Raw genomic sequence first — 230,686 nt, 5'->3', positions numbered from 1 at the left:
GCTGCTTGGGGATGGCGACGGGCGCCTGCTGGGAGAATTCGGGATCGGCACCAACAATAAAGCCCGGATAACGGGGGGTGTCCTGGAGGATGAGAAGGTTTACGGCACGATACATGTTGCTTTTGGCAGCAACAACACCTTTGGCGGGGGAGTGGCGGCGGGAGTGCATTTGGACTGCGTGACCAGCCGGCCGGATGTTTATCTCGACGGTAAATTGGTAATGAAACAGGGAGAATTGCTGGAGGTTTGACGACTAAACCGTAAGAAAATGGGAACTTCCGTTTAATCCACGCTAAGGGGAACCGTCATGAAGTTTAAAAATTTATTTTTTCATATTCATTACTGCAATTTCCGGCAGATTCATGAACCTGATATCAAACCGCTTAGAATCCACAGAACATTAAACCATCATGAGTTAATCCTGATTACTCAAGCCCAAGGGCATTTTAAGATAGATAAAAAGAAACATGAGCTTAAAGATGGCTCGCTGCTGTATATTGCACCCGATAAACCGCATGAGCTGGATACGGATGCTGGCGTCCCGGTGGGCTGTTTGACCGTTCATTTCAGCTATGCCCGCGTTAATTTGGACGATGGAGGATGGCGGCTCCGGGAGGAGCCGGATCTGCTGCCGCTTCAGCCGTTTCAGGAACTGCGGGACTATTACCAGATCGAAGACACCTTCAAAAAATTGTGCGGAAGATGGCAGGCCAAACTTCCCGGTTATGAATTTACGGCCAAAACCTATCTGCAGCAATTGCTGATTTTGATTTACCAGCATCTGAGAAAAGAAACGCCCAACTATGCAGCTTCCCTGAAGGTCGAAAAAATCATCGATTATATGCATGAACGGATTGGCTCAAAAGTGACGATTGAGGAGCTGTCCAAGCTGGTCCAGCTTTCGCCGGCTTATTTGTCCCGGACCTTTAAGGAGTACACCGGTTATTCGGTCATCGAGTTTTATAACAAGCTGAAAATGGATAAAGCTAAAGAGCTGCTGACGGAAGGTCCTTACAAAATCAAAGAGGTGGCGGGCATGCTGGGATATGCGGACGAATTTTATTTCAGCCGGCTGTTCAAAAAAACCGAAGGAGTCAGCCCTTCCGAATATTACAGCATAAATGTCCATGGAGTTTAGGATCTTGCATGTTCCAAAGCCATTTTACTTGATAAGATGAGAATGTGATTGTAAAGTGCGAACCTGCGGCCGCGTTACTCGCACTGCCAGAAAGAAGGCTTTGGATATGCCCATTTGGAAAAGAAACCTGTTCGTCTGCTGGTTCGGCATGTTTGTAACGGGGATCGGTATGAGCCAGATCGCTCCGATCCTGCCGCTCTACATCAAACAGCTCGGCATACAGGACTCAAGTTTGATTACTCAATATACGGGAGTCGCTTTTGGCATTACTTTTATCGTTTCGGCGATATTTTCGCCGATTTGGGGGATGGCGGCGGACAAATACGGACGCAAGCCGATGCTGCTCCGGGCCAGTCTTGGCATGGCGATCGTAATCGGCTGCATGGGGTTTGCGCATAACGTATATATCCTGATCGGACTCCGCTTGCTCCAAGGAATTATCACGGGTTACAGCACGGCCTGTACAACCCTGATCGCTACCCAGACCGATAAAGAGCATTCGGGCTGGGCGCTTGGACTGCTTTCCACCGCGAATATTTCCGGCTCCCTGCTGGGGCCGACCATCGGCGGATTTATTTCCGAGCATTTTGGTCTGCAAAATTCCTTTTTCTTAACCGGCGGGCTGATGCTGGTCGCTTTCCTAACGACCCTTCTGTTCGTTAAAGAAACGTTTACCCGTCAGGATAAACACGTCCTCCGGATGAAAGAGGTGTGGAGCGGGGTTCCTGAAAAAGGATTGACGTTTACGCTGTTTATCACCGCTTTCGTCATTACGGTGGCCATGTATTCGATCGAACCCATTCTTACCGTATACATCACCCAGCTTTCCGGAACTGAAAAACATGCGGCGGTCATTGCCGGCATCACGTTTTCAGCGTCAGGGCTCGCGAATATCCTAGCGGCTCCAAGACTAGGGAAACTGTCGGATAGAACGGGGGCCCATAAGGTTATCCTTATCGCGCTGATCGCGGCCGGTATTTTCTTCATCCCGCAGGCATTTGTCAGCGATCCTTGGCAGCTTGCCGGGCTGCGCTTCCTGGTAGGGCTGGCTGCGGCGGGGCTGAACCCTTCTGTAAATACGCTGCTCAAAAAAATCACGCCGGATACCCTGACCGGCCGGATCTTCGGGTTAAACAATTCGGCTACGTATTTAGGCGCGTTTGCCGGATCTGTATGCGGCGGACAAATTGCCGGATGGTTCGGCTTCCGCGCCGTCTTTTTCACGACAAGCGGGCTGCTGCTGCTCAACGCGCTTTGGGTTTACGTGAAGGCGTACAAACCGCTGAACAGCGGCAAACAAGACCTGCTAAGCAAATGAACTTAAGGGAGAGGTATTTTCCCGGAATAATGTTCACGGGCCGAAAGCCTGTGAGCCTTTTTTTGCACCTATTGTGAAATGAATCACATACTTAAACGGCCAGTTCTATTTATAATTCTCTCAGAAACATCATTAAGGGGGAAATGAACCATGAAAGTAGTCAAAGGTTTGGTAGTCATGGGAATAGCGGCAGCCGTACTGGCCGGTTGCGGTTCCAACAACAACAATGCGGCAAACACGTCTGCAAGCACAGCGGCGGAGCAAACGGATGCCGTTACCACTGCTTCGATCGTCAATCAGGCGGATCCTTTCATCTCTGCGGTGAGCGATAAAGGGAACTGGATCGTAGCGATCCTGAACGACCTTACCGTTGATAAAGACGTGACGGTGTCCGGTGAGTTCCATGACAAAGGCAAAGCCGAAAATGCGATCTACCGCAAACTCGCTTTGTATTCCCAGGATGACAACCATAACATTACAGCCTCTTTCACGCTGACAGTACCTAAGCTGACCGTGCAAAGCGAAAACTTCAAGATCCAGGGCGGTACCGTAAAAGGAGACGTTTATGTTGAGGCAAACGGTTTTACGCTCGACAAAACGGCTACGATCGACGGCAACCTGTACTTCAAGAGCGCTGATCTTCAAGGAACGGCTGTTCTTGACGGCAAGGTAACCGGTGCTAACGAAGTAAAAGAATAAGGAAACGGACACTCCCGGAGTTTCCGGACCGGCCATCCGCCGGCGGCCTGTGGGCCTACCGCTTGAACAGCGGCGGGCTTGCGGGCTTTTTTTAGGGGGAGGAGAGGTTTGTCCGTTCGTTTCTTCATGTTATAGTTCCCTTATAAAACTAAATCGGCTTGCCATTTGGTTCCTGCCGCGATTTTGGTGCACGAACTGTCGGATGCGCGTCTACTTTGTTTGTTAAGCTGTTCATGAGGAAAGGAGGGAAGCTGAGATGAATCCTTTGGAGCCGATGAACAAGGCTATGGCTTATATCGAAGATCATCTGGGCGGTGAAATCGATTATAAAGAAATAGCCCGGCTGGCTTTATGTTCGGAATATCACTTTAAACGGATGTTTTCTTTCCTGTCAGGGGTTCCCTTATCGGAATATATCCGGCGCAGAAGATTAACCTTGGCGGCTTTCGATGTACAGCAAACGGCAACCCGAATCATTGATATTGCATTAGCCTATGGATACCAGTCGCCGGATGCTTTTACAAAAGCTTTTCAGCTTTTTCATGGGATTACGCCTTCGGAAGCCAGAAGCAGCACCCAAGGACATCCGCTAAAGTCCTTTCCCCGCATGACGTTTCAATTAACGATCGAGGGAGGACACGAAATGAATTACCGTATCGTTGAACAGGAGGCTTACCGGATCGTCGGCCTGAAGAAAAGGGTGCCAATCCAGTTTGAGGGCGTCAATCCGGACATTGCGTCCATGTGGGCAAGTCTGGATGAGGCCAAAATCAACCGGATCAAAGCGTTATCCGACAGAGAGCCGCACGGACTGATCAGCGCATCTGCAAATTTTTCTGAAGGACGCATGGAGGAAAAAGGCGAGCTGGATCATTATATCGGGGCGGCGACCACGCAAGTTTGTCCGGAGGACTTGGACAGCCTTGAGGTTCAAGCCGGGACGTGGGCCGTATTTACGGCAGTGGGTCCTTTTCCTCAAACGCTGCAGGAGGTGTGGGGGCAAATTTATGCCGAGTGGTTCCCTTCCTCGGGTTATGAGTCGGCGGAAGGCCCGGAAATATTATGGAATGAAAGCAAGGACGTCTCGTCGCCTCGGTTTAAGAGCGAAATTTGGGTTCCTGTCAGACGTTCGGCGAAAAGTTAGCTGATTTAAGCGTGGGGACTCGCAAAATTGTGACCGGCTGGCTATACAGAGTTATTAAATATTGATCAAAATGAAAGGGTTATGAAAACCAAAGCCACCTCATGGTGGCTTTGGTTTGCCTGCCTGGCTATTGTATGTAATGAATCCAGAAGGCGCCTAAAACTGCAGCACCACCATTTGATGACAGGACCAGGCCGGAATTTCGCTGGTAACCCTTCCATACTCCTGCCGGAAGGGGAGGGGCACTCCTTGCGGAGCCAAATAGACATTTTTCACTTCTTCAGGAACGGCTGCGGTAAAACGGGTATCGGCCAGCGCCGGCAGATCTTCAATCACCTCTACGTTTTGTCCCCTTTTAACAGGAGGCCCGTAAAGCAAGTGAATAATCCAGCGGTTTTCGTCATCCTGCTTCTGCAGCGTAACGATGCCTTGTGCCGGAAGATGAACGTCGATCGTTTTAGTTCCCGAATCGTTTGAGCGGTCAGGCTTGCCAGAAGTGGAGGCCAGCAGACGATCCAGCGCAAATTTTACGATTTCTTTGACAGGCAAACTTCCTTTAAGCGCATAATCCTCAAACAGGCTCCAGGCGATATAAATGCCGTCCGGCCCTTCCGTCATGCCTGGCCCCGCTTCCTGCAGATTGGAAGGGGTATGCTGATGGGAGGAGAAGGTGAACAGGTCGCGGTTGAAATAAGGATTTTCCCGTTTGGCTAGCTTAACGCCGTCCGGCGCGAGCGTCACGTCCTGGCCTTCCGAGTACATGACGAACGAAGCGCTGAGAAGGGAAGAAAGCTCGAATTCCGGCCGGCAGTAGGAAGGTTTAAAAGATGAGTCTCCCTGCCAAACAGCGCCCAGGTTGAACTCGAAACCTGATCCTTCGGGAGATAATCCGGACCGGCCGGTGGCCAGAAGTTTGCCGCCTTTTTCAAGAAAGGCGGCAAGCTTCGCTTTCAGTGGTTTAGTGATGCCGATGGAGTCCGGCAGGACCAAAACCTTGTATCGGCTCCAGTCGCTCTCCGTGTCCACGACATCAAACAGATAGTGGCCTTCGAGCAGGATGCGCACAGCGCCGGTATCCCCGTGGCCCAGTTCAACCTGCTGGCGGCCAAAAGAGTGGCCGGCGGCTTCGACCGACAGCAGTCCGATATCCGCGATTGAAGAGGTACCGCGGCACCAAGCTTCTTTGGCTTCGACCTCCTTGTAGGCTTCGCCGATTAACGCATAGGTAGCCGGGTCCATAAACCCTGAAGGGTGCAGCTGGTCGCCGATGGAGCAGCGGGCGCCGTTGGCCAGACTGAGCGCCGTTTCATAACGGAGCGCGTTAGGATGCTTGAAGCCGCCGAATTCTCCCCACGACAGGTGGAATTTACCCGTCATGCCAAGGAATTCAACGCCTAACCCTTGGGCATATCTGGCCGATAACGGAAAATGATCGTAGCCCCAGCCGCCCGTAGGCAGCGATTCAAGCTCTAGGTGGGTGTTCACATAAGCCAGATCCCGCCGTCCCCGGGTGACGTGGCTCCCATTGTGAAAAACAGGCAGCCCGGGTTTCACCGCATGCACGGTATCGTTCATCCGTCGGGTATAGCTGAAATACGTTTCCTCCCATAAGGTTTTCATATCCTCTTTGTTGCGTGGGTCCGAGCCGCGCCTGCGGATTTCGGCTACGCAGAACTGGCAGTAGCACTCCCTCACGCCCACGATATCCAGAAAAATGCCGTCCGCCTCATAGTGCGTCACCACCTCATGCACCTGTTCAGCAAGAAGGTCCAGGTAAGGCGTATTCATGCAAAACTGATGATAACCGGGCGTCATAAAGTCGGCGACCCAGCTGATCCGCTCCTGTTGATCGCGGATCAGCCACTCGGGATGCCTGCGAGCCAGCTTCTCATCAAGTCCGGCGGACAGATAGACCGGCGTTTTGACGCCGATTTCGTGCGCCGCCTCAATTTGCGCGCCCAGCAGGTCAAACGACAAATGCGGGTGTATTTCATTAGCGGTAGACGGGTGATAGGCCCAGCCATGATGGCATTTGGCGAACACGGTGATGGAATCGACGCGGCCAAGCCTCAGCATGTCCTGAAACTGCTGTTTGGAGAAGTCGCGGCCAATTTCGCTGATTGCTTCGGAAGTGTGAAAATCCAGATGAACCTGACGAAATCGCATAGGTTATATCTCCTTAATATTAAATTTTGGAATCAGATGATATCTACCACTTTACTTGATTTATTGCCTTGATAAAGCTGACAATTTCTACTTTATATAGTACAATTTCTACATCTTTGGAGGGGGTGTTGGGATGCGGATTTTGCAGCTGCGGATTCCCCCGTTTCCGCTTCTGGCCGCCGTAGGGCATACGGTTTGGCAGCCCGGAATCATTCATGGCGAGCGCCGGTTTGAGGCGTATGACCTCATATTTTGCGCTAGGGGTGTTTTGTATATGGAGGAAGAGGGCGTGAAATATCCGGTTACGCAAGGCAAACTGCTGATTCTGGAGCCGGGGAAACGCCATCGCGGTTACCGCCCGTCTGAAACCGAAACGGAGGTGTACTGGATCCATTTCCGTTATCCGCAGGATCATGCAAGCGAGGCCGACGCGGATAACCTCCCGGGGCAAACTCTGCTTGGGCGGACGGATCAGGAGGTCGAACCTCCGCCTGGCGCCGTCGATCTTCCCAAGTTTGCGGACATGGACAGGCAGACGGTCCTCCCGCTGCTCGACGAGCTGCTGGAACTGCACGGGACCTTGACCTTTTCGCGTTCCTATGAACTGCAGATCACTTTCGGCAGGCTGCTGCTCGCGCTTCAAAACGGGCTGAGGAGCAGCGGACCGCTGCCTCTTTCTTACCGGCTCAGCGAACTAACAGCCGCTTATTTGGCGGAAAGGCTGGAAACCCCGTTTAGTTCGGCGCAAATGGAGAGCGATTTGCACTACCATTTCGACTATCTGGCTCGCTGCTTGAAAAAGCATACAGGCATGAGCCCGCTAACCTACAGGCATCACCTGCAGATGGAAAAAGCCAAACGGCTGCTTGCGCATTCGGACCACCCGCTCATACGGGTCGGCGAGCTGTGCGGCATCCCGGATCCCAATTATTTCACCCGTTTGTTCAAACGGTTGATTTTGATGACTCCCGGCGAATACCGGAGCAGGTATCGGGTATCCGGCATCATGTATTTAGGAGTCCCCGTAAAAAACAACCCAAATAGCGAGGCGAATGAAGAATAAAAAGATGAGGGGGTTTTTGGCTGTATAAAGAGTTTAAATCTATGCTGGATGAGAGCAACCGCTCCAAGCTAACTCTATTGCAAAAACAAATGGATTTATATGCAGGAGTAGAATCTGCGATTGCAGCTGTGCTTAGAAATCCGGCGGCCTATATATCGTTTTTCTTCGGATTTATGCTGCTGCTGGCCTTTGTGAGCGTTAGCCGTTCAAATCCTTGCATTCATTGGATTCGTCAGCAGTAAAAGGAAGGAGAAGATCATCCTTACATAACTTGACCGCTCTTTTTCCAAACAAAGACATTCAAAAAAAGGAAGCTAAAACATGCAAAAATATATCGTAATCGGGGCCGGGATTTTAGGCGCGTCTGCGGCGTATCAGCTGGCCCGCCGCGGCGCCGATGTAACCATCGTGGACCGGCAGGAATCAGGCCAGGCAACGGACGCGGCAGCGGGCATTATTTGTCCGTGGATTTCCAAAAGGCGCAACAAAGTTTGGTACAAGCTGGCAAGGGAAGGAGCAAAATTTTATCCTTCTTTGATCAGGGAACTGGAGAATGAAGGCGAGACCAACACCGGCTATGCCCAAGTAGGCGCTTTGCGGCTGGAGGAAGAGATCGCCAAGCTCGAGGAGCTGCGGCAGATTGCCTTGAAAAGGAAAAACGAAGCTCCGGAAATGGGGGAACTCTCGCTGCTTTCCCCGGAAGAGGTTCGGCAGCTGTTTCCTCTGCTGGATGAAAAATACAGCGCTCTTTATGTGGGAGGAGCCGCCCGAGTGGACGGGCGGGCACTGCGGAATGCCCTGCTCCGGTCGGCGGCAAGGCATGGTGCCGAACTGCTGAGTGGTGAAGCGGAGTTAAGTTTCGAGGGGAGTGCGGCCAAAGGAATCGTGATGGACGGCCGGAGGCTGGAAGCCGATGCCGTGCTCGTTTGTGCCGGAGCTTGGGCCGGGCCGTTGCTGGAACCGCTGGGCGTTAAATTCAACGTAACTTACCAGAAGGCTCAAATCGTGCATCTGGCGTTGCATGGAGCCGATACGGACGGATGGCCGGTGGTCATGCCGCCCGGCGACCAGTATATTCTGGCTTTTCCCGGCCAGAGGCTTGTCCTTGGCGCCACCCATGAAAACCATCCGCGAGGCTACGATACCCGGGTGACGGCCGGCGGTCTTCAGGAAGTGCTGAACAAGGGGCTTGAGCACGCACCGGGGCTGAATGAGGGAGCTTTTCTGGAGGCCAGGGTCGGCTTCCGTCCTTTCACGCCCGGATTTCTGCCGGTCATAGGTCCGCTGCCCGGCTGGGAAAAAATTTATATGGCCAACGGTCTCGGGGCATCCGGACTGACGATGGGCCCGTATGTGGGGCTGCAGCTGGCGAAATTGGCTCTTGGCCTTCAATTGGATATTGAAGTGGAAAATTATAAAGTTGAAGGCGCCATGGATTAACAGCGCTTTTTCAGCGCTCTCTCAATGTCCTACAACCCGCTATCCGCTTCAATGGGACAAAATCCGGGGTACATTGCGGTCAACCGGTGTGCAAATTCAGGGTCAAGTTTGGACAATTCCCCGAAATAACTGCCAATAACATGATTAGGGCCAAACGCTCCGTTGAGAAAGGTCATCTGGGAGAGGGTCCGGACATGACTATAGTAATACCTTTTCTCCCGATTCGGCAGTTTGTAAACCGAAGGAGGCGCCATAGTCACAACGTCGAACAAGTTTGCAAAACGCCAGGCGTTGGGCACATATTTTGCAAACGCTGCGGCAAAATCAGGGTCGCCGACGCGCGGCGAGCCAAAGGTATACAGGTAAGGATTTCGGAAAGCGGTGTTGGCGGCAACATCGGCTGCACACAAGGTAGCCAGGGCGGCGCCCAGGCTATGTCCGGTAATGAATAAGGATTTTTCTGGCGGAAGTTTGGATAATGCGCCCACCAGTTCCTTGCGGGCCGAAGCATAAATGGAGGTAAAACCAAGGTGCGTCTGGGGCTTTTCCGGAATGTATTTAAAGGTTTGCTGCGTGGCGAGCAGATCGGAGATCCAGTTAGGAGCGGAACTGGTTCCGCGGAACGCTAGGATCAGCTCATCAGGGGCTTCCAGGATGAAACCAAACGTTTCCCGGCGGCGGGTGAGGGACTTGGCTTTAATAACATGGCAGACGGTATAAGGGGATGGAACGACAAATAAACCGTCCGGATGATCAAATTGGGCATAGGTTTGCGAACAGACGGCGGCCAGGAATATAGCCCGCTGGCGATGAATGCTGCTGTCGGTCATTAGCCTCCCCCCTTCTACTCCTTTATTTATGCCAGCGGGGAGGAAGCCATGTCTGGCCGCATTAAAAAAGCACGTATTCCTTTTTAAAACTTCCAAAGGCACAGGGATAGCTTTGTCCAATACCTTATAACTATAAGTCGTCGATAAAATAGATATTTCCAATATGGCCTCAGATGAGTTACGATTAATGAATAATCTTATCTATAAAGGGTGACATGAGATGACACAACCAATCCAGATCGAACGCACAACCACTCCCAAACCGAAACCTGCGGCGAGCGAATTAGGATTCGGAAAATATTTTACGGATCATATGTTCATTCTCGACTATGAGGAGGGCAAGGGCTGGCACAATGCGCGGATCGTACCTTACCAGCCGATTGCTATGGATCCTGCGGCCAAAGTTTTCCATTATGGCCAAACGATTTTTGAAGGGTTGAAGGCGTACAGAACCGAAGCGGGCGAGGTCGTGCTTTTCCGTCCGGACATGAACATGAAACGATTGAACCGCTCGAACGACCGCATGAGCATTCCGGCCGTTGATGAACAGTTGGGGCTTGAAGCGCTCCGCCAGCTGATCAAGCTTGATCAGGACTGGATTCCGGATGCTCCCGAGACCTCTCTTTATGTGAGACCGTTTGTCATCGCAACGGAGCCGGCTTTGGGCGTTTCGCCCGCGAAAACTTATAAATTTATGATCATCCTTTCTCCGGTTGGAACCTATTACGCGGAAGGAATCAAGCCGGTTTCCATCTACGTCGAGTCCGATTATGCCCGTTCCGTGGTAGGCGGAGTAGGCCATGTCAAAACCGCAGGCAACTATGCGGCAGGACTGAAAGCACAGGAAGGCGCGACGGCCCTCGGTTATTCGCAGGTTCTTTGGCTGGACGGCGTGCACCGTAAATATGTGGAAGAAGTCGGCAGCATGAACGTGTTTTTCCGCATTAACGATAAAGTTGTAACGCCGGCTCTGACAGGCGGTTTGCTCCCGGGCATCACGCGGGATTCCGTTCTCCAGTTGCTGAAGCATTGGGGCGTAGAGGTCGAAGAACGCCTTATCTCGATCGACGAGCTGGTTCAAGCCCAGAAGGACGGCAGTCTGAAGGAGATGTTCGGCACCGGCACGGCGGCTGTGATTTCCCCGGTCGGCTCGCTGTACTGGAAGGGCGAAAAACTCATCATCGGCGAAGGAGAAACCGGAGAATTATCGGCCCGCATTTACGAGACCATCACGGAGATTCAAACCGGCAAAGCCGAAGATCCGTTCGGCTGGCGGGTTGTTGTAGAATAAGCTGATAAGCTGCAAAGCTTGAAATCGGACTCCGAAATCGGAGACTGGAGGCATTCTGGTGTACAAGACAGTGGGAAACATCCGCGAAATCAACCGGTATCCGGTTAAGTCCATGGGCGGAGAAGCTTTGGAGGCTTGTACGATCGAGACCTACGGCATGCGAGGGGACCGGATGTGTTCCTTCCGCGATGAATCCAAGCAGGACTGGTGGAAATACGTGACAGCGCGTAACACGCCTTCAATGCTCACTTATCAGGCCCGGTACAGCGATGAAGACGGCATTCGTGTCCTCACTCCGGGCGGGCGGATTTTTGGCTGGGAGGACGACCTGCTCCAGGAAATTCAGGTGCTCGTTAAAAAGCCGATTTCCATGTCCCGCATGATGGAGCCTCATCCGGAACTCCAGCATTCCCGGCTGTTATCGGTGGATGGGGCAAGCCTGCTGCTGGTAACGGATGCGAGTCTGCGCAAACTGGAGGCTCTGTGGGGCAAACCGGTGGACCAGCGGCGTTTCCGCGGGAATTTCGTGATTGCCCTGAACGACGATTCCCTGTTTGAAGGGGACTGGATCGGGCGGGAGCTGGAAATCGGCGAAGTCCGCCTTAAGGTGGACAGCTTCTGCGAGCGCTGCGTCTTCATAACGATTGATCCCGACAGCCAGCAGAAGGACCCGACCTTGCTGAGAAAGGTCAACGAAGATTTTGGGCTGCACTTTGGCGTTTACGCTTCCGTGATCCGAACGGGCGAAATCCGCCGGGGAGATGCCGTTGTTTTGGTGGACGGACAGAGTTCTTAATAGACGAGCCTGCCCGCGTAAAAATAAAAATAAAGAAGCCGGTCCGTAAATCACAGATCGGCTTCTTTATTTTGAGATTCCTTTTGATTAGCCGATGATTACCGGCTGTCGCCTGAAATCACTTCGTTTTTCTCCAGCAGCCTCCAAAGCTGATCCGCCATATAAGCAGGGGGATGGGGCATTTGATGTTTGATCCACCATTCCACGATGCCAACAAAGGAAGCAGCCATGAATTGGGCGTTTAATTCGGGGTCGATTCCGGATTGCCCTTTTTGGTGATCCAGCTTCATTTTGATGTTGTCTGAAACAAACTGCAGCAAACGTTCCCGGAATAAAGAGCTCCGCTGATTGGCGAGCATGGCGGAGAAAAAGAGATAGTTCTGCTGCAGAAAAACAAATACGGGTACAAGCTCGCTGATCAGCGAAATTTGCCCGCCCGCTTCCGGATCATGATTGCAGAAGGCAATCAGCTGGTCCAGATGGTCTTCGATGCTTTTATCCAGCAGATCGTACTTATCACTGTAATGCAAATAAACGGTTCCACGGTTTACGTTGGCCTTGGCGGCGATATCGTTAATTGTGATTTGTTCAAGCCCTTTCTCAGCAAACAACTCCAGAAAGGCCCGGTTAATGGCGGTTTTCGTTTTGATGACGCGCAGATCCGTTTTAACGCCTGCGGCCCCATTTCTGCCCGTGTCGCTGCCCATACCGTTCCCCGTACCGTTAACTTTACCGCTGCTCATCCCCGTTTTGCCTGCCTCCCTCTGAAAAATTACGATCCGTCTTTTTAAGTTATTCAACAGCTTTCCCGCTTCTGTTCAATACGGGACAAAACCGCAAAGATTAACGATTGTAAGCCGCCGTCGTTTCTCTATAATACTAATCAACGGACGTTAAATAATCAACACGTGTTGAATTGATAAAATGAGGAGAGGAAAAAAAAGGATGAATCAAATGAGGAATCAAATTCAGGGAAAAGTTATTGTCATTACAGGAGCGTCCAGCGGGATCGGGGAAGCGACGGCCAAAGGGCTGGCCCAGCACGGGGGCAAAGTGGTCTTGGCGGCAAGGCGGGAAGAACGTCTGCAGGCCTTGACCTCCGAAATTCGGCAGGCTGGAGGAGAAGCTGTTTTTCGCAAAACAGACGTAATCTCCCGGACGGATATGGAGGAGCTGGCGGAGTTTGCCCTTGAGCAGTATGGACGGATCGATGTGCTGGTCAACAATGCCGGAATTATGCCGGTCTCAAGGCTTAGCGAGCTGCGGGTATCGGATTGGGAGCGGATGATCGATGTCAATATAAAAGGGGTGCTGTACGGCATTGCAGCCGTTCTTCCAGCGATGAAGGAACGGCAGGCAGGTCATATCATCAACGTGGCTTCGGTAGCGGGACATGAGGTCAGCCCGACCTCATCGGTATACAGTGCCACCAAATTTGCGGTAAGAGCCATTGCGGAAGGGCTGCGGCAGGAGGAATCGCCTTCTTCCCGGATCCGGTCCACCGTCATTTCACCGGGAATTACGGACTCGGAGCTGTTCGGCACCGTCACCAGTCCGGAGATACAGGCCATGACGGGACAGTTCAGACAACTCGCCATGTCCCCTGAGGCGATAGTAAGAGCGGTCGCTTTTGCCATCAATGAGCCGGAAGAGGTGGGCGTTAACGAGATCATTTTGAGACCTACGGTACAGCCTTGAGGGTAGGGTTTGAGAACCCTTAATTAAGAAAAGAAAAGAAATGGCAAGCCCCCTTATCCCGTTCCCCTAAAATCTGCTATCATGAGAGTTGCTGGCAAGTAGGCGATAGCATGACCAAAGGAGCGGGACAGCATGTACAAAACGATCGGGCTGTTTGCCCATGTCGATGCGGGCAAGACGACATTGGCCGAGCAGCTTCTTTTTCATACAGGGACCATCAAACAGCGCGGACGGGTCGATCACCGCGACGCTTATCTGGACAACCACGAGATCGAAAAAGCCAGGGGCATAACGGTATTTGCCGACCAGGCGATCCTGCCGTACAAACAGTCCGTACTGCAGGTGATCGATACGCCGGGACACGTCGATTTCTCCCCGGAGATGGAGCGGGCGATTCAGGTGCTGGACGGTGCCGTCGTGATCCTCAGCGCGGTCGAAGGGGTCCAGGGCCATACGGAAACCGTCTGGCAGCTGCTGCGCAAACATAACGTGCCCACTTTTCTGTTCGTCAATAAAATGGACCGCACGGGCGCGGACAAAACCCGCGTGCTGGAGGAAATCCGCCGGCAGCTAACGGGCGACGCTTATGATTGTACCGATTCGCCGTTTCTTTTGGCGGGATCCGATCCCCAGTTAGAGGAGTTTGCGGCGGAACGGGATGAGGGTTATCTGGAGGCTTATTTAAACGGCGCCTTTACTTCAGAGGCGTGGATGTCTGCCTTGAGGGAATTGGTCGGCAGCGGCCGGCTGTTCCCGGTTTTAAGCGGAAGCGCCCTTCAGGATGAAGGCGTCCAGGAGCTGCTGGAATGGGCGGACCGGCTGCTTTGCCCGGATTATGCGGCTCTGGGGAGTGAAACGTTTGCCGGCAGGGTTTACAAAATCCGTCATGACGACAATGGCGTAAGGACTACTTATATAAAAATTTTAAGCGGCCGGCTGCGGGTTCGCGACGAGGTGGCTTACGACAGTTCGGCGGTTCTCCAGACAACCGAACCTCTAACAGCCGAGCCAGAAACAACAGAATCTGAAACACCAGCCCCCCAAACGGTTTATGAAAAAATCACGCAAATCCGCCTCGTCTCCGGGCATAAATTCAAGATAGTGGACGAGGCGGCTGCGGGCCAATTGATCGCCGTTGCCGGCCTTTCGGAAGCGGCTGCCGGTCAGGGGCTGGGAACCCTGCGGGACCGGAAAAACTACGATATGGTGCCAGCCCTGACTGCCAAAGTGTTTCACGATCAGGCCCTTGCCGTCAAAGACGTCCTGCGGGCCTTCCGTCTGCTGGAAGCGGAAGATCCGACGCTGAAAGCGCTGTGGGAGGAGCAGCTGCAGGAAATCCATATTCACGTGATGGGCGTCATTCAGCTGGAGGTGCTTGAGCAGCTCGCCAAAGAACGTTTCGGCATGGACATTTCCTTCGGCCAACCGGAGATTTTATACAAAGAAACGATCGCGGAACCGGTGCGGGGTTACGGCCATTTCGAACCGCTTCGCCACTATGCGGAGGTGCATTTGAAGCTGGAGCCGGGGGAGCGGGGGAGCGGCATCACCTTCGTGAATGTCTGTCACGTCGAAGACTTGACGGCAGGCAACCAGAATTTGATCCGGCACCATCTGTTTGAGCGCGAGCATCACGGTCTGCTGACCGGTTCGCCGCTGACCGATGTGCGGATCACGCTGCTGACCGGACGGGCGCATAATAAACACACGCATGGCGGGGATTTCCGGGAAGCGGCTTACCGGGCGCTAAGACAAGGGCTGGAGAAGGCGCACAACGTACTGTTGGAGCCTTATTATGACTTCAGGCTGCGCGTCGGCCTGGACGAAATGGGGCGGGTGCTGTCCGACATCCAGCTGGCCTATGGCACGTTCGAGCCTCCTGCAATGGCGGAAGGTCACGTCCTGCTGGAGGGGCGCGTTCCCGTAGCAACCTTCCTGGATTACCCGACCGAATTTGCGGCCCTTACCCATGGCAAAGGATCGCTCCGCTTAACCTTCGGCGGTTATGACGTCTGCCACAATGCCGAAGAGGTTATTGCGCGCAGGGGTTATGATAAAAATGCGGACCCGATGTATACGTCGTCCTCGATTTTTTGCGCCAAAGGGGCCGGATTTTCCGTGCCTTGGGAAGAGGCAGAGCAGATGATGCATATTGAAAAAGAAGCCTGACACGCGAAAAAACCGCGAGTCTCAGCCAGGGAGCCGCGTTTTTTTGCTTTATGGGTTTTCTTCCTGTTCATATTCAGTTCATAAAGATCCGGTAGTCTCCTACTATAAACGATGATTCAGGCAGTAAAACGTTATCAGGAGGAGAATCCAAAATGAATCCAACCTACAGAAAAAGCGGCTTGTCCGCCCCAGGCGACCTGGCGATCGAAGCGGCAGGGCTTGTCAAAACGTTTGGCGACAACCAGGCGGTAGACGGCGTCAACCTTCAGGTCCGTTCCGGTTGTATCTATGGCGTGCTGGGTCCTAACGGCGCCGGAAAAACTACTACGATCCGCATGTTGTCCACCCTGCTGCGGCCGGATGCAGGGACGGCCCGGATCTTTGGGCATGATGTGACCTCTGAACCGCATATTGTTCGTCAGCTTATCGGCGTGACGGGTCAATATGCATCCGTGGACGAGGCGCTCAGCGCAACCGAAAATCTCGTTATATTTTCCAGGCTGCTTGGACTGGGGCGCGCCGAGGCGCGGCGCAAAGCGGCAGACCTGCTCGAGGAATTCGGGCTGACGGAAGCGGCCAAACGTCCGCTTAAGCATTTCTCGGGCGGCATGCGCCGCCGATTGGACCTGGCCGCGAGCCTGATCGCACAGCCGCCGCTTATTTTTCTGGACGAACCTACTACAGGGCTGGACCCGCGTACCCGCACGCAGATGTGGGATACGATCCGGCGGCTGGTGCAATCGGGTTCAACGGTTTTGCTGACAACGCAATATTTGGAGGAAGCCGACCAGCTGGCTGACCGGATCGCGGTCATCGACAGGGGGCATGTCGTTGCCGAAGGAACGGTGGATGAGCTGAAAGCCTCAATCGGCACGTCTTCGCTGCATTTGCGGATCCTGGATCCGGAAGAGCTGGAAGCGGCGCGGCTGACGGTAGAACGGGTTCTGCGGGTCCAGGCAGGCGTTTCTGCGGAAGCGGCTAAAATAACGGCGCCGATGGCCGAAGCCGACCTGGTGACCGATCTGCTGGTTGAGCTAAGGGAAGCCGGTATCCGGCTGGCTGAAATGAGCGTGCAGAAGCCAACGCTGGATGAGGTCTTTTTGACGATTACGGGCAGCGGAGCGAAAGACAATAAATCTGGGGCGCCGGATCCATCGAAAGTATTGGAGGGAGCAAGAGGATGAGCCAAACCAACGGGACGAATGCTTTTAATGCCGGTCCGCAAACGCCGGGAACCGCGCGGCAATTGAGAAAAAGGACCAGCTTCGGCCAGTCGCTGCGCAACTCGCTGACGATGGCTTACCGCGGGCTGCTGAAGATACGCCGTACCCCCGAGCAGTTGTTTGACGTGACGCTTCAGCCTATTATTTTCACATTAATGTTTACTTACATCTTCGGCGGAGCCATTTCGGGCGATATCCAAAGCTACCTGCCAGTCATTATTCCGGGTATTCTGGTCCAAACCGTGATCACGACTTCGATCGTAACCGGGGTCCAGCTGCGCGAGGATATGGAAAAAGGGGTCTTTGACCGCTTCAAATCGCTGCCGATCGCACGTATCGCCCCGCTGGCCGGAGCTTTATTGGCGGATACCATCCGTTATACGATTGCCACCGTGCTGACTTTTGGTATGGGATATATTATGGGCCTGCGGCCGGAGGGCGGCTTTGGCAACGTCGTTGTGGCGGGAATCCTTGTCATTGCCTGCTCTTGGGCGATCAGCTGGATTTTTGCTTTCTTTGGAGTCATCGCGCGGACGGCTTCAAGCGTTCAGGGAATATCCATGATCGTTTTGTTCCCGCTGACCTTTTTGTCGAACGCTTTTGTTCCGGTGGACACCATGCCCAACTGGCTGCAATGGTTTGTCAAGGCGAATCCGATTTCGCATCTGGTAACGGCGGTCAGGGATTTGGTCAACTCGGGCACTTACGGCAGCGATTTGTTGTTTTCGCTGATCGGCGCTGCGGCTGTGGTCGCGATTTTTGCCCCGATTACGGTAAGGGCTTATATGCGGAGAACCTGAGGATTGGAAGAGTTATAAAAATAAGGGCTTGTAGGCGGCTGCCTGCAGGCCTTTTTCTTATGCGTCCAAACGAGTTCATTATCCAGGCTTTACAATTGACTCTAAGTCAACTATAATCGATTTCGAGTCAACTATAATTGACTTTAAGTCGATTGAGAGATGATAAAGCTGGGAACTGAACTTAAAGAGCGGAGGAATAAGGAATGGGGAAAAAAGTCGTATTAATTACCGGAGCATCATCGGGCATCGGAAAGGAAAGCGCCAAAAGGCTGTTGTCGGCAGGCCATATCGTTTATGCGGCCGCAAGAAGGGTGGAGGCTATGCGTGACCTTAAAGCATTGGGGGCCGAGCTCGTCCAGCTGGATATCTCCCAAGAAGAACAAATAGAGGCCTGTGTGAAGCAGATAATCCTCAAGCAGGGCAGAATAGATGTGTTGTTCAATAATGCCGGCTTCGGGCTTTACGGAAGCGTGGAGGAAGTGAGCATCGCGGACGCAAGAAATCAGTTCGAGGTGAATCTGTTTGGCTTGGGCCGTCTGACACAGCTTATCGTACCGCATATGAGAGCGCAGAAAAGCGGAAAAATCATCAACACCTCTTCGGTCGGCGGCAAAATTTATACGCCTTTGGGTGCCTGGTATCATGCCACCAAACACGCGCTTGAAGGATGGTCCGACTGCCTGCGGATCGAGCTGAAGCCGTTCGGCATCGACGTTGTTGTCATTGAACCGGGCATTATTGCCACTTCGTTCGGTGACGCAATGGGGGGATCTTTAGTCCGGAATTCGGGAAGCGGTCCTTACGGGAGCATGGCAAAATCGGTGGAAAAGGTCAGCAACGATTCTTACCAGTCCGGCGGCGGCTCTTCACCCGCTGTCGTGGCGGAGGCCGTTTATAAGGCGGTTGCGGCAGAACGCCCAAAAACCCGATATGCCGTCGGCAAAATGGCCAAACCTTTGATCATGCTGAGAAAAATATTAGGAGACCGGGGCTTTGACCGGGTGATCATGAGCCAGGTCAAATAAGGAATGGCCGGATGGGCCGTCCATTCTTTTTCATAAAAATGCCTGATTCGGCTCTTGTCCCGGTGCAACCGGAATCAAGGAATTGGCTTTTGGCTTGACATTTTGGCATCTATTCCTTACGATTGGCTCCAAGTTAACATAGACAGGTTAAGATTGAAGGGGCATGCGGAAATGAAAAGAGCCATGACGGAAAGCGCAAAAGCGGAGAAAGCGAAGCTGATTTTGGACACGGCTTATGAAATGTTCCAAAACAGCACGTTTGACGAGATTAAAATGAACGATGTAGCCAGAGCGGCGAATGTCTCTAACGGCACGTTATTTTACTATTACAGGACGAAAGAAATTTTGTTTATGGAAATGCTGTTCCGGGAGTATGGGCAGCGTTTCGGGCATTTTACGGAGCTGCTGCTTGCGTACGAGAAAATGAACCGCGAGGAATTTAAAGCCTTTTTCCTTGGCGAAATGGAACAGCTGCTTGACCCGGATTCGGTGTTGGTCCGTTTAAGTGCGATCAAAAACACGATTCTCGAAAAAAATATCGACGAGCAGACGGCACAAAAAGACAGCGTTATGCTGCATGGCTCGTTAATGAATATCGTCAGCCTGATTACGGAGCGTGCCGAATTTTTGACGGAAGCAGACTGCTTTGATCTGCTGCTCGCCCAAAATGCACTGCTTGTCGGATTCGCGAATATGGCCAGCTTGCCCGAAGTGATGCTGAAAGCGATCGAAGAGCATAAGCTTGACGTTTTCCGGATTGATTTCAAAGCCCGTTCGCTGGATGCGATGGAGCTGTATTTGGACGGTTTGTACGCAAAAAAGAATTCCTTAGCTGGAGGCGTTTAGATCCGTCCGGCTTTCATTGACGGCTTGCCTGCCGCAGTGCTAAAGTTTGGGGGATGGGGCTTTTTGGCTTTTCGACAAATCCTATCAGGAGCCGGCAGTGCTGTTGCAGCGGCCAAACGGGAGGTTAGCATATTGAAAAACAGAACATTCGGCAGTACGGGCAAGCAGGTTTCTGAAATCGGTTTCGGAGCCTGGCAGCTGGGCAACCGCCAAGATTGGGAAGCGATGGACGATGCGGATGCGGTCGCGCTGGTTCATGAGGCTTTGGATAAGGGCGTAAACTTTTTTGATACGGCCCCTAATTACGGCGGCGGCCGCAGCGAGCTGCTGCTGGGCGAAGCCCTGCAGGGCAGACGCGGACAAGCTGTGATCAATACTAAATTCGGGCATGGCCCCGACGGACGCACCGACTATTCGGCGGATAAAATCAGGGAATCGGTGGAACAAAGCTTAAAGCGGCTGAGGACCGACTATCTCGATTCCATCTTGCTTCACAATCCGCCGTTTGATTATCTGGACGGCAAATACGGCCACTTCGATATTCTAGAGGAGCTGAAGCAGGAAGGAAAGATTTTGGCCTATGGGGCTTCCGTGGATTCCAGCAGGGAAATGCTTGAGCTGATAGGCAACACGAAGATTGGCGCCATGGAGGTCATGTTTAACATTCTTTATCAGGAAACCGCCGAGGCGTTTAAGCTGGCCCGGGACCGCAATATCGCACTGATTATCAAAATACCGCTGGATTCCGGCTGGCTTTCCGGCAAATACAACGCGGACAGCACGTTCACCGGCGTCAGAAGCCGATGGTCTCCGGAAATCATCCGCAAACGGGCCAAGCTGGTTGAGCAGGTCAAGGAGATTACAGGCACGGCGCAAAATCTTTCCGTTGCCGCCTTGCGTTTTATTTTGGCTTATCCGGAGGTCGCCACGGTAATTCCCGGCGTGCGCAGCAGCGCTCAGCTGATGGAAAACGTGTCCGCCAGCGATGAGGCGATGCCGGCTGAACAGGTCAAACAGCTCCAGGCTCTTTGGGGACGGGAGATCAAACATGCCAATCTGGGCTGGTAACGAACGGTTAGATAAGTCCAACCTTGTATATACGCGAAATATATAACAAGCACAACAACAAGCGGCCTTCCAAAACGTCAAGTTTCGGAAGGCCGCCTTTTTAATTAAAACATCAAACAGCCCTTTTAGAAGTCCACGTGGACGGCTGCGACAGGTTCTTTTTTTCCTTCGTCCGGCTGCTTTTTCGGCTTGCGCAAAAGGAAGGTCATGACCCAGCCGACCACAGCCAGGCAGGCTGCCAAAAAGTAAGTTTCATTAAATCCGCCGGATGCGGCATGCAAAGCCTGCAAAGGCGTATGATCCTTGCCAAGCTCAGCCATACGGGCATTAATATGCGAAGTCAGGTAGCCTGTCAGGCCGGCAATGGCAAAGGAAACGACAACCTGCTGCGCTGCCGTGGTCAAAGGCGTTACGCGGCTGACCAATTTGGACGGAGCAGCGTTTAGAACGTGCGTATTGAGCGGCATCATCGTCATGCCCATGCCGCTGCCCATCAAGGCCAGGGATAAAAGGATGACGATCAGATGGGTATCGGCCGAGATATGCGCGAACAGGAACAAGGCGGTGGAGATGATGGCCAGACCGACAAATGCCAGCGGCCGGGCGCCCAATCGGTCAAACAGCCGTCCGCCAATCGGCATAAAGCAGGCGGAAGCCAAAGCCTGCGGAAGCAGGATAAGTCCGGTTTGCAGCGGCGTGTACCCTTTTATTTGCTGCAAATACAAAGGCATCAGAATCATTGAACCGAACAGGGCGACCTGGGCGATCCAGAGCAGCAGGATCCCCCGCGTAAAATCGGAAGATCGGAATACGCGCAGTTCCAGCAGCGGCTGCTTATGCCGAAGTTCTGCAATAATGAAGAGAACAAGCGCGACACCGCCTACGATAAGGCCGGTAAGAGCGGTGCTGGAAGTCCAGCTTGTTCCTCCTTCGCTGACCCCGTAGGTCAGCATCGCGAAGGCGATCGGAGCCAGGATCATGCCAATGACATCCAAATGCGGAGCCTGATGGCGTTCGAATTGAGGCAGGAAGCGGATTCCGATGAACATGGCAACGATGCCGATCGGCAGGTTGATCAGGAAAATCCAGTGCCAGCTGACGTATTCAACCAGCCAGCCCGACAATACCGGCCCCAGAGCCGGAGCCATCAGCATCGGAACGCCGAGCACGCCCATGATAGAGCCTCTTTTTTCAGGAGGAGCCAATCTGAAGACCATAGCCATCCCGATCGGAGACACCATGCCGCCGCCGATGCCCTGGAGGATGCGGAAAATGATCAGCTGGGTCGGCGTCTGAGCCAGCGCGCAAAGCGCGGAGCCGATCGTAAACAAGGCGATCGTAATCAGGAAGATCCGTTTGGATCCAAATTTGTCGGTCATCCATCCGGCCAGCGGAATGACTGCCGACAAAGCCAGCGTATAACCGGTGACCGTCCATTGGATCGTTTTTAAATCGGTATGGAAGAAATCAACCAGTTTCGGAATCGCTACATTCACGACCGTCGTATCCAAAATAACCATAATCATGCCGACAATAATCGCAAGAAGAGGTCCAATGATCGTTCTGATCGAGAACTCGTTGGAATCGACAGCTTTGTTCTCTTTAGCTGAGTTAGACAAGGTTTCTCACTCCGTTTTCTTTTTAAGTATTTATTTTATTATTTATTCGGGTGTATGTCGGCGTTAGGTCAGCGAAAGGAACTCACCTCCTGCTAGAATCTGTAAGATATAGAAAGGTTTAATCGCCGTTTTAAACATTGTTTAATACGTCGTTTAATACGATAGTCCTTACGGGGACGTTTGTCAACAAGGAATAGATTGGGCGGGAATCATGGCGGTTCAATTTCCGTGCAAGCAAGGCCTCCGACTTGACACGGTGCTGGAGGGAGTATTATGGTGAATGAAGAATTGCGATAGGGGAGTAACTCATGTTCAATGAAACCGGGAAAGATGTGACAACCAAAGATCATATTTTGAACACCGCATTGAAACTGATCAGAGCGGAAGGGTTTGACAACGTAACCCTGCGTAAAATCGCATCCTGCGCCGATGTCAATCTGGCGCTTATTAACTATTATTTCGGCTCCAAGGATAAGCTGATTAACGAAGCCTTGAAATTTATGCTTGCGGAGTTTCATGAACATTTTCTGATTTTAGATGATCTGTCCATCCCTCCAAAGCAAAGGCTCAATCTATTCATGAAACGTTATGCCACTTCCTTGGCGGAATTTCCGGAACTGCTGAAAGAGATTTTGGGCAAAGGGAATCTGTCCTTTGAATCCCATTATGAATACATCAGCTATATGAAAAAGCTTGGCATGAACAAAGTTTCGGTGGCGTTGTCCGAAATTACGGGGGTAACCGATCCGGAAATTTTAAGCGCCATGACGATGCATATTCACTCTGCTTCTTATTTTCCTATTTTAATGGCCCAGCGCATCAAAAATTTATCGTCCGCCCCCGCTCCACTATCCGTGGATCAGCAAATCGATATTTTATTTGACCATTATTTTGCCAAATATCCGGACTGATCCTAAGTTCATCTTTTGAGAATGCTTGGTAAGCAATCATTATTTACCGATCGTTCTCATTATGCTACACTTACATGGAAAGGGGGAGAGGAAATGGCCAGAACCAAGGAATTTGACGAAGATGCCGTCTTGCTAAAAGCGATGCAGCTGTTCTGGGAACAGGGTTATGAGAAAACGTCCATGCAGGATCTGGTCCAACATATGGGCGTCCATAAGCGAAGCATGTACGACACTTTCGGCGATAAACATACTTTATATTTGAAGGCACTGAAACGTTATCATGATAAAATCAGTCAGCAGATCGACCGTCGGCTGGAGCATGCGGGATCGGCAAAAGAAGCTATCCGGCTGTTGTTTGACCTGATTGTCCATCGTGAGGAAGAAACGCCTAAAGGCTGCCTTATGGTGAACACCGCTGTCGAGCTGGCAGCTCATGATGCCGATTCCAATGCTTTGGTGTTCCAGAACCGCGAAGCCGCAGAACGGCGTTTGCGCCAGCTGATCGAAGCTGGACAGCAGTCGGGAGAATTTTCCGATTCGCTTTCCGCGGAGGACCTCGCCTCCTATTTGAATAATGTAATGAACGGTTTGCGGGTGATGGTGAAGACGACAAACGATACGGAGAAGATGAATCGGATTATCGAAACGACGATGACGGTATTACAGCCCAAGGATTTTTAGCCGCGGTAACGGCGGTTAATTTTTTTGACTTTTTGAGAACGATTGGTCTCAAAAAAATATTAAACATATTTAAAAAAAATCGCAAAAAAAGTAAAAACAAGGGAGAGATTCAGCATGGGAAAATTGGACGGAAAAGTGGCTTTGATTACCGGCGGCAACAGCGGAATAGGTTTGGCTACAGCTAAAAGGTTTGCGGCCGAAGGGGCAAAAGTCGTGATTACGGGCCGTAATCCGGGCAGTCTGGAGACAGCCGCTAAAGAGCTTGGCAACGGCGGTTTGGCGATCCAGGCGGACGTTACGGACCCGGTCAGCCTTGAACAAGCGGCTGCCGCTGCGGTGGAGCGGTTTGGCAGTCTTGATATTGTAGTCGCCAATGCCGGAACGGCCGCGGTTACGCCTGTAGGCGGGACAGAGCTGTCCGTATTTGAACAGGTTTTACAAACGAATGTAGTAGGGACCTTCTCAACGGTTCAAGCGGCGCTGCCTCACCTGAAGGCCGGAGCTTCGGTCATTTTGATCGGGTCTAACATTTCCAAGCTGGGTGCAGCCACCCGGTCAGCTTATGCGGCAAGCAAGGGCGCGGTCGAAAGTATGGCCAAAGTTATGGTGTCCGAATTGTCGCCCCGCGGAATCCGCGTGAATACTTTGCACCCCGGAGCAACCCGTACGCCGATTTGGGGCCAATCTACGCCGGAAGACATGCAGCAGCTGGAAGCGAGACTTGCGCTCGGCATCCCGCTCAATCGGCTGGCTGACCCCGATGAAATTGCGAGCGCCGCTTTGTTCCTGGCCTCCGACGACGCCTCCTTCGTGCAGGGAGCCGAAATTGTTGTGGACGGCGGCGCAACCTCTTCGCCGTATGGAGCACCGATCTATCTGCGGAAATGAACGGATGCGGGAGCGTCCGCAAGAGTCTTTTTTTAAACCTGTATGGAGTTGTGACGCTTTAGCCTTTATAATATGACGAGTATACTGTATAAAGGAAAAGGTGTTAACATTCATGAGCATATTAAACGTAGAACGGCTGAGTCACGGTTTTGGAGACCGCGCGATCTTCAGCGACGTATCTTTTCGGCTGCTGAAGGGCGAGCATATCGGCCTGATCGGCGCCAACGGCGAAGGAAAGTCCACCTTCATGAACATTATCACAGGCAAGCTGCAGCCTGACGAAGGCAAGGTGGAATGGGCCAAACGCACCCGGGTCGGTTATCTGGATCAGCACGCGGTGCTGACGCAGGGGCAATCGATCCGCGACGTTTTGCGCGGAGCTTTTCAATATTTGTTTGATATGGAACAGGAAATGAACGACATGTACGGCAAAATGGGCGAGGTATCCGCCGAGGAACTGGAGCAGCTGCTTGAGGATGTCGGAACGATCCAGGATACGTTAACGAGCCAGGATTTTTACATGATCGACGCTAAAGTGGATGAAACCGCCCGCGGGCTGGGCCTGACGGATATCGGCCTGGACAAGGATGTCCATGACCTTAGCGGCGGTCAGCGGACGAAAGTGCTGCTCGCCAAGCTGCTGCTGGAGAAACCGGATATTTTGCTGCTTGACGAACCTACGAACTATCTCGACGAGCAGCATATTGAATGGCTGAAGCGGTATTTGCAGGAGTATGAAAATGCTTTTATCCTGATTTCGCACGACATTCCGTTCCTGAACAGCGTAATCAACCTTATCTACCATATGGAAAATCAGGCATTGACGCGTTATGTCGGCGATTATGATTATTTCCAGCAGGTGTACGAGGCGAAAAAGCAGCAGCTTGAATCGGCTTACAAACGCCAGCAGCAGGAAATTGCCGACCTGAAGGACTTCGTGGCGCGCAACAAGGCCAGTGTGGCTACTCGGAACATGGCGATGTCCCGGCAGAAAAAGCTGGACAAGATGGAGGTTATCGAGCTCGCGAAGGAGAAACCGAAACCCCAGTTCAACTTTAAGGAAGGACGCACTTCCGGCAAGGTGATTTTTGAAACCAAAGATCTCGTGATCGGATACGATTCGCCGCTGTCGAGGCCGCTGAACCTGCGCATGGAGCGGGGGCAGAAAATCGCGCTTGTCGGTGCAAACGGCATCGGGAAAACGACGCTGCTGCGCAGCATTCTTGGTCAGATCCCGGCCGTTTCCGGTTCCGCTCAACTTGGCGACCTGCTGGATATCGGGTATTTTGAGCAGGAAATGAAAGAAGCCAACTACAATACCTGTATTGAAGAGATCTGGAACGAGTTCCCGTCCTTTACCCAGTTCGAAGTGCGGGCGGCCCTTGCCAAATGCGGCCTGACTACGAAACACATCGAAAGCAAGGTAGCCGTGCTGAGCGGCGGAGAGAAAGCCAAGGTCCGGCTCTGCAAGCTGATCAACCGTGAAACGAATCTGCTTGTGCTTGACGAACCGACCAACCATCTCGACGTGGATGCAAAGGATGAACTGAAGCGGGCGCTTAAAGCCTATAAAGGCAGCATATTGCTGATCTCCCATGAACCTGAATTTTACCGCGATGTAGTGACGGAAACATGGAACTGCGAATCGTGGACTACAAAAGTGTTTTAAGAAATAACGGAATAAAAGAGCTGCAACCGGGCTGCCCCTCAAGGGCAGCTTTTTTTCGTTTTGCGGTTGTTCCGGCAGCACGATTCAAAAAAAGTTTAAATAGTTATGCGATGTACACCTGTCGGACACATCTTCCTTATATACTCGGAGTATAAAATCAATTGGAGGGAACCACGATGACAAACAACACCAAGAAAAAAGCCGCCATGATATTGAGTTTTGCCGTTATTTTAGCTGCCTTTTCCGGGCAGGCCTGGGCGGAGCAGGGGACTAAAAAAGCTGTTTCTGTTTCCGTTACGAAATCGGTAGGCAAAAATCCTTATGAGGTTGCCGGCATTACCGATCCGGCAGCATTTACGGCTTATTTTGCCAAATTGCAGAAAGCCGTCAAGGATAACAAACCGGAGCAAGTGGCGGATTTGATCACCTATCCGATGAACCTGAACAAAGACAATAAAAACTATGTGATCTATAGCAAAAAAGAGTTGATTCAGAAATACGACCGCATCTTCACTTCCCATGTACGCGAAAATCTGCTGGCCCAAAAAGTCGACAAGCTGTTTGTGAACTACCAAGGCGTTCGGGTAGGGGACGGAGATTTGTGGATCGGTGAACGAAACCATAAACTCGGGGTTATTGCGGTCAATGTTATTAATAATCCTTACGAAGCCGCAGGCATTCAAAACCCATTCGTATTTGAGCATAACCTCGCTTTGCTCCAGAAGTGGGTTAAGGAAGGCAAAAAATCCGAAGCAGCCCAATTGATGGTGTACCCGCTGAAAGTGAACAGCAACGGAAAAACCACGGAAATCAAAACCGCCAAAGACTTTATTGCCAAATACGATAAAATCATGACGGCTAAAGTGAAGAAGGCATTATTGGCCCAAAAAGTCGATAAAGTGGTTGTGAATTGGAAAGGGGTTAGTATTGGAAACGGGGCGTTGTGGATGGGACAGTTTGGCGAGCAGGTAGGTGTATTTGCCATAAACCAGTAATAGAGTAATAGAGTCATACAAAATCTTGTACGAAAAAACTTGTACGAAAAAATGAAACAACCCGCCAAAGCTATAAGTTGTAGCTGTTGGCGGGTTGTTGTCATTGATTCTCCGGATTAACCTCTGAATTCTTCCAAAATAGCATGCAGCTCGGCGCTGGTATCGGACAAATATTTGGCGGCGGCCAGCACTTTTTCCGAGGAACTCGATTGTTCCTTGGCCGTTGCTGCAATTTGCGTTACCCCGGTCACGGTTTCGGCCGTGTTGTCGGAAATAAAACGGACCGACTGTACGACGGATTCATTGGAGGCTGCGATTTGTTTGGCAGCATCGGTCATCTCCAGCACTTTTTCGTTGACCTGGCCTACAAAGCTGAACAGCTGCTGGAAAGATCCGTCGGCAAAGTTGACCGCCTCAAGGCCGTCGCTGACTCCGGCATGGGTGTCCTTCATCATCGCGGAAGCCTGCAGCGTTTCCGTCTGTACGCTTTGGATCAGCTTCGTAATCTGCTCGGCGGCTTCATAGGAATCGCTCGCCAGCTTTCGGACTTCGGAAGCGACAACGGCAAATCCTTTTCCGCTTTCGCCGGCTCTGGCCGATTCTATAGTTGCATTAAGCGCCAAAATTTTAGTCTGCGAAGAGATGGCCGTCATGTAATCGACGATTCGTCCGATTTCCCCGGAGCGCTGCTCCAGCCGTCCGATTACGCCGGAAAGATCCGCGATTTGCTGACGAATGGCTTCCATTTGTTCGACCAGCCGCTGCATGGCCCCGAAGCCGACGTTTGCGGCATCGGTTGCTTTTTCGGAAACCTCACCCGAATAAGAAACGGTCGAGGTTATCTGGACGATAGCCGCCCCAACCTCTTCAATGGCGTTCATGCTGTTTTCGACCATCAGCCGCTGCTGCTCGGCGTTGGCGGCGATGCGTTTAATGATGGTGACCGCTTCCCCGGAGGAAACGCTTGTTAACTCGGCAATGCCGTACAGCTGCTGGGAATAGGCTGTAAGTTCTCCCGAGCTGGAGCGCAAATTCATAATGATGTCCCTTAGATTTTCAGTCATATGGTTGAAGGAAGTGGCAAGCGCGCCGATTTCGTCGCGGCTGTTTACCGTAATCCGGGCTTCGCTGAGATCCTTCATGGCGATTTTTTCGGCTCTGTTCTTCAGCAGCGGAAGCGATTTGAACAGCCGTCCATACAGATAAACGGCGACAGCGCCGCCGACAACCAGCGCTGCAATCAAAGCGATAAGGCCAAACAGAAGGCTGTCATAAAAAACGGTTTCCAGTTCCTTCACCGGAGCGGATGTTTGCGCGAACCAGCCGGTAGAGCCGATCGGACTGATCGCACCAAAGCTTTTCACACCGGCGATGCTGGTAAAGGTAATGACCTTGCCGGATTGGGCTTGAATCAGCCGAATAAGGGCATCCGGAACGGATTTGCCCTGCTTCACAAAATCGATGTCCTGATGGGCGATCAGCTTCCCGCTTGGGGCAACGATGGCCGCGAGCCCGGTTTGCCCGATTTTGGTTTGGGCCACCTGGGTTTGCATATAGGACAAGTCGACCTCCTCACGGACGGCTCCTATGATTTTTCCGTTCCTGTCGTGAATGGGAAAAGTGAGGGGCACCGCCGGATACTGGGTAGCCTCGTTGACAAAGATGCTGCCAAACGCCGGTTTGTCCGAAACGCCGGAGCCGCCCTCTTGAATTTCGATTTTCTTAATATCCTGGTTCTCCTTTATGTATGATTGCTGCAAAAAGGCTTGATCCGAGTCGTCGGCAGCTCCGCCGTATTGATCGGCAAACAGCTGCCCTGATTTAAGCACGCCGTTCATCCAGTTGTCGGCTCCCTGGGCCAGCTGGTCCGTTTGCTCACGCAAATTGAGCACCGTGTTATCGTAAACCTCCTGATGCATTTTATATACCAAAACACCAAAGCTGCAAACGCTGGTGAGAACGAGCAGCGCGAGTAGAATGCTAAGTGACTTTAATTTTAAATTCAAGTGAAATCCCTTCTTTGTTTTAAGTTTTGAAGTTGGTCTAGAATTAGGGGCACAGCTCTGCCGGACCTGTCCGAAGCCTTTCATTCCCTCCATTTCCCCGGCAAATGCGTATAAATTATCCTACTAGAGTAAACGTAAGTTTTTTGAATCCGGTTTGATCGAAAAGCCACTAAATTAATAGTGTCACACTCTTGACACGATAATGGGGTTTTTTGGTTGTTTTTTGGGCTGTAGTGGATGCAGCAAGAAGGCGAGGTTTAACGAACAAAGAGGACACCGGATTCACCGGATGTCCTCTTTAGCTGCTGAAGCGAACTTGGTCGTCAGCGGCAAGTGTTTGATTTTGTTTTTCAGAAAGGATGCCTCATAGAGCTGATATTTAACAAAATTAAGACCACGGGAAGAAGGGTAAGAACCAAAGCCGGTACGGCTTTGCTGAAGGGTTCTTTAACCCGTATATGGAAGAGGACAGCGGCAAGCATCGTTATGCCGAGCCAAACGCCGCTCCAGCCCGCGATGCCCGGCATCCAGAAACCGACGATCAGACCTGCTGCGCCAATGTATTGCACAATTGCCGTTACTATTCGGAACCACTGAGGCAGCCCTAGCTGTTTAAAAGCCTCTATTTGAGCTTTAACACCGGCGAACATGCTGCCCCCGGTCAAAAGAAATATTAAGGCCAGTAATCCTTGTAAAATGATAGAAAGTGTAGACATCTTATCCCCCTCATAGTAATTTTGTAAGTGATAACCTCGAAAGGATCCTTGCCGATTTGAAAAAAACTAGCATGCCTGGTCAACATCCGGGCATACAGACAGGAGGTGCGGAGCCGATGGAGCATGACATGGATTCCTGCCGGATAGAACAGGCCCTCGAAGTAGTCGTTGGTCGTTGGAAGATTTCGATTTTATTTTTGCTGTTTCATGGAACCAAACGATTCAGCGAGCTGCAGAAGGGCATTCCGCAAATTACGAAGAAAGTGCTCACCACCCAACTAAGGGAATTGGAGGAACATGACATTATTCAACGCGTGGTCTACCCGGCGGTCCCTCCCAAAGTGGAATATTCGATTACCGAATACGGCAAATCATTGGCCCCCGTATTAGAAGTGGTTAACGAATGGGGGAGTCAACATGTTGAATACATGAAATCCAAAGAACCAACCAAAGAGAAGGCCGTTCCAGGATCATAGACGGAATCGGAATAAAATCAAAGGCTGTCTCATCTGAGCGTTGCCAGGCTGCTTCCGTTGGAGGAGGCAGTTTTTTTGTTGGATGTCAGATATCGCACGATGCGCGGCAACCCTCCTGCACCGGTTCTTTTTGCCTCCTTCCTGCAACCGCCTGTGTTCCTGGCCTGAGCCTCCTTTCCGGACAGATGATCACGGGCAGAAAGAACCTTTTCCTTCAAATTCAAGTCCTCAGCTCCTATCTTAAGACTCAGCTCTTCGGGCTCAGACACTTGTATATTGGTGACCTCAAACGTAATTATGGAGTTGAACCGCGGTTTTGAGAAGTAGTTACCTTTTTCTTTCCTGGTTACTTTGGAGTAACCTACATTACCGGGGCAGCCAGTGGTGTAGGGTTTGGAATTCTGCAAGCGTGCTGGCGGCTAGGAGGAGAGTGGACATCCTCCATTCAAGAGTAAATCAAAGAAAAATAGAGAAAAGAAAAGGGAATAGAAGAATACAAGAAAATAGAAAGGATCAAAAACTAATATTTCCCGTTATCGCGACTTGATCGAAAAAAGCAAGTTTCCATAAAATTGTATATTATCAGCACTCTATTAAGTGGAGTGCTAATCATAAGGAGCCGGAGGAGGAATCATCATGGCGTATTAGCACCCGCTGCTTCCGTTTGAATGAAATAGGGCTGTGTGACCTAAACATTTCTATTTTTTCGGACAGGAGGAGATCTTGAAATGAATGTATTGTTGCTGGCAGGAGGATTGGGAACCCGGCTTAGACCTTTGACGGAACATATGCCGAAGCCGATGGCTTTGGTGATGAATCGCCCTTGGCTGGAGCATCTTATTCTTCATTTGAAGGAACAAGGCGTTGACCGATTCGTTATCGCCCTGAAGCACCATCCCGAAAAAATCAAAACCTACTTTGGCGACGGGCGCAAGTGGGGCGTATCGATCCAATATGCGGTCGAACGCGAGCTGCTCGGCACGGCTGGAGCGATCAAAAATGCCGAACCTTTACTGGATGACCAGTTTGTGGTGATTAACGCTGATGTTGTTCACGATACGGAGCTGAAGCCGCTGCTGGAGGCGCACAAGCGCCATGGCGGCAAGGTAACCATCGCGCTTAAAGAGGTAGAGGATCCTACGCAGTTCGGCGTGGTTGAGCTTAACGAGACTGGCCGAATCTTGCGTTTTGTGGAGAAACCCCGTCTGGAGGAAGCTCCTTCAAGACTTATTAATGCCGGCATTTATGTGATGGACAAAAGTGTGCTGGCAGCCATTCCGGCCCATCGGGAGGTCTCCATTGAACGTGAAACTTTCCCTGCCCTGATCGAAGGAGACGCGGGCGTATACGGCCACCAGATCGAAGGTTACTGGGCGGATATGGGAACGAAGGATCGCTACCGAAAAATCCATTGGGATCTGCTGAGAGGCGTCAGCCGGCTTCCGGTTCCTGGACAGGATGACGGAGAAGGCATCCGTATCGGCAAAGGGTGCAAAATCGGCCCCGGCGTGCTGCTTGTCCCGCCCGTACTGATCGGCGATCACGTCCGGATAGGCGCACGATCCGTTATTGGACCCAATGTCGTGCTTGGCGATCAATGCGAGATCGGGCCGAACGTCCGTCTGTCGGACAGCATTTTATGGAACAAATGCCGGGTGCATGAAGGCGCTCATTTAAGCAATTGCATCTTCGGTTACGGCCTGGAGCTGGGCTCCAGACATATTTTGCATGAAGCGGTGATGAATCGGACAGGAGTGATGCAGGCATGACTTCCATCGCTTATATCAGTACCTATGTGCCTAAGAAATGCGGACTTGCCACCTTTACTTTCCATCTGCGGCAAGCTGTTAACTCCGCCAAAGATTGGCGGGCCAAAGATCCGGTAATTGTGCTGCACGATGGCCCGGTGGATGGACCCGGAGACCCGCTGCTGTGGGTACTGCGCCGCGATTCCGAACACGATTATGAGAAGATGGCGCATAAGATCAATGCTTCGGACGTAGAAGTGGTCTCCTTGCAGCATGAATTCGGCATCTTTGGAGGGGAGGCGGGCAGCTATATTTTGAACCTGATCCGCCACCTGAACAAACCGCTTGTTACCACGTTCCATACCGTGTTTGAGCATCCGCGCGAGCCATACGCCTCCATTCAGCGGGAAATCGCCGAACGAAGCGCCCGGATTGTAGTAATGAACCGCAAGGCCATTGGCTATTTGCACCAGGCTTTTGGCATTCCTGAAGACAAAATCGTCTTCATTCCGCACGGTACGCCGGAACATGGGCTTGAGAGCAGACCGTCCTTCCGGAGAAAGTTAGGCTGGGCAGACCGCAAAGTGCTGATGACGTTTGGTCTGCTGGGCCGGGGTAAAGGGATTGAGCTGATTCTGAAAACCCTGCCGGAAATCGCCAAGCAGGTGCCTAACGTGCTTTATGCGATCGTCGGGCAGACTCATCCGGAGGTTAAGAAACGGGAGGGCGAGCAGTACCGCGAAGAGCTGAAGGCGATGATCAAGCAGAGCGGCATCGAGCAGAACGTGGTCATGATCGACCAGTACATGGAGGAGCAGGACCTGGTGCGCCATATTACGGCCTGCGACGTATACGTGACGCCGTATCCGGGCCTTGAGCAGATTACCAGCGGTACATTGGCTTATGCCGTCGGCCTTGGAAGACCGGTGCTGTCGACGCCTTATTGCTATGCCCAGGATCTGCTGGCGAGCGACCCGGAACTGCTGATTCCGGCGGATGACGAGAAGCAGTGGGAGGAGCGGATTGTGCAGCTGCTGACCAACGAGGTGCTGATGCAGGAGGTTGTCCGGAAAATGAAGCGGCTGGGCCAGGAAATGCAATGGCCAAACGTCGGTCAGCAATATCTTCGTTTATTCGAAGAGGTGAGCAAACATGGAGCAGCCGAACATTCGGTTTGATCATTTGATCAAAATGACGGACGATACCGGCATTTTGGAGCATGGTCTTGGCTCCTTACCCCGCAGAAAAGAAGGCTACAGCACAGACGATCAGGCCCGGGCCCTCTGGGTATGCCTGGAATGGCTGGGCCGCTGCGGGGAACAGACCGATAAACAGCTTTTATCGCTCGCTGAGAAATATCTGGCCTTTCTCCTATGGGCACAGGAGGAGGATGGGCGGTTCTATAACAATTTTGCTTATGACCGCAGCCGGGAACCCGAGCAGCCTTCGGACGACTGCCTCGGCCGCTGTCTGTGGGCCTGCGCGCTGGCCATGACCCGGCGTCCTTCTGCTTCGATTGGCCTTGCGGCTGAAAGTATTTTCTTTAAGGCGCTGGGGCAGGCCTGGAACCAACGTTATCCGCGCGGCTGGGCTTATTCGCTTGCCGCTATTGGCCTGCTCAAACGTGCTGGCTTGGCAGATGAGAAGATGATTGGACTGGCTGGCACGCTCTCCGGCCGTTTGACCGCTCTGTACCGTAACCATTCCACCCCGGACTGGTCCTGGTTTGAGCAGGAGCTGACTTACAGCAACGGCGTGCTGCCATGGGGTCTGCTCTGGGCTTATGAAATGCTGGAGCAGCCTGAACTGCTGGACATAGCCAGAAGCAGCCTTGATTTTCTGATCGGTATTTCGCGGAATGAAGCCGGGCAAATCAGGCCGGTCGGCAGCAACGGCTGGTGCCGGCCCGGCTTCCGGGCCGTATGGGACCAGCAGCCAATCGACGTCATGAAGCTGGCGCTTGCGGCGGCCAAAGCGTACGAGCTGACCGGGGAGCAGGCCTATGAAGAGACGGTCCGCAAGTGCCGGGCCTGGTTCTACGGCGATAACGACCTGGGCGCAGCCATGGTCAACGAACAGGACGACAGCTGCTACGACGGCCTTCAGGAGCATGGCCCGAACGTGAACTGCGGGGCGGAAGCAGTCATTTCTTATTTGTTAACGGAAGCGATCTGCGAGAAGCTGGCGGAGCCAGTGCAGGAGCCGCTGCAGATGGAAAAAGATAGCTAGAGGTATCCCTGCTTGGGGTCAAAACGGTCAGAATCCATTTTAGTGGATTCAGAAAAAACACCTAGGCAGCAAACTGAACTGCACCGCAATTGTGGGAGATCATCTACCAATCGGGTGCAGTTTTTTTGTCCAAATTTAAATTAGAATTCAGAAGCGATCAATCTTACATCCATGCCACGGACAATATGCTGAATTCAAGTACCGGGCACATGGAGCGTGTCACTATTGTATCGGTGAAAATGAATCGAAATATCTTGTACCAGGTAAATTTTGAACACAACATGAAGTTTGGTAAAACTACGGTTTTTAAACCAGTAGAGAAGCTTCAAATTCTATAATGGAATAGATAAACATATTTGGGATGGAATAAAATTGAGATGCAGAGGCAGTTCTCCTTGAAACCGAAGATGGGTTTGCAGCTCTAGAGAATTCTGAATGTTTGAAACAAGTACAAAATTCATAGCCTTAGGGTTATCGCAAACTTCGTGAGAAGTTAATTGCAACAAACGTTTTGCTGGATAAAGGGGGTAGAAATCAAGTCCAAGCCCCGTTGCAATCTCCGTAATTTCATCGATAGCATATCCCAGTTGTTTAATAACCGTAGATGGCATATTGTACTCCTCCAGTCGTAGTTGAGGGTAACAACTCAACGCTGAGAAATCGTAGCGATATGTGTTATAATTTAGGGACACGCAACCAGATTTTCACAAGTATATCGAAGGAGTTTGCGGCATTGGATGATAATCCGAGCGCGTTAAGAAGGGTCATTCATAGACTTAATTCTGATCCAGACATATATCCTATGATCGAATAATCCGAAGGAGGTAGATCCAAATGTCGAATCCGGATGAGAAGAAGCATCACACGTATCAAGATTGGTTGACATGGGATGGAACATGGGAATTAATTAATGGCAAGGCATATAACATGTCCCCGGCTCCAACAGCCCTTCACCAGTTTGTTGTAGGTGAACTGCATTTCGCGCTTCGAACGTTTTTGCAGAACCTGAACTGCTATGTGTTTGTTGCACCGTTTGACGTGTTCTTCAGCGAGAGCGATCAATACGATACGCCTGATCATGTGACACAGCCGGATTTGTCGGTGGTGTGCTCCAAGAGTCAAATCTCCAAAAACGGCTGTCACGGCGCGCCGACAATGATTATCGAAGTGTTGTCGCCATCAACGGCACTGAAAGACTTTAATGAGAAGTTCAATCTGTATCAGAAAAATGGTGTCCAAGAATATTGGATCGTCGACCCCGGCAATCGCACGGTTCATGTGTATGCTCTGCAGGATGGCGTGTATCAGGTGCGCGACTTATACACGGAGCAGGATAACGTGCGGTCGATTGTGTTCAAAGATTTTCAAATATCGCTGGGCAAGCTGTTTAACTTAGAAGCCTAATACGATAAAGCCGATTCCCAGGGAATCGGTTTTTTTCTGTTGCCAATATTAAGCACCTTTGCCATACGAAGCCCATCCCCTCGTTCACGATTTTGGTCTCCATCTGCGGCTAGAAATGCATTTCGACCCGCAGCATTGTCATGCTATCTGGCTGCTAATCCTCTAGCGTATCGGAAAATCCCTGGATAGATTAGCCGTTCCATTTTATAGTAGAATTAGATAAGTTTAATTCAGCGATTCGTACATAAGGAGATTACTAATGGAAAACAACAAATCGATCCGCTTCGCAAGACCCGAAACCATGCCGCCGACTTTCGGCTACTCCCATATTGTAGAAGTCAAAAATGCGAGAATGTTATATATCTCCGGCCAAATTGCGCTGGACAAAGAGGGACAGCTCGTCGGAGAAGGTGATCTTGCCGCCCAGACGCGGCAGGTGTTTGAGAACATACGGCTCGCGGTAGCGATGGGGTAGCGAGGGAGGCCGCCTAATCTATTATTCATGCGAGGGAGGATGGAGAACAGTCTATGCAAATCACTATCGGCCTTACAGCTGCAGACACTAAATTTATAATCAACAATTTATACCCGCTTTACCTGCACGATTTAGCCGAGATCTGGGACAGAAAACCCAATCGATATGGCGTTTTTGAAGAAGATGAAACCCTCACTTTGAGCGAGCAGAATAAAGCTTTTGATATTTGGTGGTCCAAACCGTCCATCCTGTTTCCCTACCTTATAAAGGTTGACGGGATTCCGGCAGGATTTGCTTTTGTGGCTTCGCCTCCGCATGCCCCGCATGGCAGTGATTTTTATATGAACGAGTTTTTTATTTTGCGGTCATTCCGGGGGACGGATACAGCGAAAAATGCGTCCATTCAAGTTTTTAACAGTCACCGCGGCACATGGGAACTGCAAACCAATCCGCAGGAAACAAACCTGAGAGCACAAACCTTTTGGCGGAAAACGATTCAGAATTATACGGATGGAAATTTTAAAGAGGAAATTGCCGAAACCGAAGAGGACGGCAAGATGCTTATTTTTAGATTTAAAAATTGTCAATAAACAATTGCGGAACGGAGAGGCCTTTTACTGGACTCTCCGTTTTTTTACTTTATTTATTCTTTAACTGATCCGGGAAACTGGTTTCCTAGCTCAGGGCAGGGCCGTTACCAAGCTGTTTTCATCAAAGGGACACCGGCACCGCGTTTTGTTTGCGGTATTCCTGAGGCGTTAACCCCGTTTCCTTGCGAAAAACATAGGCAAAATAGCTGGGGCTTTGAAAACCGCAGGTCATGGCGATCTCGCAGATGGTTCGAGTGCTCTCCACCAGCATCTCACGGCTTTTGGCGATCCGGTACCTCATTAAATAGGTGTTCGGAGTTTGCCCGATGTATTTATTGAACAATTCGCAGCATTTGCTTCGGCACACGGCCCCGGAGGCTGCCACATCCTCCAGCGTGATTTTTGTGTCGTAATGCTGCTGGATGAACCCCGTCATTTTCCACAGTGTTGTCCGAAACCGTTCTTCTGCGCGATCCGACGGGTTCTGCTGAACATGGTCCCCCAATTGGGCGCATAGGGACACGGCCTGCGACAGCAAACGTAACGGATTGCGCGTCTCGCTGTGCATCTCCTCATAGATTTGACGGACCAACAGCAAAACCTCCCGCTGCCAATCTACTTGCGCACTAAGCCTTATATAATCGTCGGTATCCAGCCCGAATTTCTGATCCAAATATCCTTTGACAGCCTGCGAATTTTCGGACAGCAGCAGAGGATGAATGACGACAGCAATGAAGGTACAGTTGTTTTTCTCGGTTGAAAAGCCGTAATGCAGCCGTTTGCTGTTAACGAAAAGCCCCTGATTCGCTTCGATACGTACCGTTGTTCCGTTCACGAAAAAATCCATAGCCCCGTCAAGCACTAAAATAAACTCCAGATCGGGGTGCCAGTGGCAAGCGGCGGCGTATCCGTACCGAATCAACTGGTCTTTGTGAACGTAAAGAGGAAATCCGGACAGATTATAATGCAGCCTTTCTGACTGGTCAGAAAAGACCTCCAAGGGTGCGGACACGTTTAACCCTCCTTTAACTTAAATACGATTTTGATAGGGATACAAACGATTTTAGTAGATGCTTCAAGCAGAGTGAAATACAATTTTGATCATAGCATAAGTAGGAGGAATGCCGGTATGAACAATAAAGAAAGAAAAGAGAACGGGCTGGTCTACCGTTATGATGATCCTGAAATTATGGGAGAACAGCTTAGTTATATGGAGAAACTTTACGATTATAATAGAACCAGACCTTCGGAACAGCAGAAGCGGCAGCAGCTGCTGAAAGAGATGTTTGCCGAAATCGGCGAGGGCTGCCATATCGAACCTCCGCTGCATGCCAACTGGGGTTGCCATAATGTCCATTTTGGAAGCGGCATATATTGCAATTTTAATGTAACCTTTGTAGATGACGCGGATATTTACGTGGGGGATGATTGCATGATTGCGCCGAATGTCGTGATTGCTACTTCGGGCCATCCCATACTGCCGATCTTGAGGGAACACAATTACGTCTATAATTTTCCTGTCCATATCGGTAACAATGTCTGGATCGGCTCCGGCGTTCAAATTCTTCCGGGAGTCACAATAGGCGACCATTCGGTCATCGGGGCGGGAAGCGTCGTGACGAATGATATTCCTTCCAACGTGGTCGCGGTAGGCACGCCCTGCCGGGTGGTTCGTGAAATCGGGGAGAAGGACAGACAATATTTTTTCAAAAACAAAAAACTGGATGTATGGGAGTAAGCCGCAAGGAAGGAGGGCTTGGGATGCAAGGCGTTATTTTTGACTTTAACGGTACGTTGTTTTGGGATTCGGCCCAGCATGAGCTTGCCTGGATAACCTTTGCGCAAGAGATTCTGGGCAGAGGAATTTCCAACAAGGAATTTCAGGAATACGTACATGGCCGCAGTAATGCGTTTATTTTTGAATACCTGTTTGGCCAGCCATTGCCGCAAGACAAGCTGTTCGAGTTAGCCGAGCGCAAAGAGGAGCTTTACCGGCGGCTGTGTGTGGAGCAGCTTTCCTTTGAATTGGCTCCCGGCGCCGTGGAGTTGCTGGATCATTTAAAGAAGAAAAACATTCCTCGGGCAATCGCAACGGCATCCGGAAAAACAAACGTGGACTTTTACATGCAGAAGTTCGGCTTGGAGCAATGGTTTGCCCCTGAGCAAATCATCTATAACGACGGCTCCATTCCCGGAAAACCGGCCCCGGATATTTATATCAAAGCAGCCCGGGCCATCCGGACAGATCCTCGGGACTGCATCGTTGTTGAAGACGCGGTTTCCGGAATCAGATCGGCAAAGGCAGCGGGCATCGGCAAAATTATCGCCGTTGTTCATACAAACGACCGGGAATATTTTGAGGAAATGAATGAAGTGGATGAGGTAATTAGGGATTATTATGAGTTTTTTTGTGAAAATAAGGATTAGTCTGATCCATAAAAAGAAACGGCGGCAGACCAAGACTAGAAAATAAGTCCTAAACTGCCGCTGTTGTCATTCAATTTCGCGAACCCATTTTACGTTCCTATCTTAACTTATCTCCAGCTTATCTCAAGTTCGCTTCCTCATCTAAATCTGCTTGAGTAATCTCTCTATCCTTATAATAGTATTTCATGTCGTGTTCATTAATGGTCCGTAACACTCTGCAAGGATTGCCCACAGCCACAGAATTAGCTGGAATATCTTTCGTCACCACACTTCCGGCTCCTATGACGCTGTTTTCTCCAATAGTAACTCCGGGACAAATGACACTTCCGGCACCAATCCAACAGTTATCCTCAATTTTTACTGGATCTGCGTACATATACTCTCTATATGCTGGATTTATGGGATGGCCAACAGTTGCGATCGTCACAGCAGGGCCAAACATAACCTTTTTCCCGATAATGATTTTAGTATCGTCTACAAAATTACAATTAAAGTTAATGTAACAACCGTCACCCATTTCAATATTCGTTCCATAACAGAAGTAAAACGGCGGCTCGATCCATGCCTTTGTTTCTTTACCGAAGATTTCGTTTATAAGTCTGGAACGTTCTTCCAACGTATCCGGTCCTGTCGCGTTAAATGCAATCATTTTTCTTTTTGCATGGGCTCTGTCTTCTGGCAGACCCTCGCAATAATCTGTAAAGAGTTTACCGGTTGCAATTCTTTCTCTCATTGTCATAACTCAGTTCACCTTTCTTAATTAAAATTCCGTGTAAGGTTGTTTAACCACCTGAATTGGCGATATCTTATAACAGCGATTGGGATCTTGATCATCTCGTCTAAACTAATGATTGCAAATAGAAAGATAGGGGAGACGTGCCATACAAAGGCGCTCAAACAGCTTAAGGGTAAAATGACTCCCCACATCACAACCAAATCGCACCAGAATCCATACTTAGAATCGCCTCCAGCCGGGAATATCCCGCCGATAATGGCTGAATTTAACGACTTTCCAATGCAATAATAGGCGCATATATAAAGCATTCCATGAAGATAGCTTTGTGCCGTATCATTCAAATTCACTAAATGAAATACAGCCGGCTTTATAAGCAGAATGACGATTCCAGCCAGCATTCCAAATAGGAGTGCATAAACGATGATCCTATTCCCGGCCTTTATGGCCATCCTATTATTGCCACTTCCCAAATATTTACCAACCAGCACGGCTCCGCCGCTAGAAATACCACCGCACAGCACAATGGCCAGGTCTTTGACTACTGCTGCAATAGAGTTAGCAGCAACCAGATCAGCGCTTACATGCCCCATAATGGCGGTTGTCGCCGTTAATGCGCCTCCCCAAATAATGTAGTTTGCCTGGACGGGAAGGGTATACTTGATAAAATCTTTACGCAAGAAACGTTCGGCTTCATCACGCAGAGGCAGGCGGAAATGAACAGGTCCACGTTTTATGGAATAAACAACGCAGCATCCGAGCTCGATTAAACGCGAGAACACCGTTGCTGCCGCAACGCCAGCAATCGCTTTTTCGGGCATACCAGGAAATAATACGAATAGGCACAGCGCATTGAGAGCTATGTTTAAGATTAGGCAGCTTGCGCTAATCGTGGCACTTATGCGTACCCGCTCCGTACTCTTCATCACACTCAGGTACATCTGCGAAAGCCCCATTGCAAGATAAGAAAATGAAACCACACGCAGAAAATGTGAACCATAAGCGATTAATTCGGGATCATCTGTAAAAATCCGCATCAGTATGTCCGGAAAACATAGGGATAGGAGGAAAAAAACAAGGGATATCCCTAATGAAAACATCAAAGCAATAGTAAGCACACGCTGGATTGCTGCGGTATCCTTTTTCCCCCAATATTGAGCCGTTAGAATTCCTACCCCTGTTGCCAGGCCCATGTAGAACAGAGTTAATACGAAAGTGACTTGCCCTGCCAAGGATACAGCCGACATAGCCGATTGACTAACGGAACCGAGCATCAAGACGTCTACCATAATAACGGACGATGAGATCAAGTTCTGCAGGGCAATGGGAATCACCAGGCCAGCCAATTGACGATTGAAATCGCGACTCTTAGGCAAATCTAAATGCAGCTTGGTTTGCACGAGTTTCTCCTTCCCTTTGTAATATACATAAAATAAAAATAGTATATCGATTCATAGAATTCCATCAGAATTGATGATACTATTATCAAAATCGTATTTTATTGAGGGTGTGTTAGGATGCCGAATCAACTTGAAGTGTTTTCTGACCTGTCAGAACGTTTGAACTACAATTTGCCCAATTTCCAGTTGTATGTTCGCCAAGGCACCTTACGCCAGTTTGACAAGTATGCTGCCGCATGTCATTGGCATCCGGATTTAGAATTTATATTCGTTCTTCAAGGGACAATCGAATTTTTTGTAAACGGAAAGACGGTGTATTTAGAACAAGGGAACGGACTATTTATTAACAGCAAAAGATTACATTATGGGTTCTCATCCGAGATGAAGGACTGTTCTTATATTGTGGTCGCCATTCATCCTTCATTGCTTGGCAAGGAGTCCTGGGCCGGAAAGGAGTATTGGGAGGAGAAATTCGGTTCAAATTCGGATGATTATGTATGTTTAACGGATACAATCAACTGGCAGCAGGAAATTCTGTTCTCACTGACTCAGATCTATAACGAGATGCACAGTCCGGCACCTAATCCCATCCGCTTATTATCGCAGGCTATGTCTCTATGTGCCTCTATGGGAGATCATCTATCTTCAGGTTCAGGACGTATAACAGACGATCCGTTTTGGGCGGTGGCTTGGAAAATGACCGATTTTATTCATCAGCATTATGAAAATAAAATCACGCTGGAGGAGATCGCGGCCGCTGGTTCTGTCTGCAGAAGCAAATGCTGCGACCTGTTTGGCAGTTACTTGGGTCAAACGCCGAATTCCTATCTGACGCGGTATCGAATCCAAAAAAGCTGCGAGATGCTGCAAGATACGGATAGAACGATCAATGAGATAGCTATGTCTTGTGGATTTCAAAGTTCAAGCTATTTTTCCTATGTGTTCCATAAAGAGTTAGGGTTGACTCCGCGGAGTTACCGCAAGCAATTTTTCAAGCAGAACCAATCTGTCCGTTAGTTTAACGCTAGCCCTATCCGGCCGGATAGGGCTCTTTCTGATTTGTTCTATTCAATAAATAATCCGTACTCGTATGATGAAAATCAGCTAATTTAATCAAAATTGCCGTTGGAATATCTACATCGCCTCGTTCGTAATTGCTGTATATCCTCTGGCTGCATTTTAAATATTCGGCCATTTGGGTTTGAGTTAAGTCTTTATCCTCGCGTAAATTACGGATTCGTTGATACATTTTATCCACCTCCAAAAACAAGAATATCCTAGCGAATTATTCGCTATTGATTTTTAGCGATAAATTCGCTAGGATTGGCATGTAAGTCCAATCTTAGAGAGGAGCTAAGGACGTGAGCATATTGGAGGATTTATATTACGGTAAATGTTATCCGAGTGAACAAATCCGAATAGACGACCCTGAATACATACAGGTTACTAAACAAATATCAGTTGTTATGGAAATCCTTAAATTGAAGCTGACTAATGAAGAATATAGAGTGATCGAAGAGCTATCAGACCTACAAGATAGTCTAAGTTCCATTACGTCCGCTTCCGCTTACAGCCATGGATTTAAAATGGGGGCTGCCTTGTTAATTGAAGTATTGAGCGAGAAAGGGAAAACCTATACATAAAGAAATTCAAGTTCATGAATTTGAGTATTATAAATAGGCTACTGAGCTCCTGTATCCAACCAGGTTTCTCAATAGCCTATGGATGAATTACTTCGTTTCAAATATCAAAATAGCCAATTAGCAACTTATAAATTGACTCCCTTTAAGACGTTTTGTTCCGGGAATCGGCAGTGCTCCCTTAGATAAGGTCCAGGCCAGCGCCAGCTGGGAAGGCGTGATGTTTTTGGCTGCAGCAAGCTTTTTAATTTCGTCCACGACGTCGAGGTTTTTCTGAAAGTTATCTCCTTGAAAACGCGGGGAAATCCGCCGAACATCATCCGGTGCAAAATCTTCAAACTTGCGCAGTTCTCCGGAAATAAAGCCGCGTTTGATCTTATCAGATACAGAAGCTGGAGGAAGAGTTGAAGGATTTGCGGAAGGTTGTATTAGATGAAGGGGATTATCCGACTGTGGGGTAGATATATGAGCGGATAGGTGAGTTTAGGGAGTTGTGGAGCGTTGCGGTGACGAGTGAAGAGAAGAATCGGGCGTTGAAGAAGCTGGTGGAGCGAATTGTGTATAATCGGGAAGGGGATCGGGTGGAGTTGACGGTTTGTTATAGGTAATCATAAATGAATTATAGCTAACAACGCAGCCTCTGGAAAATTTCTGGAGGTTTTTTATATGGAGAATTTTAGTTCTTTTGGAAGGGGGATTGAGAACTACGTCGAATCTTTTAAGAAAGAACTTTACTAGATATATCCTTTGCGGTATTTCTTTGAATTCTACAAGCGACCATGGAATATCTCTTCATTTTCATTAAACAAGGATTTTGCACAAGAGGAACTTAGGTAATGTGGTTTGGTCAAAGATCTGATATTGATATATTTTTTTGAAAAAATTAAACTCTTATAACTGAAATATACCAAAACGTTAAGCAAATGAGGAAGCCCTATGAAACTAATGAAAGAAATACCGGATATTTTTTGGGACCTATTTCGATCGAAAAATCGAGATGTCTATATATGGGCCGTTCTCAATAGTGAAATGTTGAAATATGCCATTATTGCTGCGCAACAAAATATTCACAAAATCATAACAGTAGAAAATAAAGCCAATTACATGTCGATGGAATATGAGTCGGGCACTTTAATCATATTTTCCCACGGATATTTTTCTCCAAAAGAGAGGGATTTCTTGAGAAAATTAGAGCAAATCTTGAGTGAACAAGAAGTTGTTTATTTTCATACAGGTGATTTGGATTATGGTGGGATTAAAATTTTTCAATACATTCGTACTCATATCTTCCCACAATTACGCCCTTATTTAATGAACGTGGCTCAATATGAAGCATATCTACTCATGGGTGAGAAGATAGAAATTTCTGTATGGGAGAAATTAAAGATGGTGAAAGAACCGTTGTTGCAGCCACTGATTGAAAAAATTGTAGAAGACAAAATTGTTATAGAACAAGAGAGCTTTTTGTATCGATAATACGTTTCGTGGTAACTGAGTTCAGAACTTAAAAATTGCATTACGTCCTACTGTTTTGTATTGGCTATAGTTTTGAATTGTATTATTTTTTGAGTTGCTAAGACTAGGAGGATACGTTATGTATTTAAAAAGTTTAAAAATAACAAATTTCAGAAAATTTGGTGATGATAACAACAAGATTGAATTTGTTGATGCAAAAAGTTATCGAGAACAAAAAGATCTAAAAGAGATAAATATTGCACATACAACAACTTTAATAGTAGGTAAGAATAATGGTGGAAAAAGCACTGTTGTAAAAGCCCTTGATAATCTTATAAATTATAAAGACTCATTCAAGGCAAATGATTTTAATTTGTTCTATCTAAAAAAAATACTAGAACAATATGAATTCCAACTTGCGAAGCTAAAAGATGATTCAAATATGAAATTAGAAACCCCCTTCCTACAATTTAATATTGGCATTGGAATTGAAGACAATAGTACTGATTTAATAACTAATCTTGTGCCATTTATGAGACTAATTGATGTTGATAATTCAGAATTAGAAATCGTTATAAAAGTGGAAATAGATAATGATGAAGTATTTATCAGGGATGTAAAAAAACTGTTACAGGAGAAACAGACCGGAACTAAAAGTGTTCTCTTCAGAAAGTTTTTGGACTTGGTAGATGAGTCGAAATTTAACATCAATTATTACAATATAGATAATGATTACATAGATAATTTTAAGATAAAAAATCTAATGGAATTACGGCCTATTAAGGCTAATAATATTGAAGGTGACAATTGCTTGTCTAAAGCTTTTAGTAAAATAATTGAATATCGTTACAAGTCATTCTTAACTGAAGAAGGGAATGAACTCAACAAAAAAATCGATGATATAAATGAAGAACTTACTGAGTTGATCAGTGAAAGACATACAAATAATATCAATGAGTCATTAGAAGAAGTTGAATCTAAAGATAGACTTAAAGTACTGTTGAGTGCAGATTTATCCTTTCAAAAATTGATGCATAATTTAATCAAATACGAATATGTTGAACGTGATTTAAATATACCGGAAAATCAATTCGGTTTAGGTTATACCAATTTGATGTTGATAATAGCCGACCTAATTGATTATATGGAAAAATATCCAGAGAACTCTTTTAACAGCAAGATTAATTTAATTGCAATTGAAGAACCTGAAACATTTATGCATCCCCAAATGCAAGAGTTATTTATAAAAAATATAAATGAGACAATTGCCTCTCTATTGAAAAATAAAAATAAAAATGTAAATAGCCAGTTAATAATAACAACTCATTCATCACATATATTGAATAGTAAAATACACAGTGGCAATACTTTTAATAATATAAATTACATCACTATTGAAAATAATCATACTAGTGTGGTGAATCTGTATGATGATGTAATTGTCCCTAAGAATGATACTAATGATCCTAATAAAGAGAATGACCTTAAATTTCTAAAAAAACATATTAAATATAAAGTTTCTGAATTGTTTTTTTCGGATGCTATTATATTTGTTGAAGGAGTAACGGAAGAGACACTTCTTAAATATTATATAGATAAAAATGAAAAGTTAAATAAATACTACATATCTATTTTTAATATTGATGGAGCTCATGGACTTGTTTACCACGAACTCATCAAGCTACTTAAAGTGCCAGCATTAATAATTACGGATCTCGATATAAAAAGAAGCGACGAAGAAAAAGAAAACTTCAAACAAATTTCTGATTTAAGTTGTAGATTAACAACTAATAAAACAATTATGAAGTTTAATGACAACTCAAATAAATTAAAGGATTTAAAGCATGAGAAGTTAGAAATTGGGAATATGTATATTACATACCAGGGGGAAATAAATGGGTATTTTGCTACAAGTTTTGAAGAGGCATTTATTTTAAGTAACTTTGAAAACAACTTATTAGTTAGCGTATTAAAAAAAATTAAACCAAAAATCTGTCAAAACATTATGGGTAAAGAAAATAACATAAATAATATCAAAGAAAATTCATATAAACTTCAAAATAAATTATCAGATAACAAAAGTGATTTTGCAAATGAGTTACTTTACAAATTTATTACTGAAATTGAAGAAACAAAGATTCCAAGCCTGCCCGAATATATTGCAAATGGGCTTTCATGGTTAACTATAAAATTAGAAGGGGAGAAATAAATGAGTTTATCAAAAATATCTCCATCTAACAGAGAAAGAGAATTTGCTTCACTAAATGAAATCTTTCAATCTATTAATAAAAAAGAAAGTGTCATTTTTAATTCTGGAGCTGGTGCTGGAAAAACTTATGCTCTGATTGAATGTTTAAAATACGTAATTAGAAATTATGAGAAGAACTTAAAGAAACATAATCAGCGCATCATTTGTATTACATATACGAATGTGGCGACTAAGGAAGTAAAAGAAAGGCTAGGGAATACGGATCTGGTATTAGTATCTACAATTCATGAAAGAATTTGGGCACTTATTAAAGACTACCGAAAAGAATTAGTTGAGATTCATAAAGAGAAGTTGGATGAAGAAATCTCAAAATTAGAACAGAAATTGAAATTCGATGGGGAATATGAAAAGTATTATGAATTAAATGGAGAACAAAAAGAACATTTTCAAAAGATTATGGTTGAGAAAAAGGAATTATATTATCAAAAAATTAATGCTAAAGCAGCAGATTTCAAGGCAACTTTTCAACCGATTTTAAATGGATTTTCTGATATACTGAGAAATGTTGGTAATTTTAAAAAAATAGTAAATTTATTATATAAAAAGGATAATTATAGAAAGTGTCGTGAATGCATTGAAATGAAGAAACAAGGATACAAAACAGTTGAATACAATTCTATATTTAATAACGACCAACTTCACAAAATGCGGATAAGCCATGATTCCTTGTTAGATTATGGTTTAAAAATAATTGGGAAATATGATTTGCTAAAACAGATTATCATTGATAAATATCCCTATATATTTATTGATGAGTACCAGGATACTAATGAAAAAATTGTATTGATAATGAGCATTTTGGAGAAATACTCCAAAAAAATAGGACATAATATTTTTATTGGATATTTTGGTGATGGAGCGCAAAATATTTATGATGACGGAGTAGGTAATAGAATAACAGAAACTCACTCAAGTTTAAAACCGATAAATAAAGAATTCAATAGAAGATCTACAAAAGAAGTCATTGATGTCATAAATAAAATCCGCAAAGATAATATTGAACAAATATCGATCTATGATGATTGCGAAGGCGGAAGTGTAGAGTTTTATAAGGGCACTCCCAACAATGTTAAAAGTTTTATAGATAAGTATGTTCACGAATGGAAGGTGACTTTGGATAATCCACTACATTGTCTTGTTTTAACCAATAAAATTGTTGCAGAGTATAGTGGCTTTTTAAACATATACGAAACTTTTGGAGATGCAGAGAAATATATAGGTATGAACTATAATCAGCTTAATACTGAACTATTAAGTCATGACTTATCTAAACTAGGAGAGGTTTCTAAGTTACTTTTTAATATTGTAAAATTACGCAATAATGTTATGGATATTGAAACTTCAGTTAATGAGATTTCATCTAAAGATAGCTTGTTTGAGGAGATGAATTTTAAAGATTTAAGGAGATTAATCAGTTATTTAAAGGAAAGTAAAGGAAACACACTAGGCGAATATATTAACTCCATATCAAATGTTTATTCCAAAAATGATGATGAAAAATACAAAGATGTAATTAATTGGATGTTTGGTTTCGAAAATATCACATCTGAAATTTTTAAAGATTATCTTTTAGAGAAGTTATTTCCTAATATATCTGATGATAATATTGAGCATGCAAACATAACTATACAGAAGCTATTAGATATTGATATTAATGAATATGATTTGTGGTATAAATTTATCATTGATAAACAAGAGAAAAATGTTATTTACCATACTTATCATGGTACAAAAGGGCGAGAGTTTGATAATGTTATTATTATTATAGAAAATTCATTTGGTAAAAATAGAAACTACTTTAATTTCTTTTTTGAAAATCTCAGAGATTTCGATAAGTTAGATGGTAAAGATAAACAAAATTTTGAAAAAGTTAAAAATTTATTATACGTTTCTTGCTCTAGAGCAATTAAGAATTTACGAATTATATATATTGACGACGTAACCAATTTTGAAAGTGGAATTATGGAAATATTTGGTGAAATATATCCCTTCGTATGAAACGGTTTCCCCTGAGTATTATATTACTTTTTTATTAGTCGATTTCTATAAGTAAAGATTCCAAATCAGGTGCATAAGCATAATTATGGTATGGATGACAAGTTGGTTCTTGTATAAGACTTTTTGAGATTAAAGATTTATTTGTCATTTCTATACCTTTAAATACAGTTTTGTTTTGCCGTTCATTTACTTGATAAACAATTTTTTTAATTAGACCAGTTTTATCAAATTCAATTTGAATTACTTTATGTATTTGTCCGAAAATCTTTATTTTTGGTTGTTTCATTATTACCACTCCTTAAAAAGTTAGTTATACATGTCTGTAACCATTTTTTTATAATTTATTCATTCTTATGATTTAAAATTACAATCAAGCTGTTTTTTATTACAGCAGAAACAACCAGATATGCAATTCGTTCATCCTGATGCAATTTGTATACGAGATCCAAGGATTTTTGGGTAAACTAATCCTAAGCCCTATTCTAGCCCAAATTTAAACCGAAACGAGGTGATGCCCCATGACAACTCACAAAGTGCCCAATAGATTAGCCAAGGAAAAGTCGCCGTATTTGCTTCAGCATGCATACAATCCGGTTGACTGGTTCCCTTGGTCGGAAGAAGCTTTTAACAAAGCGAAACAGGAAAAGAAACCTGTCTTTTTATCTATTGGGTATTCGTAGTAAGGTAACAGTATACCGACCTGCCATTGGTGCCACGTGATGGAGCGTGAAAGCTTCGAACATGAAGAAGTGGCTGCTTTACTCAACAAGCATTACATAGCGATCAAAGTGGACCGCGAAGAGCGGCCGGATATCGACAATTTGTATATGGCGGTGTGCCAGGCGATGACCGGGCAAGGGGGGTGGCCGCTGACGGTGCTGCTGACGCCGGAGAAGAAACCTTTTTATGCGGGTACGTATTTTCCGCGGCGGAGCATGCTGGGCCGGATCGGGCTGATGGATCTGCTGGAGCAGATTCAGGCCAGATGGACAAGCAATCCGGATGAGCTGACGGCGTTCAGCGACGAATTGCTGAAAGAGCTGAATAAACGCGCCAAAAGCTCTCAGAAAGGCAATCTGGACGAAGATCTGCTGCATCAGACGGTTAAGCAGTTTGGTTCGCTGTTCGATCCGGATTTCGGCGGGTTCGGCGATGCGCCGAAGTTCCCGTCCCCTCATAACCTGTCGTTCCTGCTGGCATACAGCAAACGTTACCGCGCCATCGAAGCGGAAGCGATGGTCCGTACCACGCTGGATTCGATGTACCGCGGCGGCTTGTACGACCATATCGGCTTTGGGTTTGCCCGTTATTCGACGGATGATCAGTGGCTCGTACCCCATTTTGAAAAAATGCTCTACGACAACGCCCTTTTGGCGCTTGCGTATTTGGACGGTTACCAGGCCACCGGCGAACAGCGGTTTGCCGAGGTGGCGGAGCGGATTTTTACTTATATACTGCGGGACATGACGTCGCCGGAAGGGGCTTTCTACAGCGCAGAGGACGCGGATTCGGAAGGGGAGGAAGGGAAATTTTATCTCTTTACCCGGGACGAAGTGGCGGAGGCGCTCGGCCAGGAACTGGACGATATGCATACGTTCTGCCACGTCTACGACATTACCCCGGAAGGGAACTTTGAAGGCTCCAACATCCCAAACCTGATCAAAGGGACTCCTGAGGAGATCGCTCAGGTTCGAGGGTTAAATCCGCTTGGCCTGAAGACCAGGCTGGAAGAAAGCCGGGAGAAGCTGTTCCGGTACCGCGAACAAAGAGTGCATCCGCATAAAGACGACAAGGTGCTTACGGCCTGGAACGGCCTGATGATCGCCGCGCTCGCCCGCGGCGCCAAGGTGCTGAAACGCAGCACGCTGGCGCAGGAAGCGGCCAAAGCGGAAGCGTTTGTCTGGTCCAGGCTGCGCCGAGAGGACGGCCGTCTGCTGGCCCGCTACCGGGACGGAGAGTCGGCGTTTGAAGCGTACATTGACGATTACGCGTTCCTGCTGTGGGGACAGCTTGAGCTGTACGAAGCGACCAGCAAAGCCGTTTACCTGGAACGGGCGATGGAACTAAACAAGAAAATGTTCGACCTCTTCTGGGACGAGGAACATGGCGGGTTCACGTTCAGCGGCCATGACGGCGAACGGCTGCTGCTGAGCAGCAAGGAAATTTACGACGGCGCGCTGCCGTCCGGCAATTCGGTCGCCGCGCTGCAGCTGCAGAAGCTGGCAGCCATTACGCAGGACGCAGAGCTGCAGGACAAGTCCCGGCAGCTGCTGGAAGCCTTCGCCGGCACGGTTAGACGTTATCCGGCCGGACATGCGATGTACATGCAGGCCGTCCTGAACGCTTTGGCAGGCGGAATGGAAATCGTGCTCAGCGGGGCGGCGGATGATCCGCTGTTGCATGAAATGATCGCGGAGGTCCACAGCCTTTATTTGCCGGGAACGGCTGTGCTGGTGAACTACGCGGGAGCAGAAGGAGAGCAGCTGCGCCGCCTGCTGCCTCATTTGGCCGACATGCAGCCGGTGAACGGCCAGGCTGCGGCCTATGTATGCCGTCATTTTGCCTGCGAAGCCCCGGTGACTAGTGTGGAGGCGCTGCGGGAGCAGCTGTCTAAACGGGGGTAAAGCAAGGGGTCAAAGGGCCGGCAGAAGCCAGCGGCTAACGGCAAAAGGCAAACAGCAACCAACTCCCAACACCCAACAGAAGGAAACCCTGCTTCCGATCACTGCTGCCAAACCCAGCTTAGATAGAAGATAAAAAAGCCTGCACCGCAAAGGAAACTCAGCGGTGCAGGCTTTATTTTTTTTCAACAGTCTGCCCTATTAAAGCGCAGCTTTTTCCTCCAGCGATCCGTCTACGACAAGCTCCAGCTCGCCGGTTTTGGAGTCGATGACCATGCCGTGAACCGGTACGGTGGCCGGAAGCAGCGGGTGGTTTTTGATGATGCCGACCGTTTCGATGACGCCTTCGCGTTCGGAATCAAAACCGCGCAGCCAGTTCTCCAGCTTGATGCCGGAATGCTCCAGCGTATTCAGCACATCATCGGAAATCCCGCGTTCCTTCATGGAGTTAATCATCCGGTCCGCATTCAGAGAGGCCATGCCGCAGCCGAGGTGGCCGACCACGATCACTTCTTCGGCGCCAAGCTCGTAAATCGCAACCAGGACGCTTCGCATCACCGACCCGAAAGGGTGGGAAACGATGGCGCCGGCGTTTTTAATGATTTTGGCATCGCCGTTGCGCAGATTCATCGCCCTTGGCAGCAGTTCGATCAGGCGCGTGTCCATGCAGGTCACGATGGCCAGTTTCTTTTGCGGGAACTTATCGGTCACATAAGCTTCGTATTCTTTGTTAGCCACAAATTCTTTGTTGAAGTCTAAAATGGATTGGATCTTACTCAAGATGAATTCCTCCGTTCTATTCTGCGATTGATGTGTAAAACAGGGTCTGCCGAACGACGACTATGCCATAAAAGTTAAAGCTCGGAATAAATCGGGTACTAAAGGAAGAGTGCCTGATAAAAAATCATTATAAATGTGACATAGGTCACGTTCATTAGTTGATTATAGTGTTTTTAAAAAGTATCATCAATAGAGTAAGTTAATTTACCAGTGGAGGGACGCTTGATTATGGAACAGGATTGGAAGCAGAAGCTTGAGCAATTCCGGGCGTTAAACAAAAAAATCAGAAGTTACGTGGAAGCCTGCGGACTTATGGGCTGGGACCTGCGGACAGGAGCTCCCCGCAAAGGAGCGGCGGCCCGTGCCGAAGCGCTGGGCATGTTGTCTACGGAAGCTTTCAAACTCGGCACCTCCGAGGAAATGGCAGGCCTGCTTGCCGCTCTGAACCAGCCGGAAGTTCTGAAGCAGCTTAGCGACATCGACCGCAGAACCGTGCTGGACGTCCAGGAGGACTACGACCGCAGCATCAAAATTCCGGCGGACAAGTTCCAAAGCTATACCGTGCTGACCGCCCATTCGGAAACGCTTTGGGAGGATGCCAAAAAGAACTCCGACTTTGCGGGCTTTGAGCCGAATCTAACCGAAATTGTCGCCAAAACCCAGGAATTCATCGATTACTGGGGTCCCCGCGCTACCCGTTATGATACCCTTTTACATATGTACGAACCGGATTTGACCTCCGAGAAGCTGGATGAAGTGTTCGGCCGTCTGAAAGCGCGCCTTGTGCCGTTGGTTGAAGCGATTGAGGCCTCTCCGAACAAACCGGACACGGAATTCCTGAACCAATTGTTTGATAAAGGACAACAGGAGAAGTTCGGCTTGTTCCTGCTGAAGGAAATCGGCTACGATTTCGAAGCCGGACGCCTGGATGAAAGTGTACATCCGTTTATGATCGGACTAAACACCGGAGATATCCGCGTAACGACCAACTTTATTCAGGACGACGTAACCAGCTCGATTTTCAGTTGCCTGCATGAAGGCGGTCACGCCCTTTACGAGCAAAACCTGAATCCGGAGCTGGAAGGCACGCCGCTTGCGACCGGAACCTCGATGGGCATCCATGAATCCCAATCCCGTTTCTGGGAAAATATGATCGGCCGAAGCCGCGGCTTCTGGGAACATTATTTCAAGGATTTGCAGCAGCATTTCCCGCAGCAGTTCGATAACGTAACGCCGGAGCAGTTCTACCGCGCCATCAATAAGGTGGAGAATTCCCTGATCCGGATCGAAGCGGATGAACTGACCTACAATCTGCATATCATCATCCGTTACGAAATTGAAAAAATGCTCTTCAACGACAATCTGTCCGTCAAAGAGCTGCCGCGCGTCTGGAACGAAAAATATGAGCAGTACCTGGGCATCGTTCCTCCAAACGACGGCGTAGGCGTATTGCAGGACGTGCACTGGTCCGGCGGAAGCTTCGGCTACTTCCCGTCCTATTCGCTTGGCAACATGTACGCAGCCCAGTTCGCGAATACGATCCGCAAGGAAATCCCGAATTTCGACGAGTTGATCGCCAAAGGGGAATTTGCGCCAATCCGCGAATGGCTGATCGAAAAAATCTACCGCTACGGCAAAAGCCGCAAGCCGGCCGAGCTGATCAAAGACATCACGGGCGAAGATTTGAACCCGGATTACCTGGCGGATTATCTGGAGAACAAATACAAAGCGATCTACGGCCTTTAAGTTAGAACGCTTCATTAAACTATAAACTATTCGTTTGTGGAATGGATTCGATCCGCGGGGACCGAATCCGGAGAAGACCTGAACCCGGCTTTTTGCCTGGGTTCAGGTCTTTTTTTTATGGATCGGGAATCAGGATCGCAACTGCCATCCTTTCGGATTTGCAACAAAAGATGTCCGGTTGGTACCCGCCGTTCCCCGCCCTGCCGGGCGGTTAACCTTTTGGGCACGTTCCGCATACAGTGAGGTAAAACCAAAAGAAAGCTGCACAGTGAAAGGGTGGATGGAGCATGAACAAGCCGCGAATCGCCGCAGCGGTGGCAGCGGTGCTGGCCGCAGTCCTTCTGCTGAGCGGCTGCGGAGCGAAGGACGGGAAGATCAACATCGGGGAAGTGACCCGTTCGGTATTTTACGCCCCGCAGTATGTTGCTTTGGAGAAAGGCTTTTTTAAGGATGAAGGGCTGGATGTGGAGCTGCAGACGACGGCAGGCGGAGATAAAACGATGACGGCCTTGCTGGCCGGGCAGATCAACGTGGCGCTGGTCGGTGCGGAAACGTCGATTTACGTTTATCAGCAGGGCGCGGAGGATCCGGTCATCAATTTTGCGGGGTTGACCCAAACGGACGGCACTTTCCTGGTGGCCCGCGAAGATAAAGGAGCTTTTGACTGGAATCAGCTGAAGGGCAGCGTATTCCTGGGGCAGCGCAAAGGCGGCATGCCGCAGATGGCTGGAGAATTTACCCTGAAAAAACACGGCATCGATCCCCACGGCGATCTGGAGCTGATCCAGAACATCGATTTTGCCAACATTACGGCCGCATTTGCTTCAGGCACGGGCCAATACGTGCAGCTGTTTGAGCCGCAGGCGTCGATTTTTGAAAAAGAAGGCAGAGGTCATGTGGTCGCCTCCTTCGGAACGGAAAGCGGGAAGCTGCCTTATACCGTGTTTATGGCGAAGCAAAGCTACATCAAAGACAATCCGGAGAAGATCCAGAAGTTTACGGACGCCCTGCAAAAAGCCCAAACCTGGGTGCAGGAGCATTCCCCGGAAGAGATTGCCCAGACCATCGCCCCTTATTTTAAAGATACCGACATGGACATTCTCGCAAGCTCAGTTAAACGTTACAAAGAACAAGGCACTTATGCGGCAAGTCCGGCCATTACCGAAGAGCAGTGGACGAATCTGCAGGACGTGATGGAATCGGCAGGCGAACTGCAGCAGAAAGTGGATATGAACACGCTGGTGGATCCGTCGTTTGCGGAAAAAGCGGCGGAAGAAGCCAAATAAGCGGCATCCGGGAAGGAGCGTGCGCAAGTGACGAAACCAGTCATTGAGCTGCGGGGCATCAGCCACGTCTACGTCAGCGACCGGGAGGCGACGCTGGCCCTGCAGGAGATCGACCTGAAGGTAGAGCCTGGAGAATTCGTAAGTCTTGTAGGGCCAAGCGGATGCGGAAAAACCACGCTTCTCTCCGTGATGGCCGGATTGCTGAAGCCTTCGGCGGGCGAAGTGCTGCAGGACGGAAAACCGCTCCGCAGGGGCAGCAACAAAGCCGGGTACATGCTTCAGCATGATTATTTGTTCCCTTGGCGGACGATTTTGGATAATGCCTTGATCGGCCTGGAGCTGACTCGGCAATTGACCGAGGAAAGGATCCGGAAGGTGAAGGATCTGCTGGATGGCATGGGGCTCGGCGGCACCTGGGATTTGTATCCGAGCCAGCTGTCCGGAGGAATGAGGCAGCGGGTGGCGCTCGTCCGGACCCTGGCGACCGATCCCGAGGTGCTGCTGCTCGATGAGCCGTTTTCGGCGCTGGATTATCAGACGAAACTCCAGTTGGAAGATCTGATCGTGGATACGCTGCGCGAGCGGAAAAAAACGGCTGTGCTGGTCACGCATGATTTAAGCGAAGCCATCGCGGTGAGCGACCGGGTGATCGTGCTGGCCGCCCATCCCGGCCGGATCCGCACGACCTTTGACATTCCACAGGAAATCCGGGAAACGGCTCCGTTTTATGCGCGGGACCAGGAAGGATTTGCGGAGCTTTTTCATCAGGTATGGAAAGAGCTTGAGGCCGGGAAAGAGGAGGTGCAGCCATGAACGCAATGGGACCCGGAGAAAATGGCCGCAGCCCGGGGAACCCCTGGGTGAATGCGGAATTTGTCCGCTATCGGCGCCAGGGCAAACGGGTCACGAGACAGGTCCGCGCGGTGCAGCTTTTTATCCTGCTGGCTTTAATCGGCTTATGGGAGCTCGCGGGCCGGATGCGCTGGATCGACGTGCTGATCTTCAGCTATCCGTCCAAGGTGTTCCATCAGATCGGCAAAGACGCCTGGAGCGGAGAATTGTGGCCGCATATCGGCATGACGGTAACGGAGACCGTCATCGGCTTTTTGCTTGGCACGCTGGTCGGAACCCTGCTTGCGGTGCTGATCTGGTGGTCGCCTTTTTTATCGAGGGTGCTTGATCCCTATATGGTCGTCTTCAACAGCATGCCGAAAGTGGCGCTTGGTCCGATTTTTATCGTCCTGTTTGGAGGCGGCTTTACAGCTATCGTGGCTACGACCCTTTCGATCACGGTTATTACGACTACGCTTGTCGTATATACCAGTTTTAAAGAGACGGACCCCAATTACATTAAGGTCGTCCGCACCTTTGGGGGCAGCAAAAGCGACGTATTCATGAAAGTGATGCTCCCGGCTTCTTTTCCGGCTATCGTGTCTACCTTAAAGGTCAACGTGGGCCTGTCGTGGGTCGGCGTGATCGTCGGCGAATTTCTGGTGGCGAAGATCGGATTGGGCTATTTGATTATCTATGGCTTCCAGGTGTTCAATTTCACGCTTGTTTTTGCAAGCCTGGTCATCATTGCGGTCGTGGCGACGCTGATGTATCAATTGGTGGTTTATCTGGAATCTTTACTAATAAAGAAGCGTTGAGGTTGAATCCATCCTCTTCGCTTTTTTTCTTTTCCTTACGAGTCCGCTCGGGGGCAGCCAAAAGCCATTCCATTCCGTGTCATATGGACAAGCGGCAGCCGGGGATGGAATAATGGAAGTTAGAATGAAGAAAACCGATAAATAGAGAAGGGTAGAAATTACCCGGTATACGGAACGGATAGTTGGAAGGGATTGGAAGAATCATATGGGATTTAGAGTTATCAAAACAGCGATTGCGACACTGCTTGCCATTCTGGTGGCAGACACGGCCGGCATTCCGGGCGCGATGTCCGCGGGTCTGCTCGCCATCCTGGGCGTGGACGTGACCCGGAAAAGGAGCCTGAAGTCGGTTTCGGCGCGTTTTTTCGCATCCGTGGTGGGTCTGGTTTTATGTTTTGTGTTATTCCGGCTGGTGGGGTTTCATATTTGGGCGCTTATTGTTTATATTCTGCTCGGATTTCCGCTCATTGCCAGACTCAACTTCAAGGAAGGCATCGTGACGAGCTCCGTCTGCGTCTTCCGGGTGTACAGCGGGGGAGACGTCAGCTTCCACATGTTCATCGAGCAGATTCTGCTGCTGGTGGTTGGACTGGGTTCGGCGATGCTCGTCAATCTGGTTTATATGCCTAAAGAAGAAAACAAGCTGGACTCCATCCGCCGCGAGGTGAACCAGCTTTTTGCCACGATCTTTAAACATGTGGCCGAAACGCTGCGCAACCCGGAGGACGAATGGGGAGGCGAAGAGCTGATTTTGGCGGAAAAACAAATTTCGAACGGCATGTCCCTCGCGAAAAGGAGTTTGGAAAACCAGGTCATTCATACGGATGAGTCATGGGCCGTATATTTTTATATGCGCAGAGAGCATTTGGACCGGGTGGAGAGCATGATGGAGCTGATCTCCCGGGTTTACAAAAAAATGCCCCAGGCCGAGCTTGCCGCGCGCGTGTTCGACCAGCTCAGCGCAGACGTTCTGGAACCTCATTATACAGGCAAAACGGAACAGCGGCTGCGTCAGCTGGAGGCCGACTTTAAGGATATGGAGCTCCCCGCCACCCGGGAGGAATTTGAAATGCGGGCCGCGATTTTACAGCTGTGCCGCGAGCTGAACGAATATTTGAACATTTCGAAGCGGGATAAGAAACCGGTGAGGGCCGGCAGCAAAAAGGCCGTTTTGGAAGGAAAATAACGAAGGAATAAAAATAGTTGTCACCCTGGGCGACTGTCCTGCATACACATGAATTGAATGATTGTATGGAGGAGGTTCGAAAATGCCATCGAAATATCAAAGTAGAGAGATTATCACGAAGGCGATCTGCGGCAAAGGTCGTAAGTTCTCTACCGTAACACATACCGTGACTCCGCCACAAAATCCGTCAAGTATCCTGGGGGCCTGGATCATCAACCACCAATACGAAGCGGTTGCAGCTGGAGACGGAATTGAAGTTATTGGTACTTACGATGTGAACATCTGGTATTCCTATGACAAAAATTCGCAGACAGCCGTCGCGAAAGAAAAAGTATCCTACGTGGAAAACGTTCCGCTGACCTATCTGGACGGCAGACACCGTTCTTCCACGGTGGAAGTGACGGCCGAAGCTACCCAGGAGCCGAGCACCGTTGAAGCAACCGTGTCCGGCGGGGGCAGCGTTCTGATCCGCGTGGAGCGCGAATTCGCCGTAGAGCTTGTCGCCGAAACCAAACTCAATGTGCTCGTCATACCTGGCGGGGATGACTACGAGGACAAAGACTACGATTTTGGCGGAGACGACGGGGATTACGACGATCTGGACCCTGATCTTCTTGACGAAGATCTGTAAGACGAAACGCGCCCCGCAAGCACTAATAATTGATGTATGTTATGCAGCTGTGACGGCAGCGGAGAGGGCGAATGCCCTCTTTTTTTTGAAGATTTTTTCCGGGAAAAGGAGATGCTCCGATGCGCCTGCAGTCTAATTTGCCGCTTCAAATTTACGTAGGAAACGGGCAGGAACGCGAGCTCTTTGTCCGCCGCCTGAACCAGCTGCTCGCAGGCGCTGGAAACGGCGGAGGGCCTGTGCCGCTTCAGATGCCGGCCGCAGCCCAGGCGGGGGCCTGGCTGGCCATAGGCAGCGAAGCGCTGCCCGCCGGAGCGAAGCCGCTTCGCATGAACGAAGGCGCGGCTTCGTTCGCCGCCCGTTCTGCGGCGGCCTCGGCGCGCCGGCTCAGCCTGGTCGGGCTGCTTCCGGCCGACGGGGCTGTTTCCCGTAGGCCGGCCGGGACGGCTGACGCAGGCGCAGGCGCTTCTGCTTCTGTACGCGTTTTCGCTGGCGCTGCTGCGGACGTTTTCCGCCGCCGCTACGAGGTGACCGTCTTAGGGCTGCGGGCCGTGCATGCAGAGGCCTGCAGCCTGATTCAGGATATCGGGCAGCGCCCTGAGCAGCCGGAGCCGGGAACGCCTCTGTTCCGCAGGCTGGAAAAGACCGCGGCCAAAGCGCTGTACGTTCAAGGCCTCGATTTCGGCCAGGTCACGCTCCAGGTCGGCTGTTCCGGCCTGGAGGTGCTCCGCATTCTGGCGCTGCCGGAGCCGGGGCGGATGGATGCCCTGCGCCCGTTCGCCGAGGCGCTGCTTCAGACGGCGGAGGACTGGCGGCTGGCTGCGGAAGCCGCGCAGGCGGCCCGATTTGATCCGGCAGCCCCAGCTGACCAGCCCGTCCAAGCCGCTGAGGGGGCGGACGGCCCACCGCCCAGCTCCGGGCAGAAACCGTTGCCCGCCGCACAAGCCTATGGCAAACTGCTGCTTGGCATGGATCCGGAGTTTCTGCTGTTTGACCGGGCCGCAGGGAAAATCGTGCCGGCCTCCAGATTTCTGGGCCGCGCCGGCCGCGCCGGCTGCGATTCGGTCTGGATCGCGGGCCGCCGCCGCTTTCCGCTGGCGGAGCTCCGGCCCGACCCGGCCGGCGAGCCGCGTGAAGCCATGCGCCAGCTTATGGTCGCCATGCGCGAGGCTGCGGCGCAGATCGGCTCCGCGCCGCTCGCCTGGCTGGCCGGCGGCCTGCCGCAGCCGGGGCTGCCGCTCGGCGGCCACCTGCACTTCAGCGGCGTGCTGCTGACGCCGCCGCTGCTCCGCGCCCTGGATCGTTATCTGGCGATCCCGGTCGCGATGCTCGAGGACAGCCGCAGCGCGTCCAGACGCCCGCGCTACGGCTGCCTCGGCGATTTCCGCCGGCAAAGCCACGGCGGCTTCGAGTACCGGACGCTGCCCAGCTTCCTGGTGTCACCGGTGGTGGCCAAAGGGGCGGTTGCGCTGGCGCTGCTGGTGGCGTCCGAGTACAAAAACGGCACGCTGCCCGAGGTTCCCCCGGAACCCGCAGCCGCGCTCAAAGCCTTTTACGGGGGCGATCGGGAAGCCCTCCGCCCGTTTGCCCTGCAGGCGCTTGAGGAAGCGGAGTCACTCGGTTCTTTTTCCCGGTTCAAGGCTTATATCGGTCCGCTGTTTGCCGCAATCCGCGAGGGCCGCACCTGGGACGAAAGCGCGGATATCCGCAAAGCCTGGCGGCTTCAAACCTGACCGGCGGGATCCGAGTTTGTTTTCCATTTCTCCCCATATCCGGACGGGGCATCAGCTCGATTTTTCTGATATAATAGAGTTCTATGAAAGGGCATGGGGGTACGTCAAATGGGCAAATATACGCCGATGATTGAACAGTACCTGAGCGTAAAGGAAGAAGCGCGGGATGCGTTTTTGTTTTTCCGCTTGGGCGATTTTTATGAAATGTTTTTTGACGATGCGATTCTGGCGGCCAAGGAACTGGAAATTACGCTGACCGGCCGCGCGGGCGGCGGCGATGAGAAAATCCCGATGTGCGGGGTGCCTTATCATTCGGCCGAAAGTTATATACAAAGACTGATCGAAAAAGGCTACAAGGTCGCGATCTGCGAGCAGGTCGAGGATCCGGCCGAAGCCAAAGGTGTCGTTCGCAGGGAGATCGTGCGCGTGGTTACGCCGGGGACGCTGATGGAAGGCAAAGCCGTCTCGGAGAAAAGCAACAATTACATGGTTGCCGTGACCGAGCTGGACCGGGTGATCGCGATCGCGGCCTGCGATCTTTCGACCGGCGAGCTGCACGTTACGTCTGCGCCAAGCAATAAGGAGTGGCTGAGGGACGAAATCGGCATTTATGCCCCGTCCGAAATTATCGGCGACGCCGAGCTGCTGGAATGGATCAAGGAGCAAAGCGGACCGCTGGGCAAACCCGTGGTTTACACGCCGCGCGCCAAAGCTTCGGATGAAGCGGGACGCAAGCAGTTCGGCGAAGCCGCATGGATCCGTCTGGACGCGGAGCGCCGGGCCTGCGTAGCGATGCTGGTTGCCTACCTGGGTGAAACCCAGAAACGTTCGCTGGGGCAGCTCAGCCGGATTTCGGCCTACGAGCCGGAACAATTTATGATTCTTGATCCGTTTACGCGGCGGAACCTGGAGCTTGTGGAGACGGTGAGAGACCGCTCCAAAAAAGGTTCGCTGCTCCACCTGCTCGACCGGACCGAAACGTCGATGGGCGCACGGCTGCTCAAACGCTGGGTGGACAAACCTTTGCTGTCCCGCAGCCAGGTTGAAGTTCGTCTGGAGGCGGTCGAGGAGCTGCACGGCGCGTTTATGCTGCGTGAGGATTTGAAAGAGAAACTTAAAGGCATTTACGATCTGGAGCGGCTGGTAGGCCGGATCGCGTTTGGAACGGCGAACGGGCGTGATTTGAACGCCTTAAAGCTGTCGCTGCGCCAAATACCGGAGCTGAGGGAGCTTTGTTCGGGTTCCGCCTCTTCCACGCTGTCGCGGATTGCAGGCAGCCTGGATGACTGCGGCGATCTGGCTTCGCTGATCGAAGAAGCGATTGCCGATGAGCCGCCGGTGTCCGTTCGTGACGGGGGCTTGATCCGTCCCGGCTTTAACGCCAAACTGGATGAACTGCGGGAAGCGTCTATCAACGGCAAACGCTGGATCGCCGATCTCGAAGCGGCCGAACGGCAGGCGACTGGCATCAGATCGCTGAAGGTCGGTTATAACAAGGTTTTTGGCTATTACATTGAAATTACGAAATCCAATCTGACCGCATTGCCGGAAGGACGGTATGAACGCAAGCAGACACTGGCCAATGCCGAACGTTTCGTCACTCCGGAGCTGAAGGAGCGGGAATCGCTCATTTTGGAAGCGGAAGACCGCATGCTGGATCTGGAATACGGTTTGTTTACCGAGGTCCGCGACCAGCTCAGCGCCAATATTCAGCGTCTGCAGCGGCTGGCCGAAGCCGTGGCCGAGATCGACGTGCTGCGTTCCTTGGCAGCGGTGAGCGCAGAATCCGGGTTCGTCAGACCGGTGCTGACGGACGGCTATGATTTTATCGTCGAGAACGGGCGCCATCCGGTCGTCGAGACGGTGATGGAAGGGAGCGCCTTTATCGCTAACGGGACAAGCCTGAAGCGGGACGCCAGCATTTTGCTGATTACAGGACCCAATATGGCCGGAAAAAGCACCTACATGCGCCAGGTTGCCCTGATTTCGATCATGGCGCAGATCGGCTGCTTCGTGCCGGCGGCGCGGGCCGAAATTCCGATGGTCGACCGGATTTTTACCCGGATCGGCGCGGCGGACGACCTGATCGGCGGCCAAAGCACCTTTATGGTCGAAATGGCCGACATTCAGGTGATGACCGAGAAAGCAACGGCGCGAAGCCTGATCATTATCGACGAGCTGGGCCGAGGCACCTCGACGACCGAAGGGATTGCCATCGCCCAGGCCGTCATCGAATATGTCCATGATGCCATTGGCTGCAAAGCGCTGGTTTCCACGCATTTTCATGAGTTGGCCCATTTGGAATCCGGCCTGTCCGGTCTCCGCAACTATTCGATGGCGGTTCAGGAAAGCGGAGACAAGGTGCATTTTCTGCGCAAGCTCGTGCCTGGTGCGGCAAGCACCAGCTACGGGATCTATTGCGCCAAGCTGGCCGGTCTGCCGCCGGCGATTACGGACCGGGCGTCCAGCCTGCTCGGCGAACTGGAAACGGCCGCCGTTTTGGTATCCGCGAGCGAGGCAAGCCAGACGCTGCAGGCAAGTAAGCCTGTAAGCGGTTATGAGGATCCCTTGGTTAAAGAATCCTATGTAGCTGACGTGCAGGAAACTCCGGCGCAGCCGGCTTATGAAACCTATGACAACGAAGCCGCGGCAGCTGCCGAAAACGGAATTGTGCAGCTCTCCATGTTCGGCGACGATCAGCCGGAAGCGCGGCAAGCGGGGGTTGCCCCTTCCTCGAAGGAGGAGGCTAAGCTCCGCGGGCTGGTCAAACAGCTCAAGCAGGCGGATATTATGAACATGACGCCGCTGCAGGCGATGGGGCTGCTGAATGAGCTGAAGATGAAGGCCAAAGATCTGTAAGTTTTGCATCTACCCGAAATGACTACCGGAGGTGAACGTTCTTATGGCAAAAATTCAAGTGCTGGATGAACATATCGCGAACCAGATCGCAGCCGGAGAAGTGGTCGAGCGGCCTGCATCCGTCATTAAAGAGCTGATCGAGAATTCCATAGACGCGGGATCGACGAAGGTGGAGATCTCTGTGGATGAAGGCGGGCTGGACAGCATCCGGATTACGGATAACGGCTCGGGCATAGATCCGGAAGATTGCGAGACGGCCTTTTACCGGCATGCGACCAGCAAGCTGAGCAGCAGCCGGGATCTTTACCAGATCCGCACGCTCGGGTTCAGGGGGGAAGCATTGCCAAGTATCGCGGCTGTTTCCAAAGTCAAATTGCTTACGGCAAACAGCGACAGCGGACTCGGCAGGGAGGTCGTGATCGAAGGCGGAACCTTGAAGTCTGCCGAAGACGCCCCGGCTCCGCAGGGAACGGATATTACGGTAAAGGAATTATTTTACAATACTCCGGCAAGGCTGAAATACATGAAGACAATTCAAACCGAGCTAGGCCATATTTCCGATGTGGTTTATCGCCAGGCGCTGGCGCATCCGGAAATCGGATTTGTGCTGCGGCATAACGGCAACCTGCTTCTGCAGACTCAGGGCAACGGGGATCTGCTTCAGGTTATTGCTTCGATTTATGGGAATAACGCGGCAAAAAGCATGCTGAGCATCTCGGCCGAAGACCCGGATTACAAAGTAGCCGGTTATATCGGCCGTCCCGAGTTGACCCGCTCCAACCGGGCGGGCATGTCGACGATCGTGAACGGCCGTTTTATCCGCAATTCGGCTCTCCAGCAGGCCATTATGCGGGCTTACCATACGCTTCTGCCCATCGGCAGGTATCCATTGCTGGTGCTGGAGCTGCAAATGCACCCGTCGCTCGTCGATGTGAACGTGCATCCGGCCAAGCTGGAGGTCCGCTTCAGCAAAGAGGCGGAACTGACCGCGTTTGTGGAAGCGGCTGTAAAGCAGACGCTTTCGCAGGAAGTGCTGATTCCGCAGGTAGTGAATCAGAAGATCAGCCGCGGCGGCAGCAGTTCGGTCATTCAGGAGCAGTTTCATTTCTCCGCGCGTCCGGCGCAGGAGAACGGGGAGACCGGGAGCGGCATGGGAGCGGGGAACCCGGGGAACATGGAAACCTTGGGGACTGCGAAGTCATCGGCGACCACAGGAGCATCGGAGACATCGGGGTTCCCGGCCCAAAGGAATGAAGGAACCCCGCCGCTTTCTCCCGAGCTGTCGGGTGAAGCGGCCCTGGCGGGCCAGCCGGAGCTTGCAGCCGGTTTGTATACGGCGTCCGGTTCCTCTTTTGAGGGGGAGATGGTGCGTGAACGTGAGCGGTCAGCAGGGGCACAGCCTTTGACAAGCCCAGCCCGTTCGGCAAATCCATCCGCACAAACCGCAGCAGTTCCATCCCGGAACGCTGCTTATCCCGGGCAGGGGCGGACTGCTCCCGCCAACAGAAGCGTCCCCGTGCCGGCAGCCGCCGACCGGCTGTATGCGTCCTCCGAGGAAACGGCCGCTCTTCCGGCTTTCCCGGAGCTGACCTACATCGGTCAGCATCACGGCACCTACTTGATCGCCAATAACGATACAGGGCTTTATTTGATCGACCAGCATGCTGCCCATGAACGGGTGAATTACGAATATTATTATGAAAAGTTTGGAGCGCCCGCAGACGCTTCCCAAGAGCTGCTGCTGCCGATAACGATCGAATTTACGCCTTCCGACAGCGCCAAGCTGAAGGAACGGCTGCACTGGTTTGAGCAGGTCGGCGTGGTGCTGGAACATTTCGGCGGGCAGACCTTCCGCGTAGTTTCGCTGCCTTACTGGTTTCCACAGGGCGATGAAGCCGCGCTGGTGGAAGAAATGGCCGAATGGGTGCTGCACGAGCGGACGATCGATCTGGCCAAGCTGAGAGAGAAGTCTTCTATTATGGTCTCATGCAAGGCTTCCATCAAAGCCAATCAGAAGCTGACGGAAAATGAGGCCATCACGCTTTTGAAGCGGCTGGCAGCCTGCCGTCAGCCCTACACCTGTCCGCACGGCCGGCCGATCGTGGTTTCTTTCTCCGGCTATGATCTGGAGAAGCTGTTTAAAAGAGTGATGTAACAAGATAGGCAACCGATTGAGCAACTGAGCGAGTAACTGGAGGGTTATATTTTGATCATTACAACCGGAGAACATGAATCTCCGAAGACGGTGGCGCGCGCCAAGGAGTTGGCTGAGCAGGAAGCGGGAGCCGTTTATGTCCGCAGGGCGGGGCGTTCGCTGGAAGAGCTGAGAACCCGTCATGCGGAGAACGACGTCCTGATCGTTTTGGAAAATGGCGTCAGGCTGGCCGGCAGCTCGGAACGCCCGATGGATTTTCACCCCAGCATGTCTTACGTGCGCGCCAAGCGGGTTTTAAAAGGCGAAAAGGATCTGATGCTGGAGGCCGCGCGTGTCGCTCCGGGCGACGTTATTGTAGACTGCACGGCCGGTCTCGGTTCGGATTCGATGATGTTTGCGGTGGGGGCCGGGGAGACGGGCTCTGTCCTTGCGATGGAAAGCTCTTTTCCGCTTTACATGCTGCTTAAGGAGGGGCTGCGGACCTACCGGGCCAAGGTTGAGGGGTTTAACGAAGCTTTGAAGCGGATCGAAGTCCGCCATACCGATCATCTGGCGGGGCTTAAGGCCCTGCCGGACAACAGCGCGGATGTCGTTTATTTTGATCCGATGTTCCGGGATCCGACGCTGGAGTCCTCTTCGATTTCTCCGCTTAGGGCTTATGCAAACGGGGAACCTTTGTCGCTCGCGGCGATTGCGGAGGCCAGGCGGGTCGCTCGCAAGACGGTTGTCCTGAAAGAAAAAAGGGACAGCGGCGAGTTCGAGCGTCTTGGGTTTGCTTTGCCGGAGCGGAACCGCACTAAAATTACGTACGGAGTGATGCATCTTGACCGCTGAATCAGGCGTACATAAACCTAATCTGCTTGTGCTGGTCGGTCCGACGGCGGTCGGAAAAACGAAGCTCAGCATAGAGCTTGCTAAATCTTTTTCCGGCGAGATCATCTCGGGCGATTCAATGCAGGTTTACCGTGGTATGGATATTGGGACCGCTAAAATTAGCGAGCAAGAAATGGAAGGCGTGCCGCATCATTTGATCAATGTGCTGGAGCCGGACGACGCTTTTTCCGTCGCCCGTTTTCAGGCCGCCTGCGCCGAGCTGATCCCGGCGATTACGACTCGGGGAAACCTGCCTTTTATTGTGGGCGGCACCGGGCTGTATGTGGAATCGGTATGTTATGAATACCGCTTTTCCGAAGCGGAGGCCGATCAGGCGTTCAGAGAGGAGCAGCAGCTTTATGCCGAAGAGCATGGGACGGAAGCCCTGCATGCCCGGTTGGCCGCGGTGGATCCCGAATCTGCGGCAAAGCTGCATGCCAACGACCTGAGGCGCGTCATCCGGGCTTTGGAAATTCATCACCTGACCGGCCAAACCTTGTCCAGCCAGCTTGCGGGCCAGAATAAAACTTCTCCTTACAATTTATGTATGATCGGTTTGACAATGGACCGTCAATTGCTATATAACCGAATTGAGGCCCGGATCGACCTGATGCTTGAGCAAGGCTTGGTTAAAGAAGTACGGTCGCTGCTTGACAAAGGCTATTCGCGCAGTTTAGTGTCCCTGCAGGGGCTCGGGTATAAGGAGATTGCCGAGCACCTTCTGGACGGATTGCCGCTGGAAGAAGCCGTTATCAAATTGAAGCGGGATACCCGGCATTTTGCCAAACGCCAGCTTTCCTGGTTCCGTCACATGAAGGACATCCACTGGATCGACGTGACGCACGGTGAAAACTTTCCGGACCATTTGGCAGAGATCCGTGCTATAATAGCAGGAAAGTTCGGGATTCCTCTTGAATATAACAACAAACACTAATTGAACTATTGGGGGTACGGTAATGAACAAATCCATTAACATCCAAGATACGTTCTTGAACCAATTGCGCAAAGAGAGCATCCCGGTTACCGTCTTTTTGACTAACGGTTTCCAAATCCGTGGCACGGTCAAAGCGTTTGACAACTTTACGATCGTCATCGACAGCGACGGCCGTCAGCAAATGGTGTACAAACACGCGATCTCCACGTTCCAGCCGCAGCGCAACGTTTCGCTGATGCAGGAGCAGGAGGGCTAAACCGCTTTTGAAACTTTTTAATTTCCATAACGTTAATATTATAGCGCCTAGGAATAGAGCAACCTGCCAAGGTTGTTCTTTTCTTTCGGGCAGAAACAAGTTTTGCACGGAAGGGAGTCATGGAAGTTATGCCGACAGACAGACCGTCGAGAATGGAACGCAACCATAAGAAGCCGGACAAAATGTCGGAAAATCCGAAGGGCAAAAAGAAAAAGAAACGCCTGAACGGCAGAATGATTTTTTGGACTTCGTTTTTTACCATTGCCATAGCCGTGATCTGCGGAATCGTAGGTTATCTGTTTATAACCGTAAACGGCGAAAAGCTTCTGGATGCGAATAAAGATAAGCTGCAGGTCAACGGGCCGACACAGGTGTTTGACCGCAGCGGCAAATTAATGGGCGAATTATCCCTGGAGACAAGTGATCCGGTGGAAAGCGAAGATATTCCTAAGCTGTTAAAAGAAGCGTTTGTGGCCACGGAGGACAGACGTTTTTACGAGCACAGCGGGGTCGACTTCTGGTCGATCGGCCGGGCGGCCGCCAAAGACATTGTAGCCCGCAGCATGGTGGAAGGCGGAAGTACCATCACCCAGCAGCTCGCGAAAAACATCTTTCTGACCCGGGACAAAACGTTTTTCCGGAAAGCGACGGAAATGTCGATCGCCATGGCGCTCGAACGCCAATATACGAAAGATGAAATTTTGACCATGTACCTGAACCGGATCAACTTTGGGGGTACTACTTATGGTATTAAGGCGGCTTCGGAAAAATACTTCGGGATATCCGACCTCAACAAGCTGGATGTTTGGCAGATTGCGACGCTTGCTGCGATGCCGAAAGGACCGTCGGCTTATAATCCGCTCCGTCATCCGGAGGCCTCGACCGCTCGCCGGTCTGTCGTTCTGGATCTGATGTACGATCAGGGTTATATTACGGCCGAGCAACGCGACCACGCGAAAGCGGTAGTCTATGATTACCAGCCGCCGGCGACCAAACAAAGCTACCTGGCTTTTATCGACTATGTGATGGATGAAGCCGAAGACGTGATGCCGGATCTGACCGAAGACGATTTGGTTCGCGGCGGCTACAAAATCTACACCACGATGGACGTTCAGGCTCAGAAGGCCGTTGAGAAGGCTTTTGCCGATGACGATAATTTTGAAAAAAGCGTAGACGACCAGCCCGTCCAGGCGTCCATGATCATCATGAACCACGACAACGGCAGCATTTTGGCGCTGCTTGGCGGACGCGATTACGAACGCAAGGGCTTCAGCCGCATTAACAGCCGCAGACAGCCGGGCTCCGCTTTTAAACCGATCGTGTCTTATGCGCCGGCGCTCGAAAGCGGGAAATTTACGGTGGATACTCCGCTCAGCAACGAGAAGCAGTGTTTCAACGATTATTGCCCGAAGAACCTGCATGGGTATTCCAACACCATCGGCATGACCGAAGCGATTACGAAATCGGAAAATATTCCGGCTGTCTGGCTGCTGAACCAGATCGGCGTTAAAACCGGCGTGTCTTACGCCGAGAAGATGGGCATTCAGCTGGATCCGAGCGATAACAATCTGGCGATTGCGCTCGGGGGTCTGACCAAAGGGACGACGGTTAAGGAAATGGCGGCCGCCTACAGCGTTTTTGCCAATCAGGGGCGTTATAACGAGCCCTATTCGATCAAACAAGTCGTGAATGAGGACGGAACCGTTATTTATCAGCACGGAAACCCTGAGCAGAAGAAGGTTCTTAGCGAAGACACCGCTTATTATATGACTGAAATGATGGAAAACGTCGTAACGGACGGAACAGGGAAAAACGCCAAGCTCGGCGACCGTCCGATCGCCGGCAAAACCGGTACCACCCAAAGCGGCATTTCCGGAAGCAGCAAAAACCGGGACGCATGGTTCGTTGGTTATACACCGGAATTGACGGCAGCCGTCTGGATGGGTTATGACAAACCCGACAAAAACCATCTTCTGAGCGGCAGCAGCGGCGAATCCGCGAAGCTGTTCGGCAAGGTCATGAAAGAAGCGCTGGAAGGCGTTCCGATCAAGGATTTCGAAAAACCTTCGAATCTGACGGAGCCGACGCCTCCTCCATCGGAAAGCGCGCCGCAGGGCATAACGGGCTTCAGCGGTTCGTACGACCACTCCACCGGAACCGTGAAGCTCAGCTGGAACGCACCGGAGCAGGCGAATGGCGGCGGAGAATACCGCATTTACCGCAAAGCTTCGGACGAACAGGACTTCACGCTGCTGATGAGTGTGCTGACGACGGATGCAGAGGATTTAAGCGTAGTTCCGGGCACGACTTATCAATATTACGTGACCTACTACGATAAGGAAAGCGATCAAGAGAGCGGGCCTTCCGACAAGGTGGAAGTGGATGTGCCTGTGGAGGAACAGCCATCCGAAGAGCCAAGTCCGGATATAAGCTCGCCGGATGAAAGTCCGCCTCCTGACCAGCCGTCTGACGATGGCATGTTCCCGCCGCCTGGGGACTCGTCCGAACCGGGCGATTCGGATAATGGCGGGGACAACAACGGGAATATTGGCGGCGATAACGGCCAAGGTCAGCAACCTCCAAGCACTCAACCGCCTGGACGCGGAGGGGGAGGCAAAGGAAATCCTTCCTCTGAACCGGGCCAGGGAGGAAACGGGGCAGGAGCTGGAGGGACGCCTACTCAGGATCCGGCTTTAGAAGCCGGAGTTACGGGAGAGACGGCTCCGCCGTCCAATCCTTAACGGCTAACCGTCAGGTTTCCAAAACAAAAAGATCAAGCAAGGGATCCTGGATCTCTGCTTGATCTTTTTTTATTTTTTTCATTAGAGTGATATCCCTTTTTGTGACTCGCTTCCAAATATGATAAGCTGAACTTATTATGTTGGAAAGGGTCTTGACCATGAAACGAAAATTCGGAGACCGTGCGAACTGGAGGCGTGTCACGCAGCGCAGGTTTGCTTCGCGGTATGTAGAAAATCCCTATTTCTCCGGATACATTACGTTATACGGTATTGAGGCGCTTAGAGAACCGCTGTGGAAAACTTACGGGAGACATACGTTCCGTATTGCCGATAAAGGGTATTCCTGGCTTCAGTATTATCCCAAAGACGCTCATTATATTATAACGGCGATGTTTGACGACCGGAATGAAATAGTGGAATGGTATATTGACATATGTAAAAATCAAGGCGTCACCGATCAGGGGGTCCCTTGGTTTGACGATTTGTATTTGGATATTGTCGTGCTTCGGAACGGAGAAGTATTCCTGCTGGATCAGGACGAGCTCGATGACGCTTTGGGACGGAGGGTGATCACGCCCCGCGATTACGAGCTTGCTACACAAACGGCCAGAGAGGTGCTTCATATGATTGATGCCCATGCATTTCCTTATTTTTTGATGTCACTTGACCACTGCAGACAAGGATTCGAACTTGAAAAACTGCAGTTTGGCGGTGGAGGCGTGTAATGAGCAGGCGTGAATCCCTTAAAAGTTCAAGGAATGCCGAAGCGAGAATAGACAAGACAATCAAAGGCAAAGCCATGTTATTCCGCTCCCTCGCGAAAGGCGCCGGACTCCTTCTTTTGCTGCTGGCCGTCTGGCTGGCCTACGCCGCTTTGCAGGTGGAGAGCGAGCGCAGCAAGGAGCCGGCGGAGAGAGCCGATGTCGGCATCGTGCTCGGGGCGGCCCTATGGAACGATTACCCGAGTCCTGGGCTTATAGAACGGCTGGAGCGGGCGATTCAAGACTATGAGGATGGCAAATTTCCGTATTTTATCGTAACCGGAGGGCTGGACACTTCTAAGGCTAAGCTGACGGAAGCGGAAGGAATGGCGGAATATCTGGAGGAGCATGGCGTCCCCCGGGACCGCATTTTATTGGAAAACGAAGCCACAAGCACTTATGAGAACCTGCTGTTCAGCCAACGGATCATGAAGGAACGGGACATGAAGACCGCTATCATTATCACTCATGATTTTCATGGTCGGCGTTCCCTGGAGATTGCCAGAACGCTGGATTATAAATGGCCGCAGCTGTCGCTGGTGCATTCGGAGGTTCTCAACGAGGGTTATAACAAAACCCGGGAAGTCTTAGCTTATACGAAGTGGAAGCTGCAGCAGATCACCATGGCCATCACGTGAACCGAAAGTAAAACTTCTAATAAGGTAAGGGTCGCTAGAATATAGTGTAAAAGTAGCTATCAAACTCCTTACTCTTAAACGAGGTGATGCCTTCATGCAAGGGCGTGCCATGGCCGGCAGCGGACGCTCTGACGATAGACCGTCCAGACAAATCAACGTCATTTTGCGCAATTCCGAACCTCCCGTCATTTCTCAAGCCGTTCCGGATGCGGACGCCGCTCCAGTGTCTGTGGAAAAGCAGCAGCAGGGCGCTTTTGCGGAAATCCGCAAAGAGCTGGAACAGCTTGTTGGCCTAGACAACATCAAGTCGCTGGTTTATGAAATTTTTGCGCTGCTGCAGGTGGCGCGGCTGCGCTCCGACGCCGGACTGCTGTCGGAAGCCCAGGTATTCCACATGGTATTCCGCGGCAATCCGGGGACGGGCAAAACAACGGTGGCCCGAATTGTGGCGAAGCTTTTTCAGAAGATGGGCGTTTTGTCCAAAGGGCATCTGATCGAAGCGGAACGGGCCGATCTTGTAGGCGAATACATCGGACATACGGCGCAGAAGACGCGCGACTTGGTCAAAAAAGCGATGGGCGGCATCCTGTTTATTGACGAAGCCTACAGCTTGGCCCGCGGCGGGGAGAAAGACTTTGGCAAGGAAGCGATCGACACGCTGGTCAAAGCGATGGAGGATCACAAAAATCAGTTCATTCTTATTCTGGCCGGCTATTCGGACGAAATGGAATTTTTTCTGGATACGAACCCGGGGCTGCCGTCCCGTTTCCCGATTCAGATCGATTTTCCGGACTATTCCATCGACCAGCTCATTCAAATTTCCGAAATGATGGCCAAGGAACGTGATTATATTTTGATGCCCCAGGCGATACTCAAACTGAAGCAGCATCTGCTGACCGAGAAATTGGAAAGCGCTCATGCGTTCAGCAACGCCCGGTATGTTCGCAACGTCATCGAACGTTCCATCCGGCAGCAGGCCGTCAGGCTGCTGAACCAGTACGGGGGATCTTCGCCGGGCAAGCTGGAGCTGATGACGATCCGGACTGAAGATTTGAAGGTTGACGTAAAAGGGGATAAAAAGCCCGGCATGCCGTAATTAAGGATGAGGCGGCGGAGATAAAAGGAGTTTTATACAAGATGAAGCAGACGACCTACAATACGAACCAGCTTATTCCGGACAGAGCTATTCTGGTCAGCCTGATTACCGATGAAATCAAAAGAAGCGGCAGCGATTCGGATTCTTCGCTTGAAGAGCTGAAAAATCTTGCCGAAACGGCTGGCGTCGAGGTGATGGGCCAGTTGGTTCAAAATAAAGAAACGCCCGATTCCCGTTTTTTTCTTGGCAAAGGGAAGGTTGAGGAGCTGGGAGCTCTCATTGAAGAGCATGGGGCTAATACGGCCATCTTTGATCAGGAGCTTTCCGGGGCGCAGGTGCGGAATCTGGAGGAAAGGCTGGATGTCAAAATTATTGATCGTACCCAGCTTATTCTCGATATTTTTGCCCAGCGCGCCAAAACCCGGGAGGGCATCATTCAGGTGGAGCTGGCGCAGCTGTCCTATCTTCTGCCGCGTTTATCCGGCCACGGGAAAAACCTTTCCCGTCTGGGCGGCGGAATCGGGACAAGAGGTCCCGGCGAAAGCAAGCTGGAAACCGACCGCCGGCATATCCGGGGGCGGATCAGCGACCTGAAGCGTCAGCTTGAAGAGGTAACCCGGCACCGCAAGCTGCACCGGATGCGGCGCAAGGAAACGGGGATCGTGCAGGTGGCGCTGGTCGGTTATACAAACGCGGGCAAATCCACGCTGCTCAAGCAGCTGACGGAAGCCGACGTTTATGTGGAGAACCAGCTGTTTGCCACGCTGGACCCGACGACCCGGAATTTTGTGCTGCCAAGCGGCAAAGAAATCGTATTGACCGATACGGTAGGATTCATTCAAAATTTGCCTCACGATCTGGTCGCCTCCTTCCGGGCCACTCTGGAAGAAGCTAATGAAGCTGATCTTATTTTACATGTGGTGGATGCCTCTGCTGACAACCGGGAAGAACAAATGCGGGTAGTGGCGGATATCCTGAGCGAACTGGGCGCCGGGGACAAACCGCAAATCGTGCTCTACAATAAAAAGGACTTGTGCCGTCCGGAGCAGCTGGAAATGCTGCCTTCGAACGGGGCTTCGCTGAAGATCAGCGCTTATGAGGAAGAAGATTTAAAGAAAGTCATCGCGGCGGTTCAAGAGCATTTGACCGGCGAAACCTTGACCTTTAAACTCCCTGCTGCACAAGGAGAGCTCGGCGCCTTGATTCACCGGGTCGGCAAGGTGGAGGATCAGCAGACGGAAGAAGATTATGTGATTTATAAGGTGCTGCTGAACCAGGGCGATTACCAGAAACAGAAACATAAGCTTGAACCTTTTTTAGTAAAGTGATACGTTAAATAACGTAAATATGACATTCAAGTAACATTAGGGTCCATAACCGCTGCATTAAATCGGCGGGATGGGCCCTATTTAAAGAGGAGAGAAGAAAGCAGTATGGCAGTTTTTTCAGAAAAAACCTTAAAACAGCTTCAGGAAGCGGAAGCTTTAACGGTCCCGGCGATGGCTGAAATCGATAAAATCGTGGACCGCAATCAGTGGAAAGTCATCGAAGCTTTTCAAAAACATAAAGTAAGCGATTATCATTTCTCCAACTCTACCGGTTATGCTTACAATGATAGAGGACGCGAAGTGCTGGATTTGGTGTTTGCCGACGTGTTCGGCGCCGAAGCGGCATTGGTGCGGCCTCATTTTGCGTCCGGCACGCATACCATTTCAACGGCGTTGTTCGGCGTTTTGCGTCCGGGGGACGAGCTATTTTATATTACAGGCAGACCTTATGACACCCTGCACAAAGTCATCGGAAAGTCCGGCGACGGCACAGGCTCTTTGGCCGATTTCGGCATCGGGTACAAGGAAGCGGCCTTGCTGGAGACGGGAAAGGTGGACTGGGATGCGGTTAAAGCCGGAATCACGGAGAAAACCAAAGTCGTCGGCATTCAGCGGTCCAGAGGTTATGACTGGAGAAGTTCGTTTACCGTAAGCGAAATCGGAGAAATGGTATCGCGTTTGCGGTCCATTAAGCCGGATTTGGTTATATTCGTGGACAATTGTTACGGCGAGTTTACGGAAGAGCTGGAACCTACCCAGGTCGGCGTCGATCTGATGGCGGGTTCGCTGATTAAAAATCCGGGCGGCGGATTGGCGGAAACGGGAGGATATATTTGCGGTAAAAGCGAATATGTTGAACTGGCGGCTTACCGTTTGACGGCTCCGGGCATCGGCGGAGAGGTTGGGGCTATGCTGGGTACGACCCGAGGCATCTATCAGGGGTTATTTATGGCGCCTACGATTGTTGGACAAGCCGTGAAGGGCAGCGTATTGGCGGCGGCCGTCTATGAAAAGGCAGGTTTTGTGACGAAACCCCGCTGGAACGAGCCGCGTACGGATTTGATTCAGGCTATTTCCTTTGCGTCCGCCGAGCAGCTGATTTCGTTTGTTCAAGGGGTGCAGCAGGCGTCCGCGGTGGATGGACATGTGGTTCCTGAGCCTTGGGATATGCCGGGGTACGAAAACCCAGTCATCATGGCGGCGGGCACCTTTATCCAAGGAGGAAGTCTGGAGCTGAGCGCAGATGCGCCGATCCGCGAGCCGTACATCGCTTACATGCAAGGAGGATTAACCTACTCGCATGTCAAATATGCGATTTTGTCCTCTCTTGAAAAAATGAAAGACATCAATCTCCTATAAGGTTCACCTGATTCTAGCTTGACATGTTAGACAACGTAACATAAAATGAAATCAGAAAAAACATTATTGGAAGGTTGAGGAGCGATGGGTGACGAAATACGGAGAAACATGGCCTTATTCCCAATCGGTATTGTAATGAAACTTACTGACTTGTCGGCCCGCCAAATTCGATATTATGAGCAGCACCAGCTGATCGTACCTGCCCGGACCTCCGGGAACCAGCGGTTGTTCTCGTTTAACGATGTTGAACGTTTGCTCGAAATCAAGGCGCTGATCGACAAGGGTGTCAATATCGCAGGTATTAAACAGGTTATGAATCCAGTTGCAAAAGAATCGCAGGATGCGACCGTTCTTACCGATGACACCGAAGAGAAACGTAAAGAATTGACGGATTCGCAATTATACAGAATGTTGAAACAGCAGTTGGTAACCGGGAGAAGACCTGGTCAGGTTTCTCTGATCCAAGGGGAATTATCCCGTTTCTTTAAGTCATAACCGGGTTCCTGCTCCCGCTTATGACAACCCGGGGCAACATGATGTCATTTTTCCTTTATAAACATCTGTCATACATACATCATGCTGCTGCCAAGCATTATAGCCAGAAAGGGAGAGGGTTTTGTGAGTTACACTAAAGAGGATATTTTGCGCATTGCCAAAGAAGAGAATGTTCGATTCATTCGTCTTCAATTTACCGATCTGCTCGGTACGATTAAAAACGTAGAAATTCCCGTCAGCCAGCTTGAGAAAGCACTGGACAATAAAATGATGTTCGACGGCTCCTCGATTGAGGGATATGTCCGCATTGAAGAGTCGGATATGTATTTGTACCCGGATCTGAGCACCTGGGTCATTTTCCCTTGGGTAACTACGGACCGTGTAGCCCGTCTGATTTGTGATGTTTATATGCCTGACGGCACGCCGTTTGCCGGGGATCCTCGGGGCATCCTGAAACGTGTTCTGAAGGAAGCCGAAGAGCTGGGCTATACTTCCATGAACGTAGGTCCTGAACCGGAGTTTTTCCTGTTCAAAACGGATGCGAAAGGTGATCCTACGCTTGAGCTGAACGACCAGGGCGGCTATTTTGACCTGGCTCCGACGGATCTGGGCGAGAACTGTCGCAGAGAAATCGTAATCTGCCTGGAGGAAATGGGCTTTGAAATTGAAGCCTCCCACCATGAAGTGGCACCGGGGCAGCATGAAATCGACTTTAAATACGCAAATGCCATTCAGGCAGCCGACCAGATTCAAACCTTCAAGCTGGTAGTTAAAACGATCGCCCGTCAGCACGGCCTGCACGCGACGTTTATGCCTAAACCGCTGTTTGGTGTAAACGGATCCGGCATGCACTGCCACCAATCTTTGTTCCGCGGCGATGAAAATGCTTTCTATGACGAAAGCGACGATTTGGGCTTGAGCGACGTTGCGCGTTTCTACATGGCGGGAATTCTGAAGCATGCCCGCGCGCTTGCGGCCGTTACAAACCCTACAGTGAACTCTTATAAACGTCTGGTGCCTGGTTACGAAGCGCCTTGCTACGTGGCATGGTCTGCCAGCAACCGCAGCCCGATGATCCGTATTCCGGCATCCCGCGGCCTCAGCACCCGCATCGAGGTTCGCAACCCGGATCCGGCTGCGAACCCCTATCTGGCTCTTGCGGCTATGCTGAAAGCCGGCCTCGACGGTATCAAAAACGAGCTGCCGCTTCCGGCTCCAATCGACCGCAACATTTATGTGATGTCAGAAGAAGAACGCCTGGAAGAGGGCATCCCAAGCTTGCCTTCCGATTTGAAGGAAGCGCTCAGCGAGCTGATCCGCAGCGAAGTGATCGTAAGCGCGCTTGGCGAGCATGCCGTAACCCATTTTTACGAGTTAAAAGAAATCGAATGGGACATGTTCCGCACGCAAGTGCATCAATGGGAACGCGATCAATACCTGACTTTGTATTAATTGGACAAACCCTTGGGGCCATGGTGAAGTGCACCCCTTAGAATAGACATTGGAAAAACCCCTGGTTATTCCGATGAATTCTAGGGGGTGTATTTTTGTGGCTATAAAAGGACAAAAGTTTAAGCGTTATCCGGAAGAACTCAAGCTTAAAGCGATTCAACTTCATATGGAGGAAAAATGGACCTATCGGCAAATCACAGAACATTTGGGTATTCAGGATAAAGACCGAATGAAGCGATGGATGCGAAAGTATCGGGAGCAAGGTGAGTTTGGATTATTGGATCAACGAGGTCGACGTAAAGCCTATATCGATCAGGATCGGTATGTTCAGAAGCTTGAGCGGGAGAATGAACGGTTAAAAAAGTGCTTGGAAATCTGGATGCGGGAGGGAAAAAGGAACGCTTTACCCTTATCGAGCAAGCGGCAAACCGGGGGGAAGTAGCTGAACTCTGCAGCCTCTTTGGTGTCTCAAAAAGTGGTTACTACGCTTATCTAAAGCGGAAAGGCAAGGATCGGGATGCGGAAGCTAAACGGCTCATCTATACGGTTTACAAACGCTACGAGGGAAAATACGGTTACCGGCAACTGCAGTTATTTTTGTGGCAAGATGACGGGGTATGGATGAATCACAAGAAGGTTCTGAGACTGATGCAAGAGCTTGGCATTCAGGCCCTGATTCGCCGGAAACGATGCACGAACTCCGTTTACCGGACGGCAGAGCGTGTGGCGGAGAATCTGCTTCAGCGAAACTTTACAGCCGAAAGACCCAACCAGAAATGGGTCACGGATATCACTCAATACCGTGTTGGTGAGCGATGGCTCTACCTTTCGGCTATAAAAGACTTATTCAATAATGAGATTATCGCCTACCAACTTAGCGAACGGAATGACAACGAGTTGGTTCTTCGGACCTTCGCCAAAGCGTTTGCCAAGCAAAAAGACGTGACCGGATTGGTCGTTCATAGCGACCAAGGTTTCCAGTACACGTCTCATGCTTACCACGACATGCTGCCAAAGGTTGGCGCCCGAATCAGCATGTCATGCCGAGGTAACTGTCTAGACAATGCCTCCATGGAGAGCTTCTTCTCGCATCTCAAAACGGAAGGGCTCTATCCCTATGATATCCGAAATCTGAAAGAGTCACAAAGACGAATTGAAACCTATATACGTTTTTATAACCAAAGTCGACCACAACGGAAGCTAAAAAAACGGACGCCGATCGAGTATCGACGCCAGTTCACTGCCTAGGTGTTTTTTCGATGTCCACTAAATGGGGGCTTGACCAAACTGGTCGATGGGCTTTTTCATTTGATAATAAAAATGTTCTCGTCTTACAAAATTGTCCAAATGCAAGGGTTAATTTTTAGTGTTGTCTTTTTCTTTTTTTTCTTTAGGCGATGGGATTCCATTAAATACCCTCATATATAAATAATACACATACAAAGCCACACCGAGTCCAGCGATAAAGAGGATTGCTTTTCCGAATCCTGAGATCTCCATATAGTTGTGTAACTCCTTTCGGAATAATTAGCTTTATTATAACACTTACAAAATTATTACGAAATAGGTAAAATTTATTTTAAAAGAAGGGATTTTTAATATAATGAAGAATATTATATTTGTTACTAAATTTTGATTGGGAGGGTGAAGTAAATGTCCAGAAAGTTAGTTTCAATTTTCACGGTTGTATGTTTGATTTTTGTATTGTGTATACCTGTAGGGGCAAGTGCTGAAGAAGTGGGGTACAGCAATTTAACTCCAGATCAACAAAAAACATACGATCAATTAGTTAATGAAGGCTACCAAGTATCTATTTCGAAAGGAGTTAACGATACCACTGTTATTTCCGGATACCAAAAACAACAGGCTGAAAAGAAGTTAATACAACCACAAGCAGTATCTGAAGATATCACTTACAACATAAATCAGGCAGTTTATTTGGGAAATTATCATGTTTCAGACGTAAAAGGTACAATTATTGCTAATATATTGAATTATTCGAGTACATATATTAAAAGTTATTCCTTACAAGTGGTTCCTTACACATACAGTGTATTGACATGTACTTTTACAACACCTACCTATTCAAGAAATGTATACACAGGTAAAGCTGAATTGGTGCAGTCATTTAAAGGCACAGTTCAACAACCGGCAGGTGGGGCATTGAGCGGCATCACCTTCCCGGTGACCATGTATTATATTGTCACTGCTTCGGATGGTAGTATGTTGATTGATCAAACCTAATTTAAAAGCCCGCTTGACCTTAACTGGTCGGCGGGCTTTTTGCTTTATACGGACGCAGACACTATCTGATTGATTTTAATCCATCGGGTCTCATCGGCCATTTTAAATTTGATCTCCCGGCTGTGGGTATGTATTGACTTGACCACACCGCGCAATTCATAACCTTGCGTTTCGCCCCATAATTTCAGATTGATCAGCAACTGCTCGCGCAAAGACCGGCTGAGAACCTGCTCGATCTCGTGCCATGCCTCGTCGCTGAGGATCGGCCGGGAATACTTACGCTACAACAGCTTAAGGTCAATTTGGTGCTGTTGTAGCGCCTCTACATGCTCAGTTAACATCATCTTCGTTTTCCACCGTTCGTTACCGTCCAACAAGGACATACATGTCTCCTCCTTAATGCGAATATACGTTCTTATTATATATCTGGATAACAAGTTAATTCAAGCTATAATTGCTTTCATATGAGGAATATTTTACCTTTATTCTTTCGACAAATACCGACACATTTCAAACGCAAGTAGGTATAAAATGGATTTGGGAGCAAAATGCTCCCGAAAGAAGCAGGGAAGTGCGGACTTAACCGCACATGCTTACTCCTTGTCTTTTTCGACGATGATCCATTCGTGTAAATCTTCCATTCTGCATCCCAATAAAAGAGCAGCCGTGTATTCATCTTCCGGTTTCATGACTCTTTCATCATTGCAGAAATGGGATATTATACGCTTGGGTCTACCGGATCTCCGGGCATACTCAGCTTGAGTCCAGCCCTTCTCGTCGATCCAGTGTTGGAGTAAGCAACTTCCGCGATTAACGCGCAAGTTGCCATGCCCCTTTCAATCTGTGGTGGTTGATACATAAGTTTCGTTATATTCTACTTTACAGGGGTTGGGCAGATGAAAAAGCACATCATTGAAATTAATTGGGATGATATCGATCCGGAAAACATCGAATTATTCAGCCTGGCCGTGTTAGAAAGCCAAGATATTGAATTGCCGGCAATGGTAATTGTCAAAAGCCCCTCCAATGAGCAGACAATGTTAATAGCCAAAAAGACCTCAACGAGCTAAATTCTCAAAGGTCTTTTTGGTTTATTTCACATGCCCCCCAGTTTGCCCCCTGTGTGCCCCCCGTTTTTTGAAAAGTTATGATCCGGCTTGACAATCTGCTTCTAAATAACCTTATTTTATCAACCTTTTCAGGAAATTTTGATGTATTTTAAAATCCAAGACCATGTTCCGCACGCAAGTGCATCAATGGGAACGTGATCAATACCTGACTTTGTATTAATTGGACAAACCCTTGGGGCCATGGGTGAACTGTAACCCGAAAGATAGACACTTAAAAAAAGTGCCTGTCTTTCGGGTTTTTGTGTTTTAATGAGAAATACTACAGTGAATGAGGGAACTACATCATGTCAAAACGTCTTTTCACATCCATGCAAATGAGAATGCTGGAGTCAAATCCTAATGTTGTTCATGTAACTGAAAAAGCAATAACCTACAAACCTGAGTTTAAATTACAAGCTGTTAAGTCATATAAAGCAGGTCATCAACCCATGCAAATATTTCTCGAAGCCGGGTTTGACATCGCTGTTATCGGAGCAGAAACACCTAAGAAAGGATTGAAACGTTGGAGAGCAACGTACGACAAGCTTGGAGAGGAGGGATTACTTGTGGATCGCAGAGGCAAAGGCAGCACGGGAAGACCTTCATCTCAGGAACTCAGCACAGAGGAAAGATTGAAACGCGCTGAAGCAAAGATTAAGTTCTTGGAAGTGGAAAATGAATTTCTAAAAAAGCTCGAAGCTCTAGAAAGGCAGGCGAAGCACAAACGCTAACCCCTTCGGAGACTTTTGAGTTCATTGAGACTACTATTCGTACACATCAGCTAAAAGGTTTAAACGCCTATTTATGCGCCGCTGCAGGTGTTAGCCGCAGTGGATATTATGCTTGGCTTAAAGCGGAGCCCGTAAGACAGAAACGTAAAATTACCGATGAGGCGGACTATCAACTGATCCAAATGCACTTTTCTTCTCTAAAAGGTAAAGCAGGGGCTCTAACCATCAAGATGCATCTCGAACGTAAGGATACTGTGGTTATGAACCACAAGAAAATACGCAGAATTATGAGCAAATACAACTGGGTAGCTAAAGTGAGACAGGCCAATCCCTATCGAAAGATCGCTAAGGCTACGCAGGAGCATCGTACTTGTCCAAACTTATTAGAGCGGCAATTTAAACAAGATGAACCCGGAAAAGTGCTTTTGACGGATATTACCTACATGAGATACGGCAACGGACAGCAGGCATAGACGGGGCAACAAACCAAATATCAGCACATGTACTTTCAACTTCTCTGGGGCTTCAAATTGTGGAGAAAACATGGGAAGAACTACTTAGCAACATGGACTACACCATTCATCCAGAAGCTATTCTGCATTCTGATCAAGGTATGCATTACACCCATCCTGTCTTTCAAAACTTGGTGAAGAAAGCTGGGTTTAAGCAATCTATGTCTAGGAAAGGGAATTGCTGGGATAACGCCCCCATGGAATCCTTCTTTGGTCACATGAAGGATGAATTGGAATACGAGGACTGTCAAACTATTCAAGAACTACGACAGAGAGTTAACGAGTATATTCTCCAGTACAATACAGAGCGCTACCAATGGGGATTAAAAAAGATGACTCCTGATGAATACAGAAGTCATCTGCTTATAGTCTAAGACCTTTTTATTACGTGTCCATAACTCGGGTTACAGTTCAGGGCCTCGGGGGTTTTTTCTTTTTTGAGAAAATCAGCCATGTGGAGTTGGTCCTGCCGGAAATGCCTAATGAGCATAGGCCCCGGCTTATACGATATGAATGTGTAGAATCCGCTGATAGGATTAGCCGATATAAGCATAAAGCAAGACCTTTCCTGAAAAACGACCATGAAGAGCCGCAGGGAACTTATCCTGTTTACTTTTCATGGTTATTTTTATGATCAATCTGCGGCTCATAGCAGGAGGAGTGGAGGAGCTAATTGGGCCTATTTTACATTGAATAAGGAACATATATTCGCATATAATGAAAACAAACAAATGTTCGCTAAATTGGAGGGTTGTAAATGCCGGAAAAATATAAGGGCTCGATTGTTGAAATCATTTACATGAATCGGAAAGGCGAAATCACCCAGCGCAGCATCGAGGTTTATCTGATTCAAAACGGACTTGTCAAAGCAAAATGTTTGAAGACGGGGCAGATCCGATCGTTTAAAATCGAAAATATCCTTGCGGTTGATCCGAAATCCGTCCAATTCCATGGATCAGCAGGGTCAGCCGGCTTTCATGAAAATGGTCATCCAATTCCAAGTCGAATATAAATAGAAAATCCATAAGAGCGAGCGTTTGGAACGCCGATTCTTATGGATTTTTTTATGGCGGCCCATGTAAAAATCAATTATGATAATGATAATTATTATCATTTAATGTATAATAGGTTCATCTTATTCATTGAATTATAAATCATCATTCTATAAACATAAATCCATGTTGGGGGAGACATACATAATGGCGGAAGCTTCACTTGAATTATTTGATGTGACCATCATCGGCGGCGGACCGGCCGGGATGTATTCGGCATTTTACAGCGGCATGCGGGATATGAAAACCAAACTGATTGAAGCGAATGACCAATTGGGTGGCCGGCTGCTTATTTATCCGGAGAAAATGATTTGGGATGTCGGCGGCGTCGGCCCCATTTTATGCGCGGATTTAACGGCTCAATTGATTAAGCAGGCGAATACGTTTGAACCGACGTTCGTTTTTAACGAGCAGGTGACCGATTTCAGCCGGCAGGAAGACGGCACGATTCTACTTACGACCGCTTCAGGCCAAAAACATTGGACCAAAACGGTGATCATGGCCATCGGCTACGGAATTCGGAAGCTGGCTAAACTGGAAATTGAAGGTGCGGACCGGTATGAAGTTAGCAATCTTCACTATACCGTGCAGGAGCTTGAAGAATTCCGCGGAAAAAACGTTCTGATTTCAGGCGGCGGGGATTCCGCTGTGGATTGGGCCAACGAATTATGCCCGATTGCTGAGCAGGTCACTGTCGTGCACCGTCGCGACGAGTTTGGCGGACATGAACGAAATGTATTAAAAATGAAGCAGTCCTCTGCCGCGATCAAAACGCCTTATGTCGTAGATAGGCTGCACAGCGGAAGCGGCGAACACATTGAACAGGTGACCATCACCCATGTGGAAACGGGGTCGACGGAGCTGCTTGATGTTGACGCAGTGATCGTCAGCCACGGGATGCGAACGGATTTCGGTCCTGTAAGGGATTGGGGCTTTAACTTGGGGCAGTGGTGGATCGATGTGAACGGAAAGCTGGAGACCAATATTCCGGGGATTTTTGCGGCAGGGGATTTCGTGAATTACGAGAGCAAGGTTCGCCTGATTGCAGGCACATTTACCGATGCGGTGTTGGCCGTGAACAGCGCCAAGCTGTACATCGATCCTAGTGCGGAGCGTGTAGCTTACGTTTCGTCCCATAACAGCCGTTTCAAAGAGAAAAACCGCGCGCTTGGTGTTGCGGTAGAAGAAGATTAAGCCAATTTTGACGGAAAAATAAATAACCCCAGGGGACCCGCTGGTTCCTTGGGGTTGTTGTTTTATTTGGAATGTCCCCGCGCAAAACGCCCGACGATTTCCGTCGATTGGACAACGTTCATAAAGGCATAGGGATCCGTGGTCACCACCGCTTTTCGTACGGCCGCAAGCTCATATCTGGTGGTCACGGTCATCAAGGTGGAGTTGCCCACCTGGCTGTAACCGCCTTGGGAATCCATGCAAGTGATGCCGTGGTGCAGCTTCCGCAATTCGGCAAGCATGCGGTCTCTTTCCTTTGTAATGATAAAGCAGGTCACTTTGATATGGCCTACGTGAATGGTATCCACGACCTTCCCTTTAACGAAAGTGGAAAGCAGAGAATAAAGCGCAAGGTCCCAGGTTTTATAGAAGCCGAGGGCAATAAAAACAAGTCCGTTCAAAACAAACAAAATGTTGCCGATAGGAAGATCGTATTTCCGCGTAATAATTGAACCTACAATGTCGAATCCGCCGGTGGAGCCTCCCACCCTTAAGGAAAATCCGATGCCGATCGCCGAGATAATCCCGCCGGCTACCGCGCCAAGCGTAGGGTCATGAGTCACGCCCACTACGGGGATCACGGCCATAAACCAGGTCGTCGCTACAACGGAAATCAGGCTTAAAACGATATAACGCCGGCCAACGGCTTTCCAGCCCCATATAATCAAGGGAAGATTTAGCACGAAATAAACGATGGAAATGTTCCAGCCCGTTAAATAGCCGATAATCGATGCAAGACCCGAAATGCCTCCTGATAACAGCTGATGCGGAATCAAAAAGAGGTTCAGGCCGGCAGCGACAAGAAAAGCAGAGAAGATAATGATGGCTATCTCTTGTGCGGGTCTAAGCGTTGCGGATTTTTTCTTAATGAATTCGGAAGACTGCTGCAGGTTCAATTTGTTTCAATCCTTTATAAAGTTTTTAAAAGAATCGAGCGATAAAAATAAATTATCGATTCAATTATCTTTTTTATCAATATAGCATACAATAAAAAAAATCACTATCCATGATCGTGTGTGTGCGGCCGATCTAAAACCCGGCTTAACGAGGTTTCCATGGGAATATCAAATGTAAAAAGGCAGCTATCCTTTCAAAGGGAAAGGAGCTGCCTTTATATTATTTACCAGTAAATGAACTTCATACGAAAAAATAAATGGCGAGCCTTTAATGGAAATCCCGGAACAGTCCGATCACTTTGCCCAAAATGGTTACGTGTTTCAAACGAAGCGGTTCAAAGGCTGGATTCTCAGGCTGCAAACGGATGTGGTCTCTTTCTTTATAAAAAGTTTTGACCGTAGCTTCGTCCTCTTCCGTCATAGCCACCACGATATCGCCGTTTTCAGCGGTTTGCTGCTGACGGACGATCACATAGTCTCCGTTGTGAATTCCGGCTTCGATCATGCTTTCGCCGACAACGGCAAGCATAAATACTTCCTTATCTCCGACATAATGGTTGGGAAGCGGGAAATAATCCTCGATATTCTCGGTTGCGGTGATCGGAACGCCGGCCGTAACTTTGCCCACAACCGGAATTCTTGCCACAGTATGGGCAAACATATTGGAATTCTCCGACTCTTCCTGGCCCAGCAGTTCAATCGCCCGCGGTTTTGTCGGGTCTCTGCGAATCAGACCTTTCTTCTCCAAACGGTCCAGATGACCATGTACTGTCGAACTGGAGGCCAGTCCCACAGCTTCGCCAATTTCCCGAACAGAAGGAGGATAACCTTTCATTCGAACTTCACTGCGTATAAATTCCAAGATCGCCTGCTGGCGGCTGGAAACCTTCGACATTTGTTATCAACCCCATCTTAGTAACGTTTGGAAAAATTATAACATAGAACCTCCGTTCGCACAAACAGGAGTTCTAACCTTTTTCTATAGAAGGCTGCAAATTAGGAAATAGGGCGGCGAAACGCAGGGGAACAATTGTTCTAAAAAACTATTGAACAAAACAAACGTTCGTGTTATATTGATTTCAGACAAAACAGAACAAACGTTTGGGAGTGATTTTAAATGTTAAAGTACAGTACTTATAAAAGTATCCATACAACCCCGTCGCCAGTGATGTCCACAGCTTCGGTGCGATTCTTACATAAATCCCCAATGTCTTCCGGTACCCGCAAACCTTTTATCCGCACCTTCGTAGTGATAGCCGTGCTGCTTCTTTCTTTTACCGGTTTTATCAGCGCTTTTGCGGCTTCGGTTTCCCCGGGAGAGGAGCCGGTGTATGAATCCGTTGTGGTGATGCAGGGAGATACGTTGTGGAATATCGCGTTGGCTCATAAACCATCCGGCATGGATACCCGTAAATATGTCGGTTTGTTATCCTCATTAAACCATTTGCATGACAGCGGCATTCAAGCCGGAGATATTTTAAATCTTCCTAATATAGATTGATTATAGATTGAATATGGATTGAAATTTTTTCGAACCTTTCTTCCTTAAGAATGGCAGAGCTTGCAGGGGGCTTACAGCGCCTTGACAAGCTCTTTTTGACGTGTCAAAGTAAATAGTAATGCCTTTAATGAAGGAGGACTTTATGGACATCGATAGCCTGGTACAGCGGATCAACGAATTGGCCCGCAAACACAAAGCGGAAGGATTAACGGAAGCAGAAAAGCTCGAACGCGCAGAGCTGCGTGAAATATATCTTGGCAATATCCGCAAAAACTTCCGTCAACAGCTTGAATCCATTGAGATTGTTGACGAAAAATAGCCGGCTCTCCGGCAACCATGTCTAGGGAGGATGCAAGGGAATGTCAAGATCGTTTGAACGGAAAGTAGAGAAAAACCGTCAGAAATTCAACATTAATCAGCAGAAGAAAGGGGTTAAACCCGGCGGAACTTTAGGCAGCAAAGGCGAAGGCGTAACGTTCAGAGGGCGTAACGTGCTTCTGCCGCTGCTGTTTGTTGTGCTTGGCGCTATGTATGCGGTTATGGGTTTTATTGGCGGGACCGAAAACATAAATACGCTTTACATTATTACGGTAGCTTTGTATTTTGTGCTGGGTATTGTGATTTTCTTAAGAAAACCTTATCTGCGGATCTACAAAAACAAGCTGTTTACTTCCAAATTTAATCGGGACCGCAGTCTGGATGCAGGTTCGATCGCCAAAATCAAATGGAGCGGCAAAACGATCACGATCGTAGCCAAAACGAAAGAGCCGAACTGGACGTTTTCAGGCAGCCGCAATTTTTATGACACCGAACAAGTCGGTGCGGCTTTGCAGGAATTTGCGGCTACTCATGGGGTAGAGTTCGAGAAAAAATAAGCTGGACATTAGACGGAAACCGGGGGGAACGGGGAATGGCTGAAGTGAAAGCAGTTTGTTTTGACCTTGATGATACGCTGCTATGGGATGAACGCAGCGTAGAGGAAACGTTTAAAGAGGTTTGCCGGAAAGCGGAGGAAATCACCGGAGTAGATGCTGCAAGACTGGAGGAAGCGGTGCGCAGGGAAGCCAGAGCGCTTTATGAATCCTACGAAACCTTTCCTTTCACCAAGCTGATTGGGATTAATCCGTTTGAAGGTTTGTGGGCGAAATTTGACGGCGGAGATCAGCCTGAATTCCGCAAACTTCAGGAGCTGGTTCCGGCTTACCGGAAAAATTCCTGGTACAATGCACTCCGGGCCTGCGGTGTGGATAATGCTGAATTGGCCGCAGAGCTTGGCGAAATGTTTGCCTCGGAACGGCGAACCAGGCCTTATACTTATGAAGAAACGTTTCTGGTCTTAAACGAACTGAAAGGCAAGGTAAAACTGCTTTTGCTCACCAACGGCTGCCCTTCCCTCCAGCAGGAAAAACTCGATGGCGTGCCTGAACTGGTTCCTTATTTTGATGAAGTAATCATTTCCGGAAGCTTCGGTCGGGGGAAACCGGACGTTGCGATTTTTGAACATGCTTTGAAGCTGCTTGGCACGTCGCCTGAGGAAACGGTCATGGTGGGCGACAAGCTTACGACTGATATCAAAGGGGCGCTTGCGGCCGGTATTCCTTCCGTTTGGATCAACCGCGACGGAAAAACAAGAACCGACGAAATCGTGCCGGACTATGAAATCCGTCATCTTTCCGAGCTGTTGGAGCTGGTAAACGGCAAACCTTCTATTTAATAAACCTGAATAAATGATAGCCGTCTTGGGTCTTTGCCGACTGCAGGCGGCTTTTGTATTTTTAATGAACGGGATAAACATGGAATTTTCTTTCCTTACAAAGGGGCTTCTGCTAAACTAAAGATTAATGTCTGAAAGGAGGTTATTGGAATTGAATAAACCCAGTCTTGATGCGCGATTAAAAGAGAAAATATTAATTCTTGACGGTGCCATGGGAACCATGATCCAGCAGGAAAACCTGACTCCGGAAGATTTCGGAGGCGAGCAGCTTGACGGCTGCAACGAAATGCTGGTACTGACTAGACCTGACGTCATCACCCGGATTCATGAACAATACCTCGAAGCGGGAGCGGATCTCATAGAGACCAATACGTTCGGCGCGACTTCTGTCGTATTGGCCGAATATGATATACCGGAGAAAGCCAGGGAAATCAATCTGGCAGCGGCAAAGCTGGCCGTTGAAGCGGCTGAGAAATACAGTACGGGGCAGCAGCCCCGTTATGTGGCGGGTGCGCTTGGACCTACCACTAAAACGCTTTCCGTCACCGGAGGCGTAACCTTCGGCGAGCTGGTGGAAAGCTATGAAGAACAAGCCGTAGCACTGATCGAAGCGGGCGTCGACGCTCTGCTGCTGGAGACTTCGCAAGACACGCTGAACGTCAAGGCCGGAAGCATCGGCATTAGACAAGCTTTTTCAAAGACGGGAACCAAGCTGCCGATCATGATTTCCGGAACGATCGAGCCGATGGGCACGACGCTTGCCGGACAAAACATCGAATCGTTTTACGTCTCACTGGAGCACCTGCAGCCGATTTCCGTAGGTTTGAACTGTGCGACAGGACCGGAATTTATGAGGGATCATATCCGCACGCTGGCCGAAATGTCCAAAACAGCGGTCAGCTGTTACCCGAATGCAGGTCTGCCGGATGAAAACGGCCATTACCACGAATCCCCGAGCTCTTTGGCCCGAAAAATCGGCGCTTTTGCCGAGCAGGGCTGGCTGAATATTGCGGGGGGCTGCTGCGGCACGACTCCGGCCCACATTAAAGCTCTTTCGGAGGAGCTTGCCGCCTATGAGCCGCGTCCGGTTGCCGGTCAACATCCGCCGGCGGTTTCAGGCATCGAGCCCGTGTACATTGAAGCGGACAACCGGCCCTACATGGTCGGAGAAAGAACGAATGTTCTGGGTTCACGGAAATTCAAACGCCTGATTGTGGAAGGCAAATACGAGGAAGCTTCGGAGGTGGCCCGGGCCCAGGTCAAAAACGGCGCTCAGGTGATCGACGTTTGCGTGCAGGACCCGGACCGGGATGAAACGGTGGATATGCGTGAATTTCTGGAGCTGGTGGTCAAAAAGGTGAAGGTTCCGCTCATGATCGATACCACGGATGCGGAGGTCATCGATTTGGCACTCCAATACTGCCAGGGCAAATCAATTATTAACTCCATTAACCTTGAGGACGGCGAGGAGAAATTCGAACGGGTAACCCCGCTCATTCATAAGTATGGGGCTGCCGTAGTCGTGGGCACGATTGACGAACGGGGACAAGCCATTACGCGGGAGGACAAGCTGGAGGTTGCCAAACGCTCCCACGATCTGCTGGTGAATAAATACGGCCTAAAGGCTGAGGATCTTATTTTTGATCCTTTGGTATTCCCGGTGGGCACCGGGGATGAGCAGTACATCGGCTCGGCCAAGGAAACGGTGGAAGGCATCCGTCTGATCAAGCAGGCGCTGCCGGAGTGCCATACGATTTTGGGCATCAGCAACGTTTCGTTTGGTTTGCCTGAGGCGGGGCGGGAAGTGCTGAACTCCGTTTTCCTGTATGAATGCACCAAAGCCGGCCTGGATTACGCGATCGTAAATACGGAGAAAGTGGAGCGTTATGCCTCCATCCCGGAAGAAGAACGCCGATTGGCTGAAGAGCTGATTTATAATACGAACGATGAAACGCTGGCTGCGTTTGTCGCCGCTTTCCGGAACAAGAAGGTAGAGAAGAAAGAAAAGGTCATGAACCTGCCGCTGGAAGAGCGGCTGGCTTCTTATATCGTAGAGGGGACCAAGGAAGGCCTGCTTCCGGATCTGGATGAAGCGCTTGGCCGCTATACCGCCTTGCAGATTATCAACGGTCCTCTTATGAAAGGCATGGAAGAGGTTGGCCGGTTGTTTAACAACAATGAGCTGATCGTGGCCGAGGTCCTGCAGAGCGCGGAAGTAATGAAGGCTTCAGTAGCTTACCTGGAGAACTTCATGGAGAAAAACGAATCCTCGGTGAAAGGCAAAATTTTGCTGGCTACCGTAAAAGGGGACGTTCATGACATTGGCAAAAACCTGGTGGAAATCATCTTGGCCAACAACGGTTACCAAATCGTAAATTTGGGTATAAAAGTACCACCGGAGAGCATTATCGAAGCTTACCGCAAGGAAAAAGTCGATGTGATCGGCTTATCCGGCCTGCTCGTCAAGTCGGCGCAGCAAATGGTCACTACGGCCCAGGATTTGCGGAATGCCGGTATTGATGTTCCCATTATGGTTGGCGGTGCGGCTTTGACCCGAAAGTTCACCAAAACCCGGATCCGGCCGGAATACGACGGCATGGTTGTATACGCCAAGGATGCGATGGACGGGCTTGATTTAGCCAACAAGCTGATGAATCCCGATGCACGCGAGAAGCTGCGGCAGGAGCTGGAGTCCGACAAGGATAATGAGAACGCAAAACCCGAATCGGCACCGCTCCCGGAATTAACACGGGCTGTTCGCTCCAAAATTTCCGTGGATGCGCCGGTGTACATTCCGCCGGACTTGGAGCCGCATATCTTAAAAAATTACCCGCTGGGGCACATCATTCCTTATGTCAACATGCAGATGTTGCTTGGGCACCATTTGGGTCTGAAAGGCAATGTTGAGCAGTTGATTTCCTCCGGAGATCCCAAAGCGCTGCAATTGAAGGAAACAGTGGATCAGGTCATGTATGAAGCGGTGACGGACGGCATGATCCAGGCCAATGCGATGTACCGGTTTTTTCCGGCCCAATCGCGTGGCAACGATATTTTGATTTATGATCCCAAGGATAAGTCCAAGGTGCTGAAAACCTTCTCGTTCCCGCGTCAGCGCGTAGAACCTTTCCTCTGCTTGGCCGACTATTTGAAGCCGGTAGAAAGCGGGACGATGGACTACGTCGGCTTTATGGTCGTAACGGCCGGGAAAGGCATTCGTGAAAAATCCGAGGAATGGAAGCTGCAGGGCGATTATTTGCGCTCCCATGTGCTTCAGTCCACCGCCCTGGAAATGGCGGAGGGCATGGCCGAACGGCTGCATCACATGATGCGGGACACTTGGGGGTTCCCGGACCCGCAGGATATGACGATGAAGCAGCGGCATGGAGCCCGTTATCAGGGCATTCGCGTTTCGTTCGGGTATCCGGCCTGCCCGGATCTCGAGATGCAGGCGCCTTTGTTTGATCTGATGAATCCCCGGGAAATTGGCGTAGAGCTGACCGAAGGGTTTATGATGGAACCGGAGGCTTCGGTTTCGGCTATGGTGTTCAGCCATCCTGAAGCGCAATATTTTAATGTAGATAAAGCTTAATCTGGCCTCTTGCAAAATCCCCCGGAGAAAGCGGGGGATTTTTTGTTGATAATGCGCGCATGTTTTAATTAAGGGCGCTGCTGAAGGCAGATGGCATTCGATTTATGACTAAGAGAGGAGCGGCTGAATATGGAACTTTATTTTATGGGAACCAATGCGGGAGTTCCTTCCCTGCAACGAAACGTGACCTCGCTTGCGCTCCGGATGCTGGAGGAAAGAAGGTCTTTCTGGCTGTTTGACTGCGGCGAAGGCACGCAGCATCAGGTGCTGCGTTCCCCGCTGCGGCTCAGCAAGCTGGAGAAGGTTTTTATAACCCATCTGCATGGCGACCATTTATTCGGGCTGCCCGGGCTGCTGTCCAGCCGGGCCAATCAAGGCGGAGATACGCCGCTTACCGTATACGGGCCAAAAGGATTGAAGTCCTTTATCGATTTGACGCTGGGCATCAGCGAGTCGAGAGTCAACTACGAGCTGACCGTAAAGGAGCATGAAGGCGGAGTGCTGTTCGAGGACGATACGTTCCGGGTGGAATCAGCCCTTCTGGAGCACCGGATCGACAGCTACGGCTACCGGATCATCGAGAAGGACCGTCCGGGCAAGCTGGATTTTGAAAGCTTAAAAAAACACGGCGTTAAACCCGGCCCCTTATACGGCCAACTGAAGCGCGGCGAAAACATTGTAACCGAACAGGGGACGGTGGTGCGCTCCTGCGACGTGCTCGGCAAGCCGAAAAAAGGGCGGATCGTTACCATTTTGGGCGATACCCGGCCCTGCCATAATGCGATCGAGCTTGCGCGGGGGGCGGATATGCTGGTGCATGAAGCTACTTTTTTGCACGAACTGAAGAAAACCGCCTATGAATACCATCACAGCACCGCCGTGCAGGCGGCAGAAGAAGCTAAAGCGGCAGGCGCTCATGAAATGTTCATGACCCACTTCAGCTCCAGGTACAAGGATGAAGAACAGCTGGCTCCGCTACTGGCGGAAGCGCAGGCGATTTTTCCCAACTCCAAGCTGGCTGTGGAGCATGTCCTCTATCCGATTCAAAAATACCCGGACAAGGCCTGAGCAGACAGGCCGGCTCCGGATTATTTTCCGGGAAAGCGCAGGAAATGACAGGCTTTAGCAAAGTTTTGCCTCGCCTTTTTGCTATGCGGCATCAGCATTCGTTCGGGTTCGACCCGTTTTCGATAAACTCTGCCAGGCGAGGCCGGGAAAAAGAACAAATCCGGCGGAAATGGCGGGCGTCATTTGCCATTCTAATCAATTTATGACTACAATAAAACGAATGCAGCCAAAGAAGCTTGGGCGGCATTCCACATACATATTTTATTTCGGTAATAAGGAAGTGAACGCGGGTGTCATTTGGATGGAAAGGATTCCTGATAGATCTGGACGGCACGATGTATCATGGCTCGAATAAGGTTCCAGGAGCCGATGAACTGATTGCGGAACTAAACCGGCATGGCCTGCCTTATTTGTTCGTGACGAATAATTCGTCCCGGACTCCCGGGGAAGTAGCCGCAAGCTTGCGGGAAATGGGAATTCCGGCTGAGGCGGAGCATGTATGCACCTCTGCGGTAGGAGCGGCCCGTTATCTGGCCGAAACGGCGCCTGGAGCGAGAGTGGCAGTTATCGGCGAACCGGGTCTGGTGAATGCTCTGGAAGAGGCCGGCCTGACGATAACGGAGGACAATCCTGATTATGTGGTCCAGGGGATCGACCGTGCTTTTACTTATGAAAAGCTGAGTAAGGCAGCGGAGTGGATTTCCGGCGGGGCGACGTATATTTTGACCAATCCTGATCTTATGCTGCCGGGACAAAACGGGCTTTCTCCCGGGGCGGGCACCCTTTCGGCGGCCATTCAAGCCGCGACGGGAGTTAAGCCGGTAACAATCGGCAAACCCGAGTCCATTTTGATGCTGCAGGCTATTGAACGTCTGGGTTTATCCGCAGCCGAAACGGCCGTGATTGGAGATAATATGCTGACGGACATTTCGGCGGGGAGCCGGGCAGGCTGCGGTACTGTTTTAACGTTAACCGGAGTAACTACCAAAGAAAATTTGGGCCATTACAAGGAATTGACAGGCATTACGCCTGATGAAATTTATGCGAATTTGTTTGAGCTAATTCATGTTTTAAAAGGAAAGGAAAGATGAAACATGCCGGAATGGCCGGAGATGGAAAATTACCGCAGTCTGCTTTCCGGACTGCTGCTCGATAAAGAAATTACCGGGGTTACGATCAACCGTGAGAAATCGGTAAACGTGGATCCTGAGGCGTTTAAACAGGAACTGCTGGGCCGGAAAGTGATTTTTGTGGAACGCAGAGCCAAATTTCTGATCTTCCACTTGGATAACGGGCGCCGGCTGCTGCTGCATCTGATGCTGGGCGGCATGCTTTACTTCGGCAGTGAAGAGGATAAACCTAAAAGAAATACGCAAATTGAGATTCAATTCGGCGATAAAACGTTATATTTCATTGGGTTAAGATTGGGTTATCTGCATCTGCTGACCGCCAAACAGACGGAAGAGGAGTTGTCCGACCTGGGTCCGGAGTTACTGGACCGCCGGATGAACGAACAACGTTTTATTCAGCTGCTTTCCCGCCGGAAAGGAATGCTGAAAACGACGCTGGTGAATCAGAATGTCATGGCGGGAATCGGCAACTGTTATGCGGACGAAATCGCGTTTGCTGCCGGAATCCGTCCTGACGTCAAGGTACAGGATTTGGAGGAGCAGGACCTGGCCAACCTTTATAAAGCTGTCAGGGAAGTGCTGACGGATGCGGCTGCACATGGCGGTTATATGGAGATGCCTTTGACCGCGGATGACAAGCTGACCGGTGGTTTTAACGATTTATGCAAGGTGTACGACCGGGAAGGGGAACCGTGCGTTCGCTGCGGACAACCGATCGTCAAAACCGAGTTAGCTTCACGCAAAGTGTTCTACTGCGCGAACTGCCAGCATGGCAAATAATTTCCTGATCAGGGCCGGGGCACATTACAGCATTCGTAACGGTTTCTCGGGAGCGGCGAAAACCGCGTTTGCGCAAGGAGCGCGGGCATTTCAATATTTTCCGAAAAATCCCCGCAGTCTGGGCGTCAAAACATGGGATGCCCAAGATGCGGGGCTTTGCAAAGCTTTTTGCGAGCAGCACGGACTGCTGTCTGTCGCCCATACGCCTTATCCAAGCAATCTGGCGGTCAGTTCAGAGGAGGAGCCTGATTTGTTCGGCAGAACCGTCGCATCGCTGCGGAATGATCTGGAGATCGCAGAAGCTTGCGGTTCAAAGGGAATCGTTGTCCATTTTGGAATATATAAGAAAAGTAACCCCTTACAAGGTTACAAAAATGTTATACAATGTATAGATAGTATTCTCTCCGGCTGGGAAGGGAACGCCAAGCTGCTGATCGAAAACCAAGCCGGCAATCATGGCGATATGGGGATGACGATGGAAGAGCTGCTGCAGGTCAGAAACCTTTGTCGGCAGCCCGATCTGGTCGGCTTTTGCCTGGATACCTGCCATGCTTTTGCTGCCGGAATATGGACCGGCTCCGGAGATCGGGCCTTCTGGAACAAAGCCAAGGAGCAGGGATTCTGGAACTTTGTCGACTGCGTGCACCTCAACGATTCGGTTTATCCGTCAGGCAGCCGGAGAGACCGCCACGCCAGGGTGGGACGCGGGTTCATCGGAGCAGCGCCGTTATCGGAGCTTGCACATGTCAAGGAGCTGGAAGGGATACCGCTGATCATGGAGACGGAAGCGGGGGCCGACCAAACCTACCGGGAGGATATTGGCCTTGTAAACGGTTGGGCAGTCATCTGACCGCAGGGCGGCAATAACTTGGGAAAGGAAGAACGGATTTGATTCATTTATATATGGATGATTTGCGCCGTTGTCCGACGGGTTTTGTGCTTGCGCGTACGGGGCAGGAATGTCTGCAGATTTTACGGGAAGTGGAAGTTGATATTTTATCGCTGGATTACGATATGGGACCGGAGGAAATGACCGGTGCTGAGGTGGTGGCGGCTATGGTGAACGAAGACCTGTATGCCCGGGAAATCTTTTTGCACACGTCAAGTTTGCATGGCCGGAACAGCATGTATGAAATGCTTTATACGAACAAACCGGACCATGTTATTTTGCACGGCTGCCCAGTGCCTTTTGAAAGACTGGATGAGATTGCGCTTAACTATGACAAGAAGACTAAAGCAGAATAACAACAGCTATAAGCGTTAATCAGGAGGAAACGATTTTTATGAATGAGCAATTGGAAGGCCGGCCTAACGAAAACACGCAGACAGGGGAAGAGCAGCCGTTCTCGCGGTGGATTTGCACTGCCAACCATGGTTTTACCCCTTATGCCCAAGAGGAACTCCGCAGAACCTTCGGCTCTGTAAAAAGCCAGGTGCTCGAATCGGGCGAAGTTATTTTGGTTACCCTGCCGGCTTCCGCAGAACAGGTTTTGTTAAACATGCATGCTTCCCCCCTAATGTTCTTAAGACATATGTTTCCGGTTCAGGCCGAACTGCGTCTGGAGCCGGGGGATGCGCAGGAGACGCTGATCCAAAAAACGGTGGAGTTTGCCAAAGCGCACTTGAACGAACTGGATTCCTACGGAATGGAGTCTTCCCGGAAAACAAACGGCGAACCTGTTCCGGTAGCAGTTCAAGTCCGAAAAAACGGAACCAGTTTTTGGGGCGGAACCGCCTTGGAGTTAAAGGACGAAATCGAGACTCGCTGGAATCCGGAACCCGATCAGGTTCGGTTTGTGGTCCGCGAGGCTGAACTTGTGGTCTCCGTTTATGCCGCTGAAGAAGCCGTATATGCCGGCGTATCCTCACCTGCGGATAATTTGTCGGATTGGAATGGCGGAGCCGTTCGTTTTCAGCGCGAGGAGGGACAAATCTCCAGAGCCAAATTTAAGCTGCTTGAAGCCGAGCGTTCGTTCGGGATTGATTTCGCAGGTTTCGGAAATGCGCTGGATATCGGGGCCGCTCCGGGCGGATGGACTTCTTTTTTGCTTGAAAGGGGCCTTTCGGTTACGGCTGTGGATCCGGCGGATATGAGTCCGGAGCTGCTGCAAAACCCCCGATTGACGTATTTAAAGAAAAACGCGGACAGCGTTGCGTTTGATCAAAACCAGTTTGATCTGCTGGTTTGCGATATGAGCTGGAGTCCCAAATTGACCGCCCGATTGGTCATTGACTTGTTGTACAGCTTGAAAACGGGAGGAACAGCAGTAGTGACCATCAAGTTGCTCAGCAAGAAGCCGCTCGCTCTGATCAAAGAAATCACCGAGATGTATACGGATGCGAGAATGCAGATTATTCAGGCTAAGCAGCTTTTTCACAACCGCGATGAAATTACGCTTTATATGATTAAATATTAACGCTATTAAATATTGAAAGCAGCCGATTTTTTTAAAAAAAGGGTTTACAAAAAGACAGACTGCGTTTTATAATAATCCCAAAATTATACAACAGGTAAAGGGAAAGCATCCCAGACGCCATACCGCTTGCGGTATTTCGTTTGGAGGCTTTCCCTTTTTTGTTGTCCGAAAGGAAGGATGTCTTATGGCTCCGATGCCGGAGCTGCTGGAAACAGGTACGCTGCTGGGGGATCGGTACCGGATTATCCGTTATGCGGGGAGCGGGGGAAGCAGTCATGTTTATGTGGCTGGTGATCTGAAGCTGCAAGGCAAGCTTTGGGCAGTGAAGCAAACCGTGACCGAAACTGGCGAGAACAATTGCATGGAGGAAGAAGCGGCGATGCTTATCGCTTTGGATCATCCGCGGCTTCCGAGAATCGTCGATTTTTTTCAGGGAGTGGGAAACCACCTGTTCCTGGTTATGGATTACATAGAAGGAACAACGCTGGAGGAATATTTGAGCGGGGTTAAAAGGGTTTCTGAAGCCGAACTGCTGCGGATCGCGGACCAGATATGCGACGGCCTTCATTATTTGCATACCCGTGAACCTCCCATTATTTATAGGGATCTTAAACCCTCGAATCTGATGATCGAACGGGGCGGAGAAATCCGCTTTATCGATTTCGGGACGGCCCGGGCTTATAAACCGGAAGCGGATGAAGATACGATTCAGCTAGGGACGGTCGGATTTGCGGCTCCTGAGCAGTATTTGGGCAAACAAAGCGATGCCCGGACGGATTTGTATGCATTAGGCGCGATCATGCTTTATCTCCTTTCGAGGGGGAAACACACCCAGTGGCCCAAGGATGATAAAAAGTTTGGCCGCGGGAAAATTCCGCCCGATATGGCAAGGCTGATCCGCAAGCTGCTCAGCTACGATGCCGCAGAGCGGTACCAGAATGCCTTGGAAGTTAAACAGGCGCTGCACCGTTTAAGATTCTCTTTTCCGGCAGGGAACCGGATAGCCGACGCTTCGGACAGGCCGGTCGTCATTGCCGTTGCCGGGGCGGCTGCGGGGATAGGGACCACTCACTTGTCGCTGATGCTGGCCCACTCTTTATCCCGTTCTTTTTCTTATATAACTTTCGTGGACTGGAATGACCGTTCTTCGGCAGCTTACGGCATGCCGTTACCGCCGGATCGTTCTTCCGAAGGGACCGGAAATGCAATAGATTCGGGGCTGCTAACTTACCATAAGCATCCTTCCCGTGCGGAATGGCTGCAGATTCTAAGCGCCGGCCACGGGCTGATCATGATGGATATGGGGGTGGAGATGAGCAGAGACAGTCTTGAGGAATTTGCACGGGCGGATTTGCAGGTAATTGTCCTTCCGGCAGCCGTCTGGAGGCGTAATGAAATTAACAGTTGTTTAAGGAGATTATCCGCTCATGTGGGAAGAAAACGCGTATACGCTTTGCCATTTGCGGATTCTTATGGATTGGAGCAGGTCGGCAGGCTGCTCAAGGGGGAAAAGGTATACGCTATACCGGTGGAAACGGCCCCTTTTCAACCCGGCGAACAGGCGGAACAGGCGCTTGAAGAGCTATGCGCTCCTCTGCTGCCGAACAGGATCCGGAAGAAAAAAGGGCTTACGGGATGGCTTAAAAAAATGAATAGTCGGGAGGGATAAACAATTGCTCAGAATCAGACAGAAAACCCGTCACGTTATCTATGGCGTTGCTGCGGGAGCATGTGTGCCTGCGCTGCTGCTGGGCGGGCTTCTGGTACGGGAGGAAATGCACCAGGCCAGGGAGCGAGCAGCACTTCAAAAGCAGTACAGCGCTGAGGTCGAACAGGTCAAACAGGAGGCTAGGGTTAAATGGATGAAAGGCTGGGTCCCGACCCGGCCGATAGCGGCAGGACAGCAGATACAGGCCGCTGATCTTGCCCCGGTGGAACTCCCGCTGGCGTCGGTTCCCGGCAGCTTTGTGGATTCCAAAGACAACATTGCCGGAAAGATGGCGAAGGTTGAGCTTGATCCAAACACGTTGATTACGGAGTCCCTGCTGTATCAGGAAGATGCGATGTCCAGCGATCTAAGGAACAGGGAGATGAGTTTTGTTCAGCTTCCGGTCTCCCTGCAGAAGGGCGACGTTATCGATATCCGGATCCAGTTTCCAACGGGCGAGGACTATATTCTTTTATCCAAGAAAAAGGTCAATGCTCTTTCAAAACCTACGTTAACGGTAACTTTAAACGAACATGAAATCCTGTTGTTATCCAGCGCGATTGTGGATGCTTATTTGCATAAAGCTTCTATCTACGCTTTGACCTATGTCGAGCCGGGAATCCAAGAAAAATCTATTCCTACTTATCCGGCTAATCAGCAGGTGATGAAGCTGCTGTCCAGGGATCCCAATATAGCGGCTAAGGCCGAAAGTTACCTGAAGTCGGAAGCGTCCAGAGATCTGCTGGAGAAAAGCCTGAATGCGATGTCTGAACAGAACGCGCTGAATTTTGCCGGCAGCCAGGCGGAAGCGGCCGCTTCGACGGCAACTTCATTAAAGCTGGAGGAACCGGAAGCCTCGCCGTCCTTGAATTCCGCTCAAACGGAGTCCGCCGCCGGCCAATAATTTTACAAGAGAGAGGAGCGAATGGAAATGAAGAGCTGGATTTATGCGGGGGTAAGCGATAAACATGATCTGCTGCTTTATATTTGCAGGCTGCTTGCTTCTTCCGGAGCCAAGGTGCTGCTTGTTGACGGAACGGAACGTCAGATTTACCGTTATTCCATCGGTCAGGCAGACAAAACGCTGCCGATCACGGAATATGGCGGTTTTGACGTCGCGTGCGGATTTTTTTCGGCGGAGTCCCTGAAGCAGTATTTGATAGAAAACGAATCTGCTTTGGAGGATTACGATTTTGTGGTTTACGATCTGGAGAAATTGACTTTTTGCGACGAGACGGACTGGAAAGCGTGTGCGGGAGTGGTTTGGGTGACCGGCTTAGAACGTTTTGCGGTTGAGCGCAGCGTGGAATGGTTCAAGCTGTTATTTTCCAAATATCCGGCCTTAGACGGGATGACGTGCGGCATTGTTTTTATACGCTGCGTGGAAAGTTTGATTGAGGAGTCTTACATAAGAGCGGTCATCCGGCAGCTGCCGATTAAATGGGACGATGAGGCGGTCAAAATTTTTTGGAACGAACGTGACTATGGATTGCAGCTGGAAAATGAACATAACCGGTCGATCCACATTAAGCCGCTGTCCCGAAGCTATAAGAAAACCATTACAGCCTTAGCTGACCGGATGTCAGGCAGGGGAATGGCCGCTACAAGAAGCCTGCTCAGAAGCAGCTCAAGGAGGCGGGTATGGGCAAACTCCTGATTTATGACGGAGAACATTCGTTTGGTGCACCGGAAATTGCTGCCGCCGTTGCAATGGAATATGGCATAAGCGGCGAGGAGCCGTGTTTGCTTGTCCACCTGGGCGCCAAGGGCGAAGGGGCGGAACAGGGATTTAGGCCGCCGGGAAAAGCGGATACGCACCGGGAGCTGCTTTTCCAGGAAGAAGGAATGGATGCCTTGTTTCGTTTAGCCGAAAGCGGGAAATTAGACGGGCATAATCTTCCGGATTATACCGTTCCGTTGCTTAAGGGAAAACTGGATCTGGCTGCGGGACATGATCATTCTTCACGGATGAACCTGTCGCTTAAAACGCAACTTTACCGGAAAGTCTGGCATTCGGCTTCCTACAAATACCGGCGGATTATAGTTCAAGGATCGGAATGGATGATTCATCAAAGCGTTATTCGGCCTGAAGATAAGCAGGTCGTGCTGCTCCGTCAAAACAGAGGAGTCCTGGAGCGTTACTACAATCGATTGGCACATGGAGATCGAGACCAGCCGGTTCAAATCCCGCAAATGATTGTCCTTTATCCTTATGACGAAGAATCCGTGTTGAACATTAAAAACGTGAGGCGGATATTTGGCGGCCGTGCGCCTGTAACCGGAATTCCCCACTGCACGGACTATATGAATGCCTGGAACAGCGGAGAAGCTTTGTCTTTTATGCTTAGAAACCGGCAGTCGTTCAAAAGGAATCAATCGAACACCCCGTTTATGAAGGCTGTACGTCGTTTGAGCGCCTTTTTAAATGAAGAGACAAACAAAGCGGTGCTATTTACTGCAAAGGAAGTGACAAGATGATGGGCACAGGCTGGTTTATGCTTGTCATGGTCCTGTTGACGGGGATGGCTGTCTGGCTGCTCCGCAGAAAGGCGGAAACAGGCGGCGTGCCGGCAGCGGGAGACGGATTTTATGAACGGCAGGAAACGGACGAGACTGCCCGTGTCCTTGCCTTTGTCAAGCAGTCGCTCCATGAAATGAGCCGCGATCATCTTGACGATTACGGCTTAAGCGAAGAGGAATACAAACGAAAGAGGAATCAGCGGGCCGAATTGAGACAAGCGCTTAAAGGCTGCGTTACCGGGGATCCAAGGGACAAATTGTTCGTTAAAAACTATATTTCGCATGTATTGGAAGCCGGTTACCGGATAAAGGAAAGCGGCATCAACCGTATTATTCCGTTTGAGAAGCGGGAAAAGCTGAACGTGCAGGACCGCTTTGAAATTGTTCTTTATCTGTATAAACAGCGTTATGGTCACAGAGCCCTTTCTGCCATGATAGAGGATTATGCGCTGGATGAACCTAAACCTGCGGAGGAAGCGGGGGATATCCGGTATGAGATCGAAAAAGAGGATATCGACCATATTTTTTATATGGAATACCGCGAGCTTGACCGCAGGGAGAAGCTGGAACTGGTCGTGCAGCGGATTTATCAAATGTACAAGGGGCTCTCGGTCGTTGATGAAATAAGGGATCAGTGGATTGACGGAGTAAGCGGAGGGGTTAGCGGATCGGACCGTCCGGGGGACGGGGAGCCTGGATGGCAGTCCACCGAAACTGATTCAAAAGGAAATTTTCGTTTAACGCCAGGTGGCGAACGAAGTTTTGACAGCGTCTGGATCTTTTATAAAGGCAAGTCGATTCGTCTGTCCTTCCTTTCATTCGGTTCTGAAGGGGAGCTGAAAAGAGTGTGCCAGAACATCTATAAATACAATTGGCCGGGTCAGCTTTCCGAAGCTTCCGCCTATAAAGTGAATGAAATGAAAGACGGATCGAGGGTTGTAGTCGTTCGTCCGCCGTTTGCCGAAAGCTGGGCTTTTTTTGTCCGGAAGTTTGACGCCGGGAACGCTAGCTTGGAACAGTTGGTAACCGGAGAGGGGGCGGAAACCGTGATTTCACTGCTTCAATTCCTGATGAAGGGAGGCAGAATGACCGCCGTGACCGGTTCGCAGGGAGCTGGAAAAACGACGCTGCTGATGGCGATGATCAAATCCATTTACGGTTCCTACACGCTCCGGGTTCAAGAAATGTCTTTTGAGCTTCATCTCAGGAGACTGTATCCGAAACGGAATATTTTGACCTTCCGTGAAACGGATCATGTTACCGGTCAGCAGGGGTTGGACCTGCAGAAAAAGACGGATGGCGCCGTCAATATCCTCGGAGAGGTGGCGACGGACGAAGTAGCGGCCTGGATGATTCAAATGTCCCAGGTGGCCAGCCTTTTTACCGTGTTTACTCACCATGCCAAAACCTTTCCCGATTTAATCCTCTCGCTGAGGAATTCATTACTTAAGTCGGGAATGTTCAGAGACGAGTCTACCGCAGAAAAGCAGGTGATCAGGGCTATCCATTTTGACGTGCATTTGCGTCATGGCCTGGATGGCAAAAGATACATAGAAAGGATTACGGAATGTGTCCCGCTTCACAAATCCGATAAGAATGAGCCATATGAGGCGAAGGATATCCTTGTTTACCGCAGCGGCGGCTATCAAATTCTGAATGAGATCTCCTTACCGGTTCGGCAGGAAATGAGGAATGAAATGACTGAAGAAGACGCGATCCGCTTTGATGCTTTTTTGAGTGTGAATTGGGGGGAGCGGATTGGAGCTTAAAGTTATTTTGTTTTGGGTGGCGGGTCTCAGCATGGCCGGATTTGCCTGTCTTACCATGGGGATTAACCTGCTGAAGGGAAGTTTCCGCAAAAGCGATTTCCGCTTTAGGCAGGCTCTGCCTTCTCCGGATAAAAGGAAATTCCGCTGGAGGGATATGCTGCATTCCTTTTTACAGCAATCCTATCTGAGGTTTTTGAAGATTCCTATTCTTCGCAGTTATACGCTTAGGGTAAGGAGCCGATTGAACTTCGGAATGAAGCAGGATGAATACCGGACCAGGCTTCAAATCGCAGGGGCTGTTTATAGCCTGCTAGGCTTGTATGGTATCGGGATTTCCCTCCTTTTTCTTCTGAATCCGGATCCTCTGTATCTCTTGACACTGCTCATTTCGGCCGCCATCATTAACGGCTTGCTGCTTGAAGCCTTTGCGAACCGGCTCCAGCGGCAGCTGCTTCAGCAGACCTCCGATCTGTTTACGGGTGTCCGGCATGCCTATCACAGGCATGGCATTGCGGATGAAGCCCTTTTGGAAGCGTCGGAGCAAGCGGGACGTGAGGTGTCCGCACATGGATACCGGATTTATGAAGCGTTAAACGCGCCTGAACCGCAGCGGAGCTTGGAGGAATATTATGAGACGTCGCCCGGAAGGTTTCTAAAAACCTTTGCCGGAGTTTCCTATCTGGCGGCGGAATATGGCGATAAAATCGGCAGCGGAGGTTCTCTTTTTCTAAAAGCATTATCGGAGCTTGCAAAAGAAATCCATCTTGAGCTGCTTCGTCTTTCGAAGCTTGATTATTTGCTTAAGGGATTGCATGTAATAGCGATAGCGCCTCTGTTTTTCACCAAACCGATCGAAAGGTGGGCAAGGGGCAATTTTCCGCTGATGGACGTTTTTTATGAGGGAAAATACGGAATGCTCACCAAAATGGTGATTTATGCGGTCATTTTCGTTTGTTATGTACTGCTGCAGAAGTTAAAGAGCGAAGATGAATCTACCGCATACAAGGCTTCTTCACGCTGGGAAAAGCGGCTTTACGAACAAAAGTCAATCAGATTTTTAATTCGGCCGTTCCTGCCGATTTTCGGGTCTCAAAATTATGCTCGGACCGCTTGCTTGCTGAGAGACACCGCCAGCAAGATGCGGGTGGAATGGTTTTATGTCCGCAGGTTGGTTTGGTTCTCGGCTGCTTTCGCGGTAGCGCTGTCCGTGTTCCTTTTTTTACATGCCAATGTTAGAGCCCACATTTTGAATAATCCCAATTCTTCACAGGTGCTGTTCGGGACGCCGGATAAAGAAGACCAGGACAAACTGTTGGCCGAAGCTGAAACGGACAAAGAAATAATGAGAGAACTTGGCTTGAGGAGCAACGCCGCTTATGAAGAGATTGCATCAAGGATCTCCAGCCATGCGGTAACGCCCGTTTCCAAAGTAAAGCTGAACGAAGACGTCGATAGAATTTCGGGGAAACTGGCCAAATGGAAAGCGGAGGTTTTGCGGTGGTGGGAAGTTGCGGCTGCTTTGGGCCTGGCGTACTGCGCTTATTATGCCCCTTATTGGCTGCTCCTTTTTCAGCGGAGAATCCGCCTGATGGAGATGAAACATGAGATTTATCAGTTTTATACCCTAATTTTCATATTGAAGGAAATGGACCGGATGTCGGTTGAGGAAATACTGGAATGGCTGAATTCCTTTGCCGTCATTTTCAAGAGCCCGATCGAAAAATGTCTGCTCCATTTCGAACATGGACCGGAGGCAGCGCTGGAAATTATGAAGGGGGAGGTTTCATTTTCGGAATTTCAGAGGCTGGCGGACAAGCTCCTGTTATCGGTCAGCAGAATATCTATTAACCAAGCATTCGACGATGTGGATGATGAACGGGGGTATGTTTTCGAACAACGAAAGCTGGATTACGAGAAGACGCTGGACCTGAAAGCGAATCTCGGTAAAATGATCGGTTTTGCGCCTATGTACGCTTTAATTTTTATGTATTTGGTCATTCCGCTGATTTGGATGAGCTTCAGTCAAATGACCGTCTATTATGAACAAATTCAAAAACTATAAGAAAAGGCAGGTTCCGCGATATGAATAACGCATCTTCCGCTCTTAAGGTGGCGGCGGGTATTTTTCTCACTATTGCATTAATTACGATCGTTGTTATTTTGTTTATTTCCGCGCAGGAAGCAACCAAAACGGCGCAAAACAATTTTTCGGATATTCAAACCGAGCTTGCTCAGGCCTCTTATACCGTTTATGACGAAACGACGATCAGCGGATCACAGGTTACGAATGCACTTAGAAAATATAAGGGGAAAGAGCAATTTGGAATCGAAGTAAGGACCGGCAAAAACATGGTCGGACAATGGTACGGCTCCAGGCTGGATATTTCCAATCTTGAAAGCTCCACTTACGGCTCGGTATTGTCCGAAAGCAATGCCAGCATCGGCAACACGTGGAACGAAGCCAGCGGCGAGTATGTAAATCCAAGCGGCAAATTTAAAGCCGAAGTCGTAAAAGACAGCTCGAACGTTGTCCGGGGGCTCATTTTTACGCAAACCTCTGTCAGGTAACCTTTTATGTTAATCGGGAACGTCAAATCCATGCTGTGGACGGCAGTTGGTTTGAGTTTGTTTTTAACTGCGCTAACGCTGGCTGTCCGTGGCACGGAGACCGCCGATCAGGCCGGGGAGGCGGCCGCAGACGTTTATGCCAATCAAGCTCTCAACATCTATGTAAAGAGAGGAGGGGCGGCGGAAACGGCTGTTATACCAGGTGGAGTGCTGCAAAATGGGGGGCTGCAAACCTATTCGGGCGGACAGGTTATTTTTATGTGGAGAAACAGTGCCAGGGAAGGGCTGCGCATCACTTTGGACGGAGTGCTTCTTCCTTCTCCCGGTCTCGAACCGGATCCGGAATGGGAGCCGCCAGTCAGCGGCATTAATACGGAGGGGGTGTATATGGCTTCCTATAAATATAACAATTTAAACGAGATTGAAGAAATCAAATTTTTGGGACAATGACCGGGAGGGAATGAGTTGGGTTGTCCAATGTATGGTCTAAAATAACTGCAGCTTTGCTTGCTGTACTGCTTCTTTACTATTTTCCTATGATGCAGAACGCAAAACGCCAAGAGGATATGACCGAGCTGAATGCATTCCGGATGATCACCCAATTTGTGGATTCGGTCCGAAACAAGGGGGTTATTACGCCGGGGATGTATAACGAGTTTAACAGGCAGATAGGTACAGTCCTGTATGGTTACGATTTGGAGCTGGAGCACCGCCATAAGAAATACGTGCCGGAATATGGAAACGCGGCTGATCCAGCTACGTTCTTGGGAACGTACAGCGTACATGAGGAAGCCCATTACACGGGGGAGATTTTGGAACGGTTGTTTCCCTCCGGTTTATCGGTTGGTGAAGCAAGCGGAACAGAGGTTGTTGAGCCGGGCGGAGGAGCAGGTGTCCGAACCTATACTCTTTCTGCCGGGGATTATTTTGACGTACAGGTACGAGATCAAAGCGTACAAGCCTCTTCTGTGCTCGGACGTTTACTGTACGGGGAATGGTTTACTTCTTCATCGGGGCCGCTGGAATATGGGGGAATGGTGCTGAATGAAGATTACTGAGTGGGCCCTAGTATTTGTTCTGCTGACAGGCCCTTTATTTTGGGTTTCATCCGCCAGGGCGGATGACCGAATGGAGGTATTCCGGCTTGAGCAGCGTTATAACGCCGCTTTAAAGGCTGCGGTTCAGGACGGAGCCAGCCGGCTGAATGTAAACGAGCAGCCTGCTTATGAAGCCGGTTATACCTCCGGAAAGTTTTTTCGGGTAGATAAGGAGGCGGGACTTCATGCTCTCTTGCGTACGCTGTTTCTCAATTTTGGTCTTGCGGACGATCCTGTGGGGCAGCGGGCTTTTATGAGTTTTGTGCCTGCCATTGTAGTCATGGAGTATGACGGATATTCCATCTACGGGGCCCAAAACGTTGTTCAATCGGACGGAACCGATTGGAGCCTTAGCGGATGGTTTCCGAAAAAACCTTATACTTATACCGATGTTTGGGGAAATGTAATCTCTTTTACTTTGGATGAGCGCCTTTCGATTTTAGACAAAAAAAGCGGCCGTTTTTTACAAGGCAGACCGGATGAACTAATGGAATTGACGGAGGATCCGTTTGTAGGCGATTCGCAACAGATGGAGGCTGCCCGCAGGACAGCGATTGTTTCTTCCGTAGAGGCTGATCTGGAGCAGATCATTAATCAGCATAACAGGCTTGCTGATCAGGCGGGCGTAAACTATACGTTTACGCTGCCGCGGATTCCGGATGAAGAATGGAACAACACGATTGACGATGCCGGGATGCTTGTTTTCCTTCAGGGGATTCCGGTGGGAGAGCAGCATTATAATAACTTTGCGTTTGGAGGCGGAAGGATATTCAAGCGGGAGCCGATTCGAGGAGGCGTGGACGAGCGCACAGGCATCAAGTATTACTATAGATGGGCTGAATGCGGCGAAGTGTATCGGACCGAAGAAACTTTCGCCAGTGAAAGAGATGCGGCGGCTAAAGGTTATTTTGAAGCCCGCTGTCTCCAAGCCGGCGGATAAAGCCCTTTTCTTATTTTTAGTATGGAAAACAGATTTGCTCCGCAAACTATCGGCAGAATATGGGGAAAATTCCTGGGGTGAATCAAAACTGATGAGCAAGCTTGCGGTATTTATTGAGGGACGGGATAAGAAGTTCGCGGAACAATTAGGAATCCGGCTTAAGGAAGCTGGATTCCTTATAAAACGATTTGTGGAAGCTAGGAGCAGTGAAAGGGCAGAAGGACAGGAAGGGTTGGATGACCAAGTCGGACATGAAAGCCAAAGATTCCTAGATAGCTTGGAGAGCCCGGAGCACCTAGATAACCTTGTTATTGAAACCCCGCCTGAACTGCTGTTAATTGATGTTGATGATTTAAGCATTAAAACCATAATGGGGTCTATATCCCGGAACGGGGAAAAAGCCCCGCTGCCTTACCCTGTAATAGCTTTCGCAAAATTTCCCTCCACGGAAGGGCTTCTTCGGGCTTTTTCGGCAGGGGCTAACGATTATGTAAGCAAAATGGCGCCAGCCGAAGAATGGATGGCGAGAATCTTTAATATGACAGGCTTATTTCGACGTTTTGTTCCCTGCGAATCCCAAACCATTGAACACGAGGATTTACGCATTGAAATCGATCGTCATAAAGTATTTCGGGCCGGGGAGGAGATTCCCCTGACGCCGAAAGAATTTGAATTGCTGCTGTTTCTTGCAAGACATAAAGAGAAGGTTTGCAGCCGCGAAATGCTGCTGCAGGAAGTGTGGGGATATGATTTCACTGGGAAAACAAACGTCGTTGACGTTTATATTAAACATATCCGCACGAAAATGGATAAGGGCCGCCGGCCAAAGCTGGTGCATACCGTGCGAGGAGCAGGTTACATGCTGCAATGACCAGAGACCCTGTCGGCAAGCTTTCACCGAAACAGGTTGTGCCTGTCGTGAAACACCTTGCCTTGAGACTACATTTGGGACTACAATACGCGGCGAGCTTTCAAGTAAGTTTTCTTCCAGTTGCCGGAATTGAGATCGGAAACAGTAACGCCCGGTTTGCCGTAAGTGTGCAAAATTTTACCGTTGCCAGCATAAATGGCTACGTGGGTTACGTTTTTACCGTTTGCGCGGCTGCCGCTAGAGAAGAATACCAAATCACCGACTTTCAGGTTGGCTTTGGAGACAGCGGAGCCTACTTTGGATTGCTCTTTAGATGTGCGCGGCAAAGTAACGCCATAGTGTTTAAATACGTATTTAGTGAAAGAAGAGCAGTCAAAGTTTTTGGTAGTAGATGTAGAAGCGCCGAATTTATAAGGTGTTCCCAAAAACTTTTTACCATAGTTAATAATTTGCTGGCCTTTGGAAGTTGCAGTGCTGTCAGCATCAATAGCTGCCGTTGCCGAAGCATCGGTACTGCCGGATTCCAAAGCTCCATTCAATACGTTAAAGGTGGATGTGTAACCGGCATTAGACGTATTTGTAGTTTGATCGGCTGCAGAAGCCGAGGTTTGTCCAGCAAGCAGCATTCCGGTAAAACCAACGGAAGCGCAAATCCCTACAGTTAATACTTTCTTAGAGAGTCCTTGAATTTTGATCATTTGTTTTGTTCCTCCTGATGTTGTATTCTCGGGCTTGCTCAAAGTATAACAGGTTTGAAACTTCCTAATATTATCCAAAGATAGGGGAAAGATAGATGTGGCAAGGGTTTGGCAATGATTATTAAAAAACGATTAAAATTTACAAAATATTAAGAAATCTTATTTTTCAGACGGTATAGAAGAAGGCTCAACCCTTGATCGAACAAGGGTTTGAGCCTTCTTTTTCTCTATGCAAGCGATCGTTTACAAAGTTTACAGAGTTGTAATTTTTATAAACGCTTTTAAGCCGAATTATTAATCTTTACTTTGGATAATCAGCAGCAAGCCGCTTTCGATCTGGATCGTTCCCTGCTCTCCGACCAATTTATTGCTGATTCCCAGGGATTGTCCCATCCGGAGGGAGGCGTTTTCCAGCTTGTACAGGAATCCGTCCAACGTAATTCCCGTGACTTCAGGGGTCAATGGCAGAAGCGAGACATATTCGAAATTACGTTGCTCGACGACCGCGGTCGATCCTGTCAGCGTGATGTAATTTTTTTCGTCCCAGATGGCGCTGGAAACCTGGTGCTGAAGAGCGCGCAGCATCATTTGGATGTTGGCCATGGAATGATCCAGGCGGCTGCCAAGGACGCCGAACATGATGATTTGATCCGGTTGTTTGTTTAAGGCGATATCAAGCGCCAGCTCGGCATCCGTCAGATCCTTGTCGAAAGCGTCCACGACTTGGACCTCTGGGCACACTTTACGTAGCTCAATGAGCTGCTCGGGTGTGATGGAGTCGAAATCCCCGATGGCGATGTCCGGCACGATTCCGTGCTGGGTGAGGAAGTAGGCGCCAAAATCCGCGCCAATAATGTAGTCTCCCTCCTGAATATGCTGTTTGAAATCCGGGATAATATTGCCGCCGGCAAATACAAGAACCCGATTTGAAGATGTCATTTTTAATCTCTCCTTGCTGCGATTTGGGGAGGCTATGTATTTCCTATAGTATAAATAAGTATAAAACAGATTTTTTTGTTGTACAATTTGGAAGGAAAAGCTACAATTGTTTACGTCATATGTGAGATAACGGAGAGCAGAGAGGGAAGAAGCAGGGGATGGAGTTATTTGAATTATTCAGCATTATAGGCACCGTGGCATTTGCCGTTTCCGGCGCCCTTGTCGCAATGGAAGAGGAATATGATATACTCGGCGTGATTGTGCTTGGTCTGGCCACCGCTTTTGGCGGGGGCATCATCAGAAATATTTTGATTGGAGTACCTGTAACGACGATTTGGACGCAAGGCCCGCTGATGCTGGTAGCCTGCGTATCGATCGCCGCCGCTTTTTTGGTCCCCGTATCATGGATACGGCATTGGAAGAAGGCGGAGGCCTGGTTTGACGCCATCGGCCTTAGCGCATTCGCCATTCAGGGAGCTTTGTATGCGGTGAAAATGAATCATCCGGCCAGTGCCGTGGCCGTAGCCGCCTTGTTGACCGGAGTGGGCGGGGGGATTATCCGTGATCTGCTGGCCGGTCGGAAACCGCTTGTCCTCCGCGATGAAATTTACGCCGTTTGGGCGCTGATCGCAGGTCTTGCCGTAGCGTTTGGTTTATCCCAGACCACGCCGGAGATGATCGTGCTGTTTCTCCTTGTTGTTATATCCCGCATGCTTTCCGTGCGCTTCCGTTGGAGGCTGCCGCGAAGATCGCTTAAAAACAAACCTTTTGCCGGTTAGATCGGCATTATGTCCTAGAAAAAGGCCTCGTCGCAAAGACGGGCCTTTTGTTGTTTCTTTTTAGAAGTTCTGCTTATAGTAGTTCCTAAGTACCTAAGTACCTAAGTACCTAAGTACCTAAGTTCCTAAGTTCCTTAGCTTATAGAAGTATTCCTTCATCGGGTCCTTTTACTGGAGAAAATAACGAAGCGCTCCGGGCAGCTCCTTTTGCCAGAAACCCCAAAGGTGTTTTCCGTCCTTTTCATAATAAACGACCTTGGCGCCGCGTTTTTCAAGCAGTTCTTTGGTTCTGCGGTTCAGATCCACAAAATCGTAAATTCCGGTGTCCGTCTGATAATCTCGTTCCTGCAGTCCCACAACCATATAAAGGCTCAGCGATGAAAGATCGGTTTCCGAAGCGATAATCTCCTGACTGGGGATGTAAAAAGCGCCGGACAGGGTAATGATTTTCGAGAACAAATCTTTCCGTTTCAAGGCGATGTGAAGCGAAACCGAGCCGCCAAGCGAATCCCCGGCCAAAATGCGCTCTTCCGGCGTGCGGCGCACAGGATAATTATTTTCCACGTAGGGAATAATTTCTTCAGTAAAACAGGCGACATAAGCATCGTGACGGCTGCCGAAAGGGGCGTACTCCTGGGTTCTGACTTTTACGTTTACTTCGACTCCTACAATAATAAAAGGTTCGATGTCTTCGTCCAGAATCAGCTGGTTGGCATAGGTAGCAATACGTCCAAAGTTAAAAAATTCCTCGCCGTCCTGGCAGTATACGACCGGATAGCTCAATAGTTCGTTATATCCGGGTGGAAGGTAAATGCGCAGCTTGCGCGTTTCGTTCAGAAATCGGCTTTGAAGCTCGTGTTTAACGACAGTCCGTTTTAAATATCGGTTATCTGTCATAGCTGTCACTCTCCCTTTTGCTTTGCAATTAAAGGCTTGATCAGGTAAGATTATCCTTGGTGGATGAACGCGCTTTCTCGTTTTTTCCGCTGTGACAATCCTCACTACTGTTACACTATTTCCAAAACGCTGTTATACATACAAGACCTAGATACTAATACATTTTTCCTTATATCCTTTGACGAAAGGGATATAACAGATGTATAATAATTCTATAACAGCGGAGCATGATATTCAAATATTTTGTCGAGGTGAAAAACATGAGCAAGGTTCCTTATGAAGTATATACGGAAGAAGTGGAAGCTTTGTCCGTACTCTCTCCGGACGGCGAAATTATTAATCCTGATAAAGTACCCGACCTGACTGACGATCAATTGAAAGAAATTATGTACCGTATGGTATTCACCCGTACTTGGGATGAACGCGCCATCAACCTGGGCCGCCAAGGCCGTCTTGGTTTCTATGCACCGGTTTCCGGTCAAGAAGCAACAATGGTAGGCAGTGAATTCGCACTGCAAAAAGAAGATTTCGTATGTCCTGGTTACCGTGACATGCCGCAAATCGTTTGGCACGGCCTTCCGCTTTACCAAGCATTCCTGTACTCCCGCGGCCATCAGCATGGCGGACAAATTCCTGAAGGCGTAAACGTGCTTATGCCGCAAATTATCATCGGCGCACAAATCCTTCACGCGATGGGAATCGCAATGGGCTACAAATTGAAGAAGCAAAAACAAGTCGCAATCACCTACACCGGTGACGGCGGATCTTCCGAAGGCGACTTCTACGAAGGTTTGAACTATGCTGGAGCATTTAAGCTGCCGGTTATTTTCTTCGTACAAAACAACGGTTATGCAATCACAACTCCTTTCGCTAAACAAACTGGCGCATTGTCCATCGCGCATAAAGCGGTTTCGGCCGGTATCAAAGGCGTTAAAATCGACGGTATGGACGTTTTCGCCGTTATCAAAGCGGTTCAAGAAGCTGCTGAACGCGGCCGTAACGGAGAAGGCGCTACTTTGATCGAAGCCGTCACTTACCGTTTCCGTCCGCATTCCCTTTCCGACGATACTTCCAAGTACCGGACGAAAGAAGAAGAAGGACAATGGAGCGAAAAAGATCCGATCAACCGTCTTGCCAAATACCTGGAGAAAAAAGGCCTTTGGACAGAAGAAGATACAGCCCGCGTGAAAGAAGAAGCTAAAGCGAAAGTCAACGAACAGATCAAAAAAGCCGAGCAAACCGAAAAAATGACGGTTCCGGGCTTGATCGACAGCATGTTCGAAACTACGCCTAAACATCTTGAAGAACAAAAAGCGGACTTTAAATAAGATCGGACCTTTGTTCCTCTGAGCCCTCCGCCGGCCCGCGTCTTTTTACATAATAAGAAGGGGTGCCGGTGAAGGACGTTTGGATGGATCCCATATATACGATTTATATACAGGTTTTGAACGTGATGAGGAAATCGTTAAGGAGGAGTAATAGCAATGGCACAAATGAATATGAAAGAAGCGATCCGCGACGCAATGCGCGTCGAGCTGGAACGCGACCCGAACGTTGTAATCTTCGGGGAAGACGTAGGCCATGTCGGCGGCGTTTTCCGTGTGACTGAAGGTTTGCAAAAACAATTTGGTGAAGAGCGCGTATTTGATACTCCGCTGGCTGAATCCGCGATTGGCGGTTTGGCAGTAGGTTTGGGTATTCAAGGTTTCCGCCCGATTGCCGAAATTCAATTCGTAGGTTTTATCTTCGAAGCTTTGGACCAAATTGTGGTTCAAGCTGCGCGTATGCGTTACCGTTCCGGCGGACGTTATAACGCTCCAATCGTCTTCCGTACGCCATTTGGCGGCGGCGTTAAAGCAGCCGAGCTGCATACGGACGCTTTGGAAGGCCTGATCGCACAAACTCCAGGTATTAAACTGGTTGTTCCTTCCAATCCTTACGACGCTAAAGGTCTGATGATCTCTGCGATTCGTGATAACGACCCTGTATTTTTTATGGAACACTTGAACCTCTACCATGCTTTCCGCGATGAAGTGCCTGAAGGCGACTACACCGTTGAGCTTGGCAAAGCAAAAGTGGTTCGTGAAGGTTCCGACGTAACCATTATCGCTTACGGCATGATGGTGCATACGGCGATCAAAGCAGCTGACGAACTGGAAAAAACCGGCGTGAAAGCCGAAGTGATCGACCTGCGCACCTTGGTGCCGCTTGATATCGACACTATCATTGCTTCCGTTAAGAAAACCAACCGCGCTATCGTGGTTCAGGAAGCTCAAAAATCCGCGGGCATCGCCGCGGAAGTTATTGCCCAAATCAACGAAAAAGCGATTCTTCACCTGGAAGCTCCAGTGCTTCGCGTCGCTGCTCCGGATACCGTTTATCCGTTTGCGCAAATCGAAGATACTTGGCTCCCGACTCCTGCCCGCATCATCGCTGCGGTTCAACAAGTTCGCGAATTTTAATTTTTAAATCATTACAGAGGAGGTCTTCCTGGTGGCAAAATTTGAATACCGCTTCCCTGAATTGGGCGAAGGTCTGCATGAAGGTGAAATCATCAAAATGCATATCAAGCCGGGGGATAAAGTAACCGACGAAGATATTATTATGGAAGTGCAAAACGACAAGGCTGTAGTTGAAGTGCCTTGCCCTGTGAACGGTGTAGTACAGGAAGTGTTCGGCGCTGACGGCGCGGTTTTCCGCGTAGGTCAGGTCGTTGCTGTAATTGAAGCTGAAGGTGAGATTCCTGAACAGGAAGGCGCTCCTGAAGCGCACAGCGAACCGGCTCCTGCAGCTCCGGCTGCAGCAGCGGCCCCAGCTCCTGTTGCTTCCGCGGGATCTTCGAAATTTGAATATTTGTTCCCGGAACTCGGCGAAGGCCTGCATGAAGGCGAAATCATTAAAATGCACATCAAGCCGGGTGACAAAGTAACCGACGAAGATATCATTATGGAAGTTCAAAACGACAAAGCCGTTGTTGAAGTTCCTTGTCCGGTAAACGGTACGGTGCTTGAAGTGTTCGGTAAAGACGGCGCTGTATTCCGCGTAGGTCAAGTGGTTGCCGTTATCGACGCGGAAGGCGAGCTTCCTGAGCAAGCTGGCCATGAGTCCGCTCCTGTACAAGCTGCGGCTCAAGAAGCTGACGCTGCAAAAGGCGGCGCCAACACAGGCGCTTCTTCTGCTCCTGCCGCTCCTAATGCGGAAGTATTGGCTACGCCTAGCGTGCGCAAATTTGCCCGCGAACAAGGCGTCAACCTGTCCCAAGTAAAAGGTACAGGCAAAGGCGGACGCATCACCCGCGAAGACGTTGACGCGTTCAAGAAAGGCGGCTCCGCTGCTGCACCGGCAGCATCCGCGGCTCCTGCAGCTTCTGCGCCAGCGGCATCCGCAGCAGCTCCTAAAGCAGCGGCGGCAGCATCCGCTCCAGCAGCTGCAGCAAACGGCGAAGAAGAACGTGTACCATTTAAAGGGATCCGTAAAGCGATTTCCAATGCGATGGTTAAATCGGCTTACACCGCTCCGCACGTTACGATCATGGACGAAGTGGACGTAACTGAGCTGGTTGCTTTCCGTACACGCATTAAACCGATCGCCGAGAAGAAAGGTACAAAAGTTACTTATCTTCCGTTCATCGTCAAAGCTTTGGTTGCGGCTTCCCGCAAATTCCCGGCTCTTAACGCTTCCATCGACGAAGAGAACAACGAGATCGTTTATAAAAAATACTACAACATCGGTATCGCTACCGATACGGATAACGGCTTGATCGTACCGGTTATCAAAGATGCAGACCGCAAGAGCATCTGGATGATCGCTGACGCGATCCGCGACCTGGCTACCCGCGGCCGCGACGGCAAACTGAGTCCGGCTGAAATGAGAGGCAGCTCGATCTCCATCACCAACATCGGTTCTGCCGGCGGCATGTTCTTTACTCCGATCATCAACTATCCTGAAGTGGCGATCCTGGGTACGGGCCGCATCTCTGAGAAACCGGTTGTGAAAAACGGCGAAATCGTCGTGGCTCCGGTTATGGCCTTGTCCCTGAGCTTTGACCATCGTCTGATCGACGGCGCTACAGCTCAAAACTTCATGAATTACATTAAAGAGCTGCTCGCTAACCCTGAGCTGCTTGTTATGGAGGTGTAAGTAATGGTAGTAGGAGACGCGTCTCTTGATATCGATACACTGGTCATTGGTGCCGGTCCCGGCGGTTATGTAGCGGCTATTCGCGCCGCTCAGCTGGGCCAAAAAGTTTTGATCGTAGAAAAAGCGGAAGTGGGCGGCGTTTGCTTGAACGTTGGCTGTATCCCTTCCAAAGCTTTGATCTCTGCGGCACACCAATTTGAAAATGCCCAACACGGCGACGCTTTTGGGGTATCCGCTGAAAATGTTAAAGTGGACTTTGGCAAAACCCAGGAGTTCAAAAACAGCGTTGTTAAAAAGCTGACCAGCGGTGTTTCCGGGCTGCTGAAAGGCAACCAAGTTGAAGTCTTCAAAGGCGAATGCATGTTTATCAACGAAACGGAAGCCCGTTTGTTTAACGACAACGAAGCTCCTCGTTACCGCTTCAAACATTGTATCATCGCAACAGGTTCCCGTCCGATCGAACTGAAACCTTTCCCGTTCGGCGGTCGCATTCTGTCTTCGACGGAAGCCTTGAGCCTGCCTGAAATTCCTAAGAGCCTGGTGCTCATCGGCGGCGGTTACATTGGTGCCGAATTGGGTCAAATGTACTCCAAATTCGGAACAAAAGTAACCATCATCGAAGGCATGGACAGCATCCTGCCAGGCTTCGATAAAGACATGACTCGCCTCGTTGCGAAAAACATGGCTAAAACCAATATCGAAATCATCACGAACGCAAAAGCGGAAAGTGCTGAACAAAACGATAAAGAAGTAACGGTTAAATATTCCGTAAACGGCGAAGCCAAAGAAATTACGGCGGATTACCTGCTCGTGACCGTTGGCCGTCGTCCAAATACGGACGGAGACTTCGGTCTTGAACTGGCAGGCGTTGAAGTTACGGACCGCGGTCTGATCAAAGTCGACCACCAAGGCCGTACTTCCAACCCTAAAATCTACGCGATCGGCGACGTGGTTCCAGGTCCTGCGCTGGCTCACAAAGCTTCTTACGAAGGTAAAGTGGCCGCAGAAGCGATCTCCGGACTTCCATCCGTTGTCGACTACAAAGCGATTCCGGCCGTGTGCTTCACGGATCCGGAATGTGCAAGCGTAGGTTACACCGAATCCGAAGCGAAAGAAAAAGGCTACAAAGTCAAAGTCGGCAAATTCCCGTTTGCGGGCAACGGCCGTGCTTTGTCTCTGAACCAGCCTGACGGCTTCGTGAAGATCGTAGCCAAAGAAGAAAACGGCGTTGAACTGGTTATCGGCGCACAAATTGTTGGGACCGAAGCCTCCAACCTGATTGCCGAGCTGGGTCTGGCTATTGAAATGGGAGCTACCCTTGAGGATATCTCCTTGACCATCCACGCTCACCCGACTCTTGGCGAATTGGTTATGGAAACGGCCGAGCTTGTTGAAGGTCATCCAATCCACGTATTGGCGCCTAAAAAATAAGCGCGATATCGGCTAGCAAGGAGCGAGAACGATTACGTTCTCGCTCCTTTTTTAACGTTGGGGACAAGTGGACCCATAAAGAGTGGTTTTTTAGCCTGATAAAGGATTTGAATCTCCCAAACCTTACGCGGAATGATATAATGAACGTTAAATATACCGCAAGCCTGAAGGTTTGAGGCCGAACATAAACGAGGTGCAAGGACTTTAATGAAAGCATATTTGGATTTGTTACAAGATATTCTCGATCATGGCGTGGCAAAAGGAGACCGGACCGGTACCGGTACCCTTTCCGTATTTGGCCGTCAGCTCCGGTTTGATCTAAACGAAGGATTTCCGCTGGTCACTACAAAACGGATTCATTTGAAGTCGGTTGTTCATGAATTGCTCTGGTTCCTTAAAGGGGATACGAACATATCTTATTTAAAAGAAAACGGCGTCACGATCTGGGATGAATGGGCCGACGAAAACGGCGAATTGGGTCCGGTGTACGGCTCGCAGTGGCGGGCCTGGGAAACGCCGGACGGCCGCACGATCGACCAGATTGCCGCTTTGGTGGAAGGGATCAAAAAGAACCCTAACTCCCGTCGTCACCTGGTTAGCGCCTGGAACGTCGCCGAGATCGATAACATGAAACTTCCGCCCTGTCATTTTGTATTCCAGTTTTACGTCGCAAACGGCAAATTATCCTGCATGCTGACCATGCGTTCAGTGGATACGTTCCTGGGACTGCCGTTTAACATTGCCAGCTACGCGTTGCTAACCCATATGGTTGCCCAGCAGTGCGATCTGGAGGCAGGAGAATTTATCTGGTCCGGAGGAGACGTGCATATCTATTCCAACCATATGGAGCAGGTGAAGACGCAGCTGGCCCGGGAACCTTTCCCGCTGCCTCAGCTTGTCATTAAACGCAAACCGGAATCTATCTTCGATTACAAGTTTGAGGATTTCGAGTTTGTCAACTATCAACATCATCCAGGTATTAAAGCTCCTGTGGCGATTTAAAAGGGAGGACTAACGGATGAGTATGACGTTAATTTGGGCGATGACAGAGGGCGGCGTCATTGGACGCGATAACGCGCTGCCTTGGCGGCTGCCCGCGGATATGGCTTTTTTCAAAGCGCAAACGACAGGAAAAACGGTGCTGATGGGCCGCAAAACCTGGGAATCAATGAACGGCAGACCTCTGCCAAATCGTATAAATGTTGTGCTTACCCGCGATAAAGCGTTCCAAGCGGAAGGCGCTGAAGTGATTCACACCTTCGATGAAGCCAAGCGGTTAGCAGAGCAAGGGGAGCTGATGGTGATCGGCGGTGCTGAGCTGTTCCGGTTTTTCCTGCCGGTTGCCGATAAACTGCTGGTTACGGTGATTGAGGAAAAGATCGAAGGAGACGTGGTGATGCCCGAGATCGATTGGAGTCTTTTTCGGCTGACAGAAGAACGCCAGGGCATTACCGATGAAAAAAATCCGTATAAATACAAATTCCTTACTTATGAACGTTCGTAGTGAGGTGTATAAAAGTACAAACTTTTCACTCATAAGTCCATTAAAATGCTGACATATGCGGTGATAAACTAGTTGAAACATGAACAAGAGTAAGGATAACGAAGAGACTGGGGGAAATGGTTATGTCTACACCAACGGGTTTTATGGAATTTAAACGCCAGCTTCCGGGTGATCGTAGTCCTGCGGAGCGGATTAAAGATTGGGAAGAGTTCCACAAACATATGTCTGAAGAAGAACTTCGTACACAAGGTGCCCGCTGCATGGACTGCGGAACGCCATATTGCCATACGGGAATCGACATGCTTGGCGGAACATCCGGCTGCCCGGTGCACAATTTGATTCCGGAGTGGAATAATCTTATATACCGCGGCCTTTGGAGAGAAGCGCTGGACCGTCTGCACAAAACCAACAATTTCCCCGAGTTTACGGGCCGTATTTGTCCGGCGCCTTGCGAAGGGTCCTGTACGGTAGGTTTGATAGGACAGCCTGTAACGATCAAAACGATTGAAGAGGCAATTATCGAAAAAGGGTTTGAAGAAGGCTGGGTCGTTCCCGAGCCTCCTGCACATCGCACCGGCCGCCGGGTAGCGGTTGTCGGCTCCGGTCCTGCCGGACTGGCCGCAGCAGCTCAGCTCAACAAAGCCGGTCATCTGGTGACGGTTTACGAGCGTGCAGACCGTGTCGGAGGGCTCCTTACTTACGGCATTCCGAACATGAAGCTGGAGAAAAGCGTGGTTGAACGCCGCGTGAAGCTGCTGGAAGCCGAAGGCATCACGTTTATTACGAACACGGAAATCGGCAAAGATATTCCGGCTCAGCAACTCGTGGATGAATACGATGCCGTTGTTTTGTGCGGCGGAGCGACGAAACCCCGCGAGTTCAACATCGAAGGCAGCGATTTGAAAGGTGTCGAATATGCAATGCCGTTCCTGAACGGCACGATCAAGAGCTACCTGGACAGCAACCTTGAAGACGGCCAATATTTGTCCGCCGAAGGCAAAGATGTGATCGTGATTGGCGGCGGCGACACTGGCTCTGACTGCGTAGCAACCGCTTTGCGTCACGGCTGCAGCAGCGTAACCCAGTTCGGTACCCATGCGAAAGCACCTTTGGAGCGCGACCCGATTCAAAACCCTTGGCCGCAGTTCCCTAACGTTTATACTTTGGATTATGCACACCAGGAAGCCAAAGCGGTATTTGGCAACGATCCGCGTGAGTTTTCGATTATGACCACCAAATTTGTTGGCGACGGAAACGGCAACCTGAAAGAGCTGCATACGATTCAAATCGAACGGATCGTAGACGAAACGGGCCGCAAAATCTATCAGCCGGTTCCAGGCACGGAGCGGGTTTTCCCGGCTCAGCTTGCTTTGATCGCCATCGGGTTTGACGGACCGGAGCAAACGCTGGCCCAGCAGCTTGGTTTGGAAACCGACCGCAGAACTAACATCAAAGCGAAATACGGCAAGTTCGTAACCAACCATGAAAAAGTATTTGCTGCCGGCGATATGCGCCGCGGCCAAAGCCTCGTGGTTTGGGCAATCAACGAAGGCCGCGAAGCCGCCAAAGAGGTTGATAAATTCCTGATGGGCGCTACGGTGTTGGCTTAAGTTTGATACATTGGCTTAAACTCGAAACACTGCATAAGCCTGAAACAAATGAGGCCTATTTCATTTTCATTGAAGCTCGAAGCCCGTGTTCTCTGAACGAGAATGCGGGCTTTTTTGTTTCTCTCGTTTGTCAGACTCAAGCCTCTCAGGACAACCATTCCAAAATTATGGTATAATAGCCATATTGGTAGAAAAGGACTTTCGCCGATTTGCTCTTAGGCAGGCGGAGGTCCTTTCTTTCGCGAGAGAAAGGGGAATGGGTTTGAAGACGCTCGTAATCGCAGAGAAACCGGACATGGGACGGACAATTGGCAGGGTGATAGAACCCCGCGCCAAAAATAACCGAGTCTATCTGGAGGGCGATAATTACATCATTACATGGGCGATCGGCCATCTGCTCGAGCTGGCGGAGCCGGATGCTTATGACCCGAAATACAAACGCTGGAATTTTAACGACCTTCCGATTCTGCCGGAGCAGTTCAGGATCGTGCCGAATCCGAAAACGAAAGACCAGCTGAAGACGATTGCAGAGCTGGCCAAACGCTGCGACCGTATCGTCAACGCCTGCGATGCCGGGCGGGAGGGGCAGTATATTTTTGCGCTGATTCAGCAGCAGCTTAAATTACGGCAGCCGGTGCGACGGCTGTGGATTTCCGATTTGACATCCGAGAGCATCGCTCAAGGCTTCAGCAGCTTAAGGGACGGGCATGAATTCGATAACCTGACGATGGCCGCGAGAGCGCGGAGCGAAGCGGACTGGCTGGTGGGCATGAATGCCTCGAGAGCTTTTACGACCAAACACCGCGAGCTGCTGTCGGTAGGCCGGGTACAAACGCCGGTGCTGGCGCTGATTTATGACCGGCAGATCGAAATCGAGAAATTTGACTCGCAGACTTTTTACGAAATTAAAGCCGTGTTTCAGCAAGGAGAACGTTCTTATACAGGCACTTGGCAGGGAGAGCGGCTAACGGATGCCGAGAAAGCGGCGGCGATTGCCGAGAAGGTGCGCAAGCAGCAGGGGCGGATCACCCAATATGAAGTGAAGGACACGAAAGAATATCCTTACAGGCTGTATGATTTGACGCTGCTTCAGCGGGAAGCCAACGCGAAATACGGTTTTTCGGCCAAAAAAACGCTGGATATCGCGCAGGCGCTGTATGAGCGTCACAAGGTGATCACTTACCCGCGTACGAACTCCAACTATGTGACGGAACAAAACATCGACGGCATGCAGAAAACGCTGCAGATGCTGAAATCGTCGCCGTACAAAGAACTGGCCGATGGCGCTGAGCCCGGCCGGGTCAATAAAAACAACAAAGCGGTCTGCAACCCGCAGCGGGTGGAGGACCACCATGCGATTTTGCCGACGCTGAAACGCCCGTCTGCCCTCAGCAAAGAGGAGCAGCAGATTTACGATCTGGTGATCCGGCGTTTTCTGGCGCATTTCTATCCGCCCGCGGAATACAAGCAGCATACGGTGTTGACGGTCGTCCGGGACGAAACCTTCAAAACGAATGTAAAAGAGCTGCTGTCTCTGGGCTGGAAGATTTGCCAAACGGATGACGGGAATGCTTCAGGCTCTGGCTCAGGCTCACGGAGCCGCAAGAAAAAAGACGACGAAGACGAGCAGGAGGAGGAGCTGGTAAGCGAACCTTTTTCCGTCGATCCGGAGCAGGACGTCCTCTGCAAAAAAGCCGACGCCAAAGAAAAGGCGACCAAACCGCCCAAAGCCTACACGGAAGGCACGCTGCTGAAGGCGATGGAGAGCGCGGGCAAACAGCTGGAGAACGATGAGCTGCGCGAAGTCATGAAGGATGCGGGACTTGGCACACCGGCCACCCGGGCTGCCACGATCGAACGGTTGAAGAAGGTCGGTTACATCGTGATGCAGGGGAAAAAAATCACGGTCACGCAAAAAGGCCGCACCGCCGTCGAGCTGATCCGCCATGCGGGCGTCGAGCTGCTGACCTCGCCGGAAATGACGGGCCAATGGGAGCGCCGTCTTTACCAGATCTCGCGTGGGGAAGCGGAAGCCGAAAAATTTATGGAAAACGTCAAACGGTTCACCGTTTCCATCGTGGACAAAGTCCGGGTACAGCAGAAGGCGGATGCTTCTTTGTTTGAAGGGCAGCAGAAACAGGCCAAAAAAGTCCGCAGTCCCCGCGGCGGCGCTTCTTCGTCTTCCGCCGGGGCGAAAACGCGCAGCTCCCGGGGAACCGGGGGCGGAGAGGCAGGAGAGGGAGTCCCGGCTTCCGTTCCCGCTGCGGCCGGGAGTCTGGCGGGCGGCAGCCGGTCCGGCTACAGCGAAAGCGGAGCAGGCATGACGGCGACGGCCGTTCGGCGGTCAGGAAATGCTGCTGCTGCGACAAATGTGGCTTCGGGTGCCGCTTCAGCCGGCAAAATGCAGGCCGCAAACGCTCCTGCAGAGCGTGAAGTGCTCGGCGAATGTCCCCGCCAGGGCTGCGGTGGCCAGCTCATCGAAGGGCGTAAAGGCTACGGCTGTACGCATTTCAAGCAGGGCTGCGGGTTTGTCGTCTGGAAGGAATTTGGCGGAAAAACGATATCCAAAGCGATGCTGAACGCCCTGCTCCAGAAAGGGCGAACCCAGCTGCTGTCTTTTAAACCGGAGACAGGCGCGGAATTTAAGGCGCGGATCGTTCTCTCGGATCGTTCAACCGGAAAGCTGGAGTTGGAACGGGAATAGGACCGGGTTGGAATTCTCTTGGCAGAATTATCGGAGCGGAATTCTTTTTAAAGTGGCCCTTCCTTATGGATGTAACGTCCCAATTAAAGGGTAAGCTATATATTAAGATAGCGCAGCAAGGAGGTCCTTATGAAAAGGGAGACGGCCCAAGTGCCTTTCGGATATGAAGCGCCGGTGCGGACGGTTAAAGGCGTGCTGGTGTTTTACGACAGCTTTGATTCCGGGGAGGAAGAAGAATTGGAGCAGAAGTTGGCGGCGGCCCTGGAAACGGCCCGGCAGCGCTTCTTCTCGAAGCTGGTGTTGTACCCGCTGCATGAAGAAACGTTAAGACGGATGACCAAAACCCCGGCTGCTCCTTACCACAAAAGGGAGAAGATGCTGATTGGCTGGAAGCAGGAGTTTGGCAGCTCGCTGGTCACGCTGGAGAGCTGGGAAGGAAGACGCAAGAAATATACGCCTTTCGAGGCGGCGGTCCGCCATCTCGAGGAAATATACGGCGGGCCTCTCTTTCTGTATGTAACGCCGGAAATGGCCAACCGTTTGGCCGGTTATGATGCTTTTAAAGAAGTGATCAAGCGGATCAGGCTGATTGTTTCCGCCGCTCCCGAAGTACCGCATCCGAACCTGGAAAAGTTTCGCAGCCGCTGGGACATAGCGGGGGAAGCGAGTGCGGATTAAGATGGATACACTGGAGAAACCTCGAAAAACGGACCCTTAAAGGGTCCGTTTGTGTTTGGCGGTCATATTTTTTGCGATGACATCGGGAACTTCCGTCAATGACGAAATTGTATACAGCGTTGTATCTTTGGCCGGTTTCAGTTCAATGATGTTATAAACCCATTCATCGGGCTGTTTGAGGTAAATGCTGTTAATGCCGGCTTTGACGGCGGGTTCAATATCCGTACGGAGACTGTTGCCGATCATCCAGGTCCGGCTGCGGTCAAACGAGTGAAGGGAGATAATCTCCTCCAACGCTTCGAAGTTTTTATGCTGGCGGATATAGATCCGGTCTCCAAAATAGGTATCCAGCTTCATTTGATCGATTTTTCGCTGCTGGATCGCGGTTTCGCCTCCCGTATACAAATACAGATCATGACCTTGGGCCTGCAATACGTCGAGTGTTTCAATCATGCCAGGATAAGGTTCGACGAGCTGATCGTATACGCTGAGCCCCAGCTTTGTAATCCGGGCCTCTTCGATTTGATTGGCCGGATGGCCAAGCAGGGAGGCGAAATAGCGGTACGTTTCCACCATCGATTGAGGAAAGTGATGGCTGGCAAAGCCCACCTGGTGAACGCCGGCCACATCGATTTCCACCTGCTTGGCCCGGATTTCCTGGGCAGTCAGCTTATCCTTGCCCAGCAAGGCCTGAAGCGCAAGCGTAAATTCATCCAGCACCGCTTCGAAATATTTATTGCAATAAATCAATGTATCATCGAGATCAAAAATAATGTGCTGATGCAAATGTGGTTTGTTTGACATGGTAGGCACTCCTTTTGCTGCTGCGTCTAGTCCGAAGTTGGGTTAACTGATGCTAATTATACCTGAATATAGGATTCAAGAAAAATTTGGAGATCCGAAATGCCGTCCTCCCGCAGGCTGTAGGTCTCGTGCTGATCTTCCTCCTGATTGACCTCCAGATGGATGTGCAGCAAACCGGCCACGCGGAGCAGCATCAGATGGTGGGTCATATGATCGGCCATTTCCGGGAGACTTTTTTTCATCTCCGAGATGGAGAGGGGGCCGTTTTCGGAAATGAACCGGAGCAGGTTCAGCCGTTTCGGTTCCGCCAGCGCTTTGGTCAGGCGAAGCAGGATGTTTGGCGGCTGTCCTTCTTGTTCGGGAAATTCCACCGGGTATTGCAGCATAAGCAGACGCTCGTAAAAGCAATATGTATTTAGAGGTCTAAGGTGCAGAGTGGGAAGAAGCACAACCTCATCTATCGGAAGATGGTCGCCGACCAGGATGCCGCTTGTAGACAGCTCTATTAAATCTATAGGATCCATTTTGCTTTCCAGCGTTTTCTTCTCCAGCACGTCTTCCCGGAGATAGTGTTCGTGCTCCTGCTCAATAGCTTTAAAATAACGTTCATACCAGATGCGCAGCAGCGGGACGTAACGGGTCCTGACAAAATCAATGTCTTCGGCCTTTAGATTAGGCATTAGTTTTAAAACTTCGCCATGGACTGGCCCGGCGTCTCCGTGTTCCAAATGATCCAGAAAATCAGGGATCCGCATCTTCGGTTTCCTTTGAATGGCCCAAGCTAAGAGAAGATCTACATTAAAAAATGGCCAGCTCGCGGCTTCAGCTAATTTATCGTTTTCCTGCCGGGTCAATTTCTTTCTGGATTCGGCCACCCATTCATGTCCCAGGTCCAGGTTGTTGATCCAGCGGGAATTGGTGAAAATAATGAAGCTGTTCAGGAATTCATAGATCGAAGATACGTCCACCCTTACTTTATAGGCCATGATTCATGTACCTCCCAGGATGAATTGAGAAATAACTCGTGTTCAACAATCCTTCCGTCCTTATCCATCTTTGCATGATAAGGATTCGAATGGTTATTTATTTCCATTATGGCTTGTTCATTTCTTGCTTGTCCACTATAATATTGAGGTTTGAAATATTTTTGCCGGGCCATTTGCTTGCCGGGGTCCGGATGGCAATAAACGGAGGATTAACAATGACATCTTGGTTTACGGCTTTCAGGTCCAGATTCGGTTCAAAGGGCGATTCTTACGGTCCGATCGCCATTTTGATTTCAGTAGTGGTCGTAGCAGGCTTGAGCCAAGGTTTGCTGCTGCCGGTATTATCTATTTTTATGGAAAAAAGGGGGATTCCCTCCTCGGTTAACGGCTTTCATGCCGCAGCCCTTTACATCGGATCCTTTGCGATGTCGATCACCGCAGAGCGGATACTGAAGGCATCCGGTTTCAAAAAACTGCTGCTCGGCGGTTTGATCGCCGTTACGGCCGCGCTTCCGTTATTCCCGCTGACTTCAAACCTGTCGCTTTGGTTTGGGCTCCGCCTAATCGTCGGCATGGGCGACAGCGCCATTAATTTCGCGGCCCAGCTTTGGCTGCTGCTGGTAACGCCGCCGAATCAGCGGGGAAAAATCATTTCGCTTTACGGCATGTTTTACGGCTTAGGCTTCAGCTTTGGACCGCTTGGCATCAAGCTGCTGCATTTCGGCAGTATGACGCCGTTTGCTGTCCTTTCGGTTTTTTTTCTGCTCCTGGTCTTCATTATCATTTTCAGGCTTAAGGATACTCATCCGGCCCGCCAGGAATCCCATGAAGAGAAGAGCGGCCGCAGATACGCTAGGGTTTATTCCCTGGCCTGGTTTGCGCTGATTCCAGCTTTGCTGTACGGCTATATGGAAGCGGGCATGAGCGGGACTTTCCCGATATACGGCCTGCGCATAGGGATGACTTCAGGAGAAATCTCGACGCTGCTTCCGTTTTTCGGAATTGGCGGACTTATCCTTCAATTGCCGCTGGGTTTGCTTAGCGACCGGATCGGTCGGAAAAAGGTGCTGATGGCTGCCGGACTGCTCGGCGGGCTGCTGTTTCTTGCCGTGCCGCTTACCGGAACGGCGTTTTGGCCGCTGCTGATCCTTTTCATGCTGGCGGGCGGGCTTGTCAGCTCGTTTTTCTCGCTGGGACTCGCTTTTGCGGCGGATATTCTGCCGCGCAGCCTGCTGCCTGCCGCCAACGTGGTCGCTTCCTTCCATTTCAATCTGGGCAGCATGGTAGGGCCGAATGTAAGCGGCGCGCTGATGGAGACCGGTTTAACAAGCTCGCTGTTTCTGCTGCTGGGATCCGGATACCTTTTGTTTGCCTTGTCCGGATTCCTTTTTAAAGGTAACAAACCTGAAACCCCTTAAACGGCTTTGCCCGCTGGATTTTATGTCCCGTTTCCCCTACACTAAAGGTTAGGGAGTTACGGTTGCCAAAAGTCAAAAGGAGATTGGTCGATGTATAAAGTAGCTGGCTTGACAAAACATATGACTTCAGAAGGTAAAATGGTTCTGGACAACATTTTTCTGGAATTTGGAGAAGGGGAAATGATTGGCGTAGTAGGACCGAGCGGGAGCGGCAAAAGTACGCTGCTGCGCTGTCTGGCGCTGCGCACGCGCTGGAGCAAAGGGTCTTACACGTTCAGGGGAGAGGACCTTATTTCCGGAAGCGGAGGCGCTTCTATAAAAAATAAATCCAAATTTGCTTATCTCGAACAAAACCCCCAGCTGAATCCGAATAAAACCGCCCATAAAAACGTGCTGATCGGACAGGTCGGCCAGACGCCTTGGTGGCGACGGCTGACGGGAATGGTCCGTTCCGACGATTATATGGGGGCCATGGACGAGCTGGAGCGTTTCGGACTGCTGGATAAAGCCAAAGTCCCGGCCGGCAAGCTTAGCGGCGGGGAGAAGCAGCGCACTGCCATCTGTATGGCGCTGGTGCATGGCGCCTCTGTCATTACGGCGGACGAGCCGGTGGTCGGACTGGATCCCCATTCCGCCGACAATGTGCTGGATACGCTGAAAACCATCTGCCAGGAACAGCGCAAAACGGTCATTGCCGCGCTGCCGATTGAGCTCGCCGAACGCTGGTGCACCCGGATCTGGGGCATTGCGGAAGGCAAGCTGGTGCTTGACGTTGCGGGCAGAAGACTGACCGGCAGCGAGAAGAAGCTGATCTAGCATGAAAAGAGTGATGCGGTTGAAAGGCAGAAACAGGTTTGGCATTTTGCTCCTGGGTGTATTGATGTTGGTGCTGAGCGGCTGCGATCTGGACTTTGATCCGAAAGCGTCCATGAAGGCTCCGCAGCTGACCTCGGATAATGAATCGCTTAAAAGTGTGGTGAACCAGTATCTGGCTCAATTGCCGAGCGGAGGCACCCTCATACGTCCGACCGATGACGGAACCACCAGCCTGATCCGGGTCGTGGATCTGGATAATGACGGGCATAACGAAGCGCTGGTTTTTTATGAAACGCCTGATGATCCCGTCCCGATCCATGGTGTCGTGTTTGTCAACAAAAACGGAACCTGGTCGCCTCAGGCCAAAATCGACGGCGAAGGCCAGGTGCTGGAATCATTGAGACTGGCGGATCTGACGAACGACGGCAAGGTCGACATCATCGCCGGTTACTCCAGCGGGGAGCAGCAGGTGCAGAAGGGGTTGTCCGTTTATTCTTTTGCTGACGGCAAGCTGGAGAAAATCCTTGTGGAGCTGCCTTACAGCTATTATGTGGTTAACGATTTGAATGCGGACGGTAAAACGGATCTATCGGTCGTTTATTTCAAGAAAAACGAGTTTTCCAGTGTGATGACCTTCCAATATGACGGCAAATCCTTTGAGCAGCTCGATAAGCTGGATCTGGATTCGAACATAAATGGCTACTATAATATGGTGACCGGAAAAATAACGTCCGACGGCGAGCAGGGGATCATGCTTGATGTTTCTTTGAATGCCGCTGGCAATTCGTCGTATACCCTTGTGATTACGATGAAAGACGGCAAGCTCGTTCAGGTGCTGGGGCAGGATCAGACGTACAAGGATGACCGGATTCCGAGCGGCGACGTCAACGGAGACGGCATTCTGGAATACGGGCTGCTACAGAAGCCGGCGGGCTGGGACGGTTTTTCCCTTGAAGACATTCCTTGGCTGTATAATTATTATCAGGTCGACAAAGCCGACAAACCGGTATGGGAGGAGTTCCTCGGGTTGCCGATTCCGACGGATTTGATCGGCAAGGTGACCATCGATACGAAATCGATTAAAGACCAGTACATCAAATTTATCAGAACCGACAACGGGCATACGGTGCTGGAAGTCAAATATTTCACTTTATCCCAGTGGGACCGCATGAAGCAGGACTGGAAGCTGCTGGAGCGCACCAGCGACCGGGTCATCGGATACCGGGGCTTAAACACCGCTTCCAAAACCGGCTGGGGGGAACAATAGAATAAAGATCGGAGAGGAAGGTTAACAGCAGTGAGCAAAGTTTTGATTTTGGAAGATGAAGAATCGATCCGCAGTTTTATCGTGATCAATCTGAAGCGCAACGGCTTCGAAGTGCTAGAGGCGGCCGACGGCTATGAAGCTCTGATCAAACTTACCACGGTGCCGGATATCGACATCGCTTTACTGGACGTTATGGTGCCGGGGATCGACGGCTTTGAAGTGTGCCGGAGAGTCAGGGAGACGAATGAACGGATCGGCATTATTTTTCTGACGGCAAAAGTCCAGGAGCAAGACAAGGTTTACGCCTTGTCCGTCGGAGCGGACGATCATGTGAGCAAGCCGTTCAGCCCTACCGAGCTGATCGCGCGGATCCATTCGCTGCTGCGTCGCGTGAACGTTTACCGGGAAAGCAGCGCTAAGGTATCGTTTACGTCGGGGCCTTTTTCACTGGACCTGATCTCCAAGCAGTTCAAGAAAAACGGTCAGCTTCTGGAGCTGACGCCGACTGAATTTTCGCTGATACAATATTTCCTTGAACAGGAAAATACGCCGCTAAGCCGGGACGTGCTGCTTGATCATGTTTGGGGCAAGGATTATATGGGCGATCCCAAAATCGTGGACGTGAATATCCGGCGGCTGCGGCAGAAAATCGAAAGCAATCCGTCCGAACCCGAATACCTGCAAACGGTTTGGGGTCACGGCTACAAATGGAAAGGCGATAGTAAATGATCAAAAAAGGCATCGGCCGCCAGATCGTCATGCATTATTTCATCGTGGTGTTTGTTACGCTGCTGTTAGTTGAAGTTATTTTTATGTTTGCGATCCGGTCTTATTATTACAACAGCATAAGCACCCACCTGGAGAACTACGCGGCTTGGGCATCGGACTATTTCCAAAAATACGTGAAACAAAACGAAGAGGACGATTTGAGTTATTTGCCGGATATGATCCAGACCTTCAAGCTTGTGAACACCGAGGTGGAGATCGTAAACGGCGACGGGGTTGTGCTGACCAACAGCACCGACTTCCAGGTCGATAAACCTGTGCAGACCAGCGATGTGCTGCAGGCCAAGGCAGGCAACATCAGCAAATGGATCGGCAGGCAGCCGGGGACCGGGGAGCTGGTCATGGCGGTTTCAAGCCCGCTGAAGGAGAACGGCACCAACAAGTTTATCATCCGGTACGTTACTTCACTGGAGCTGGTCAATGAGAAGCTGCTGAACATTACGCTTTTGTCCATCGTGATTGGCCTGGTCGTGCTTGCGGTTGTCCTGCTGTTCAGCATGGGTTTGGCTAATTCGATCGTGAAGCCGATCAACAATATCCAGGCCGTTTCCTCCCAGATGGCAAAAGGCAATTTCGACGTCAGGGTGAAGGGCGACTATGCTTACGAACTTGGTGAGCTGGCCGCCACATTAAACTTTATGGCACAGGAAATCGTCCGGAGCAATCAGATCAAAGACGATTTTATCTCCTCGATCTCCCACGAGCTGCGCACGCCGCTGACCGGCATTAAAGGCTGGAGCGAAACGCTGACCATGGGCGGTTTTGACAAAGATGAAACGGAAATCGGCATGAAAATCATCTCCAAAGAAACCGACCGGCTCATCGGCCTGGTAGAGGAAATGCTGGATTTCAGCAAACTCCAGCAGAACGAGATGAAACTGGTGATCGGCAGCGTCAATATTACCGAGCTGCTGCAGGAAATTATGCTGAACGTCTGGGCAAAAGCGGAACAGAAGCAAATTCATTTGAAGCTGGAAGGTGAAACGGACGAACCCGTTCTGGTTTCTGGGGATGCCAACCGGCTGAAGCAGGTGTTCCTTAATCTCGTGGATAACGCCATTAAATTTTCGCACGAAAATTCAGTGATTTACCTGAGGGTAACCAAAGCGGAAGAGACAGCTGCGATCAGCGTTAAGGACACTGGAATCGGCATCAGCGAAGAAAACCTGCGCAGAGTCAAGGATCGTTTCTTCCAGGTGAACCATCAGGGCGGGGGGACCGGTCTCGGACTGGCCATAACCCAGCAGCTGGTGGAGCTTCATAAGGGTACGATTTCTATGGAAAGCGAGCTTGGGACGGGAACGACGGTACAGGTTACGTTGCCGCTTATGAAGCAGGATGAGGAAATGCCCGCAGGCGTCCAAAATCCGGATGAAGCTAAAGAGATTTAAGAATAGGGAAGCGGGGGGAGCGAATCATGTCCTCGGAGAAACATAGGAGCGGCTGTTTGCAAGAGCAAGAGCTTTTAAACGTTTCCGGCAAAACCTTTAGGCTGCTCCAGGCCACCCCGGCCGAAGCCGAACAGGTGCGGGCGCTTCTAACGGAAGCGGCAGCCTGGATGCAGGCACAAGGGATTAACCAATGGAAACCGGAGCAGTTTACGACAGCCGAGGTTCTGACTTATTTTGAACAGCGGGAAGTGTTTATTGCCTTGGATGGCGAAACGCCGGCCGGGATGTTCACGCTCCAGCATTCCGACCCGTCTTATTGGAAGTTGAAGGACGATCCGGACTATTATTATTTGCACAGGTTGACCGTTAGTGTTCCTTTTCGTCAATATGGTCTCGGCCAGGCTTTCCTGGAATGGGCGATGGGGAAAGCGGTTAAAGCGAACAAAAAAGGGCTCCGGCTCGACTGCAGAAGCATCAGCGAAGGGTTGAACCGGTATTACCAGAGCCAGGGTTTTGTTTTTAAGGGAACCTCGGAGCAGAAAGACCATCTGGCTAATTTATATGAACGCCGAAGTCCAGGTTTAAGCTAATTTCCCAGGGACACGGTGCAACGAACTTTTATTTTTTCATGTAAAAAAACAGCCGGCTACTTATAGCCCGGCTGTTTTTTATGTTAAAATAGGGAAGATTAAGAGGACATTCCTCCAGCGCGCAGCGCCGTATTGTCATAAACTTCTTTGAGCAGCCTGGAAGACTGCGAACGAACCGGCGGTTTGGCCAGCACCGTTTCACCGGGGCCGATCACGACCACCTGGTCAGGAGTGCCTTTGATAATGGCTCCGTCTTTAATGGTTGCGCCTTCCCCGATAATCGCGCATTCGACCAGGACGTTGCGTCCGATTTGCACATTTGGCATAACCACGCTGTCTTTCACTTTCGTAAATCTGCCGATAGAGGTGCCGCCGAAGACAACGGATCGCTCCGCATAACCTTCCAATGCACAGTTGTCGTGAATCATCGAGCTTTTAGCCGGAATTCCGCTGTGTTTGGAGGATTTCAGGCTGGTGCTGCACTCATTGGTATACATCGGCCAAGCTTCGTTATGAAGCTGCCAGTCGCTTTCTTCGCAAAGCAGATCCATGTGGGCTTCCCACAGGCTGCCAACCGTACCCACGTCTCTCCAATATCCTTTAAACGGATAAGCTTGAAGGGTTTCTTCGCCCGCCAGCATTTTAGGAATTACGTCTTTGCCAAAGTCATGACTCGACTTATCGTTTGCGGCGTCTTCAATCAAATGCTGTTTCAAATAACTCCACTTGAACAAATAAATGCCCATGGAAGCCAGATTGCTCTGCGGTTTCTCCGGCTTTTCTGCAAATTCCTTAATTCTATATTCATCGTCAGTAACCATAACTCCGAAACGGTGAGCTTCCTCCCAAGGTACAGGCATTACGGAAATCGTGGCAGGAGCATCCGATTGGATATGTGCTTCAAGCATTTCGCGGTAATCCATATGGTAAATATGATCGCCGGACAAAATCAGCACATTCTCCGGATTTTGGCTGTCGATATAATCTAAATTTTTATAAATGGCATCAGCGGTTCCCAAATATTCGTCTGCACCGTTTTGATTGGCGGGAAGCAGCGCGATGCCTCCATTTTCATTGGTCCCAAGTCCCCAAGCAGTTCCGTCTCCGATGTGATTATGCAATGAATCAGCTTCATATTGCGTTAGAACGCCGATCGTATCAATGCCGGAATTGACGCAGTTGCTGAGAGGAAAATCGATAATTCGATAACGGCTGCCGAAAGGCACCGCCGGTTTTGCTTGGCTGGACGTGAGCGGAGAAAGTCTGCGGCCTTCTCCCCCCGCAAGCAGCATGGCAATGCATTGTTTATTACTCATGTCGTTTCCCTCCCGAATTTGTTTTTGTCAGTGTAGTACATACATAAACGAGATATACTGATGTTGAAACCATTTTACTTTGGAATGATTTGAAAAATTACAAAATTAATGACAGCATGTTCCTTTTCCTTTTCAATAATTATGAATAGGGGTAATAAAGAACATATATCATCATTTTTTTATTAATGGAGAATGGATGTGATGAGGTGTCGGACATGGCCGCAGATAACCACGCAGTAGCGATTTCACCACAAGATATTTATTTGTTCCACGAAGGAACTTTATATCGCAGCTATCGTTCGCTCGGAGCTCATCTGACCGTTGAAAATGGTCTTAGCGGCGTCCGCTTTACCGTTTGGGCACCGCATGCCAGCCATGTCGGGATTGCTTCGGATTGGAACGGTTGGAGGGGAGAGAACGACTCCTTATATAAGATACCCGAATCCGGGTTTTGGAGTCGTTTTTTCCCAGGAATCGTCCAAGGAACTTTTTACAAGTATGAAATTACGGGTCCGGACGGACGCGTGTTTTTGAAAGCTGATCCCTATGCTTTCCATGCCGAAGTGAGGCCGAACACCGCATCGGTTGTGGCTTCGATTGAAGGTTATCGCTGGGGGGACGGCACATGGAGGCGGAAGAACCGGATTCCGTACCGGAAACCGCTTAATATTTATGAAGTGCATTTCGGGACCTGGCGGCAAAAAGAAGGCGGCGAATTATATTCGTACCGCGAGATGGCAGAGGTATTAATTCCTTACGTCAAGGAAATGGGGTATACCCATATTGAAATTATGCCGCTTACCGAACACCCTTACGATTTGTCCTGGGGTTACCAGGCCACCGGCTATTTTGCGCCGACCAGCCGCTATGGCAAGCCGGAAGACCTGATGTATTTTGTAGACATGTGCCATCAGAACGATATTGGCGTTTTGCTCGATTGGGTCCCGGGTCATTTTGCTCGCGACGATCATGGTCTGAGATTGTTCGACGGAACCCCGCTGTTCGAATACAGCGACCCGCTAAAGGCGGATAAACCCGGCTGGGGAACGCTGAGCTTTGATTTTGGCAAACCGGAGGTTCGCGCTTTTTTGATTTCGAACGCCCTTTATTGGATGGACGTGTATCATTTTGACGGACTTCGGGTGGACGCCGTGACCAGCATGCTGAAGCTGGATTTTGAGAAAGGCGAAGGGCAATACCGGCTCAATGAGTTTGGCGGCACCGAAAATCTGGAGGCAATCGCTTTCCTTAAAGAACTGAATCTGGCTGTCTCTAACCATTATCCGCACGCCCTGATGATGGCCGAGGAGTCCAGCGCTTGGCCGATGGTGACCCGGAGCGTTGAAGAAGGCGGACTTGGGTTTAATTACAAATGGAATATGGGCTGGATGAACGACACGCTCGCTTATGTGGAGACGCCTTTTTGGGACAGGCCTTCCAAACATAACCTGCTGACCTTTCCAATCGTTTATGCTTATTCCGAAAATTATACGCTTCCTCTTTCGCATGACGAGGTCGTGCACGGCAAAAAGTCGCTGCTCGACAAAATGCCGGGGACGTATGAACAGAAATTTGCAGGGCTTCGTGTGCTTCTTGCTTACCAGCTGACTTCTCCGGGCAAAAAACTGCTTTTTATGGGAGGAGAGTTTGGACAATTTATTGAATGGAAAGACCAGGACCAATTGGACTGGTTCCTGCTGGATTACGATTCCCACCGGCTGATGCTGGAGTATACAAGAGCCTTAAATCATTTTTATTTGCGGGAAAACGCGCTTTGGGAGCATGATCACGGCATGGACGGCTATCAATGGCTGACGCCGCACGATGCCGGACAAAGCGTCATTGCTTTCTTGCGAAAAGGGAAAAAAAGCGGAGATACGCTGCTAGTCGTCATCAATTTCCAGCCGGTTTACCGCGAGCGTTACCGGATCGGCGTTCCGAAAGCCGGTGTTTACCGCGAAATTTTCAGCAGCGAAGATTCCCGCTTCGGGGGCAGCGGAACGCCCAATGGCAGCCCGCTCACAGCCGAAAAGGTCGAGTGGCATGATCAGATCCATAGCATCGAGCTGAAGCTGCCGCCGTTAAGCGTGACGATCTGGAAAAAAACGGCTTCCGCCGCAGACGGAAAAACCAAACCTGAAACCGAGCCGGCCAAACCCGCTAAATCTGCAGCTGCCGGTACAAAGAACGATACAAAGAAACGTGCCCGTACATCCTCGGCAGGGGTTGAATAACACTTCCGGTAATGAATATGGGCAGCGAAAACAGCTTGATTTTATTCAAAGGAGAGAGTGGTATGAACCTATTGTTTGCCGCAGCAGAAGGAACGCCATTTGTGAAAACGGGCGGTCTTGCCGACGTAATCGGGGCGCTGCCCAAGGCTTTGCTGAAGGAAGGACACGATATTCGGATCGTCATGCCTAAATACAAAACGATTCCCGACCGCTTTAAGCAGGAAATGGTTCATTTGGGGACCACCAGCGTTTATGTAGGCTGGCGCGAGAAGTATTGCGGGGTCGAAATGCTGGTCTTTGAAGGGATTAAAGTTTATTTTGTCGACAATGAGGATTATTTCGCACGGGACGGCATTTACGGCTATGGAGACGATGGAGAACGTTTTGCCTACTTCAGCCGTGCGGTGCTTGATGTGCTGCCGCTGATCGATTTTAAGCCGGACGTCATCCATGTCCATGACTGGCATTCGGGCCCGGTTCCGCTGCTGCTTCGCCATCATTACAGACATAATCCTTTTTATGCCGACATCAAGACGGTTTTTACCGTACATAACCTGCTTTATCAGGGGATTTTCCCTTATGAGGTGTTAGGCGATTTACTGGGCCTGCCGGACAGCTATTTCACTCCGGAAGGCGTAGAGTATTACGGGAATGTGAATTACATGAAAGCCGGTCTTGTTTTTGCCGATCATGTAACGACGGTCAGTCCGACCTACGCCCAGGAAATCCAGACATCCTTTTACGGATACGGGCTGGACGGGCTGCTTCGTTCGATCAGCGGGCGGCTGTCGGGGATCGTAAACGGAATAGACACCAAGCTGTATAATCCGGCGACGGACAAAGCTTTGCCGGTGACCTACCGCAGCAATTTGTCCAAGAAACGCGAAAATAAAATAAAACTTCAAGAGGAGCTAGGCCTGCCGGCAGCCCCGGACATCCCTTTGGTCGGCATGGTAACCCGCTTGGTGGAACCTAAAGGGCTGGACCTGGTTCTTCGCATACTCGATGAGCTGCTTTATTTTGATGACGTGCAGGTTGTGGTTCTGGGAACCGGAGATCCTGCCTATGAGCAGTGGTTCCGTGAAGCCGCCAATCGCCAGCCGCAGAAGCTTTCGACCCAAATTCTGTTTGATGACGGTCTGTCGCGCCGGATTTACGCCGGTTCGGATATGTTCCTGATGCCGTCCAAATTCGAGCCCTGCGGGATCAGCCAGCTGCTGGCGCTTCGCTACGGGAGCATCCCGATCGTACGGGAAACGGGCGGCCTTAACGATACGGTCCAAGCGTATAATGAGTTTACGGGCGAAGGGAACGGCTTCACGTTTACGCATTATAACGCCCATGATTTGCTGTATACGCTGCGCCGGGCGGTTCATTTTTACCATCTGCCGGAGCATTGGAAGAAAATCACTAAAAACGCTTTCGCCGGGGATTACAGCTGGAGTGTTTCCGCCGCGGAATACGAAGAGATTTACCGCCGGGTCACCGGATTATCGTAATTTAACTAAACCATTCATAACAAGAAAAAGGCCGATCGGATTCCCCGGTCGGCCTTTTTCAGTGCAAGAACATCATCAGGCTTTTATTTTACGGTACAAAATGCGGTAACCAAACGGATCCAGTCCGATATTCATCATGCCATCGTTAGGCTCCACCACTTCACCCGTGAGGGCGTCCCGCCAGTCGGTAGTTTCCATCGGGTGACTGAGGACCTGATATTCCTGCGTATTGTTCATCCAAACGGTGAAGTGGGTGTGATGATCCGCCCGCTCATAAATAAGGCAGGGATTATCGGGTTCGGCCTGAAGAAAACGGAAACGCCCCTTGCGTAAAGCGTCGTATTTCTTGCGCAACCCGATCATCAGCTGATAAAAATCAAATAACTCCCGGTCCTGCCGGGTTTCGTCCCACTGCATCGGTTTGCGGCAATCCGGATCCCCGTCGCCGGTTAATCCGATTTCATCGCCGTAAAAAATGCAAGGGGTCCCGATATAGGTAAACAGAAAAACGACCGAAAGCTTAAGTTTTCTTTTGTCCAGCCCCAACCGGGTCAGCAGACGCGGGGTATCGTGGCTGCAGAGCATGTTGAAAATCACTTCATTGGTCTGCTGCGGGTAACGCATGAGCAGAGAGCCCATCGAATTCGCAAAAGCATAACCGTCCATCCCCCCGTTAAAAAACTCCAGAATCTTATCCGAAAACGGATAGTTCATGACGGAATCAAATTGATCGCCTTGAAGCCAGGTCAAGGAATCGCTCCATACTTCGCCTACGATATAGGCTTCAGGGTTGGCGTTTTTTACGACCTTCCGGAAATCCCTCCAGAAATGATGATCGATTTCATCGGCGACATCCAATCGCCAGCCGTCCAGCTCGACTTCCCGGATCCAATAGTCGGCCACCCCCAGCAGGTAGTTTTTGACTTCCGGGTTGGAGGTGTTAAATTTGGGCATATTAGCATAAAATCCGAAGGTATCGTAGGTAGGAAAGCCGTCTTTGATCCGAAGCGGGAACTCGTTGACATGGAACCAGTCTTTGTAAGGGGAGTATTCGCCTTTTTCCAGCACGTCCTGAAAGGGAGGGAACTGTTCGCTGCAGTGGTTGAACACGGCGTCTAAAATGACGCGGATTCCCCGCTCGTGACAGACCTTGACGACCTTTCTCAGCAGCTGGTTGTCACCAAAATGAGGATCTACTTGTTTATAGTCCACGGTATCGTATTTGTGATAAGAGGGGGAAGTAAACAGCGGCGTAAAGTAGATGGCGTTAATGCCCAGTTCGGTTAAGTAGTCCAGATGATCGAGAACGCCCTGCAGGTCACCGCCGAAAAAATTATCCACCTTCGGTGTGCTCCCCCAATCTGCCGTTTTAACCGGGTCATTGGACGGATCACCATTGGCAAAACGTTCGGGCATAATTTGGTAAAATACGGCTTCCTTAGCCCACTCCGGCACTTTAAAAACATCAATTTCATGAATATAAGCAAATTCATAATTACCGCCAGGCGGGTAAGGGGGTTCGGCGTGGATGCCTTTATCGTTGGCGTAAACCGTTTCATCTCCCGAAACCAGCTTAAATAAATAAGATAAACGTTTGAATTTGGGGCGGACCTCGATTTCCCAATAGTCGAATAAATCGTCATGGGCTGCTTTTTCCAGGGAAAGCTCTTCGAATGTGCCGTCCCAATTATATTTGTCGCCGGTCCAAACCGTTACCCGATCAACGTCGTCCCGTTTGGTACGTACTCGCAAATGAATCGTCTCGGGATCATATGCATAGGCCCATTTGTCCCGGGAAACATGATAATAAGCTTCCAGCTGCACCTGATCACCTCCAAGTAGTAGCCATTTATTAACCAATTCCGAGGCATTTTGAAACAAATTTTCAAGTTAGCTTCGGGGATAATTCCATAGAATGTCATTTGACTTTATATGGTGAAAACATTTTACACAAAAACCTTTGCATAACTATACAGTTTGTCCTATAATTAGTCCTGCGTTACAGAATGAAAATGTTTCTGTAAATAACAATTGTTCAATTAGGAGAGAGACACGATGAAGAAAAAATGGGGATTCCTCACGATCTGCCTGCTGTTGTCAACGATGATGCTTGCAGCATGCGGACAAAATAACAATAATTCCGGCGCTGGGGCAAGCGCTGATACAGGCAGCAGCAATACCAGCACGGCACCGGCCGAAAGCACAGGCACAACTGGCGACGGCAGCGGCGGGAAGCTGATTCTCGGGACAAGCGCCGACTATCCGCCATTCGAATTCCACATTAAAGGTTCGGACGGGAACGACCAAATTGTTGGGTTTGACATTGACATCGCCAAAGAAATCGCCAAGGACATGGGCAAAGAGCTTGAGATCAAAGACATGCAGTTCTCTTCCTTGCTGAACGAGCTGAGCAGCGGCCGCGTCGATCTCGTCCTGGCGGGTCTTAGCCCTACTGAAGAACGGAAAAAGCAGATTGATTTGTCGAATGTTTATTACAAAGCTGAGCAGGCTGTAGTGGCTCCTGAAGGCGACAAAGATAAATATGCCACAATGGAATCACTCGAAGGCAAAACAATCGGGGTTCAAACCGGTTCCATTCAAGAAGGCATTGCAAAAGAGATTAAAGGGGCCAAACTGACCTCTCTGGCGAAAATTTCCGATATCATCATGCAGCTTAAATCGGGACGTGTCGATGCCGCCATCATTGAAGCTCCTGTAGCGGCGCTTTATTTAAAGAACGTTGACGGCTTAGCCATTACGGCGGCTAAACCGGTAGTAAATGATGAAGATAACAGCTATGTAATCGGCGTGAAAAAAGGCAATACGGAGCTGTTGAACCAGGTGAATGCTACGCTGGATCGCCTGCAAAAGGCCAACCAGATCGACCAGTTTGTAGCAAACGCCAACGAGCTTGCGGATCAGCAAAATAACTAACGCTTATAAGTTGTTTTTCAAATAACTGCAGAAAATAGCGTGAACGCGCTATTTTCTGTTTTTTTGCGAGAAGCCTTGGCCTTAGTTTGAAGGATCGAAGAAGGTTAGGAAGGAAGGAAACGAATGAAAATATTTGAAATGTTTTGGGATTACCGCGACTATTTCCTCAAGGGGCTGGAATTCACTTTGCTCCTCGCAGCCATTTCGGTTATCGGAGGGTTTATCGTCGGGATCCTGATTTCGCTGCTGCGGATGTCGCGCTGGGCGATCCTGCGGTTTATTGGAACGGCATGGGTGGAAATCCTCCGCGGTACGCCGATGATCGTGCAGCTGCTTATTATCCATTACGGCTTTGCGACGGCTTTTGATATTAAATTTACTCCCTTTGAATCGGGCTGCATCACCTTGATTCTGAACAGCTCCGCTTATTTGGCGGAAATTTTCCGGGCCGGCATTCAGGGCGTGGACAAAGGCCAATCGGAAGCCGCCCGTTCTTTGGGTATGAGCAGCAAAATGACGATGCGCCATATTATTTTGCCGCAGGCGTTAAAAAGCGTCCTGCCGGCCATCGGCAACGAATTTGTGACGATTATCAAAGAGTCCTCTATCGTATACGTAATCGGGTTAGCAGAAATTATGTACCAGACCAATACCATTATTACAATCACGTATGACGGGATGACGCCGTATTTGGTGGCTGCCCTTATGTATTTCGTCTTGACGTTTACGTTGTCCAAGATCTTGAATAAATTTGAAAGGAAGCTGAGCAATCGTGATAAACGTTAAGGGATTGACCAAAAATTTCGGCCAGCTTCAAATTCTGAAAGGCCTTGATTTGGAGATTAAAAAAGGGGAAGTCGTCGTGCTGATCGGCCCAAGCGGCTCGGGGAAAAGCACCTTCCTGCGCTGCCTCAACCTATTGGAGATTCCCACCTCTGGAGAAATCCGGTTTGAAGGCCAGCTGATTACAGACAAGAAATATGATATTAACAAGTCCCGTGAGAAAATGGGCATGGTTTTCCAGCATTTTAATTTGTTTCCGCATAAATCAGTCATCGAAAATATTACGCTTGCTCCGATCAAAGTGAAAAAGAAAACGTCGGCGGAAGCGGAAGGTCATGCGATGGAGCTGCTCAAAACGGTTGGCCTTGAAGAGAAACGGAATGCTTATCCCTCCCAATTGTCCGGCGGGCAGAAGCAGCGGATCGCGATTGCCCGTGCGCTGGCTATGGAACCGCATGTGATGCTTTTTGACGAACCCACCTCTGCGCTGGATCCCGAAATGGTCGGCGAGGTGCTGGAGGTCATGAAGGACTTGGCTGAAAAAGGCATGACGATGGTCATCGTAACGCATGAAATGGGATTTGCGCGCGAGGTCGGCGACCGGATTCTCTTTATGGACGGCGGAAAAATCGTGGAGCAGGGGACACCCGAGGAGCTGTTCGGCCACCCGAAACAGGAACGTACCCGCGATTTTTTAAGCAAAGTGCTGTAACTTCCGGCACTAGCTTAAGAGGTCAATAGATCAGCCGCAAAAAGTTAACAAGTTGTAAAATAGAATTCAACTTTTATCTAGTTCAACTACCAGGGCCCTGAAAAGGGCCTTTTTTTGCGTGCTTTTGTGCTTGCTTTTGGGAAAAAGCCTGATGTAAAGCCAAATCTAAGCGTTATGAACAGAGCTGACATTGTAAAAAGACGGTTCCAGTCAGGAGATTTTTTTAAGTTATAAAGTTAACATAATTAAGGTGATGTAAAATAATACGATGGGATTATTTCGAAATGGTAACAATTGCATGCTCACTGGTTACAAAATTGTGATATATTAGTCTATGTCTTACTTACGAGGCCAGAATCGGCCGCATGGGCCACTGACTAAGGAGGAAATACATAGTGACTATTAAAACTGTGTTAACTGGAAAGAAAAAATCCCTGATTGGCAAAACCGCTGCGCTGGTGCTTGGCATCTCGCTATCCATGCAGTTTGTGCCAGCCGCCTTTGCAGCAAACTATACCGCTAAAGAAGGCGATACTTTTTATCTGCTCTCCCAACGATTTGGAACAACCGTTACTTCTTTGATGAAAGCTAATCCTACCGTGAAACCCACTAACATTTACGGAGGTTTGAAGCTGACGATTCCCGGACAAGCCAAGCTGTCGACAACCGCTAAAGCTTCGGCAGCCGCAGCGAGCAAAAAGGTGACTGCTGCGGATCCAAACGCGCTGAAAGTGATGTCCAACAGCAATGTGGTGCAGGCTTGGGGCAAAACCTTTAATTATTCGAAGACGATTAATGTAAAAGCTACGGCATACTCTTCAGCTGCGGACGAGAACGGCAAATGGGGCGCCGTGGACTATTTCGGCAATCCGCTGGAGCTTGGCACCATTGCGGTGGACCCTAGCGTTATCCCTATGGGTACAAAGGTACTGGTAACCGGGCATGATTTCAACGGCCTGCCCAAAAATGCTTTTGTAGCTACCGCTTCCGACCAGGGCGGCGCGATCAAGGGCAACCGGATCGATATTTTTATTCCGGGATCCAAAAGCATGGTCAACCAGTTCGGCATCCAGGATGTCAAACTTTATGTGCTGGAATAGCGGCTTGAATTCCGCCAAATAACCTTTAGCCATTTTATTATATCGCTAATTCGATTCGCTTCACGCAAAACAAGGTCCAACCGGTGTTATTTCCGGTGGGCCTTGTTTTTTTACAGCCGGAAGGGAAGCGGAAGCTCCATTTTAACCGCTTTGCTTTCAGGCGTATGCAGCAGCTCGGGAACGGTGACGAACTTGTAGCCCCTCGCTTTCAGCTCATCGATGATTTCAGGCAATGCTTCAATCGTGCCGCTTAAATCCGAGCCGTATCCGCCTCCGGCATGCTGGAGCACAATGGATCCCGGTACGACATGCTGCAGGACGTTCCGTTTCACTTCTTCTTTGTTGATCCCTTTCCAATCCAGCGAATCCACGTTCCAGTTCACGATTTTATAACCGTTCCGCCGCGCCCATTTGACTTGTTCCTCATTCACTTCGCCGTATGGAGGACGGATCAGCAGCGGTTTTTTTCCGGTAATCCTGTAAAGGGTCTGCTCGGTTTTCAGGATCTGCTCCTTGAAGGGTTCCAAAGCCAAATTTTTGAGCACCGGATGATCGTAAGAGTGATTGCCGATGGCATGGCCCTGCTGCTGGATGGATTTAATCAGGCCGGGATGTTTTTTCGCGCGGCTCCCCACTACGAAAAAAGTGGCTTTTACCTGCTTCTCCTTTAAAATCTTCAGCACCTGCGGAGTAAACCGGGGATCGGGAACATCATCAAACGTCAAAGCGATTTGTTTGGTTCTGGGTCCTTTGAACTTAAAGGTATCCGCATATTTGCGCCTTAGCTCGGCCAGGGTCAGCGTATGTACTTCGTTTTGCTGAAAAGAAGGGGTATCCTGCTTTCGGTTTTTCTCCCGCTCGGGCTCTGCGCCTGAAACCGGAACGGCAAGCGCGCACAAAAGGATCAGGATGATAACGGCGGCAAAGCGGCTTCGGCACGGCATGGCCTGTTCCTCCTAGAATTTCGTTAGTGATGTTATCTATCCCCAGTTTGCGTCCAAATTATGCTGTCCGTGGCCAGGTGTGACAAGTTTCACAGAATTAGCCCAATAAAACAGGCATCGTTAAATCAACAGCACAACCTAAGGAGGAACTTATCTTATGGCAGCGGCGTTGATTGTGGACAACATCCAGGTGAGCTCCGATATCTTTCAGATGACCGTGCATTCGGGACGAGGAGGCAGGCCTGGACAATTTTTTATGCTGAGGAGTTGGAAAAATGCCCCGCTGCTGTCTCGTCCGATTAGCATCTATGATGCGGGACAGGACCGGATTCAATTTTTGTACCAGGTTGCGGGAGAAGGGACAAAAATTCTTTCTCGGCTTCGCGCAGGCGATGAAATCGGACTTGAAGGTCCGTTCGGCAACGGGTTTCCCGCTGCGGAGGGGAAAGTAGCGTTAGTGGGGGGCGGCATAGGGATCGCTCCATTTTATTATGCGCTCAGGCAGCTGCCCGAAGCCGACGTTTATTTAGGGTTCAGCCGGGAAGCTTACCTGGTTGAAGAATTTAAACGGCTAAGTCCGCGCGTGACGGTGGAGGTGGGCGGATATATAACGGAGCAGGTTGATCTATCGGGGTATGACCGGATTTTCGTCTGCGGCCCGGAGCCGATGATGAAAGCCATGCAGCTTAAAAATGCGGCCGCCGGAACGAGCGGCAAGGTCTATGTATCGCTGGAAAACCGGATGGCCTGCGGCATTGGAGCCTGTCTGGTCTGCAGCGTAAAAACCGCCGGGGGCCGGAGGAAATCCTGCGCCGATGGACCTGTTTTTCCGGTGGAGGAGGTGGTTTTTGGTGAGTGATACAACTTGTCGCATAGCCGATGTGGTTTTTAAAAATCCGATCGTGATGGCCTCCGGCACTTTTGGTTTCGGGAGAGAGTACGCCAGACTTTACGATTTGAACAAGCTTGGGGGCATTTCCGGTAAAGGACTAACGCTGAATCCTAAGGATGGAAATGGCGGCCTCCGCGTTTGGGAAACGCCTTCCGGTATGCTCAACAGCGTTGGTCTGGAGAATCCGGGGATTTCGCGTTTTTTGGCGGAAGAAGCGCCCTTTTGGCAGGGGCTGGATACGGTGCGGATCGTGAATCTGGGCGGGAATACGTTATCGGATTACGCGGAAGGGGCGGCTTTGCTGGAGGAATATTCCCTGAACCATCAAGGGCCCGGAGAAGCCGCTTATGACCTCATAGAACTCAACATTTCCTGCCCGAACGTCAAGGAAGGCGGCATGGCTTACGGCATTCATACGGAAACGGCCCGCGAGGTGGTCAAACTGGTCCGCTGGGCGACAAACCTCCCGCTTGTGGTGAAGCTGTCGCCTAATGCGGAGGACTTGGTGGGCATGGCGGCGATGTGTGAAGAAGAGGGGGCGGACGGCCTCTCTCTGGTCAATACTTTTTCCGCTATGAAAATTGATATCCGCAAACGAACGAGTGTCTTTCGTAATCTGTATGCCGGCTTGTCCGGACCTGCGATTAAGCCGATCGCGCTGCGGATGGTGCATCAGGTGTGCCAGTCCGTTGCCATCCCAGTCATGGGAATGGGCGGCATCAGCTCGGTGGAGGATGTTGTGGAATTTATTATGGCCGGTGCGGAGACCGTGCAGATCGGGACCCACAATTTCGTGAACCTCCGCGCGGGCGAAGAACTGGCTATGGGCCTGGAGGCATTTATGCGGGAAGAAGGCATCCAGTCCTTGGCAGAAATACGGGGGATCGTTAAATAGGGGTTATCTTAATGGGAGGGATTTAGCGATGGGACGGTTTGAGGATTTAAAGTTAAGCGCCATTTGGCTGGGCAGGGATCGCCTGATCGTGATCAGCGGAGGCGAGGCGCACATCGGGGCGGCTTCCACGGCTTATCCGGATGCCGATGCCGGCATCGCTACCCAAACTTCAGGGGTACCCGGCCATAAAGAGCATACGCTGACAGGACGACTGGCCCAATGGATTTCAGGAGAGCTTGGCATCACCGCCGTGGTGGTCATGGGCATTCACTATGACGGGCTTGGGCTCGAAGATATCAAGGAGATCAGCAGGCGAACGGACCGGCTGGTTGAAGAATACCTTGCTGAACATAAACGGGAAGCGACCTCGTTTTCCGAAGATGAGCCCGCTCCTAGTTTATAAGGTCGGAATGGTATGAGCTTTCGCGTTTAACCCCACTTTGTGGGGTTATTTTATACTCAAAGCCGGTATTTGATTGCAATTCAAGATTATTCCCCCTACGATAGGAGTACAAGCTTTGTCAGGTTCTCGTTTAAACTAGAATACAGGGCTTAAGCTCGAAACAGAAAGGAAATGCCTTATGGATCAAACGCAAAATGCCAAATTTAAACGCAGCGTGGTGCAGCCTGAACAAGCCCAGCAGCTGATTATGCCTTACGTAAAAATACTGGGCACCGAAGAGGTGCCTTTAACCGAAGCGCGGGGCCGCTTTCTGGCCGAAGACGTGCCGGCTCCTCACCCTTACCCGCATTTCCGCCGTTCAGGCATGGACGGCTATGCGCTGCGCAGTGAAGATACAAGAGGGGCTTCCTCCGACCATCCGGTATCCTTTAAAGTGATCGACAATGTGCCGGCAGGTTCCTTGCCAAGTGTTCCGCTTCGTCCGGGTACCGCGGCCCGAATTATGACGGGAGCTAAGGTACCGGATGAAGCCGACGCCGTAATTATGCTGGAAATGACCGAGAAGCAGGAACTGGCAGGCCTAACCGGAGCGAACGGAATCACGGTAAAAAGAGAAATATCGGCGGGGACCAACGTTACCCCGGTAGGCCGTGAACTGCAGGCCGGTGACCTGCTGCTGGAAGCGGGCCGGTTGATTTCCGCCGGGGAAACCACGGTGCTGGCCACTTTCGGTTACCATCACGTCAAGGTGCGCCGGCGTCCCCGGGTCGCCATCTGCTCTACAGGCTCGGAGCTGCTGGGCGTTGGAGAACCGCTGCAGGACGGCCGGATCCGGAACAGCAATACATATACCCTGGCCTGCCAGGTGCAGGAAGCCGGGGGAGAACCTTATATACTGGAGTTTGTAGCCGACGAGTTTCTTTTGGCCAAACAGCGAGTATTGGAGGCGCTTGAGGAATATGACATCGTCATCACTACCGGCGGCGTTTCGGTGGGCGATTATGATATTATGGCCGACCTCGTGCGGGAGCAGGAAGCCGGCTTCCACATGCTGTTCAACAAAGTGGCAATGCGTCCGGGCAGCGTGACAACGGCGGCGGTTTACAAAGGCAAGCTGCTGTTTGCCTTATCCGGCAACCCGGGGGCCTGTTTTGTCGGCTTCGAGCTGTTTGCCAGACCTGCGATCCGGGGCATGCTTGGCGCGTCAGAGCCTTTTTTACCGCGAATTGAAGCGACTCTCGGACAGGACTACGACAAGATCAACAACTTCACCCGGTTTGTGCGCGGAAGCCTGGCCTTTAAGGAAGGCAGCGTCTACGTAAATCCGGCGAAGCTTGATGAATCCGGCGTTATGATTACGATCAAGGACAGCGACGTGCTGATCGTCATACCGCCGACTTCTACGGGGTATAAGGCCGGGGATAAGGTTTGGGCCATTCGTTTGCCCCAGACGTTATAATCCTTAGGATAAAGGAGTTCGCCGCAGATGCCGGATATCATACAAGTTATAGGTTTTAAAAACAGCGGGAAAACAACGCTGGCCGAATATCTGGTCCGCTATTTTACGCAACAAGGGTTAAAGGTGGGCGTCGTCAAACATGATGGGCACGAGTTCGAAATCGACCGCCCCGGCACGGACACCTGGAGAATGACAGAGGCCGGTGCCGCAGCGGTGGCCATTACCTCGGACCGGAAAACGGTGTTCATTGAGGAGCGGGGCCATACGCTGGAGGAGCTGATCTCCCGGATGGGCGATAAGGATTTGATTGTCGTCGAGGGCTTCAAACGGGAGAATCACCCCAAAATTGTAATGCTGCGCAAGCCGGATGACGCCGTTTTAATTCAGGAAAGCACCCGGATCAAGGCCGTCGTTTGCTGGGAGGCGTTTTGGCAGGGCCAAACGCCCGGCCGCTCTCCCGAGGATAACGATCCTGCAAAAGGGAACGGCGAAGACGGGGAACCGTTAGCGTTGGCGGGCTTGGCAGCTGATGTACCGCGGTTCCGGCTTGGCGAGCTTCAACCAATAGCCAAGTGGCTGAGGCAGGAGCTTGGAATTACGGAGTAGTTCGCCGTTCAATCGCTTCGGACATCGTTTTGTCGGTCAGATGGGCATAAATCTCCGTAGTTTCCGTAGAGGCGTGCCCAAGCTGCTCCTTCGTTTTGTAAATATCGTTCTGCAAATAGTAGTCGGTGGCGAAGGAATGCCGCAGCTTATGGACGGTCAGAAACGGTTTGCCGAACCGTTTAGCGTATTTGATGATCATGGCCTGGATGGCCCTTTTGGTCATCCTTTTGCCTTCGGAAGCGCCGTTTTGCAGGGCGATGAACAGGGCTTTTTCCCTCTTTGGAGTTTTGTAGCGCGATTGCCTGAGGTTCATGTATTCCATCAGATCGTCGCGGGCCTGCTCCCTGAAATAAACGGGCGTTTTGAACGTTTCTTCGTTATTGCCTTTCCGGTAAACGTGGAGCATTTTGTTCGCCAGGTCCAGGTCGTCCACATTTAAATTAACCACCTCGGAAACCCGCAGGCCGGAATTCAGGATCAGGCTGGCGATGCAGGCGTCCCGTTCCCGGTTCATTTCGAAGGCGTACAAAGCCTGTTTATTGTTCTCGATGTCTTTTCGGTAATGCTCGTGAATATAAGCGACAAATTCGTTCAGCTCGTCATCCTCAAGAATTTTGCCTTTGAGCTTGGCGGCCGTGTCTTTCGGTTTATGGATCCGCTTGACCTCCACCTTGGCCATGATATTCCGCTTGAGCAGCGGATAAAAGTTTTCGTCTTCCGCAATCTGGCTGAGATAATGGAACAGGGAGCGGAGGGAGGAAAGCTTGCGGGATACCGTAACCCGGCTGTTGGTGCCCTGTGTCCTCGTGCCGAGATGGAGGCGGTAGCCGACAATGCTTTCCATATGCAGAACCTCAAGCTCCTGCAGGGTTACCTCTTTATGGCTTCCGGCCGCGCTGAGGCCTTCGGCTCTGAGCCAGCCAAAAAACTGCTCATAATCCCTTACATATTCCAGCAGGGTTGAAGGGGAAAGGTCCGGAAGTTTATAATCGATAAACTGCTGTACAAACCAGGGCATCTGGACGATTTTTTCATCCAGCTTGCCGCGGTCGATTTCTTTTTGAATGTTCATGGTTCAAATCACCTTTTCAATTGGGGCTTGTGTGGCTTTATTTTACCACAATCACCAACCTACTTTTAAGGAGAGTCGGGAGCAGCGTATGAATATCGTTCTGGAGGCCGCAGCAGCCGGCCAAGCGGGAATATTGCACAATCTGATGCAGTTTTATTTCTATGACTTTACCACGTATCTCGACATCCAGGTGGAAGAGAACGGGAAATACCAGCCCTACCCGGGCTTGGATAAATATGTGGGCGGCAATAACCAATACGAGGCTTTTATCTTTCGTTACGAGGGGGATATTGCCGGGTTTGCCTTGATCGATCATCCTCCGAATCATCCTGACGGGGAGCATTATATGGCTGAATTTTTTGTGTTAAAAAGATTCCGCCGCCGCGGCATCGGCCGCAGCGCCGCCTGGGCGCTTTTCGACCGTTATCCCGGCCGCTGGTTCATTTCTCAGCTGTCCTCCAACACGCCGGCGCAGGCCTTCTGGCGGTCGACGGTTTCCGGTTACACCGACGGCCGTTACCGCGAGCAGGTAAGAGAGGGGAGCGGCAATACCGTACAGCTTTTTGATACGGAGTCGAGCCGCTAGCAGCGCGGTGAAGTTTTCCCTCTCAATCTGCCGGATCTCCTTTGCAGCGGACTTGTTGAAAGACCCAAAGTAAGGATATAATGGACGAGGTATGATGTATTTTTGAGCATCGATTAATATCATTTCTAGACGAGAAAGTGGGATTAGTATGGGGCGTAAGTGGAATAATATTAAAGAAAAGAAAGCTTCTAAAGACGCTAATACAAGCCGGGTTTATGCCAAATTCGGCGTTGAAATTTACGTAGCCGCCAAAAAAGGCGAACCCGATCCGGAATCCAACCGGGCGCTGAAGGTCGTCTTGGAGCGCGCCAAAACCTACAACGTGCCGAAAGCGATCATTGACCGCGCATTGGATAAAGCCAAAGGTAGCGGAGACGAGAACTATGTTGAGCTTCGTTACGAGGGTTTTGGACCAAGCGGTTCCATGATTATCGTGGACGCTTTGACCAACAACGTTAACCGGACCGCTCCTGAGGTCCGTTCCGCTTTTAACAAAAACGGCGGCAATATGGGCGTCAGCGGCTCGGTTTCCTATATGTTTGATCCGACGGCGGTTATCGGACTTGAAGGCAAATCAGCGGACGAAGTGATGGAAATCTTAATTGAAGCCGACGTGGACGTCCGCGACGTGCTGGAAGAAGACGAAGCGGTCATCGTTTACGCCGAGCCGGATCAATTCCATGCCGTGCAGGAGTCGCTTAAAAACGCAGGCGTCAGCGAATTTACCGTAGCCGAGCTCTCCATGCTGGCGCAAAACTATGTAACACTGGAAGGCGACGCGCTTACGCAGTTCGAGAAATTGATCGATGCGCTGGAAGACCTGGAAGACGTGCAGCAGGTTTACCATAACGTAGAGTTTGCGGACTAAAACGTTATAAATCTAAGCTTTTAACGAAGAAACGGGTAAGTTCGGCCGGCCGGCTGACTTATCCGTTTTATTTTTCCTAAGTTCGCTTTACCCATCATATGAAAAATTCGAAATTGAGCACAATAATTAGAGCTATTGCAAGGATCATAGAGCTGCGATAACAGAAGAAGGAACGTTTCTATTTTTATAAGTTTACATAATATATAATATGTAAACTTATAAAAACGAAAGTCAGAAAACCTCTTAGAAAAAGCGACAAAAACATCCATTTTGTGAATGTCCATTTCCAGCGGACAAAACGGCCCTCTTTTTTGCTGCCAAACGACATTTTGTTGAAAATAACATCTAATTCCAATATGACAACATATGAAAAATTCACAATAGAAAAAGAAAAACGTACTTTGTTCCATCTTCGCAGCCTTCAACATTACTCTATTTAGACACTCTAAAAAGTATAAAAAGAGAATAGTTCAAAATAATAAAATTATGTAAACTAAAATACTTGGTATCCTTATATCATCCTAAGTCCTTATGCAACTTTAGCCCTTTATCGTGGAAAAAGGAAGGAAAGTATTTCCTATTGCCTGCTCACCTGCTATAATGTGAGAAATTATAACATCTAAGCAAAAGGAACTACTTGAATAGGGCTATCTTCATATTAAAACAGAGAGTTGGGGGATCCATCATGAAGTCTCGTCGCAGTTTGGTCTGGTTTACCGTTGCTTTGGCCGCGTTATTGGTTTATTGCCTGTTCATCCCGATGCCTATAGTGCATAAAGCGGTGCTTGGTGCGGCTTTGCTGTTATTGGGGTTAAGCGCTGTGCGGATTCTTCAGGAGCTGCAGGGCCTGACTACAGATCTGGCCCGTAAGAAAGATGAAGTGAAGCAACTGGGCAATGAGATTCACGTAACTGCGGACAAGCTCCACGGCGCTTTGGAGGAAATCAGCAGGCATACGGATGCCCTTCAGCAGACGGCCGATTATTCCCATGCTTATGAAATGGAACTAAGACAGCGAAGTCATGAAGCCAAAGCCAACATCGAAGAAGCTTTTTATAAAATGAATGAGGCCGCCGTCGCCACCGGGCAGATTTCGGAGCTGACTGACCGGCTTGGCGGAAATATGAAGGAGACCAGCCAAGGCGTCGGCGAAATGCTGGAGTCCATCCATAATACAAGGTCCGTCATGAACCAGCTGCAGCAGCAGGGCAGCCAAATGCGCGAGAAATTCGGTCAGCTGACGGATCAAATAGCCAAAGTAGAGAACATTAATACCTTGATCAACGGCATTGTGGAAGAAACCTCGCTGCTAGCCTTAAATGCATCCATCGAAGCTGCCCGGGCCGGAGAAGAAGGAAGAGGGTTTGCAGTCGTTGCCGGCCGGATCCGAAAACTGGCGGATCAAAGCAAAGATTCAGTAGATCAATCTACTTCCTTGCTGAGAGAAATTACTTCCCAGGTAAGGGAGGTGGCTGATTCCGTCAAAAAAGAACAATTCGCCGTCAAACTCGGCGTTAAAGACGTTGAGGCCATTCATACCCGGCTCGAAACGGTGGCCGACCGGGTGAAGGAAGTGGACGGGACCGTTGCGGAGACCCGAAACGCAGCGACGAGCCAAAACCGTTTGATCGATCAAACGTCAGGCAAATTAAATGACGCTGTCCAGATTGTGAATGAAACGATCAGCAATGTGGATTTGACGCTTGAGCAGGTCACCAAGCAGCGCGGACAAATCAATCAGCTGAATGACATCAGCGCAAATCTTTTGAGAGAATCGGAGGCGCTCCACCAATCTGTCCTGGAAATTGCAGGTACGGCGGAAGCCGGGGAAACGTTTTATGCAGGGAAAATGCAGGAGATGCAGGCTTTACTGGAGACGATCGCCGCAAACGAGACGTTATTTAACCCGGAACCCGAGCGGCATAAAGCGGTTTTAATGCCTTACCTGGCCCGGACCGCAGACGTACAAGCCATTTGGTCCAATCATACGGATGGCACCTTTATTTTCTCGGAGCCCGCGGCCGGTTTGCTGAACGCGAAACACCGCGACTGGTGGTCAGGGGCCATGCAGCACGGGACTTATGTTTCCAAGCCGTATATATCGGCAATCACAAAACGGTCCTGTATTACATTATCCAAAACGATTCTTAATTCCGATGGGGAAATTGTAGGCGTTGTTGGGATGGATTTGACGGTTTAGACGAAATGAATCAGAGAAGACCCGGAGCCCGGCTCCGGGTTTATTAACGTTTGGCGGCCTTATTCAGGAAATAAGTCACAGGCTGGCAGCGTTCCGGCAGGTATACTTTTTAGGTTAACCTTAACCCAACAAGAAACCTATAGGAATAACCTGACGGGAGGAACGCAATATGACTTATAAAGCCTTAGAACTGGAGCCGCCTGACCATTATGCGCTGGAAGGACTGGAGGTGGGGATCACTTCCGGCTGCAATTTCCGCTGTGACTACTGCTGCGCTTACCAAAGAAACGATGGCGAATCCATCAACGCCAAATCGGTGATCGCAGTGCTGGAGGAAATCCCGTCGCTTAAACGGGTAAGGCTCTCTGGCGGCGAGGTGACGCTGAAATTTGACGATTGCCTGGAAGTCGTTCATTACTGCTCTGCACGTGGTCTCCACACCCAGCTAAATTCAAACGGCAGCCTGCTTAATCCGGAGCGGATCGCCGCATTGTCTCAAGCGGGGCTGACAAGCATCCATATGTCATTCAACTTTACAAATGCCGAAGCTTTTTCGGCTTATTATGGTATTCACCCGAACGTATACAAGAAAATCCGTGAAAACATTACCCGGTTCGCTAGGGATACGGCTGTCGATACCGTGCTGGAGACCCTGCTTTTTAAAGAGACGCAGCACCGGATGAAAGCCATTCACGAAGACGTTTACAGCATGGGCGTCCGCATTCACGAAATTCAAAACAGCATCGTAATGAACCATTCCGGCTGGAAAGCCATCGCGGCCAGAGAGCAGCTGCAGCGGGCCGTACAAGAGCTGATCGACATCAAGCGGGACGATATGACGATTTATTTTACCTGTATGGACCGGTTTATGGAAAAGCTGGGATTTAAGGAACAGCCGGGTGTCTATTTTCCAAACTGCATTGAAGGCAAGAAGCAGCTGCATTTGCACGGAAACGGGGATCTGCTGATCTCCGAGCTTTGCCATCCCGTCGTGATCGGCAATATTCACAAAGGTGTTTCCATAGCCCGGTTGTATGAGGAAGGCTTCATGCCGCCAGCGCTGGCGGATTTTTTGGAGAAGCAGCCGTGTTCAGCGCGGGATGCTCTATTTCCCGAATGAAAACAGCAGCCTGTTGACGATTTAGATGCCGATTGCAAATCATAAAAATGTCGTAAAATTGAATCTCTCATCTGAATAGAGGTGAGATCCTTGAGCCGTCGCTTCCTCCGAAGCGGCGGTTTTCTTTATAAAACCGTAATCATACGGAACGTTTTTGCCGCTATCGTTCAAGAAAAGTTTGAATATTCCAGGCATCAGCTCAATAGGATGTATTACCACAAAAAGAATGCGCTTACAATCTAGCGGATTCTATCAAAAGGGAGGCAGATCTATGGCAGCCAGCAGAAGAAAATTAGGATTCCTGACGGCCAGCATGCTAAGTATAGCCTTAATTTTCAGCGGCTGTTCCAGCGGCAGCAGCGGGAACGAGGGGCAGGCGGGACAATCCGCCAATGCGGGGGAAAGCAGCGCCAGCAACAGTGGAAACAGCGGTACGAACAGCGGTACGGATAACAGTGGAGGAAGCGGAGCGGCTAAAACCGTACTGACTTTGACCTACCGAGATGACGGAATTGGGGAGAACGGAGCTTTTTATAAATGGATCCAGGAAGTGGCGGCCGCTTATCCGAATAAAAATGTCGAAGTTAAGCCGACGCCGATCCAAGCGTCTGAAGGCGACTATTTTGCCAAAATCGCCTTGGCTTTGAAATCCAAAGATACTGCGCCGGATATTGTTACGGAGGATACGTTTATTCTCAATTCGGACGCCAGCGCAGGTTTTCTGGAGCCGATCGACGACAAAGTGAGCGCTTGGGAAGACTGGACGAACGGCTCGTTTATCGAAGCGCTGAAGAAAGGGGTTACCGCCAGCGACGGCAAGGTTTACGGTGTCCCGTACAACACCGATTCGCGTGGGCTCTGGTACAACAAAGAGCTGTTCAAGCAGGTCGGACTGCCGGAGGATTGGCAGCCTAAAACCTGGGATGAAGTGCTCGCCGCTGCCCGGACCTTAAAAGAAAAAGCAGCCAAAGACGTCGTGCCGTTCTGGATGAACATGGGGAAGGCGACGGGCGAAGCCACTTCCATGCAGACGTATGAAATGCTGCTTTATGGAACAGGGGAACGCCTGATCGATGACTCCACCGGCAAATGGACGGTGAAAAGCCAGGGCATCCTGGATTCCCTGAATTTCATTCAGACGATCAACAAGGAAAAGCTGGGGCCGCCGCTTTCCAAAGTGCTGAACGGGCAGGCCGGCAATACGGCAACCCGCGAGTATATGCCAAAGGGCAAACTCGGCATCCTGCTGGACGGCTCGTGGATTACCGGCAACTATATCGATGGCGGCGCTTCGCCTTGGCCTGAATATAAAGACGTGCTCGGCTTTGCTCCAATGCCGACCAGCACAGGCCAGGCCCCGGGCAGCATCACGCTTGCCGGCGGATGGGCGTTGTCTTTGCCGAAAAACGGCCAGCACAAAGACGAAGCCTGGGATTTTATCAAGTTTGCGCTGAACAAAGAAAATTCGCAAAAGCTGGTTATCGGTCTCGGCAATATTACGGTACGGGCCGACGTGGGCAAAGATCCCGCTTACACCTCCATGCCGTTTAACGAGCTGGCGACCGAATATTTGCAAAATGCGGAATTCAGACCGGCTAACGACAAATATCCGGAGGTTTCGACGCAGATCCAGACCATGGTCGAATCCGTGGCTACCGGCACCGCCCCTGAAGCTGCTATGAACAAATACGCCCAGGACGTGACCCGAATTGTCGGAGCCGACAACGTTCAGGAGAAATAAACCGAACTCCGAATAAGGGCTTGCTGCCCGTTTCAAACCTGCGGGCAGCAGCTTTTTTCTAACCGAATCACAGAGAAAAGGAGGCTAACTACCATGAGCAGTACAGCAGCTTTACCCTTGGCAACGAAGAAAAAAAAGTCCTACGCTTGGGTTTATTTCCTGCTGCCGTCCATAGCGGTAATGCTGGTCTTTTTTATTTATCCGATTCTCTTAACCTTTTATTATTCGTTCACCAATTTGGCTTTGACCGGCGAAGCCGCGAAGGAACTAAAGTTCGTCGGGCTGGATAACTATACGCGGATGTTCCAGGACCCGTCCGTCCGGATCAGCATCTGGAATACCTTGGTGTTCCTGATCGGCTCGGCGGTGATCGGGCAGCAGGTGCTCGGTTTTTTTATAGCGCTGCTGATGAAACATAAAAACAGGCTGTTCCGCCGGGTGATCGGCACGATCGTGCTGGCCGGATGGGTTACGCCGGAAATTGTTTGCGCGCTCTGCTTGTACAGCTTTTTCGCGGATGAGGGAACCCTGAACGCCATTTTAGTGTTTTTCGGCATCCATGATGTAACCTGGCTTTACACCGTCCCGATGTTAACCGTTATTCTGGCAAATATTTGGCACGGCACAGCTTTTTCAATGCTGGTGTTCCAGGCTGCGCTGGATGACGTGCCGAACGAAATCGAGGAAGCGGCGGTGGTGGACGGGGCCTCCAAGCTGCAAATTTTGCTGCGGATCACGATTCCTTACATTAAACAAACGATCACGACCAATATGATGCTGGTTACGCTGCAGACCTTGGGCGTGTTCGGCCTTATTTATGCCATGACCGGAGGCGGGCCGGGTACGGCGACGACCACGCTGCCGATTTTTATGTACAACCAGGCCTTCGTCAACTACCAGCTTGGCTACGGAACGGCGATTTCTCTCCTTCTGCTTGTGCTAGGCATTGTACTCAGCTTGTTCTATATCCGCTCCATGAAAGAATAACCGGGAAAGGAGAGCTCTTATGAACGGACAACAACGAAAATGGATTTACCGCATTCTCCCTTATGCGATCCTTGCTATTATCGGCCTTTGTTTCCTGCTGCCGCTGCTTTGGGTGCTGGTGGCGTCCGTGGATCCAAGCGCTATGCAGTCCCTTAAAATGCCCTCAAAGATTACCGGAGCCAACTATTCGGCCGTGGTGACCAGCCATGAAAATCAGCGCGCATTCGGGATCGGTCTGCTCATGTCCCTGGGCCAAGCTTTGGTTGTCGTCATTCTGGCGCTGCTTGCGGCATACCCGCTGTCCAGGTATCAGCTGAAATACAAAAAGCCGTTTATGCTGACGATCCTGTTTATGACCTCGCTGCCGATTACGGCCGTTATGGTCCCGGTTTATCAGCTGTTTCTCGGGCTGAAGCTGTACAACAACATTTTTGGCGTCGTGCTGTTTTTCGTGGCGTCTTCCATGCCTTATGGCATCTGGATGATCAAAAATTTCATGGATTCCGTGCCGACTGATCTGGAGGAAGCGGCTTGGGTGGACGGGGCCTCCGTTTTTACGGGGATCCGCAAAGTGGTCGCGCCCCTCATGGTGCCGGGGATCTGCACCGTGGCGATCTTTACGTTTTCGGGCAGCTGGGGCAACTTTTTCGTCCCGTATATTTTGCTGAACTCCCCGGAAAAATTCCCCGCCTCGCTAAAGCTGTACCAGTTCTTCGGGCAATATGGCATGGTCGATTACGGCCAGCTGGCGGCATTTTCCGTGCTCTATGCGCTGCCTTCGGTTTTGCTTTATATCCTGTCGCAGCAGTTCATGTCCAAAGGGTTTGGACTGCAGGGAGGAACGAAAGGCTAATCGGTATTCATTGGGAAAAAGAAAACAGACACCTGCTCAGGCAGCAGGTGTCTGTTCGTGCTGCTCGCGGCGGGACAATCTTCGGTGCGCCGTCAGCAGCAGCGGAAAACCAAAAGCGGTGGTTAGCGCAAGCGGCGCAAAGATCAGCAAGCCGTGGGCGGCGCCGGCCCCGTCCAACAGCAGGCCGCCCAGAATAGGCGCGAGCACGTTGCCGATATTGTTGAAGCCGATCGTCCCGAAATAGGTGCCTCGCCATTCCGGCTTGGCGATCCGGTCGATCAGCACGTCCATCATCGTAAACATCAGCACTTCCCCGACGGTAAAGACGATTACGCCAACGAGCAGCATCGCCATATGGCCGGCCGTACCAAAGATCAGCATGCTGCCCGCCACGCATAGGTTGCCGGCCATCAGCGGCACCACCGGAGAAAATTTGCTGGCGGTTTTGACGATCGGGTACTGCAGCACAATCACCGTAACCGCGTTTAATGTCAGCATGTAGGAGAACAGCCGGCTGCCGTTTGAGAACAGCGGGCTCAAGGCTACATACTGGGCCAGCGTGGAGCTGAAGTGCCCGTATCCCAGCACGCAGAAGATCGTGCCGAGCAGGATCGGCAGGAATACCTTATCGCGGCTTGTCGTTTTTAAAGCCTCCATCATACGAGGTGATTCGCTTCCTTCCGGCGAAGAGCCGTGGACAGGATGAACCCGGAACTGGGCGAATATAACCAGACCGTAAAGGACATAAACCAATCCGGCGATCACAAACGGAAAAGTGGAGCGGGACGAACCTAAGGCAAGACCGATCAAGGGACCAAACACGACGCCGAGGTTCACGGCAAAATATCTCATATTAAAGATGAGAAGCTTGCGTTCCTTTGCCGTGACGTCCGAAAGCAGCGCTCTGGAAGCCGGCTCGAACACCGCTCTGCATAATCCGTTCAGCGTATTGACCACAAAAAAGACCCAGATTTCCTGCGCGGCCGCAAAGCCGAAAAAAACGCAGGCCCAGCCGAATACGGAAATCAACATCACTTTTTTTCGGCCGATTTTATCGGAGACGTACCCGCCGTAGAAGCTGACCAGTACGCCGGCCAGCGAGCTGACCGCCACGGTAATGCCGGTTTCCGTAGCGGAGGCGCCTAGCACCTGGGATAAATAAATGGACAGGAACGGAATGCTCATGGAGGTTACGAGCCTGCCAAACATCGTGCCGATCACGATGGTCCAAGCTAAAGGATGAATTTGCCGAAGTATAGCGATCATAGGGGTTCTCCTTCTTCTGTATTTCATATATAATTGTAACGCCTAAAAGGGGAAGTAAAAGTGTAAAGGTTCCGCCCCTTTTTTCACCTTTTAATCTTTCCGAACCGGAATCCGATTCAGCTTCAAACAGAAGGGATAAATCAGATGGAGCCTTATGAAGAGCATTTTGTGAAAATAGCCAGCCATTTAGAGAAGGAGCCGGGGTTCGAATCCGATCCGGCTGCAGGTCCGTTTCCTGTTACGATCGAGCGCCTGTCCGTTTTATTGAGCTGCACACCGAGAAACGTAAAAATTATTCTCCGGCGGCTGGAGGAACTGGGGTATATCCGCTGGGAAGCCGGCCGGGGCAGAGGACATACCTCAAAAATGCTGCTGAACCGAAGCAGCCAGGAGGTATTAGCCGAAGCCTTCCGGAAAGAACTGGCCAAAGGGCATATCAAGGAAGCGATCGACCTTTTGGGGAGATCCGAAGTTTGCGAGAGACAGAAGGAGGAGCTATGGGTAGCTCTCCATGCGGAAATGGGGATCAGCAGCCAGACCACTGCGGCCGGCGGTACGGACGTGATGCAGATGATCCGGTACCGGGCGCTCGGGAAGCTGGACCCCGCGTTTGTTTTTACTGCTTTTGAAGCGCATGTGCTGGGCCAGGTTTGCAGTACGCTGGTACGCTACAAAGCTAAAAACAAAAGCTTTGCGCCTGGTCTGGCCCACTTATGGGAGCATGATCCGGGTTTTACCCGTTGGACTTTTTATTTAAGAAAAGGGGTGAAGTTCCATACGGGTAAACTCCTGACCTCGAGGGATGTCAAGTACACTGTAGAAAGGCTGCAGGCTTTGAACAGTCCCGGGGTATGGCCGTTTAAGGAGCTGGAACGGATAGAAACGCATGGGGATTACGTCATCCGGTTCGAGTTTCGGCGTCCTAACCGGTTTATGCTGCCTAGCGCCGCAAGTTTTCCGATGAGCATTTTGCCTGAAGGTTCGCAGCCGGATGAGCGGCTCGTCGGGACCGGGCCCTTTTACGTCAGCGACTTTACGCCGGAGTGCCTGCGGCTGACCGCGTTTGATGATTATTTTGGCTTTCGGCCGCAGCTGGATGAGGTGACCATCTGGTTTTTTCCGGAAATGGCCTCCAGTGAGCGGCATTATCAAGTCTGCTCAGCAGAAAATCCCGAAGAGCTCCTTTCACGGCCCCTGCCGACGGAAGTTTCCCCCGAATACCGGGCGGCAGGCTGCAAATATTTGCTGTTTAATTTTCAAAAAGAAGGCCCCCAGCATCATCCCGCATTCCGGCAGGTTTTACGCAGCGTTTACAATCCTCGGGTATTATTGGAGGAACTGGGCGGAAACCGGCTTAACCCCGCCTCAAGTTTCTTGCCCTGGAAGAGCAATGCCGGGGATTTTGAAGGGGACGACCTTGCTAAAGCTAAACGGCTGCTTGAAGCGAGCGGTTATCAGGGCCAGGAGCTTCGTTTGGCTTTCAAAGTCTTGAAAGAAGAAGAGGAAGAGGCCGAGTGGATCCGCCGCCGCTGTAAAAGCCTGGGCATCCCGATCTCGTTTGTTCCTTACAAGGAAGCGGATTTCGATTTGCTCCCCAATAAGGCCGATTTGATTCTGGCGGAAGAATCGCTTGAAGAGGATTGGGAATGGGGACTGATCAACTTTTTCTTGGGCGATTGCAGTTTTATTCATCTCTTCATGGCTTCCGAACAGCTGACAGAGATTAAAGGGATTCTGAAAGGTTATATGGAGTATGGCGAACAACAGCGCCATCATATGCTGGACCGGGTGGAGCAGCTCTTAAGAGACCGGAATTGGCTGCTCTACGGCTGTCATATGAACAAAAAATCTTTCTACGATCAAGGTTTACAGGGAGTGCAGACAACAAACTTCGGTTTTTTGGATTTCTCTAAACTATGGATAAAATCTCCGGGAGGTATGAACGAAGAGTGACACGGGAGCTGGGACAAGAACGGATGAAGGCAACGGCAAAGGATAGGCCAGCCGGCCGAATGGCCGCGTTAGGGGAAGTGGGGAAAGTTTCTTTAAAACTGGGTTTGACCTCCTTCGGCGGGCCGATCGCCCACCTGGGGTATTTTCATAACGAATATGTGCGAAAAAGAAAATGGCTCGACGAGCATAGTTATGCCGATCTGATTGCTTTGTGCCAGCTGCTGCCGGGGCCGGCGAGCAGCCAGGCCGGGATTGGCATCGGCCTTCTTCGCGCGGGGCTGCTGGGTGGATTAGTGGCCTGGCTGGGCTTTACGCTCCCGTCCGTCGTTGCCCTTGTGCTTTTTGCCTACCTGCTCAAAGGTTTCGATATGGGCGCAGCAGGCTGGATCCACGGCTTAAAAATCGTTGCCGTCGTCATTGTCCTTCAAGCGGTACTCGGCATGGGACAAAAGCTGGCCAATGACCGCAAAAAAGCCTCCCTTGCCGTATTGGCGCTTGGCGTATCGCTCATCTGGCAAACGGCCTACAGCCAGGTGCTGCTGATGGCGGCCGCCGCAGGGCTTGGCATCCTGCTGTTCCGGAACGAGACGGCGGCAGCTTCAACGGATTTGACGGCGGCGGTCAGCCGAAGAACCGCAATTGGCTGCCTGATTTTTTTTATCGTATTGCTGGCAGCTCTGCCGCTGCTGCGGGAACAATCGGACAATCTTGGGATGGCGATGTTTGACAGCTTCTACCGTTCGGGCTCGCTGGTGTTCGGAGGAGGTCACGTCGTCCTGCCGCTGCTGGAGAAAGAGGTTGTACCCAGCGGCTGGCTCAGCCAAAACGAGTTTTTGGCCGGATACGGAGCTGCGCAGGCAGTTCCCGGGCCCTTGTTTACTTTTGCCGCTTATTTGGGAGCTTTGATGCATGGGGTTGCCGGAGCGGTCTGGGCGACGGTTGCGATTTTTCTGCCGGCTTTTCTGCTGGTGGTTGGCGTGCTGCCGTTTTGGGGCGGCTTACGCCGCAGCCGCAGGGTACAGGGAGCTTTGGTCGGCGTGAACGCCGCCGTTGTAGGTATTTTGCTGGCCGCTTTATATAATCCGCTGTTTGTAACGGCGATAGTCGTTCCCTATGATTTGGTGCTTGCCGCCGTTTTGTTTCTCATGCTGGTATTCTGGAAGCTGCCTCCCTGGATCGTGGTTTTGGCGGGGGCTGCAGGAGGCACGCTGCTGGCGGTCGTTTAAAGGGCGTTTGGTGTGCGAGGAGGAAGAAAGAGTGGGAGAGACCGACTACCGACTGGGCCGCGGCTGGTGTTCGTGCATAATTTTGGCCTTGCTAAAGCAACCTATTGAAGACTATGGTGGCAGAGGAAAGGAGCTTATTCATCCATGAAAGATTACGATTCCAGTTTACATGAAAATAACACGGTGGCCCGCGCCCAAATCGCCGTAAATAAACTGCATAATGCGGTATCCCAGGCTTTGAGCCATCCGACCGAACAGATGCTGGAGCAGGCAGAAAACCGTTTGGCGCATACAGAGCATGCGGTTGCCGAAGCCGGACAAAGCGCTGAACTCGGACAAGGCGTAGATCTGCTTAACGAGGCGTTAACGGAAGAACAAAAACGACTCCAATCGGCAGAAGAGGCCGTGCAGGAGGATTAGAAGCAGCTCGGCTCGGCGTATTTCCGCCGTTGCTATTCCGTTTGGAAAAGGGGAGCCCATTGGGCTCTCCTTTTTCGCGAGCTGCGAAACGGGATGACCGCAGGGACGGCTCGCTTTTTTTCGGGAAGGAATTTACGTCGAATCACGCCGAATTAGCTTCAAAAAAAACTGCGTATAACATAAATTATACGCAATTTCATTTCTGAGCCATTTAAAAATCGGAATTCAGGCAGATGTATGTTAAAATAAACGGTAAGCACAGCTTAGATTTACTCTCGAACACGGGAATTTTACATAACTTTGAAAAAAGACAAAGGAGCAGCCGTTTATGATCGTTCGTGAACATGATATGGGTTTGGTGATGATCGAGCAGCACGAACATGGCAGGTTGGCCGGTGAATTTGCCAAGCAATTGAGGAGCGATATATTGCGGCCTGACGAACCTTTTGCTGCCGATCTGGTGACGGCCGTTTTTGAGCATGACCGCGGCTGGATCGCCTTGGATAGAAAACCGCTTTGGAACGAAGAGGCCGGAAGGCCGTATACGTTTGTTGATTATCCCCTTGAACCCAAATTGGAGGCTTACGAGCAAGGCCTGGATGAGGTCGAGGAAATGAGCCCGTACGCGGCGCTGATCTGCAGCCTGCATTTTGCTTCTTTTACGCAGCAGGCGCATGAAGCGCCTTGGCAGCAATTTTTGCGAAGGGAAACCAGGCGGCAGGAGCGGATCAGGCAGGGACTTTTATTAAAAGCCGAAGATCCGGACGTCACCAGGCATTTCCGTTTATTGCAGCTTTGCGATGATCTTTCCTTATATATATGCATGAATGAACCCGGGGCAGACAAAGAAGCGGAGCATCCGTGGTTTCAGGAAGGGTTTGCAAATACGGAATTTTTGAATCCGGCGGACGGAAAGCCGCTTGAAGCTTTCTGGAAAGATAAGGAGCAGGTTGAGGTACTGCCAACTCCATTTTCCGGCAAAACGGAAGTAAGCGTAACTTACAGAAAATTGGCCAAAGAACGCATCAAGCAGATGGGCGGGGAAACGGCCTACAAAGCTTCCTCGCCGCGTACCGCCTCCGTGTGGGTCAAATAACAGTAACCTGAGAATTAAAGCTGAGGAGGCTGATCAAAATGACATGGCTCAAAAAAGCGGGGAAAGCAACCGGTGAATTTACCGGGCTGATGCTGGGCGGCAGCATTCGGGTGGTCGGCGAGCTGACGGGTGTTAAGCTTGTCAAAGAGATCGGCGACGGCGTTGAACAGGCCACGGCGAAGACGGGCATGGTGCTCGGGCACGCAGCCAGCGGCGTCTGGGAGGTTGGAGCGGGCCTTGCGACCCGCAATGAAGAGAAAGTGGAGTCCGGCGCCCAGGACATGGGCACGGCAGTCGGAACCACGATACGCGGTGTGACCGACGGGGTTGGTTATCTTTATAAAAACGGCAAAGACGTAGCGGAAGGCGTCCGCAGCAAGGACAAAGAGCTGATCCTGCAGGGAGCTAAAAACCTGACCAAAGCGGCGGCTATTGGCGCCTTGGCTATAGGTGTTCTCGATTTGGTGGGCGGCGCCGATGCAGGCGTGCAAAGTGCGGATGTCACGGATGCGGCCGATTTGACGGAACTAACAAACTGAGGCTGATCGTAAAAATAACGAAGCAAATCTGCCGGCGGTGAGCCGGTTTTGCTTTGTCCGAATCCATGAAGAGAACAAGGCATCTGCCCGCGTCCGGTCCGAGGCTGCAAAAGCTCCAGGTGCCATAGGAAAGGAGAGGATCACGGTGAAAGAACGGATAGAGGATTATGAAGAAGCCGTTGACGCTTTTTTGATCTGGCTTAAAGACGCCGGTTATACGCCGTATACGCAAAGATCTTATTTAAGCGATGTCGGCGAATTTTTGGACAGCCTGGAGGGGAAACCCTTGGAACGGGTGAAAAAGCTTCACATCGTCAGCTATCTGACCTCCGTCCGGGAAAAAGGCATTTCAAACGCTACAAGAAACCGGAAGCATGCTTCGGTTCATTGTTTTTTTAAAGCCCTTAACGAGCTGGAGCTGCTAGAGGGAAACCCTGCCGCTGGCATCAAAAAATCCAAAACGGAAAAAAACCGGCTGCCTGTTTTTCTGGACGAGCAGGGGCTGGAACGTTTCCTGCAGCATATTGACGGGAAATACAAAACCCGGAATCTTGCGATCTTTTTGCTGATGGGATATATGGGCCTGCGGGTAGGCGAGGTGCATGGCCTCAATCTTTCGGATTACAATCCGGAAACCAAAACGCTCAGCGTGCTGGGCAAAGGGCAAAAATGGAGGGCGATCCCGATTCCGGAAGCGGTATTGCCGTATTTGGAAGCTGCGGTGGACCGGCGGCTAAATCCTTGGAGAAATAAAGAAGACGCCTTGTTTATCTCGCAAAAAGGAAAAAGGTTATCCATCCGCTGTATCCAGCAAATGGCGTCCGACACCTTCGAGCGGTTTCAGGCCGGCCTGCCGGAAAGCAGAAAAATGGCTTATTCCAGTCATAAGCTGCGCCATTCGTTTGCGACGATGCTGCTGCGGCGCGGGGCGGATCTCCGGACAGTACAGGAGCTGCTCGGCCATTCGTCCATCCAGACGACAACGGTTTATACGCATATTACAAGCCGGGAAAAAGAAGAAGCAATGGCGAAGCTTGAACTGCGGGTTCCCATTTAATCATTTATATTTACATATAAAATGTTATGTAAACTTATAAAAGTTTAATGATATTAATTATTTATCTTATGAACGAACTCGATGGTGTACGACAGATCCATCTTTATGATAAAATTTTAATTCTTCATATCATCCGTTGACCCTAGAGAAGAGAGGTTTGCCTGCATGAAGTTTCTGGTTCAAATGTTGTCTTTTTTTGTCATCCAAGCAGACGGGCAAGAAAATGCCGGTGGCAATAACAATCTGAATTTATCTTACAAACATTTTCAAACGCTGGACGGAGAGGAATATATCGACAGCGAAATTCAGCGGTTTCTGAAGGGGGAATTGAACCGGATCGCCAAACGGAAGGTCGAAAAAAATCCAGCCGCCGAACAAGCGCCGACCAAAATCGGCCGGTTTATCGTGGAACCGGACTACGGCCTGGACAGCAATCCCAATTTTAATATGTTCGCCCGCATGCGCGCCGCCTCCGATAAACAGGAGTTCCAGTATGCCTGCGACGATGTGGTGAGGGCTTATCTCGACACCAGCGCCGTACGAGGGGGCGCCCTGATTGCCGTTCAGGCCACGTTGGAGAATTACTCGGAGGACCCGTTTATTTTTCTACTCAAATGCGATTTCGAACAAAAGATAGCCCGTATCTCGGACGAACGCAGCCTGGTCAACCAAGTGGAAATGGCGATCAGCGCCCGAAGCATGAAATCGATTATGTACCCTTATATGCTGGAGGAAGGGATGGTCGATGACTGGGAGCTCAAGATTCACCAGACCTCCCATGCCCGGTATTTCGAGGATTTTCTAAAGTTTGTTACTTACGAGCAGTCAATTCCGGAGATTGTTAACGATCATGTCCTGAACAGCGTGCAGCAGTTTGTCGAGAGCAAATGGCCGGATGAAGCCCATGAGGAAAGGCAGCAGGTGGAGCGGGAGATCGAACTTTGGGCGGCCAGCGAGAAACGGGACATTCAGGAAAAATGGGAGCCGGCAGAGGTGGTTGAAGCCGCGGAACGAATCATCGAAATCAAACCGGAAATCGAGCTGAAATTCCGTATCGGCGATACGCTGGTGAAAGGCAAGCTGGCCGATTTTGGCGATAAAATTCACTTTTCCAAGCTAAATGGCCGTTATGCCGTTATTCTGGAGGGAGACTCGTTTGTGTTCGATAAAGGGTTTTCGCCGGTTGAACTGCTGCAGCCCGAAACTTTTCAGGATGTGGCCGAACGGTTAATCCATAAAAAAGTGGAGGAGCCCGATGACGGACTTCCTTATTGATTATGGCCTTCATCAGTTTGAGTATAACTTGATATACTTAACGACATTAATTGATTTAATTAACATCATTAAATAGTTGGTTTTCTGCCTTCGATAAGTCAAAAAGTCCGCTTCCCTTATGGGGCGCGGACTTTTTCGTTTTTACAGATCCAGACTGGCGATTTGTTCCTTCAATTTGTTCGCCGAAGCCTGGAAGCGCTCGAGTTCTCCCTGGCTGAGCTTAATGTCGAGTACTTCACGTACGCCGGAACGGTCCACAATGCTCGGAACCCCGAGGTAAACGTCGGAAACGCCGTTGTAATCCGTCAGAAGGGTGGACACATTGAGCACCGAACCTTCATCCTGGAGGATTGATACGATGATCCGGTCCAAGGCCAGGGCGATCGCGTAGGAGGTGGAGCCTTTGGCGTTAATGATTTCATAAGCGGCGTTTTTGGTGCGGCTGAAGATGTCTTCTTTGTCTTCATCGCTGATGTCGAGACCGACCCCGGCCACATTGGCCAAACTCCAGAGCGGCAGCTCGGAATCGCCGTGTTCGCCGACGATGTGGGCATGGATGCTGCGCGGGTTGATTTTTTTGCTCTGGCCGATCAAATAACGAAAACGCGCGCTGTCGAGGAGCGTGCCCGAACCGATGACCCGGTTGACCGGAAATCCGCTTTTTTTCAGCGACACATAAGAAAGGATATCAACCGGATTTGTGGCTACAAGGAGAATGCCATGATCGTTATATTTGACGATATTCCGGATAATGTCATCAAAAATCGCGGCATTCCGTTTCAGCAGATCAATCCGCGTTTCCCCCGGACGCTGGTTGGAGCCGGCCGCTATGACGATGATGTCCGCGTCTTTGCAGTCGCTGTAGTCGCCTGCCCACAGCTTGACGCCGCCGGTGAAAGGAAGGCCATGGTTCATGTCCAGCGCTTCCCCCAGCGCTTTTTCGCGATTTGCGTCGATCAGGACAAGCTCGGAGACCCGCTCCCTTAAAAATAAGGTATAGGCCGTAGTAGCTCCAACTGCGCCGGTCCCGATAACAACCACCCGGGATGCGCGTTGTGAGGTTTGGGTCATTTTCATTTCTCCTTTGCACGGTTTTTGTTATTTTACCCAATTATGTACGATTTTCACCAGAATCGGCAGACGTTTGTCCAGCCTTTGCAGCCCTCCTTGTCCCATTTCTTCTATTGTAGCTTAAAAAGCTCAAATTCCAATATCCTCCTTTTGAAGCAAAATGATTTTCCACGAATCGCCATTTATCCCTAATAACCTGCAATTATGAGAAGTTTGTAACCCCAGATGTAACCATTCTGTAAGACACGACTCTATTTTTTATATTATCCTATTATTACTAGAGAGAGTTGAGTGCAGAGAGGCTTTGGTGAGGAATGGCGAAGCAGCAAAAGGATAAAAGTCAAAAACGCAAAAAAGTAACGCTGCGCAGAGTTAATGCTTTATTGGCTGCAGCAGTAGTAGTCTTAGCGGCTGCGTCCGTATATACGGCAAGCACGGCTTCGACATCAACCGGCGACAAAACGGTCAGCCGTCCGGCTTTAGCAGCGGATCCGCAGCAGACGGATGAAAACAGCGCCGTTCAGGTAAGCGGCCAGCCCTCCCAAGAGGCGGAACCTTCCGTAGACCTTCCAAAGCCGAGTCCGTCTCCATCCCCTTCGGTCAAACCGGCAGCCTCTCAAGCGCCTTCCGGAGCCTTTGACCATGCAGCATCACAAATCCCGGGGAAAACGGACAAACCGCTGGAGCCTTCGTCCGTAACCAGCAAAACGGTCTACCTAACGTTTGACGACGGCCCTAGTCCATACAGTGATCAGATTGCGGCTATTTTGTCGAAGAACAGCATTCACGCTACCTTTTTTGCCATTGGCGAGAATTTGAAGCATTATCCGAAACAGGTGAACCGTCTGCTGGATGAAGGCCATTTCGTAGGTTTGCACAGCATGAGCCACAGCTACAACAAACTTTACAAAAGCGGAGATTCCGCCAATTTCATTCAGGAATTTAAGCAGGAACAAGCTCTTTTCAAGAAAATCACCGGCAAAGAGGTGGACCTGATCCGAGCTCCTTACGGCAGCGCGCCGCAAATCGATAAGCAGTTCCGGGACGATATTGCAGAGGCCGGCTTTAAAATGTGGGACTGGACGGTGGATTCAGAGGACTGGAGCTACAAAAACCACCCTGAAAAAATCATGGGACAAATCAAACGCCAGGTTCACGGCAATCTGAACGTGATATTAATGCACGAAACCAAACAGACGGTAACTGCTCTGCCGCAAGTGATAAGCTACTTGAAAAAGAAAGGGTACTCGTTTGCCGTTTATAAACCCGACCATCATCTGGTCGTGAATTTTGCACATGATGACCGTTTATAAGCATCGTGATTGCGCTTACATAGACTTCACCCGATCTTTTTCTTATAATGGTGAAAGATGATTTTAAAAAGGAGGCAGAACAGATTGAGGAAATGGCGGCACACGATGATCGTCCTGCTGACAGGCTGCACGCTGTTGTCTGCCTGCACAGCCAGAGGAACTACTACACCGGCATCTGCTCCCTTACAGGAAGAGGACAATCAGGAAAATGGCCAGGTACTCACTGTTGTGAACCCCGAACCGGCCAAGTCGGAGAGAGCGGCGTCGGAAGAATCGACCCAAAAATATCAGATTCAAACCCGGTTGACCGATTTTAAGCTGATGACAGAAACGACAGGCGTGGCCTGGGGCATTACCCGCGGCGAGCTAAGGCTTTATACGACTAGCGATAGAGGCGCGACATGGACCAATATTTCGCCGGCGGCCACCATCCCTTTTCCGAGTAAGATCAGCTACGGGAAAGAGATGTTTTTTCTGGATCAAAGCCACGGCTGGATCATGAGGAAAGCGGAGGGTTCTACAGAAGGAATCCTGCTTCGGACCGAGGATGGGGGCATGAACTGGAAAATATCGTCGCTGCCGTCGAACGCCAGTCCCAGCAGCGTTTATTTTGCATCTCCCGACCGGGGCTGGCTTGTCTCCGTAAGCTCGGCTTCTCCCGGCAACCAGAAGAAATCCCTTTATAATACTTATGACGGCGGGAAAACATGGGTAGCCGCCAAAGACGAGGTCGTCAGCTCCGGCCAGGCGGGAACTTTGGCAAACCTTCCGCAATACGGCTATTATACGGATATGAATTTTACGACAGAACAGCAGGGATATGTGCTTCTTCAGGAATTGATAAAACCGGATCTTTTTACTACTAGCGACGGCGGGCAGCATTGGAAGGCCAGCGCAGCTTTCTTTAACAAGCAGGATTTGGGAGACTGCGACAGTTATACGGCGGAGGAAATCCGGTTTTTTAATGGAAGCGGACAAACGGGAATGATCCCGGTAAGATGCGCCAAAGGTACGGCCTCGAAGTACAGCGCCTATTTTACGTCAGACGGGGGGACAACGTTCCAATTCGTCGATTTCCCGCTGCTTTGGCAGTCGGGTGTGAATGCGGCGCTCGCGCCGTTTTTCGTGAATGAACAGGAAGGCTGGAGTCTGCAGGGCCACGATTTATATCATACCGCCGATCAGGGAAAAAGCTGGACTCCTTTGCCTGAAAGCCCTAAGCTGGTCGCAACCTTAAAGGACTATCCGGAGGTCGTAAAGCTGCAATTCATTTCACCGGATTATGGCTGGATTCTCGTGCAGAACAGCGAGGAAAATACCTCGCGGCTTCTTTCTACCAAAGACGGCGGACGTAGCTGGCAGATGCTTTAAACAAGCATTGTGCCGGCTTTTTTTATGTTCGCCTTATTGTCTATTTCATTTAAAGGACCCGAAGCGGAGACGGTTTTTATATTTGTGAAATAAATCACATAATTATAGAGAGTCTTGTGATATATTTAACGTGTAAAGAGGAAGAGCATTAAAAACCAAGCAGCAGCAAAGAAAAATCAAACCCACCTAAGGAGTGAACGATAATGAAAACTCAATTATTTGATAATACGACTACCAGAAACCTGCTCCAATTCTGCTACACTTGTACGGATGCCCATGAATGCACGACCGAAGAAATCTGCAGAGAATGCTGGGCGGCCAACAACCTGCTTGAAGAAGAAGAAGCCGGCGAAACCCGTCAGCTGCTTATGGACTATTATGCTTAACCGGCAAGCCGGCAGCGGCTTTGCGGCTTGCAGATAACCTTCTCCCGGAATCAACGGGGGGAGGTTATTTTTGTAGGAAAAGGACGAGCTGCCGCATTTCTTGTACGACCGGGTAATCAAGTTTCCGTTTGACCCGCATATATTTAGAACAAGCGGGGAAAGCAGGTTGAGTTCACCGTTTCCGAAGCCAAGGAGGGGAGTGGGCATGCTAACCGGATTGGAAATGTTTGATGTGACGGGTTCGGTTATTCCCGTGTTTTTTATTGTCATTTTAGGCATTTTGGCGATTTCGGCCAGCGGCGGGATTTACCGGTGGGTTCGGAACAACCGTCAGCCGGTGTTGACGGTACAAACTACGGTCACGAGCAAACGAACCGAGGTCAGCTACCGGCACAGCAGCGATTCGGATACCCATCGTTCCGTAACCCGCTATTTTATCACCTTTGAAGTGGAAAGCGGAGACCGGTTAGAGTTTGAAGTCCGGGGCGAAGAGTATGGCCAGACGGCGGAAGGCGATCTTGGCAATCTTACGTTCCAGGGCACGCGGTATCTTGGCTTCAGACGCCATGTGCAGGGTTACGCCCGCCAGTTTCCGGATATTCACCGGAGTCATTAAGTCCGCACGTGCGATAGAGCCGTGCCCACAGCCGGGCTGTCCACCAGGTTGGATGGGATGTAGAAGTCTAAGATGAACAACGTTAGGTTGAAGAAGAAAGCGGGGATTTGGTTTTGTGCAGGAGGATCTTAACAAAAAACAAACAGCCCCGGAGGCAACCTGAACGGTTCCTTGCGGGGCTGTTGTGTGTCCAGCAGATCAAGTGCGTACTCACTTTAGCTACGAGGACAACGCTTCCGGTTTGTTCAAATTATCAAGCAGCGCTTGCGCCACCTGGCGGGCACTGGAGAATGCTCTCTCCGCGAGTTCCCCTTTGCCTACGCAGCCGTCGCCGCAGAAGTAAAACGGCACCCCGGCCAGCGTGCTCGGAAGGAGCTGGTTGGACGCGATATTTTTGACGCTGGAAACCATGGCCTTTTTCGAAACGCGTTTGACCTCAACCGAATCCCGCCAGCCCGGATAATATTCGTCGAACAGCTGCTCCATCCGGCTTTGTTTGTGATCCATATAGGCTTTGCGTTCCTCGTCCGATTCGAAATGGTCATTGAGGTAGGCGATGCCCTGCAGCAGCTGGCCGTTCTCCGGAACGACCGTATGGTCGGTGGCCGAAACGTCGCTGATGAACATTTTGTTGTCCATATCGCTGATGTAATGGAAAGGGCGAGCTACCACTTTGGAGAAACCGACGTCGTACACCATCACTTCGGTGCTGGTGTTGCCGGCAAAAGGGGATAGAGCGGCCTCCCATGGCGTATTTTCCATGATTTTGCTGACCTGCTGCACCGGAATGGCGAAGATGACGGCGTCAAACTCCAGGTTTTCCCGTGTTTTCGTGTTCAGAATAAGCGATTCGCCTTCCTGGCGGAACGTTTCCACCGGTTCTTTGACCGAAATCGTCCAGCGGCCGCTGTTTTCAATCTTTTGCTGCAGCTGATCGGTAATGACCGCCCAACTGCCGAGAATATAGTTGACTGGCTTGGAGGAAAGGAAAAGGTTATGATAATATTCGGCAATAACGGTGCCCGGCACTTTGCGGGCTTCTTCAGGCGTAATAAAGAAATTGGAGCAGACCAGGTGCTCCCACAGCTCTTTGACATCGTCCGAGGCATGGGAATGATCCAGATATTCGCCTAGCGTCGGGTAGTTTTTTAATTGATGAATGTTGGCAATGATGGCAGCGACTTCGCCGACAAAACGGACTTTCTCAAAAGCTGACAGCACGTTTGTCTTTACAATGTTCATGAAATCAAGAGGGGCGAGGGTCAGCTGGTTGTGTTTGGCATAAACCACTCTCCGTTTATCGACCTGCTTGCTTTCAAACTGGAGTCCCAGCTCCTGCTTCATTTGAGAAATCGTATTGCGATCGATGCCGTAAACGGCATGCGCGCCGTAATTCAGGGTAAATCCGGATTTCTGATACGTAAATGCACGACCGCCAAGCTGCGGGCTGCGTTCAAAGACGACGCCTTCCACGTCGGGATGCTCCGACAGGTAGGCTGCGGCGGTAAGGCCGGCAAGTCCTCCGCCGATCACGGCTATTTTCATGAATCGTACCTCCTCAAGGTTTGTGGAGCAAAGCTGCAAATTTCTTCAGTCAGGCTTCATGTTCGCGATTCAATTCACTATTAGTATATGTTATTCATGAAAGCGCGTCCATAGAAATAGACACGTTTTGTTCAAAAATGCAATCGCATTCATTTCCTTTTGTACTTGCCATTTATTTATCTATGGATATAGAGAGGGGCGGCCTTATGCGTCGTATTTTTATCGGTTTGGATATAGGGACCACTACAATTACCGGTCTTATCTGTGATTTGGAGGAAGGCCGGGTTTTGCACCGGTTCACGGAGGATCATGAACGCGGCTTCCTGAAAGGAAAGCAGGATTGGGAGCGGCTGCAGGACGCCGAGGCCATCGTGCGGCAAACGAAGCGGATTTTAGACCGGCTGCTGGGCTTGGAACCGGAAGCGGCGGGGATCGGCTTAACCGGGCAGATGCACGGCATTGTTTATGTGGATGGCCAAGGGTTGGCGGTCAGTCCGCTTTATACCTGGCAGGACGCCAGGGGAGGACAGGCGGTGCCGGGAGATTCCCGGACGTATGCAGAGCGGACAAGCGATGATATCGGCAGCCCGCTGGCTCCGGGTTACGGCCTGGCTACACACGCCTATAATGCCGGGCATGGGCTTGTTCCCCCAACGGCCGCTTCGATGTGCACGATTGCCGATTATGCGGCGATCAGGCTGACCGGCAGCCGGCAGCCGCTGCTCGATGCGACTCAGGCAGCCGCGATCGGAGGCTACAGCGCGGAGCTGGGCGATTTCGACCGGATGGCGGTCAGCCGTGCGGGGCTGGACGCCTCCTTGCTTCCCCAGGTTGTCCCTTCGGGAACGCGGGTTGGATATAACTCGCGCGGCATTCCGGTGTATGTCTCCCTGGGAGACAATCAGGCGAGTTTTCTCGGCAGCGTTGCCGATCCGGAAACGACCGTGCTGGTGAATATCGGGACCGGCAGCCAGCTGTCTGTGTATTTGCCGGAACCCGGTGCCAAGCTGGAGGTAGTGCCGGCGGGCATGGAAGCCCGCCCATATCCAGGCGGCGGAGTGCTGATGGTCGGCGCGGCGCTGAGCGGGGGCAAATCCTATGCGCTGCTGGAGCGTTTTTTTCAGGATATAATTGAAGCCTTCACCGGTCAGCCGCGGCAGGCGCGGGATGTTTATGCCTTTATGGACAAACTGCTGCGGCAAACGCCGGGGCAGGAGCAGGGGCTCGCGGTCCGCCCTTTGTTTCTGGGGACAAGAACGGATCCGGAGGCCAAAGGCAGCATTGAAGGCGTAACTTTGGACAACTTTACGCCCGGCCGTTTGGCCCATGCTTTTTTGAAAGGGATGGTGCAGGAGCTGCATGATTTTTATCGGGGGCTGCAGGATTTCCATACGCTCGAGCTTACCCGGCTTGCCGGCTCCGGAAATGCGCTAAGGTCCAATCCGGTCTTGCGGGGCAAAGCGGAAGAAGTCTTCGGGATGCCGATGAAGCTGAGCCCTTCCCCGGAAGAGGCGGCGATCGGAGCGGCTTTGTGCGCTGCGGTCGGCAGCAGCAGTGTGGAAAATTTTCGCGAGGCAGGTCGGTTTATTGAACAACTGCAGCCGGCGGAGTAGCCTGACCCGGTTTACGGAAAGTCACGTGTATCTCTCGGTTGGGGTGCCAATTAAGCATAAAAAGGAGTCCCCAGAGAGGACTCCTTCCCATTCTGAACGGACTAATGCTGAGGTTTTCCTTTCATGCTTGTTATGTCAATTTGTAAACTCTGGCCTCGTAAGGCCGGAGGGTGATTTTTTCATCGGCTTCTTTCGTATTCTCGTGTTCTGAAGCATTTGGATGTTGGCCTTTGTCTTCGTCTTCCACCTTGTAATTGGATATTAAAAGCCCTCTCGACGCTTTGCGGAGTTTCTCCGGCCATTCGAAATCGGGCGTCCCGTCGAAGAAATTCAATATGACCAGCAAGGTCTCTTTGTCCAAAGTGCGGGTATATACATAAAGCTCCGGATCCAGCGGCATAAGCAGCTTATATTCACCATATACGATTACCTTGTGCTGCTTCCGGAGAGCGAGCAGGCTGCGGTAATAATGAAAAATTGAATCCGGATCCCGGACGGCTGAAGCGACATTAACCTCTTTATAATTATCGTTGACGTTGATCCAGGGCTCTCCATCCGTAAATCCCGCATTTCTGCCGTCATTCCACTGCATAGGGGTTCGCGCGTTATCGCGGCTTTTGGCGTGAATGGCTTTCATCGTCTCATTAGCGGGTTTACCGTTCAGCTTGGCTTGTTCGAAAAAGTTCAGCGTCTCCACGTCCCGGTATTCGCTGATCTCTTCGAAGGCGATATTCGTCATCCCGATCTCTTCGCCTTGGAAAATATACGGCGTTCCTTCCAGCGTCAGCATAAAGGTCGCCAGCATTTTTGCCGACTCCACTCGGTATTCGCCGTCGTTCCCGAACCTGGAGACCGGTCTTGGCTGGTCGTGGTTGCCCAGATAGTTGGCGTTCCAGCCCTTTTGGTGCAGGGTGGTCTGCCACCGGCTCATGATTTTCTTGAGCTCCAGCAAGGTCCAAGAGCGGGTTTGCCATTTTCCCGTCCCGGCAGAAGCCGCATCCAGATACATGTGTTCAAACTGAAAGACCATGTTGAGTTCATGCCGTCCGTCGCCGACATATTCCAGAGCCTGCTCGGGACCCAGCCCGGACGTTTCGCCAACCGTCATAATGTCGTAATCCATCAGCACTTCTTCATTCAGCTTGCGCAGCATCACATGGACCTTCTCCAGATTCGAAAACAGCTGGTACGCCTGCACTACAGGCAAATGCTGCGGATCGTCGGCATCCGGAAGTCCCTTGGTTTTGACGATATGGGCGATCGCGTCGAAGCGGAAGCCGTCGATGCCTTTCTCCAGCCACCAGCGGATCATTTTGTACAGGCTGTGCACCATCTCGTCGTTTCGCCAATTGAGGTCCGGCTGGTATTTGGAATAGAGGTGCATGTAAAATTCATCGGTTTCGCCGTCATGCTCCCAGACCGAACCGCTGAAGTACGATTCCCAGTTGTTGGGGAACAAGCCGTTATGGCCAGGACGCCAAATGTAGTAATCTCGTTTGGGATTATCCTTAGAGCTTCGGGATTCCTTAAACCAGGCGTGCTGATCGGAGGTGTGATTAAGGACGAGGTCCATCATGATTTTCAGCCCGCGGGCATGGGCCTGCATCAGCAGCTCTTCAAAATCGTCCATAGTTCCGAACTTGGGATCGATGGCGTAATAATCGCTGATGTCATAGCCGTTGTCTTTGCCCGGGGACTGATAAATCGGACAGAGCCAGAGGACATCGATGCCCAAATCCTTCAGGTAGTCCAGCTTGGAGATGATGCCCTGAAGATCTCCGAACCCGTCGCCGTCTGAATCTTTAAAGCTGGAAGGATAAATCTCGTAAACGGCTGCTTCTTTCCACCACATCGTATTCATTTAAAAATCCTCCTTTGCCTCTGCGAATATGAAAGGGATGCCTCCGGTACGTTCCTGCATGCAGGGTGAAGTGAAGGCTTTAACCCTTCCCGCCTTGGAAAGAAGGATATTTGGTCATGCCGCCGTCTGCGAACAGGGTGATGCCCGTCACATAACTCGATTCCGAGGAGGCGAGCCAGGCGGCAACGGCGGCGATTTCCTCCGGTTTGCCGATATAGCCGAGCGGGATCAGCGACTCCACGCCGGCCCGGAGTTTATCGTCCGCAAATTTTACGGCATTAATCGGCGTGTTAATGGCACCGGGGCCGATGTTGTTGACGCGGATCCCTTTGGGGGCGAATTCTAACGCCAGCGTTTCGGTCATCATTTTGATGCCGCCTTTGCTGGTTGCGTAGTGAACGAAATGAGGCCAAGGGATCATCTCGTGTACGCTGGAGACGTTGATGATACGCCCTTTGATTTGATGGTCGAGCATATATTGGATGGCTTCGCGGCAGCCCAAAAAAGCTCCAGTCAGATTTACGTCCAAAATCCGCTGCCAATCCTGGAGCGCCAGCTTTTCCGACGGGACTTCATTTTCGATGCCGGCGTTATTCACGATAACGTCGATCGAACCAAACTGATCATGCGCGGCCTGGATCAAAGCTTTCACGTCCTCTTCTTTGGAGACGTCGCCGAATACGCCGATCGCTTTCCCGCCGTAAGATTCGATTTCCTTGATCAACGGCTCCACGTTATCTCTGCCGCTAAAATAATTGATCACCACGTTGGCTTTCTCCTGCCCAAACCGCAAAGCCATAGCTCTGCCGATCCCGGTCGAAGCCCCCGTAAGGATGACTGTGTTTCCTTCCAGATCCGTATACATGATGTTTTCCTCCCGTCCTCATTCATGATGTAAACCCACCATTTATTAACCCATTATTTGCGGATTCAATAAGGGAGGGGAAGGAGGTAAGGGGAGCCGTTCGGGCGGACCTCAATTTACGCTGTTTAAACCGCCGGAATTTTTGTTGGTTTTCCGTCTCCAAAACCGGACGATTTCAGAAAGAACGAACAGTACAGGAAGGTAGACGAAGATGATATATTCTCCGACCCTTCCATACAGATCCATAACCCATTCGATATGGCGTGGTTTGGTAACGACAAACAAAAGGGCCGCGAAGCCGCATAATATGACAGCCAGGCTGATTCGCGGTTTAATGCGCATGCTGGCTTTTAACGTATGACAAGATGCCCAAACCCCTAAGCCTATAAGTGCCAATATTTTAAGCATCCATAAAGTGAGGACAATATATTCCGTTCTTTGCATAAGGGGAATCTCTACCATCGAAACCAGACTTAGCGTAGGCCATAAAATCAATTTTAACTGTTCGGGACAGAAATACATCAGGGCGACCAGCAGCATATGCAAGTAGACCAAACAAGAGGCCGTCACCGCCCAATACCCCCATTTATTAGAGGGCTTCTTGTTATGTTGGATAAACGGATAAATAACCAGCAATACGTCGCAGCCAATAAATTGACGGGACATTATTCTAGCCGACTGCAGGATTTCCAGAGGGCTGTGATTCATTACGGGCTGCAGGTTTCGGATCTGCAGGAAGGGGAATACAAGCATCCACTGGGGAAAAATAAAGCAGAAAATAAAGAGGGTTCCCCAGAAGCACATGCCTGCAATGGCTTGAAAACCTCCGCTAACGAGATAATAGACCAATCCCAGCAGCACCAGGCTGATCGGCCACAAATTCATCATAGGAAAAATCCAGATTTGTATCACCTCGAGATAAAAGCGGAAGGTGCTGAAGGCGCCCAGCAGAAAATGAAAAACAAATACGGCATTCAGAATCATTCCGGCGCTTCTGCCGAAGTAGGATTGGTGTATGCCGACAAGATTTGCCTGCTCGGGTTTTTGTGCGCCGAGCAGGCGGAACATCATCCAAAAGATGACCAGGATGCAAAGGGAAGAGAACAGCAGCGAAACCCAGGCGTCATTCCCGGCCGGATTCACGATTTCATGTTGAAAATTCATCATTCCCACGCTGACCAAACTTACATACGTCAAAAAAAACAGATGGATGGGTGAAACCGTATATTTGTCCTTTACAAGTTTGCTCACTTTCCGCCCTCCTTTTTACAGGGAATTAATCCTGCGTTCCGCACTGGATGATCTTCAGCTGAACCTGCACTTCCGTCTGGAGGGACGGATAAGCGGCATAAAACCGTTTAGCGTTCCAATGCCGATCCTTGCTTCTAAAAATCTCCCCTATGCCAATGGGATCAACATTTTTTAAGCAGCAATAGCGGATAAAAGCCTCCAGTTTTGAACTCATATACTTTTCCAATTGCTGTTCGAATTTTTCAAGCTCGGAAGGGGACTCCAGCTTGATGTCCTGAGGGATGTTCCGAACGACAATTTGGCCTTTGACTTTGATTTTTAGCGACGGACGATCAAAGGATACCGGGGAATAAACAGGCTTGGAGGAAGCTATTTTAACAAGGGCGACACGGTCTATTTGGGCTTCGGAATCGGATAAAGGCATAACAAAGGTTCCGTTTTTGGCATTTTGGGTCAAAATCTTCAGCCACAACGATTGTTCGTTATCCATATTGCAAACCCATCGGTCTTCGGCGAACAAAGCAATTCCGCTGATTTTAATGTTTCCATGCGTATCCACCTTAAAGGAGGGCAGAAAAAGATCCTTGCCTCCCCGATAGAAATCCTTTAGCACGAGGTGGAGGTTCTGTTCCGGAAGGTTTGCATATTTGGTGTTTTGCATGGCCATGTTCATTAAGTACAAAGGATCTTTACTATTCACGGAGGTTTTCAGGAGATCCGCGGCTTGAGAGTCCGAAACGCCTAATATCAGCCTGCTGGACACCTTTACGTCCCTGGATAAAATATTTAATACCTCCCCGATGCCGCGTTTGGCATAGTCCTTTCCAAAAACCAGCATTCTCATTTGTCCGTACTCAATAGGATCATTGGATTCCTCATTCAGCAGAGGGATCATATCGAAACTGTTGGTGGATCTGCTTTTCATCAGCTGTACGGTCGTCTTTTCTTTTTCTCTGTAATCCCCGATCAATGCGCTTCCCCGGACTTCCTTGCCTTCCAAGTCAAAGCCCGCTACCTGGATCAGTTTGATCCGATTAATGATCTGCGAGTTTCCACAGCCGCAAAGAAGGACAAAAGGAAGAAATGCCAACACCAATCTGAGAAGCACTGCTCTACGACTGCTTTCACGAATGCCTGAAAGATTGCTCAAAGCCTTCACTCCTCATCAAAATCAGTGGTGCGTTTACGTTTGTCCGGTTTATAGCGGATCTTGGAACCCGTTTTCAAAAAAGTGGGCCGTCTGTTGATCTGGGTATAAGAGGAGCGGATAAGACTGTCTCCCAGATCCTTTACTCGCAGCGGATAAAAAGGGACCGTATACGGATACCCGAGCGATCTCAGCCTGGAGAGATGAATGATCAGAAAGCTGAGGAATATGGCTATTCCTAAACTTCCCCAAATGGCAGCCAGGATGATAACGGGAAACCTCAAAAAGCGAATCGCGTTCGACATTTTGTAAATAGGTGTTACAAAGGAAGTTAACGCGGACAGCGAAACGATAATGATCAGGATATTGCTTGTCAAAGCGGCCTCTACGGCGGCTTGGCCCAAAATTACCCCGCCGACGATGCCTAAAGTCTGGCCGATCCGGCTGGGCAGCCGTGCACCGGCTTCGCGAAGAAATTCAATCGTTGCTTCAAGAATTAAAACCTCCAGCACGGGCGGGAACGGGACGTTTTGCCTGGAGTAGATAATGCGGCTTAACAGCTCCTTCGGAATAACTTCATAATGATAAGTAGTTAAAGCGACATACAGCGAGGAAGCGAACAGCGTAAAGATAACCCCGAAAATACGGATCATCCGGAAAAATGAACCCAGCAGCCAAGGCATGTAATAGTCTTCTGGAGAAATGAAGAAATCAAACAACGTCGAAGGACCGGTTATAAAATAAGGTGATCCTTCGCTAATTACGGCAACCTGGCCCTGCGAAAGGGCATAGACGACGCGGTCTCTTCTTTCGGTAGTCGTAAACAACGGAAAAGGGGTAAAGGAGTTATCCGAAATAAGCTGATCCAATTGAGACGTATCGAACACGATTTCGAAATCGATGGCGGACAGCCGTTTCGTCATTTTTGCGACATTTTCGGGGTTCGCTACACTGTCAAGATAGAGAATGATAACCTTGGATTTGGAAGTGGAGCCGACGGTCACCTCTTTGACGATCAGATCCGGCGTGCACAGCTGGGTGCGGACGAGATGCAGATTGGTGTCCAAATCCTCGACGAAACCGACCTTGGGGCCAATGACGCTGAATTCAATATCGGTTTCGTTGTTGGTCCGCATGCCTTTTTTGCTCGGAAGCGGGACCAGAGCAAAGCGGTTCTCCGCATCCTCCCGGATCAATAAATGCCCCTTTAGCAAACGGTGTTTGATTTGCTCGGTATCTTCCGTAATTTCCATACCCTCTATCGGGAGATAGAGCAGCATATCTTCCAGCGTGGTCACGGATATTTCCTTTTCCGGATTCTGCAGGTTATGTAGCAGCCGGGAAAACGTATCCCCGCTGATTAAGGTTTCGTAGTACATAAAGGTGAAACCGGAATGGAAAAAAGGAAGAGGAAAGGTTATGAAATCGCTGGAACGACGGCAGTCGGCCAGAAATAGCTCAAGATCCGAGAGGTCCGGACGGGCCATAGGGTTATCATCCATTCTTGATTTGGTGTTACTTAAGGTTTATCAAACAGGAAAAATTTATACGTTTGGGATTCCGCAGGAAACCCTGGAAACGTAAACCCATCCATAACAAGGTTATTCGCTTTCCGACAAACCGCGGTGGATCTGATCCAGGTTCCACTGCATCATTTTCAAATAGCTGTCTCCGTCTTCGCCCGGCTTGCCGGTAGAGTCCGTAAACAGTTTGCCTGCGATCGGAACGCCGGTCGCTTCGGACAAACTTTCCATACTGCGGGGATTAACGCTGGTTTCCACGAATAGGGCGGGGACCCGCTTCGATTTGACGATATCGACAATCCGCTGCATTTGATCCGGAGTGCCCTGGTTTTCCGTATTGATCTCCCAAATATACTGGGCTTCCAGTCCGTAAGCGGCGGAAAAATATTTAAATGCGCCTTCGCTGGTCACTAATATGCGCCGCTCTTTAGGGATGTCCGCAAACCGGGTTACGGCTTCCTGATGAAGTTTCTCCAGCTCGGCCATGTATCCTGCCGCGTTCGACTCGTAAGTATTTTCGTTCGCCGGATCGATGCGGCTTAAAGCATCCCGCACATTTTGAACGTACCGGATTCCGTTTTCCAAATTAAGCCAGGCATGGGGATCCTGCTCGGATTCTTTGCCGGCGGAAGTCAGATATTTGGGCTGTACGCCTTCGCTTAAAGCCACAACGCTGTCGTCTTCCAGCGATTTGCCCACGGTTTCGAGCATTTTGCTGAACCATCCGTTGCCGGTTTCCAAATTTAATCCGTTATAGAAAATCAGCGAGGCTTCGCTTGCGTGCTGTAGGTCCGCAGGCAGCGGATCGTATTCGTGCGGATCCGTGCCGACCGGCACTATGGAGTAGAGAGAGAGGTTTTCGCCGCCAACCTGCCGGACGATATCATACAAAATGGAATTGGTCGTGAGCACGACCGGCTTGTCGCCTTGCCCGGCGCCGTTTGGCCCGGACTGCTTGCTTGCACTGGGACTCGCCGGACCGGAGGAGCATCCCGCCGCCAGCATCAAAGCCAGTGCCGTAAGGCAAAGCACGAAATAGGTCTTTATTGTTTTCCACGGTTGTTTACCGCGTTTCTTGAGGGAGTGTTTATCGGGCCGAATCATGGCTTCCATGTTCAAATCCTCCTTTTATTTCATTAATGTGATGATTGAAGGTTCAGGCCTGCAGATTCGATTTCCGTTTCCGCGCCAGAAGCAAACGCCATAACACGCCTTGTTTCGGCGATAAAGCAAGCGCAAGTCCGAACAGGACGGCGGACACCAGCACGATGGCGGCGCCTGAAGCCAGGTTGTACTGGTAGCTGAAGAAAAGTCCGATTACGGCGGACAAGGCGCCGAACAAGGCGGATAACAGAATCATCACCGACAGCCGGTTCGTCAGCAGATAAGCGGTCGAGGCCGGCGTAATCAGCATGGCGACGACAAGAATGATCCCGACGGTCTGAAGGGAGACGACGGTTACCAGCGTAAGCAGCGTCATCAGGAAATAATGGATCAGCCGGTTCGGCAGGCCGTACGCTTTGGACATTACCGGGTCGAAGGAGCTGACCAGCAGTTCTTTATAGAACAGATAGATGAGCAGCAGGATAAGCAGCCCAACGATAAAAGTGATCCGCATATCGGCTGCCCTGACGGCCAGCACATTGCCGAAGAGGATATGGTACAAATCGCTGGAGCTTTTGGCGAAGGTGATCAGAATAATGCCGATCGCAAAAAAGGCGGTAAAAACGATGCCGATGGCCGAGTCGTTTTTGATCCGGCTGTTCTGGCTGACATAACCGATGCCAAGCGCAGTCAGCACCCCCGTAACCACGGCGCCGATAAAAAAGTTGAGCCCAAACATATAGGAAAGGGCCACACCCGGAAGCACCGCATGGGAGATCGCATCGCCCATAAGCGCCATCCCTCTCAGGATGATAAAACATCCGATCACGCCGGAAATAATCCCTACCATTACGGAGGTCAGCAGTGCATTTTGCAGAAACGGGTATTCAAGCAGCGCATAGATGAAATCCATTAAACCTTCACCTCCTTCGTCTGAAAAAAAGCCAGCTGTGAAGCGTAAGCTTTCATCATCGTTTCGGGCTTAAATACTTCCTGAACAGGGCCGGCGGCAATCAATCCGGCATTAAGCAGCACCAGCTCATCAAAATATTCCGAGGTTTTGCTGAGATCATGATGCACGATCAGCACGGTTTTGTTCTCCTTCTGCTGTTCCTTCAGCAGAAGCATGATCGCTTCTTCGCTGGCGGCGTCGATGCCGACGAACGGTTCATCCAGGCAAAAGATTTCCGCCTCCTGCGCCAATGCCCGGGCCAGAAAAACCCGCTGCTGCTGGCCGCCGGACAGCTCGCCGATCTGCCTGCGGGCGAAATCGGCCATGCCGACCTTCTCCAGGCAGCGATAAGCCCATTCCTTGTGCGTCTTGCGGGGGCGTCGCAGCCAGCCCAGCTTGGGGTAAGTGCCGAGCAGAACGGTATCCAGCACCGTAATCGGAAACGTAAAATCAATTTCGCTGCGCTGGGCGACATAAGCAATCCGGGCTCGGACTTCCTTAACCGGTTTGCCGAGCAGGCGGATTTCGCCATGGTCCTTGGGGATCAAACCGAGCATCGATTTCAGCAGCGTGGATTTGCCGGCCCCGTTCGGACCGATAATGCCTACTCTTTTTCCGGGGGCGATCTCAAAAGTCACGTTGTCTAATGCGGCTTTTCCGTGATAGGAAACAAATAGGGCTTTCACGGAAGCGGCGGGGATAGACATGTTCATTCTCCTTTTCAAATCAGTTTTTTAAGCCGGGGGAAGCTGTTCTTTTTTAGCCAATGGACATTCTTTTATACATGGGACAAATTATTAAACGAAAACAAATATGTTTACCTAAGGAAACTTATTTGGCATTAATGTAATATACGAAAGGGAACTTGTAAAGGTGTTTTTCAAAATTTTTGCCGCTCTTAAGGGTTGACTCGCAGGGCCAAGTCCCTTTACAATTTGCTTAATCGTAATTTTTACGATTAAAGAAAGGGGCTGAACCGATGTCTGCTGAAAAAATTCCCGTAACCGTATTAAGCGGTTATCTGGGCTCAGGAAAAACGACCGTGCTAAATCACGTGCTAAACAACCGGGAGGGTTACCGGGTTGCCGTGATCGTCAACGATATGAGCGAAATCAACATCGATGCGGATCTGGTCAGGGAAGGAGGCGGCATTTCCCGGATTGACGAACAGCTGGTAGAGATGTCCAACGGATGTATTTGCTGCACGCTCCGCGAGGACTTGCTGCTGGAGGTGGAGCGTCTGGCCACGGAGGGGAAATACGATTACATTCTCATTGAATCGACTGGAATCGGCGAACCGGTGCCTGTTGCGCAAACCTTCAGCTATGTGGATGAGGAGAACGGGATCGACCTTACGCGGCTGACCCGCTTGGATACGATGGTAACCGTCGTTAATGCGCCTGAATTCCTCAAAGACTATCATTCCAGCGAAACGCTTCAGGACCGGGGACAGGAAGCGGGTGAAGAGGATGACCGCAGAATCGTTAATCTGCTGATCGAACAGGTGGAATTCTGTGACGTGCTGGTCATCAATAAATGCGACCTGGTTGAGGAGAAAGAGCTGGAGCACCTGGAACTTGTGCTGCGCAGCCTTCAGCCTTCCGCGAAAATCGTCCGTACGGTTCAGGGGCAAGTCGATCCGAAAGACATCATGAATACGGGTTTGTTTGATTTCGAGAAGGCCAGCCAGTCGGCAGGCTGGATCAAAGAGCTGATGAAAGAAGAGCACACCCCGGAAACCGAGGAATACGGCATTCACTCTTTTGTATATAAAAGAAAAATTCCATTCCATCCCGAACGTTTCATGAAATGGGCGGGAAAATGGCCCGCTGAAGTGGTCCGCTCCAAAGGTTTGCTGTGGCTGGCCACACGCAACAGGAACGCTTATTCGTTCAGCCAGGCCGGAAGCTCCAAAACGATATCCAGCGCAGGGCTGTGGGTATCGGCACTCACGGAGCAGGAGAAGGAGTTTTACGGGGTCCGGGAGGAAGACCGCTCACCCGATTGGGACGAGAAATTCGGCGACCGGGTCACCAAGCTGGTGTTTATCGGCGTGGATATGAATCAGGAGGAGATCGTCCGCAGCTTGGATCTGGCTTTATTAACGCCTGAAGAAATGGCGGGCGACTGGACCAAACTTAGGGACCCGCTGCCCAAAATGTGACCCACGAAACTCTATTACCCTATGAAAGCTATTGTTGGATGGAAAGGGAGAAGTCGGCCGGCAAGAAAAGGGGCTGGCTGCTTCTCCAAAGATGCTTCACCAGAGAAATGTTTAGGCGGGTTTACAAATCGTAATCATTACGATAATATTAAAAGGTCTAATCGTAAGAATTACGCTTAATTACGATCTACATAAGGTTAATGAAACGTCCTGCAGGAACAATGGCCTTAAATCTATGATTAAAAAAAAGGGGTAATCAATCTATGAAATTACAGAAACGACTGCTTGCTGTTCTATCTTTATCTTTCGTGCTGCTAGCCGCCGGCTGCGGCTCTAATGGCAATGCGGGATCCGCTAACGGAGGCAGCAGCTCGCCGGCCGCGTCCGGACAGCCGGAGACTTCGGCTTCAGCATCCGGCAAAAAACTTCAAATCAAAGCCAGTTTTTACCCGATGTATGAATTTACCCGCCATGTGGCTGGGGATTTAGCCGATGTGCAGGTTTTGATTCCAGCTGAAGTGGAGCCGCATGACTGGGAGCCGACAGCAAAGGATCTTGCGGAAATTACGGACGCTGACGTTTTGATATACAACGGAGCAGGCCTGGAAGGCTGGGTCGATCAGGTCACTTCCAGCGCAACGGGCGGAAACCTGACTACGATCGAAGCCAGCAAAGGACTAGATATCATGGACGGTTTTGTAGAAGAAGACGAAGACGAGCATGAGGGGGCAAAAGAAGAAGGCGACGACCATGGCGGTCTCGATCCGCACGTTTGGCTGTCCCCCGCCTTGGCTATCAAAGAGGTAGGGAACATCGAAGAAGGGTTGGCCCAGGTGGATCCCGATCATGCCGATGCTTACAAAGCCAATGCCGATGCTTATATAGCTGAGCTTCAAAAGCTGGATCAAGATTACAAAGACGGGCTTAAGGACGTCAAACGGAAGGACTTTATTACGCAGCATGCCGCGTTTGGTTATCTGGCCAAAGAATACGGCCTGACTCAGGTGCCGATTGCCGGTTTGTCGCCGGAGCAGGAACCGTCCGCCGCGAAAATGGCGGAAATCGTTGATTTTGCCAAACAGCATGACGTAAAGACAATTTTCTTCGAAACGCTGGTCTCTTCCAGCGTGGCTGATACGATCTCCAAAGAAATCGGAGCCAAATCCGCTGTTTTGAACCCGATAGAAGGCTTGACCCCTGAGGAAGAAAAGAACGGCGATGATTATATGAGTATTATGCGCCAAAATTTGGAAGCTTTGAAAACGGCGCTTAACGAATAGGAAAAAATAAAAGAGAGAGGCCTTTATAGCGCCTCTCGTATCTCTACCGCAGCCGGAAATCTCCCGGCTGCGTTTTTTTCGTTTATTTCCCCGGATTCATCCTAGAAGGCTTTGATATACTCCGAAAAATTTTCCTGCAAATAACGGGAGTTAATATCCTCTCTCAAATGGTGCTGAATCAGTTCGTCGAGCTGATCCGCCTCTTTATGAATCATGAGCTTAAGCAGCCTTTGATGCTCGGCATGTATCGCTTGGAGTTTTTCTCTCTTCAGCATGTGCAGCCTGCGGTACCGCGCGTAATGGACATTAAACTGCTGAACCAGCTTCCACAGGAATTCGCGGCCCGCCAGCCGGAACAGGCAGTGGTGGAAAGCATCGTCCAGGCTCAGAAACTGGTCTGACGCGTCTTCCTTATGAATGACGGACAGCTGCCGGTCCAGAATCTCTTTAAGTTCATGGATGCCCGTAAGCTGCAGACGGCCCGCCAGGTGCTGGAGGATATCTTTTTCCAACACGCTCCTCAAATAAATGATTTGCTCGACCGACTCCAGATCGATATAAGATACGATATTGCCTTTCTTGGGATATACGTCTATGTAGGACTCCAAGCTGAGCTGCTTCAGCACGTCCCGGAGCGGCGTTCTTGAAATCCGATAATGCTCGGACAAGGCGGTTTCGCTGAGCAGGCTCCCCGGCTTCAATTTTAAGGTAATGATATCGTTTTTAAGGGCGTTCATGATTTCGTTTTTGATCGACATGGTAACTCCTGCTTGTCTATTGAATTTTAAACTAGTATACAACAGGTGTGGAAATAACAAAAGCGGCTTCTTTTGGGCAGTTTCATCATGGAGTCCTATGTTTAGTTTATATGATTATTCCATATAGGGTCTTTTGAGCAAAATGGGTTATTGACAGCAGTAGGCTTATATTTTATGATCAGAACAAATCTTGTATACAAGAGTTAATCGCGGGTAGCCGCGAAGGGGAGGGTTCCGAGATGAACATGACGTGGAGATGGTATGGGGAAGGAAATGACAACATTACTTTGGATCACATCCGCCAGATTCCGGGAGTAATGGGTATCGTTTGGTCTTTGCATGACAAGGTGGCCGGAGAAGTTTGGGAGATGGAACGTATTCAGGAGGTTGCGCACCAGATCACGAGCAAAGGATTCAGTACGGCGGTTGTGGAAAGCGTTAACGTGCATGACGATATCAAAATCGGACGGCCGACCCGGGATCACTATATCGACGTTTATATCGATACGATCCGCAAGCTTGCCAAGGTTGGGGTTAAGGTCATTTGTTACAATTTCATGCCAGTATTTGACTGGACGCGCACCGAGCTCTATAAGGAACTGCCTGACGGTTCAAACGCCCTGTTTTATGAAAAGGCGGCCATTACCGACAATCCGCGTGAAATTATAGACCGCTTACTGAACGGCGCAGGGAAATTCACGATGCCGGGCTGGGAGCCGGAACGGCTGGCCAAGCTGGATGAATTGTTTGCGGCTTACGCGGATGTCTCGGAGGAGATGCTGTTCGATAATTTGAAATATTTCCTGGAACGCATCATTCCGGTGTGCGAAGAAGTCGACATCAAAATGGCGATTCATCCGGACGATCCGGCTTGGCCGATTTTTGGGCTTCCGCGCATTATCCGCAGCCGGGATACGATCCGCAGGTTCCTGGACATGGTTGACAGCCCGTATAACGGACTGACCTTCTGCACGGGGTCGCTTGGAACCAACCCGGAAAATGATCTGCCGGCCATGATCCGCGAGTTTGCGGACCGGATTCATTTTGCCCATATCCGCAATGTCAAAGTGTTCGACAACGGGGATTTCATCGAGGTTTCCCATCGGGGACGCGACGGCAGCGTCGATATCCCGGAAGTCGTTAAGGCCTATCATGAAAACGGATACACTGGTTATGTCCGTCCCGACCACGGCCGCCATCTTTGGGGAGAAGAGGCCAACTGCCGCCCGGGCTACGGTTTGTATGACAGAGCGCTTGGCGTTATGTATTTGCTGGGCGTATGGGACAGTCTCGAAAACGCAGGGAAGGTGAAATAAATGCTTCATTTATCCTTAAGCGGTCTTTCTGATGTATCAGGCTGGCGGACGGCTGGCGTGGAGCTGCCGAAGTTTGATATCGGGCAGGCAGCGAGGAATACGCAGGCGAAGCCGGAATGGGTGCATTTCGGCACTGGCAATATTTTTCGCGGTTTTGTGGCGAATTGCCAGCAAAAGCTGCTCGATAACGGACTAGCAGATACGGGGATCGTTGCGGTCGTGCCTCGCGATACGGAAAGCATCGACAAGATCTATAAACCGCATGACAACCTGACCCTTCTGGTCCAGATGAATGCGCGCGGCGAATATCAGAAGAAGGTGATCGCGAGCATCGTCGAGGTCATCGGGGCCGACCCGAACCGGGAGAAGGATAAGGAACGGCTGAAGGGGATTTTTGAACATCCGGACCTGCAGATCGCCAGCTTCACCATTACGGAAAAAGGATACTCGCTCACCGGTCCGGAAGGCCGGTATCTGGAAGAGGTAGAGAAAGACCTGGCCGGCGGGCCTGGTCAGCCGGTTGCCCATTTAATGAGCCTGGCCGCTTCGCTTGCCTACCGCCGTTATAGAAAAGGCCGATACCCTATAACCTTCGTGAGCATGGATAACTGCTCCCATAACGGGGAGAAGCTCAAAAACAGCATCGTGACGATTGCCAAGGAATGGGTCCAAAGAGGCCTGGCGGAGCAAGGATTCGTAACTTATCTGGAAGACGAAAGCCAAGTGGCTTTCCCGCTGACGATGATTGATAAAATTACGCCGCGTCCGTCGGAGAAAGTGGAAGCGCTGCTGCGGGAGGCGGGCATGGAAGGCTTGGATATCCTTGTCACCTCAAAAAATGCCGCGCTCGCCCCTTTCGTAAACGCGGAAACGAGCGAATACCTGGTGATCGAAGACAAGTTTGCGAACGGACGGCCGCCGCTCGAAGAAGCAGGCGTCATCCTGACGGACCGGGAAACGGTGATCAAGGTGGAAACAATGAAGGTTACTACCTGCCTGAATCCGCTGCATACGGCGCTTGCCGTGACGGGTTGTCTTCTCGGCTACACCTTGATTGCAGACGAAATGAAAGACGACACGCTGCGCAGGCTGGTGGAGAAAATCGGCTATGACGAAGGCCTCCCGGTAGTTGTCGATCCTAGCATTCTGAATCCCCGCCGTTTCCTGGACGATGTGTTAAAGGAACGTTTCCCGAATCCGTCCATTCCGGATACGCCTCAGCGGATTGCCGCGGATACGTCGCAGAAGGTAGGCATCCGGTTCGGCGAAACGATCAAAGCGTATCGGGACCGCAAAGATCTTGACCCGGCCCGGCTAACGGGAATTCCGCTGGCCATTGCCGCGTGGTGCCGTTATTTGATTGGCGTCGACGATGAAGGCAAGCCGTTCCGGCTAAGCCCGGACCCTTTGCTGGACGTTTTGCAGGCAAGGCTTGCAGGAACGGCCTTGGGCGATTCATCCTCCAGCGTAAGGGCTGTTCTGGAGGATGAGAAGATTTTTGGCGTTGACCTGTACGAGGCAGGTTTGGGAGAAAAAATCGAAGGCCTGTTTTATGAAATGCTAGCGGGGCCGGGAGCCATACGGCGAACTTTGGAGAAGTATTTGAATTCAGGGACAAAGGAGTGAACAAAGGACGATGAAACCTTTTATTCAGGAAGATTTTTTGCTGCAGTCCGAAGAAGCCCGTATTCTTTACCACGATTATGCCAAAGCCATGCCGATCATCGATTATCACTGTCATCTGGATCCGAGGCTGATCGCCGATAATCAACCTTTCGACAGCATCACGGACGTTTGGCTGGGGGGAGACCATTATAAATGGCGGGCTTTAAGGACGGTTGGCGTAGAAGAAAAGTATATTACCGGCAATGCCTCGGATGAAGAAAAATTCGCTAAATGGAGCGAAGTGCTTCCCTACACGATTGGCAACCCGCTTTACCACTGGTCGGCGCTTGAGCTGAAAACGTATTTCGGCATCGAGGAGCCGCTGAATCCGGGCAACTGGCGGGACATATATGACCGCTGCAACCGCCTGCTGGCCCAGGATGATTTCAGACCGCAAGGTCTGATTACACGCTCCAACGTAAAATGGATCTGTACGACGGACGATCCGGCTGACGATCTGGCTCATCATATGCGGATAGCCGACAGCCAGAAGCAGGCCGGCGGGCAGGCTAAGGACGGAAAAGGAGGCGGAGCGTTTGTTACCCGTGTGACGCCTACGTTCCGGCCGGATAAAGCGCTGCAGATCGGAGCGGATTCTTTTCCTGGCTATGTCAAACAACTGGAGCAGGCGGCGGGTTATGCCATTACTACCTACGCTTCGATGGAACGCGCCTTGCTGGAACGTGCCGACTATTTCAACCAACACGGCTGCCTGATCTCTGACCATGGCTTTTCGGATTTGCCTTATGCGGAGGCTTCGCCATCCGTGCTGGAAGACCTTTTTAGCAGAAGGTTGAACGGACAAAGCTTAACCAGCCTGGAATGCGAGCAATATACGACGGCTTTATTCCTGGCGCTTGGCCGGAAATATGCGGAGCTAGGCTGGGCGATGCAGCTTCATATCGGTGCGATCCGCAATCCGAACTCCCGTAAATTTAAAGAGTTAGGGCCAGATACCGGCTTTGATACGATCGGCGATCTCACCTATGCAGACCGGTTATCCAAGCTGCTTGACGGTCTCGAACGCACGAATGAGCTGCCGAAGACCATTCTGTACAATTTGAACGCTTCGCAAAATGACGTCCTGGCTGGGATGGTAGGTTCTTTTCAGGGAGAAGGCATAAAAGGGAAAGTGCAGTTCGGCTCAGGCTGGTGGTACAACGACCAGAAAGACGGCATGCTCAAGCAGCTGACTTCGTTATCCAACCTTGGACTGCTCAGTTGTTTTGTGGGCATGCTGACGGATTCAAGATCGTTCCTGTCCTATACGCGTCATGAGTATTTCCGCCGGGTGCTCTGTAATTTAATCGGAGGCTGGGTTGCGGACGGCGAAGCGCCGAGGGATCTGCCGTTCCTGGGGACAATCGTGCAGGATATTTGCTTTCATAATGCCGACAAGTATTTTGGGTTGAATTTGAGCGCAAGCAAATAACGGTTGGCTTAAATCTTCCGTTGCAGTAAGGGTAGGTAGTTGAAATAACGCAAGACTGCAAACAGGGTGAAAGGCTCTGTTTGTGGTCTTGCGTATTTTTTTGAATAAAGTAGATGTAGAACTTTTAGCCCTTCGATATAGGCCCGGTATATTTGACAGTAGACCAATTAACCTTTATATTTTAATTGTAATTATTACGATTAATAGAAAGAAGCCGGTTTGTTGTCAACGGGAACAGTTTCCGAAAATATGCAGTATGGCAATTGTAACGGTTCAGCAAACCTAATGATGCTTACAATAAAATTTACGAGATGAGGCGAAGAAAATGAACATCGAAAAGAGAATTCATCCTGAATTAAAACCGGTATTGCAATTCGCCCCGGATGACGTAGCGGCAAGTTGGACACCCGAAGAGATTGCTAAATTGAGAGTTGATATTCCGCTTGTAGCAGATCCGAAAGTCAAAATATCGCAACGTTATATATCAGGACCGGAGGGGGCTCCGGATATTCGAGTCTTAATCTACGAACCTCAGCAGAAAGAAAATCCTCTCCCGGGGGTTCTTTACCTTCATGGCGGAGGTTATGCAACAGGCGGAACGCAGGAGCTTACGGACGAGCCTTTACAAAGCTCATCGGAGGCGGGTTATGGATACCTTAATTACATTTACAATTTTGTCATAGAAGCCAATTGTGTTGTTATAGCTCCGGAATATAGGCTGGCTCCTGAAGATCCATTTCCGGCCGGAGTTGAGGATTGCTACGCGACTTTAGAATGGATGTCCGCAAATGCAGGTGCACTCGGCATCGATTCCGATCGTATCGGTGTGTTTGGCAACAGTGCCGGAGGCGGGTTAACGATAGCCGTCTGCCTGATGGCGCGTGACCGCAAAGGCCCAAGCATCCGTTTTCAAATGCCTCTCTACCCGACAATGGATGATCGGCTTAACACGCCATCCAATTATGAAATCACCTATGGCGGGCTCGTAAATAGAGAAATGTGCGAAAGGCTTTGGAATATGTATCTTGGAGAAGGACACAAGGAACGGGAGATTTCTCCTTATGCGGCGCCGGCCAGAGAGAAAGATTATGCGGGTTTGCCTGCCTGCTATACTTTTGTAGGAGAGTTGGATCCGCACAGGGACGATACTCTGGCTTATGTTACCCGATTAGTTCAGTCCGGGGTGCCTACCGGTTTTTCACTGTATCCGGGGTGTTTCCACGGTTTTGATATTGCGGTTCCCCAAGCTGCAGTGAGCCGCCAGGCGGTAACAATCGCTGTACAAGCCATGAAAGAAGGTCTTTGGGGGTAATTCGGACAAATGCAAAAAAGACGAATTCCTTCACAGGGAAGGCTTCGTCTTTTTTGTGTATGTGCCAGTTCACCTTTTTATGGCTTGGATCCAAGGAAGGGAATAGGGAATGATTTAAATTACGTAAAATAATAATTTGACGAATAATTATCAGATGATTATGATAAAACCAAGGAGGTCCGGCCGATTATGGATAAAACCCAAAAGCTTGATTACATGAAACGAATCGATGCTAAATTAGCCGATTTGCCTTGGTACGTTACTGAATACATAGACAGCCGCAAACGCAAGTTATCCCATACAACGCTGCTGAATTATTGCCATGACTACATCATCTTTTTTGACTGGCTGGTTGCTGAAAAATTTTCGGCTGCAAGCCGCGTCGAAGTCAGTCTGGCTGAGCTGGAGTCGTTGACGGTCCGGGAAGTTGAAAATTTCCTGTCGTTCCTGGAGTACCAATTGGGAAACACGAAACTGACCATCAACCGCAAATTATCTGCGCTGAAATCGCTGTTTGATTATTTGCAGAACAAAGCCGAAACCCAGGATCTGGAGCCGTATATCCGCCGCAACGTGATGGCCAAAGTGGAATTTAACGCCGTCCGTGAAAGCCAGGAAACGATCGCCAACCGGATTGAAGGCAAAATCCTCCGGAATGACGATTATGAGCTGTTCAGGCAGTTTGTTGCTTATGATTTTGGGCAAAAAAATAAAACGAACAAAAGACTATACCGATTCCATGAATTCAACTGCGAACGCGACACAGCGATCGTTTCCTTAATTTTGGGATCCGGGCTGCGTTTATCCGAGGTTGCCGGTATCAATCTGGCCGATCTGGATATGAACAAAGGATTGATACGCGTTTTGCGGAAAGGCAATAAAGAACAATACGTTTATTTCAGCCAGCAGGCCTTGAGTGACCTGGAAAGCTATTTGAAGATCCGTGAAGCGCGGTATAAACCGGAAAAAGCTGAAGATTATTTGTTTATGGCAGCTCCAATCGGCCGCAAAGGCAAAAACCGGCGTTTAACGCCAAGAGCCATTGAAAAGCTGATCGAAAAATATGCCGCCGCATTCGGCAAGCCGGCGCTGACGGTTCATTCGTTGAGACACTCTTTTGCAACCCGTTACCATATGGAAAACAACGACGTCCCGCGCCTTAGAAATCAATTGGGGCATTCGTCGATCCAAACCACGATGATCTACACGCATTTGACGGATGAAGAGATGAAAGCTGCGGTTAATAATATGGATAAATAAAAGGACTGTACGGTCGGTCATATAGAGTTCGGATACTGGGGCAAAAGAATAAGAATAGCCGGTTGTTAAGCTGGCATTCTTTATTTCTTTAGTACTTTTCCACAAAACTCGTATTTTGTACATATGTATGTAAATCATTTGTTGTCCTTATATACTGCTTTTCTGCATCAATAACTTGATGGGAATGCCCTTCTTCGAATCGCTTTCAATTTCATTCAATGCTTTGATACATCTTTTCAAATATGGTACTATATATTTAATAAAGACCAAGTGCTGCTAACACTTGGTCCATACAATTGGCTTGGATGGTTTATCCCCTTCTAAGTCACAGGAACAAAACCCACCTTCGGCAGCTAACCTTTGGGTGGGTTTTTTACTTTCTCTTGTTGTTATTGATGTAAGTTAAAAGTGCAAGAATGAATGATCCAAAGAGGAACATTATTGTTCATGCATCCTTTACTTCCATGGCTTGACCTCCTTTTGAAGGGAAACCATGCCCACCCAAGATTCAAGTGTACTCTCCTAGCTTACCACATTTATCCACCATTTGGCGGAATGTATGTTCGGTTCTTTTGTTATATGTTTTGCCGGAATTTCCGATAACGTTCCCTGTGTTCACGAACCCGAAAAGGCTAAAAGGAGCGCAGCGACTGGGTGGCTGCGCCACTTAGCCTTGCAGGGTTGATTGCCTGACTCTGCTCCCTCGCTTCTTACCTGCTGGTAATCCAAGGACCGAATGGTCCGATACGTGAAAACGATGTTATCTGATACCGGTGCCATCTTTGAATTACTTACAAAATAAGCTCTTCATTCTTTAGAGTGGACTGTATTCATGTTATAATGTCTATAATTAGTTTGAAAGGAGTTGTTGATCTTGGCTATTAGTAAAGATCGAATTAACTACCTCATTAATCACTTGACAGAAAAAGATCTTGAACTTGTAACCGACTTGATGGAGCGTCTTATCCAGAATGATTATTCGGAAATTCCTCTTGATGATGAGCCTACTACTCGAGATGACTTAGCTTCAATCAAGGCAGCTCATGATGCTATGGAAAAAGGCGAACTCATTAGCTTAAAGGATATCGAGCATGAATTACGAAATTAAATTCTATAAAGATGCAATAAAAAGCATCCAAAAACTAGATAAACCAACTCGAAATCGTATTCTTGATCATATCAACATACTCTCAGAAAACCCAAAACATCCAGAACTAGATATTAAAAAAATGCAAGGTACTGAAAATCAATATCGTCTTAGGGTTGGTTCTTATAGAGTTATTTACTCTTACTTTAATGATCAGTTGATTATTGTGATTATCAAGGTTGGTTCTCGTGGTGATGTTTATAAAGCTTAGAGGCACTAATTAGTGTCTCTTTTATTTTTGTATTGCACCGGTTTCAGATAACGTTCTCGTGTTCACGACGTCCAACTCCATTAAGCCCGAAGGGCGGCCGCGATTCGGTTAGGGAGGTGGATGTGTCCAGCTGAATCTACTTCCCGCAGCTGATATGCCTCACCGAATCCACATCTAACTTCTGCAGGACCGAGGGCAGGATGGCCCGATGCGTGAACATTGTGTTATACGCCGTTCAAATCTTCCTGATTAACTCAAGAGTCTTTAATAGTTCCTTTAAGGAATCCTTGAAATACTTGACAGTGCATCGTAATTTCATTTCTATTTTGTGATAGAAAATCATCAATCATTTCTGGTTTATTTCCTCTTTCGTCATCGTACGGATATCTTGAGCAACCTCTCATAACAAGTCCTAATGATTCTAATTTCTCTGAGCTTACTTTAATTGACTGGGCAAAGACAGTTTTATCAGCTAATAGTTCATTTTTAATTTCTTTACATTCCATTTCGATTTTTTCTGGATCAAGATAAGAAAAAGTTACACACAAATGTAAATATAATAGTTTAACATCTATCTCATCGAGCTCTGCAAGAATTGAAACACAACGCTGCATTCCATTTATATCATCAAGGTTCTCAGAACCAACAGTAACAAGGACTGACGAAGCTAGTCGTCTTGTCCAATCATTCTTTGCATTAATAGAATGTTTAACAAGCTCTTCTATCATCACAAATTCTTCAGTTGAAAAATCAAATTCTACAAATCGATTTAATTCTTGAATATTTCTTTTTTGCATTTCTGCAGCTATTTCTTTATGTAGCTTTTCGATTTTCTCTCTGTCCTTAGTTGCAATTTTATCTGTAATTATTCTATTGCCCAAGTTGTACATACACCCTAGCGCCGGAATCCCTAAAGTAAATAATGCTTGAACTCCAGTCGGGTAAGTTCCGATTAGTGTTAATATCCCACCAATAACTCCTGCAGTACCTAAATCAGAAATTGCTTGAGGAAGATGTTTTTTAACTTCCATGTTTAATCTCCTTATGAACTGATGAATTTACAATGTTTATTGAATGGCGTATAACGTTCCCGTATTCACGAACCCGAGAACCTTAAGGCAGCTACAGCTGTCGGCCGCGACGCGGTTAGGTTCGCAGGGTTGTTCGCCTGAATCCACTCCCAGCTTCATCCTCATCGGGCGAACCCAGGAGCCTTCAGGCTCCGCAGCGTGAATACATTGTTATATGATGCCGCCCACTTCCCCGAATTATCGGTAATGGATTTAGAGTTGTATCCATCCAAGAGCAACTTCAATTAAATATTCTTCACCAATCTTTATATTCTTCTCTGTTATATATTCTCCACCCAGCTTTTTATAGAAATTTATTGATGAATTATCTTTAAGGACCCACAGCATCATGGAGTCATAGTTCTTCAACTTTAGATCTTCTATAAATCTATTAAAAAGCAATCTACCATATCCTCTTCCTTGGACATCTTGTAATAGGTAGATTGCATATAATTCAGCTTGATAATTTATTTCGACTTCTCGACTTTTACCTCCATTTAAAAATCCAACAATTTGATTATTCGTATCCTCTAATACGTAGATGAACTCACTATAATTTGAGTTATTAAATATCCAGTTCCAATTTTTAATCTTTCCTTCTATAGTCATATTCGATAGATAGGATTCTGAAACAATGTTCTTATAGGTAGTTCTCCAGCTTTCCAAATGCACCTGAGCAATTCCTTCAATATCATTAGGCGAAGCTGATCTAATATTCATTGAATTCCTCCTCATTTTTGCACTAGGGCGGTTTCATATAACGTTGTTGTATTCGCGACGTTCATTTCCCTTAGATAGCTCTTATCTTAGGGAAATGGATGTATCTACCTGAGTTTTCTTCTCCGAGATTACTTCTGGTAGATCAAGGGCTGACTAGCCCGCTGTGCGAATACTGTGTTAGACGAAGCTTTTATTCTTCTTCGCATATTCCTACTTGGTGTATTTCATATTTTGACGAAGTTTTCGCTTCGTAAAAAGCCATCATTACGTCTAAAGACTTAAAATATATTGAAGTTCTTATTCTGACTATCTGAAGATATCTAGAGGACTCATTAATTGATCTCTGTAATAATTCGAATTTATTTACTCCATTAATTCTCTGAAGGTCAGAAACAAACTCCTCGATTGCAACTTCATCGTCAAACGTTATCATTATTTGAAAACAATTAGCTAGGGATAATTCGCTTTCAATTTCAACACTTTGTTTATTTTGTAAATTATTAAGTTTTGATAAAATATCAGCACTTCTATTAACATACTTGATCAGTGAAATGAACTCATTAACGATATCCCTAGTCACCATATCTCGTGCTCCTATATGGATAAAAGCTGGGCTAGATTGCATCAATTTAATTATATGCACTTCATCATCTATTTCATGAAGTTGCCCTTTAACATCATCCCTTAATCGGAAATTAGAGATTTTCTCTGCTAACAAGTTATGTATTTCAATATTTCGTAAACGCTGACCACCTGAATCGTGATTGTTAAAATATCTAGAACAAAATAAGTAATCTTCTTCTAGAATTAGACCTCGATTATTTACTTCCTTAAGTATTTGCCAAGCATATTTAAATTTTTTATCATAGTCATATAAAAGTTCAAGATATTGTTCTTCATATTCAATATTTGCAGCTATTAAAATATGGTTGGTTATTTCCTCCATGAATAATATCAGACTCTTTATAGCGTAATTATCTAACCCAAAGGCAACCATAAATTTGATTTCATCTAATTTTTCAATAAAAAATGGAGGTAAAGTTTCAACAATCGGAATTTGCATAATAAATGCTCTTTCATCAAGAAATTCCTTTCTAGAATTTATCAGTTGATCTACTAACGAGTTTTCATTCATCTTCAATCCTCCAAAAAGTAAATTATAAAAGTTTCGTCTAACGTAATATTAACGAAGTTCGTATATGCCCTATGCTAAGAGTTATTCAAGAAATGATTGAATTATCCTGCTCGTTTGACATAAGGATCTTCCATTAAGTCTCATTACAAGAATACAATAGGTACTCTGCAGCAATAAGGTCAAATTCCTTTCCTCTGACCCCGCCCCCTTAAAGCCTATCATAACTACGTGTGTCTTTGCTTTTAAGCTGCGCATCACACCAGGAAAAATCAACATATAGCGGTTACAGGCAAATCTAAAAGGCCTCAGCCCTGAATTCCATGGGCTGAGGCCTTTTATAGCACATTAATATACACTGTCTATTTGACGTGGAATACTTTTTACTATGCGCTTGTGTTTCGAGTATTTCTGCTACTTTGCCGTCAGAATCGACGCTTTCCGGTACTTTGTAGCCTGTTCGTAATCGTAGGCCATGCCGAGCAGATCGGCTTCGCTCCACATTTTTCCTGTGAATGCCAGCTCGAACGGTGAGCCGCTCTTATAATAACCTGCAGGAACAGTGACAAGCGGAACACCGGCCAGATTAATCTCTGACACTGTTGTCGCGCCGATGTTGTCTTCACTCGAGAGAAGTGGCGTTTCTTTGTACATTTGTGGAAAAACCAGGGCATCAAGATCGTATTTGTCCATGACATCGTTAATGATCTTTAGTAGTTTTGTGCGGGTATCAATGAAGGCGGAGAGATCTGGGTGTGAATCAGGATCGGGTAGATTGCCGTTGTAACGCTCGAAAATGGATGGGGTTTGACCCGTCTTGGTGATCAGCTCCTGGACATTATGAATGGCAGCACTCGGTCCAAGGTTCTTCAAGTAGTTTTGCATATCGTAAATAACTGAATCGATTCCGTTCGCACCGGTCTTCACTGTCTGGGCAAAGGTCGTACCGGCGAACGGATCGGTTACGACTGTTGCGCCCTGCGCTATTAGTTCCTTAACGGCACGATCGTAAAGAAGCTGAGTTTCAGGTGTGAGTTCCTGATCCCTCCATCCTTTGCCGTACAAGCCGATTCGCTTGCCCGCCAATTCCTGCGTATTCAGCTTAGAAGTATAACCGTTGACCGGAATATTGCCGATCGAAGCAACCGTCTTTGCGTCATCGTGCGTGTAGCCGGCGATAACGTCCAGCATGGCTGCCGCATCCTGAACCGTACGGGCATGAGTACCGATGACATCCCTTGTGCTTCCTCCTAGAGGTACTACTCCCGAGTTTGGCACCAATCCGAAACTTGGTTTGATCCCAACGATATTCTGCGCAGCTGCAGGATTCTGAATGGAACCGCCCGTCTCCTCAGCGATGCCCAGCACGGCAAAGTTCCCCGATACGGACGTTGCCGTCCCACTGCTGCTGCCTCCGGGAACGAGCTTTCTGTCAACGGCGTTGTAGGTATCCCCGTCCCAACTGGTCGTTGCGCGAGTGCCGGAAGAGCTGAACGCCGGGATGTTCGTTCTGCCCAGAATAATGGCTCCGGCTTCTTTTAACCGGGTAACAACGGGAGCATCTCTCTCGGGGATGAGCTCGATTCCTCCCTTTTCTTTACTAAGCGGTGCCCAGCCCATCGTCGATGGGAAACCGGCCATATCCACCGCTTCTTTAATGACAATCGGCACACCAGCCAAGGGACCGAGCTTCTCCCCGCTCGCACGCCGTCGGTCTATCTCACGGGCTTCATCCAACGCCTTCGGGTTCATCACCGTGAATGCATTGTAGTTGGGCTCGTATATTTTAATTCGGTCTAGATAGGCTTGCACAACCTCAACCGTCGTATATTTTCCATTCGTATACCCGTCCTGAAGCTGTTTAAGCGTAATTTCTTCGAACGGGAATGCCTCTGCCGCCTTAGCGGTAGAAGTGGGCATATAAGGGACCAGCAAAATGAGGACAAGCAGCATAGCAGCTATGGAGGATAAGTGCCTTTTCATAAATAAAATTGAACGTTGCATCTTAGTATCCAACTCCTCTTTTAGAATTTTGAACATACATAGCCAATGAATATGTCATGTATGTTAACGCTTTTTTACTCTGATTTATTCGTACATCCTCCCTTCTTTACAACAAACATAAAATATGTAAGTTATAATAACGTGATTATACGTAGCTTTTTCTTTATCGTAAATGGTTTTGTTAGGGAATGTAACATTTAAAGATAGGTAAAATTGTTGTTTTTTTATTTAGGCTATGCCAACAATGCAATGAATAACAAAGAGACGCTCGGGTATCCCGGCGTCTGGATCAAGCTGTATGGCCGATATTAGGTGAAGTGAAAGCTGAAATGACAACTAAATAAAAGTACTGGTTATTGGCGAATAAGCCTCTACGAGGATATCTTTCTGCTGGCAGAATTAAATGAGATCCTCTGGCGTATTGCTTACATATGCAAAGATTGGGTTGACCATGTCGTGGAAGCGCCGGCCTAGCAGCTCATACCCCTCGGCACCAGGGTGCAGACCGTCCGCCAGAAAGGTTTTATCCTCCGGGCCGAACCAGTTTAGGCCATCCCGATAGTAAATTTTTCGATCGCCCCGTTCCCTGAGCAGCTCCACGGTCTCCTGGATGGCGACTCTCATCATGGGCAGTGTGAAGCCCAGCAAATTCAGCTCCGTTTCGCGGCTGGAGCCATAAATTGGGGAAATGACAAGCAGTGGGGTCTCCTTGTGCTTGTCGCGTATCGTCTCCAGCAGGCCAATCAGCAGCGGCTTGAACATGCGCGGGCTTAAAGTGCCTGCGCCATAGATGTTCACACCTGCACATATGGAGATGAAATCGGCTGGCAAATCGCGAATCAGCCGCCCGATCATCGGCTCCATGTGACAGTTGCCGGAGAAGCCGAGATTGGTCAAGTTGAAGCCACAGTCTCCGGCAGCAATGGCCGGCCAAGCGCGCGAGGGGCTGGAGGCCGCGACGCACTGGGTAATGGAGCTGCCGTAAGTAATCCATCGGTGCCGGGTATCAGGTAGCGGGATTCCGGCAGCGTTGGCGCCAATTTGCAGGCCGGTGACGGTCATTCCTATATTTTGCGGGAGCCAGATCTCCAGATCCTTGACTCCGCCTGGAAGCTCACTGAACAAGGCTTCAGTTGCACCGGCTGGTAAGCTGAGGGTCTGGACCAATGCTCCTCCAATTAGGCCATCCATAGCGGCGGCATCCGCAAGTGGCGTGAACGATATCGCCACCTGTGCGGAATCTGTGCGCAGCCGCAGGCGGACACCGGCGCAAATCTCCGCTTTGCCTTCAATACCCTCCGGCGGATACAGCTCGTAATCCGAGTAAGGAATACGCCACGGCTTGATTCCACTCTCCCGGTGTTCCAGTGAAACGGCACCGTGAAACCATTCATCCGTTAAGGGAAGCTGCTTCACTTCGTATTCCCTTCCTTCTTGCTTACGGCCTCTTCAACTGGCTGGAAATCCTCTCCGAGCCACACGTCCTGCTCAAGCAGCCGCCGCTGAAGCCCGGCTACGGAAATGCCGCGTGAGCCTGTACCGCCTTGCAGCGCCAAAGCTGCTGCCGTTCCCGCAGCCTGACCCATAGAGAAACAGTTCGGCATCACGCGCAGGGAGCCTTGGACCGCACGATCCGAGGATACGGAGCGTCCGGCTACCCAAAGATTATCGATGCCGACCGGCAGTAGAATACGGTACGGTACGCCGTGTGAAACTCCCGGAGGCAAGTGGTTGAAGGTCATATCGCTTGTACTGTTGGCGAGATGGATGTCGATGTAGTAGGCGTTGCGGGCAATGTCATCCGGAAAAGAGCGCGCAGCAAGGAAATCATCGACGGTTAGGATATAATCTCCTTCGATGCGCCGCGTCTCTCGAATGCCGAGCTGTTCTCCGCTCGCCACCATATGGGCGTGCTCAAAGCCTGGTACATAGCGGCGAAAGAATTGCAGCTGGCGTTCTGCCGTGCGGCGGCCTTCAATCGCTCCCCGCGTCAAATCCTCGGCGAGCGTCCCATCAATGCCGAACACATGGCCGAAGTTGACGCCCACTAGATAGTCGCTGATCCAGGCAAGCCCGGAGATCGACTTGCGGCCCTCCGGCAGCGCTCCGTCCTTGATCGCCTGCTCGACTGTCTTATGCAGCTGGCCCGTGTCCCCGCTCTCCTCGAGAAACCGTTTAAACTTCGAACGGTCCACGTTGGCAAGCAGATAACACATGCTGCCGGGCTGAAGCTCACCCGCTTCCCCGCCCTTCTGAAAGGGAACTCCCGCCAGCGCAGCAATATCTCCGTCTCCTGAGCAGTCGATGATATACCGGCAGGAGATGAACGAACGTCCGGTTTTGTTGACGACGACAACGCCTTCAATCTTCCTGCGGTCCTCGGATAGTACGACATCATAGACAAAGGTGTGATACAGCGGCATGACGCCGCTTTCCAGAATGGCATCGTCATAAACCCGTTTCAGTACCTCGGGATCGATCGGCACCCAATCCAGCAGCTCTTGATATTCCTCTTGGTAATCGGCGCCGCACGCCTGCTTCATCCGCTCCATCAGCTCCAGGCCAAGACCGCGGATAATCGGCTTCTGCTTATCCGTAAAGGGACAGAAGGCCGGGACAAGCGCAACGGTGCCCATGCCTCCAAGGAATCCTCGCTGCTCCACCAGCATAGTGCTTGCTCCACTTCTCGCAGCGGCAATGGCCGCAGCAATGCCGGCAGCGCCACCGCCGATGACCAGCACATCTACCTCACGGGAAACCGGAATACTAGCGGCTGACAAAATAATAGGTTCATCATTCATAGAAAGTTCCTCCAATTCTGTATAGGTTTAAACTTTCCAACTCAGCTTATTTGACTTCAGCTTCAGCTTATTTGACCGTGCCTTCAAGACAAAGACGCAACAGATCATCCACATGCGCGGTAGCCAGACATTCTACCGTATCAGCGGCGCCATAGTAGATTTTGACTTCCCCGGAATCCTCCAAAATCATACCCCCGGGAAAAATAACGTCATTGCGGAAGCCCCCGCTGGTCTCATATCCAGCCTCCGGCGCAAGCAGCGGCGCCGCTGCCCGGCCGATGATCCGGCTGGGATCGGCAAGATCCAGCAGCATAATGCCGGCGGTATAACGTTTCTTCCAGCTATCCTCCCAGCCGTTCTTTCCCCGGCTGTGGTCAAGGTCCACGGCATGGAACAAGGTCAACCAGCCTTTGTCCGTTTTGACGGGTGGAGCGCCCGGGCCTACCTTGTCATTGGCATAAGCTACATCTTCAACCGCGAGCAGCAGCTTGGAGTTGCCCCAATATTGCAGGTCAGGCGAGTCGCTCATCCACATGTCAAAGCGGTCTCTGCCGTTCCGGCTGTATACGGGCATCGGACGCTCCAGCCGCACGTATTTGCCCCCGATCCGCTCCGGGAACAATACCATGTTGCGGTTGTCCGGCAGCGACAGGCTCAGCACCTCAAAGGAGCTGAAATCTTCCGTGACGGCGATGCCGCCGCGCAGTCCATGCTTTGTATCCACCGCAAAGCACATATAACATTGTTCGCCGATCACCGTTAGACGCGGATCATAGACGCGGGTAACCTCCTCATCATGCCACGACCAGCACGGCTCCGGCTGTACCTCCCACTTTATTCCATCCTTGCTGAAAGCTAATCCGAGATTGGTCGTATGATGGGGAGCAACAATTCCCTGGTGTTCATCACCATAGTCATTGCGGAAGACCATCACATATCTGCCTTTAAATTTGACGACTCCCGCGTTAAAGACCATCGCCGGGCCGTAAGGCACATCACTTGGCAACAGAATCGGATTAGCTGAACAACGGGTGATCACCGGGCTGGAAACCAAAGGTCCTACTGTAGAATCACTCATATGTGGAATACTCCTTTGTATAAATAAGAAATTGAAATAAGAAATTGAATTTAGCCTTTGACCGAGCCTGCGGTCACCTGGATAAACGTTTTGTTGGCCAAAATATACGCAAGCAGCATCGGCAGGATCGACAAACATGCTCCCGCCATCATCAGGTGGATCTGCATCGCTGCGGAAGAACCGTAACGGAGATTCGCCAGCCCGACGGTGAGCGTCTGCAGCTGCGGATTGGTCATCGTGAACACCAGCGGCAGAATGTATTCGTTCCACGCATGGCGGAAGGCAAACAGCCCGGCCACGCCCAGACCCGGTGTCAAGAGCGGCAGAATAATCCGGAAGAAAGTTCGGATGAACCCGGAGCCGTCCACCATGGCCGCTTCATCAAGCTCGCGGGGAATGGCTTTGAAGAAGCCCTGCAGCATAAAGAACGTGCTGGAATGAGCGCTAATCAGGATCAGGATGACTCCCCACAGCGTGGTGTTCAGGTGCAGGGCTACCATCAGATCAAACTGCGGGCGCAGCACAATAGCGCCAACCGATATAAACATCATCGATGCTTGCACCGTTACATACAGGGATTTGCCGGGAAAATTACGCCGGTCCACCACATAAGCCGCCATGGAAGCGACCAGCAGGGTGCCTGCTGTCACCATAATGCTGACAAAAGCGCTGTTCCAGGTATAGCGGGCGAAATTAGCCTGCTTCCAGGCTTCCGCATAGTTGACGAATTGCAGTTTGGCCGGCAGCAGGCTGCCGCCGGTCATCATTTCGGCGCCGGTCTTGAGAGAACCGGATAATGTCATAAACAAGGGAAATAAAGTTAGCAGTGCCGTTATCAATAGAAACAGCCACATGATCGTACGGGCAAGAGCTCTGCCGGCATGGCCGGAAATCGGGCGGGCTGCACTGCTCCCGCGCCCGCTTGGCCGAGGGGATAACACCTGTTCGTTCATTGATGGACCTCCTGTACGCTAATACACTTTGTTCATTTTACGGCTCAAGAAGAAATACAAACCGGTGATCGCTCCAACGATGACTGCACTTGCGAAACCAACGGCACTGCCATAACCAAGCTGCTGTGATACCGGCGAACCTGTAGATACCGGGAACAGCAATTTGTACAGATACAGGTACATGACCTCGGTTTTGCCGATCGGACCGCCTTCCGTGATAACCATAATGCTCTCGTAGCCTTTCAGGGAAGCGATAATCGCCAGCATCATGACCATTTGAGCAACCGGCGCCAGCATCGGAAGCGTGATGTTCCAGAGTCGTCTTGCGGCGTTCGCGCCGTCAATAGCCGCACTCTCATACAAATCCTGTGGAATGCTCTGTAGTCCAGCCAGGAACAGCAGCATATAATTGCCGACTGCGCCCCATACCGCCACTAGAATGACTGTGAGCATCGCATGTTTGGGTCCGAGCCAGTCGATCGGCTGCGAGACCAGGTGCAGCTTCATCAGGACGGTGTTAACCATGCCGTTGTAGGAATTGAAGATATTGTAAAAAACCACGGATATAACTGCGGTACTAATGACCGTCGGCATAAAATAAATACTCCGCAGCAGATTGCCGCCCCGCAGCTTCCCGTTCAGGATAACCGCCAGCAGCAGAGATAACGGGAGCGTCAAGAGCAGCTTGCCTCCGGCAAAGATAAAGGTATTGCGGACAGATTCCCAGAACAGCCCGTCGCGCATTAAGCGGCGGAAATTGTCCAAGCCAATGAACAGCGCATCGCCGTACCCAGCATAATCATAGAACATATAGCGAAGCATCCAGAACAAAGGATAGATCCCCAAGGCAACCGTCAGAATGATGCTTGGGATCAGAAACAGAGTATTCTCCCCCAGCCGTTTCCATTTAAAGCCCATGATTCGTTCCTCCTTCGGCAAAAGAAAAGGGGCATCCGCCAAGAAGTGCGCGGCAGCCCCTCCTTCCTGTTATTCTCCCTGCGGTTTGCTTGGATCAAAAGCAGGATCCGGCGTTACGGTAATCTCGCCTTTCTCCACGGCTTTAGACAAGGCGGCGTTGTATCTGGCGTTCAAATCCGCTGTGATCGCTTTCAAATCTCCCCCGTCGAGAATATATTTGAAGAAAGCATCCGGATAGCTGGAACCTTCCGGAGTAACGTTTGGCGAAGCAGGCCAAAGCGCGTCGTGTTCTCCGACCAGGAAGCCCTCCATTCCATTGATATCAGGGTTTTTGGCCTCTTTCACAATACTTGGCACAATAGCAATCCCGAAGCCTTTTTCATGATAAGTCTTCAAAATTTCGTCGCCGTACATATACTGCATAAATTTCCAGGCCGCATCCTGGTTGGCCGATTTAGCGCTGATGCCAAGCCAGGTTCCGGCGGAAACGATTTCGGAAGTACCCTTGATCTGTCCGTCTAAAGTTGGGGCCAAGGCGCCCGCCCAGTTGATTTTCGTCGGGAATTGATCCATGTACACGCCCGGCTCCGTCGAGAATGAAAGATACATGCCGATTTTGCCGGCGGCGAATTGGGCCCGCAGCGGGTCAATGTCTAGCGATTCCGCGCCGGGCAGAATGCTTCCGTCTTTATACATCTGCTTGAAGTATTCGACTACCTGCGAATAAGGGGCGAAATCGAATTGGCCGGTTTTCAGATCATAACCAAGTCCCTGGTAGCCGCTTAGGGAGAGAATTTCCCGGATGGAACGCTCAAACGCTGACTTTGGACTTTTGAAGTTCAATGCGAAGCCGTAAATGCCCTCGGATTTACCGGTTTCGGTAATTTTCTTGGCATCGTCGACCATTTCCTGCAGCGATGCCGGAGGACTCGCGATGCCTGCTTTGGCAAAGAGGTCCTTGTTGTAAACAAGACGCAAGGTAAGGCCGGTATTGGGCAAAGAGTACAGCTTGCCGTCAAAACGGTTCACATTATCGAACACCAGGCTGCCAAATTCCGTTTTCATATCATCGGTCAGATAACCGTCGATTGGAGCTAGGTAACCTTTTTTGACGAACTCAGCCGTGTTGCCGCTCTTCAGGCGCAGCACATCCGGCGCCTGGTTGCTGGAGAAAGCAATATCCACGCTTTGTGTGTAGTTCTCGGACATCACCGTTAACTCCACCTGGATATGGTCGCTGTTCGTTTCATTAAACTTGTTGATCAGTTCCTTAATATACTCCTGGTCATGACGATCGTCGGTCCAGTATTTTATCCTTACCGGCTCGCCCGCGGCCGTATTGCTGCCCGTTTCGGATGCGGGAGCCGCTGTGCCGCCGCCCGCCATTCCATTCGCCGAACTCCCGTTGTTGCCATTCCCTCCGCAGCCTGCAATTCCGGCGGCCAGCATGAGGCTTAGGCTGAGACCTAACCATTTTTTTCGCATACGTTCTTCCCCTTTAATTAACGTTTGTATTGTGAGCTCGCTTTTATTGTAGACTCTCATCCTCAGAAAAGGAGTGGGGCATATTCACTCTCCAGGGATAGGATTCTATGGTCTGTGAGCAGAACAGTTCCTGTACGCACCTCACATTTTCGGCCGGTCCGGATGGTAAGCCGCCCTGAATTCCGACGGTGTCATTCCGGTGGTTTTCTTGAACATTTCACTGAAATACCTGCGCTCCTCATAACCTACAGCCGAAGCTACCTCTTGCACCTGCGCCCCCTCCACCAGCAGCAGCTTCGCTTTATGGATGCGTTCCGAGGTCGTATACTGGGTGACCGTCATCCCGGTCACCTTCTTGAACAAGCTGGAAAAGTAGCTGGCGCTAAGATGAACATGGGCGGCGCATTCACCAACAGTGATGTCCTCGGACAAACGGCCCTTGATATAGTCAATAGCTTCATAAATCACTCTCTGCCCTTCCGATAAGCTGTTCCGGCGTACCAGTTCGGCTCCATCCGTGCATAAGGCGAGCAGCTGACGCTGCAAAGAGGCCAGTGACAGTCCCGCCGTCCCTTGCACCGCCCTGAATTTTTGAATCAGCGGCTGAATGTCCGTATACGGAACCATCTCGTAAAAGGTGCGAATGGCTGAAGCGGCCAGCTCATCGTACAAACTGAGGAGGTAATCCGGATTCTGCCGGGAGACCAGACCCTGCAGGGTTTCTGAAATCGTGGATAAAATGGTACCCGTCCGTTCGGCATTCCCGGAACGAAGGGCAAGCAGCAGCTCTTCTTTATACTCCAGCGCCAGCGGCTCTTGGCTGCCGCTTTGGTGAATGTCGTCGTACAGAATGGCCGCATTCCCTTCGGTGAACAAGTGATGGGATAACGCCCGATGAGCCTGACGGTAGGAATCGGGCAGCTCGCTGATCTCCTCCACTCTGCCGCCGACCCCCACCGAAACCGTAAACTTGGTATATTGCTCAATATTCCGGCAGCAAAGCTCGGCAATTTCAATCGGACTGAATGAACTGGACACACCTGTATCGTTCAGTACGGCCAGGTACCGGTCATGGCGGGCCCTGAAGACGACATTTCGTGTATAGTCATCCAGTGTCTCCTGCATGATGTTTAGCAGTGAGAAACGGATTAGCTCCATCTCCCGGATAGACAGCTCGGCAACCTGCTCCTGGAAACGGTCAATTTCGATCAGCATCACTATGAATCCATGAGGCTCCAGCTCAATATTCAGAAAGTTCCACCGCCTCGAAGCCTCTTCCCATGTAGTACGGTGGCTCACGAGCAGCGCGAAGTATTCCTGCCGCAGCACCGGCATGCTTTCGCGGAGCTTATTCTCCATTTCCCGCAGACTTAAGCGTTTGCCTCTCTCTTCTATAATTTCTGCCTTGGCCCGCAGCACCGCCGACATGATATCTTCCTCTGAAAAAGGCTTCAGCACAAAATCAAATGCACCCAGCTGAACCGCCTGCTGCGCATAATCGAAGTCGGCATAACCGCTGATCAAAATAACCTTGCAGCTGTGGTTCTCTTCCAGAACCGCGCGCAGCAGGCTAAGCCCATCCATTCTTGGCATCCGTATATCGGTTATGATCAGGTCTGGCCGCACCTCTTTAATCAGCTTAAGCCCCTCTTCTCCATTGCTCGAAACTCCCGCGACCTGAATCCCCTGCTCCTCCCAGTTCATCGCCGTCAGTCCGTCCACTACGCTCTTGATATCGTCGATAATGCAGAGACTAACTTCCTCATGATTGCTCATCCGAATGCTCCTCCTTCTTGGGCAATGAAATCCGTATTTCCGTTCCAAGGCCCGGCGTACTGTTCACCTGGAATTCCGAACTTTCCCCGTAATAGAGCTTTAGACGCCGGATCAGATTGGATACGGCATATCCCTTCTCCGACTCCCGCCCAAAGAGTGCGCGGACTTGGGTCTCGTCCATACCGCTGCCATTATCGCTTACGGCAATCGTTAAGCGATCCCCGTCTCCGGTAATTTCTATCTTGATCCGGCCGCCGTCTACTAGGTCGCGAAAACCATGCAGAATGCTGTTCTCCACCAGCGGCTGCAGAATGATGCGTGGAATCGAAAGCGCGGACAGCTCCGGCTCACAGACATGAATCTCATAGGAGAACAACCCCTCATAGCAGCTTGACTGCAGTTCCAGGTACTGGCGTACATGCTCTAATTCTTTCGAAAGTGTTGTAATTTCCTTGCCGTTATTCAGACCGAGCTGGAACAGCCGGGAAAGCGACAAGACCATTTTTTGCGAAGGCTCGATCTGCTTCAAGTTCAGCTTCCAGTAAATCGTGTTCAGCGTGTTGTACAGAAAATGCGGATCCATCTGCGCGGATAACGCCTTGATCTCTGCAGATCGCTTATTCGTCTGCGCTTCCGTCACCTCTTCAATCAACACCACAATCTGCTCCAGCATCCGGTTAAACCTGAAGCCAACCTGAGCCAGCTCATCTCCGTTGCCGCTCTCAAAACGGGCGGACAAATCATTGTTCTCTACTCGTTTCATCACCTTCAGCAGCACCTGCAGCGGCTTCAGCAAATAGCGTGTAAACGCCCCGGAAATCAGCGTTGTTAGGGTAAAGGCCGCCAGAGCAACTCCGGCAATCAGCCATTTCACATATACCATGTCCTTCAGCACTCCAGCCCGGGACTGGATCGTGGTTAACGTCCAATTCGCAATGCCGAGCTTGGCATAATTGAGCAAATAAGCTTTGCCGTCCAGTTCAAAGGATTGGCTGCCTTCCGGTCGGTTCATCAGATCCGTCAGATTTCCTGAGTCCACCGCCTGCCGGACCAGGGGTTCCTTCGCAGGGTAAACGGTTTCACCTTCCGTGTTCATTAAGAAACTGAACGCCTGTGTCCCGGTGTCCCCCTGCACCAGCTTACGGAAGCCGTCTTCACGGATATTCACGACAATATAGACATCTTTGACCGGAATATCAAAGATTGGCTCCAGAATGAGAGAGATGACGCGGTCCCTGCCCGAGAAGAGCATATCTTCATGGCCTTCCACCCAGAGGTTCTTGTTCTCCTGTGTAATGCGGTCATACAGGAAGGTGTCTTCAAACGCGGTGAGTCTGTTGCGGTTCATAGACGAAGGATAGAACTCGCCTATCGGCGTTGTCACATAGATGGACTGTATCAGCGGTTCGGCAATCCGCGCCTGCGAGAAAACGTTGTCAAGATCGTTCAGATGTGTGTAATAACGGCTGGAGTCCCCGGATGCGGCATCCTTTAACATGTCGTGAAAAGGCTGGCTGATCATGAACGTCATCATAATCAGCATCAGCTTGTTCAGCTTCTCGTCCACGATCTGTGCGGACCTGACCACCGTGTCCTGCGTGAGCTTCATCGCATTTTTTTCCAAAGTAAGTGCCGAAATATAATAAGATAACCCGCCGGTCATCAGCACGGAGAGTACAATGACGGCTAAAAATGCGATTTTGAGTTTGTTTCGGAACGATTGCCTGCGAAGGTAGCCCAAATTTCTAACGCCTCCCGTTAAGATCTGTATCCTTCGATTATGTCTTGCAAACCCCGATTCGACAACGTAAAAAATGAAGCTGTCCCGAGCAGCCATTTTATGGCTTTGGGGCAGCTCCTTCGTAGAAATCTGGTTATACTTGACCAGCCTGCTGGGGGGCTCTTTTGTGACGGTTACAGAATCTGTACCCGCTAAATCTGGTTAGGAACAGTGACCAAAGCATCATCAAAATGGACACCCGCCGAGGTGGTCCGGAATCCCACTCCTCCCGAGGTCAATTCGGTTACAGGATTGGTCCATTCCATTTTTAATTCTCCATCTACATAACCCTTTATCTGGTTTCCTTGGACGACAGCCTTCAACGTATACCACTGCTTCTCCTGAGCCGTAAACGGAGTACTGGCTACCGACGTCAGTTGTCCATTCACGGATTTATACAACTCTAGCTTTTGATTTGATGAATTGATTCGGTACATATAATAATTGTTGGCATCCTGCACCCTGAAGACTATGCCTGCGTTTGCATTGGTGATGGGCATGTTCATTCCGGCTTCATACGCGTAATCCTGCCATGATCCACCGGCGCCGGCGGTAATCAGGGATGTGGTTGTCTGGTTCCCGCTGGACAGCACCTTATTCGAACCGACTGTCGGTACAGTCCAGCCGCCTGAAACAGACGTCCATCCCGCCGTATCTCCGTCTTCGAAATTGTCGCTGAATAGCACCTCGGAATTGTCAAACCTTACACCATTCACATTGTTGTTAACGGTAACTTTCAAATCGCTCAGTTTGGTTGCGAGCTTGCCTTTAACATAGATATCCGAGAATACGACATCGTTAACCATTCCGCCTTTAGTGACATTCCCGGAAATTCTGGATGGATTAGCTCCCAGCTGGCGGATATTGAGATTCTTTAAGGTTACATGGCTTACATCGCCGGAAGTACTGGCAGAAATCCCTAGCCAATAGTTGCCGAATTGATTGATCTCGACCCGTTCGATATCAATATTCTCAAACGTAATATCTTGAGCGTACCCTTCCTCCGGGAGCGTATTGTATTGGTAACCATGTTCAATCAGCAAGGCCCTATCACTTTGGAACACGTACGAATTGCGGAAGGTCACTCCGATCTGCGGCTGTGCTACGCCCATGCCAATCTTGAAAGCTGCGGCTCTTGTCCAGGCAAGCGCGTCATCAAAGACCACGTTCTCCAAGTGTTCAAGCTCTCCCGGCCACCCTGCGGACATCCCCGTTTGCAGCCAGGTTTTAGTCGAATAATTGTCATCATCCGATATGGCGATTGCATGTTTGACAAGTACGTTCTGACTTTCGTTGATATCAATAACATCATCCTCAATTTTGTATAAATCCTGAAATCCCTTGAGATTGGTTATGGTAACATTGTCGGATCGAACGACCATGAACGACCAGAAGCCGGCATCCCGCAATATTAAACCATCAAAAGTAAAGTTTGAAGTTGCGATCGGGACCAGCAGGTTATTCAAGAGCCCTTCATTTTTATTCGGCGCAGGCATCTTTCGCTCTCGCATCGCAATGCCATTTCCATCAATGGTTCCCCGTCCACGTATGGTGATATTGCTCGAGTTCACGGCAGTACGAATAAAATACGTTCCATCCTCATTTAGTGAATCCTTCCGAAAATCAACCGCGTAGTCTTCACCTTTGCCTGTACCGGCAATGACAGCGCCTCCGGCAAGGTAAAAGGTTACATTGCTTTTTAAGGTCAGATTGCCGCTCTTATAGACACCGGTTGGAACAAATACAATGCCGCCGCCAGCTTGATAGGCGTCATCGATAGCCCGCTGAATCGCATCCGAGGCCATCGATGTCCCCGTATTATCCGCGTTGTATGGCGACTTTGTCACATTGTAGATCCCGGCACCGGTAGATGGAGGGATATCTGTCTCCAAAGGATCCGCTGCGATAACAATCTTCTTCTTCTGGTCATTGATTTTTATAATCACATAGGTTGAGGAAGAAAGCGTGAAGGTCAGCTTGTTCCCGTTGACCGTCCCCTCGATGTTCTTGGCCATAGGACTGATGGAATAAGAGATAATAGGCACATTATTCGTAACCTCGATACTAACCGTACCGGAAAAAGAAAATTGTGCGTAATCATAGTCATCTTTATAGCTGATTACAGGAACCGATTGGTTGCCTACTTTCAATGAAAATACGCTGGATGCGGTATAGATGGATGGCATCGGGTAATTTTGAATCGTGGCGGAAGCAGCGGCGGTCTGTGTTGACGACGCAGGTTCAGTATCGTTTGCCATATTCATGGAAGAAATAGAATTCTGACTCTCGGCCGCATCAGCAGCACCAGCCATTTGGGGTAAAGATCCTGTAATCATAACGGCGAGCACTACCAACAGACTAACTGCTTTTCTCGTAAGGGTAAGCATAAATACCTCCTTAAGATTAGTCATCTGTCCAACGATGGTCAGGCAAACTTGTGACTCAATGAAAGCGTTAACATTTTTGGTTAACAAGCTCCCATTTTTCTGACGGACCAGCCCTCCCTTCGTTGCAAATTTTCACTGCCGAGATGAATTATAATCGCTGCCGAAAAAGAAAGGAGTGGGGCAGGCCCACTCTCCAGGGATAAATTTCAACGGTTCTCCATGCAGTAAGGAAATGTTGAATTAAATGATCGAAACGTCCCTTCCGCAGTCTACTCACTCAAACCTTGCTCAGTATTTCAATAGCCTGGTCCTCATCTGACAAGAAGAATATATCGCTTCCATTGTTGCTTTCATATATAAAATCCTTCAGACTCTTGCTTGTATAGATTGAGAAATCACCAATGATGGCAATCTTGGTTTGATAGTTAACGAACTTTTGGAGAATGTCCCCGGCAAGACGTGTTTTCAATTCAAAGAACTCTTCACACACTTCAGACTTATTTAAAATAATACGATTACAATCTGCTTGATAGCTGACCGTTGCAATCAGATCCATAGCGGACTGAACATCAGTGATTAACTTTTCACTGCTAGTAACATAAGCAACTCCTACTCCATTCATGTTCATTTTCCTGATGTTCATTATCTTCCCTCTTTCTATTCTTATAACTGGACTGCTAGGCACCCTCTAAAATTCGTTTGGCCTGTACTTGGCCTGCCAGCAACAATTGATCACTGAAATTCGAATCACTGACCGCACGTGCCAGAGCAAGCGTGCCCACCATGCAGCTTACTAGCGCATAACCGGTAGAGGCATCGATTTTTGCCATATCGGTAATAAACTCCGCAAATCGCTGCAACTCACGGGTGTAGGCTTGCCGGACCTCCTCTGATAATTGGGACATCTCCCCTGACAGCGCAGGGAGTATACAGCCAATTTCCGTCTGATCCCTATGGAACGGGCTTAAATAAAAATCAATAACGGCCAGCATTTGGGGCTGGTCTGTGTTCTTGTCGGCTACCCTTTGCAGCATCTCTATCGTATCGCTAATGGCAAAATGACAGGCCTCAATCACAAGCTGCTCTTTGTTCTCAAAATGGGAGTAAAACCCCCCATGGGTCAGCCCCGCCCCTTTCATGATGTAGGGCAGGCTTATATTCCGGACTCCATGGGTACGAAATGCTTTTGCGGCGCTGGCAAGGATATGGTTTCTGACTTTGATCTTATGGCCTTCCGGATAAGGCATTGCTCTTCCTCTCCTTCATCTTTCATCTTTTATCTCTTATCTTATTGATCCCTTTGATTCCTTCTGATGAGAAGACATTCATTTTTTTTAACTCGTTCGAACCGCTTTTTAAAATATTATATTTATCATATTATCCACTGTCAATTCACTGGATTGCTTCTACCGGATGCATTCATCAACGGCATTGGAGTATTGACTCCTTCAAAATATGATGGATATAATATATTATGATCATCATATTTAAAGTCGGAGGTGTGCAAAATGAACCATTTAGAAACTGTGGATACCTTAGTGATTGGATCAGGCCCGGGAGGTTACGTGGCAGCCTTACGCTCTTCACAGCTGGGCCTGAAGACGGCTATTGTGGAGCGTGATCAGTTAGGCGGCGTATGTACGCATGTGGGCTGCATCCCTTCCAAAGCGCTGATCGCAGAAGCGGAACGTTTTACTTTGCGCAGACAATCGGGTGCTGTTTACGACGGAACTTCCTTCAAGGAGGCTCAAGCCTTTAAGCAAGCTGTCGTAAATAAACAGTCCGGAGGCGTCCGATTTTTGCTGAAAACAGCGGGTGTCGCCGTTCTGGAAGGTGAAGCAAGCTTGATCGATCCGCATACTGCCGCGATACATCACTCTTCAGGTGAGCAACAAATCGGCTTCAAACATCTGATATTGGCAACGGGCTCCCGCCCGATTGAAATAAGATCTCTTCCCTTCGGCGGGCGTATCCTGTCTTCTACTGAAGCGCTGTCCCTGCCTGAAATTCCAGAAAGTCTTGTTGTGGTTGGCGGAGGTTATATTGGAGTGGAACTGGGACAGATGTTTGCCAGGTTTGGAACAAAAGTTATAATCCTTGAGGGCGGAGAACAAGTATTGCCCGGATTCGAAGGGGAGCTTGTTGCACCTGTAGTGCGTCAGCTGAAAGAGGATGGAATAACGATCCTTACAGGAGCAACCGTCACAGGTGCCGACCCGCATGCTAACGGTATTGATCTCCATTATCTGCATCAGAATGAGCGCCGCGTTGTTCAAGCTGAATATGCGCTGATTACGGTCGGAAGAAAACCGAATACGGATGGAGCATTGGGGCTTGAACACATCGGTTTGTCCTGTACAGCCCAAGGGCTGATTGAAACCGATGAGCAATGCAGAACGTCAATTCCGCATATTTATGCCATCGGCGATATCATCAAAGGCCCTGCCCTGGCCCACAAAGCTTCCTATGAAGCGAAGATCGCAGCGGAAGCCATTGCAGGCAAGCCCTCCGTTATCGATTACAAGGCGATTCCGCTAGTTGTGTTTTCCAGCCCGGAATTAGCCAGTGTTGGACTGAGCGAAACGGCGTGCAAGCAAACATCGGTCCCCATTGTCGTTGGCAAATCTACATTTTCCATTAATGGCCGGGCGTTAGCTCTGAAGGAATCAGAAGGTTTTGTGAAGATTGTCGCCCATGCAGCGTCCGGTCTAGTATTAGGAGCACAAATCGTAGGAGCTGAAGCCTCCTCTCTTATATCCGAGCTTTCCCTGGCTATTGAATTGGGAGCCACGATAGAGGATTTGGCGATGACTATTCATCCCCACCCGACGCTCGGTGAAGTTATTAGGGAAGCCGCAGAAAATGCCAGCCTGAAGATGGAAAAGCATTTTGCTCAATAAGCATGGGGACGGATTATGCTTACCGAATCATCAGTAAAGCTCAGACGCAATTGTCGAGAGGGTTTATGGATTTTTTCAAATCCGGAATGGTTCGAGAACGATTTAAAAAGAAGGTTAACCTATGGAGAATTCAAACGGTGTATATGCCGTTACCGACCGCCTTGTTATTCGGCAATTTGGTTTTCAGGATGTGCAGCCTTTTTATCAATACCGGGCTAATCCGGCTGTTTCCCGGTTTCAATCCTGGGAGAATTATACGTATGAAGATGCTGAAGCGTTTGTTGGAAAGCAAATCGCGCATTGCCCTGATCAACCCGGCACGTGGTTTCAATACGCCATTGCTTTGGCTGATTCCAATCGGTTAATCGGGGATTGCGCCATTCATACCCTTGGATCCGAACCCCGAATCGTGGAGCTCGGATTTACTCTCGCGCCGGAATATCAAGATGTCCAAAGGCACTTGGGTGGATGAATATCAATATGCCATCCTCCAATCGGAGTGGTTCACCAAGCTTCATGATTCATCATGAAGCTTGTCCATCTTTTTTTAACAACAGCTTAATTTTGTTCTCGCCGTTTAGGTTCTGTTAATGTGAATATGCTACTATCGAAAAGGGTGAGAACAATGAACAATAGATCAGATATTAAATCGGATATTAAAATCATAATCGTCGAAGACGAACCTTCGATTGTCACGATGCTGCAAATGGTGCTGCGCCGGGAAGGGTTTCATCAACTGTACGCTGCTTCGACCTGCGCAGAAGCGCTTGACTTAGCGGAACGTGTCGTTCCCGATATCGTCCTCCTTGATATTACGCTCCCCGACGGCAGCGGACTAGAACTGTGCTCTAAACTCCGTGAATACGGAAATCCATATATTTTGTTTCTGACGGCAAAGGCTTCCGATCTCGATGTTCTTCGTGGTTTCGCCATGGGCGGGGACGATTATATGACTAAGCCCTTTAATCCTCTTGAGGTGGCAGCAAGAATTCAGGCGCGTATACGGCGACTGGAGCCGGAAGTTTCCGCAGCGGGTCCGGTGAAGCGGACTACTTCGGCGGTTTACCGGTTTGGCCGCTTCACCGTCAACGAGGCGGCGGGCGAATTGATCGTCGAGGGCAAACCCGTTCCTTGCCCTGCCCAGGTCTTCCAGCTGCTGGTCCACTTCTGCAAGCATCCTGGAATCGTATTTTCCAAAGATCAGCTCTACGACAAGGTTTGGGGGATCAACGGACAGGGAGATGACTCGACCGTGATGGTGCACATCCGGCGTATACGGGAGCGGATCGAAATTGATCCCGGCAATCCGAAGCTGCTCCTCACCGTACGCGGGCTCGGATACAAACTTGTGAAGGAGCCGCAGGAAACATGAAGATTGAACAACGCATGACCTTCCACTTCACTTATCAATTGATCATCTATTCCCTGTTAATCCTGGCCATTACTCTGATTGCCTGCATTTTCTTCTTCCAGAACTGGACGAATAATGAGATACGCCGGAATTTCCCGGCTGGCGCCCTGCAGCTGATCACGCAAGAAGCTTCCTCCAAGGACGGGACGGTTCATATTTCCTCTAAGTGGGTCAAACTCATCGAAGAAAAAGGAATGTGGCTGCAAGTTGTTGATGCCGAAGGAAAGGTCATCTACGCGATTAATACAACTCCGGATCATTCGCTGCCAGCCTCCTACTCTATCGCTCAGCTGTTAGATATTCAAGAGTCACGAACGCTTGGGAAATACGCAGTAAACACTGAGCTAAGTTTTGCTTTTAACGAGCCGCATCTGTACATACTTGGCTACCATAGTCCTTACCTCGACCAGCTCAAAAGCTGGTTTGACGTTTACGGGCAGCGGGGAATGGTACGGAACGATGCAGTTCCCCTTCTGGATCAACAGCTGCGCAAAATCGGCGGTTATCTGCAGGTGATCGACCCCGCGGGCCGTACTGCACAAACTGCCGGTGAAGAAGCAGCGGTACAAAAGTCGTATCGGCCGCTGGATATTCTGGCCATCCAGCAATCGCCTGACAACTATGAAACGAACATTGTCGCTCATCGGGACAAGCAAAGCGGCATGACCTGGGTCCTCTACACGCCCAATCCAGAAGGAGATCCTTTAAAGCATCCCGCCCTGGATACGGCAACGCGCAGTCTCGTATGGTTTGTAGGTCTAATCCTGCTCTTGGCAGTTCCTGTCTCCATTTGGCATGGCAAGCGCTACAGTCAGCCGTTGATCCTGTTTGCAGGCTGGTTTGAACGAATGGGCCGGGGGCAATACGACCAGGTACTGACTGCCAAGGACAAGCGTAAAATATTCCGCCGCAACGGGACATTACAAATTCGCTTTAGGCTCTACAAGGAAGTCATTGAATCTTTCTATCAGATGGCCCATCAATTGGCTCAAACGGAAAAGGAACGCGAAAGGCTGGAGAAAGCACAAGCGGAATGGATGTCCGGGGTTTCCCACGATCTGCGCACGCCTCTGTCCACGATTCAGGGTTATGGTTATATGCTGGAGAGCTTGCCGGAGCAGTGGAGCCATGAGGAGATGCGGATCATGGGATCAACAATCCGGGAAAAAGGGGATTATATGCTTGAGCTGATCTCCGATTTTTCTTTAATTCATCAGCTGGGGCAAGGCGATTCGATCATGGAGCTTCGGAAGATAGACTTGGTCGAATTGGTGCGCTGCTCCGTGCTGAAGTATGTCAACGATGCGACTCTGTCTGATTATCAGTTTCATTTTGCCGGGGAGAAGTCTTCCCTGCTGGTTCAGGCCGATGAAACCTGGCTGCATAGGTTAATGAATAACTTGCTATCCAATGCCGTAAAGCATAACCCGCCAGGTGTGACCGTCACGGTTTCTATCGGCATACTGAACGGCAAGGCCCGCATTCTCGTAAACGATAATGGCAAAGGAATGGACGAGGAAACGCTGCATCATTTGTTCAACCGCTACTACCGGGGAACGAATACGGAAGAATCCACGGATGGGTCCGGGCTCGGCATGAGCATTGCCAAAACCATAGTGGAAGCACACGGCGGCGAAATCCATGTGCAATCCCAGGTGCGGCAAGGCACAAAAATTGAGATCCTACTGCCCTGCTGAGCTTTTTTCCATATATACCGTTCCATGAACAACACCGCTTCCGCCCCCAATTCCATTCCTAAGGGTGCAAATGGATTGCTCGGCGCTGCGCCTCTGGGCTTACTTGTCCTATCGGGCATTGCGGGACTCCGGCTGGTTGCTACTCAGAACGCGCGTGTCAATGGCGTCGAGCCGTCCGCTCTATGGCATCAGCGGTTACTTTGTACAGTTGATGTGGCAGGTCGTGTCCCATGCCCTCAAACAGTATTAGCTCGGCGTCCGGGATGGCAGAAGCCGTGTCCTCACCACATGCCGGGACGAACAGGGGATCGTCCATCCCATGAATGACAAGCGCTGGTACTTCTATGGCCGCCAGCTGCGGACGACGGTCACCCGAGACAGCGATCGCAGCAATTTGTCGTCCGACACTGCCTGGATCGTAGGCTCGCTTGACTTCTTCCAGAATGAGTGCCCGATAAACGTCTTCTTCAAACGGATAGCCAGTGCCGGCGATGCGTTTGGCAAAAGAGAGGTTGTGCGCCAAAAATCCTGCTTCATCCTCAAATGGATTCGGCGCCGGTTTAGTCATCATCTCCATGACATCCTTGGGAGCTTGCGGAAGGTCGGGATTACCGGAACTAGACATAATCGAGGTGAGTGATAAAACCCGTTCGGGGTAGTCACTGGCGGCAATCTGAGCGATCATTCCGCCCATTGACCTGCCAACGAAATGTGCCCGGTCAATGGAAAGGGCGTCGAGCAGTCCGATAGCGTCGTTGCACATGTCATCAAGAGTGTAAGGGATGTCCGGTGGCAGCCCCGACATAAGGGCAGTCGCTATTGCGTCAAAATTCAGTGTCGGATAATGACTAAAGTGTGTTGAGCACCCCACGTCGCGATTGTCAAAGCGAATCACCCGAAAGCCGCGCGCTGCCAATCGTTCACAAAACGGAACCGTCCAGCGGATCATCTGGGTTCCAAGTCCGGCAATTAGGATCATAGCCTCGTCATTTTCGTTACCAAAACTGTCATAGGCCAAATCAACGCCGTTGACTTTCAGGATGTTCATAATCATCTCCCCCCTCTACATTCATAAGTTCTCTTCAGAGAACGCTTTGGCGGCTAATCTCTTGACATGGTTTCTGATATCAGGTGCCCAGTCTTCGATGAAGTGGTAAAAACGATCCAAGTCACCAGCATACAGTGCCCGCAGAGCTTCTTCATATTGATTGAAGTTCCCGGCCATGGCTGTCATAAAGTTATAGGTTGCTTCTTGTGACTCTCGCATTGTGCTCTGTTGTTCTCCAGTTCGGCGAGCTTCATCAATGAGCTTTCGTAAGGTTACCGACGCTCCTCCAGGTTGACTCTTGAGCCATTCCCAGTGCCGAGGCAATAATGTAACCTCACCGGATACAACCCCCAGCTTAGGTCGACCAACCCGCCGTGTGGTCTGGTGATTCTCTTCTGTACCGAATGAATCGCCAAACTGTTCTCCTAATCGTTTAAGCACATCATCTGTCTTTCCACGAAAATCAATATCTATTGGCTTCCCTGTGGAATCGTCAAATATAAGCAGTTGTGTGAGGTCTCTGTCACTCAGAGCATCCTTTACTGTAGTAACAACGTGTTGTAACGAACCGCTGGCGACGACTCTCACACCCAAAAATGCCGTGCAATAAAAGCATGTTAAGGCATTACTCATGTTGACCTCCTTTCTGCTTGTCTAGATTATACCCGGGTAAAAATAAAAAATCAATATTACCCGGGTAAAATATGTTTTCCCGTTCGTTTTGAGGGAATAAATACAAAGGACACGGCCTAAAATTTTCATCGAACACGAAAAACCTTGATTTCTCAAGGTTTTTCGAGGTTTCGTTTTCTCCTTATTGAACTGCATTTCTTTTATCTTCCAAATTTAACTGAAGTCATTATGCTGAGGCGTCAGTTCAGGACCGGTGCGACGGGTGCTGAACCATATAATTACGGTGACGAACACAAGCACCGCACAAGGCATAAGCATGATCTTTGACCCCATTCCGGCCGAACGGTCGACGGCTGTCAAATACTCGACGCGCAAGAGTATAACAAAGATGTAGGCGAGCGTATTGTTAACTGCATGGATCACAATCGAGTTCTCCAGCCCCCCTGTTCGCCAGGTTATCGTTGCAAAGGTAATACCGAGAACCAAGTAATAGAGGTTGTACCAGGGGTCGGTCGCCGAATGCACCAGGGCGAACAATACGCTTGAGACAGCGATACCGGCGATAAGTGATGCTCTCGGACCGGGAAACCAACTGGAGGCGATCCGGAAGATCAGCCCCCGAAAGGTATACTCCTCACCCGCACTTTGGAGCGGCGCCAGCAGGACGCTTACAGCGAAGATAGCCAGCAAATCGGCGACCCGGAATTCCGTGGTGTTGTACGACGAGAACCAATTGAAGAAAACCATGTAGATCGTCCAAATGGGAAGAATGATCAATACCGCACGACCGAACACAGCCAGGCGGAAGACCGAGCGTACCGAGTGCAGCGTGGCCCCCTTCACCCCGTAAAGCCAGCGCTGTATGAACATGCTCCACGGAATGAGCAGAGCAACCCCCACAAAATTACTAGCCACGTAAACCGGGGTGAAATCCTTCCCTCCGGACATGGGATTATCCCTCCCGAAGACGTGGGTATCGATTACGCCTCCGAGGATAGGGGCTAACAAGCTGAAGAAAAACAATCCGCCGATAAGCAGGATAAGAGCAAGTATGTCGCGTCCTATTCGGCGCTTGTCACTGGCAAGTACCCGATGGTACGGTACTCCTGCCGGTACAGCCCGCAGTTCGCGTTCCGTTCGTGTTTTCATATTCGAATCACCTCATTGTTTTAATAAAACATGCTTAGTTAAAAAGTCACGCGGATCATTCGGAAACATAATTGGTCTTTCTTACGGGGGCATGATGCTTATAACTCCTTTCAGCCAATGTTGATCGGGTTCCTTATTTCATCTTACTAGCGTAAATTTAACGGAACCTAAACGAATGGATAAACATCAGCTTACTTCCCTCTCTACCGTTTAGGTTCCGTTAAGGCGAGTATGGCATTGAAATTAGGGGCTATTTTTGACCGAAAAAAATGAGGCTGTCCCAAAAGTCACTTTGTGATTTTTCAGCCCCCACTGAAGTTCGATTATTAAGTAAAAATGAAAACCTCCATCCCCACTTATAATAGTGGTTTTGGAGGTTTTTTCGTTCCGATTTTGGGACTGGCTCATCAGAATGCCCCCTTTTGGGACACCCTCTGAATAGAGGTTAATATCAGCTAAACGTTTTATTTCTTTGCCTTTGCATAAACTTCATCAGTGACGGGCTCCAGCCACTCTGGCTTACCCGCAGTGATGGCAATATGCTCGAACCAACTGTCTTCTGTTGCCCCGTGCCAGTGTTTTACGCCATCGTGCGTGATAATTACCTTACCGGCCGTTAAGAACTCAGCGGGTTTTCCTTCCTCCTGGTACCAGCCTTCCCCGCCTGTTACCAATAAAATTTGAAATCCACCACGATGGATATGCCAGTTATTTCGACACCCCGGTTCAAAAGTTACATTGCTTACTCCAACATTGATTTCAGGGTCAGCGATCAGGGTTTTTAAATAACTTTGTCCCACAAAAAATGATGCAAAGGCTTCATTTTTTTCACCTGCCGGGAAAATAACGCCATGTTTGACTTCTTCATGTTTCGCCATGTTTGTTCCTCCAATATATAAATATCACTGCTTTTATTTCCCACCGAATACAGGGAAGAAGCTATGTTCTCCATAATCCTGGATGTGCTCTATATGCTTTAAAGCGTCCATGTCCGCATCGCTGATAACAAAATCAAGCTCTGCATTGATCCTCATATGACCTGGATTTGCCGTTTTGGGAATGACTGCAAGACCAAGCTGAATATCGTAACGCAGGCAAAGCTGAGCCACGGATACGCCATATTTGCCGGCAATCCCCTTAATCTCTGCATGATCAAGGACGGCGCCGTGTGCAATTGGCGAATAGGCCTCTACAAGGATATCTTTCTGTTGGCAGAATTTAATGAGCTCCTCTGGCGTATTGCTTACATGTGCCAAGATTTGGTTGACCATGGGCTTGATCTCGCAGCCTTCAAGAATATTCTCTATATCCTCCTGAAGGAAGTTAGAAAGACCGATCGCCTTTACTTTATCTGCCTTATAAGCCTCCTCCATGGCTTTCCATACCTCTTTGTTTTCCTCAAAGTAACGGTTCGCCCCGCGGAACTCCTTCCAAGGCTGAGGACTGTGGATAATCAGAAGGTCAACGTAATTCAGTCCCATTTTTGCTAAGGATTCATCAATGGACTGCATAACTGCCTCATAGCTCTTTAATTCTGCAGCCACCTTTGTCGTGATGAACAGTTTCTCTCTAGCGACACCGCAGGAACGGATGGCTTCGCCTACGCCAGCTTCATTTCCGTAAGCCTGAGCCGTATCGATATGGCGATATCCGATAGATACCGCATCCTGTACGGCCTGTACAGCCTGCCGATCATCAAGCAGCCAGGTGCCGAGACCTAATTTGGGAATTTCTATACCGTTTGATAAGTTGAAAGTTTCGTTAATCATGTTTGGTCTCCTCTCCGCACTTGAATAGGGTTAATGCCTCCTTAAGTAACGATAGGTTCTTAAAATATGCTCATTGATACGTTACCGCACATATGTATAATATAAAAGTGAACAACAGGTATTCAATAAACAAAATACGTTAATGTGGTTGCAATCGCACAAATTTTAAAAAAATGTATGAATACTACTTGGGGGCCTAGTAATGAAAACAATGTCAAAGATGGACCGCAGAGTTCAAAAATCTCAACATGCCATAAAAAATGCGTTCATAGAATTGATGTCTGAAAAAAATCTGGATCAAATTACGATCCAAGACATATCTGATCGAGCCAACGTTGGTCGTAGAACCGTTTACGATCATTACATGGACAAATTTGATTTACTGGATAAACTCATCGATGAACATATCAATGAATTAAGGAAAGTATGCGAATCAGCAACCGATTTAAGTTTTGCTGAAGGAAACCTGGCGTGGTTTAAATACTTTGAACAAAATAATCCTTTCTTTTCGACTTTATTATCAAGTAAAGGTGCCCCTGTTCTAAGACAACGTTTAACTGAATTTGTGATCGAGGAATTAAAGGAAGAAGTAGAGGTCAGCAACGGAATCAACCAAGGGCTGAGTAAGGAGTTAACCCTTAAATTTTTTGGGGCTGCCGTCGTTGAAATCGTGATAGCCTGGATCACTAAGGGATTATCTGAGCCAACTGAAGTTATTGCGGAGCAAGTAGGCATTTTATTGGATCGAAATTTCTAATTACATGATTATTTGCCTGTATGGAGCAAAAAAAGTAAAACGGCTGCGGCGAGGATCACCTCCCTGCCACAGCCGTTTTTTCCATATTAAAAACAAAACTCTATCTATCTTATTAGCCGCAAATATCCCCCGCCCTAAAGCAGCGGATTCTCGTGTTTCGCTTTCAGAATCGACCATCGCCGCTCCACTTCACGTTCAAATTCGCCGAGCATGGCTTTGTTTTCTTCCTTGAGCAGGTGTCTGGATTTTCCCATGTATTTCAGCCAGTCGCCGAGCGGCACCCGTTTGTTTTTCTCCTCCGGATTGTACGTAAGGTTCGTTTGTCCCTGCTCGACTTCATACAGCGGGAAGAAGCAGGAATTCACGGCCGCGCGGACGATGTTTTCCCCTTCTTTATCGTCGGACTTCCAGTTCAGCGGGCACGTGATCAGCAGCTTGCCGTAGACGGTGCCTACGTTTTGGGCGTACCACTGCGCTTTCGCTGCCTTTTTCACCAGATCCTGCGGGAAAGCTTCCGTCCCCGTAAAAACGTACGGAATATGCGCGGCCGCCATCATCTGCACCGTATCTTTGTGATGGAACGGTTTGCCCTGCTGCTGTTTGCCGACGCCGGACGTGCTGGTCATATGGCCTAAAGGCGTGGAATACGAAAGCTGTGCGCCGGTGTTCATGTAGCCTTCATTGTCATATTCCAGGATGATCAGGTTATGGCCCCGCAGCGCCGTCCCGATGGCCGAACCCATTCCGATGTCCATGCCGCCGTCGCCGGTCACCATCACAAAAGTGAAGTCCTCGGGCACTTCGATTTCCCCGCGCCGTTTCTTCTCGAGGAACGCCTCCACCGTGCCGGATAAGGTAGCCGGACCGTTCTGAAACAAATTATGAATGAAGCTCTGCTTATGCGAGTTGTAAGGATAACCCGTCGTCGTGATGTAAGCGCAGCCGGTATGGAATAAAGTGACGACATTGCCTTCAATCCCTTTGAAAAAGAGCTCCAGCCCCGGGAAAATCCCGCAGCCCGGACAAGCTCCATGACCCGAAGCGAATCGTTTCGGTTTGGCGGCAAGCGCCCGCATCGGCGGCACTTTCACAGCCAGCTTGTTTGTCGCCTCATCCACCTTGACGGTGATCAGGCCTGATTTAAAGCTGTCCCCATTCATAGGCGCAAGAACCGGCTGCAGCTTTTGAGCCTCAAGGCCCGGCGTTTGGCCGTAATAGTCAAACGGCACCTTGGCATAACCCAGCTCCATTGCCTCCAGCGTCAGGGCGAAAAAGGCTTCCGCGTCATCCGCGTAATAATCTTTCCCGCCAAGGCCGAAGATGCGGGAAAGTACAATCGGTTGAGGCTGCGGTCCGCGTATTTCCTGCAGGGCTGCTTTGACCTCATGCGTCAAATTGGCCCCGTTAGCGCCGTAAGAATCGGCGCGTTCACCGACCAGCACCGCCTTGACGCCCTTTAGCGCCTCGCGGATTTCCTTCGCCGGGAACGGCCGGATGATATTCGGGCTGATCACGCCCGCTTTGATCCCTTTCGCCCGCAGCCGGTCCACGACGTCTTTGGAGGATTCGGCCGCCGAATTGAGCAGGAACAAAGCCACCTCCGCGTCTTCCATGCGGTACAGATCAAGCGGCGAATAAGATCTGCCGGATAGAGCCGCGTATTCCTCCGCCACTTCCTTGAAGATTTCGCCCGCACGATAGATCGCACCTGACTGCTGGAAGTGGTTGTTCATCAAGTCTTCGCCGTTCATATAAGCGCCGACGACGATCGGGTTGTTCTCGTCCAGCACATGCGGGAATTCCGGTGCCTGCTCCCCTACGAACTGCCGGACCGTATCCCGGTCCGAAAAGATTTGCACCCGGCGTTTCTGGTGCGAGGTGAAGAAGCCGTCATAAGCTACGATGACCGGCAGGCGAACGTCTTCATGTTCGGCGATGCGCAGCGCCATGATATTCAGATCATACACGGCCTGCGGCGAACGGGCGGTCAGAATCACCCAGCCGGTGTTCAGGCCGTAGTAGAGATCGGAATGGTCGCCGCGGATGTCAAGCGGACCGCTGACGGCCCGGGTCACCAGGTTCATGACCATCGGGAACCTGGTGCCCGCCTGCACGGGAAGCTGTTCGATCATGTAAAGGAAGCCGTTTGCGCTGGTGGCGTTGAACACCCTCGCTCCGGCCGCGGCTGCGCCGTAGCAGATCCCCGCCGAGCCGTGTTCCCCGTCGGCCGGAATCAGCTTGATGTCGTGTTCGCCTCGCGTCCGCATCATGTCCAGATATTGGGCAATTTCCGTTGACGGCGTAATCGGAAAATACCCCATAATATGATAGTTGATCTGGGCAGCCGCCATGGCTGCCATTTCGTTGCCCGATTCAAAGACGGCCGTTTGGGCGGCAGGCACTTTTTGCTCCATCGGCTCTTTATTTTGCTCCGTTAAATCTTTGGTTTGTACGCTCATGACCGGACTCCTTCCGCAGTGAAATAAGGAAATGATTGCGGCACGCGATGCTGCTCCGCATAATGCGGCTCTTCCAGCATCGCGGCTAAAGCCGTTGTTGGACAAGCCTGCACACATTTCAGGCAGCCTTTGCAGTACTGGTAATCGATGCCTTTCATGAACATCTGCAGGTTGCCGCGTTTATCCGGCTTCTGTTCCCAGACGATGCAGAAGTCCGGGCATACCGTATCGCAGGCGGCGCAGTGGATACAGTCCTCCAGCTTGTATTCCGGCAAATATCCCTGCCGGGAGCCGCTAAGATCCTTTAGCACGCTGTTTGCCGTAACTCTAAGGATTCCGCCCGGCTCCTGTGTTTCAAATCCGAGGACCGGCTGCGGTCTGGAGAATGCCGCCGCGTCCATAAGCTCCGTGTTATTTCCTAACGCGAGGAACTGGACTTCATTATATCCCCGGTCAAAGGTCCGCAAATTCGGCTCGACGAGATGGGGCAGCTTTTTCTCAAACGTTTTGCGGATGACCTGCCGCATATCGTCCGGATTCAGGAAGCTGCAAATCCGGAACAAGGCGCCAAGCATCGCCGTATTGACTTTGGTCTTCTCCTCGACGGCGATTTTCAGCGCATCGATCGCGGCCAGCGTACCCTGCGTCATCTTCAAATCCGCAGCCACATCGGAAAGATCCCGTGCCGTATTCACCAGCACCGTTCCATCAGAACGCAATCCGCTTACGACCTCTATCGTCTTATACAACGCTTCATGAAATACGCCGACTACATGCGGCTGCTCAATAGGGCTGTGATCGCGGATTTCCACCTGAGGATCACAGAACCTTATGAAGCTTTTGACCGGGGATCCTTTTTTCTCCGAACCATAGCTGGAGAAATTGGAGCCGTTCAGGCCTGAGCCGGTCACCCCGGCTTCGGCCAGCATTTTTCCGGCCAGGTTGGCACCCAGCCCGCCAATGGATTCGAGACGGATCTCGTAGAATCCCAGTTCATTTTTTTGAGGCAAAATCGACACGTTCACTCCTCATTTCTTCTTGTTCTTGTAAGGTATAACTCCAGTTTAAAAGAAGAATCCGGCGGGGTTAGTGATATTTCTCACAGCCGCAGAAAATTGTGATTTCAATCACAAATGCGGGTTTGGCGGCGGGCTATACTGCCTAAATGAACAAGTGAAACCGGGAGGAGAAAAATGATGAATAACAACGCGACAGAACAAACCTTAAACCATCAGCCGTCCATGTTCTGCTTTCAATGTCAGGAAGCATCCAAAGGAACGGGCTGCACCATTGCCGGGGTATGCGGCAAACCGCATGACGTGGCGAATCTGCAGGATTTGCTCATTTATCTGCTGAAAGGGATTTCTTTTCTCAGTTTGGATATCCGGCTGCCGGAAGAACTGGAACAACGCGTATCGCTGTTTATTATGGATTCCTTGTTTGCGACCATTACAAATGCGAACTTTGACCGCGAGGTGTTTGTTGGGAAAATCCGTGAAGCCATCACGCTCCGCGGCGAGGTGCGGGCTTATTTTAACGAACAATATCCGGAAGGAACGACCCATCTCCCCGACGCGGCCGTTTGGGAAGCGGATCACGAAGCCGCTTTTGATGAAAAAGCACGCACCGTCGGTGTCCTCTCCACCCGCGACGAAGACATCCGCTCCCTGCGCGAGCTGATTACTTACGGCTTGAAGGGGATGGCAGCTTATACGTACCATGCGCTTCACCTGGAGAAGGACGACAACGAACTGAACCGGTTTATGCGCCGCGCGCTTGCGGCTACGCTTGACGACAGCCTTGAGGTGCAGGATCTGGTAGCTTTGACGATGGAAACCGGCAAATATGGCGTAAACGCCATGGCCATGCTGGACTCGGCGAACACCACTGCTTACGGAAATCCGGAGATTACAAAGGTGAATATCGGAGTTAGAAATCGTCCCGGCATTCTGATCAGCGGCCACGACCTGAAGGATTTGGAGGAGCTGCTGAAGCAGACGGAAGGAACCGGCGTGGACGTGTATACGCACAGCGAAATGCTTCCTGCCCACTATTATCCGGCCTTTAAGAAATATGAACATTTTGTAGGCAATTACGGGAATGCCTGGTGGAAGCAAAGCAGCGAATTTGAAGCCTTTAACGGACCGATTCTGATGACGACCAACTGCATTGTTCCGCCGAAGGACAGCTATAAGCACCGCATTTATACGACGGGCAACACCGGTTTTCCAGGCGTCCGCCATATTCCGGAAGGCCATATTCAAGAAGGAACAAGCGGCGCTGCCAAAGACTTCTCCGCGCTGATCGAGCAAGCCAAAGAATGTCCGGCCCCAACGGAGCTTGAAACTGGCGAGATCATCGGCGGCTTCGCTCATGCTGCCGTGATGAACGTGGCCGATCAAGTCGTAGATGCCGTAAAATCCGGTGCGATTCGCCGCTTCTTCGTCATGGCCGGCTGCGACGGGCGGATGAAATCCCGCAATTATTACACTGATTTTGCGGCTCAGCTTCCTAAGGATACGGTCATCCTGACTGCCGGGTGCGCCAAATACAAATACAATAAGCTGGATTTGGGCGAAATCGGCGGCATTCCGCGAGTGCTGGACGCGGGGCAGTGCAATGATTCCTACTCTCTGGCCGTCATTGCTTTGAAGCTGAAGGAAGTTTTCGGCCTTGAGGACATCAACGAGCTGCCGATTTCCTATAACATTGCCTGGTATGAGCAAAAAGCGGTGATCGTGCTGCTGGCCCTGCTCTACCTTGGCGTTAAAAACATTCATCTAGGCCCTACGCTCCCCGCCTTCCTGTCGCCTAACGTGGCCAAGGTGCTTGTAGAGAACTTCGGCATCGCCGGCATTACCAATGTGGAAGACGATATGAAAATGTTCCTTGGTGCTTGAACAGTCGGCTAAAATAAAAAAGAGATCCTTTGTGAACTGTACCCTTTGTCAAGGACACTTGTAAAAAAAGGGACTTGTGGTTTTAAGCCGCAGATAAAAGATGATTCCTGTACTGTACAGGAGTCATCTTTTTACGTCCCCATTGATATCTGTG

Annotated in this window: 206 protein-coding genes and 5 pseudogenes (1 of these 211 cut by a window edge); 149 read left to right on the top strand and 62 right to left on the bottom strand. The window is 50.0% G+C overall.

All coding sequences use genetic code 11. The features are described 5' to 3' along the window. The 5 genes and pseudogenes from AC3ZPD_RS04225 to AC3ZPD_RS04205 form a co-directional block, all read left to right on the top strand. Nucleotides 1–250, top strand: a pseudogene (locus AC3ZPD_RS04225) (aminopeptidase) (its annotated part extends 125 nt beyond the left edge of the window); the annotation flags it as partial. A gap of 57 nt (nt 251–307) precedes the next feature. Further along, nucleotides 308–1,138 carry a helix-turn-helix domain-containing protein gene (locus tag AC3ZPD_RS04220; RefSeq protein ID WP_490983021.1) on the top strand — a complete coding sequence of 277 codons (831 nt, stop codon included), beginning with the start codon at nt 308–310 and terminating at the stop codon, nt 1,136–1,138. A gap of 106 nt (nt 1,139–1,244) precedes the next feature. Then, complete coding sequence (locus AC3ZPD_RS04215; protein WP_490983020.1) at nt 1,245–2,456, top strand: multidrug efflux MFS transporter; 1,212 nt, start codon at nt 1,245–1,247, stop codon at nt 2,454–2,456. 150 nt (nt 2,457–2,606) lie between these two features. Continuing rightward, on the top strand, nt 2,607–3,155 hold the full coding sequence (locus AC3ZPD_RS04210) for a polymer-forming cytoskeletal protein (RefSeq protein WP_490983019.1): 549 nt from the start codon (nt 2,607–2,609) through the stop codon (nt 3,153–3,155). Nucleotides 3,156–3,411: 256 nt separating this feature from the next. Further along, nucleotides 3,412–4,299 (top strand): AraC family transcriptional regulator, encoded by an 888-nt coding sequence (locus AC3ZPD_RS04205; RefSeq protein WP_490983018.1) that lies wholly within the window; start codon nt 3,412–3,414, stop codon nt 4,297–4,299. Nucleotides 4,300–4,455: 156 nt separating this feature from the next. Here the strand turns inward: AC3ZPD_RS04205 and AC3ZPD_RS04200 are convergent, their stop codons facing one another. After that, nucleotides 4,456–6,465, bottom strand: coding sequence for a beta-galactosidase trimerization domain-containing protein (locus tag AC3ZPD_RS04200; RefSeq protein ID WP_490983017.1), 2,010 nt, complete (start codon nt 6,463–6,465; stop codon nt 4,456–4,458). Nucleotides 6,466–6,598: 133 nt separating this feature from the next. Between AC3ZPD_RS04200 and AC3ZPD_RS04195 the strand changes: the two genes are divergently transcribed. From AC3ZPD_RS04195 to AC3ZPD_RS04185, 3 genes are all read left to right on the top strand, one after another. Further along, a complete protein-coding gene (locus AC3ZPD_RS04195) occupies nt 6,599–7,528 on the top strand; it encodes an AraC family transcriptional regulator (RefSeq protein ID WP_490983016.1) in 930 nt (309 codons plus the stop codon). A gap of 41 nt (nt 7,529–7,569) precedes the next feature. Further along, nucleotides 7,570–7,770: a hypothetical protein gene (locus AC3ZPD_RS04190; RefSeq protein WP_490983015.1), complete on the top strand. Its 201-nt coding sequence runs from the start codon at nt 7,570–7,572 to the stop codon at nt 7,768–7,770. 79 nt (nt 7,771–7,849) lie between these two features. Next, the gene (locus tag AC3ZPD_RS04185) at nt 7,850–8,968 is read left to right on the top strand and encodes an NAD(P)/FAD-dependent oxidoreductase (RefSeq protein WP_490983014.1); all 1,119 of its coding nucleotides are present in this window, start codon (nt 7,850–7,852) and stop codon (nt 8,966–8,968) included. A 29-nt stretch (nt 8,969–8,997) separates the two neighbouring features. On the opposite strand, the gene AC3ZPD_RS04180 is transcribed toward AC3ZPD_RS04185, so the two are convergent. Continuing rightward, a complete protein-coding gene (locus tag AC3ZPD_RS04180) occupies nt 8,998–9,798 on the bottom strand; it encodes a lipase family protein (RefSeq protein ID WP_490983013.1) in 801 nt (266 codons plus the stop codon). A 220-nt stretch (nt 9,799–10,018) separates the two neighbouring features. Between AC3ZPD_RS04180 and AC3ZPD_RS04175 the strand changes: the two genes are divergently transcribed. Together AC3ZPD_RS04175 and AC3ZPD_RS04170 are read left to right on the top strand one after the other, a co-directional pair. Beyond that, the gene (locus AC3ZPD_RS04175; RefSeq protein ID WP_490983012.1) at nt 10,019–11,089 is read left to right on the top strand and encodes a branched-chain amino acid aminotransferase; all 1,071 of its coding nucleotides are present in this window, start codon (nt 10,019–10,021) and stop codon (nt 11,087–11,089) included. Nucleotides 11,090–11,147: 58 nt separating this feature from the next. Continuing rightward, nucleotides 11,148–11,885, top strand: a complete 738-nt coding sequence (locus AC3ZPD_RS04170; RefSeq protein WP_490983011.1) for an MOSC domain-containing protein — start codon at nt 11,148–11,150, stop codon at nt 11,883–11,885. A gap of 98 nt (nt 11,886–11,983) precedes the next feature. On the opposite strand, the gene AC3ZPD_RS04165 is transcribed toward AC3ZPD_RS04170, so the two are convergent. Continuing rightward, nucleotides 11,984–12,628, bottom strand: coding sequence for a TetR/AcrR family transcriptional regulator (locus AC3ZPD_RS04165; RefSeq protein WP_490983010.1), 645 nt, complete (start codon nt 12,626–12,628; stop codon nt 11,984–11,986). A gap of 211 nt (nt 12,629–12,839) precedes the next feature. Between AC3ZPD_RS04165 and AC3ZPD_RS04160 the strand changes: the two genes are divergently transcribed. From AC3ZPD_RS04160 to AC3ZPD_RS04130, 7 genes are all read left to right on the top strand, one after another. Further along, complete coding sequence (locus AC3ZPD_RS04160; RefSeq protein ID WP_490983009.1) at nt 12,840–13,583, top strand: SDR family oxidoreductase; 744 nt, start codon at nt 12,840–12,842, stop codon at nt 13,581–13,583. A 132-nt stretch (nt 13,584–13,715) separates the two neighbouring features. Then, complete coding sequence (locus AC3ZPD_RS04155) at nt 13,716–15,752, top strand: GTP-binding protein (protein ID WP_490983008.1); 2,037 nt, start codon at nt 13,716–13,718, stop codon at nt 15,750–15,752. A 152-nt stretch (nt 15,753–15,904) separates the two neighbouring features. Next, nucleotides 15,905–16,936: an ATP-binding cassette domain-containing protein gene (locus AC3ZPD_RS04150; protein WP_490983007.1), complete on the top strand. Its 1,032-nt coding sequence runs from the start codon at nt 15,905–15,907 to the stop codon at nt 16,934–16,936. After that, nucleotides 16,933–17,775, top strand: coding sequence for an ABC transporter permease (locus AC3ZPD_RS04145; RefSeq protein ID WP_490983006.1), 843 nt, complete (start codon nt 16,933–16,935; stop codon nt 17,773–17,775). The genes AC3ZPD_RS04150 and AC3ZPD_RS04145 overlap by 4 nt, the downstream gene beginning before the upstream one ends. 203 nt (nt 17,776–17,978) lie before the next feature. Further along, nucleotides 17,979–18,800 (top strand): oxidoreductase, encoded by an 822-nt coding sequence (locus AC3ZPD_RS04140; RefSeq protein WP_490983005.1) that lies wholly within the window; start codon nt 17,979–17,981, stop codon nt 18,798–18,800. Nucleotides 18,801–18,971: 171 nt separating this feature from the next. Then, nucleotides 18,972–19,646 (top strand): TetR/AcrR family transcriptional regulator, encoded by a 675-nt coding sequence (locus tag AC3ZPD_RS04135; protein WP_490983004.1) that lies wholly within the window; start codon nt 18,972–18,974, stop codon nt 19,644–19,646. 132 nt (nt 19,647–19,778) lie between these two features. Next, entirely contained in the window at nt 19,779–20,714 is a 936-nt protein-coding gene (locus AC3ZPD_RS04130; protein ID WP_490983003.1) for an aldo/keto reductase, read from the top strand. Between the two features lie 125 nt (nt 20,715–20,839). Here the strand turns inward: AC3ZPD_RS04130 and AC3ZPD_RS04125 are convergent, their stop codons facing one another. Continuing rightward, complete coding sequence (locus AC3ZPD_RS04125; RefSeq protein ID WP_490983002.1) at nt 20,840–22,333, bottom strand: MDR family MFS transporter; 1,494 nt, start codon at nt 22,331–22,333, stop codon at nt 20,840–20,842. A gap of 308 nt (nt 22,334–22,641) precedes the next feature. On the opposite strand from AC3ZPD_RS04125, the gene AC3ZPD_RS04120 reads away from it, so the two are divergent. From AC3ZPD_RS04120 to AC3ZPD_RS04100, 5 genes are all read left to right on the top strand, one after another. Continuing rightward, on the top strand, nt 22,642–23,244 hold the full coding sequence (locus AC3ZPD_RS04120) for a TetR/AcrR family transcriptional regulator (RefSeq protein ID WP_490983001.1): 603 nt from the start codon (nt 22,642–22,644) through the stop codon (nt 23,242–23,244). Between the two features lie 93 nt (nt 23,245–23,337). Next, nucleotides 23,338–23,925 carry a TetR/AcrR family transcriptional regulator gene (locus AC3ZPD_RS04115; protein ID WP_490983000.1) on the top strand — a complete coding sequence of 196 codons (588 nt, stop codon included), beginning with the start codon at nt 23,338–23,340 and terminating at the stop codon, nt 23,923–23,925. Nucleotides 23,926–24,039: 114 nt separating this feature from the next. After that, nucleotides 24,040–24,813 (top strand): SDR family NAD(P)-dependent oxidoreductase, encoded by a 774-nt coding sequence (locus AC3ZPD_RS04110; protein ID WP_490982999.1) that lies wholly within the window; start codon nt 24,040–24,042, stop codon nt 24,811–24,813. A gap of 112 nt (nt 24,814–24,925) precedes the next feature. Next, on the top strand, nt 24,926–26,482 hold the full coding sequence (locus tag AC3ZPD_RS04105; protein WP_490982998.1) for an ABC-F family ATP-binding cassette domain-containing protein: 1,557 nt from the start codon (nt 24,926–24,928) through the stop codon (nt 26,480–26,482). Between the two features lie 176 nt (nt 26,483–26,658). Continuing rightward, a complete protein-coding gene (locus AC3ZPD_RS04100; RefSeq protein WP_490982997.1) occupies nt 26,659–27,477 on the top strand; it encodes a hypothetical protein in 819 nt (272 codons plus the stop codon). A gap of 116 nt (nt 27,478–27,593) precedes the next feature. On the opposite strand, the gene AC3ZPD_RS04095 is transcribed toward AC3ZPD_RS04100, so the two are convergent. Further along, nucleotides 27,594–29,483, bottom strand: a complete 1,890-nt coding sequence (locus tag AC3ZPD_RS04095; RefSeq protein ID WP_490982996.1) for a methyl-accepting chemotaxis protein — start codon at nt 29,481–29,483, stop codon at nt 27,594–27,596. A gap of 350 nt (nt 29,484–29,833) precedes the next feature. Further along, nucleotides 29,834–30,199 (bottom strand): DoxX family protein, encoded by a 366-nt coding sequence (locus AC3ZPD_RS04090; protein ID WP_490982995.1) that lies wholly within the window; start codon nt 30,197–30,199, stop codon nt 29,834–29,836. Nucleotides 30,200–30,315: 116 nt separating this feature from the next. Here AC3ZPD_RS04090 and AC3ZPD_RS04085 point away from each other — a divergent pair, with 116 nt between their 5' ends. The 4 genes from AC3ZPD_RS04085 to AC3ZPD_RS04070 all read left to right on the top strand — a co-directional run bounded on the left by AC3ZPD_RS04085 (nt 30,316) and on the right by AC3ZPD_RS04070 (nt 34,652). Further along, nucleotides 30,316–30,675, top strand: a complete 360-nt coding sequence (locus AC3ZPD_RS04085; RefSeq protein WP_490982994.1) for a winged helix-turn-helix transcriptional regulator — start codon at nt 30,316–30,318, stop codon at nt 30,673–30,675. A gap of 728 nt (nt 30,676–31,403) precedes the next feature. After that, complete coding sequence (locus AC3ZPD_RS04080; protein WP_490982993.1) at nt 31,404–32,444, top strand: nucleotidyltransferase family protein; 1,041 nt, start codon at nt 31,404–31,406, stop codon at nt 32,442–32,444. Beyond that, a complete protein-coding gene (locus AC3ZPD_RS04075; RefSeq protein ID WP_490982992.1) occupies nt 32,441–33,601 on the top strand; it encodes a glycosyltransferase family 4 protein in 1,161 nt (386 codons plus the stop codon). Before AC3ZPD_RS04080 ends, AC3ZPD_RS04075 begins: the two co-directional genes overlap by 4 nt. Next, nucleotides 33,576–34,652, top strand: a complete 1,077-nt coding sequence (locus AC3ZPD_RS04070) for a glycosyl transferase (protein ID WP_490982991.1) — start codon at nt 33,576–33,578, stop codon at nt 34,650–34,652. The genes AC3ZPD_RS04075 and AC3ZPD_RS04070 overlap by 26 nt, the downstream gene beginning before the upstream one ends. A 332-nt stretch (nt 34,653–34,984) precedes the next feature. Here AC3ZPD_RS04070 and AC3ZPD_RS04065 read toward each other — a convergent pair whose 3' ends face one another. Then, a complete protein-coding gene (locus AC3ZPD_RS04065) occupies nt 34,985–35,263 on the bottom strand; it encodes a hypothetical protein (RefSeq protein WP_490982990.1) in 279 nt (92 codons plus the stop codon). Between the two features lie 223 nt (nt 35,264–35,486). Between AC3ZPD_RS04065 and AC3ZPD_RS04060 the strand changes: the two genes are divergently transcribed. The 3 genes and pseudogenes from AC3ZPD_RS04060 (at nt 35,487) to AC3ZPD_RS04050 (ending at nt 37,121) form a co-directional block, all read left to right on the top strand. Next, complete coding sequence (locus tag AC3ZPD_RS04060; RefSeq protein ID WP_490982989.1) at nt 35,487–36,056, top strand: Uma2 family endonuclease; 570 nt, start codon at nt 35,487–35,489, stop codon at nt 36,054–36,056. Between the two features lie 259 nt (nt 36,057–36,315). Next, a pseudogene (locus AC3ZPD_RS04055) lies at nt 36,316–36,519 on the top strand (RidA family protein); the annotation flags it as partial. 65 nt (nt 36,520–36,584) lie between these two features. Beyond that, nucleotides 36,585–37,121 (top strand): GNAT family N-acetyltransferase, encoded by a 537-nt coding sequence (locus tag AC3ZPD_RS04050; RefSeq protein WP_490982988.1) that lies wholly within the window; start codon nt 36,585–36,587, stop codon nt 37,119–37,121. 121 nt (nt 37,122–37,242) lie between these two features. Here the strand turns inward: AC3ZPD_RS04050 and AC3ZPD_RS04045 are convergent, their stop codons facing one another. Further along, nucleotides 37,243–38,133: a helix-turn-helix transcriptional regulator gene (locus AC3ZPD_RS04045; RefSeq protein ID WP_490982987.1), complete on the bottom strand. Its 891-nt coding sequence runs from the start codon at nt 38,131–38,133 to the stop codon at nt 37,243–37,245. Between the two features lie 117 nt (nt 38,134–38,250). Between AC3ZPD_RS04045 and AC3ZPD_RS04040 the strand changes: the two genes are divergently transcribed. Both AC3ZPD_RS04040 and AC3ZPD_RS04035 read left to right on the top strand, forming a co-directional pair. Then, complete coding sequence (locus AC3ZPD_RS04040) at nt 38,251–38,859, top strand: sugar O-acetyltransferase (RefSeq protein WP_490982986.1); 609 nt, start codon at nt 38,251–38,253, stop codon at nt 38,857–38,859. 23 nt (nt 38,860–38,882) lie between these two features. Next, nucleotides 38,883–39,548 (top strand): HAD family hydrolase, encoded by a 666-nt coding sequence (locus AC3ZPD_RS04035; RefSeq protein ID WP_490982985.1) that lies wholly within the window; start codon nt 38,883–38,885, stop codon nt 39,546–39,548. Between the two features lie 118 nt (nt 39,549–39,666). Here the strand turns inward: AC3ZPD_RS04035 and AC3ZPD_RS04030 are convergent, their stop codons facing one another. Beyond that, nucleotides 39,667–40,287, bottom strand: a complete 621-nt coding sequence (locus AC3ZPD_RS04030; protein ID WP_490982984.1) for a sugar O-acetyltransferase — start codon at nt 40,285–40,287, stop codon at nt 39,667–39,669. A 17-nt stretch (nt 40,288–40,304) separates the two neighbouring features. After that, on the bottom strand, nt 40,305–41,681 hold the full coding sequence (locus tag AC3ZPD_RS04025; RefSeq protein WP_490982983.1) for an MATE family efflux transporter: 1,377 nt from the start codon (nt 41,679–41,681) through the stop codon (nt 40,305–40,307). Nucleotides 41,682–41,798: 117 nt separating this feature from the next. Between AC3ZPD_RS04025 and AC3ZPD_RS04020 the strand changes: the two genes are divergently transcribed. Further along, nucleotides 41,799–42,698 carry an AraC family transcriptional regulator gene (locus AC3ZPD_RS04020; protein WP_490982982.1) on the top strand — a complete coding sequence of 300 codons (900 nt, stop codon included), beginning with the start codon at nt 41,799–41,801 and terminating at the stop codon, nt 42,696–42,698. A 13-nt stretch (nt 42,699–42,711) separates the two neighbouring features. Here the strand turns inward: AC3ZPD_RS04020 and AC3ZPD_RS04015 are convergent, their stop codons facing one another. Then, a complete protein-coding gene (locus AC3ZPD_RS04015) occupies nt 42,712–42,930 on the bottom strand; it encodes a helix-turn-helix domain-containing protein (protein ID WP_490982981.1) in 219 nt (72 codons plus the stop codon). Nucleotides 42,931–43,042: 112 nt separating this feature from the next. Here AC3ZPD_RS04015 and AC3ZPD_RS04010 point away from each other — a divergent pair, with 112 nt between their 5' ends. Continuing rightward, on the top strand, nt 43,043–43,324 hold the full coding sequence (locus AC3ZPD_RS04010) for a DUF6809 family protein (RefSeq protein ID WP_490982980.1): 282 nt from the start codon (nt 43,043–43,045) through the stop codon (nt 43,322–43,324). A gap of 144 nt (nt 43,325–43,468) precedes the next feature. On the opposite strand, the pseudogene AC3ZPD_RS04005 reads toward AC3ZPD_RS04010, so the two are convergent. Further along, a pseudogene (locus AC3ZPD_RS04005) lies at nt 43,469–43,690 on the bottom strand (aldo/keto reductase); the annotation flags it as partial. 567 nt (nt 43,691–44,257) lie between these two features. On the opposite strand from AC3ZPD_RS04005, the gene AC3ZPD_RS04000 reads away from it, so the two are divergent. The 3 genes from AC3ZPD_RS04000 (at nt 44,258) to AC3ZPD_RS03990 (ending at nt 49,043) form a co-directional block, all read left to right on the top strand. Next, nucleotides 44,258–44,797, top strand: a complete 540-nt coding sequence (locus AC3ZPD_RS04000; RefSeq protein WP_490982979.1) for a Wadjet anti-phage system protein JetD domain-containing protein — start codon at nt 44,258–44,260, stop codon at nt 44,795–44,797. 118 nt (nt 44,798–44,915) lie between these two features. Beyond that, nucleotides 44,916–46,985: an AAA family ATPase gene (locus AC3ZPD_RS03995; RefSeq protein WP_490982978.1), complete on the top strand. Its 2,070-nt coding sequence runs from the start codon at nt 44,916–44,918 to the stop codon at nt 46,983–46,985. Next, entirely contained in the window at nt 46,986–49,043 is a 2,058-nt protein-coding gene (locus AC3ZPD_RS03990) for a UvrD-helicase domain-containing protein (protein WP_490982977.1), read from the top strand. A gap of 34 nt (nt 49,044–49,077) precedes the next feature. Here the strand turns inward: AC3ZPD_RS03990 and AC3ZPD_RS03985 are convergent, their stop codons facing one another. After that, a complete protein-coding gene (locus tag AC3ZPD_RS03985; protein ID WP_490982976.1) occupies nt 49,078–49,329 on the bottom strand; it encodes a hypothetical protein in 252 nt (83 codons plus the stop codon). 232 nt (nt 49,330–49,561) lie between these two features. Here AC3ZPD_RS03985 and AC3ZPD_RS03980 point away from each other — a divergent pair. After that, nucleotides 49,562–51,667 (top strand): annotated as a pseudogene (locus tag AC3ZPD_RS03980) (thioredoxin domain-containing protein). A gap of 198 nt (nt 51,668–51,865) precedes the next feature. Here the strand turns inward: AC3ZPD_RS03980 and AC3ZPD_RS03975 are convergent. Next, nucleotides 51,866–52,444 carry a beta-class carbonic anhydrase gene (locus AC3ZPD_RS03975; protein WP_490982975.1) on the bottom strand — a complete coding sequence of 193 codons (579 nt, stop codon included), beginning with the start codon at nt 52,442–52,444 and terminating at the stop codon, nt 51,866–51,868. A 228-nt stretch (nt 52,445–52,672) separates the two neighbouring features. On the opposite strand from AC3ZPD_RS03975, the gene AC3ZPD_RS03970 reads away from it, so the two are divergent. The 22 genes from AC3ZPD_RS03970 to AC3ZPD_RS03865 all read left to right on the top strand — a co-directional run bounded on the left by AC3ZPD_RS03970 (nt 52,673) and on the right by AC3ZPD_RS03865 (nt 78,867). Continuing rightward, nucleotides 52,673–54,190: a carboxypeptidase M32 gene (locus tag AC3ZPD_RS03970; protein WP_490982974.1), complete on the top strand. Its 1,518-nt coding sequence runs from the start codon at nt 52,673–52,675 to the stop codon at nt 54,188–54,190. 287 nt (nt 54,191–54,477) lie between these two features. Continuing rightward, nucleotides 54,478–55,476: an ABC transporter substrate-binding protein gene (locus tag AC3ZPD_RS03965; RefSeq protein WP_490982973.1), complete on the top strand. Its 999-nt coding sequence runs from the start codon at nt 54,478–54,480 to the stop codon at nt 55,474–55,476. Between the two features lie 27 nt (nt 55,477–55,503). Continuing rightward, nucleotides 55,504–56,289, top strand: a complete 786-nt coding sequence (locus AC3ZPD_RS03960) for an ABC transporter ATP-binding protein (protein WP_490982972.1) — start codon at nt 55,504–55,506, stop codon at nt 56,287–56,289. Continuing rightward, entirely contained in the window at nt 56,286–57,125 is an 840-nt protein-coding gene (locus tag AC3ZPD_RS03955) for an ABC transporter permease (RefSeq protein WP_490982971.1), read from the top strand. Before AC3ZPD_RS03960 ends, AC3ZPD_RS03955 begins: the two co-directional genes overlap by 4 nt. Before the next feature lie 205 nt (nt 57,126–57,330). Then, nucleotides 57,331–58,311 carry an aromatic acid exporter family protein gene (locus AC3ZPD_RS03950; RefSeq protein ID WP_490982970.1) on the top strand — a complete coding sequence of 327 codons (981 nt, stop codon included), beginning with the start codon at nt 57,331–57,333 and terminating at the stop codon, nt 58,309–58,311. 82 nt (nt 58,312–58,393) lie between these two features. Further along, a complete protein-coding gene (cotE, locus tag AC3ZPD_RS03945) occupies nt 58,394–58,942 on the top strand; it encodes an outer spore coat protein CotE (protein WP_490982969.1) in 549 nt (182 codons plus the stop codon). Nucleotides 58,943–59,061: 119 nt separating this feature from the next. Then, complete coding sequence (locus tag AC3ZPD_RS03940; protein ID WP_490982968.1) at nt 59,062–60,672, top strand: putative amidoligase domain-containing protein; 1,611 nt, start codon at nt 59,062–59,064, stop codon at nt 60,670–60,672. A 108-nt stretch (nt 60,673–60,780) separates the two neighbouring features. Then, nucleotides 60,781–63,531: a DNA mismatch repair protein MutS gene (mutS, locus tag AC3ZPD_RS03935; protein ID WP_490982967.1), complete on the top strand. Its 2,751-nt coding sequence runs from the start codon at nt 60,781–60,783 to the stop codon at nt 63,529–63,531. A 43-nt stretch (nt 63,532–63,574) separates the two neighbouring features. Beyond that, a complete protein-coding gene (mutL, locus tag AC3ZPD_RS03930; protein WP_490982966.1) occupies nt 63,575–65,686 on the top strand; it encodes a DNA mismatch repair endonuclease MutL in 2,112 nt (703 codons plus the stop codon). Nucleotides 65,687–65,737: 51 nt separating this feature from the next. Beyond that, entirely contained in the window at nt 65,738–66,520 is a 783-nt protein-coding gene (locus AC3ZPD_RS03925; RefSeq protein WP_490982965.1) for a class I SAM-dependent methyltransferase, read from the top strand. Then, on the top strand, nt 66,510–67,493 hold the full coding sequence (gene miaA, locus AC3ZPD_RS03920) for a tRNA (adenosine(37)-N6)-dimethylallyltransferase MiaA (protein ID WP_490982964.1): 984 nt from the start codon (nt 66,510–66,512) through the stop codon (nt 67,491–67,493). The genes AC3ZPD_RS03925 and miaA overlap by 11 nt, the downstream gene beginning before the upstream one ends. A 22-nt stretch (nt 67,494–67,515) precedes the next feature. Continuing rightward, complete coding sequence (gene hfq, locus AC3ZPD_RS03915) at nt 67,516–67,749, top strand: RNA chaperone Hfq (protein ID WP_490982963.1); 234 nt, start codon at nt 67,516–67,518, stop codon at nt 67,747–67,749. Nucleotides 67,750–67,877: 128 nt separating this feature from the next. Next, nucleotides 67,878–70,490, top strand: coding sequence for a transglycosylase domain-containing protein (locus tag AC3ZPD_RS03910; protein ID WP_490982962.1), 2,613 nt, complete (start codon nt 67,878–67,880; stop codon nt 70,488–70,490). A 158-nt stretch (nt 70,491–70,648) separates the two neighbouring features. Then, complete coding sequence (locus AC3ZPD_RS03905) at nt 70,649–71,215, top strand: ribonuclease FAU-1 family protein (protein ID WP_490982961.1); 567 nt, start codon at nt 70,649–70,651, stop codon at nt 71,213–71,215. Then, nucleotides 71,215–71,889 carry a YdcF family protein gene (locus AC3ZPD_RS03900; RefSeq protein WP_490982960.1) on the top strand — a complete coding sequence of 225 codons (675 nt, stop codon included), beginning with the start codon at nt 71,215–71,217 and terminating at the stop codon, nt 71,887–71,889. The genes AC3ZPD_RS03905 and AC3ZPD_RS03900 overlap by 1 nt, the downstream gene beginning before the upstream one ends. 94 nt (nt 71,890–71,983) lie before the next feature. Continuing rightward, entirely contained in the window at nt 71,984–72,985 is a 1,002-nt protein-coding gene (locus AC3ZPD_RS03895; RefSeq protein WP_490982959.1) for an AAA family ATPase, read from the top strand. A 41-nt stretch (nt 72,986–73,026) separates the two neighbouring features. Continuing rightward, nucleotides 73,027–74,313, top strand: a complete 1,287-nt coding sequence (hflX, locus tag AC3ZPD_RS03890) for a GTPase HflX (RefSeq protein ID WP_490982958.1) — start codon at nt 73,027–73,029, stop codon at nt 74,311–74,313. Between the two features lie 105 nt (nt 74,314–74,418). Next, complete coding sequence (locus AC3ZPD_RS03885; protein ID WP_490982957.1) at nt 74,419–75,672, top strand: methionine gamma-lyase family protein; 1,254 nt, start codon at nt 74,419–74,421, stop codon at nt 75,670–75,672. An 84-nt stretch (nt 75,673–75,756) separates the two neighbouring features. Further along, nucleotides 75,757–76,167 (top strand): MerR family transcriptional regulator, encoded by a 411-nt coding sequence (locus AC3ZPD_RS03880; RefSeq protein WP_068695526.1) that lies wholly within the window; start codon nt 75,757–75,759, stop codon nt 76,165–76,167. A 123-nt stretch (nt 76,168–76,290) separates the two neighbouring features. Next, nucleotides 76,291–77,619, top strand: a complete 1,329-nt coding sequence (gene glnA, locus AC3ZPD_RS03875; RefSeq protein WP_490982956.1) for a type I glutamate--ammonia ligase — start codon at nt 76,291–76,293, stop codon at nt 77,617–77,619. 97 nt (nt 77,620–77,716) lie between these two features. Next, entirely contained in the window at nt 77,717–78,061 is a 345-nt protein-coding gene (locus AC3ZPD_RS03870; RefSeq protein ID WP_490982955.1) for a transposase, read from the top strand. After that, nucleotides 77,983–78,867: an IS3 family transposase gene (locus AC3ZPD_RS03865; RefSeq protein ID WP_490982954.1), complete on the top strand. Its 885-nt coding sequence runs from the start codon at nt 77,983–77,985 to the stop codon at nt 78,865–78,867. The genes AC3ZPD_RS03870 and AC3ZPD_RS03865 overlap by 79 nt, the downstream gene beginning before the upstream one ends. Before the next feature lie 108 nt (nt 78,868–78,975). Here the strand turns inward: AC3ZPD_RS03865 and AC3ZPD_RS03860 are convergent, their stop codons facing one another. Further along, nucleotides 78,976–79,119 carry a hypothetical protein gene (locus AC3ZPD_RS03860; protein WP_490982953.1) on the bottom strand — a complete coding sequence of 48 codons (144 nt, stop codon included), beginning with the start codon at nt 79,117–79,119 and terminating at the stop codon, nt 78,976–78,978. A gap of 153 nt (nt 79,120–79,272) precedes the next feature. On the opposite strand from AC3ZPD_RS03860, the gene AC3ZPD_RS03855 reads away from it, so the two are divergent. Beyond that, entirely contained in the window at nt 79,273–79,863 is a 591-nt protein-coding gene (locus tag AC3ZPD_RS03855; RefSeq protein ID WP_490982952.1) for a hypothetical protein, read from the top strand. Nucleotides 79,864–79,907: 44 nt separating this feature from the next. Here the strand turns inward: AC3ZPD_RS03855 and AC3ZPD_RS03850 are convergent. Continuing rightward, nucleotides 79,908–80,129: pseudogene (locus AC3ZPD_RS03850) on the bottom strand (YolD-like family protein); the annotation flags it as partial. A gap of 630 nt (nt 80,130–80,759) precedes the next feature. Between AC3ZPD_RS03850 and AC3ZPD_RS03845 the strand changes: the two are divergent. The 6 genes from AC3ZPD_RS03845 to AC3ZPD_RS03820 all read left to right on the top strand — a co-directional run bounded on the left by AC3ZPD_RS03845 (nt 80,760) and on the right by AC3ZPD_RS03820 (nt 84,461). Then, a complete protein-coding gene (locus AC3ZPD_RS03845; RefSeq protein ID WP_490982951.1) occupies nt 80,760–80,933 on the top strand; it encodes a hypothetical protein in 174 nt (57 codons plus the stop codon). A 344-nt stretch (nt 80,934–81,277) separates the two neighbouring features. Then, the gene (locus AC3ZPD_RS03840; RefSeq protein WP_490982950.1) at nt 81,278–81,703 is read left to right on the top strand and encodes an HTH domain-containing protein; all 426 of its coding nucleotides are present in this window, start codon (nt 81,278–81,280) and stop codon (nt 81,701–81,703) included. A gap of 182 nt (nt 81,704–81,885) precedes the next feature. Next, a complete protein-coding gene (locus AC3ZPD_RS03835; protein ID WP_490982949.1) occupies nt 81,886–82,176 on the top strand; it encodes an IS3 family transposase in 291 nt (96 codons plus the stop codon). Further along, a complete protein-coding gene (locus tag AC3ZPD_RS03830) occupies nt 82,152–82,589 on the top strand; it encodes a transposase (protein WP_490983426.1) in 438 nt (145 codons plus the stop codon). Before AC3ZPD_RS03835 ends, AC3ZPD_RS03830 begins: the two co-directional genes overlap by 25 nt. Before the next feature lie 383 nt (nt 82,590–82,972). Further along, on the top strand, nt 82,973–83,227 hold the full coding sequence (locus tag AC3ZPD_RS03825; RefSeq protein ID WP_490982948.1) for a hypothetical protein: 255 nt from the start codon (nt 82,973–82,975) through the stop codon (nt 83,225–83,227). A gap of 187 nt (nt 83,228–83,414) precedes the next feature. Next, nucleotides 83,415–84,461, top strand: coding sequence for an NAD(P)/FAD-dependent oxidoreductase (locus tag AC3ZPD_RS03820; protein WP_490982947.1), 1,047 nt, complete (start codon nt 83,415–83,417; stop codon nt 84,459–84,461). Between the two features lie 62 nt (nt 84,462–84,523). On the opposite strand, the gene AC3ZPD_RS03815 is transcribed toward AC3ZPD_RS03820, so the two are convergent. Further along, on the bottom strand, nt 84,524–85,396 hold the full coding sequence (locus tag AC3ZPD_RS03815) for a YitT family protein (protein WP_490982946.1): 873 nt from the start codon (nt 85,394–85,396) through the stop codon (nt 84,524–84,526). Between the two features lie 268 nt (nt 85,397–85,664). After that, on the bottom strand, nt 85,665–86,291 hold the full coding sequence (gene lexA, locus AC3ZPD_RS03810; RefSeq protein WP_490982945.1) for a transcriptional repressor LexA: 627 nt from the start codon (nt 86,289–86,291) through the stop codon (nt 85,665–85,667). A 222-nt stretch (nt 86,292–86,513) separates the two neighbouring features. Here lexA and AC3ZPD_RS03805 point away from each other — a divergent pair, with 222 nt between their 5' ends. The 22 genes from AC3ZPD_RS03805 to AC3ZPD_RS03700 all read left to right on the top strand — a co-directional run bounded on the left by AC3ZPD_RS03805 (nt 86,514) and on the right by AC3ZPD_RS03700 (nt 109,068). After that, nucleotides 86,514–86,897 carry a LysM peptidoglycan-binding domain-containing protein gene (locus AC3ZPD_RS03805; protein WP_490982944.1) on the top strand — a complete coding sequence of 128 codons (384 nt, stop codon included), beginning with the start codon at nt 86,514–86,516 and terminating at the stop codon, nt 86,895–86,897. A 142-nt stretch (nt 86,898–87,039) separates the two neighbouring features. Continuing rightward, nucleotides 87,040–87,216, top strand: coding sequence for a DUF896 domain-containing protein (locus tag AC3ZPD_RS03800; RefSeq protein WP_490982943.1), 177 nt, complete (start codon nt 87,040–87,042; stop codon nt 87,214–87,216). Nucleotides 87,217–87,256: 40 nt separating this feature from the next. Next, nucleotides 87,257–87,772, top strand: a complete 516-nt coding sequence (locus AC3ZPD_RS03795) for a hypothetical protein (protein ID WP_490982942.1) — start codon at nt 87,257–87,259, stop codon at nt 87,770–87,772. 35 nt (nt 87,773–87,807) lie between these two features. Next, nucleotides 87,808–88,611, top strand: a complete 804-nt coding sequence (locus AC3ZPD_RS03790; protein ID WP_490982941.1) for an HAD family hydrolase — start codon at nt 87,808–87,810, stop codon at nt 88,609–88,611. A gap of 151 nt (nt 88,612–88,762) precedes the next feature. Then, on the top strand, nt 88,763–92,200 hold the full coding sequence (metH, locus tag AC3ZPD_RS03785) for a methionine synthase (protein ID WP_490982940.1): 3,438 nt from the start codon (nt 88,763–88,765) through the stop codon (nt 92,198–92,200). A 129-nt stretch (nt 92,201–92,329) separates the two neighbouring features. After that, nucleotides 92,330–93,268, top strand: coding sequence for a ribonuclease Z (gene rnz / locus AC3ZPD_RS03780; protein WP_490982939.1), 939 nt, complete (start codon nt 92,330–92,332; stop codon nt 93,266–93,268). A gap of 290 nt (nt 93,269–93,558) precedes the next feature. Next, nucleotides 93,559–94,359: a TIGR01457 family HAD-type hydrolase gene (locus tag AC3ZPD_RS03775; RefSeq protein WP_490982938.1), complete on the top strand. Its 801-nt coding sequence runs from the start codon at nt 93,559–93,561 to the stop codon at nt 94,357–94,359. A gap of 3 nt (nt 94,360–94,362) precedes the next feature. After that, nucleotides 94,363–95,178, top strand: coding sequence for an Fpg/Nei family DNA glycosylase (locus tag AC3ZPD_RS03770; protein ID WP_490982937.1), 816 nt, complete (start codon nt 94,363–94,365; stop codon nt 95,176–95,178). Then, nucleotides 95,168–96,028 carry a deoxyribonuclease IV gene (locus AC3ZPD_RS03765; protein WP_490982936.1) on the top strand — a complete coding sequence of 287 codons (861 nt, stop codon included), beginning with the start codon at nt 95,168–95,170 and terminating at the stop codon, nt 96,026–96,028. The genes AC3ZPD_RS03770 and AC3ZPD_RS03765 overlap by 11 nt, the downstream gene beginning before the upstream one ends. A gap of 38 nt (nt 96,029–96,066) precedes the next feature. After that, nucleotides 96,067–96,423, top strand: coding sequence for a cyclic-phosphate processing receiver domain-containing protein (locus AC3ZPD_RS03760; protein WP_490982935.1), 357 nt, complete (start codon nt 96,067–96,069; stop codon nt 96,421–96,423). A 38-nt stretch (nt 96,424–96,461) separates the two neighbouring features. Next, a complete protein-coding gene (locus tag AC3ZPD_RS03755; protein WP_490982934.1) occupies nt 96,462–97,595 on the top strand; it encodes an SAM-dependent methyltransferase in 1,134 nt (377 codons plus the stop codon). Nucleotides 97,596–97,779: 184 nt separating this feature from the next. Then, the gene (locus AC3ZPD_RS03750) at nt 97,780–99,264 is read left to right on the top strand and encodes a serine/threonine protein kinase (RefSeq protein ID WP_490982933.1); all 1,485 of its coding nucleotides are present in this window, start codon (nt 97,780–97,782) and stop codon (nt 99,262–99,264) included. A 4-nt stretch (nt 99,265–99,268) separates the two neighbouring features. Continuing rightward, a complete protein-coding gene (locus tag AC3ZPD_RS03745; RefSeq protein WP_490982932.1) occupies nt 99,269–100,207 on the top strand; it encodes an SAF domain-containing protein in 939 nt (312 codons plus the stop codon). Between the two features lie 27 nt (nt 100,208–100,234). Then, the gene (locus tag AC3ZPD_RS03740; RefSeq protein ID WP_490982931.1) at nt 100,235–100,960 is read left to right on the top strand and encodes a hypothetical protein; all 726 of its coding nucleotides are present in this window, start codon (nt 100,235–100,237) and stop codon (nt 100,958–100,960) included. Further along, the gene (locus AC3ZPD_RS03735) at nt 100,945–101,781 is read left to right on the top strand and encodes a hypothetical protein (RefSeq protein WP_490982930.1); all 837 of its coding nucleotides are present in this window, start codon (nt 100,945–100,947) and stop codon (nt 101,779–101,781) included. Before AC3ZPD_RS03740 ends, AC3ZPD_RS03735 begins: the two co-directional genes overlap by 16 nt. Continuing rightward, nucleotides 101,778–103,592, top strand: coding sequence for a pilus assembly protein CpaF (locus tag AC3ZPD_RS03730; protein WP_490982929.1), 1,815 nt, complete (start codon nt 101,778–101,780; stop codon nt 103,590–103,592). The genes AC3ZPD_RS03735 and AC3ZPD_RS03730 overlap by 4 nt, the downstream gene beginning before the upstream one ends. Further along, the gene (locus tag AC3ZPD_RS03725) at nt 103,582–105,654 is read left to right on the top strand and encodes a hypothetical protein (RefSeq protein WP_490982928.1); all 2,073 of its coding nucleotides are present in this window, start codon (nt 103,582–103,584) and stop codon (nt 105,652–105,654) included. Before AC3ZPD_RS03730 ends, AC3ZPD_RS03725 begins: the two co-directional genes overlap by 11 nt. Nucleotides 105,655–105,674: 20 nt before the next feature. Next, entirely contained in the window at nt 105,675–106,160 is a 486-nt protein-coding gene (locus AC3ZPD_RS03720) for an ABC transporter permease (RefSeq protein ID WP_490982927.1), read from the top strand. 6 nt (nt 106,161–106,166) lie between these two features. Then, the gene (locus AC3ZPD_RS03715; RefSeq protein ID WP_490982926.1) at nt 106,167–106,610 is read left to right on the top strand and encodes a hypothetical protein; all 444 of its coding nucleotides are present in this window, start codon (nt 106,167–106,169) and stop codon (nt 106,608–106,610) included. A gap of 20 nt (nt 106,611–106,630) precedes the next feature. Next, complete coding sequence (locus AC3ZPD_RS03710) at nt 106,631–107,218, top strand: hypothetical protein (RefSeq protein WP_490982925.1); 588 nt, start codon at nt 106,631–106,633, stop codon at nt 107,216–107,218. A gap of 70 nt (nt 107,219–107,288) precedes the next feature. Next, nucleotides 107,289–108,197: a hypothetical protein gene (locus AC3ZPD_RS03705; protein ID WP_490982924.1), complete on the top strand. Its 909-nt coding sequence runs from the start codon at nt 107,289–107,291 to the stop codon at nt 108,195–108,197. Beyond that, on the top strand, nt 108,145–109,068 hold the full coding sequence (locus AC3ZPD_RS03700) for a winged helix-turn-helix domain-containing protein (protein WP_490983425.1): 924 nt from the start codon (nt 108,145–108,147) through the stop codon (nt 109,066–109,068). The genes AC3ZPD_RS03705 and AC3ZPD_RS03700 overlap by 53 nt, the downstream gene beginning before the upstream one ends. An 80-nt stretch (nt 109,069–109,148) precedes the next feature. On the opposite strand, the gene AC3ZPD_RS03695 is transcribed toward AC3ZPD_RS03700, so the two are convergent. Both AC3ZPD_RS03695 and AC3ZPD_RS03690 read right to left on the bottom strand, forming a co-directional pair. Beyond that, nucleotides 109,149–109,763, bottom strand: coding sequence for a C40 family peptidase (locus AC3ZPD_RS03695; protein WP_490983424.1), 615 nt, complete (start codon nt 109,761–109,763; stop codon nt 109,149–109,151). Between the two features lie 297 nt (nt 109,764–110,060). Next, entirely contained in the window at nt 110,061–110,705 is a 645-nt protein-coding gene (locus AC3ZPD_RS03690; RefSeq protein ID WP_490982923.1) for a thiamine diphosphokinase, read from the bottom strand. Between the two features lie 158 nt (nt 110,706–110,863). Here AC3ZPD_RS03690 and AC3ZPD_RS03685 point away from each other — a divergent pair, with 158 nt between their 5' ends. Further along, nucleotides 110,864–111,484 carry a trimeric intracellular cation channel family protein gene (locus tag AC3ZPD_RS03685; RefSeq protein ID WP_490982922.1) on the top strand — a complete coding sequence of 207 codons (621 nt, stop codon included), beginning with the start codon at nt 110,864–110,866 and terminating at the stop codon, nt 111,482–111,484. A gap of 168 nt (nt 111,485–111,652) precedes the next feature. On the opposite strand, the gene AC3ZPD_RS03680 is transcribed toward AC3ZPD_RS03685, so the two are convergent. Then, nucleotides 111,653–112,381 carry an alpha/beta hydrolase gene (locus AC3ZPD_RS03680; protein WP_490982921.1) on the bottom strand — a complete coding sequence of 243 codons (729 nt, stop codon included), beginning with the start codon at nt 112,379–112,381 and terminating at the stop codon, nt 111,653–111,655. Nucleotides 112,382–112,641: 260 nt separating this feature from the next. On the opposite strand from AC3ZPD_RS03680, the gene pdhA reads away from it, so the two are divergent. The 9 genes from pdhA (at nt 112,642) to AC3ZPD_RS03635 (ending at nt 124,448) form a co-directional block, all read left to right on the top strand. Next, nucleotides 112,642–113,709 (top strand): pyruvate dehydrogenase (acetyl-transferring) E1 component subunit alpha, encoded by a 1,068-nt coding sequence (gene pdhA / locus AC3ZPD_RS03675; protein WP_490982920.1) that lies wholly within the window; start codon nt 112,642–112,644, stop codon nt 113,707–113,709. Between the two features lie 156 nt (nt 113,710–113,865). After that, complete coding sequence (locus AC3ZPD_RS03670) at nt 113,866–114,843, top strand: alpha-ketoacid dehydrogenase subunit beta (protein WP_094093095.1); 978 nt, start codon at nt 113,866–113,868, stop codon at nt 114,841–114,843. 31 nt (nt 114,844–114,874) lie between these two features. Continuing rightward, on the top strand, nt 114,875–116,521 hold the full coding sequence (locus tag AC3ZPD_RS03665) for a 2-oxo acid dehydrogenase subunit E2 (protein ID WP_490982919.1): 1,647 nt from the start codon (nt 114,875–114,877) through the stop codon (nt 116,519–116,521). 3 nt (nt 116,522–116,524) lie between these two features. After that, entirely contained in the window at nt 116,525–117,952 is a 1,428-nt protein-coding gene (gene lpdA / locus AC3ZPD_RS03660; protein WP_490982918.1) for a dihydrolipoyl dehydrogenase, read from the top strand. Between the two features lie 207 nt (nt 117,953–118,159). Beyond that, nucleotides 118,160–118,954, top strand: a complete 795-nt coding sequence (gene thyA / locus AC3ZPD_RS03655) for a thymidylate synthase (RefSeq protein ID WP_490982917.1) — start codon at nt 118,160–118,162, stop codon at nt 118,952–118,954. Between the two features lie 16 nt (nt 118,955–118,970). Further along, nucleotides 118,971–119,456, top strand: a complete 486-nt coding sequence (locus tag AC3ZPD_RS03650) for a dihydrofolate reductase (RefSeq protein ID WP_490982916.1) — start codon at nt 118,971–118,973, stop codon at nt 119,454–119,456. Nucleotides 119,457–119,578: 122 nt separating this feature from the next. Then, nucleotides 119,579–121,066 (top strand): glutamate synthase subunit beta, encoded by a 1,488-nt coding sequence (locus AC3ZPD_RS03645; RefSeq protein WP_490982915.1) that lies wholly within the window; start codon nt 119,579–119,581, stop codon nt 121,064–121,066. A gap of 262 nt (nt 121,067–121,328) precedes the next feature. Beyond that, nucleotides 121,329–123,770 carry a type IA DNA topoisomerase gene (locus AC3ZPD_RS03640; protein WP_490982914.1) on the top strand — a complete coding sequence of 814 codons (2,442 nt, stop codon included), beginning with the start codon at nt 121,329–121,331 and terminating at the stop codon, nt 123,768–123,770. 129 nt (nt 123,771–123,899) lie between these two features. Then, nucleotides 123,900–124,448: a hypothetical protein gene (locus AC3ZPD_RS03635; protein ID WP_490982913.1), complete on the top strand. Its 549-nt coding sequence runs from the start codon at nt 123,900–123,902 to the stop codon at nt 124,446–124,448. A gap of 36 nt (nt 124,449–124,484) precedes the next feature. On the opposite strand, the gene AC3ZPD_RS03630 is transcribed toward AC3ZPD_RS03635, so the two are convergent. After that, nucleotides 124,485–125,252 carry an HAD family hydrolase gene (locus AC3ZPD_RS03630; RefSeq protein WP_490982912.1) on the bottom strand — a complete coding sequence of 256 codons (768 nt, stop codon included), beginning with the start codon at nt 125,250–125,252 and terminating at the stop codon, nt 124,485–124,487. Between the two features lie 56 nt (nt 125,253–125,308). After that, the gene (locus AC3ZPD_RS03625) at nt 125,309–126,238 is read right to left on the bottom strand and encodes an ArsR/SmtB family transcription factor (RefSeq protein ID WP_490982911.1); all 930 of its coding nucleotides are present in this window, start codon (nt 126,236–126,238) and stop codon (nt 125,309–125,311) included. 215 nt (nt 126,239–126,453) lie between these two features. Between AC3ZPD_RS03625 and AC3ZPD_RS03620 the strand changes: the two genes are divergently transcribed. The 6 genes from AC3ZPD_RS03620 (at nt 126,454) to AC3ZPD_RS03595 (ending at nt 132,506) form a co-directional block, all read left to right on the top strand. Continuing rightward, nucleotides 126,454–127,656, top strand: coding sequence for an MFS transporter (locus tag AC3ZPD_RS03620; RefSeq protein WP_490982910.1), 1,203 nt, complete (start codon nt 126,454–126,456; stop codon nt 127,654–127,656). A gap of 90 nt (nt 127,657–127,746) precedes the next feature. Next, nucleotides 127,747–128,472 carry a phosphonate ABC transporter ATP-binding protein gene (locus AC3ZPD_RS03615; RefSeq protein ID WP_490982909.1) on the top strand — a complete coding sequence of 242 codons (726 nt, stop codon included), beginning with the start codon at nt 127,747–127,749 and terminating at the stop codon, nt 128,470–128,472. Nucleotide 128,473: 1 nt separating this feature from the next. Then, entirely contained in the window at nt 128,474–129,739 is a 1,266-nt protein-coding gene (locus AC3ZPD_RS03610; RefSeq protein ID WP_490982908.1) for an FG-GAP repeat domain-containing protein, read from the top strand. A 30-nt stretch (nt 129,740–129,769) separates the two neighbouring features. Further along, nucleotides 129,770–130,468, top strand: coding sequence for a response regulator transcription factor (locus AC3ZPD_RS03605; protein ID WP_490982907.1), 699 nt, complete (start codon nt 129,770–129,772; stop codon nt 130,466–130,468). Continuing rightward, nucleotides 130,465–131,916: a sensor histidine kinase gene (locus AC3ZPD_RS03600; protein WP_490982906.1), complete on the top strand. Its 1,452-nt coding sequence runs from the start codon at nt 130,465–130,467 to the stop codon at nt 131,914–131,916. Before AC3ZPD_RS03605 ends, AC3ZPD_RS03600 begins: the two co-directional genes overlap by 4 nt. Before the next feature lie 56 nt (nt 131,917–131,972). Beyond that, entirely contained in the window at nt 131,973–132,506 is a 534-nt protein-coding gene (locus tag AC3ZPD_RS03595) for a GNAT family N-acetyltransferase (RefSeq protein ID WP_490982905.1), read from the top strand. 98 nt (nt 132,507–132,604) lie between these two features. Here AC3ZPD_RS03595 and AC3ZPD_RS03590 read toward each other — a convergent pair whose 3' ends face one another. Beyond that, nucleotides 132,605–133,822, bottom strand: a complete 1,218-nt coding sequence (locus AC3ZPD_RS03590) for a glucose-1-phosphate adenylyltransferase (RefSeq protein ID WP_490982904.1) — start codon at nt 133,820–133,822, stop codon at nt 132,605–132,607. A gap of 215 nt (nt 133,823–134,037) precedes the next feature. Between AC3ZPD_RS03590 and glgB the strand changes: the two genes are divergently transcribed. Beyond that, nucleotides 134,038–136,056, top strand: coding sequence for a 1,4-alpha-glucan branching protein GlgB (gene glgB / locus AC3ZPD_RS03585; RefSeq protein ID WP_490982903.1), 2,019 nt, complete (start codon nt 134,038–134,040; stop codon nt 136,054–136,056). Between the two features lie 62 nt (nt 136,057–136,118). Continuing rightward, entirely contained in the window at nt 136,119–137,555 is a 1,437-nt protein-coding gene (gene glgA / locus AC3ZPD_RS03580) for a glycogen synthase GlgA (RefSeq protein ID WP_490982902.1), read from the top strand. A 75-nt stretch (nt 137,556–137,630) separates the two neighbouring features. Here the strand turns inward: glgA and AC3ZPD_RS03575 are convergent, their stop codons facing one another. Further along, on the bottom strand, nt 137,631–139,379 hold the full coding sequence (locus AC3ZPD_RS03575; protein WP_490982901.1) for an alpha-glycosidase: 1,749 nt from the start codon (nt 139,377–139,379) through the stop codon (nt 137,631–137,633). A 231-nt stretch (nt 139,380–139,610) separates the two neighbouring features. Here AC3ZPD_RS03575 and AC3ZPD_RS03570 point away from each other — a divergent pair, with 231 nt between their 5' ends. The 4 genes from AC3ZPD_RS03570 (at nt 139,611) to AC3ZPD_RS03555 (ending at nt 143,084) form a co-directional block, all read left to right on the top strand. Further along, on the top strand, nt 139,611–140,489 hold the full coding sequence (locus AC3ZPD_RS03570; RefSeq protein ID WP_490982900.1) for a transporter substrate-binding domain-containing protein: 879 nt from the start codon (nt 139,611–139,613) through the stop codon (nt 140,487–140,489). Between the two features lie 123 nt (nt 140,490–140,612). Next, nucleotides 140,613–141,275, top strand: coding sequence for an amino acid ABC transporter permease (locus AC3ZPD_RS03565; protein WP_490982899.1), 663 nt, complete (start codon nt 140,613–140,615; stop codon nt 141,273–141,275). Continuing rightward, nucleotides 141,262–141,984, top strand: coding sequence for an amino acid ABC transporter ATP-binding protein (locus AC3ZPD_RS03560; RefSeq protein ID WP_490982898.1), 723 nt, complete (start codon nt 141,262–141,264; stop codon nt 141,982–141,984). Before AC3ZPD_RS03565 ends, AC3ZPD_RS03560 begins: the two co-directional genes overlap by 14 nt. Nucleotides 141,985–142,463: 479 nt before the next feature. Beyond that, nucleotides 142,464–143,084 (top strand): 3D domain-containing protein, encoded by a 621-nt coding sequence (locus AC3ZPD_RS03555; RefSeq protein ID WP_490983423.1) that lies wholly within the window; start codon nt 142,464–142,466, stop codon nt 143,082–143,084. A 110-nt stretch (nt 143,085–143,194) separates the two neighbouring features. Here the strand turns inward: AC3ZPD_RS03555 and AC3ZPD_RS03550 are convergent, their stop codons facing one another. Further along, the gene (locus AC3ZPD_RS03550; RefSeq protein WP_490982897.1) at nt 143,195–144,028 is read right to left on the bottom strand and encodes a polysaccharide deacetylase family protein; all 834 of its coding nucleotides are present in this window, start codon (nt 144,026–144,028) and stop codon (nt 143,195–143,197) included. A gap of 157 nt (nt 144,029–144,185) precedes the next feature. On the opposite strand from AC3ZPD_RS03550, the gene AC3ZPD_RS03545 reads away from it, so the two are divergent. The 5 genes from AC3ZPD_RS03545 (at nt 144,186) to mobB (ending at nt 148,283) form a co-directional block, all read left to right on the top strand. After that, nucleotides 144,186–144,887 carry a dihydroorotate dehydrogenase electron transfer subunit gene (locus AC3ZPD_RS03545; protein WP_490982896.1) on the top strand — a complete coding sequence of 234 codons (702 nt, stop codon included), beginning with the start codon at nt 144,186–144,188 and terminating at the stop codon, nt 144,885–144,887. Next, nucleotides 144,880–145,815, top strand: a complete 936-nt coding sequence (locus AC3ZPD_RS03540) for a dihydroorotate dehydrogenase (protein WP_490982895.1) — start codon at nt 144,880–144,882, stop codon at nt 145,813–145,815. Before AC3ZPD_RS03545 ends, AC3ZPD_RS03540 begins: the two co-directional genes overlap by 8 nt. A 28-nt stretch (nt 145,816–145,843) precedes the next feature. Next, nucleotides 145,844–146,218: a prenylated flavin chaperone LpdD gene (gene lpdD, locus AC3ZPD_RS03535; RefSeq protein WP_490982894.1), complete on the top strand. Its 375-nt coding sequence runs from the start codon at nt 145,844–145,846 to the stop codon at nt 146,216–146,218. A gap of 178 nt (nt 146,219–146,396) precedes the next feature. Beyond that, on the top strand, nt 146,397–147,677 hold the full coding sequence (locus tag AC3ZPD_RS03530) for a molybdopterin molybdotransferase MoeA (protein WP_490982893.1): 1,281 nt from the start codon (nt 146,397–146,399) through the stop codon (nt 147,675–147,677). A 27-nt stretch (nt 147,678–147,704) separates the two neighbouring features. After that, nucleotides 147,705–148,283 carry a molybdopterin-guanine dinucleotide biosynthesis protein B gene (gene mobB, locus AC3ZPD_RS03525; RefSeq protein ID WP_490982892.1) on the top strand — a complete coding sequence of 193 codons (579 nt, stop codon included), beginning with the start codon at nt 147,705–147,707 and terminating at the stop codon, nt 148,281–148,283. Here the strand turns inward: mobB and xerS (AC3ZPD_RS03520) are convergent. Beyond that, nucleotides 148,273–149,355: a tyrosine recombinase XerS gene (gene xerS, locus AC3ZPD_RS03520; protein ID WP_490982891.1), complete on the bottom strand. Its 1,083-nt coding sequence runs from the start codon at nt 149,353–149,355 to the stop codon at nt 148,273–148,275. The genes mobB and xerS (AC3ZPD_RS03520) overlap by 11 nt on opposite strands. An 88-nt stretch (nt 149,356–149,443) precedes the next feature. Here xerS (AC3ZPD_RS03520) and AC3ZPD_RS03515 point away from each other — a divergent pair, with 88 nt between their 5' ends. The 7 genes from AC3ZPD_RS03515 to AC3ZPD_RS03485 all read left to right on the top strand — a co-directional run bounded on the left by AC3ZPD_RS03515 (nt 149,444) and on the right by AC3ZPD_RS03485 (nt 157,710). Further along, nucleotides 149,444–149,941 carry a GNAT family N-acetyltransferase gene (locus AC3ZPD_RS03515; protein WP_490982890.1) on the top strand — a complete coding sequence of 166 codons (498 nt, stop codon included), beginning with the start codon at nt 149,444–149,446 and terminating at the stop codon, nt 149,939–149,941. 148 nt (nt 149,942–150,089) lie between these two features. Continuing rightward, nucleotides 150,090–150,809, top strand: coding sequence for a YebC/PmpR family DNA-binding transcriptional regulator (locus AC3ZPD_RS03510; protein WP_490982889.1), 720 nt, complete (start codon nt 150,090–150,092; stop codon nt 150,807–150,809). A 685-nt stretch (nt 150,810–151,494) separates the two neighbouring features. Continuing rightward, a complete protein-coding gene (locus tag AC3ZPD_RS03505) occupies nt 151,495–153,009 on the top strand; it encodes a methyl-accepting chemotaxis protein (protein WP_490982888.1) in 1,515 nt (504 codons plus the stop codon). Nucleotides 153,010–153,178: 169 nt separating this feature from the next. Continuing rightward, nucleotides 153,179–154,129 carry a radical SAM protein gene (locus AC3ZPD_RS03500; protein ID WP_490982887.1) on the top strand — a complete coding sequence of 317 codons (951 nt, stop codon included), beginning with the start codon at nt 153,179–153,181 and terminating at the stop codon, nt 154,127–154,129. A gap of 271 nt (nt 154,130–154,400) precedes the next feature. Further along, on the top strand, nt 154,401–155,870 hold the full coding sequence (locus AC3ZPD_RS03495) for an ABC transporter substrate-binding protein (protein ID WP_490982886.1): 1,470 nt from the start codon (nt 154,401–154,403) through the stop codon (nt 155,868–155,870). Between the two features lie 93 nt (nt 155,871–155,963). Next, the gene (locus AC3ZPD_RS03490) at nt 155,964–156,857 is read left to right on the top strand and encodes a carbohydrate ABC transporter permease (protein ID WP_490982885.1); all 894 of its coding nucleotides are present in this window, start codon (nt 155,964–155,966) and stop codon (nt 156,855–156,857) included. Nucleotides 156,858–156,876: 19 nt separating this feature from the next. Then, nucleotides 156,877–157,710: a carbohydrate ABC transporter permease gene (locus AC3ZPD_RS03485; protein WP_490982884.1), complete on the top strand. Its 834-nt coding sequence runs from the start codon at nt 156,877–156,879 to the stop codon at nt 157,708–157,710. A gap of 36 nt (nt 157,711–157,746) precedes the next feature. Here AC3ZPD_RS03485 and AC3ZPD_RS03480 read toward each other — a convergent pair whose 3' ends face one another. Continuing rightward, complete coding sequence (locus AC3ZPD_RS03480; protein WP_490982883.1) at nt 157,747–158,976, bottom strand: MDR family MFS transporter; 1,230 nt, start codon at nt 158,974–158,976, stop codon at nt 157,747–157,749. Between the two features lie 144 nt (nt 158,977–159,120). Between AC3ZPD_RS03480 and AC3ZPD_RS03475 the strand changes: the two genes are divergently transcribed. From AC3ZPD_RS03475 to AC3ZPD_RS03445, 7 genes are all read left to right on the top strand, one after another. Continuing rightward, entirely contained in the window at nt 159,121–160,929 is a 1,809-nt protein-coding gene (locus AC3ZPD_RS03475; protein WP_490982882.1) for an ABC transporter substrate-binding protein, read from the top strand. 59 nt (nt 160,930–160,988) lie between these two features. Then, nucleotides 160,989–162,155, top strand: a complete 1,167-nt coding sequence (gene chrA / locus AC3ZPD_RS03470) for a chromate efflux transporter (protein ID WP_490983422.1) — start codon at nt 160,989–160,991, stop codon at nt 162,153–162,155. 144 nt (nt 162,156–162,299) lie between these two features. After that, nucleotides 162,300–162,575 (top strand): hypothetical protein, encoded by a 276-nt coding sequence (locus AC3ZPD_RS03465; protein WP_490982881.1) that lies wholly within the window; start codon nt 162,300–162,302, stop codon nt 162,573–162,575. A gap of 328 nt (nt 162,576–162,903) precedes the next feature. Beyond that, the gene (locus AC3ZPD_RS03460; RefSeq protein ID WP_490982880.1) at nt 162,904–163,671 is read left to right on the top strand and encodes a DUF3891 family protein; all 768 of its coding nucleotides are present in this window, start codon (nt 162,904–162,906) and stop codon (nt 163,669–163,671) included. A 38-nt stretch (nt 163,672–163,709) separates the two neighbouring features. Further along, nucleotides 163,710–164,210 carry a hypothetical protein gene (locus AC3ZPD_RS03455; RefSeq protein ID WP_490982879.1) on the top strand — a complete coding sequence of 167 codons (501 nt, stop codon included), beginning with the start codon at nt 163,710–163,712 and terminating at the stop codon, nt 164,208–164,210. 139 nt (nt 164,211–164,349) lie between these two features. After that, the gene (locus AC3ZPD_RS03450; RefSeq protein WP_490983421.1) at nt 164,350–165,267 is read left to right on the top strand and encodes a tyrosine-type recombinase/integrase; all 918 of its coding nucleotides are present in this window, start codon (nt 164,350–164,352) and stop codon (nt 165,265–165,267) included. Between the two features lie 165 nt (nt 165,268–165,432). Then, a complete protein-coding gene (locus tag AC3ZPD_RS03445) occupies nt 165,433–166,542 on the top strand; it encodes a DUF3900 domain-containing protein (protein ID WP_490982878.1) in 1,110 nt (369 codons plus the stop codon). A gap of 141 nt (nt 166,543–166,683) precedes the next feature. Here AC3ZPD_RS03445 and AC3ZPD_RS03440 read toward each other — a convergent pair whose 3' ends face one another. Further along, on the bottom strand, nt 166,684–167,613 hold the full coding sequence (locus AC3ZPD_RS03440) for an L-lactate dehydrogenase (protein ID WP_490982877.1): 930 nt from the start codon (nt 167,611–167,613) through the stop codon (nt 166,684–166,686). A 314-nt stretch (nt 167,614–167,927) separates the two neighbouring features. Here AC3ZPD_RS03440 and AC3ZPD_RS03435 point away from each other — a divergent pair, with 314 nt between their 5' ends. From AC3ZPD_RS03435 to AC3ZPD_RS03420, 4 genes are all read left to right on the top strand, one after another. Then, the gene (locus AC3ZPD_RS03435) at nt 167,928–168,926 is read left to right on the top strand and encodes a polysaccharide deacetylase family protein (RefSeq protein WP_490982876.1); all 999 of its coding nucleotides are present in this window, start codon (nt 167,928–167,930) and stop codon (nt 168,924–168,926) included. Nucleotides 168,927–169,010: 84 nt separating this feature from the next. Beyond that, nucleotides 169,011–170,297: a WD40/YVTN/BNR-like repeat-containing protein gene (locus tag AC3ZPD_RS03430; protein ID WP_490982875.1), complete on the top strand. Its 1,287-nt coding sequence runs from the start codon at nt 169,011–169,013 to the stop codon at nt 170,295–170,297. Nucleotides 170,298–170,500: 203 nt separating this feature from the next. Beyond that, complete coding sequence (locus AC3ZPD_RS03425; RefSeq protein WP_490982874.1) at nt 170,501–170,683, top strand: hypothetical protein; 183 nt, start codon at nt 170,501–170,503, stop codon at nt 170,681–170,683. Between the two features lie 205 nt (nt 170,684–170,888). Further along, nucleotides 170,889–171,299 (top strand): DUF2500 domain-containing protein, encoded by a 411-nt coding sequence (locus AC3ZPD_RS03420; protein WP_490982873.1) that lies wholly within the window; start codon nt 170,889–170,891, stop codon nt 171,297–171,299. A gap of 219 nt (nt 171,300–171,518) precedes the next feature. On the opposite strand, the gene AC3ZPD_RS03415 is transcribed toward AC3ZPD_RS03420, so the two are convergent. Then, nucleotides 171,519–172,883, bottom strand: coding sequence for an FAD-dependent oxidoreductase (locus AC3ZPD_RS03415; protein ID WP_490982872.1), 1,365 nt, complete (start codon nt 172,881–172,883; stop codon nt 171,519–171,521). 167 nt (nt 172,884–173,050) lie between these two features. On the opposite strand from AC3ZPD_RS03415, the gene AC3ZPD_RS03410 reads away from it, so the two are divergent. Beyond that, nucleotides 173,051–174,457, top strand: coding sequence for a sedoheptulokinase (locus AC3ZPD_RS03410; protein WP_490982871.1), 1,407 nt, complete (start codon nt 173,051–173,053; stop codon nt 174,455–174,457). Nucleotides 174,458–174,587: 130 nt separating this feature from the next. Here AC3ZPD_RS03410 and AC3ZPD_RS03405 read toward each other — a convergent pair whose 3' ends face one another. From AC3ZPD_RS03405 to AC3ZPD_RS03370, 8 genes are all read right to left on the bottom strand, one after another. Beyond that, a complete protein-coding gene (locus AC3ZPD_RS03405; protein WP_490982870.1) occupies nt 174,588–176,318 on the bottom strand; it encodes a glycoside hydrolase family 13 protein in 1,731 nt (576 codons plus the stop codon). 79 nt (nt 176,319–176,397) lie between these two features. Further along, nucleotides 176,398–177,183 carry a glucose-1-dehydrogenase gene (locus AC3ZPD_RS03400; protein ID WP_490982869.1) on the bottom strand — a complete coding sequence of 262 codons (786 nt, stop codon included), beginning with the start codon at nt 177,181–177,183 and terminating at the stop codon, nt 176,398–176,400. A 111-nt stretch (nt 177,184–177,294) separates the two neighbouring features. Next, nucleotides 177,295–178,434, bottom strand: a complete 1,140-nt coding sequence (locus tag AC3ZPD_RS03395; RefSeq protein WP_490982868.1) for a GerAB/ArcD/ProY family transporter — start codon at nt 178,432–178,434, stop codon at nt 177,295–177,297. A 25-nt stretch (nt 178,435–178,459) separates the two neighbouring features. Further along, nucleotides 178,460–179,584 (bottom strand): Ger(x)C family spore germination protein, encoded by a 1,125-nt coding sequence (locus AC3ZPD_RS03390; RefSeq protein ID WP_490982867.1) that lies wholly within the window; start codon nt 179,582–179,584, stop codon nt 178,460–178,462. A gap of 5 nt (nt 179,585–179,589) precedes the next feature. Continuing rightward, nucleotides 179,590–181,068 (bottom strand): spore germination protein, encoded by a 1,479-nt coding sequence (locus tag AC3ZPD_RS03385; protein WP_490982866.1) that lies wholly within the window; start codon nt 181,066–181,068, stop codon nt 179,590–179,592. Between the two features lie 114 nt (nt 181,069–181,182). Beyond that, entirely contained in the window at nt 181,183–182,151 is a 969-nt protein-coding gene (locus AC3ZPD_RS03380; protein WP_490983420.1) for a metal ABC transporter solute-binding protein, Zn/Mn family, read from the bottom strand. A gap of 109 nt (nt 182,152–182,260) precedes the next feature. After that, complete coding sequence (locus AC3ZPD_RS03375) at nt 182,261–183,121, bottom strand: metal ABC transporter permease (protein WP_490982865.1); 861 nt, start codon at nt 183,119–183,121, stop codon at nt 182,261–182,263. Beyond that, nucleotides 183,121–183,867 (bottom strand): metal ABC transporter ATP-binding protein, encoded by a 747-nt coding sequence (locus AC3ZPD_RS03370; RefSeq protein WP_490982864.1) that lies wholly within the window; start codon nt 183,865–183,867, stop codon nt 183,121–183,123. The genes AC3ZPD_RS03375 and AC3ZPD_RS03370 overlap by 1 nt, the downstream gene beginning before the upstream one ends. A 272-nt stretch (nt 183,868–184,139) precedes the next feature. On the opposite strand from AC3ZPD_RS03370, the gene AC3ZPD_RS03365 reads away from it, so the two are divergent. Both AC3ZPD_RS03365 and AC3ZPD_RS03360 read left to right on the top strand, forming a co-directional pair. Beyond that, on the top strand, nt 184,140–185,324 hold the full coding sequence (locus AC3ZPD_RS03365) for a GTP-binding protein (protein WP_490982863.1): 1,185 nt from the start codon (nt 184,140–184,142) through the stop codon (nt 185,322–185,324). Nucleotides 185,325–185,587: 263 nt separating this feature from the next. Next, the gene (locus AC3ZPD_RS03360; RefSeq protein ID WP_490982862.1) at nt 185,588–186,604 is read left to right on the top strand and encodes a metal ABC transporter substrate-binding protein; all 1,017 of its coding nucleotides are present in this window, start codon (nt 185,588–185,590) and stop codon (nt 186,602–186,604) included. Nucleotides 186,605–186,705: 101 nt separating this feature from the next. Here the strand turns inward: AC3ZPD_RS03360 and AC3ZPD_RS03355 are convergent, their stop codons facing one another. Next, complete coding sequence (locus tag AC3ZPD_RS03355) at nt 186,706–187,362, bottom strand: GntR family transcriptional regulator (RefSeq protein WP_490982861.1); 657 nt, start codon at nt 187,360–187,362, stop codon at nt 186,706–186,708. Between the two features lie 239 nt (nt 187,363–187,601). Between AC3ZPD_RS03355 and uxuA the strand changes: the two genes are divergently transcribed. The 5 genes from uxuA to xerS (AC3ZPD_RS03330) all read left to right on the top strand — a co-directional run bounded on the left by uxuA (nt 187,602) and on the right by xerS (AC3ZPD_RS03330) (nt 194,347). Then, a complete protein-coding gene (gene uxuA / locus AC3ZPD_RS03350) occupies nt 187,602–188,678 on the top strand; it encodes a mannonate dehydratase (RefSeq protein ID WP_490982860.1) in 1,077 nt (358 codons plus the stop codon). Beyond that, nucleotides 188,679–190,304, top strand: coding sequence for a mannitol dehydrogenase family protein (locus AC3ZPD_RS03345; protein ID WP_490982859.1), 1,626 nt, complete (start codon nt 188,679–188,681; stop codon nt 190,302–190,304). A 10-nt stretch (nt 190,305–190,314) separates the two neighbouring features. Next, complete coding sequence (gene uxaC / locus AC3ZPD_RS03340; protein ID WP_490982858.1) at nt 190,315–191,775, top strand: glucuronate isomerase; 1,461 nt, start codon at nt 190,315–190,317, stop codon at nt 191,773–191,775. A gap of 325 nt (nt 191,776–192,100) precedes the next feature. Continuing rightward, nucleotides 192,101–193,087 (top strand): alpha/beta hydrolase, encoded by a 987-nt coding sequence (locus AC3ZPD_RS03335; protein WP_490982857.1) that lies wholly within the window; start codon nt 192,101–192,103, stop codon nt 193,085–193,087. Between the two features lie 189 nt (nt 193,088–193,276). After that, nucleotides 193,277–194,347: a tyrosine recombinase XerS gene (xerS, locus tag AC3ZPD_RS03330; RefSeq protein WP_490982856.1), complete on the top strand. Its 1,071-nt coding sequence runs from the start codon at nt 193,277–193,279 to the stop codon at nt 194,345–194,347. Between the two features lie 373 nt (nt 194,348–194,720). On the opposite strand, the gene AC3ZPD_RS03325 is transcribed toward xerS (AC3ZPD_RS03330), so the two are convergent. Next, nucleotides 194,721–194,786: a putative holin-like toxin gene (locus AC3ZPD_RS03325; protein ID WP_490983419.1), complete on the bottom strand. Its 66-nt coding sequence runs from the start codon at nt 194,784–194,786 to the stop codon at nt 194,721–194,723. 435 nt (nt 194,787–195,221) lie between these two features. Here AC3ZPD_RS03325 and AC3ZPD_RS03320 point away from each other — a divergent pair, with 435 nt between their 5' ends. Both AC3ZPD_RS03320 and AC3ZPD_RS03315 read left to right on the top strand, forming a co-directional pair. Continuing rightward, nucleotides 195,222–195,455: a hypothetical protein gene (locus AC3ZPD_RS03320; protein ID WP_490982855.1), complete on the top strand. Its 234-nt coding sequence runs from the start codon at nt 195,222–195,224 to the stop codon at nt 195,453–195,455. Next, the gene (locus AC3ZPD_RS03315) at nt 195,439–195,705 is read left to right on the top strand and encodes a type II toxin-antitoxin system RelE family toxin (protein WP_094093755.1); all 267 of its coding nucleotides are present in this window, start codon (nt 195,439–195,441) and stop codon (nt 195,703–195,705) included. Before AC3ZPD_RS03320 ends, AC3ZPD_RS03315 begins: the two co-directional genes overlap by 17 nt. Before the next feature lie 254 nt (nt 195,706–195,959). On the opposite strand, the gene AC3ZPD_RS03310 is transcribed toward AC3ZPD_RS03315, so the two are convergent. From AC3ZPD_RS03310 to AC3ZPD_RS03240, 15 genes are all read right to left on the bottom strand, one after another. Further along, on the bottom strand, nt 195,960–196,736 hold the full coding sequence (locus AC3ZPD_RS03310) for a hypothetical protein (RefSeq protein WP_490982854.1): 777 nt from the start codon (nt 196,734–196,736) through the stop codon (nt 195,960–195,962). Nucleotides 196,737–196,988: 252 nt separating this feature from the next. Next, entirely contained in the window at nt 196,989–197,495 is a 507-nt protein-coding gene (locus AC3ZPD_RS03305) for a GNAT family N-acetyltransferase (RefSeq protein ID WP_490982853.1), read from the bottom strand. 190 nt (nt 197,496–197,685) lie between these two features. Continuing rightward, the gene (locus tag AC3ZPD_RS03300) at nt 197,686–198,630 is read right to left on the bottom strand and encodes a hypothetical protein (RefSeq protein ID WP_490982852.1); all 945 of its coding nucleotides are present in this window, start codon (nt 198,628–198,630) and stop codon (nt 197,686–197,688) included. A gap of 411 nt (nt 198,631–199,041) precedes the next feature. Continuing rightward, entirely contained in the window at nt 199,042–200,631 is a 1,590-nt protein-coding gene (locus AC3ZPD_RS03295; protein WP_490982851.1) for an amidase, read from the bottom strand. 399 nt (nt 200,632–201,030) lie between these two features. Then, nucleotides 201,031–202,047 carry an SGNH/GDSL hydrolase family protein gene (locus AC3ZPD_RS03290; RefSeq protein ID WP_490982850.1) on the bottom strand — a complete coding sequence of 339 codons (1,017 nt, stop codon included), beginning with the start codon at nt 202,045–202,047 and terminating at the stop codon, nt 201,031–201,033. Beyond that, entirely contained in the window at nt 202,044–203,432 is a 1,389-nt protein-coding gene (locus AC3ZPD_RS03285; protein ID WP_490982849.1) for an FAD-dependent oxidoreductase, read from the bottom strand. Before AC3ZPD_RS03285 ends, AC3ZPD_RS03290 begins: the two co-directional genes overlap by 4 nt. A gap of 67 nt (nt 203,433–203,499) precedes the next feature. Next, nucleotides 203,500–204,510, bottom strand: a complete 1,011-nt coding sequence (locus tag AC3ZPD_RS03280; protein ID WP_490982848.1) for a glycoside hydrolase family 130 protein — start codon at nt 204,508–204,510, stop codon at nt 203,500–203,502. Between the two features lie 50 nt (nt 204,511–204,560). Further along, entirely contained in the window at nt 204,561–205,463 is a 903-nt protein-coding gene (locus AC3ZPD_RS03275) for a carbohydrate ABC transporter permease (RefSeq protein ID WP_490982847.1), read from the bottom strand. Nucleotides 205,464–205,481: 18 nt separating this feature from the next. Beyond that, nucleotides 205,482–206,381, bottom strand: coding sequence for a carbohydrate ABC transporter permease (locus AC3ZPD_RS03270; RefSeq protein WP_490982846.1), 900 nt, complete (start codon nt 206,379–206,381; stop codon nt 205,482–205,484). A gap of 69 nt (nt 206,382–206,450) precedes the next feature. Then, nucleotides 206,451–207,866 carry an ABC transporter substrate-binding protein gene (locus tag AC3ZPD_RS03265; protein WP_490982845.1) on the bottom strand — a complete coding sequence of 472 codons (1,416 nt, stop codon included), beginning with the start codon at nt 207,864–207,866 and terminating at the stop codon, nt 206,451–206,453. A gap of 141 nt (nt 207,867–208,007) precedes the next feature. Continuing rightward, nucleotides 208,008–209,642: a response regulator gene (locus AC3ZPD_RS03260; RefSeq protein ID WP_490982844.1), complete on the bottom strand. Its 1,635-nt coding sequence runs from the start codon at nt 209,640–209,642 to the stop codon at nt 208,008–208,010. Next, complete coding sequence (locus AC3ZPD_RS03255) at nt 209,629–211,383, bottom strand: sensor histidine kinase (RefSeq protein ID WP_490982843.1); 1,755 nt, start codon at nt 211,381–211,383, stop codon at nt 209,629–209,631. The genes AC3ZPD_RS03260 and AC3ZPD_RS03255 overlap by 14 nt, the downstream gene beginning before the upstream one ends. Nucleotides 211,384–211,574: 191 nt before the next feature. Continuing rightward, entirely contained in the window at nt 211,575–213,809 is a 2,235-nt protein-coding gene (locus AC3ZPD_RS03250) for a 3-keto-alpha-glucoside-1,2-lyase-like domain-containing protein (protein WP_490982842.1), read from the bottom strand. 277 nt (nt 213,810–214,086) lie between these two features. Beyond that, nucleotides 214,087–214,452 carry a DUF4180 domain-containing protein gene (locus AC3ZPD_RS03245; protein ID WP_490982841.1) on the bottom strand — a complete coding sequence of 122 codons (366 nt, stop codon included), beginning with the start codon at nt 214,450–214,452 and terminating at the stop codon, nt 214,087–214,089. 34 nt (nt 214,453–214,486) lie between these two features. Beyond that, the gene (locus tag AC3ZPD_RS03240) at nt 214,487–215,056 is read right to left on the bottom strand and encodes a TetR/AcrR family transcriptional regulator (RefSeq protein WP_490982840.1); all 570 of its coding nucleotides are present in this window, start codon (nt 215,054–215,056) and stop codon (nt 214,487–214,489) included. Between the two features lie 261 nt (nt 215,057–215,317). On the opposite strand from AC3ZPD_RS03240, the gene lpdA (AC3ZPD_RS03235) reads away from it, so the two are divergent. The 4 genes from lpdA (AC3ZPD_RS03235) (at nt 215,318) to AC3ZPD_RS03220 (ending at nt 219,817) form a co-directional block, all read left to right on the top strand. Further along, entirely contained in the window at nt 215,318–216,709 is a 1,392-nt protein-coding gene (lpdA, locus tag AC3ZPD_RS03235) for a dihydrolipoyl dehydrogenase (RefSeq protein ID WP_490982839.1), read from the top strand. 121 nt (nt 216,710–216,830) lie between these two features. Next, complete coding sequence (locus AC3ZPD_RS03230) at nt 216,831–217,181, top strand: GNAT family N-acetyltransferase (protein WP_490982838.1); 351 nt, start codon at nt 216,831–216,833, stop codon at nt 217,179–217,181. A 153-nt stretch (nt 217,182–217,334) separates the two neighbouring features. Then, nucleotides 217,335–218,081, top strand: a complete 747-nt coding sequence (locus AC3ZPD_RS03225; protein ID WP_490982837.1) for a response regulator transcription factor — start codon at nt 217,335–217,337, stop codon at nt 218,079–218,081. Further along, nucleotides 218,078–219,817: a HAMP domain-containing sensor histidine kinase gene (locus tag AC3ZPD_RS03220; protein ID WP_490982836.1), complete on the top strand. Its 1,740-nt coding sequence runs from the start codon at nt 218,078–218,080 to the stop codon at nt 219,815–219,817. The genes AC3ZPD_RS03225 and AC3ZPD_RS03220 overlap by 4 nt, the downstream gene beginning before the upstream one ends. Nucleotides 219,818–219,974: 157 nt before the next feature. Here AC3ZPD_RS03220 and AC3ZPD_RS03215 read toward each other — a convergent pair whose 3' ends face one another. The 5 genes from AC3ZPD_RS03215 to AC3ZPD_RS03195 form a co-directional block, all read right to left on the bottom strand. After that, the gene (locus AC3ZPD_RS03215; RefSeq protein ID WP_490982835.1) at nt 219,975–220,865 is read right to left on the bottom strand and encodes an alpha/beta fold hydrolase; all 891 of its coding nucleotides are present in this window, start codon (nt 220,863–220,865) and stop codon (nt 219,975–219,977) included. Between the two features lie 21 nt (nt 220,866–220,886). Further along, the gene (locus AC3ZPD_RS03210; protein WP_490982834.1) at nt 220,887–221,498 is read right to left on the bottom strand and encodes a DUF2239 family protein; all 612 of its coding nucleotides are present in this window, start codon (nt 221,496–221,498) and stop codon (nt 220,887–220,889) included. Between the two features lie 213 nt (nt 221,499–221,711). Beyond that, nucleotides 221,712–222,647: a CPBP family intramembrane glutamic endopeptidase gene (locus tag AC3ZPD_RS03205; protein WP_490982833.1), complete on the bottom strand. Its 936-nt coding sequence runs from the start codon at nt 222,645–222,647 to the stop codon at nt 221,712–221,714. 464 nt (nt 222,648–223,111) lie between these two features. Continuing rightward, nucleotides 223,112–223,525 carry a cupin domain-containing protein gene (locus tag AC3ZPD_RS03200; RefSeq protein WP_490982832.1) on the bottom strand — a complete coding sequence of 138 codons (414 nt, stop codon included), beginning with the start codon at nt 223,523–223,525 and terminating at the stop codon, nt 223,112–223,114. A gap of 33 nt (nt 223,526–223,558) precedes the next feature. Then, nucleotides 223,559–224,416, bottom strand: a complete 858-nt coding sequence (locus tag AC3ZPD_RS03195; RefSeq protein WP_490982831.1) for an aldo/keto reductase — start codon at nt 224,414–224,416, stop codon at nt 223,559–223,561. Between the two features lie 211 nt (nt 224,417–224,627). On the opposite strand from AC3ZPD_RS03195, the gene AC3ZPD_RS03190 reads away from it, so the two are divergent. Continuing rightward, the gene (locus AC3ZPD_RS03190) at nt 224,628–225,173 is read left to right on the top strand and encodes a TetR/AcrR family transcriptional regulator (protein WP_490983418.1); all 546 of its coding nucleotides are present in this window, start codon (nt 224,628–224,630) and stop codon (nt 225,171–225,173) included. Between the two features lie 134 nt (nt 225,174–225,307). Here AC3ZPD_RS03190 and AC3ZPD_RS03185 read toward each other — a convergent pair whose 3' ends face one another. Together AC3ZPD_RS03185 and AC3ZPD_RS03180 are read right to left on the bottom strand one after the other, a co-directional pair. Continuing rightward, on the bottom strand, nt 225,308–227,587 hold the full coding sequence (locus AC3ZPD_RS03185; RefSeq protein ID WP_490983417.1) for a thiamine pyrophosphate-dependent enzyme: 2,280 nt from the start codon (nt 227,585–227,587) through the stop codon (nt 225,308–225,310). Between the two features lie 41 nt (nt 227,588–227,628). After that, on the bottom strand, nt 227,629–228,651 hold the full coding sequence (locus tag AC3ZPD_RS03180; RefSeq protein ID WP_490983416.1) for a 2-oxoacid:acceptor oxidoreductase family protein: 1,023 nt from the start codon (nt 228,649–228,651) through the stop codon (nt 227,629–227,631). Between the two features lie 177 nt (nt 228,652–228,828). On the opposite strand from AC3ZPD_RS03180, the gene hcp reads away from it, so the two are divergent. After that, on the top strand, nt 228,829–230,532 hold the full coding sequence (hcp, locus tag AC3ZPD_RS03175; protein ID WP_490983415.1) for a hydroxylamine reductase: 1,704 nt from the start codon (nt 228,829–228,831) through the stop codon (nt 230,530–230,532). The last annotated feature ends 154 nt before the right edge of the window (nt 230,533–230,686 follow it).

This window comes from Paenibacillus mobilis (genome assembly GCF_058267595.1).
Note: the sequence above shows the minus strand (reverse complement) of the source record. Positions and strands in the feature narration are given on the sequence as shown.

Coding starts and splice junctions, on each gene's coding strand:
- AC3ZPD_RS03440 (WP_490982877.1), bottom strand. CDS start 167,613: ATGACCCAAACCTCACAACGCGCATCCCGGGTGGTTGTTATCGGGACC.
- hflX (WP_490982958.1), top strand. CDS start 73,027: ATGAAGCAGACGACCTACAATACGAACCAGCTTATTCCGGACAGAGCT.
- AC3ZPD_RS03805 (WP_490982944.1), top strand. CDS start 86,514: ATGTTAAAGTACAGTACTTATAAAAGTATCCATACAACCCCGTCGCCA.
- chrA (WP_490983422.1), top strand. CDS start 160,989: ATGGCCGCGTTAGGGGAAGTGGGGAAAGTTTCTTTAAAACTGGGTTTG.
- AC3ZPD_RS04145 (WP_490983006.1), top strand. CDS start 16,933: ATGAGCCAAACCAACGGGACGAATGCTTTTAATGCCGGTCCGCAAACG.
- uxaC (WP_490982858.1), top strand. CDS start 190,315: ATGAAACCTTTTATTCAGGAAGATTTTTTGCTGCAGTCCGAAGAAGCC.
- AC3ZPD_RS03800 (WP_490982943.1), top strand. CDS start 87,040: ATGGACATCGATAGCCTGGTACAGCGGATCAACGAATTGGCCCGCAAA.
- AC3ZPD_RS04070 (WP_490982991.1), top strand. CDS start 33,576: ATGGAGCAGCCGAACATTCGGTTTGATCATTTGATCAAAATGACGGAC.
- AC3ZPD_RS04150 (WP_490983007.1), top strand. CDS start 15,905: ATGAATCCAACCTACAGAAAAAGCGGCTTGTCCGCCCCAGGCGACCTG.
- AC3ZPD_RS04050 (WP_490982988.1), top strand. CDS start 36,585: ATGCAAATCACTATCGGCCTTACAGCTGCAGACACTAAATTTATAATC.
- AC3ZPD_RS03365 (WP_490982863.1), top strand. CDS start 184,140: ATGTCTGCTGAAAAAATTCCCGTAACCGTATTAAGCGGTTATCTGGGC.
- AC3ZPD_RS04165 (WP_490983010.1), bottom strand. CDS start 12,628: ATGAGCAGCGGTAAAGTTAACGGTACGGGGAACGGTATGGGCAGCGAC.
- AC3ZPD_RS04065 (WP_490982990.1), bottom strand. CDS start 35,263: ATGCCATCTACGGTTATTAAACAACTGGGATATGCTATCGATGAAATT.
- AC3ZPD_RS03425 (WP_490982874.1), top strand. CDS start 170,501: ATGAAAACTCAATTATTTGATAATACGACTACCAGAAACCTGCTCCAA.
- AC3ZPD_RS03495 (WP_490982886.1), top strand. CDS start 154,401: ATGGCAGCCAGCAGAAGAAAATTAGGATTCCTGACGGCCAGCATGCTA.
- AC3ZPD_RS03820 (WP_490982947.1), top strand. CDS start 83,415: ATGGCGGAAGCTTCACTTGAATTATTTGATGTGACCATCATCGGCGGC.
- hcp (WP_490983415.1), top strand. CDS start 228,829: ATGAATAACAACGCGACAGAACAAACCTTAAACCATCAGCCGTCCATG.
- AC3ZPD_RS03275 (WP_490982847.1), bottom strand. CDS start 205,463: ATGAACGAACAGGTGTTATCCCCTCGGCCAAGCGGGCGCGGGAGCAGT.
- AC3ZPD_RS03715 (WP_490982926.1), top strand. CDS start 106,167: ATGTTAATCGGGAACGTCAAATCCATGCTGTGGACGGCAGTTGGTTTG.
- AC3ZPD_RS03270 (WP_490982846.1), bottom strand. CDS start 206,381: ATGGGCTTTAAATGGAAACGGCTGGGGGAGAATACTCTGTTTCTGATC.
- glgB (WP_490982903.1), top strand. CDS start 134,038: ATGGCCGCAGATAACCACGCAGTAGCGATTTCACCACAAGATATTTAT.
- AC3ZPD_RS03220 (WP_490982836.1), top strand. CDS start 218,078: ATGAAGATTGAACAACGCATGACCTTCCACTTCACTTATCAATTGATC.
- AC3ZPD_RS03485 (WP_490982884.1), top strand. CDS start 156,877: ATGAACGGACAACAACGAAAATGGATTTACCGCATTCTCCCTTATGCG.
- AC3ZPD_RS03465 (WP_490982881.1), top strand. CDS start 162,300: ATGAAAGATTACGATTCCAGTTTACATGAAAATAACACGGTGGCCCGC.
- AC3ZPD_RS03705 (WP_490982924.1), top strand. CDS start 107,289: ATGGAGGTATTCCGGCTTGAGCAGCGTTATAACGCCGCTTTAAAGGCT.
- AC3ZPD_RS04090 (WP_490982995.1), bottom strand. CDS start 30,199: ATGTCTACACTTTCTATCATTTTACAAGGATTACTGGCCTTAATATTT.
- xerS (WP_490982891.1), bottom strand. CDS start 149,355: ATGAACATTCAAAAAGAAATCGACCGCGGCAAGCTGGATGAAAAAATC.
- AC3ZPD_RS03410 (WP_490982871.1), top strand. CDS start 173,051: ATGCGTCGTATTTTTATCGGTTTGGATATAGGGACCACTACAATTACC.
- AC3ZPD_RS03500 (WP_490982887.1), top strand. CDS start 153,179: ATGACTTATAAAGCCTTAGAACTGGAGCCGCCTGACCATTATGCGCTG.
- AC3ZPD_RS03610 (WP_490982908.1), top strand. CDS start 128,474: ATGAAAAGAGTGATGCGGTTGAAAGGCAGAAACAGGTTTGGCATTTTG.
- rnz (WP_490982939.1), top strand. CDS start 92,330: ATGGAACTTTATTTTATGGGAACCAATGCGGGAGTTCCTTCCCTGCAA.
- AC3ZPD_RS03900 (WP_490982960.1), top strand. CDS start 71,215: ATGAGCAGGCGTGAATCCCTTAAAAGTTCAAGGAATGCCGAAGCGAGA.
- AC3ZPD_RS03200 (WP_490982832.1), bottom strand. CDS start 223,525: ATGGCGAAACATGAAGAAGTCAAACATGGCGTTATTTTCCCGGCAGGT.
- mutS (WP_490982967.1), top strand. CDS start 60,781: ATGGGCAAATATACGCCGATGATTGAACAGTACCTGAGCGTAAAGGAA.
- mutL (WP_490982966.1), top strand. CDS start 63,575: ATGGCAAAAATTCAAGTGCTGGATGAACATATCGCGAACCAGATCGCA.
- AC3ZPD_RS03205 (WP_490982833.1), bottom strand. CDS start 222,647: ATGAAAACACGAACGGAACGCGAACTGCGGGCTGTACCGGCAGGAGTA.
- AC3ZPD_RS03565 (WP_490982899.1), top strand. CDS start 140,613: ATGAAAATATTTGAAATGTTTTGGGATTACCGCGACTATTTCCTCAAG.
- AC3ZPD_RS03685 (WP_490982922.1), top strand. CDS start 110,864: ATGGAGTTATTTGAATTATTCAGCATTATAGGCACCGTGGCATTTGCC.
- AC3ZPD_RS03895 (WP_490982959.1), top strand. CDS start 71,984: ATGCAAGGGCGTGCCATGGCCGGCAGCGGACGCTCTGACGATAGACCG.
- AC3ZPD_RS03460 (WP_490982880.1), top strand. CDS start 162,904: ATGATCGTTCGTGAACATGATATGGGTTTGGTGATGATCGAGCAGCAC.
- AC3ZPD_RS04210 (WP_490983019.1), top strand. CDS start 2,607: ATGAAAGTAGTCAAAGGTTTGGTAGTCATGGGAATAGCGGCAGCCGTA.
- AC3ZPD_RS03700 (WP_490983425.1), top strand. CDS start 108,145: ATGCGGCGGCTAAAGGTTATTTTGAAGCCCGCTGTCTCCAAGCCGGCG.
- AC3ZPD_RS03305 (WP_490982853.1), bottom strand. CDS start 197,495: ATGAATATTAGATCAGCTTCGCCTAATGATATTGAAGGAATTGCTCAG.
- AC3ZPD_RS04040 (WP_490982986.1), top strand. CDS start 38,251: ATGAACAATAAAGAAAGAAAAGAGAACGGGCTGGTCTACCGTTATGAT.
- AC3ZPD_RS03625 (WP_490982911.1), bottom strand. CDS start 126,238: ATGGCCTATAAAGTAAGGGTGGACGTATCTTCGATCTATGAATTCCTG.
- AC3ZPD_RS03590 (WP_490982904.1), bottom strand. CDS start 133,822: ATGAGTAATAAACAATGCATTGCCATGCTGCTTGCGGGGGGAGAAGGC.
- AC3ZPD_RS03880 (WP_068695526.1), top strand. CDS start 75,757: ATGGGTGACGAAATACGGAGAAACATGGCCTTATTCCCAATCGGTATT.
- AC3ZPD_RS03445 (WP_490982878.1), top strand. CDS start 165,433: ATGAAGTTTCTGGTTCAAATGTTGTCTTTTTTTGTCATCCAAGCAGAC.
- AC3ZPD_RS04195 (WP_490983016.1), top strand. CDS start 6,599: ATGCGGATTTTGCAGCTGCGGATTCCCCCGTTTCCGCTTCTGGCCGCC.
- AC3ZPD_RS03735 (WP_490982930.1), top strand. CDS start 100,945: ATGGGCAAACTCCTGATTTATGACGGAGAACATTCGTTTGGTGCACCG.
- AC3ZPD_RS04190 (WP_490983015.1), top strand. CDS start 7,570: ATGCTGGATGAGAGCAACCGCTCCAAGCTAACTCTATTGCAAAAACAA.
- AC3ZPD_RS04160 (WP_490983009.1), top strand. CDS start 12,840: ATGAGGAATCAAATTCAGGGAAAAGTTATTGTCATTACAGGAGCGTCC.
- AC3ZPD_RS03765 (WP_490982936.1), top strand. CDS start 95,168: ATGGCAAATAATTTCCTGATCAGGGCCGGGGCACATTACAGCATTCGT.
- AC3ZPD_RS03435 (WP_490982876.1), top strand. CDS start 167,928: ATGGCGAAGCAGCAAAAGGATAAAAGTCAAAAACGCAAAAAAGTAACG.
- AC3ZPD_RS03840 (WP_490982950.1), top strand. CDS start 81,278: ATGTCAAAACGTCTTTTCACATCCATGCAAATGAGAATGCTGGAGTCA.
- AC3ZPD_RS04080 (WP_490982993.1), top strand. CDS start 31,404: ATGAATGTATTGTTGCTGGCAGGAGGATTGGGAACCCGGCTTAGACCT.
- AC3ZPD_RS03185 (WP_490983417.1), bottom strand. CDS start 227,587: ATGGAGCAAAAAGTGCCTGCCGCCCAAACGGCCGTCTTTGAATCGGGC.
- AC3ZPD_RS03250 (WP_490982842.1), bottom strand. CDS start 213,809: ATGCTTACCCTTACGAGAAAAGCAGTTAGTCTGTTGGTAGTGCTCGCC.
- AC3ZPD_RS03600 (WP_490982906.1), top strand. CDS start 130,465: ATGATCAAAAAAGGCATCGGCCGCCAGATCGTCATGCATTATTTCATC.
- AC3ZPD_RS03230 (WP_490982838.1), top strand. CDS start 216,831: ATGGAGAATTCAAACGGTGTATATGCCGTTACCGACCGCCTTGTTATT.
- AC3ZPD_RS04175 (WP_490983012.1), top strand. CDS start 10,019: ATGACACAACCAATCCAGATCGAACGCACAACCACTCCCAAACCGAAA.
- AC3ZPD_RS03280 (WP_490982848.1), bottom strand. CDS start 204,510: ATGAGTGATTCTACAGTAGGACCTTTGGTTTCCAGCCCGGTGATCACC.
- AC3ZPD_RS03855 (WP_490982952.1), top strand. CDS start 79,273: ATGTCCAGAAAGTTAGTTTCAATTTTCACGGTTGTATGTTTGATTTTT.
- AC3ZPD_RS03905 (WP_490982961.1), top strand. CDS start 70,649: ATGAAACGAAAATTCGGAGACCGTGCGAACTGGAGGCGTGTCACGCAG.
- glgA (WP_490982902.1), top strand. CDS start 136,119: ATGAACCTATTGTTTGCCGCAGCAGAAGGAACGCCATTTGTGAAAACG.
- AC3ZPD_RS03505 (WP_490982888.1), top strand. CDS start 151,495: ATGAAGTCTCGTCGCAGTTTGGTCTGGTTTACCGTTGCTTTGGCCGCG.
- AC3ZPD_RS03455 (WP_490982879.1), top strand. CDS start 163,710: ATGACATGGCTCAAAAAAGCGGGGAAAGCAACCGGTGAATTTACCGGG.
- AC3ZPD_RS03385 (WP_490982866.1), bottom strand. CDS start 181,068: ATGGCCCGTCCGGACCTCTCGGATCTTGAGCTATTTCTGGCCGACTGC.
- AC3ZPD_RS03825 (WP_490982948.1), top strand. CDS start 82,973: ATGCCGGAAAAATATAAGGGCTCGATTGTTGAAATCATTTACATGAAT.
- AC3ZPD_RS04000 (WP_490982979.1), top strand. CDS start 44,258: ATGAAACTAATGAAAGAAATACCGGATATTTTTTGGGACCTATTTCGA.
- AC3ZPD_RS04035 (WP_490982985.1), top strand. CDS start 38,883: ATGCAAGGCGTTATTTTTGACTTTAACGGTACGTTGTTTTGGGATTCG.
- AC3ZPD_RS03260 (WP_490982844.1), bottom strand. CDS start 209,642: ATGAGCAATCATGAGGAAGTTAGTCTCTGCATTATCGACGATATCAAG.
- AC3ZPD_RS04185 (WP_490983014.1), top strand. CDS start 7,850: ATGCAAAAATATATCGTAATCGGGGCCGGGATTTTAGGCGCGTCTGCG.
- AC3ZPD_RS04135 (WP_490983004.1), top strand. CDS start 18,972: ATGAAAAGAGCCATGACGGAAAGCGCAAAAGCGGAGAAAGCGAAGCTG.
- AC3ZPD_RS03335 (WP_490982857.1), top strand. CDS start 192,101: ATGAACATCGAAAAGAGAATTCATCCTGAATTAAAACCGGTATTGCAA.
- AC3ZPD_RS03315 (WP_094093755.1), top strand. CDS start 195,439: ATGAATTACGAAATTAAATTCTATAAAGATGCAATAAAAAGCATCCAA.
- AC3ZPD_RS03355 (WP_490982861.1), bottom strand. CDS start 187,362: ATGTCGATCAAAAACGAAATCATGAACGCCCTTAAAAACGATATCATT.
- lpdA (WP_490982839.1), top strand. CDS start 215,318: ATGAACCATTTAGAAACTGTGGATACCTTAGTGATTGGATCAGGCCCG.
- AC3ZPD_RS03885 (WP_490982957.1), top strand. CDS start 74,419: ATGGCAGTTTTTTCAGAAAAAACCTTAAAACAGCTTCAGGAAGCGGAA.
- AC3ZPD_RS03970 (WP_490982974.1), top strand. CDS start 52,673: ATGGAACAGGATTGGAAGCAGAAGCTTGAGCAATTCCGGGCGTTAAAC.
- AC3ZPD_RS03795 (WP_490982942.1), top strand. CDS start 87,257: ATGTCAAGATCGTTTGAACGGAAAGTAGAGAAAAACCGTCAGAAATTC.
- lpdA (WP_490982918.1), top strand. CDS start 116,525: ATGGTAGTAGGAGACGCGTCTCTTGATATCGATACACTGGTCATTGGT.
- AC3ZPD_RS03680 (WP_490982921.1), bottom strand. CDS start 112,381: ATGACAGATAACCGATATTTAAAACGGACTGTCGTTAAACACGAGCTT.
- AC3ZPD_RS04100 (WP_490982997.1), top strand. CDS start 26,659: ATGACAAACAACACCAAGAAAAAAGCCGCCATGATATTGAGTTTTGCC.
- AC3ZPD_RS03910 (WP_490982962.1), top strand. CDS start 67,878: ATGCCGACAGACAGACCGTCGAGAATGGAACGCAACCATAAGAAGCCG.
- AC3ZPD_RS04115 (WP_490983000.1), top strand. CDS start 23,338: ATGGCCAGAACCAAGGAATTTGACGAAGATGCCGTCTTGCTAAAAGCG.
- thyA (WP_490982917.1), top strand. CDS start 118,160: ATGAAAGCATATTTGGATTTGTTACAAGATATTCTCGATCATGGCGTG.
- AC3ZPD_RS03510 (WP_490982889.1), top strand. CDS start 150,090: ATGGGGCGTAAGTGGAATAATATTAAAGAAAAGAAAGCTTCTAAAGAC.
- AC3ZPD_RS03400 (WP_490982869.1), bottom strand. CDS start 177,183: ATGTATACGGATCTGGAAGGAAACACAGTCATCCTTACGGGGGCTTCG.
- AC3ZPD_RS03650 (WP_490982916.1), top strand. CDS start 118,971: ATGAGTATGACGTTAATTTGGGCGATGACAGAGGGCGGCGTCATTGGA.
- AC3ZPD_RS04120 (WP_490983001.1), top strand. CDS start 22,642: ATGTTCAATGAAACCGGGAAAGATGTGACAACCAAAGATCATATTTTG.
- AC3ZPD_RS03310 (WP_490982854.1), bottom strand. CDS start 196,736: ATGGAAGTTAAAAAACATCTTCCTCAAGCAATTTCTGATTTAGGTACT.
- AC3ZPD_RS04220 (WP_490983021.1), top strand. CDS start 308: ATGAAGTTTAAAAATTTATTTTTTCATATTCATTACTGCAATTTCCGG.
- AC3ZPD_RS03480 (WP_490982883.1), bottom strand. CDS start 158,976: ATGATCGCTATACTTCGGCAAATTCATCCTTTAGCTTGGACCATCGTG.
- AC3ZPD_RS03720 (WP_490982927.1), top strand. CDS start 105,675: ATGAATAACGCATCTTCCGCTCTTAAGGTGGCGGCGGGTATTTTTCTC.
- AC3ZPD_RS03570 (WP_490982900.1), top strand. CDS start 139,611: ATGAAGAAAAAATGGGGATTCCTCACGATCTGCCTGCTGTTGTCAACG.
- AC3ZPD_RS03965 (WP_490982973.1), top strand. CDS start 54,478: ATGAACAAGCCGCGAATCGCCGCAGCGGTGGCAGCGGTGCTGGCCGCA.
- AC3ZPD_RS03375 (WP_490982865.1), bottom strand. CDS start 183,121: ATGGATTTCATCTATGCGCTGCTTGAATACCCGTTTCTGCAAAATGCA.
- AC3ZPD_RS04200 (WP_490983017.1), bottom strand. CDS start 6,465: ATGCGATTTCGTCAGGTTCATCTGGATTTTCACACTTCCGAAGCAATC.
- AC3ZPD_RS04015 (WP_490982981.1), bottom strand. CDS start 42,930: ATGTATCAACGAATCCGTAATTTACGCGAGGATAAAGACTTAACTCAA.
- AC3ZPD_RS03770 (WP_490982937.1), top strand. CDS start 94,363: ATGCCGGAATGGCCGGAGATGGAAAATTACCGCAGTCTGCTTTCCGGA.
- AC3ZPD_RS03955 (WP_490982971.1), top strand. CDS start 56,286: ATGAACGCAATGGGACCCGGAGAAAATGGCCGCAGCCCGGGGAACCCC.
- AC3ZPD_RS03195 (WP_490982831.1), bottom strand. CDS start 224,416: ATGATTAACGAAACTTTCAACTTATCAAACGGTATAGAAATTCCCAAA.
- AC3ZPD_RS03190 (WP_490983418.1), top strand. CDS start 224,628: ATGTCAAAGATGGACCGCAGAGTTCAAAAATCTCAACATGCCATAAAA.
- AC3ZPD_RS03405 (WP_490982870.1), bottom strand. CDS start 176,318: ATGAATACGATGTGGTGGAAAGAAGCAGCCGTTTACGAGATTTATCCT.
- AC3ZPD_RS03300 (WP_490982852.1), bottom strand. CDS start 198,630: ATGAATGAAAACTCGTTAGTAGATCAACTGATAAATTCTAGAAAGGAA.
- AC3ZPD_RS04085 (WP_490982994.1), top strand. CDS start 30,316: ATGGAGCATGACATGGATTCCTGCCGGATAGAACAGGCCCTCGAAGTA.
- AC3ZPD_RS03620 (WP_490982910.1), top strand. CDS start 126,454: ATGACATCTTGGTTTACGGCTTTCAGGTCCAGATTCGGTTCAAAGGGC.
- AC3ZPD_RS03265 (WP_490982845.1), bottom strand. CDS start 207,866: ATGCGAAAAAAATGGTTAGGTCTCAGCCTAAGCCTCATGCTGGCCGCC.
- AC3ZPD_RS04180 (WP_490983013.1), bottom strand. CDS start 9,798: ATGACCGACAGCAGCATTCATCGCCAGCGGGCTATATTCCTGGCCGCC.
- xerS (WP_490982856.1), top strand. CDS start 193,277: ATGGATAAAACCCAAAAGCTTGATTACATGAAACGAATCGATGCTAAA.
- AC3ZPD_RS03835 (WP_490982949.1), top strand. CDS start 81,886: ATGCACTTTTCTTCTCTAAAAGGTAAAGCAGGGGCTCTAACCATCAAG.
- AC3ZPD_RS03550 (WP_490982897.1), bottom strand. CDS start 144,028: ATGCCGTGCCGAAGCCGCTTTGCCGCCGTTATCATCCTGATCCTTTTG.
- uxuA (WP_490982860.1), top strand. CDS start 187,602: ATGAACATGACGTGGAGATGGTATGGGGAAGGAAATGACAACATTACT.
- pdhA (WP_490982920.1), top strand. CDS start 112,642: ATGAGCAAGGTTCCTTATGAAGTATATACGGAAGAAGTGGAAGCTTTG.
- AC3ZPD_RS03995 (WP_490982978.1), top strand. CDS start 44,916: ATGTATTTAAAAAGTTTAAAAATAACAAATTTCAGAAAATTTGGTGAT.
- lexA (WP_490982945.1), bottom strand. CDS start 86,291: ATGTCGAAGGTTTCCAGCCGCCAGCAGGCGATCTTGGAATTTATACGC.
- AC3ZPD_RS03635 (WP_490982913.1), top strand. CDS start 123,900: ATGAAAAGGGAGACGGCCCAAGTGCCTTTCGGATATGAAGCGCCGGTG.
- AC3ZPD_RS03245 (WP_490982841.1), bottom strand. CDS start 214,452: ATGAACATCAGGAAAATGAACATGAATGGAGTAGGAGTTGCTTATGTT.
- AC3ZPD_RS03730 (WP_490982929.1), top strand. CDS start 101,778: ATGATGGGCACAGGCTGGTTTATGCTTGTCATGGTCCTGTTGACGGGG.
- AC3ZPD_RS03515 (WP_490982890.1), top strand. CDS start 149,444: ATGAATATCGTTCTGGAGGCCGCAGCAGCCGGCCAAGCGGGAATATTG.
- AC3ZPD_RS03990 (WP_490982977.1), top strand. CDS start 46,986: ATGAGTTTATCAAAAATATCTCCATCTAACAGAGAAAGAGAATTTGCT.
- lpdD (WP_490982894.1), top strand. CDS start 145,844: ATGGGACGGTTTGAGGATTTAAAGTTAAGCGCCATTTGGCTGGGCAGG.
- AC3ZPD_RS03645 (WP_490982915.1), top strand. CDS start 119,579: ATGTCTACACCAACGGGTTTTATGGAATTTAAACGCCAGCTTCCGGGT.
- AC3ZPD_RS03615 (WP_490982909.1), top strand. CDS start 127,747: ATGTATAAAGTAGCTGGCTTGACAAAACATATGACTTCAGAAGGTAAA.
- AC3ZPD_RS03740 (WP_490982931.1), top strand. CDS start 100,235: ATGAAGAGCTGGATTTATGCGGGGGTAAGCGATAAACATGATCTGCTG.
- AC3ZPD_RS03940 (WP_490982968.1), top strand. CDS start 59,062: ATGCGCCTGCAGTCTAATTTGCCGCTTCAAATTTACGTAGGAAACGGG.
- AC3ZPD_RS03630 (WP_490982912.1), bottom strand. CDS start 125,252: ATGTCAAACAAACCACATTTGCATCAGCACATTATTTTTGATCTCGAT.
- AC3ZPD_RS03215 (WP_490982835.1), bottom strand. CDS start 220,865: ATGAACATCCTGAAAGTCAACGGCGTTGATTTGGCCTATGACAGTTTT.
- AC3ZPD_RS03790 (WP_490982941.1), top strand. CDS start 87,808: ATGGCTGAAGTGAAAGCAGTTTGTTTTGACCTTGATGATACGCTGCTA.
- AC3ZPD_RS03475 (WP_490982882.1), top strand. CDS start 159,121: ATGGAGCCTTATGAAGAGCATTTTGTGAAAATAGCCAGCCATTTAGAG.
- AC3ZPD_RS03370 (WP_490982864.1), bottom strand. CDS start 183,867: ATGTCTATCCCCGCCGCTTCCGTGAAAGCCCTATTTGTTTCCTATCAC.
- AC3ZPD_RS03360 (WP_490982862.1), top strand. CDS start 185,588: ATGAAATTACAGAAACGACTGCTTGCTGTTCTATCTTTATCTTTCGTG.
- hfq (WP_490982963.1), top strand. CDS start 67,516: ATGAACAAATCCATTAACATCCAAGATACGTTCTTGAACCAATTGCGC.
- AC3ZPD_RS03545 (WP_490982896.1), top strand. CDS start 144,186: ATGGCAGCGGCGTTGATTGTGGACAACATCCAGGTGAGCTCCGATATC.
- AC3ZPD_RS03530 (WP_490982893.1), top strand. CDS start 146,397: ATGGATCAAACGCAAAATGCCAAATTTAAACGCAGCGTGGTGCAGCCT.
- AC3ZPD_RS04205 (WP_490983018.1), top strand. CDS start 3,412: ATGAATCCTTTGGAGCCGATGAACAAGGCTATGGCTTATATCGAAGAT.
- AC3ZPD_RS04155 (WP_490983008.1), top strand. CDS start 13,716: ATGTACAAAACGATCGGGCTGTTTGCCCATGTCGATGCGGGCAAGACG.
- AC3ZPD_RS03750 (WP_490982933.1), top strand. CDS start 97,780: ATGGCTCCGATGCCGGAGCTGCTGGAAACAGGTACGCTGCTGGGGGAT.
- AC3ZPD_RS03985 (WP_490982976.1), bottom strand. CDS start 49,329: ATGAAACAACCAAAAATAAAGATTTTCGGACAAATACATAAAGTAATT.
- AC3ZPD_RS03490 (WP_490982885.1), top strand. CDS start 155,964: ATGAGCAGTACAGCAGCTTTACCCTTGGCAACGAAGAAAAAAAAGTCC.
- AC3ZPD_RS03240 (WP_490982840.1), bottom strand. CDS start 215,056: ATGCCTTATCCGGAAGGCCATAAGATCAAAGTCAGAAACCATATCCTT.
- AC3ZPD_RS03225 (WP_490982837.1), top strand. CDS start 217,335: ATGAACAATAGATCAGATATTAAATCGGATATTAAAATCATAATCGTC.
- AC3ZPD_RS04110 (WP_490982999.1), top strand. CDS start 24,040: ATGGGAAAATTGGACGGAAAAGTGGCTTTGATTACCGGCGGCAACAGC.
- mobB (WP_490982892.1), top strand. CDS start 147,705: ATGCCGGATATCATACAAGTTATAGGTTTTAAAAACAGCGGGAAAACA.
- AC3ZPD_RS03845 (WP_490982951.1), top strand. CDS start 80,760: ATGAAAAAGCACATCATTGAAATTAATTGGGATGATATCGATCCGGAA.
- cotE (WP_490982969.1), top strand. CDS start 58,394: ATGCCATCGAAATATCAAAGTAGAGAGATTATCACGAAGGCGATCTGC.
- AC3ZPD_RS04105 (WP_490982998.1), top strand. CDS start 24,926: ATGAGCATATTAAACGTAGAACGGCTGAGTCACGGTTTTGGAGACCGC.
- AC3ZPD_RS04020 (WP_490982982.1), top strand. CDS start 41,799: ATGCCGAATCAACTTGAAGTGTTTTCTGACCTGTCAGAACGTTTGAAC.
- AC3ZPD_RS03670 (WP_094093095.1), top strand. CDS start 113,866: ATGGCACAAATGAATATGAAAGAAGCGATCCGCGACGCAATGCGCGTC.
- AC3ZPD_RS03295 (WP_490982851.1), bottom strand. CDS start 200,631: ATGCAACGTTCAATTTTATTTATGAAAAGGCACTTATCCTCCATAGCT.
- AC3ZPD_RS03420 (WP_490982873.1), top strand. CDS start 170,889: ATGCTAACCGGATTGGAAATGTTTGATGTGACGGGTTCGGTTATTCCC.
- AC3ZPD_RS04030 (WP_490982984.1), bottom strand. CDS start 40,287: ATGACAATGAGAGAAAGAATTGCAACCGGTAAACTCTTTACAGATTAT.
- AC3ZPD_RS03860 (WP_490982953.1), bottom strand. CDS start 79,119: ATGGAGATCTCAGGATTCGGAAAAGCAATCCTCTTTATCGCTGGACTC.
- AC3ZPD_RS03210 (WP_490982834.1), bottom strand. CDS start 221,498: ATGAGTAATGCCTTAACATGCTTTTATTGCACGGCATTTTTGGGTGTG.
- AC3ZPD_RS03555 (WP_490983423.1), top strand. CDS start 142,464: ATGCAGTTTGTGCCAGCCGCCTTTGCAGCAAACTATACCGCTAAAGAA.
- AC3ZPD_RS03345 (WP_490982859.1), top strand. CDS start 188,679: ATGCTTCATTTATCCTTAAGCGGTCTTTCTGATGTATCAGGCTGGCGG.
- AC3ZPD_RS03690 (WP_490982923.1), bottom strand. CDS start 110,705: ATGACATCTTCAAATCGGGTTCTTGTATTTGCCGGCGGCAATATTATC.
- AC3ZPD_RS04215 (WP_490983020.1), top strand. CDS start 1,245: ATGCCCATTTGGAAAAGAAACCTGTTCGTCTGCTGGTTCGGCATGTTT.
- AC3ZPD_RS03950 (WP_490982970.1), top strand. CDS start 57,331: ATGGGATTTAGAGTTATCAAAACAGCGATTGCGACACTGCTTGCCATT.
- AC3ZPD_RS04075 (WP_490982992.1), top strand. CDS start 32,441: ATGACTTCCATCGCTTATATCAGTACCTATGTGCCTAAGAAATGCGGA.
- AC3ZPD_RS04060 (WP_490982989.1), top strand. CDS start 35,487: ATGTCGAATCCGGATGAGAAGAAGCATCACACGTATCAAGATTGGTTG.
- AC3ZPD_RS03285 (WP_490982849.1), bottom strand. CDS start 203,432: ATGAATGATGAACCTATTATTTTGTCAGCCGCTAGTATTCCGGTTTCC.
- AC3ZPD_RS04140 (WP_490983005.1), top strand. CDS start 17,979: ATGGGGAAAAAAGTCGTATTAATTACCGGAGCATCATCGGGCATCGGA.
- AC3ZPD_RS03755 (WP_490982934.1), top strand. CDS start 96,462: ATGAATGAGCAATTGGAAGGCCGGCCTAACGAAAACACGCAGACAGGG.